Origin of the sequence: Thiohalobacter sp. COW1 (assembly GCF_016629505.1) — a bacterium.
Lineage (GTDB): Bacteria > Pseudomonadota > Gammaproteobacteria > Thiohalobacterales > Thiohalobacteraceae > Thiohalobacter > Thiohalobacter thiocyanaticus_A.
On the sequence record NZ_AP024239.1, the window covers coordinates 2,408,564 to 2,634,646 of the forward strand.

The 226,083-nt window shown below is 65.4% G+C and carries 224 protein-coding genes (1 of these 224 running past the window's edge); 113 read left to right on the forward strand and 111 right to left on the reverse strand.

Going from position 1 to position 226,083, the window contains the following annotated elements:
• On the forward strand, positions 1-501 hold the 3' portion of the coding sequence (locus tag COW1_RS11300) for a bifunctional diguanylate cyclase/phosphodiesterase (protein ID WP_201344256.1). 1,446 nt of this gene lie to the left of the window's left edge; only the last 501 of its 1,947 coding nucleotides appear in the window; its start codon lies beyond the left edge, outside the window; its stop codon occupies positions 499-501.
• A gap of 147 nt (positions 502-648) precedes the next feature.
• On the opposite strand, the gene COW1_RS11305 is transcribed toward COW1_RS11300, so the two are convergent.
• The 5 genes from COW1_RS11305 to COW1_RS11325 all read right to left on the reverse strand — a co-directional run bounded on the left by COW1_RS11305 (position 649) and on the right by COW1_RS11325 (position 6,871).
• Positions 649-1,239, reverse strand: coding sequence for a class I SAM-dependent methyltransferase (locus COW1_RS11305; protein WP_201344257.1), 591 nt, complete (start codon positions 1,237-1,239; stop codon positions 649-651).
• 245 nt (positions 1,240-1,484) lie between these two features.
• Positions 1,485-3,812 (reverse strand): nitric oxide reductase activation protein NorD, encoded by a 2,328-nt coding sequence (locus COW1_RS11310; protein WP_201344258.1) that lies wholly within the window; start codon positions 3,810-3,812, stop codon positions 1,485-1,487.
• A gap of 160 nt (positions 3,813-3,972) precedes the next feature.
• On the reverse strand, positions 3,973-4,782 hold the full coding sequence (locus COW1_RS11315) for a CbbQ/NirQ/NorQ/GpvN family protein (protein WP_201344259.1): 810 nt from the start codon (positions 4,780-4,782) through the stop codon (positions 3,973-3,975).
• 169 nt (positions 4,783-4,951) lie between these two features.
• The gene (locus COW1_RS11320; RefSeq protein ID WP_096364386.1) at positions 4,952-5,311 is read right to left on the reverse strand and encodes a ribulose bisphosphate carboxylase small subunit; all 360 of its coding nucleotides are present in this window, start codon (positions 5,309-5,311) and stop codon (positions 4,952-4,954) included.
• 138 nt (positions 5,312-5,449) lie between these two features.
• A complete protein-coding gene (locus tag COW1_RS11325; RefSeq protein ID WP_201344260.1) occupies positions 5,450-6,871 on the reverse strand; it encodes a form I ribulose bisphosphate carboxylase large subunit in 1,422 nt (473 codons plus the stop codon).
• 388 nt (positions 6,872-7,259) lie between these two features.
• On the opposite strand from COW1_RS11325, the gene COW1_RS11330 reads away from it, so the two are divergent.
• The 10 genes from COW1_RS11330 to COW1_RS11375 all read left to right on the forward strand — a co-directional run bounded on the left by COW1_RS11330 (position 7,260) and on the right by COW1_RS11375 (position 18,468).
• Positions 7,260-8,159, forward strand: a complete 900-nt coding sequence (locus tag COW1_RS11330; protein WP_096364382.1) for a phosphate ABC transporter substrate-binding protein — start codon at positions 7,260-7,262, stop codon at positions 8,157-8,159.
• Between the two features lie 390 nt (positions 8,160-8,549).
• The gene (locus tag COW1_RS11335) at positions 8,550-11,381 is read left to right on the forward strand and encodes a molybdopterin oxidoreductase family protein (protein WP_242466543.1); all 2,832 of its coding nucleotides are present in this window, start codon (positions 8,550-8,552) and stop codon (positions 11,379-11,381) included.
• A gap of 201 nt (positions 11,382-11,582) precedes the next feature.
• Positions 11,583-12,314, forward strand: coding sequence for a 4Fe-4S dicluster domain-containing protein (locus COW1_RS11340; RefSeq protein WP_096364378.1), 732 nt, complete (start codon positions 11,583-11,585; stop codon positions 12,312-12,314).
• Between the two features lie 322 nt (positions 12,315-12,636).
• Complete coding sequence (locus tag COW1_RS11345) at positions 12,637-13,626, forward strand: DmsC/YnfH family molybdoenzyme membrane anchor subunit (RefSeq protein ID WP_096364376.1); 990 nt, start codon at positions 12,637-12,639, stop codon at positions 13,624-13,626.
• A gap of 181 nt (positions 13,627-13,807) precedes the next feature.
• Positions 13,808-14,791: a GTP 3',8-cyclase MoaA gene (gene moaA / locus COW1_RS11350; RefSeq protein WP_096364374.1), complete on the forward strand. Its 984-nt coding sequence runs from the start codon at positions 13,808-13,810 to the stop codon at positions 14,789-14,791.
• Positions 14,792-15,049: 258 nt separating this feature from the next.
• Positions 15,050-15,955, forward strand: coding sequence for a pyridoxal 5'-phosphate synthase lyase subunit PdxS (pdxS, locus tag COW1_RS11355; RefSeq protein ID WP_096364372.1), 906 nt, complete (start codon positions 15,050-15,052; stop codon positions 15,953-15,955).
• Entirely contained in the window at positions 15,945-16,508 is a 564-nt protein-coding gene (gene pdxT / locus COW1_RS11360) for a pyridoxal 5'-phosphate synthase glutaminase subunit PdxT (protein ID WP_201344262.1), read from the forward strand. The genes pdxS and pdxT overlap by 11 nt, the downstream gene beginning before the upstream one ends.
• Positions 16,505-16,981: an SCP2 domain-containing protein gene (locus COW1_RS17135; protein WP_201344263.1), complete on the forward strand. Its 477-nt coding sequence runs from the start codon at positions 16,505-16,507 to the stop codon at positions 16,979-16,981. Before pdxT ends, COW1_RS17135 begins: the two co-directional genes overlap by 4 nt.
• 132 nt (positions 16,982-17,113) lie before the next feature.
• Positions 17,114-17,497 (forward strand): PA2779 family protein, encoded by a 384-nt coding sequence (locus tag COW1_RS11370; RefSeq protein WP_201344264.1) that lies wholly within the window; start codon positions 17,114-17,116, stop codon positions 17,495-17,497.
• The gene (locus COW1_RS11375; RefSeq protein ID WP_201344265.1) at positions 17,497-18,468 is read left to right on the forward strand and encodes a PA2778 family cysteine peptidase; all 972 of its coding nucleotides are present in this window, start codon (positions 17,497-17,499) and stop codon (positions 18,466-18,468) included. Before COW1_RS11370 ends, COW1_RS11375 begins: the two co-directional genes overlap by 1 nt.
• 83 nt (positions 18,469-18,551) lie before the next feature.
• Here the strand turns inward: COW1_RS11375 and COW1_RS11380 are convergent, their stop codons facing one another.
• From COW1_RS11380 to COW1_RS11395, 4 genes are read right to left on the reverse strand one after another with little or no spacing between them, the layout of a single operon-like run.
• Positions 18,552-19,013, reverse strand: a complete 462-nt coding sequence (locus COW1_RS11380; RefSeq protein WP_201344266.1) for a cytochrome c — start codon at positions 19,011-19,013, stop codon at positions 18,552-18,554.
• A 12-nt stretch (positions 19,014-19,025) separates the two neighbouring features.
• A complete protein-coding gene (locus tag COW1_RS11385; protein WP_201344267.1) occupies positions 19,026-19,925 on the reverse strand; it encodes a U32 family peptidase in 900 nt (299 codons plus the stop codon).
• A gap of 7 nt (positions 19,926-19,932) precedes the next feature.
• Positions 19,933-20,928, reverse strand: a complete 996-nt coding sequence (locus tag COW1_RS11390; protein ID WP_096364360.1) for a peptidase U32 family protein — start codon at positions 20,926-20,928, stop codon at positions 19,933-19,935.
• The gene (locus COW1_RS11395; RefSeq protein WP_201344268.1) at positions 20,903-21,850 is read right to left on the reverse strand and encodes a TIGR01212 family radical SAM protein; all 948 of its coding nucleotides are present in this window, start codon (positions 21,848-21,850) and stop codon (positions 20,903-20,905) included. The genes COW1_RS11390 and COW1_RS11395 overlap by 26 nt, the downstream gene beginning before the upstream one ends.
• 346 nt (positions 21,851-22,196) lie before the next feature.
• Between COW1_RS11395 and COW1_RS11400 the strand changes: the two genes are divergently transcribed.
• Positions 22,197-23,393 (forward strand): NnrS family protein, encoded by a 1,197-nt coding sequence (locus tag COW1_RS11400; protein WP_201344269.1) that lies wholly within the window; start codon positions 22,197-22,199, stop codon positions 23,391-23,393.
• 163 nt (positions 23,394-23,556) lie between these two features.
• Here COW1_RS11400 and COW1_RS11405 read toward each other — a convergent pair whose 3' ends face one another.
• The 8 genes from COW1_RS11405 to COW1_RS11440 all read right to left on the reverse strand — a co-directional run bounded on the left by COW1_RS11405 (position 23,557) and on the right by COW1_RS11440 (position 31,000).
• Positions 23,557-25,392, reverse strand: coding sequence for a nitric oxide reductase activation protein NorD (locus COW1_RS11405; RefSeq protein ID WP_201344270.1), 1,836 nt, complete (start codon positions 25,390-25,392; stop codon positions 23,557-23,559).
• Between the two features lie 268 nt (positions 25,393-25,660).
• Positions 25,661-26,677, reverse strand: coding sequence for a 4Fe-4S binding protein (locus tag COW1_RS11410; protein ID WP_172844229.1), 1,017 nt, complete (start codon positions 26,675-26,677; stop codon positions 25,661-25,663).
• Between the two features lie 47 nt (positions 26,678-26,724).
• Positions 26,725-27,096 (reverse strand): hypothetical protein, encoded by a 372-nt coding sequence (locus COW1_RS11415; RefSeq protein ID WP_201344271.1) that lies wholly within the window; start codon positions 27,094-27,096, stop codon positions 26,725-26,727.
• A 244-nt stretch (positions 27,097-27,340) separates the two neighbouring features.
• Positions 27,341-28,156 (reverse strand): CbbQ/NirQ/NorQ/GpvN family protein, encoded by an 816-nt coding sequence (locus tag COW1_RS11420; RefSeq protein ID WP_096364352.1) that lies wholly within the window; start codon positions 28,154-28,156, stop codon positions 27,341-27,343.
• Between the two features lie 33 nt (positions 28,157-28,189).
• On the reverse strand, positions 28,190-28,453 hold the full coding sequence (locus COW1_RS11425) for a cytochrome C oxidase subunit IV family protein (protein ID WP_096364350.1): 264 nt from the start codon (positions 28,451-28,453) through the stop codon (positions 28,190-28,192).
• Between the two features lie 10 nt (positions 28,454-28,463).
• Positions 28,464-29,093 carry a cytochrome c oxidase subunit 3 family protein gene (locus tag COW1_RS11430; RefSeq protein WP_096367447.1) on the reverse strand — a complete coding sequence of 210 codons (630 nt, stop codon included), beginning with the start codon at positions 29,091-29,093 and terminating at the stop codon, positions 28,464-28,466.
• A 36-nt stretch (positions 29,094-29,129) separates the two neighbouring features.
• Positions 29,130-30,545 (reverse strand): cbb3-type cytochrome c oxidase subunit I, encoded by a 1,416-nt coding sequence (locus tag COW1_RS11435; protein WP_096364347.1) that lies wholly within the window; start codon positions 30,543-30,545, stop codon positions 29,130-29,132.
• A 20-nt stretch (positions 30,546-30,565) separates the two neighbouring features.
• Positions 30,566-31,000, reverse strand: a complete 435-nt coding sequence (locus tag COW1_RS11440) for a cytochrome c (RefSeq protein ID WP_096364345.1) — start codon at positions 30,998-31,000, stop codon at positions 30,566-30,568.
• A gap of 112 nt (positions 31,001-31,112) precedes the next feature.
• Between COW1_RS11440 and COW1_RS11445 the strand changes: the two genes are divergently transcribed.
• On the forward strand, positions 31,113-31,793 hold the full coding sequence (locus tag COW1_RS11445; protein ID WP_201344272.1) for a Crp/Fnr family transcriptional regulator: 681 nt from the start codon (positions 31,113-31,115) through the stop codon (positions 31,791-31,793).
• 14 nt (positions 31,794-31,807) lie between these two features.
• Here COW1_RS11445 and COW1_RS11450 read toward each other — a convergent pair whose 3' ends face one another.
• The 13 genes from COW1_RS11450 to COW1_RS11510 form a co-directional block, all read right to left on the reverse strand.
• Positions 31,808-33,136, reverse strand: coding sequence for an acetyl-CoA carboxylase biotin carboxylase subunit family protein (locus COW1_RS11450; protein ID WP_201344273.1), 1,329 nt, complete (start codon positions 33,134-33,136; stop codon positions 31,808-31,810).
• Between the two features lie 313 nt (positions 33,137-33,449).
• Entirely contained in the window at positions 33,450-35,036 is a 1,587-nt protein-coding gene (locus COW1_RS11455) for a nitrite reductase (protein ID WP_201344274.1), read from the reverse strand.
• A gap of 207 nt (positions 35,037-35,243) precedes the next feature.
• Entirely contained in the window at positions 35,244-36,500 is a 1,257-nt protein-coding gene (gene nirJ / locus COW1_RS11460) for a heme d1 biosynthesis radical SAM protein NirJ (RefSeq protein ID WP_201344275.1), read from the reverse strand.
• A 70-nt stretch (positions 36,501-36,570) separates the two neighbouring features.
• Positions 36,571-37,113 (reverse strand): Lrp/AsnC family transcriptional regulator, encoded by a 543-nt coding sequence (locus COW1_RS11465; RefSeq protein ID WP_096364335.1) that lies wholly within the window; start codon positions 37,111-37,113, stop codon positions 36,571-36,573.
• Positions 37,106-37,570, reverse strand: coding sequence for an Lrp/AsnC family transcriptional regulator (locus tag COW1_RS11470; RefSeq protein WP_201344276.1), 465 nt, complete (start codon positions 37,568-37,570; stop codon positions 37,106-37,108). Before COW1_RS11470 ends, COW1_RS11465 begins: the two co-directional genes overlap by 8 nt.
• On the reverse strand, positions 37,567-38,109 hold the full coding sequence (locus tag COW1_RS11475; RefSeq protein ID WP_201344277.1) for an AsnC family transcriptional regulator: 543 nt from the start codon (positions 38,107-38,109) through the stop codon (positions 37,567-37,569). The genes COW1_RS11470 and COW1_RS11475 overlap by 4 nt, the downstream gene beginning before the upstream one ends.
• Positions 38,106-38,594, reverse strand: a complete 489-nt coding sequence (locus COW1_RS11480) for an Lrp/AsnC family transcriptional regulator (RefSeq protein ID WP_201344278.1) — start codon at positions 38,592-38,594, stop codon at positions 38,106-38,108. Before COW1_RS11480 ends, COW1_RS11475 begins: the two co-directional genes overlap by 4 nt.
• 8 nt (positions 38,595-38,602) lie before the next feature.
• Positions 38,603-39,733: a cytochrome D1 domain-containing protein gene (locus COW1_RS11485; RefSeq protein WP_201344279.1), complete on the reverse strand. Its 1,131-nt coding sequence runs from the start codon at positions 39,731-39,733 to the stop codon at positions 38,603-38,605.
• Positions 39,734-39,961: 228 nt separating this feature from the next.
• The gene (locus COW1_RS11490) at positions 39,962-40,276 is read right to left on the reverse strand and encodes a cytochrome c (RefSeq protein WP_096364327.1); all 315 of its coding nucleotides are present in this window, start codon (positions 40,274-40,276) and stop codon (positions 39,962-39,964) included.
• Positions 40,263-41,060 (reverse strand): uroporphyrinogen-III C-methyltransferase, encoded by a 798-nt coding sequence (gene cobA / locus COW1_RS11495; RefSeq protein ID WP_096364325.1) that lies wholly within the window; start codon positions 41,058-41,060, stop codon positions 40,263-40,265. Before cobA ends, COW1_RS11490 begins: the two co-directional genes overlap by 14 nt.
• Before the next feature lie 57 nt (positions 41,061-41,117).
• Positions 41,118-42,851: a nitrite reductase gene (locus tag COW1_RS11500; protein ID WP_096364323.1), complete on the reverse strand. Its 1,734-nt coding sequence runs from the start codon at positions 42,849-42,851 to the stop codon at positions 41,118-41,120.
• A gap of 241 nt (positions 42,852-43,092) precedes the next feature.
• Entirely contained in the window at positions 43,093-43,875 is a 783-nt protein-coding gene (locus tag COW1_RS11505) for a sulfite exporter TauE/SafE family protein (RefSeq protein ID WP_370590906.1), read from the reverse strand.
• Between the two features lie 18 nt (positions 43,876-43,893).
• Positions 43,894-45,258, reverse strand: a complete 1,365-nt coding sequence (locus COW1_RS11510) for an NAD-dependent succinate-semialdehyde dehydrogenase (RefSeq protein ID WP_201344281.1) — start codon at positions 45,256-45,258, stop codon at positions 43,894-43,896.
• A 220-nt stretch (positions 45,259-45,478) separates the two neighbouring features.
• Between COW1_RS11510 and COW1_RS11515 the strand changes: the two genes are divergently transcribed.
• From COW1_RS11515 to COW1_RS11565, 11 genes are all read left to right on the forward strand, one after another.
• Positions 45,479-47,425: a transglycosylase SLT domain-containing protein gene (locus COW1_RS11515; RefSeq protein ID WP_201344282.1), complete on the forward strand. Its 1,947-nt coding sequence runs from the start codon at positions 45,479-45,481 to the stop codon at positions 47,423-47,425.
• A 178-nt stretch (positions 47,426-47,603) separates the two neighbouring features.
• A complete protein-coding gene (locus COW1_RS11520) occupies positions 47,604-48,086 on the forward strand; it encodes a Na+/H+ antiporter subunit E (protein WP_201344283.1) in 483 nt (160 codons plus the stop codon).
• Between the two features lie 20 nt (positions 48,087-48,106).
• Complete coding sequence (locus tag COW1_RS11525; protein WP_096364315.1) at positions 48,107-48,385, forward strand: monovalent cation/H+ antiporter complex subunit F; 279 nt, start codon at positions 48,107-48,109, stop codon at positions 48,383-48,385.
• The gene (mnhG, locus tag COW1_RS11530; RefSeq protein WP_096364313.1) at positions 48,372-48,671 is read left to right on the forward strand and encodes a monovalent cation/H(+) antiporter subunit G; all 300 of its coding nucleotides are present in this window, start codon (positions 48,372-48,374) and stop codon (positions 48,669-48,671) included. Before COW1_RS11525 ends, mnhG begins: the two co-directional genes overlap by 14 nt.
• A complete protein-coding gene (locus COW1_RS11535) occupies positions 48,668-49,600 on the forward strand; it encodes a Na(+)/H(+) antiporter subunit B (RefSeq protein WP_201344284.1) in 933 nt (310 codons plus the stop codon). Before mnhG ends, COW1_RS11535 begins: the two co-directional genes overlap by 4 nt.
• Entirely contained in the window at positions 49,597-49,917 is a 321-nt protein-coding gene (locus tag COW1_RS11540; protein ID WP_096364309.1) for a cation:proton antiporter subunit C, read from the forward strand. Before COW1_RS11535 ends, COW1_RS11540 begins: the two co-directional genes overlap by 4 nt.
• Positions 49,914-51,395 carry a complex I subunit 5 family protein gene (locus COW1_RS11545; protein WP_201344285.1) on the forward strand — a complete coding sequence of 494 codons (1,482 nt, stop codon included), beginning with the start codon at positions 49,914-49,916 and terminating at the stop codon, positions 51,393-51,395. The genes COW1_RS11540 and COW1_RS11545 overlap by 4 nt, the downstream gene beginning before the upstream one ends.
• Positions 51,392-52,891: a complex I subunit 5 family protein gene (locus COW1_RS11550; RefSeq protein ID WP_201344286.1), complete on the forward strand. Its 1,500-nt coding sequence runs from the start codon at positions 51,392-51,394 to the stop codon at positions 52,889-52,891. The genes COW1_RS11545 and COW1_RS11550 overlap by 4 nt, the downstream gene beginning before the upstream one ends.
• The gene (locus COW1_RS11555) at positions 52,884-54,131 is read left to right on the forward strand and encodes a proton-conducting transporter membrane subunit (protein ID WP_201344287.1); all 1,248 of its coding nucleotides are present in this window, start codon (positions 52,884-52,886) and stop codon (positions 54,129-54,131) included. Before COW1_RS11550 ends, COW1_RS11555 begins: the two co-directional genes overlap by 8 nt.
• A 132-nt stretch (positions 54,132-54,263) precedes the next feature.
• Positions 54,264-55,232, forward strand: a complete 969-nt coding sequence (locus COW1_RS11560) for a complex I NDUFA9 subunit family protein (RefSeq protein ID WP_201344288.1) — start codon at positions 54,264-54,266, stop codon at positions 55,230-55,232.
• 184 nt (positions 55,233-55,416) lie between these two features.
• A complete protein-coding gene (locus COW1_RS11565) occupies positions 55,417-56,643 on the forward strand; it encodes a multifunctional CCA addition/repair protein (protein WP_201344289.1) in 1,227 nt (408 codons plus the stop codon).
• A gap of 24 nt (positions 56,644-56,667) precedes the next feature.
• On the opposite strand, the gene COW1_RS11570 is transcribed toward COW1_RS11565, so the two are convergent.
• The 5 genes from COW1_RS11570 to folB form a co-directional block, all read right to left on the reverse strand.
• On the reverse strand, positions 56,668-56,910 hold the full coding sequence (locus COW1_RS11570; RefSeq protein WP_096364298.1) for a hypothetical protein: 243 nt from the start codon (positions 56,908-56,910) through the stop codon (positions 56,668-56,670).
• A gap of 225 nt (positions 56,911-57,135) precedes the next feature.
• Positions 57,136-57,933: an undecaprenyl-diphosphate phosphatase gene (locus tag COW1_RS11575; RefSeq protein WP_096364296.1), complete on the reverse strand. Its 798-nt coding sequence runs from the start codon at positions 57,931-57,933 to the stop codon at positions 57,136-57,138.
• 85 nt (positions 57,934-58,018) lie between these two features.
• Entirely contained in the window at positions 58,019-59,218 is a 1,200-nt protein-coding gene (locus tag COW1_RS11580; protein WP_201344290.1) for a class I SAM-dependent methyltransferase, read from the reverse strand.
• A 15-nt stretch (positions 59,219-59,233) separates the two neighbouring features.
• On the reverse strand, positions 59,234-59,722 hold the full coding sequence (gene folK / locus COW1_RS11585; RefSeq protein ID WP_096364292.1) for a 2-amino-4-hydroxy-6-hydroxymethyldihydropteridine diphosphokinase: 489 nt from the start codon (positions 59,720-59,722) through the stop codon (positions 59,234-59,236).
• On the reverse strand, positions 59,715-60,086 hold the full coding sequence (gene folB, locus COW1_RS11590) for a dihydroneopterin aldolase (protein ID WP_096364289.1): 372 nt from the start codon (positions 60,084-60,086) through the stop codon (positions 59,715-59,717). The genes folK and folB overlap by 8 nt, the downstream gene beginning before the upstream one ends.
• 214 nt (positions 60,087-60,300) lie before the next feature.
• On the opposite strand from folB, the gene plsY reads away from it, so the two are divergent.
• Positions 60,301-60,897, forward strand: coding sequence for a glycerol-3-phosphate 1-O-acyltransferase PlsY (gene plsY / locus COW1_RS11595; RefSeq protein ID WP_201344291.1), 597 nt, complete (start codon positions 60,301-60,303; stop codon positions 60,895-60,897).
• 206 nt (positions 60,898-61,103) lie between these two features.
• Here plsY and tsaD read toward each other — a convergent pair whose 3' ends face one another.
• A complete protein-coding gene (gene tsaD / locus COW1_RS11600) occupies positions 61,104-62,117 on the reverse strand; it encodes a tRNA (adenosine(37)-N6)-threonylcarbamoyltransferase complex transferase subunit TsaD (protein WP_201344292.1) in 1,014 nt (337 codons plus the stop codon).
• A 150-nt stretch (positions 62,118-62,267) separates the two neighbouring features.
• Between tsaD and rpsU the strand changes: the two genes are divergently transcribed.
• From rpsU to COW1_RS11625, 5 genes are all read left to right on the forward strand, one after another.
• Positions 62,268-62,483: a 30S ribosomal protein S21 gene (gene rpsU, locus COW1_RS11605; RefSeq protein WP_096364283.1), complete on the forward strand. Its 216-nt coding sequence runs from the start codon at positions 62,268-62,270 to the stop codon at positions 62,481-62,483.
• Positions 62,484-62,514: 31 nt separating this feature from the next.
• Positions 62,515-62,961, forward strand: coding sequence for a GatB/YqeY domain-containing protein (locus COW1_RS11610; RefSeq protein WP_096364281.1), 447 nt, complete (start codon positions 62,515-62,517; stop codon positions 62,959-62,961).
• A 232-nt stretch (positions 62,962-63,193) separates the two neighbouring features.
• Positions 63,194-64,984 carry a DNA primase gene (dnaG, locus tag COW1_RS11615; protein WP_201344293.1) on the forward strand — a complete coding sequence of 597 codons (1,791 nt, stop codon included), beginning with the start codon at positions 63,194-63,196 and terminating at the stop codon, positions 64,982-64,984.
• Positions 64,985-65,122: 138 nt separating this feature from the next.
• A complete protein-coding gene (gene rpoD, locus COW1_RS11620) occupies positions 65,123-66,967 on the forward strand; it encodes an RNA polymerase sigma factor RpoD (RefSeq protein ID WP_201344294.1) in 1,845 nt (614 codons plus the stop codon).
• A gap of 636 nt (positions 66,968-67,603) precedes the next feature.
• Positions 67,604-68,224 carry a LysE family translocator gene (locus COW1_RS11625; RefSeq protein WP_201344295.1) on the forward strand — a complete coding sequence of 207 codons (621 nt, stop codon included), beginning with the start codon at positions 67,604-67,606 and terminating at the stop codon, positions 68,222-68,224.
• Between the two features lie 44 nt (positions 68,225-68,268).
• On the opposite strand, the gene COW1_RS11630 is transcribed toward COW1_RS11625, so the two are convergent.
• Both COW1_RS11630 and COW1_RS11635 read right to left on the reverse strand, forming a co-directional pair.
• A complete protein-coding gene (locus tag COW1_RS11630) occupies positions 68,269-68,973 on the reverse strand; it encodes an RES family NAD+ phosphorylase (protein ID WP_201344296.1) in 705 nt (234 codons plus the stop codon).
• Positions 68,970-69,404, reverse strand: coding sequence for a hypothetical protein (locus tag COW1_RS11635; RefSeq protein WP_201344297.1), 435 nt, complete (start codon positions 69,402-69,404; stop codon positions 68,970-68,972). Before COW1_RS11635 ends, COW1_RS11630 begins: the two co-directional genes overlap by 4 nt.
• Positions 69,405-69,597: 193 nt before the next feature.
• Between COW1_RS11635 and COW1_RS11640 the strand changes: the two genes are divergently transcribed.
• Positions 69,598-70,113 carry a disulfide bond formation protein B gene (locus COW1_RS11640; RefSeq protein ID WP_201344298.1) on the forward strand — a complete coding sequence of 172 codons (516 nt, stop codon included), beginning with the start codon at positions 69,598-69,600 and terminating at the stop codon, positions 70,111-70,113.
• Positions 70,114-70,563: 450 nt separating this feature from the next.
• Here the strand turns inward: COW1_RS11640 and COW1_RS11645 are convergent, their stop codons facing one another.
• The 6 genes from COW1_RS11645 to nosR all read right to left on the reverse strand — a co-directional run bounded on the left by COW1_RS11645 (position 70,564) and on the right by nosR (position 78,616).
• Entirely contained in the window at positions 70,564-71,073 is a 510-nt protein-coding gene (locus tag COW1_RS11645) for a nitrous oxide reductase accessory protein NosL (protein ID WP_201344299.1), read from the reverse strand.
• A 158-nt stretch (positions 71,074-71,231) separates the two neighbouring features.
• Positions 71,232-72,059: an ABC transporter permease gene (locus tag COW1_RS11650; RefSeq protein WP_096364265.1), complete on the reverse strand. Its 828-nt coding sequence runs from the start codon at positions 72,057-72,059 to the stop codon at positions 71,232-71,234.
• Entirely contained in the window at positions 72,047-72,973 is a 927-nt protein-coding gene (locus COW1_RS11655; protein ID WP_201344300.1) for an ABC transporter ATP-binding protein, read from the reverse strand. Before COW1_RS11655 ends, COW1_RS11650 begins: the two co-directional genes overlap by 13 nt.
• Positions 72,974-73,052: 79 nt before the next feature.
• Positions 73,053-74,330, reverse strand: coding sequence for a nitrous oxide reductase family maturation protein NosD (locus COW1_RS11660; RefSeq protein WP_242466426.1), 1,278 nt, complete (start codon positions 74,328-74,330; stop codon positions 73,053-73,055).
• A 274-nt stretch (positions 74,331-74,604) separates the two neighbouring features.
• The gene (gene nosZ / locus COW1_RS11665; protein WP_201344302.1) at positions 74,605-76,455 is read right to left on the reverse strand and encodes a TAT-dependent nitrous-oxide reductase; all 1,851 of its coding nucleotides are present in this window, start codon (positions 76,453-76,455) and stop codon (positions 74,605-74,607) included.
• 34 nt (positions 76,456-76,489) lie between these two features.
• On the reverse strand, positions 76,490-78,616 hold the full coding sequence (nosR, locus tag COW1_RS11670) for a transcriptional regulator NosR (RefSeq protein ID WP_242466427.1): 2,127 nt from the start codon (positions 78,614-78,616) through the stop codon (positions 76,490-76,492).
• A gap of 485 nt (positions 78,617-79,101) precedes the next feature.
• On the opposite strand from nosR, the gene metH reads away from it, so the two are divergent.
• Positions 79,102-82,890 (forward strand): methionine synthase, encoded by a 3,789-nt coding sequence (metH, locus tag COW1_RS11675; RefSeq protein ID WP_201344304.1) that lies wholly within the window; start codon positions 79,102-79,104, stop codon positions 82,888-82,890.
• Positions 82,891-83,229: 339 nt separating this feature from the next.
• On the opposite strand, the gene COW1_RS11680 is transcribed toward metH, so the two are convergent.
• The gene (locus tag COW1_RS11680; protein ID WP_201344305.1) at positions 83,230-84,039 is read right to left on the reverse strand and encodes a PEP-CTERM sorting domain-containing protein; all 810 of its coding nucleotides are present in this window, start codon (positions 84,037-84,039) and stop codon (positions 83,230-83,232) included.
• 273 nt (positions 84,040-84,312) lie between these two features.
• On the opposite strand from COW1_RS11680, the gene COW1_RS11685 reads away from it, so the two are divergent.
• Complete coding sequence (locus tag COW1_RS11685) at positions 84,313-85,125, forward strand: DUF2189 domain-containing protein (RefSeq protein ID WP_201344306.1); 813 nt, start codon at positions 84,313-84,315, stop codon at positions 85,123-85,125.
• A 17-nt stretch (positions 85,126-85,142) separates the two neighbouring features.
• On the opposite strand, the gene COW1_RS11690 is transcribed toward COW1_RS11685, so the two are convergent.
• Positions 85,143-85,376, reverse strand: coding sequence for an ATP-binding protein (locus tag COW1_RS11690; RefSeq protein ID WP_201344307.1), 234 nt, complete (start codon positions 85,374-85,376; stop codon positions 85,143-85,145).
• A 325-nt stretch (positions 85,377-85,701) separates the two neighbouring features.
• Here COW1_RS11690 and COW1_RS11695 point away from each other — a divergent pair, with 325 nt between their 5' ends.
• From COW1_RS11695 to COW1_RS11705, 3 genes are all read left to right on the forward strand, one after another.
• Entirely contained in the window at positions 85,702-85,908 is a 207-nt protein-coding gene (locus COW1_RS11695) for a cold-shock protein (RefSeq protein ID WP_096364248.1), read from the forward strand.
• A 116-nt stretch (positions 85,909-86,024) separates the two neighbouring features.
• On the forward strand, positions 86,025-86,549 hold the full coding sequence (locus COW1_RS11700; protein ID WP_201344308.1) for a DsrE family protein: 525 nt from the start codon (positions 86,025-86,027) through the stop codon (positions 86,547-86,549).
• A 115-nt stretch (positions 86,550-86,664) separates the two neighbouring features.
• Positions 86,665-87,225, forward strand: a complete 561-nt coding sequence (locus tag COW1_RS11705) for a hypothetical protein (RefSeq protein ID WP_201344309.1) — start codon at positions 86,665-86,667, stop codon at positions 87,223-87,225.
• Positions 87,226-87,341: 116 nt separating this feature from the next.
• Here COW1_RS11705 and COW1_RS11710 read toward each other — a convergent pair whose 3' ends face one another.
• Together COW1_RS11710 and COW1_RS11715 are read right to left on the reverse strand one after the other, a co-directional pair.
• Positions 87,342-88,754: a Glu/Leu/Phe/Val dehydrogenase gene (locus COW1_RS11710; RefSeq protein WP_197702973.1), complete on the reverse strand. Its 1,413-nt coding sequence runs from the start codon at positions 88,752-88,754 to the stop codon at positions 87,342-87,344.
• Positions 88,755-88,910: 156 nt separating this feature from the next.
• Entirely contained in the window at positions 88,911-89,579 is a 669-nt protein-coding gene (locus COW1_RS11715) for an OmpA family protein (protein WP_157745241.1), read from the reverse strand.
• Positions 89,580-89,815: 236 nt separating this feature from the next.
• Here COW1_RS11715 and COW1_RS11720 point away from each other — a divergent pair, with 236 nt between their 5' ends.
• The 8 genes from COW1_RS11720 (at position 89,816) to COW1_RS11755 (ending at position 97,298) form a co-directional block, all read left to right on the forward strand.
• Positions 89,816-90,109, forward strand: a complete 294-nt coding sequence (locus COW1_RS11720) for a GIY-YIG nuclease family protein (protein ID WP_231971546.1) — start codon at positions 89,816-89,818, stop codon at positions 90,107-90,109.
• 284 nt (positions 90,110-90,393) lie between these two features.
• On the forward strand, positions 90,394-91,305 hold the full coding sequence (locus tag COW1_RS11725; protein WP_096364240.1) for a hypothetical protein: 912 nt from the start codon (positions 90,394-90,396) through the stop codon (positions 91,303-91,305).
• Positions 91,306-91,406: 101 nt separating this feature from the next.
• Positions 91,407-92,402: a response regulator gene (locus COW1_RS11730; protein ID WP_096364237.1), complete on the forward strand. Its 996-nt coding sequence runs from the start codon at positions 91,407-91,409 to the stop codon at positions 92,400-92,402.
• A gap of 2 nt (positions 92,403-92,404) precedes the next feature.
• Positions 92,405-93,367: a diguanylate cyclase gene (locus tag COW1_RS11735; RefSeq protein ID WP_096364235.1), complete on the forward strand. Its 963-nt coding sequence runs from the start codon at positions 92,405-92,407 to the stop codon at positions 93,365-93,367.
• A 52-nt stretch (positions 93,368-93,419) separates the two neighbouring features.
• Complete coding sequence (locus COW1_RS11740) at positions 93,420-93,770, forward strand: TraR/DksA C4-type zinc finger protein (RefSeq protein WP_201344310.1); 351 nt, start codon at positions 93,420-93,422, stop codon at positions 93,768-93,770.
• A gap of 7 nt (positions 93,771-93,777) precedes the next feature.
• Positions 93,778-94,089, forward strand: coding sequence for a DUF2288 domain-containing protein (locus COW1_RS11745; RefSeq protein WP_201344311.1), 312 nt, complete (start codon positions 93,778-93,780; stop codon positions 94,087-94,089).
• An 83-nt stretch (positions 94,090-94,172) separates the two neighbouring features.
• Complete coding sequence (locus tag COW1_RS11750; RefSeq protein ID WP_201344312.1) at positions 94,173-95,444, forward strand: MFS transporter; 1,272 nt, start codon at positions 94,173-94,175, stop codon at positions 95,442-95,444.
• 33 nt (positions 95,445-95,477) lie between these two features.
• Complete coding sequence (locus tag COW1_RS11755; protein ID WP_201344313.1) at positions 95,478-97,298, forward strand: hypothetical protein; 1,821 nt, start codon at positions 95,478-95,480, stop codon at positions 97,296-97,298.
• A 25-nt stretch (positions 97,299-97,323) separates the two neighbouring features.
• On the opposite strand, the gene COW1_RS11760 is transcribed toward COW1_RS11755, so the two are convergent.
• Positions 97,324-97,890, reverse strand: a complete 567-nt coding sequence (locus COW1_RS11760) for a RimK family alpha-L-glutamate ligase (RefSeq protein ID WP_242466428.1) — start codon at positions 97,888-97,890, stop codon at positions 97,324-97,326.
• The gene (locus COW1_RS17080) at positions 97,812-98,129 is read right to left on the reverse strand and encodes a hypothetical protein (RefSeq protein ID WP_242466429.1); all 318 of its coding nucleotides are present in this window, start codon (positions 98,127-98,129) and stop codon (positions 97,812-97,814) included. Before COW1_RS17080 ends, COW1_RS11760 begins: the two co-directional genes overlap by 79 nt.
• 174 nt (positions 98,130-98,303) lie before the next feature.
• Between COW1_RS17080 and COW1_RS11765 the strand changes: the two genes are divergently transcribed.
• Complete coding sequence (locus COW1_RS11765) at positions 98,304-98,630, forward strand: hypothetical protein (protein WP_201344314.1); 327 nt, start codon at positions 98,304-98,306, stop codon at positions 98,628-98,630.
• Here COW1_RS11765 and moaB read toward each other — a convergent pair.
• The 5 genes from moaB to COW1_RS11790 form a co-directional block, all read right to left on the reverse strand.
• Positions 98,608-99,117: a molybdenum cofactor biosynthesis protein B gene (gene moaB, locus COW1_RS11770; protein WP_201344315.1), complete on the reverse strand. Its 510-nt coding sequence runs from the start codon at positions 99,115-99,117 to the stop codon at positions 98,608-98,610. The two genes, COW1_RS11765 and moaB, sit on opposite strands and share 23 nt — an antisense overlap.
• A 170-nt stretch (positions 99,118-99,287) precedes the next feature.
• Positions 99,288-99,980 (reverse strand): sensor histidine kinase KdpD, encoded by a 693-nt coding sequence (locus tag COW1_RS11775; RefSeq protein ID WP_201344316.1) that lies wholly within the window; start codon positions 99,978-99,980, stop codon positions 99,288-99,290.
• A gap of 14 nt (positions 99,981-99,994) precedes the next feature.
• Complete coding sequence (locus tag COW1_RS11780; protein WP_201344317.1) at positions 99,995-101,620, reverse strand: tetratricopeptide repeat-containing response regulator; 1,626 nt, start codon at positions 101,618-101,620, stop codon at positions 99,995-99,997.
• Positions 101,621-101,791: 171 nt separating this feature from the next.
• Positions 101,792-102,202 carry a rhodanese-like domain-containing protein gene (locus COW1_RS11785; protein ID WP_201344318.1) on the reverse strand — a complete coding sequence of 137 codons (411 nt, stop codon included), beginning with the start codon at positions 102,200-102,202 and terminating at the stop codon, positions 101,792-101,794.
• A 267-nt stretch (positions 102,203-102,469) separates the two neighbouring features.
• Positions 102,470-102,994 carry a hypothetical protein gene (locus COW1_RS11790; RefSeq protein WP_370590866.1) on the reverse strand — a complete coding sequence of 175 codons (525 nt, stop codon included), beginning with the start codon at positions 102,992-102,994 and terminating at the stop codon, positions 102,470-102,472.
• Positions 102,995-103,044: 50 nt separating this feature from the next.
• On the opposite strand from COW1_RS11790, the gene COW1_RS11795 reads away from it, so the two are divergent.
• Positions 103,045-103,308, forward strand: coding sequence for a glutaredoxin domain-containing protein (locus COW1_RS11795; protein ID WP_096364211.1), 264 nt, complete (start codon positions 103,045-103,047; stop codon positions 103,306-103,308).
• 32 nt (positions 103,309-103,340) lie between these two features.
• Here COW1_RS11795 and COW1_RS11800 read toward each other — a convergent pair whose 3' ends face one another.
• Genes COW1_RS11800 through COW1_RS11810 form a run of 3 tightly spaced genes read right to left on the reverse strand, consistent with a single transcriptional unit; the run spans position 103,341 to position 105,657 of the window.
• Entirely contained in the window at positions 103,341-104,699 is a 1,359-nt protein-coding gene (locus COW1_RS11800) for an ATP-binding protein (protein ID WP_201344319.1), read from the reverse strand.
• Positions 104,696-105,376 carry a response regulator transcription factor gene (locus COW1_RS11805; protein ID WP_096364207.1) on the reverse strand — a complete coding sequence of 227 codons (681 nt, stop codon included), beginning with the start codon at positions 105,374-105,376 and terminating at the stop codon, positions 104,696-104,698. The genes COW1_RS11800 and COW1_RS11805 overlap by 4 nt, the downstream gene beginning before the upstream one ends.
• A complete protein-coding gene (locus COW1_RS11810) occupies positions 105,373-105,657 on the reverse strand; it encodes a PepSY domain-containing protein (RefSeq protein ID WP_201344320.1) in 285 nt (94 codons plus the stop codon). Before COW1_RS11810 ends, COW1_RS11805 begins: the two co-directional genes overlap by 4 nt.
• Positions 105,658-105,834: 177 nt before the next feature.
• Here COW1_RS11810 and COW1_RS11815 point away from each other — a divergent pair, with 177 nt between their 5' ends.
• Together COW1_RS11815 and COW1_RS11820 are read left to right on the forward strand one after the other, a co-directional pair.
• On the forward strand, positions 105,835-106,779 hold the full coding sequence (locus COW1_RS11815) for an ABC transporter ATP-binding protein (RefSeq protein ID WP_201344321.1): 945 nt from the start codon (positions 105,835-105,837) through the stop codon (positions 106,777-106,779).
• Complete coding sequence (locus COW1_RS11820) at positions 106,776-107,549, forward strand: ABC transporter permease (RefSeq protein WP_096364201.1); 774 nt, start codon at positions 106,776-106,778, stop codon at positions 107,547-107,549. Before COW1_RS11815 ends, COW1_RS11820 begins: the two co-directional genes overlap by 4 nt.
• 3 nt (positions 107,550-107,552) lie before the next feature.
• On the opposite strand, the gene COW1_RS11825 is transcribed toward COW1_RS11820, so the two are convergent.
• The 8 genes from COW1_RS11825 to fnr form a co-directional block, all read right to left on the reverse strand.
• A complete protein-coding gene (locus COW1_RS11825) occupies positions 107,553-107,846 on the reverse strand; it encodes a hypothetical protein (RefSeq protein ID WP_178110273.1) in 294 nt (97 codons plus the stop codon).
• A gap of 111 nt (positions 107,847-107,957) precedes the next feature.
• Complete coding sequence (locus COW1_RS11830; RefSeq protein WP_096364199.1) at positions 107,958-108,452, reverse strand: FixH family protein; 495 nt, start codon at positions 108,450-108,452, stop codon at positions 107,958-107,960.
• Positions 108,453-108,464: 12 nt separating this feature from the next.
• Positions 108,465-109,859, reverse strand: a complete 1,395-nt coding sequence (gene ccoG / locus COW1_RS11835; protein ID WP_201344322.1) for a cytochrome c oxidase accessory protein CcoG — start codon at positions 109,857-109,859, stop codon at positions 108,465-108,467.
• Between the two features lie 186 nt (positions 109,860-110,045).
• Complete coding sequence (gene ccoP, locus COW1_RS11840; protein WP_096364195.1) at positions 110,046-110,957, reverse strand: cytochrome-c oxidase, cbb3-type subunit III; 912 nt, start codon at positions 110,955-110,957, stop codon at positions 110,046-110,048.
• Positions 110,950-111,138 (reverse strand): CcoQ/FixQ family Cbb3-type cytochrome c oxidase assembly chaperone, encoded by a 189-nt coding sequence (locus tag COW1_RS11845; RefSeq protein WP_096364193.1) that lies wholly within the window; start codon positions 111,136-111,138, stop codon positions 110,950-110,952. The genes ccoP and COW1_RS11845 overlap by 8 nt, the downstream gene beginning before the upstream one ends.
• Before the next feature lie 5 nt (positions 111,139-111,143).
• Positions 111,144-111,752 (reverse strand): cytochrome-c oxidase, cbb3-type subunit II, encoded by a 609-nt coding sequence (gene ccoO, locus COW1_RS11850; protein WP_096364191.1) that lies wholly within the window; start codon positions 111,750-111,752, stop codon positions 111,144-111,146.
• 12 nt (positions 111,753-111,764) lie between these two features.
• Positions 111,765-113,180 (reverse strand): cytochrome-c oxidase, cbb3-type subunit I, encoded by a 1,416-nt coding sequence (gene ccoN, locus COW1_RS11855; protein ID WP_201344323.1) that lies wholly within the window; start codon positions 113,178-113,180, stop codon positions 111,765-111,767.
• A gap of 243 nt (positions 113,181-113,423) precedes the next feature.
• On the reverse strand, positions 113,424-114,167 hold the full coding sequence (gene fnr / locus COW1_RS11860) for a fumarate/nitrate reduction transcriptional regulator Fnr (RefSeq protein ID WP_201344324.1): 744 nt from the start codon (positions 114,165-114,167) through the stop codon (positions 113,424-113,426).
• Between the two features lie 355 nt (positions 114,168-114,522).
• Between fnr and hisB the strand changes: the two genes are divergently transcribed.
• From hisB to tatC, 9 genes are all read left to right on the forward strand, one after another.
• The gene (hisB, locus tag COW1_RS11865; RefSeq protein WP_201344325.1) at positions 114,523-115,113 is read left to right on the forward strand and encodes an imidazoleglycerol-phosphate dehydratase HisB; all 591 of its coding nucleotides are present in this window, start codon (positions 114,523-114,525) and stop codon (positions 115,111-115,113) included.
• A 49-nt stretch (positions 115,114-115,162) separates the two neighbouring features.
• Positions 115,163-115,804 carry an imidazole glycerol phosphate synthase subunit HisH gene (gene hisH / locus COW1_RS11870; RefSeq protein WP_201344326.1) on the forward strand — a complete coding sequence of 214 codons (642 nt, stop codon included), beginning with the start codon at positions 115,163-115,165 and terminating at the stop codon, positions 115,802-115,804.
• A 198-nt stretch (positions 115,805-116,002) separates the two neighbouring features.
• Complete coding sequence (hisA, locus tag COW1_RS11875) at positions 116,003-116,749, forward strand: 1-(5-phosphoribosyl)-5-[(5-phosphoribosylamino)methylideneamino]imidazole-4-carboxamide isomerase (RefSeq protein ID WP_201344327.1); 747 nt, start codon at positions 116,003-116,005, stop codon at positions 116,747-116,749.
• A 201-nt stretch (positions 116,750-116,950) separates the two neighbouring features.
• Positions 116,951-117,724, forward strand: coding sequence for an imidazole glycerol phosphate synthase subunit HisF (gene hisF, locus COW1_RS11880; RefSeq protein ID WP_201344328.1), 774 nt, complete (start codon positions 116,951-116,953; stop codon positions 117,722-117,724).
• A 156-nt stretch (positions 117,725-117,880) separates the two neighbouring features.
• Positions 117,881-118,276, forward strand: a complete 396-nt coding sequence (gene hisI, locus COW1_RS11885) for a phosphoribosyl-AMP cyclohydrolase (RefSeq protein WP_096364177.1) — start codon at positions 117,881-117,883, stop codon at positions 118,274-118,276.
• A gap of 32 nt (positions 118,277-118,308) precedes the next feature.
• Positions 118,309-118,629 (forward strand): phosphoribosyl-ATP diphosphatase, encoded by a 321-nt coding sequence (locus COW1_RS11890; RefSeq protein ID WP_096364175.1) that lies wholly within the window; start codon positions 118,309-118,311, stop codon positions 118,627-118,629.
• A 38-nt stretch (positions 118,630-118,667) separates the two neighbouring features.
• Positions 118,668-118,895 (forward strand): Sec-independent protein translocase subunit TatA, encoded by a 228-nt coding sequence (locus COW1_RS11895; protein WP_096364173.1) that lies wholly within the window; start codon positions 118,668-118,670, stop codon positions 118,893-118,895.
• 72 nt (positions 118,896-118,967) lie between these two features.
• The gene (gene tatB / locus COW1_RS11900; protein WP_096364171.1) at positions 118,968-119,351 is read left to right on the forward strand and encodes a Sec-independent protein translocase protein TatB; all 384 of its coding nucleotides are present in this window, start codon (positions 118,968-118,970) and stop codon (positions 119,349-119,351) included.
• Complete coding sequence (tatC, locus tag COW1_RS11905; RefSeq protein WP_201344329.1) at positions 119,348-120,217, forward strand: twin-arginine translocase subunit TatC; 870 nt, start codon at positions 119,348-119,350, stop codon at positions 120,215-120,217. Before tatB ends, tatC begins: the two co-directional genes overlap by 4 nt.
• Before the next feature lie 153 nt (positions 120,218-120,370).
• Here the strand turns inward: tatC and COW1_RS11910 are convergent, their stop codons facing one another.
• The 10 genes from COW1_RS11910 to COW1_RS11955 all read right to left on the reverse strand — a co-directional run bounded on the left by COW1_RS11910 (position 120,371) and on the right by COW1_RS11955 (position 132,041).
• Entirely contained in the window at positions 120,371-120,715 is a 345-nt protein-coding gene (locus tag COW1_RS11910) for a pentapeptide repeat-containing protein (RefSeq protein ID WP_201344330.1), read from the reverse strand.
• A 90-nt stretch (positions 120,716-120,805) separates the two neighbouring features.
• Positions 120,806-121,711: an HDOD domain-containing protein gene (locus tag COW1_RS11915; RefSeq protein ID WP_201344331.1), complete on the reverse strand. Its 906-nt coding sequence runs from the start codon at positions 121,709-121,711 to the stop codon at positions 120,806-120,808.
• Positions 121,712-121,745: 34 nt separating this feature from the next.
• Positions 121,746-122,738: a glutathione S-transferase family protein gene (locus COW1_RS11920; RefSeq protein ID WP_201344332.1), complete on the reverse strand. Its 993-nt coding sequence runs from the start codon at positions 122,736-122,738 to the stop codon at positions 121,746-121,748.
• Between the two features lies 1 nt (position 122,739).
• Positions 122,740-124,410 (reverse strand): GGDEF domain-containing protein, encoded by a 1,671-nt coding sequence (locus COW1_RS11925; RefSeq protein WP_096364161.1) that lies wholly within the window; start codon positions 124,408-124,410, stop codon positions 122,740-122,742.
• Between the two features lie 67 nt (positions 124,411-124,477).
• Positions 124,478-125,308: an endonuclease/exonuclease/phosphatase family protein gene (locus COW1_RS11930; protein ID WP_096364159.1), complete on the reverse strand. Its 831-nt coding sequence runs from the start codon at positions 125,306-125,308 to the stop codon at positions 124,478-124,480.
• Positions 125,305-126,936 (reverse strand): acetolactate synthase large subunit, encoded by a 1,632-nt coding sequence (locus tag COW1_RS11935; protein WP_096364157.1) that lies wholly within the window; start codon positions 126,934-126,936, stop codon positions 125,305-125,307. Before COW1_RS11935 ends, COW1_RS11930 begins: the two co-directional genes overlap by 4 nt.
• Before the next feature lie 158 nt (positions 126,937-127,094).
• A complete protein-coding gene (locus COW1_RS11940; protein ID WP_197702972.1) occupies positions 127,095-127,718 on the reverse strand; it encodes a thiol:disulfide interchange protein DsbA/DsbL in 624 nt (207 codons plus the stop codon).
• A gap of 211 nt (positions 127,719-127,929) precedes the next feature.
• The gene (gene ccsB / locus COW1_RS11945; RefSeq protein WP_096364153.1) at positions 127,930-129,102 is read right to left on the reverse strand and encodes a c-type cytochrome biogenesis protein CcsB; all 1,173 of its coding nucleotides are present in this window, start codon (positions 129,100-129,102) and stop codon (positions 127,930-127,932) included.
• Positions 129,103-129,271: 169 nt separating this feature from the next.
• Positions 129,272-131,269, reverse strand: coding sequence for a cytochrome c biogenesis protein ResB (locus tag COW1_RS11950; protein WP_201344333.1), 1,998 nt, complete (start codon positions 131,267-131,269; stop codon positions 129,272-129,274).
• Positions 131,270-131,426: 157 nt separating this feature from the next.
• Positions 131,427-132,041 (reverse strand): cytochrome c, encoded by a 615-nt coding sequence (locus tag COW1_RS11955; protein WP_201344334.1) that lies wholly within the window; start codon positions 132,039-132,041, stop codon positions 131,427-131,429.
• 175 nt (positions 132,042-132,216) lie between these two features.
• Here COW1_RS11955 and yihA point away from each other — a divergent pair, with 175 nt between their 5' ends.
• The gene (gene yihA, locus COW1_RS11960; protein ID WP_096364149.1) at positions 132,217-132,813 is read left to right on the forward strand and encodes a ribosome biogenesis GTP-binding protein YihA/YsxC; all 597 of its coding nucleotides are present in this window, start codon (positions 132,217-132,219) and stop codon (positions 132,811-132,813) included.
• A 506-nt stretch (positions 132,814-133,319) separates the two neighbouring features.
• Here the strand turns inward: yihA and polA are convergent.
• On the reverse strand, positions 133,320-136,028 hold the full coding sequence (gene polA / locus COW1_RS11965) for a DNA polymerase I (RefSeq protein ID WP_201344335.1): 2,709 nt from the start codon (positions 136,026-136,028) through the stop codon (positions 133,320-133,322).
• Between the two features lie 269 nt (positions 136,029-136,297).
• Between polA and COW1_RS11970 the strand changes: the two genes are divergently transcribed.
• The 5 genes from COW1_RS11970 (at position 136,298) to COW1_RS11990 (ending at position 140,442) form a co-directional block, all read left to right on the forward strand.
• The gene (locus COW1_RS11970; protein WP_096364145.1) at positions 136,298-137,023 is read left to right on the forward strand and encodes a TIGR00730 family Rossman fold protein; all 726 of its coding nucleotides are present in this window, start codon (positions 136,298-136,300) and stop codon (positions 137,021-137,023) included.
• Positions 137,024-137,066: 43 nt separating this feature from the next.
• Complete coding sequence (locus COW1_RS11975; protein ID WP_096364143.1) at positions 137,067-137,414, forward strand: DUF2782 domain-containing protein; 348 nt, start codon at positions 137,067-137,069, stop codon at positions 137,412-137,414.
• A gap of 174 nt (positions 137,415-137,588) precedes the next feature.
• A complete protein-coding gene (locus tag COW1_RS11980) occupies positions 137,589-138,131 on the forward strand; it encodes a TRAP transporter small permease subunit (protein ID WP_096364141.1) in 543 nt (180 codons plus the stop codon).
• Between the two features lie 8 nt (positions 138,132-138,139).
• Positions 138,140-139,525 carry a TRAP transporter large permease subunit gene (locus COW1_RS11985; protein ID WP_370590907.1) on the forward strand — a complete coding sequence of 462 codons (1,386 nt, stop codon included), beginning with the start codon at positions 138,140-138,142 and terminating at the stop codon, positions 139,523-139,525.
• Positions 139,526-139,665: 140 nt separating this feature from the next.
• On the forward strand, positions 139,666-140,442 hold the full coding sequence (locus COW1_RS11990) for an EAL domain-containing protein (protein WP_096364139.1): 777 nt from the start codon (positions 139,666-139,668) through the stop codon (positions 140,440-140,442).
• A 222-nt stretch (positions 140,443-140,664) separates the two neighbouring features.
• Here the strand turns inward: COW1_RS11990 and topA are convergent, their stop codons facing one another.
• The 4 genes from topA to COW1_RS12010 all read right to left on the reverse strand — a co-directional run bounded on the left by topA (position 140,665) and on the right by COW1_RS12010 (position 145,771).
• Complete coding sequence (topA, locus tag COW1_RS11995; RefSeq protein WP_201344336.1) at positions 140,665-142,962, reverse strand: type I DNA topoisomerase; 2,298 nt, start codon at positions 142,960-142,962, stop codon at positions 140,665-140,667.
• 122 nt (positions 142,963-143,084) lie between these two features.
• Positions 143,085-143,564 carry a DUF494 family protein gene (locus COW1_RS12000; RefSeq protein ID WP_096364135.1) on the reverse strand — a complete coding sequence of 160 codons (480 nt, stop codon included), beginning with the start codon at positions 143,562-143,564 and terminating at the stop codon, positions 143,085-143,087.
• A gap of 1 nt (position 143,565) precedes the next feature.
• A complete protein-coding gene (gene dprA, locus COW1_RS12005) occupies positions 143,566-144,681 on the reverse strand; it encodes a DNA-processing protein DprA (protein ID WP_201344337.1) in 1,116 nt (371 codons plus the stop codon).
• A 70-nt stretch (positions 144,682-144,751) separates the two neighbouring features.
• On the reverse strand, positions 144,752-145,771 hold the full coding sequence (locus COW1_RS12010) for a LysM peptidoglycan-binding domain-containing protein (protein WP_242466430.1): 1,020 nt from the start codon (positions 145,769-145,771) through the stop codon (positions 144,752-144,754).
• A 223-nt stretch (positions 145,772-145,994) separates the two neighbouring features.
• Between COW1_RS12010 and def the strand changes: the two genes are divergently transcribed.
• The 9 genes from def (at position 145,995) to COW1_RS12055 (ending at position 156,542) form a co-directional block, all read left to right on the forward strand.
• On the forward strand, positions 145,995-146,534 hold the full coding sequence (def, locus tag COW1_RS12015; RefSeq protein WP_096364129.1) for a peptide deformylase: 540 nt from the start codon (positions 145,995-145,997) through the stop codon (positions 146,532-146,534).
• An 84-nt stretch (positions 146,535-146,618) separates the two neighbouring features.
• On the forward strand, positions 146,619-147,563 hold the full coding sequence (gene fmt, locus COW1_RS12020) for a methionyl-tRNA formyltransferase (protein ID WP_096364127.1): 945 nt from the start codon (positions 146,619-146,621) through the stop codon (positions 147,561-147,563).
• On the forward strand, positions 147,560-148,894 hold the full coding sequence (gene rsmB, locus COW1_RS12025; protein ID WP_096364125.1) for a 16S rRNA (cytosine(967)-C(5))-methyltransferase RsmB: 1,335 nt from the start codon (positions 147,560-147,562) through the stop codon (positions 148,892-148,894). Before fmt ends, rsmB begins: the two co-directional genes overlap by 4 nt.
• On the forward strand, positions 148,891-149,463 hold the full coding sequence (locus tag COW1_RS12030; RefSeq protein WP_096364123.1) for a DUF4390 domain-containing protein: 573 nt from the start codon (positions 148,891-148,893) through the stop codon (positions 149,461-149,463). The genes rsmB and COW1_RS12030 overlap by 4 nt, the downstream gene beginning before the upstream one ends.
• The gene (locus tag COW1_RS12035; RefSeq protein WP_201344338.1) at positions 149,445-151,637 is read left to right on the forward strand and encodes an ATP-binding protein; all 2,193 of its coding nucleotides are present in this window, start codon (positions 149,445-149,447) and stop codon (positions 151,635-151,637) included. The genes COW1_RS12030 and COW1_RS12035 overlap by 19 nt, the downstream gene beginning before the upstream one ends.
• Before the next feature lie 81 nt (positions 151,638-151,718).
• The gene (locus tag COW1_RS12040) at positions 151,719-153,089 is read left to right on the forward strand and encodes a sigma-54 dependent transcriptional regulator (protein ID WP_201344339.1); all 1,371 of its coding nucleotides are present in this window, start codon (positions 151,719-151,721) and stop codon (positions 153,087-153,089) included.
• 215 nt (positions 153,090-153,304) lie between these two features.
• Complete coding sequence (gene trkA, locus COW1_RS12045; protein ID WP_201344340.1) at positions 153,305-154,678, forward strand: Trk system potassium transporter TrkA; 1,374 nt, start codon at positions 153,305-153,307, stop codon at positions 154,676-154,678.
• Positions 154,679-154,700: 22 nt separating this feature from the next.
• Positions 154,701-156,152 carry a TrkH family potassium uptake protein gene (locus COW1_RS12050; RefSeq protein WP_201344341.1) on the forward strand — a complete coding sequence of 484 codons (1,452 nt, stop codon included), beginning with the start codon at positions 154,701-154,703 and terminating at the stop codon, positions 156,150-156,152.
• A gap of 78 nt (positions 156,153-156,230) precedes the next feature.
• Positions 156,231-156,542: a tetratricopeptide repeat protein gene (locus COW1_RS12055; RefSeq protein WP_201344342.1), complete on the forward strand. Its 312-nt coding sequence runs from the start codon at positions 156,231-156,233 to the stop codon at positions 156,540-156,542.
• Positions 156,543-156,545: 3 nt separating this feature from the next.
• On the opposite strand, the gene COW1_RS12060 is transcribed toward COW1_RS12055, so the two are convergent.
• A complete protein-coding gene (locus COW1_RS12060) occupies positions 156,546-157,958 on the reverse strand; it encodes an MFS transporter (protein ID WP_201344343.1) in 1,413 nt (470 codons plus the stop codon).
• A 50-nt stretch (positions 157,959-158,008) separates the two neighbouring features.
• On the opposite strand from COW1_RS12060, the gene COW1_RS12065 reads away from it, so the two are divergent.
• From COW1_RS12065 to COW1_RS12075, 3 genes are read left to right on the forward strand one after another with little or no spacing between them, the layout of a single operon-like run.
• Positions 158,009-159,727 (forward strand): potassium/proton antiporter, encoded by a 1,719-nt coding sequence (locus COW1_RS12065; protein ID WP_201344344.1) that lies wholly within the window; start codon positions 158,009-158,011, stop codon positions 159,725-159,727.
• Between the two features lie 54 nt (positions 159,728-159,781).
• Positions 159,782-159,988, forward strand: a complete 207-nt coding sequence (locus tag COW1_RS12070; RefSeq protein WP_096364107.1) for an acetyltransferase — start codon at positions 159,782-159,784, stop codon at positions 159,986-159,988.
• A 19-nt stretch (positions 159,989-160,007) separates the two neighbouring features.
• Complete coding sequence (locus COW1_RS12075) at positions 160,008-160,502, forward strand: cytochrome c (RefSeq protein WP_096364105.1); 495 nt, start codon at positions 160,008-160,010, stop codon at positions 160,500-160,502.
• A gap of 3 nt (positions 160,503-160,505) precedes the next feature.
• Here COW1_RS12075 and COW1_RS12080 read toward each other — a convergent pair whose 3' ends face one another.
• From COW1_RS12080 to COW1_RS12090, 3 genes are all read right to left on the reverse strand, one after another.
• Complete coding sequence (locus COW1_RS12080) at positions 160,506-160,862, reverse strand: DUF488 domain-containing protein (protein WP_096364103.1); 357 nt, start codon at positions 160,860-160,862, stop codon at positions 160,506-160,508.
• Between the two features lie 80 nt (positions 160,863-160,942).
• Positions 160,943-161,803 (reverse strand): lysophospholipid acyltransferase family protein, encoded by an 861-nt coding sequence (locus COW1_RS12085; RefSeq protein ID WP_242466431.1) that lies wholly within the window; start codon positions 161,801-161,803, stop codon positions 160,943-160,945.
• 58 nt (positions 161,804-161,861) lie between these two features.
• The gene (locus COW1_RS12090; protein WP_369801231.1) at positions 161,862-162,683 is read right to left on the reverse strand and encodes an ATP-binding protein; all 822 of its coding nucleotides are present in this window, start codon (positions 162,681-162,683) and stop codon (positions 161,862-161,864) included.
• 54 nt (positions 162,684-162,737) lie between these two features.
• Between COW1_RS12090 and COW1_RS12095 the strand changes: the two genes are divergently transcribed.
• The 4 genes from COW1_RS12095 (at position 162,738) to dtd (ending at position 165,959) form a co-directional block, all read left to right on the forward strand.
• Positions 162,738-163,166, forward strand: coding sequence for a rhodanese-like domain-containing protein (locus COW1_RS12095; RefSeq protein WP_096364099.1), 429 nt, complete (start codon positions 162,738-162,740; stop codon positions 163,164-163,166).
• A 207-nt stretch (positions 163,167-163,373) separates the two neighbouring features.
• Positions 163,374-163,970, forward strand: a complete 597-nt coding sequence (locus COW1_RS12100; RefSeq protein ID WP_369801230.1) for a DsrE/DsrF/DrsH-like family protein — start codon at positions 163,374-163,376, stop codon at positions 163,968-163,970.
• A 441-nt stretch (positions 163,971-164,411) separates the two neighbouring features.
• The gene (pip, locus tag COW1_RS12105; protein ID WP_096364095.1) at positions 164,412-165,368 is read left to right on the forward strand and encodes a prolyl aminopeptidase; all 957 of its coding nucleotides are present in this window, start codon (positions 164,412-164,414) and stop codon (positions 165,366-165,368) included.
• 141 nt (positions 165,369-165,509) lie between these two features.
• A complete protein-coding gene (gene dtd, locus COW1_RS12110) occupies positions 165,510-165,959 on the forward strand; it encodes a D-aminoacyl-tRNA deacylase (RefSeq protein WP_096364093.1) in 450 nt (149 codons plus the stop codon).
• Here the strand turns inward: dtd and rnd are convergent.
• On the reverse strand, positions 165,949-167,109 hold the full coding sequence (gene rnd / locus COW1_RS12115) for a ribonuclease D (RefSeq protein WP_096367438.1): 1,161 nt from the start codon (positions 167,107-167,109) through the stop codon (positions 165,949-165,951). The genes dtd and rnd overlap by 11 nt on opposite strands.
• On the opposite strand from rnd, the gene COW1_RS12120 reads away from it, so the two are divergent.
• On the forward strand, positions 167,108-167,332 hold the full coding sequence (locus COW1_RS12120; protein WP_096364091.1) for a DUF1289 domain-containing protein: 225 nt from the start codon (positions 167,108-167,110) through the stop codon (positions 167,330-167,332). The genes rnd and COW1_RS12120 overlap by 2 nt on opposite strands.
• Positions 167,333-167,406: 74 nt before the next feature.
• Here COW1_RS12120 and gorA read toward each other — a convergent pair whose 3' ends face one another.
• Positions 167,407-168,756: a glutathione-disulfide reductase gene (gene gorA, locus COW1_RS12125; RefSeq protein ID WP_096364089.1), complete on the reverse strand. Its 1,350-nt coding sequence runs from the start codon at positions 168,754-168,756 to the stop codon at positions 167,407-167,409.
• Positions 168,757-168,892: 136 nt separating this feature from the next.
• Between gorA and prlC the strand changes: the two genes are divergently transcribed.
• Positions 168,893-170,932: an oligopeptidase A gene (prlC, locus tag COW1_RS12130; protein ID WP_201344346.1), complete on the forward strand. Its 2,040-nt coding sequence runs from the start codon at positions 168,893-168,895 to the stop codon at positions 170,930-170,932.
• Between the two features lie 506 nt (positions 170,933-171,438).
• Positions 171,439-172,905 carry a 4-hydroxy-3-polyprenylbenzoate decarboxylase gene (gene ubiD, locus COW1_RS12135; protein WP_201344347.1) on the forward strand — a complete coding sequence of 489 codons (1,467 nt, stop codon included), beginning with the start codon at positions 171,439-171,441 and terminating at the stop codon, positions 172,903-172,905.
• Positions 172,906-172,995: 90 nt separating this feature from the next.
• Here ubiD and COW1_RS12140 read toward each other — a convergent pair whose 3' ends face one another.
• The gene (locus COW1_RS12140) at positions 172,996-173,880 is read right to left on the reverse strand and encodes an SDR family oxidoreductase (protein ID WP_201344348.1); all 885 of its coding nucleotides are present in this window, start codon (positions 173,878-173,880) and stop codon (positions 172,996-172,998) included.
• A 65-nt stretch (positions 173,881-173,945) separates the two neighbouring features.
• Here COW1_RS12140 and COW1_RS12145 point away from each other — a divergent pair, with 65 nt between their 5' ends.
• Entirely contained in the window at positions 173,946-174,992 is a 1,047-nt protein-coding gene (locus COW1_RS12145) for a CDP-6-deoxy-delta-3,4-glucoseen reductase (protein WP_096364081.1), read from the forward strand.
• Between the two features lie 290 nt (positions 174,993-175,282).
• Here COW1_RS12145 and COW1_RS12150 read toward each other — a convergent pair whose 3' ends face one another.
• From COW1_RS12150 to hemC, 4 genes are read right to left on the reverse strand one after another with little or no spacing between them, the layout of a single operon-like run.
• Positions 175,283-176,491 (reverse strand): heme biosynthesis HemY N-terminal domain-containing protein, encoded by a 1,209-nt coding sequence (locus COW1_RS12150; RefSeq protein WP_201344349.1) that lies wholly within the window; start codon positions 176,489-176,491, stop codon positions 175,283-175,285.
• Positions 176,488-177,729 (reverse strand): uroporphyrinogen-III C-methyltransferase, encoded by a 1,242-nt coding sequence (locus COW1_RS12155; RefSeq protein ID WP_201344350.1) that lies wholly within the window; start codon positions 177,727-177,729, stop codon positions 176,488-176,490. The genes COW1_RS12150 and COW1_RS12155 overlap by 4 nt, the downstream gene beginning before the upstream one ends.
• Positions 177,730-177,732: 3 nt before the next feature.
• A complete protein-coding gene (locus COW1_RS12160) occupies positions 177,733-178,524 on the reverse strand; it encodes a uroporphyrinogen-III synthase (protein ID WP_201344351.1) in 792 nt (263 codons plus the stop codon).
• Entirely contained in the window at positions 178,524-179,459 is a 936-nt protein-coding gene (hemC, locus tag COW1_RS12165; RefSeq protein ID WP_201344352.1) for a hydroxymethylbilane synthase, read from the reverse strand. The genes COW1_RS12160 and hemC overlap by 1 nt, the downstream gene beginning before the upstream one ends.
• A gap of 75 nt (positions 179,460-179,534) precedes the next feature.
• Between hemC and COW1_RS12170 the strand changes: the two genes are divergently transcribed.
• Positions 179,535-180,026, forward strand: a complete 492-nt coding sequence (locus COW1_RS12170; protein ID WP_201344353.1) for a thioredoxin fold domain-containing protein — start codon at positions 179,535-179,537, stop codon at positions 180,024-180,026.
• A 193-nt stretch (positions 180,027-180,219) separates the two neighbouring features.
• On the opposite strand, the gene COW1_RS12175 is transcribed toward COW1_RS12170, so the two are convergent.
• Both COW1_RS12175 and COW1_RS12180 read right to left on the reverse strand, forming a co-directional pair.
• The gene (locus COW1_RS12175; RefSeq protein WP_201344354.1) at positions 180,220-180,951 is read right to left on the reverse strand and encodes a LytTR family DNA-binding domain-containing protein; all 732 of its coding nucleotides are present in this window, start codon (positions 180,949-180,951) and stop codon (positions 180,220-180,222) included.
• Positions 180,948-182,018 (reverse strand): sensor histidine kinase, encoded by a 1,071-nt coding sequence (locus tag COW1_RS12180; protein ID WP_096364067.1) that lies wholly within the window; start codon positions 182,016-182,018, stop codon positions 180,948-180,950. Before COW1_RS12180 ends, COW1_RS12175 begins: the two co-directional genes overlap by 4 nt.
• Before the next feature lie 129 nt (positions 182,019-182,147).
• On the opposite strand from COW1_RS12180, the gene argH reads away from it, so the two are divergent.
• Positions 182,148-183,542 carry an argininosuccinate lyase gene (gene argH / locus COW1_RS12185; protein ID WP_201344355.1) on the forward strand — a complete coding sequence of 465 codons (1,395 nt, stop codon included), beginning with the start codon at positions 182,148-182,150 and terminating at the stop codon, positions 183,540-183,542.
• Here argH and COW1_RS12190 read toward each other — a convergent pair.
• Together COW1_RS12190 and COW1_RS12195 are read right to left on the reverse strand one after the other, a co-directional pair.
• A complete protein-coding gene (locus COW1_RS12190) occupies positions 183,532-186,291 on the reverse strand; it encodes an EAL domain-containing protein (RefSeq protein ID WP_201344356.1) in 2,760 nt (919 codons plus the stop codon). The genes argH and COW1_RS12190 overlap by 11 nt on opposite strands.
• Before the next feature lie 7 nt (positions 186,292-186,298).
• Positions 186,299-187,027, reverse strand: coding sequence for a hypothetical protein (locus COW1_RS12195; RefSeq protein ID WP_157745235.1), 729 nt, complete (start codon positions 187,025-187,027; stop codon positions 186,299-186,301).
• A gap of 96 nt (positions 187,028-187,123) precedes the next feature.
• Between COW1_RS12195 and COW1_RS12200 the strand changes: the two genes are divergently transcribed.
• The 3 genes from COW1_RS12200 (at position 187,124) to COW1_RS12210 (ending at position 191,257) form a co-directional block, all read left to right on the forward strand.
• The gene (locus COW1_RS12200; protein WP_096364059.1) at positions 187,124-187,489 is read left to right on the forward strand and encodes a nucleotide pyrophosphohydrolase; all 366 of its coding nucleotides are present in this window, start codon (positions 187,124-187,126) and stop codon (positions 187,487-187,489) included.
• Between the two features lie 120 nt (positions 187,490-187,609).
• Positions 187,610-188,356, forward strand: coding sequence for a hypothetical protein (locus COW1_RS12205; protein WP_096364057.1), 747 nt, complete (start codon positions 187,610-187,612; stop codon positions 188,354-188,356).
• 39 nt (positions 188,357-188,395) lie between these two features.
• On the forward strand, positions 188,396-191,257 hold the full coding sequence (locus tag COW1_RS12210; RefSeq protein ID WP_201344357.1) for a class I adenylate cyclase: 2,862 nt from the start codon (positions 188,396-188,398) through the stop codon (positions 191,255-191,257).
• 92 nt (positions 191,258-191,349) lie between these two features.
• On the opposite strand, the gene COW1_RS17085 is transcribed toward COW1_RS12210, so the two are convergent.
• Positions 191,350-192,117: a hypothetical protein gene (locus COW1_RS17085; RefSeq protein WP_242466432.1), complete on the reverse strand. Its 768-nt coding sequence runs from the start codon at positions 192,115-192,117 to the stop codon at positions 191,350-191,352.
• Between the two features lie 153 nt (positions 192,118-192,270).
• On the opposite strand from COW1_RS17085, the gene COW1_RS12220 reads away from it, so the two are divergent.
• Positions 192,271-192,516, forward strand: a complete 246-nt coding sequence (locus tag COW1_RS12220) for a helix-turn-helix transcriptional regulator (protein WP_201344358.1) — start codon at positions 192,271-192,273, stop codon at positions 192,514-192,516.
• 41 nt (positions 192,517-192,557) lie between these two features.
• Here the strand turns inward: COW1_RS12220 and COW1_RS12225 are convergent, their stop codons facing one another.
• The 4 genes from COW1_RS12225 to COW1_RS12240 all read right to left on the reverse strand — a co-directional run bounded on the left by COW1_RS12225 (position 192,558) and on the right by COW1_RS12240 (position 195,531).
• Positions 192,558-193,091: a transposase gene (locus COW1_RS12225; protein WP_201344359.1), complete on the reverse strand. Its 534-nt coding sequence runs from the start codon at positions 193,089-193,091 to the stop codon at positions 192,558-192,560.
• A gap of 157 nt (positions 193,092-193,248) precedes the next feature.
• The gene (locus COW1_RS12230) at positions 193,249-193,710 is read right to left on the reverse strand and encodes a DUF302 domain-containing protein (RefSeq protein ID WP_201344360.1); all 462 of its coding nucleotides are present in this window, start codon (positions 193,708-193,710) and stop codon (positions 193,249-193,251) included.
• On the reverse strand, positions 193,707-194,756 hold the full coding sequence (locus COW1_RS12235) for a c-type cytochrome (RefSeq protein ID WP_201344361.1): 1,050 nt from the start codon (positions 194,754-194,756) through the stop codon (positions 193,707-193,709). Before COW1_RS12235 ends, COW1_RS12230 begins: the two co-directional genes overlap by 4 nt.
• Before the next feature lie 91 nt (positions 194,757-194,847).
• On the reverse strand, positions 194,848-195,531 hold the full coding sequence (locus tag COW1_RS12240) for an alpha/beta hydrolase (protein ID WP_231971544.1): 684 nt from the start codon (positions 195,529-195,531) through the stop codon (positions 194,848-194,850).
• 72 nt (positions 195,532-195,603) lie between these two features.
• On the opposite strand from COW1_RS12240, the gene COW1_RS12245 reads away from it, so the two are divergent.
• The 8 genes from COW1_RS12245 (at position 195,604) to hslU (ending at position 202,894) form a co-directional block, all read left to right on the forward strand.
• Positions 195,604-195,738 (forward strand): lipoprotein, encoded by a 135-nt coding sequence (locus COW1_RS12245; RefSeq protein WP_157745233.1) that lies wholly within the window; start codon positions 195,604-195,606, stop codon positions 195,736-195,738.
• A gap of 7 nt (positions 195,739-195,745) precedes the next feature.
• Positions 195,746-196,999: a diaminopimelate decarboxylase gene (lysA, locus tag COW1_RS12250; protein ID WP_201344362.1), complete on the forward strand. Its 1,254-nt coding sequence runs from the start codon at positions 195,746-195,748 to the stop codon at positions 196,997-196,999.
• A gap of 147 nt (positions 197,000-197,146) precedes the next feature.
• Entirely contained in the window at positions 197,147-198,217 is a 1,071-nt protein-coding gene (locus COW1_RS12255; protein WP_201344363.1) for a GGDEF domain-containing protein, read from the forward strand.
• 39 nt (positions 198,218-198,256) lie between these two features.
• The gene (dapF, locus tag COW1_RS12260) at positions 198,257-199,087 is read left to right on the forward strand and encodes a diaminopimelate epimerase (RefSeq protein WP_201344364.1); all 831 of its coding nucleotides are present in this window, start codon (positions 198,257-198,259) and stop codon (positions 199,085-199,087) included.
• Positions 199,084-199,806: a DUF484 family protein gene (locus tag COW1_RS12265; protein ID WP_201344365.1), complete on the forward strand. Its 723-nt coding sequence runs from the start codon at positions 199,084-199,086 to the stop codon at positions 199,804-199,806. The genes dapF and COW1_RS12265 overlap by 4 nt, the downstream gene beginning before the upstream one ends.
• On the forward strand, positions 199,803-200,726 hold the full coding sequence (gene xerC / locus COW1_RS12270) for a tyrosine recombinase XerC (RefSeq protein WP_201344366.1): 924 nt from the start codon (positions 199,803-199,805) through the stop codon (positions 200,724-200,726). Before COW1_RS12265 ends, xerC begins: the two co-directional genes overlap by 4 nt.
• Before the next feature lie 260 nt (positions 200,727-200,986).
• The gene (hslV, locus tag COW1_RS12275; protein ID WP_096364035.1) at positions 200,987-201,532 is read left to right on the forward strand and encodes an ATP-dependent protease subunit HslV; all 546 of its coding nucleotides are present in this window, start codon (positions 200,987-200,989) and stop codon (positions 201,530-201,532) included.
• A 3-nt stretch (positions 201,533-201,535) separates the two neighbouring features.
• Positions 201,536-202,894: an ATP-dependent protease ATPase subunit HslU gene (gene hslU / locus COW1_RS12280; protein ID WP_201344367.1), complete on the forward strand. Its 1,359-nt coding sequence runs from the start codon at positions 201,536-201,538 to the stop codon at positions 202,892-202,894.
• Between the two features lie 98 nt (positions 202,895-202,992).
• Here the strand turns inward: hslU and COW1_RS12285 are convergent, their stop codons facing one another.
• Positions 202,993-203,226, reverse strand: coding sequence for a hypothetical protein (locus tag COW1_RS12285; RefSeq protein WP_157745231.1), 234 nt, complete (start codon positions 203,224-203,226; stop codon positions 202,993-202,995).
• Here COW1_RS12285 and COW1_RS12290 point away from each other — a divergent pair.
• Complete coding sequence (locus COW1_RS12290; RefSeq protein ID WP_096364031.1) at positions 203,225-203,596, forward strand: gamma-butyrobetaine hydroxylase-like domain-containing protein; 372 nt, start codon at positions 203,225-203,227, stop codon at positions 203,594-203,596. The genes COW1_RS12285 and COW1_RS12290 overlap by 2 nt on opposite strands.
• 190 nt (positions 203,597-203,786) lie before the next feature.
• On the opposite strand, the gene COW1_RS12295 is transcribed toward COW1_RS12290, so the two are convergent.
• Complete coding sequence (locus COW1_RS12295) at positions 203,787-204,614, reverse strand: LysR family transcriptional regulator (RefSeq protein WP_201344368.1); 828 nt, start codon at positions 204,612-204,614, stop codon at positions 203,787-203,789.
• Positions 204,615-204,784: 170 nt separating this feature from the next.
• On the opposite strand from COW1_RS12295, the gene COW1_RS12300 reads away from it, so the two are divergent.
• The 6 genes from COW1_RS12300 (at position 204,785) to ubiB (ending at position 210,958) form a co-directional block, all read left to right on the forward strand.
• Positions 204,785-205,039: a hypothetical protein gene (locus COW1_RS12300; RefSeq protein ID WP_096364027.1), complete on the forward strand. Its 255-nt coding sequence runs from the start codon at positions 204,785-204,787 to the stop codon at positions 205,037-205,039.
• Positions 205,040-205,054: 15 nt separating this feature from the next.
• Complete coding sequence (locus tag COW1_RS12305) at positions 205,055-207,004, forward strand: TSUP family transporter (RefSeq protein ID WP_201344369.1); 1,950 nt, start codon at positions 205,055-205,057, stop codon at positions 207,002-207,004.
• A 298-nt stretch (positions 207,005-207,302) separates the two neighbouring features.
• Complete coding sequence (gene ubiE, locus COW1_RS12310; protein ID WP_096364023.1) at positions 207,303-208,049, forward strand: bifunctional demethylmenaquinone methyltransferase/2-methoxy-6-polyprenyl-1,4-benzoquinol methylase UbiE; 747 nt, start codon at positions 207,303-207,305, stop codon at positions 208,047-208,049.
• On the forward strand, positions 208,046-208,513 hold the full coding sequence (locus COW1_RS12315; RefSeq protein WP_096364021.1) for an RDD family protein: 468 nt from the start codon (positions 208,046-208,048) through the stop codon (positions 208,511-208,513). Before ubiE ends, COW1_RS12315 begins: the two co-directional genes overlap by 4 nt.
• Positions 208,510-209,124, forward strand: coding sequence for an SCP2 domain-containing protein (locus COW1_RS12320; RefSeq protein WP_096364019.1), 615 nt, complete (start codon positions 208,510-208,512; stop codon positions 209,122-209,124). Before COW1_RS12315 ends, COW1_RS12320 begins: the two co-directional genes overlap by 4 nt.
• Positions 209,125-209,308: 184 nt before the next feature.
• A complete protein-coding gene (ubiB, locus tag COW1_RS12325; RefSeq protein WP_096364017.1) occupies positions 209,309-210,958 on the forward strand; it encodes a ubiquinone biosynthesis regulatory protein kinase UbiB in 1,650 nt (549 codons plus the stop codon).
• Positions 210,959-211,199: 241 nt separating this feature from the next.
• Here ubiB and COW1_RS12330 read toward each other — a convergent pair whose 3' ends face one another.
• The 5 genes from COW1_RS12330 to gpmI all read right to left on the reverse strand — a co-directional run bounded on the left by COW1_RS12330 (position 211,200) and on the right by gpmI (position 216,777).
• Entirely contained in the window at positions 211,200-211,760 is a 561-nt protein-coding gene (locus COW1_RS12330; protein WP_096364015.1) for a DJ-1 family glyoxalase III, read from the reverse strand.
• On the reverse strand, positions 211,700-212,551 hold the full coding sequence (locus tag COW1_RS12335; RefSeq protein WP_096364013.1) for a divergent polysaccharide deacetylase family protein: 852 nt from the start codon (positions 212,549-212,551) through the stop codon (positions 211,700-211,702). The genes COW1_RS12330 and COW1_RS12335 overlap by 61 nt, the downstream gene beginning before the upstream one ends.
• A complete protein-coding gene (locus COW1_RS12340; protein WP_096364011.1) occupies positions 212,548-213,879 on the reverse strand; it encodes a S41 family peptidase in 1,332 nt (443 codons plus the stop codon). Before COW1_RS12340 ends, COW1_RS12335 begins: the two co-directional genes overlap by 4 nt.
• Before the next feature lie 134 nt (positions 213,880-214,013).
• A complete protein-coding gene (locus COW1_RS12345) occupies positions 214,014-215,204 on the reverse strand; it encodes a murein hydrolase activator EnvC (protein WP_096364009.1) in 1,191 nt (396 codons plus the stop codon).
• Positions 215,194-216,777 (reverse strand): 2,3-bisphosphoglycerate-independent phosphoglycerate mutase, encoded by a 1,584-nt coding sequence (gpmI, locus tag COW1_RS12350; RefSeq protein ID WP_096364007.1) that lies wholly within the window; start codon positions 216,775-216,777, stop codon positions 215,194-215,196. The genes COW1_RS12345 and gpmI overlap by 11 nt, the downstream gene beginning before the upstream one ends.
• A gap of 224 nt (positions 216,778-217,001) precedes the next feature.
• Between gpmI and COW1_RS12355 the strand changes: the two genes are divergently transcribed.
• The 5 genes from COW1_RS12355 (at position 217,002) to COW1_RS12375 (ending at position 219,690) form a co-directional block, all read left to right on the forward strand.
• Entirely contained in the window at positions 217,002-217,322 is a 321-nt protein-coding gene (locus tag COW1_RS12355; protein ID WP_201344370.1) for a helix-turn-helix transcriptional regulator, read from the forward strand.
• A 77-nt stretch (positions 217,323-217,399) separates the two neighbouring features.
• Complete coding sequence (locus tag COW1_RS12360; RefSeq protein WP_096364005.1) at positions 217,400-217,828, forward strand: rhodanese-like domain-containing protein; 429 nt, start codon at positions 217,400-217,402, stop codon at positions 217,826-217,828.
• Between the two features lie 6 nt (positions 217,829-217,834).
• Positions 217,835-218,092: a glutaredoxin 3 gene (gene grxC, locus COW1_RS12365; RefSeq protein ID WP_096364003.1), complete on the forward strand. Its 258-nt coding sequence runs from the start codon at positions 217,835-217,837 to the stop codon at positions 218,090-218,092.
• 107 nt (positions 218,093-218,199) lie between these two features.
• Positions 218,200-218,670, forward strand: a complete 471-nt coding sequence (gene secB, locus COW1_RS12370) for a protein-export chaperone SecB (RefSeq protein ID WP_096364001.1) — start codon at positions 218,200-218,202, stop codon at positions 218,668-218,670.
• An 18-nt stretch (positions 218,671-218,688) separates the two neighbouring features.
• Positions 218,689-219,690, forward strand: a complete 1,002-nt coding sequence (locus COW1_RS12375) for an NAD(P)H-dependent glycerol-3-phosphate dehydrogenase (protein WP_096363999.1) — start codon at positions 218,689-218,691, stop codon at positions 219,688-219,690.
• A 41-nt stretch (positions 219,691-219,731) separates the two neighbouring features.
• Here COW1_RS12375 and COW1_RS12380 read toward each other — a convergent pair whose 3' ends face one another.
• The 3 genes from COW1_RS12380 to COW1_RS12390 form a co-directional block, all read right to left on the reverse strand.
• A complete protein-coding gene (locus COW1_RS12380; protein ID WP_096363997.1) occupies positions 219,732-220,160 on the reverse strand; it encodes a tetratricopeptide repeat protein in 429 nt (142 codons plus the stop codon).
• 159 nt (positions 220,161-220,319) lie between these two features.
• Positions 220,320-221,825: a YifB family Mg chelatase-like AAA ATPase gene (locus COW1_RS12385; RefSeq protein WP_096363995.1), complete on the reverse strand. Its 1,506-nt coding sequence runs from the start codon at positions 221,823-221,825 to the stop codon at positions 220,320-220,322.
• Between the two features lie 204 nt (positions 221,826-222,029).
• Positions 222,030-222,332 carry an accessory factor UbiK family protein gene (locus COW1_RS12390; RefSeq protein WP_096363993.1) on the reverse strand — a complete coding sequence of 101 codons (303 nt, stop codon included), beginning with the start codon at positions 222,330-222,332 and terminating at the stop codon, positions 222,030-222,032.
• Positions 222,333-222,671: 339 nt separating this feature from the next.
• Here COW1_RS12390 and glnK point away from each other — a divergent pair, with 339 nt between their 5' ends.
• The 4 genes from glnK to COW1_RS12410 all read left to right on the forward strand — a co-directional run bounded on the left by glnK (position 222,672) and on the right by COW1_RS12410 (position 226,004).
• A complete protein-coding gene (gene glnK, locus COW1_RS12395; RefSeq protein WP_096363991.1) occupies positions 222,672-223,010 on the forward strand; it encodes a P-II family nitrogen regulator in 339 nt (112 codons plus the stop codon).
• A gap of 41 nt (positions 223,011-223,051) precedes the next feature.
• Entirely contained in the window at positions 223,052-224,311 is a 1,260-nt protein-coding gene (locus COW1_RS12400) for an ammonium transporter (protein ID WP_096363989.1), read from the forward strand.
• 121 nt (positions 224,312-224,432) lie between these two features.
• Complete coding sequence (locus COW1_RS12405) at positions 224,433-225,152, forward strand: TorF family putative porin (RefSeq protein WP_096363987.1); 720 nt, start codon at positions 224,433-224,435, stop codon at positions 225,150-225,152.
• A gap of 276 nt (positions 225,153-225,428) precedes the next feature.
• Positions 225,429-226,004 carry an L-threonylcarbamoyladenylate synthase gene (locus COW1_RS12410; protein WP_096363985.1) on the forward strand — a complete coding sequence of 192 codons (576 nt, stop codon included), beginning with the start codon at positions 225,429-225,431 and terminating at the stop codon, positions 226,002-226,004.
• Positions 226,005-226,083: the final 79 nt, after the last annotated feature.

Below are 226,083 nucleotides of genomic sequence, written 5' to 3' on the forward strand. Positions count from 1 at the left end.
ATCCGGCTGCCGCTGTCGGTGAATATATCGGGGCGCCAGTTCGCCGTACCCGGCTTCGTCGATCAGATCCAGGGCATCATCGGCGAATCCGGCATCAACCCGGCACAGCTGGAGCTGGAGATCACGGAGCAGGTGTTCCTGGAGGACATGGACGAGGCCACCGACAAGCTGTGGCAGCTGCGCGATCTGGGCGTATCCATCGCCATCGACGATTTCGGCATCGGCTACTCCTCACTCAGCTATCTCAAGCGCCTGCCCTTCAACACGCTGAAAATCGACCGCGCCTTCACCCGCGACATCTGTGAAGACGCGCGTGATGTCGCCATCCTGCGCGCAATCCTGTCGCTGTCGCGCGACCTGCGCTTGAACACGATCATCGAGGGTGTGGAGACCGAGGCCCAGAAGAAGCTGCTGCTGCGGCTGGGCTGCGATCGGGCCCAGGGCTTTCTGTTCCACAAACCGCTACCGGCGGCGGAACTGACATCGCTGCTGAAGAGCTAGATCATAGCCACGGAAAACACGGAAAGCACGGACATACATTATTACCATCTCACTGCCATGGCGCTGCGCGCCTGGCGATGAGATGGCAATACGCATACATGATTATTGTCCGTGCTTTCCGTGTTTTCCGTGGCTATATTCAATATTTCAGCCACGCACCGCCATGGCGACGGTGTACTGCCGTCCCTGCTTGACCTTGTCGTAGTTGCCGAACACGGCCTTCATCTCGCGCTCGAACAGACGCCGCAGACCGGTGATACTCACCACCCACAGCCGCCCGCCAGGCCGCAGCCGGGCATGGGCATCGTGCAGAATGATGGCCAGCAGTTCCTTGCCGACCTTGGCCGGGACATTGGAGGCGATAAGGTCGAACTTCAGCTTTGGATCGACATGCTGGAAGGCATTGCTCAGCATGGCCCGTGCATTGCTGATGCCGTTGACCTCGGCGTTGCGGTTGGCGTATTCCACAGCCATGAAATCCTTGTCCACCATCAGGGTCTGCCCTGCAGGCGCCAGCCGCGCCAGGGTCAGCCCGATGGGGCCGTAGCCGCAGCCCAGATCGAAGCAGTCATCGCCGGCATTCACCTCGATGTGCCTGAGCAGCAGCCGGGTGCCCTCATCGATCTCACGCGGTGAGAACAGCCCCCAGGTGGTATGGAAGCTGAGTTGCTGATCGCGCAGGGATTCGGTGAAGACAATGTCCTGGCGGATGCGGCGCAGATAGTCGTCGGCGGGCATGGCGTGAGGCGTGAACTATGAGTCGTCCGGGAGTATACCCGAACCGGGTTCAAGAGCGCCACGGAATACACGGAAAGCACGGAATAATGCAGGTTGGGTTCGTCGCTTCGCGCCGTAACCCAACATGCCGCGACAGTGTCGGGTTACGCTACGTTAACCCGACCTACGGCGCTGCACAATCCACCGAGGAGAGGGGTATAGATATATCTTTTTTCCGTGCTTTCCGTGTATTCCGTGGCGCTCTTCTATGAAGTCAGCGTCGCGAACAGCACCGGCAGCTTCTCCGGCAGACGCTCCACCTGATCGATGATGGTGTAGTTGTTGGCGCCGAAGATGCGCTTGACGTAGCTGTCGGCGTTGGCATCCAGTGTCAGGCAATAGCTCATGACACCCCGGCTATAGAGCTCCTCGACCGCCTTTTTGGTGTCATGGCGCAGGTACTGCGGATCACGCTCGTCGATATCGGCCGGCTCACCATCGGTGACCAGCAGCAGGAGCTTGCGCCGTTCGGGCTGCTTGAGCAGGTGCTGGGCGGCGTGGCGCATGGCCGCGCCCATACGCGTGGACAGACCGCCCTGCATGCCGGCCAGGCGCGACTTCACCATGTCGCCGAATTTCTCATTGAAATCCTTGAAGCGATAGTACTGCACATCGTGCCGGCCGTCCGAGGCGAAACCGTGAATGGCGAAGGGGTCGCCGATACCGTTGATGGCCGTGGCCACCAGGGCGCAGGCCTCGCGGGTCAGCTCCAGCACTGTCTTGTCGGAGCCTTCCACCTTCTCGTTGGTGGATTCGGACAGGTCCAGCAGCACCACTACGGCCAGATCCCGGTTCTTGATCACGTTGCGCATGGTGATGCGCGGATTGGGATGCTCACCCATGCGGATGGAGATCATCGCATCGACGGCGGCATTGATGTCGATCTCGTCGCCATCCTCCATATTGCGCACGCGCTGTACGCCCTCGGGCTGCAGCATATCGATGATCTGCCGGATGCGATGGGCAATGGGCCGGTGCTCGACCAGGATATCGTCGATGATCCCGGGATCGGCCCGGGACTGGCGCCGCTCGTGCAGGGTCACCCAGTCGGGACGGTGCAGCTGCACCTGGTAATCCCATTCGTGATAATGGTAGGGGTCGGAGATGGGCTCCTTGCCCTCCAGCTCATTGATGGTGCAACCCTCCTGATCCAGCCAGAAGGGGGTCTCCAGGCGCCAGACCTCCTGGGCATCGTCACCGGCCAGTTCGCAGTCCAGTTCGTTGACCATTTCCATCACCGATACCGTCTTGCGCACCTGGCGCTGGCTGGCTGGCACGTATTCAGCCCCCTGCTCCCAGGAGAACTCCTCGAACTCCCACACAATGCGGTTATCGTCCCGATACTGCAGACGGGCGCTTTCCAGGATACGCAGGCTGGGCACATCCTTGCGGGCGGCAAAGATATTGAACAACTCCATCCCCATATCCCAGGAGAATCCGCCATTGTCGCGATTGGCTTCAATATTGGCATGGAACTTCCCGGCGAAGGCATTGACCTGCTCGTCGTCGCAGCGATTTCCCGGCTCGAGCAGCATCAGGGCCAACTCCTCAATGCGCGCCACGGTGGGATGCTCCACCTCGCCCTGCTTTTCCGCCTGCAGCAGTGACTTCCACAGTCGCTTCAGGCCGGGGAACTCCTGCCCTGCACAGTACTCGACCCGCGCATCCTCGATCAGACCGATGAAGAACATCTGCGCCGGCGACAGCTGCTCGGCGGAAATGGAGCGGGTGGTGTAACACAGATGGGCTGCCGCATGGGCAGCGATAGCCCGATAGACCTCCAGCCCCTTGATGTCGCCTACATCGTCCACGGCATCGGGCAGATGCACGATGTGGGTATCGATGTAGGGCTTGAAACTGGACGAATCCGCCTCGGCCGGACGCAGGAAGAAGTCCCGCCCCCAGAATGCACGCAGGTAGAAATTCAGCTTGCGCTGCACGTCCACGAACAGGGTGCCGCGCCGTTCCTTCTGCAGAACCTTGAGGCTGTCAGCGGTCTTGAGGTCGAAATACTCGACCTGCTTCGCCAGATCACGGTGATACGCCCCGGCGCCGAAATTGACCCAGCGACGCAGCCCGCCCAGGGTCAGCTTGGTCAGCAACTCGTCGACATGCCGCAGCATGGGTCGCAGTCCGCGCGGCGCCTTGGCCGACATCTGATGGATGAGCTGCAGATAGCCACGCACCAGCTCGGCATCACCCAGCCGGCGTGCCGCGGTCGGCAGACTCGAGAACATCAGCGCGATGATCTCGCCCGAGGTCATGGAAGACAGCTTCATGGCCGCGGCGATCACGTCGCGAATCACATCCTCGCCGACCTCGCGGGCCACCATCGGCATCTCGTCCAGATAGGCCAGCACCAGGTCGTGACCGCGGCCGAGGCTGCACAGCCCCTTGGCGCCTTCCATGTATTCCTGCAGGCCCGCCGGCGACATGACCCGGGAGGCTTCCTGGAAGGTGGCTTCCAGGTTGTCGCGGATCTCGGGTGCTGCCTTCGCGAGGCAGTCGCTGTAGTCGTCGAGATTAATGGTCATAAGGTATCAACTGCTGAAATGTGTCACCACGTAGAAACGAAGAACTACGTAGGTCGGGTTAGCGTTGCGTAACCCGACAACCGCGGCACGTTGGGTTACGGCGCTGCGCGCCTAACCCAACCTACATTCCTTTGTGACCTTTGTGGTTCAAAATCGTTGTTTACCCGAAATAGGTGCTCACCGCCGCATCCAGGGTGTCGCGCATGTCCGGGTCGTCCGTCAGCGGGCGCACCAGGGTCATGCTGCAGGCGGCCAGCGGGTCCACACCCTTGTTGATCAGCTGACCGGCATAGACCAGCAGACGGGTGGAGATGCCCTCATCCAGCCCATGCCCTTTCAGATTGCGGGCACGGTGCGCGATCTGCACCAGCTTCTCGGCGATGGCCTTGTCGACGCCGGTTTCGCGGGCGACGATGCTTGCCTCGATGTCGGCCTCGGGATAATCGAAGTCCATGGCGCCAAACCGCTGCTTGGTGGACTGCTTGAGATCCTTCATCAGGCTCTGGTAACCCGGGTTGTAGGAGATCACCAGCTGGAAGTTCTCGTGGGCCTCGATCACTTCGCCCTTCTTGTCCAGCGGCAGAGTGCGGCGATGGTCGGTCAGCGGGTGAATCACCACGGTGGTATCCTGGCGCGCCTCCACCACCTCATCGAGATAGCAGATGGCACCGATACGGGCGGCGGTGGTCAGCGGCCCGTCCTGCCAGACGGTACCTTCCTTGTCGAGCAGGAAGCGCCCCACCAGGTCGGATGCGGTCATGTCTTCGTTGCAGGCCACGGTAATCAGCGGCCGACCGAGCTTCCAGGCCATGTACTCGACGAACCGCGACTTGCCGCAGCCGGTCGGACCCTTGAGCATTACCGGCATGCGCGCATTGTAGGCCGCCTCGTACAGCTCGACCTCGTTGGCGACCGCCTCGTAATAGGGCTCCTGCCTGATCTTGTATTGTTCGATCTTCGCGTCACTCATATCCGTACACCATCCTGATTTGCTGTTCTCTCGGGAACACCAGAACACAAAACCCGCGTCCAGGCCGGCTTCCGGCTCCTGGAATCCCCTTGTGCCCGGGGCAAAATAAAAAGCCCCTGTCCGGTGGACCGGGCAGGGGCTCGGACTTGCTGGCACTACCCGCCCTGAATCAGACCTTGATCGGGCCGCGGAAGATGACCATTGAAGCACCCTGCGACTGGGCGTAGTTGTCATAGCCGACCAGGCGCACGTGATGCTCGGGATGCGCCTTGTGGCAGGCCTCGGCCTCCCCCAGGATGCGATCGACGTCGGTCTCGCCGAACATCGGCAACTTCCACATGTACCAGTAGTGACCGAAGGCGTTCTCCGTCTCGGTATGCTCGATGGCCGGATTCCAGCCCTGCTTGACAATGTACTCCACCTGCTTGCGGATCCGGTCCTTTTCCATTTCCGGCAGATAGGAGAAGGTCTCGAACTTCCGGCTTGAAGGATCGCTCAGGCTGGATTCGTAATCTTGCATTTCGCTCATTGTTCAATCCTCGATAACGTAATACTTGAACTTGTTCGGCTGGCGACTGAAAACAAGGCGCGTACCGCGGCAACAGACCGCCGGCGGCCGCATCCCCACCGCAATGGCGATGGGGCCCCTGCTTCTCGCCTCGGTCGGTTACTTGTGCGACACGTCCAGCTTGTCCACGGTGTCGAACTCGAACTTGATTTCCTTCCAGGTCTCCATCGCGGCCTTCAACTCGGGGCTGCTCTTGGCGGCGGCGGTAAGGATTTCCTTGCCTTCCTTCTCGAGTTCGCGACCCTCGTTGCGGGCCTCGACGCAGGCTTCCACCGCCACGCGATTGGCTGCCGCGCCGGCTGCGTTGCCCCACGGATGGCCCAGGGTGCCGCCGCCGAACTGCAGCACGGCATCGTCGCCGAAGATGGTGACCAGTGCCGGCATGTGCCAGACATGGATGCCGCCGGAGGCCACGGCGAAGGCGCCGGGCATGGCGCCCCAGTCCTGATCGAAGAAGATACCGCGGCTGCGGTCTTCCTTGACGTAGGAGTCGCGCAGCAGGTCAATCCAACCCAGGGTGGAGGCGCGGTCGCCTTCCAGCTTGCCTACGACGGTGCCGGTGTGCAGATGATCACCGCCGGACAGGCGCAGGATCTTGGTCAGCACGCGGAAATGGATTCCGTGACGCGGATTGCGGTCGAGCACGGCGTGCATGGCGCGGTGGATGTGCAGCAGCATACCGTTGTCGCGACACCACTGGGCCAGACCGGTGTTGGCGCAGAAGCCGCCGGTGATGTAGTCGTGCATGATGATCGGTGCGCCGATTTCCTTGGCGTATTCGGCGCGCTTGAACATCTCGTCCGGGGTCGGGGCGGTAACGTTCAGGTAGTGACCCTTGCGCTCGCCGGTTTCGGCCTCGGCCTTGTGGATGGCCTCCATGACGAAATCGAACCGCTGACGCCAGCGCATGAAGGGCTGGGAGTTGACGTTCTCGTCATCCTTGGTGAAGTCCAGACCGCCGCGCAGACCTTCGTAGCAGGCGCGGCCGTAATTCTTGGCGGACAGGCCCAGCTTGGGCTTGATGGTGCAGCCCAGCAGCGGACGCCCGTACTTGTTCATGATGTCGCGCTCGACCTGGATGCCGTGCGGCGGACCGTTGCAGGTCATGACGTAGGCGATCGGGAAGCGAACGTCTTCCAGACGCAGGGCGCGTACAGCCTTGAAGCCGAACACGTTGCCCACCAGGGAGGTGAAGACGTTGACCACAGAGCCTTCCTCGAACAGATCAATCGGGTAGGCAATGAAGGCGTAGAAGGCTTCGTCGTCACCGGGCACGTCCTCGATGGCATAGGCACGGCCCTTGTAGTGATCCAGATCGGTCAGCAGATCGGTCCAGACCGTGGTCCAGGTCCCGGTGGAGGACTCGGCGGCCACGGCGGCGGCGGCCTCTTCACGCGGCACGCCCGGCTGCGGAGTGATCTTGAAGCAAGCCAGCAGATCGGTGTCCTTGATCGGGTAATCCGGTTCCCAGTAAGTCTCGCGGTAGTCCTTGACGCCCGCGCTGTAGGTTTTTCCAGCCATGCCCTAACTCCTCTTTGAAAAATTGCCAGTCGTTGTGCCGTCCCCGCCACGCCTGATGGACGTGGACAGCGAAATTCGTCTGTGCGACGCACCCGGATCAGCCATCCGGACGGGCAATATAGCGCCGGCAACCCATCGATAAAATTCAATAATTATGATGGGAACAATAAGGAACGCTTATCGTTACAATGACTAGACTAAGTCTTGATTATTATAAAACCGTTTCCATCACTCATATAGATAGTTCGGATCTGTGTCGGTTTCTGTGACCGGGGGAATAGTTCGCAGTCCAGCAACATCCTTATAGTCAGGGCATACACAATCACAACAGCCCGCCTTTCGGCGTCGCCTGAGACAACTATCTGATTTTTAACGAGGGAGCCATGCCATGATCCGATTACTGTACCGCCCTTTGGGGCAGGCCCTTGGTCTGTGCCTGTTTGCCGCCTCCGCCCTTGCCGCATCTGGCGGCCAGAGCCTCAGCCTGAATTGGGTCGGCTGCGGCATCAGCAAGAAGGCCTACATGCAGGAAATTGCCACGCTTTACGAGAAAAAGACGGGAATTCATATTGATATCGCCGGCGGCGGCGCCACCAAGGGGATCCGGGAAATCTCCGCCAACAAGGTCGACATCGGCGGCTCGTGCCGCTTCCGGCTGCCGAACAACAGCGCCGAGAGCGACGCCGTGATGGTACCCGTGGCCTGGGATGCCCTGGTCATCATCACCCATCCCGACAACCCTGTCGGCGATCTCACTCTGGATCAGCTGCGGCTGATCTACACCGGCAAACTCACCAACTGGAATGCGCTCGGCGGCCCTGACGCACCGATCAATGTCTATGTCCGCCAGGGCAACCTTTCCGGGGTTGGCTACAAGCTGCGCGAACTGGTCTTCGCCAATCCCGATCAGACATTTGCGGCAACCGAGGTCTTCCCTTCTTCCGGCCCGCTGGAGCAGGCCGTTGAGACCGACGTCCATGCCATCGCGGTCAGCGGCATCAGCAGCGCCCGCAAGCGCAACGTCAAGCTGATGCAACTGGAGGGCAAGGACCCGACCTATGAAAACATCCGCGACGGCGAATATCTGCTGTATCGGCCGTTGTACCTGGCCTACAACCGGGACGGCGAGAATGCCGAGGAGGTCAAGAAGTTCATCCAGTTCGTCCACGGACACGAGGGTCAGGCCGTGCTGCGGCACAACGGCACTGTGCCCTACCTGGAGGCGATTCACCTGGTACGCAAGAAGCTGGAACAGTCGAAGCGGGCCCGGGAGAATGCGGGACTCTGAGGCCGCCCTACCTTAATATACAGACATCAGATCAGGGCATTCCCCTCGCCCAACCATTGACAGGGCCGGCGCTGGAGCCGCCGGCCCTGCCGCCCGCCAGTCCTGACCCGCCAGCCTCCATAAAATAAATTTATTATCTTTCTTAAAACCAACCCATTGATTTTCAAGTGTCATAAAATTTATGATTATTAGAATATTATAATATTTTATGACAATTTCAGAAAAGCTAATTGGCAAAAAGCAGGCTATTCTAATACATTCGCTCGTCCCCGAATTGACATGCATCAACCACGGCCAGCAACCATGCGCGAAGACAACGTTATCCACAATCCGCTGGACAAGTCCACGGACCAGAACGCCCGCATCGAGACCAAAAACACCACCTGCTACATGTGTGCCTGCCGCTGCGGCATCCGCGTGACCCTGCGTGACGGTGAGGTCCGCTACATCCAGGGTAATCCGGACCATCCGCTGAACAAGGGCGTGATCTGCGCCAAGGGCGCCTCCGGCATCATGAAGCAGTACTCCCCGGCCCGGCTGACCAAGCCCCTGAAGCGCAAGGAAGGTGCCGACCGCGGCGACGCCCAATTCGAGGAGATCTCCTGGGACGAGGCCTTCGCCGTGATGGAGGAGCGCCTGAAGAAGATCCGCGCCACCGACCCGAAGAAATTCGCGCTGTTCACCGGCCGTGACCAGATGCAGGCCCTGACCGGTCTGTTCGCCAAGCAGTACGGCACCCCGAACTATGCCGCTCACGGCGGCTTCTGTTCGGTGAACATGGCCGCAGGCATGATCTACACCATCGGCGGCTCCTTCTGGGAGTTCGGCGGCCCCGATCTGGAGCGGGCCAAACTGTTCGTGATGATCGGCACCGCCGAGGACCATCACTCCAACCCGCTCAAGATGGCGATTTCCAAGTTCAAGCGCCAGGGCGGCAAGTTCATCTCCATCAACCCGGTGCGCACCGGCTACTCGGCCATCGCCGACGAATGGGTGCCGATCAAGCCCGGCACCGACGGCGCCCTGATGCTGGCGCTGACCCACGAGATCATCAACCAGGGCCTGTACGACCGCGAATTCCTGGTCCAGTACACCAACGCCGCCCAGCTGGTGAACATGGACGAGAACAGCACCGAGTACGGCATGCTGGTACGCTTCGAGGTACCGCCCGAGGAAGGCTGCTTCGATCCGCAGAACAAGCTGTGGTGGGATCGGGAGTTGAACCGCCCCATCTCCACCCACACCCCCGGCGCCGACCCCTACCTGCTGGGCGAGTTCAAGCTCGACGACGGTACGCCCGTGAAGCCCTCGTTCCAGCTGCTGGTGGACCGGGTCAAGGACTACACCCCCGAGTGGGCCGCCGAGATCACCGGCATCCCGGTCGAAACCATCAAACGCCTGGCGTATGAAATGGGCGTGACCGCGCGCGATCAGAAGATCGAGCTGCCCATCGCCTGGACCGACACCTGGGGCAACGAGCACGAGTCCGTGACCGGCAACCCGGTGGCCTTCCACGCCATGCGCGGCCTGGCGGCGCATTCCAACGGCTTCCAGACCATCCGTGCGATGTCGATCCTGATGTCCATCCTGGGCACCATCGACCGCCCCGGAGGTTTCCGTCACAAGGCGCCTTTCCCGCGCCCCATCCCGCCCTGTGCCAAGACCCCGAAGGGGCCCGGGGACGTCAAGCCCAACACCCCGCTGGGCGGCATGCCGCTCGGCTGGCCGGCCGAGCCGGACGATCTGTTCGTCGATGACCAGGGCAAGCCGGTGCGTCTGGACAAGGCCTTTTCCTGGGAGCATCCGCTGGCGGTGCACGGCCTGATGCACAACGCCGTCACCAACGCCTGGCGCCAGGACCCGTACCCCATCGACACCCTGCTCATCTTCATGGCCAACATGGCCTGGAACTCGTCCATGAACACGGCCGAGGTCCGCAAGATGCTCAACGACAAGGACGACAACGGCGAGTACAGGATCCCGTTCCTGATCGTCGCCGACGCCTTCGAATCCGAGATGGTGGCCTATGCCGACCTGGTGCTGCCGGATACCACCTACCTGGAGCGCCACGACTGCATGTCCATGCTGGACCGCCCGATCTCCGAATTCGACGGCCCGGTGGATTCGGTGCGCATCCCGGTGGTGCCGCCCAAGGGCGAGTGCAAGCCGTTCCAGGAGGTCATCGTGGAGCTGGGTTCACGCCTGAAGCTGCCCGCCTTCGTGCGCGAGGACGGCAGCCGCAAGTTCCGCGACTATCCCGACTTCGTGGTCAACTACGAGACCGAGCCCGGCTCCGGCATCGGCTTCCTGTCCGGCTGGCGCGGCAAGGGCGGGGAGAAGTTCCTCAAGGGCGAGCCCAATCCGAAACAGTGGGAGATGTACGAGAAGAACAACTGCGTCTTCCAGTACCATCTGCCCAAGTCGTACCAGTACATGCGCAACTGGAACCAGGGCTATCTGGAGTGGGCGCAGGACAACCGCCTGACCCGCTATGCCGAGCCGATCCTGATTCACATCTATTCCGAGGTGCTGCAGAAGTTCCGCCTCGCGGCCCAGGGCAAGTGGGACGGCAAGCAGCCGCCGGATCACCTGCGCAAGCGCATCGAGACCTACTTCGATCCGCTGCCCTTCCATTACGAGCCGCTGGAATCGCAGCAGACCGACCTGCACACCTATCCGCTCAACGCGGTCACCCAGCGTCCGATGGCGATGTACCACTCCTGGGATTCGCAGAACGCCTGGCTGCGCCAGATTCACACCTACAACTATCTGTACGTGAATCCGGTCACCGCCCGCGCCCAGGGCATCGAGGACGAGGACTGGATGTGGGTCGAGTCCCAGTGGGGCCGGGTCCGCTGCCTGTGCCGCTACTCCGAGGCGGTCGAACCCGGCACCGTCTGGACCTGGAACGCCATCGGCAAGGCCTCCGGCGCCTGGGGCCTGGACGCCGATGCCAACGAGTCGCGCAAGGGCTTCCTGCTCAACCACGTCATCAGCGAGGAGCTGCCGGCCAGCGAGTACGGCGAGCACCTGTCCAACTCCGACCCGGTCACCGGCCAGGCCGGCTGGTACGACGTGCGGGTGCGCATCTACAAGGCCGCCGAAGGCGAGCCCGAAATCAGCTACCCGCAGTTCGACCCGATGCCGACCCTGCCCGGCCAGGACACCTCGCGCAAGAGCAAGTGGCTCAAGTTCTTCGCCGGCGGCAGGAAGGCGGGCTGAGCCGTGAGAGATTAAACGCAAAGGCGTTTATGCCCTTCGGGTGCAGAGACGCAGAGTACGCAAAGAGATAAATAGTCCGTAGGTCGGGTTAGCGCAGCGTAACCCGACATGCCGCGGCCGCGTCGGGTTACACCTTTCAGGCTAACCCGACCTACATCACTTGGCGTCTTGGTGGTCAACGAAATACTAAGGTTATAGCAGATGACACAGTTAGCACTGGTAATCGATCTGAACGTCTGCGTGGGCTGCCATGCCTGCGTGACCAGCTGCAAGGAGTGGAACACCTCCGGCACGGCGGGCTACATGTCCGACGAGAACCCCTATGGACAGGACCCGACCGGCACCTTCTTCAACCGGGTGCAGACCTTCGAGGTGGGCGTATACCCGAACACCGAGACGGTGCACTTCCCCAAGAGCTGCCTGCACTGCGAGGATCCGCCCTGCGTGCCGGTCTGCCCGACCGGGGCCAGCTACAAGCGCGATTCCGACGGCATCGTGCTGGTGGACTATGACAAGTGCATCGGCTGCAAGTACTGCTCCTGGGCCTGCCCCTACGGCGTGCGCGAGATCGACGAGCAGCAGAAGGTGATGAAGAAGTGCACCCTGTGCGTGGACCGTATCTACGACGAGTCGCTGCCCGAGGCCGAACGCCAGCCGGCCTGCGTGATGGCCTGCCCGACCAACGCCCGACTGTTCGGCGACGTGCATGACGCCGAATCCGAGGTCTCGGTGGCCATCCGCGAGCGCGGCGGCTACCAGCTGATGCCCGAGTGGGGCACCAAGCCGGCCAACCACTATCTGCCGCGCCGCAAGGCCCGTATCCAGATCCACGAGGACGAGCTCGAGCGCGTCGACAACCCGCTGAAGAAGGAAGGCATCCACAAGGGCCGCGTCATCGACGAACCGACCCTGGATGACGTCACCAGCTGGTAAACCCCGTTTGCCGCCGACTGCCGGACCTGGGCTGCCGGTGGAACCCTCCGGGTTCGCGCAACGCACCGAATGCGCACCCGGCAGCCGGCGGCACCTTTATTTTTGAAGATCAAGGTCAAGAGCGCCACGGAATACACGGAAAGCACGGACAATACAAATTGAGAACAAAGCCAGCAGGCCGGGTTGGCGCAGCGTAACCCGGCATTGCCCTGGCATGTTGGGTTACGGCGCGAAGCGCCTAACCCAACCTACATTCATTCCGTGTTTTCCGTGTATTCCGTGGCGCATTTGAATTTTGTAGTTACAAATCGGAGCGAAATACATGCATCCCGCATTTTCCGTCATCTTCCTCACCACCCTGAGCGGCGTCGGCCAGGGGCTGTTCCTGGCGCTGTACACCGGCCAGGTCTATGCCGTGGCCAAGGTACTGCCGGGACATGCCGACACCGCGGCCTTCTATGGTTTGGGCAGCCTGATCGCCCTGCTGTTCCTGGGCGCCGGCCTGCTCGCCTCCTTCTTCCACCTGGGCCACCCGGAACGCGGCTGGCGCGCCATCGCCCAGTGGCGCACCTCCTGGCTGTCGCGCGAGGTCATCATCCTGCCGGCCTTCATGGGTCTGGTGTTCCTCTACGGCCTGGTTCACTACACCGGCTGGAATCCGGTCTTCTTCGAGATCGGCCAGCAGGCCAACATCGCCATCGACCTGTCCATGATCGTGGGCGCGATCACCACCGTGTTCGCCTTTGCCCTGTTCATCGCCACCGGCATGATCTACGCCTGCATCAAGTTCCTGCAGGAATGGGCCTCGCCGCTGACCGTGATCAACTACACCCTGCTGGGCAGCGCCTCCGGCTTCACCCTGGCGACCGGTTATGCCGCCTACCAGGGCGCTCCGGGCCTGCTCAAGTTCTACGGTGCCTGGGCCATCATCCTGACCGTGGCCTCGCTGATCACCCGCGGCGCCTCGCTGATCCGCAACGCCCGCATCAAGTACAAGTCCACCCTGCAGACCGCCATCGGTGTGCGCCACAGCAACATCCAGCAGAAATCGCAGGGCTTCATGGCCGGCTCCTTCAACACCCGCGAGTTCTTCCACCACAAGACCGCGGCCTTCATGAAGAGCATCAAGTGGATCTTCCTGGTGCTGGTGTTCCCGGTCCCGGTCGCGCTGCTGGCCCTGGGCCTGTCCTCGGCCGCGCTGGGTCTGCTGGCCGCCGCCTTCGTGGTGCAGTACCTCGGCCTGATCGCCGAGCGCTGGTTCTTCTTCGCCCAGGCGAACCACCCGCAGAACCTGTACTATCAGACGATCTGACTTCTGCGGCGTTAACACAAGGGTTATCCGTCATTGCGAGGCGCGAAGCGCCGTGGCAATCTCCAGACAAAATCCGGTTGCTTTACGAGATTGCCACGCTTCGCTCGCAATGACGGGGTGACCCAAAACCCCACATCCCGCGGCATTGCTGACCGCCGCAACTCCTTCTATAGTCATTCCCATGTCCAATCAGCTCACAGACCGCTTCGGCCGCAATATCGAGTACGTCCGCCTGTCGGTGACGGATCGCTGCGACCTGCGCTGTTTCTATTGCATGCCGAAGGGCTTCCGGGATTTCGAGGAGCCGGCGGAGTGGCTCACCTTCGATGAGATCGAGCGCCTGATCGGCGCCTTTGCCCGTCTGGGCACGCGCCGGGTGCGCCTGACCGGCGGCGAGCCGCTGGTACGGCGCAACCTGCCGGAACTGGCCGGGCGCCTGACCCGGGTCGCCGGCATTGAGGACCTGTCCATGTCGACCAATGCCACCCGGCTGGACAAACACGCCGAGGCGCTGCGCGCCGCCGGCGTATCGCGGATCAATGTCAGCCTGGACACCCTGAAACCGGAGGTGTTCAAGCAGATCACCGGCGGCAAGCTGGAGAAGGTCATGGGCGGCCTGATGGCCGCGAAGGCCGCCGGCTACCATCCCATCAAGATCAACATGGTGGTGATGAAGGGCGTGAACGAGGACGAGGTCGAGGACATGGTCGACTTCTGCATCGAGCACGATTTCACCCTGCGCTTCATCGAGACCATGCCGGTGGGCGATACCGGCCGCGAGGCCAGTGGCCAGTATGTCGACCTGCAGGAGGTCAAGGCGCGCCTGAGTGAGCGCTTCGAACTGCTGCCCGGCGTGATGCCCGGCGGCGGCCCGGCCCGCTATGTCCAGGTCGCCGGCACCGATCTGCGTATCGGCTTCATCACCCCCATCTCCCAGCACTTCTGCGAAACCTGCAACCGCGTGCGCCTGGCCGTGGACGGCACCCTGTACATGTGCCTGGGCCAGGAGCACAGCTATGACTTCAAGCCCCTGCTGCGCAACGGCGCCGGCGAGGCGGAGCTCGAAGCCGCCATCCGCGCGGCCATCGAACTCAAGCCCGAGCGGCACGAATTCCGCGAAAAGCCCGACCAGGTGATCCGGTTCATGTCCATGACCGGCGGATAAACCTTATTACGGCGACATTAACGCAGAGGGCGCAGAGGCGCGGAGACGCAAAGGGAATAAATTATTCAAACACCTTTTGCTTGAACAACCCGGCTTGACGACATCCATCTCAACATTCTTTTCGATATTGGTATTTCTCTGCGCCCTCTGCGTTCCCAGCGCCGAACGTCACCCCCTCCCGCTTGACCAATATCAAACCATTCCCGCCCGCAGCGCCGATAATGGCTGATTGAATCAGTCCATTTACGGGTATATCCGATGACCTGGAACCTGGCCTCACGCTTCGAGGCCGATGACTTTCAACTCAAGCGCGGCCTGGCAGAGATGCTCCGCGGCGGCGTGATCATGGACGTCACCGATGCCGAACAGGCGCGTATCGCCGAGGCCGCCGGCGCGGTGGCAGTGATGGCGCTGGAGCGCATTCCGGCCGACATCCGTCGCGATGGCGGGGTGGCGCGCATGTCCGATCCAGCCCTGATCCAGTCCATCCAGGCGGCGGTGTCCATCCCGGTCATGGCCAAGTGCCGCATCGGCCATTTCGCCGAGGCTCAGATACTGCAGGCCCTGGCGGTGGATTTCATCGACGAAAGCGAAGTGCTCACGCCGGCCGATGAGGAACACCATATCCACAAGTGGGATTACGCCATTCCCTTCGTCTGCGGCGCCACCGACCTGGGCGAGGCGTTGCGCCGCATCGGCGAGGGTGCGGCCATGATCCGCACCAAGGGCGAGGCCGGCAGCGGCAACATCGTCGAGGCGGTACGTCACCAGCGTCGCATCCAGACCCAGATACGTGAACTCACTCAACTCGACCCGGGCCAGCTGATGAGCCGGGCCAAGGCGCTGGGGGCGCCCTACGAACTGATCTGCCAGGTGGCCGAACAGGACGCACTGCCCGTCCCCAACTTCTCCGCCGGCGGCGTGGCCACGCCGGCCGACGCCGCGCTGGTCCGCCAACTGGGGGCAGAAGCGGTCTTCGTCGGCTCCGGCATCTTCCGCTCCGAGGATCCCGCCGCGCGGGCCGCGGCCATCGTCCGCGCCACCACCCACCACCAGGATCCGGCCGTGCTGGCGGCGGTCTCCCGCGGCCTCAAGGGCGCCATGCCCGGGCTGGAGCTCGGCGGACTGCCGGACGCTCAGCGCCTGGCCAAGCGTGGCTGGTAGCCCGCCCATCGGCGTCCTCGCGCTGCAGGGCAATGTGCAGGCGCACGCCCGCATGCTGACACAACTCGGCCGTGCGGCCCGCCCGGTGTTCCGACCCGCCGATCTGGACGGCCTGGCCGGGCTGATCCTGCCCGGCGGCGAGTCCACCACCCTCAGCCAGCTGCTGCAGCACGCGAGCCTGGACCGCGCCATTGCCTGTTTCGCCCAGCGACATCCGCTGCTCGGCACCTGCGCCGGTCTCATCCTCATGTGCACCCATACGAATGACGCCCGCGTCAGCCCGCTGAGACTGCTGACGGCCGAGGTCGATCGCAATCACTACGGCCGCCAGCGCGAGAGCTTCATTGCCAGTCTGGAAGGCGGGCAATTCTCCGGCATGCGCGCGGCTTTCATCCGCGCCCCGGCCATCCATGCCCGCGCGCCTCTGGAGGTGCTGGCAACGCATGCGGGACGGCCGGTGGCGGTACGCCAGGGGCGCCACGTGGGCTGCGCCTTCCATCCCGAACTGGGGCGGGACGCCCGGGTGCACGAATACTGGCTGAGGCTGGCATGAACCGCCCCCCGCTGCCGGTCATCGCCTTGAGCCGACTGCCGCGGCCGCTGTGGACCCGGCCGAGCCTGGCCGTCCTGAACCTGGCCTTCGCCAACGCATTGCGCCGGGGCGAACTCGATTTCATGCAGGGCCGGATGGTGGTCATTGCCCTGGCCGAAACGCCGCTGCGGCTCGCGCTCAGCGGTGACCGGAGGCGACTGGTCAGCCCGGGCTCGCCGCGCCGGCCGGATCTGCTGATCGAGGCCGACCTGGCAACCTATGCCACGCTGCTGCGGCGCGAAACCGACCCCGACACCCTCTTCTTCCAGCGCCGGCTGCGGCTGCGCGGCGACACCGAACTGGGCCTGGAGGTGAAGAACTTCCTGGCCGGCTGGGAACCGGATCCGGCCCTGCAGCGGCTGCTCAGCCTGGCCCGGCACGGCTCGGCCGGCACGGACGATTCCACTGCTCGGCATCGGGGATTTCGGCAATAAACGCCGGGATTGTCTATAGTTATCCCTGCAGCAACGACGATCCATGTCGGGTTTCGTGATCTCGCGCACATCCCGCCGGGAGGTCAGACCCTAGGATACGGAAACAATCTACAACAACCACGGGAGGTCCCCATGCGCCCTCAGCACTGGAAACGCGCCGGCATTCTTGCCCTGATCCTGAATTTCCTTTTCGCCACCTTTCCCGCTGCGGCCCAGACCGGGCTGGTGGGCACCGGGGAGATGCTCGCGGCCGAGGCCCGTGCCCTGCACATGGCCGAGGTCCGGGCCGGCCTGAATCGCGCGGATGTCCGCCAGCAGATGCTGGAACTCGGGGTCGATCCCGCCAAGGTCGAGCAACGGCTGGGTGGCCTGACCGCTGCCGAGCTGCAGCGGCTGGCGGCCAATATGAAGCAGCTGCCCGCCGGCGCCGGCGTCATCGAAGTGGTCGGCATCGTATTCGTGGTCCTGCTCATCCTCGAGCTGCTCGATGTCACGGACATCTTCACCGGCATCTGATGCCGCACCGCCACGTCTGGCTGGCCGCCGCCCTGCTGCTGGCGGGCTGCGCCGGCCAGCCGTCCCTCACTGAACGGCCGGGGCCGACGCCGGTCGAGGTCGAACTCGCCGCGGTCCCCTTTCATCCCCAGCAGGCCTATCAATGCGGCCCCGCCGCACTGGCCACGGTGCTCAACAGCGCCGGGGTGGAGACCGGGCCGGGGGAATTGACGCCGGAAGTCTTTCTGCCGGGCCGGCACGGCAGTCTGCAGGACGAACTGGTGGCCGCGGTGCGGCGCCACGAACGCCTGCCCTATCACCCCGACCCCGACATCGAGGCGCTGATCCGACAGCTGCAGGCCGGCCATCCGGTACTGGTGCTGCAGAACCTGGGCATCGCGGCATTGCCGCGCTGGCACTACGCCGTCGTCATCGGCTACAGCAGCCGCGAGCGCCGCTTCATCCTGCGTTCCGGCACCGAGCGGCGCAAGCTCATGGACCGCGACCTGTTCCTGCGCACCTGGCGCCGTGCCGGGCACTGGGCCCTGGTCGTCCTGCCGCCCGATCACCTGCCCGCCGACCCCGACCCGGACCGCTACCTCCAGGCCGCCGCCGACCTGGAGTCCACCGGCCGGATCGACACCGCCCGTCGGGCCTATGCCACCGCCAGCCGGCACTGGCCGCAGCGCCCCGCGGCCTGGTACGGCCTGGGCAATACGCACTATCTCGCCGGCGAGTATGAGGCAGCGGAAGCGGCCTATCGCCAGGCGCTGGAACTCGATCCCGACAACGCCGCCGCCCACAACAATCTGGCCCGGGCGCTGCTGGCGCAGGGCTGCGCGGATGCCGCCCGGCAGGTGGTTGAGACAGGCCTGCGACTGAAGGGCGTCACGCCCGGCATTCGCGAGGCATTGCAGACGACGCGGAGGGAAATCGGTAGGAATAATCAGTCTGATCAGGAAGAATGCGGACCAGGGATTATCCAGCAATGAATCGAGCAGGCTGCTGTGAATTCATCCGGCATCGCCATAACGGCTAATGTACACTGCGCAGATTGATTGCATCCGCCCCGGACTTATTCCCCCACCTCCAGCCGATAGGTCGCATGGCAGGCGACGCAGTTCTGCATCAACCGGCCCAACTGCTGCAGGCTGTGGGCCGGATCGCCCAGTTGTTCGGCATCCAGCGCCAGCTGGTCGAACTGCTGGTGGGTATCCAGGCCCAGCTGCTTGAAGGCCAGCGGCAGCTTGCCCATGAGCGGGGCGGGCACCTGCTGCTGGGCCGCGCGGCCCGATTTGCGCGCGGCCTGCACCACCGCCTCCATGTCCTCGCGTCCCAGGCCCTCGGTGATCTGCTGGATGCTGTCGACGAAGCCGCGCATCTCGGTCAGGATCAGTGCCCGCTCGCCGGGCGCGAGCACGATGGCGGTGCGGCCATCCGCCGCCGGCCGCACACTGCCCTGCCAGACGAAGACATATGCCATACCCCCGGTCAGCAGCAGCAACAGCACCACCAGTCCCCAGCAGAATCTACCCATCCTTCTCACACCTCACGCTTCACGTCCGACAATCATTTCCATCCCGGGCCCGCCCCGATAGAAACCGTTGCACAGGCCGATCGGCGCCAGCTGCGCCAGCCGCCGGCGGGCCTCGGCGGCGTCCAGATCGCCCCGCCGGGCCCGGTCGAACAGGCCGATCACCTCGCCCATGCCCTGTGCCTGGGGTATCAACCGCAACACATCCACGTCCAGGGCCTCCAGCGCGGGCAGTTCGCCGATCAGACACTGACTCAAGGCCGACTGGGTCTGGATACCGTTGAGGTTGAGAAAGGGCTCCCCTTCCCGGGTCTTGAGCAGCAGACCGTCGGGATAGTCCCGGCAGCGGAACTGGCAGTCATCCTTGGGCAGGCCATGGGCGCGGGCGGTGAAGCAGCGGGCGGCGTGCGCCAGCGGCAGCCTGCCCCAGGCCAGCACCTCGGTCTCGACCCCGGCCGGGCGCAGTCGCTGCAGATCGGCCAGGGCCTGGTGATCCAGTTCCACCGGCAGCACCCAGCGCCGCAGCCCCAGCCGGGCCAGCCGCGACAGGGCCAGATGATTGTAGACATTGATCCCGGTGCCGGCCACGAAGTCGCGGCCCTGCAGCAGCTGGATGGCGGCCATGTCATTGGCCTCGACCATGAAGGGGGTATCGGCACACAGCCGGCGCAGCGCGCCGAGCTCGGACTCGGCCTCGATCAGGGTCAGGGTGGACAGCACCACCTGCTTGCCCGCCGCCGCCAGGCCTTCGCCCAGCATCAGCCAGTCTTCGAGGGCAAGCTGGCGACGCTTGGCGCACACGGTCTCGCCCAGGTAGATGATCTCGGCCGGGGCCTGTGCCATCTCCTCGTAGAAGCGCAGGACCTCGTTGCGCGGCCAGAAATAGGGGACGGGACCCAGCGCGAGCTTCAGCATGCCGACCTCACTGCCAGGGCCGGTGGTAGGCACCGGGGGTGGTGCGCGCCCCCTCGGCCACCTCGTCGAGGGCGGCCATCCATTCCGGACGCGGCCGGTAGCCGGCCGGGTCGCGCCGGCAGGCATCGATGGCCTCGCGCCAGACCCGGCTGATCCGGGCCACATAGGCCGGGCTGCGCTGACGGCCCTCGAGTTTCACCGCCGCCACGCCGGCGCCGAGCAGGCGCGGCAGCAGGTCCAGGGTATTGAGGCTGGTGGGGGACTCGATGGCATAGCCGACCCGGCCGCAGACATCGAAGCGCCCCTTGCACAGGGTCGGGTAGCCGGCCTGTTCCTCGGGCAGGAAGCGGTCGATCAGGATGCCGTTGAGACGGGTATGCAGCCCGTCGGCCTGCTCCTGCCAGTCCACGAAGCGGGCCGGCGAACAGGCGCCGCAGGTATTGGGCGACTCGCCGGTGACGTAGGAGGACAGATAGCAGCGGCCCTCGACCATCACGCACAGGCTGCCGAAGCCGAACACCTCGATTTCCACCGGACTCTTCTCCACCAGTGTCTCGACCTGGCGCAGCGACAGCACCCGCGGCAGGACGGCACGGCGTACGCCGAACTGTTCATGATAGAAGCGCAGCGCCTCGACACTGGTCGCCGAGGCCTGTACCGACAGGTGCAGCCGTTGTTCGGGATAGCGCTGCGTGGCGTACTCCAGTACCCCCATGTCGGCGATGATCAGCGCATCCACCCCCAGCGCCACCGCGCGATCCACGGCCTGCTGCCAGCGCATCCAGCCGTCCGGGCGGGCATAGGTGTTGATCGCCAGCAGCACCTGGCGGCCGCGGGCATGGGCATAATCCACCCCCTCGCGCAGCTGTTCATGGCTGAAATTCAGACCGGCGAAGTGGCGGGCGTTGGTGTCGTCGCGAAAACCCAGGTAGACGGCATCGGCGCCGGCATCCACGGCCGCCTTGAGCGAGGGCAGGTTACCCGCCGGACAGACCAGTTCCATGTTCCACCTCATCAGATATTGCCGGGACCCGGCAGCGGTCTGCCAGGGCGGCTTCGATGGCATTGAGGACCCGCCACTTGCGCGCACACCAGTCCGGCGCCAGCAGGATGCGCGTTGCGGCCGTGGCGGTGACCCGGTGATAAACCACCTCGGGCGGGGTGACCCTGATCAGGTCGGCGGCAATGTCCACGTATTCGGCCTGCGTCAGCGGCCGGTATTCGCCGCGGCGCCATTCGTTGGCCAGCCGCGTGCCCTTGACCACGTGCAGCGGATGCAGCTTGAGCCCGTCCACGCCGAGCGCCAGTACCCGCAGCAGGCTCTGGCGCGCATGCCAGCGCGCTTCGCCGGGCAGCCCGATGATCAGATGGGTGCAGACCGCCAGGCCGCGACTGCGGGCGGCCCGCAGGGTGGCGGCGTATTCGGCCCAGCCATGGCCGCGATTGACCCGCTCCAGGGTGGTGTCGAAGGCCGACTGCAGGCCCAGTTCCAGCCAGACTTCATGCCCCTGGTCGCGGTAGTCCGCCAGCAGATCCAATACGGCGTCGGGGACGCAGTCCGGTCGGGTACCGATGGCCAGGCCGATCACGTCCGGCTCGGCCAGGGCCTCGTCATACAGGGCCTTCAGACGTTCGAGTTCGCCGTAGGTATTGGTATAGGCCTGGAAATAGGCAATATATTTGCGCGCCCCGGTGCGGCGACGGATCACCCGCCGGCCGGAGGCGATCTGCTCGCGCACCGCGGCGCGTTCCCGCGCCATGGGCGCGAAGGAGGCGTTGTTGCAGAAACTGCAGCCGCCGATCCCCTTGCTGCCGTCGCGGTTGGGGCAGGTGAAACCGGCGTGCAGGCTGAGCTTGTGCACCCGCTCGCCGTGGCGGCGCAGCAGATCCCGGCCCAGGGTGTTGACGTAATCGGACAGTGCCATGGCGCCTCTTCCAGTGAAGCGGCAGGATGGCACAGCCCCGGGGCGGCCGGCTTGATCAAAGTCAATGCCGGCTGGCCCGGCCCGGGGCATGCTGATCCGCGTCCAGAGGCATATCGTGCCATGGTCACCTCGCTATGGTGTCGTCACGACACCTTGATGCCGGCGCAACTGTCGGCATCGGCAATGTTGCCGGGGGCGGGATCTCCCCATCCCGCCCCTTTTTTTCCTTCTGCCCTGCCAACATCCCGCGCAGAACGCGTGGTCGCCCTTGACCCACATCAAGGTCGCGGCCAGACTCGATACCGCAGGATGGCGCTCAGGTAATATTGCCCGCAAGGACACCCCGATGGCATTGACGCAGCTTCACGATCACAGCCGCGACACCCGGCAGCCCGTCTACGCCCCCTTCGCGCTGGGCTTTCGCCCCTTCTTTCTCGCCGCGGGCCTGGCCGGACTGGCCCTGATGGCGCTGTGGCTCGGCATCTGGACCGGTGTCCTGACACCTGCGCCCTACTTCGATGTTATCAACTGGCATGCGCACGAGATGCTGTTCGGCTACACCGCCGCCGTGATCGCCGGCTTCCTGCTGACCGCGGTGCGCAACTGGAGCGGGGTGGACACCCTAAACGGCGCTCCGCTGGCGGCCCTGGCCGGACTGTGGCTGCTGGGCAGGACCCTGTTCTTCGTTCCCGCCCTGCCCGCCTGGACCATCGCCGCCGTGGATCTCGTCTTTCTGCCGGCCCTGGCCCTGAGCCTGGCCGGCCCCATCTTTGCCAGCCCCAACAAGGCCAACCGGGTACTGCTGCTACTGCTCGGAGTGATGTTCACCGCCAACGCCCTGATGCACCTCCAGGCCCTGGGCCTGACCGCGGCCACGGCCCGGCCGGGCATACTGCTGATGCTCGATACCGTATTGCTGCTGATCCTGATGATCACCGGCCGGGTGCTGCCCTTTTTCACCGAAGCGGTGCTGGCCTGCAGCGAGTGCCGGCGCAGCCGCCTGATCGAACTGGCCACCTTCGCCACCCTGCTCGGCATGCTGGCGGCCGACGTGGGCGGCTGGCCCCGGGCCGCAGGGTTGATGGCACTCGCGGCCGCCCTGGTGCAGCTGGTACGGGTCGCCGGCTGGATCAAACCGGGGATCGGCTCGCTGCCGATCCTGCTGGTGCTGTACGTCGCCTATGCCTGGGTCGTCGTCGGTCTGCTGCTCAAGGGCCTGGCCGATCTCGGACTGCTGGCGCCCAACCTGGCGCTGCATGCGCTGACCATCGGCGTGATCGGCGGCTTCACCCTGGGCATGATGGCACGCGTCGCCCTGGGCCACACCGGCCGCATGATGCAGTCGGCCCGGCTGACCAACCTGGGCTTCGTCCTGCTCAATCTTGGCGCCCTGGTGCGGATCTTCCCGCCCCTGCTGCTGCCGGAGCAGTACAGCCTGTGGGTGGTGCTGTCGGGTCTGCTGTGGATCGGCGCCTTCGCCGCCTTCGTGTGGGTCTATGCCCCGGTGCTGGTGCGGGCGCGGGTGGACGGCAAGCCGGGGTGATCAGGACTTTCAAGGGCGCCACGGAATACACGGAAAGCACGGACGATTTAATGCATACAAGGCAACGTAGGTCGGGTTAGCGTAGCGTAACCCGACACCAGACGCAGAATGTCGGGTTACGCCCTGCCGGGCTAACCCGACCTACACTACATCCTTCCCCTGATCAGGCGCCGGTCAGCCGCGAATAGAGCATCGGCAGGGTGCGCGGCAGCTGCGCCGGCCGGTGGATGACGGCATAGCCGCGCCGGCCGAACAGGTAGGGCAGGTAGTCGTTGCCCCTGGAATCGATGGTCACGCAGAAGGGCTGCAGGCCCTGCGACCGGGCTTCGATGATGGCCTTGCGGGTGTCCTCGATACCATAGCGGCCCTCGTAACGGTCCAGGTCGTTGGGCTTGCCATCGGTCAGCAGCAGCAGCAGTTTGGTCTCGGTGGCCTGGCGCTCCAGTTCCCGGGTGGCATAGCGGATGGCCGCGCCCATGCGGGTGTAGTAGCCGGGCTTGATGGCCTGGATCCGGGCCCGGGTGCGACCGTCGTAGCGACTCCCGAAATCCTTGAGCTGATGCACCCGCACCGGATCGCGTTTGCGCGAGGAGAAGCCGTACAGGGCAAAGGGGTCACCGACCGAGCTCAGGGTCTCGGCAAACAGGAACAGGGCGTCGCGGATCACGTCGATCACCCGCATGTCGTTATCGATCCAGGTATCGGTCGACAGCGACAGGTCCGCCATCAGCAGGCAGGACAGGTCGCGGCGATTCTGGCGCAGATCCCGGAACAGGCCATCGGCATGGGCCTGGATGCCGGCCCGGCGGTCACCGGCATAGCGCAGGTAGGCATCGAGATCGATCTCGGAACCGTCGGGCTGGGCCCGCAGCCACTGCCGGCCCGGCGTGAGCAGGGAGAACTGGTTGCGCAGCCGCCGCGCGGTCGGCCGCAGGTGTTCGGGCAGTTCGATCGGCACCGCATCGAGCGCGCTCATCAGGCTGATCCGGCAATGGTCCGGGACCAGCACACCCTTGCGATGATCCCACTCCGGCAGCAGCAGGCCGTCGTTCAGTACGCTGTCGTCATTGGCCTCGGCGGGCAGATCGAGATCGAATTTCAGCCGTCCCCTGGCCGGTTTGTCGTCACGGCTCACGGACAGGGTGTCCATGTCGCGGGCGGCGTCGGCCGCCTGGTCCAGATCCTCCTCGTCATCGGTGCTGCGATCGACCTTGACGTACTCGCTCCAGCTGAAGATGTTCTCCATGCGGATGGTGACCAGGCCGCGGTCCTCCTGCGGCTTATCCACCCGCTCGGCGCGGCGCCGGCCCTCGTTCTCCAACTCCTTCTGGCCGCCCTCGTGGGCATTGTTCCCCTCGCCCGGGTCGGCTGCGGTCGCGGCGGCGACCAGTGGTGGCGATGGGTGCAGCCACAGGGGCACCGGCCAGGGTTCACGGCGCGCCGCCGGAAAGGTGCCGACCGCGCCCGGTTCGCGCAGGGCCTGCTGCAGGAGCCGTTCCTGCTCCGCCTCGGCAGCAGGCAGACGCCCGGGATCCGGCCGCTGCGCCAGATGGGCCTCGAGCAGACGCCGGTAGCGGGGGCGCAGGCCCGGAAAACGCTGCAGGGCCACCCGGCACAGCTGCTGGTTGCGCAGCACCCAGTGACTGGCGAGGTCATGCGGGGTGGCCGCCAGCGCGGCCAGCCAGAAATACAGGTCGCGGTTCAACGCCGGCGTATCGAACCAGTCGATGGCCGGCGGCAGGCGCAGGGCCTGTTCGTCGCGCCAGGCCAGGCGCACCTTGCGCTGGCTGCCCGCCACCCGCTGCAGCAGGCTGCGCCGGCCGCGGTAATCGGTGGCCTCGGCCGGCTGCACCTGCAGGCCGCCGTCGCCGCCCAGGGCGCGGAAGAACACACCAATCGGCGTGGCGACCTCGTCCAGGGTCACCGTCGCCTGCGGATGAGAGCGCTGCGCGGCCCGGGTGATCAGCCGGTGCCAGAGCTGGCCGACATGTTCTTCCATCAATGGGCTCCGATGCGTGTATGGCTACAAGTCTGGTCCGGACCGGTTGCAACCGCCTTGATGTGTCTTAAATGCAAAGAAACATCTGATTTATTCGTCATTGCGAGCGAAGCGTGGCAATCTCGTAATGCAGGACCAGTCGGTTGGAGATTGCCACGCTTCTCCCATAGAATCCCTTCGGGTTTCATGATGGGTACCCCACCCTTCGGGTCTGGGCATCGCAATGACGGGTATTTTGTAATTAATCAGAAGTTCCTTAACCATCAATTCAGCCTCCGCAGGCCCCGGAGCCGCAGCAGCTGTCGGTTTCCATCCGCCCGGGGGCAGGTGCCGGGGGCCTTGTTTTAGGCTGCGCCGGCCGGCCCGTGACCACCTGCAGGGCCGCCTCGTCACTCACCCATTGCAGCAGCGAGGGCTGGCCCTTCGGCGCCTGCACCTGGGTGCAGGCGGAGATGCACTCGGCGCACTGGGTGCAGGTGAACATCTTGCGCTTCAGTGTGCGCGGGTTCAGTCGCATGGGACAGGCGTTGTCGCAGGCGTTGTTGCAGTCCTGGCAGCTCTTCGCGCGGCGGGTATCGAAGCCGACCACCATGGCCTTGTTATTGCCCATCCAGGCCAGGCTCTGGAACAGGCCGACGGCACAGCCGAAGCGGCAGAACAGGTGTCGGGCGAAGATGAATTCGATGCTGAACGCGGTGGTGGCCGCGGTCAGGAAGATAAACTGGCTGCGGGTCAACTCCGCATGCAGCAGGTTGTGATAGATCTCCTGCGGCGGCAGCAGGTAGGTCAGCAGGGTCAGGGCCCAGATGAAGGCGAAGGCCACGGCCGTGACCAGGGTCGGCGGCCAGTAGCGGCTGTTCGGGCTGATCCGGGTGCCGTTGGGCAGCCACTCCGGCAGTTTGCGCTTCTCGTACAGATTGGGCCTGCCGCTGGCCCGGCGCATCAGGCCGTTGACCAGTTCCACCACCGAATAGTGCGGGCACAGCCAGCCGCAGTACAGCCGACCCCAGCGCCAGGCGATCCAGATGAACAGGGCCGCGCCGCCGAACAGCGGCAGGAAGCCGCGCAGAAACATATTGAGCACGGCCTCGCCCGGGCCGATCAGGCCCTCACGGAACTCGGCGATGCCCAGGGTCCAGGGCTGGCCGAAGAGGATGAAATGGCCCAGGGTCAGGTCGAAGCGGAAGATGTCCAGCGGCGGCGCCAGGATGAACAGCACGAAGAAGCCGACCTGGGTCAGGGCCCGGCGGCGCTGGTAGTTCGTTCTGGGCAGTAACGGTTTCATGTCAGGTCAGTCGCAACTCTCACAAGTCCTCGCGGGCAGATGGCATGTCAACGGAACGGCCACCCCACCAGCGGATAGCGCCATGCCTTGCCGGACAGGGCCCGCGCCAGGCCCAGTACGCCCAGCAGCACCAGGGTGGCGTGCATGCAGACCAGGTAGATGATGCCCACCACCCAGGTGATCATGCCCTCGATATCCCCGAGCAGCACAATGGCGCCGCCGACCCCGATCAGCAGCACCCCGGCCCAGCAGCTGGCGGCAAAGGCCTGTTCCAGGTGGTTGCGGGCCAACTGCCCGGCCCGACCGCGGCGCAGGAACAGCACCGCCAGGATCAGGAAGGCCAGTCCCGGCACCAGCAGCAGGTTCACCAGGTACAGGGCCTCGGCGGCGATGGCCAGGCGCTGGCCGCCCTCAGCCATGGTTTCTGTCCGGCCGGGTGATATCAACGCAGAGGCGCGGAGACGCAAAGAACATCAATGATGTGTTGTTCGCATTCGGCATGTTTCGGCCTCGCCAGACAATCATGTAGGTCGGGTTAGCCCACAGGGCGTAACCCGACGTCCTCCGCAGCCCTGTCGGGTTACGCTGCGCTAACCCGACCTACACCAATCATTCTCTGCGTCTCCGCGTCTCCGCGCCCTCTGCGTTATTCACCGCCAGACCTCACCGGGGCAGACTCGCGTCCACCACCTCCATCAGGGCGGTGATGGTGTCCTCGTCGTCGCTCAGCGGCTCGACCAGGGCGGCACGGCAGGCCGCGCGCACATCGAAGCCGCCCTGCATCAGGGTGGCGGCATAGACCAGCAATCGGGTCGAGGCAGCCTCCTCCAGGTCATGGTCCTTGAGCGCACGCAGGGCGCCGGCCAGGCGCACCAGCAGACCGGCGTCCTTGCTGTCGATGCCGGTCTCGCCCTGGATCACGGCCTGCTCCGCCTCCGGCGCGGGAAAATCGAAACTGGCCGCCACGAAGCGCTGGCGGGTACTGGGCTTCATGCCTTTCAACAGGTTCTGGTAGCCGGGGTTGTAGGAGACCACCAGCATGAACTCCGGCGGCGCCTGCAGGGTCTCGCCAGTGCGTTCGATGGGCAGGATGCGGCGATCGTCGGTCAGCGGGTGCAGCACCACCGTGGTGTCCTTGCGCGCCTCGACCACCTCGTCGAGATAACAGATGGCTCCCTCGCGCACGGCGCGGGTGAGCGGCCCGTCGCTCCAGAAGGTGCCGCCATCACCGATCAGGTGGCGCCCGACCAGGTCGGCGGCAGTCAGATCGTCATGGCAGGCCACGGTATAGACCGGCCGACCCAGGCGCGCCGCCATGTAGTGCACGAAGCGGGTCTTGCCGCAGCCGGTCGGTCCCTTGATCAGCATGGGCAGACGGTGGCGGTAGGCATGCTCGAACAGGGCGACCTCGTTGCCCTGGGGCAGGTAGAAGGGCAGGCCGTCATCGGTGGAGATGTTGGCGGCGACTTGTGTGTCCATTGGTATTACCTCGGCTTGGTTTTATCGTGAATTTCAGCGTGCGGCCAACACGAAGGCCAGCGCGATCAGCCCGCCCGGGAGCAGCAGCCACAGGGCGATCACCCAGCGCCAGAGACCGCGCACCCGTCTCAGCCCCATGAAGAAATCGCCGACCAGGTGACCCTTGACCAGGGCCACGGCCAGGAGCCCCAGCGAGACAGCCGGGCCGTTCAACCCTTCCTGGCCGACACCCCAGGTCAGCAGGGTCAGGGCCACCAGCAGCAGCCACACCAGGGTCTCGGGGCGGATTGCGCTCATATCGCTGTCCTCACATCACATAGACCAGCGGGAACAGGATCAGCCAGACCAGATCCACCATGTGCCAGTAGGAGGCCCCGGTTTCCACGCCGGTATGCTCCCCGCGGCCGTAATGGCCCTGTGCGGCCTTCACCGCCACCGCGGCCAGGATCACCATGCCCATGACCACGTGCAGGAAGTGAAAGAAGGTCAGGGACAGATAGAAGGTGTAGAAGGTGTTGGTCGACAGCCGCACCCCTTCAGCGAACAGGTGCGCATACTCGAGCGATTTCACGCCCAGGAAGAGCCCGCCCAGCACCAGGGCACCGATCAGCCAGCGGATACAGCCGCCGGCATCGCCAATCCGGATCCGACCCACGGCCCGCACCACGAAATAGCTGCTGGTGATGAGCGCCAGGGTGTTGATCAGCGCCAGGTTCGTGTCCAGGGTCTGCTGATAGGCGACGAACAACTCCAGTTCCCCCATCCGGGCGAAGGCGTAGGCGGCGAAGAAGATCGCGAACACCGCCAGTTCGGCCAGGATGAAGATCCAGATCGCCAGATCACCCGGAGGCCAGGTCGTCCGCTCCGGCGCCTCACCGACGGCACTTCCCTGTGCCTGTTCGTCCGGAAGTACAACCCTGCCCGGTCTTCCGATCATGGCCTGTACTGCGGCATTCACCTGCGCCTCCCCACCTCAGGCCTCAGCCGGTGTCACGGCCGGCAGCGGCTTGGCGCTGGCATCGGGCTCACGCTGGCCGACAAAGAAGTGAGCGACGTACAGAATCAGCCCGATGAAGAAGACCACGCCGGCCACCTCACGCATCCAGTAGAAGAGCTCGATCTTCTCCTGTACCACCATGAAGGGCAGCGGATCGCTGCTGTAGCGCTGCAGCCAGACCTGCAGGATGCCGGCCCCGGTCAGGAACAGGGTGATGAACACCATGGACACGGTCATCAACCAGAAGGACCACATCTCCACCACCTGCGAGCGGTTGCTGTTGGCCGTCTCGCGGCCGCGCAGCAGGGGCATGGCGTAGGAGATGATGGTGAGCACGATCATCACATAGGCGCCATAGAAGGCCATGTGGCCGTGCGCCGCGGTGATCTGCGAGCCGTGGGTGTAGTAGTTCACCGGCGCCAGGGTATGCAGGAAGCCCCACACGCCCGCCCCGAGGAAGGCCATCACGCCCGTGCCCAGCGCCCACAGCATGGCCGCCTTGTTGGGATGGTTGCGGCGGCGGCGGTTGACCATGTTGAAGGCGAACACCGTCATCATGAAGAAGGGCAGCGGCTCCAGGGCCGAGAAGATCGAGCCCCACCACTGCCAGTACTCGGGCGTGCCGATCCAGAAGTAATGGTGGCCGGTGCCGATGATGCCGGTGATCAGGGCCATGGCGATGATGACATAGAGCCACTTCTCGATCACCTCGCGGTCCACGCCGGTGAGCTTGATCAGCACGAAGGCCAGGATCGCCCCCATGATCAACTCCCAAACGCCCTCGACCCACAGGTGCACCACCCACCACCAGTAGAACTTGTCCTTGACCAGGTTCTCCGGATTGTAGAAGGCGAACAGGAACAGTACCGCCAGACCGACCAGCCCGATCAGCAGCACCAGGCTGACCACCGTCTTGCGGCCCTTGAGGATGGTCATGCCGATGTTGTAGAGGAAGGCCAGGGCCACCACGACGATGCCGATCTTGGTGATGGTGGGCTGCTCCAGGAACTCGCGGCCCATGGTCGGCCAGAGGTGATTGCCGGTCATCTGGGCCAGGCTGGCATAGGGCACCAGCAGGTAGCCCAGCACGGTCAGGGCCCCGGCGACCAGGAACACCCAGAACATCAGGATCGCCAGCCCCGGGCTGTGCAGCTCGGTCTCGGCCTCCTCGGGGACCAGGTAATAGGACGCCCCCATGAAGCCGAACAACAGCCAGACGATCAGCAGGTTGGTGTGGACCATGCGGGCCACGTTGAAGGGGATCTCGGGAAACAGAAAGTCTCCCACCACGTACTGCAGCCCCAGGATCAGACCGAACAGGATCTGCCCGACGAACAGGCCAATGGCCGCGATGAAGTAGGGCTTGGCAACGGCTTGTGATTTGTATTGCATGGCTCGGCTCTCCTACCTGATTAACCTTGGATATTCGGGGGCCAGTTGGCGGTGTTGATTTCCGAGGTGTACTTCAGAAATTCCGCCACCGCCTCCAGTTCTTCCTCGCTGAGGTTGAACTGGGGCATGCTGCGCCGGCCCGGGATTCCGTCCGCGGGGCGGCTGGCGATGAAGGCCTTGATGGCCTCCTTGCTCTCGCCGAAGCGCTTGTACACATTGCCCAGTTCGGGGGCGTAATAGGCCCCTTCGCCCAGCAGGGTGTGGCAGCCCAGGCAGTTGTTTTCCTCCCAGACCGCTTTACCCAGCGCCACCTTCTCGGTAAGGTTCTGTCGGTTATCCCGCTCAGGCAGGGCCTGACTGGTATCGAAGGTGAGCGCCAGAAACAGCAGGATGAAGAACACGCTGCCACCATAGAAGATGTTGCGCGCCATCGCCTTGGTGAAGACTTGTGACATTGAACTGGCCTCCTGGTTGGTCGATCCTGAGCAAATTAGACGGTTATTTCAGATTGAGAACATTGACATTCATCAAGCAACACTACCTTAAAGTGGCAAAGGAAATACAGGTTTGAGCGAGGAACTCAAGCAACATCTGTCCCGGCACCTGCTGTTCGCCCGCCTGACGCCGGCCCAGCTGGACCGGGCCGCCCAGCGCGCCCGCCTGCTCCGGCTGGATGAGGGCCAGCCCCTGTTCGCCCAGGGCGATCCGGCCGACCGCTTTTTTTATGTGGTTTCCGGTCAGATCAAGCTCTCCCGACTCTCCCCCGAGGGCAACGAGAAGGTCATCGACATCGTCAGCGCCGGCAACACCTTCGCCGAGGCCCTGATGTTCCTGGAAGGGCCGGCCTATCCGGTCAACGCCACCGCCCTGGGGCCCTGCGAACTGGTCTCCATCGACTCGCGCGACTTCGCCGCCATGCTGCGCGACTCCATCGACACCTGCTTCCTGCTCATGGGTGACATGAGCCAGCGCCTGCGCGGCCTGATCGCCGAGATCGACAACCTCAGCCTGCAGAGCGGCACCTGCCGGGTGGCCAGCTATCTGCTGAAGATGGCCCCCGAGGACCAGGATGAATTCCGGCTGGACATCCCCAAAGGGGTGATGGCCTCGCGCTTGTCGGTCAAGCCCGAGACCTTCTCGCGCATCCTGCGCAATCTGCAGGACAGCGGCATCCTGAGCATCAGGGGCGCCCAGGTCACCATCCACGACCGGGATGCGCTGGAGGATCGGGCCGAGGGCCTGACCTGAGTCCCCGTCGGATCTCACTGCACAGCGATTCCGGGGACTGCCGGCACCTCATCCTCATCCGCACCCACTGGCGCGAACTCGAAATGCAGCGCCTCCAGGATCCGGTTGAACTTCTCCAGCAGTTCCTTCTGGTTCCCCGCCCCGGTGTGGATGTGGGCGATGTCGTAGCTGTAACTGTCCTGCTCGATCAACTCGGACAGGCGCATGCCCGGTTTTATCTTCAGCTCGATCAGGGTGCCCGGAAAGCGTTGGCGGATCTGCTCGAGCTCATTCCCGTCCGGCACATGGGTCGCGATACCGTCCTCGAACACCCGCACATGGAATTTGGCGGCACAGCCGTAACGGCCCTCGCGGACGGGAAAATCCGGGGGCTGCCCGAGCGCCAGTTCGGCCATGATCTGTAAATTGGAGGCCCCATCCACCTTTTCGAACATGTCGCTGTGCGACTGCGACAGCCGTGGATTGATCTCCAGCAACACCAGTTTCTCCGTTTTCGGCTGGTAGAAGTATTCGACATTGTAGGTGGCATTGTCGTAGCCGATGTGCTGCATCAGTTCCCGCGTCGCCTCGACGGCACGATCCTTGACCCGCCGCGGCAACCGCGAGGGATACTGGTAACGCAGAAAGGAGGATGACTGCGGATAGTTGATGGAATCGATGATGCCGTGATGGTGCACCTCGCCGTCATGCACATAGCCCTCGACCGTGCACTGGCGGCCGGGGACCAACTCCTCGACGATGCAGTGATGACCCTTTACGGGCACGATCTCCTCCGGCAGCCGGGCATGCGAAAGGATGTGATCGAAGGGCTCGGCGATGCGATGGATCTCGCGGCGGATGGCCGCGATGCTGTTGCGCAGGTCCTCGCGGTTCCTGACCCTGAATGCCAGCAGCGAGTCCGTGCCCTTGACCGGCTTGATCCAGAACGGATACGGCAGCTCGATGTTATTGATCTCGTCGTCGCTGAAGGGGTCCACCTGGGTGAAACCCGGGGTGAATTCCGGAATCGCGCGGCACTGCTCCAGCCGGCTCCAGTACTTGTGCTCGCAACGCAGCACGCTCTCCAGCGTGGGCGTGGTCAGGCCGTGACGCCGGCACAGGATGGCGGTCATGGCGGTCACAGGGAAATCCCAGTAGCCGACAATGGCATCGATGCTGCCGTCGAAGGCCGCCAGCCGCTGCTCGGCCAGCGCCAGGCAGTCCTCGACGGGGTAATAGCCGCCGCCCTTGACCTCGTCGAAGCTCAGCAGTTCGTGGATGCGATGGTCGACGCCGAGATTCAGCCGGCGCACCTTTTCCATATTGAAGGGGTCGGCGCCGACGACGAAGATGTTACTGCTCATACCTCCTCCCGCGTCATTGCCTCGAATATAGCCGGGGCTGGCGGGATGTCGAGGGCGGACTGTGCGTCAGGAAATCAACACCCTGGCGAATTGCGCCGCGGCTGATTCGGATCAACCGGGAGGCGCAAAGCTCCCGCAGGTTGGGCTGAACAACGTGAAGCCCAAGCTACTGCCTGCCTTTCAGGTAGGTCGGGTTAGCGCAGCGTAACCCGACATGGATGGCTGTCTATGTCGGATTACGCACTGCGTGCTAATCCGCCCTACGGGCTGCGATCCGACCTGTCTCTTGTATCTGTTGGACAAGGCTCAACTCTCAATGACTGGTCCCGGCGGAGCGACTGATCTTGTTGTGGACGTTGTACTTGCCCGAGGGCTTGACCATGGGCAGGCGTTTGACCTCCTCGAAGGTCTCGGCGTCATAGACAATCACTGCCCCGTCCATGTCCCAGATACTGAGCAGGGCATGTTCGCCGCTGCGATCGAACTCCACATGTGCGGCCGTCTTGCCTGGCACCGGCTGCAACGTCTTCACGATCTCCAGGGTGCGCTTGTCGATGATGTGCACCTTGTCCCGGTTCGGGCCGAAGAAGGCATCCACCCAGGCGTAGGGCGTGTTCTCGTGACTGCGCATGAAGAAGCCGGGGCCGTCGGTCCTGATCCGCTTGATGGTCTTCCAGTTCTGCATATCGATGACGCTGACCTCGCCTTTCTTCAGATGCGGCGTGGCCAGCACGGGGCGGCCCTCGTATTCCCAGGTGATGCCCGAGCCCAGATGCGGCAGGCCGTCCAGCTCCAGCTCGGCGATCTTTCTGCCCACATCGAGATGCACCACCTGGCCGTTGCTGGCGTTGCGGGCCGCGCCGATCAGGTGGGTATAGCTCTGATCGAAGAAGAAGTCGTCGAGGTAATCGTCCAGCCTGATGCGCCGCACCGGGAAGGGGCCGCGGTCGACCGCGCCCTCCTCCATGCGGTAATCGTGCATCAGGCCCTTGTACACCGGCAGCGGATTGTCGGCATAGCGGATCTCCCAGACCTCGGGGATATCCTTGAGCGCGGCGATGAAGCTCTGCCGCGGCGGGGCGTCGTAGACCGCACTCACCCGCGAGCCGTTGCCGTGATCGTCGGCCACCTCGAAGACCCTGAGCAGACGCAGGTCACGGGCATCCAGCAGCACCAGGGTATTCGGCAGGTAATTGGCCACCATCACATAGCGGCCGTCCCCGGACACGGCCAGGTTGCGGGTATTGATGCCGGCCCGCACCTCGGCCACGTACTGCAGGCTGTACATGTCGAACTTGGCGATCCAGCCATTGCGCGAGGCGAAATAGACGAAGCGCCCGTCCGGTGAATACTTGGGCCCGCCGTGCAGGGCGTAGCGGGTGGGCACGCGCTTCAATACCTCGAAGCTGTCGCCATCGAGGATACTGGCATGATGATCACCCAGCTCCACCACCACGAACATGTTGAGCGGGTCGGCCTCGTGCACAGGCCCGGCCGGCAGCGCATCCCGTTGCACCCGCAGCCGGTGCGTGGCCTCGATGTCCGGCTCAGCCCACGCCGGTGTAGTCGCCGGCGGCGTGAAGATGTGGTCGACCAGGACCTGGATATCGGTCGTCGACAGCTTGTCGCCGTAAGCCGGCATCTGCGTCGCCGGCCGCCCCTGCGCTATCACGCCCACCGCCTGTTCGGGCTCGAGCCGCCGCATCACATCGGGCAGCAGCGCCGGCCCCATGCCGCCGAGGCGGTTGTCGCCGTGGCACTCGGCGCAGTGCTGCTGATAGAGCTGCCTTGCGGCGGGTTCCGCTGCGAGGACGGCCGGCGGCAGCAGTGACAGCAGCCACAACAAGCAGAAGCGGAGAATGGCAACGGATGAACGCGGATGAACATGGATGAAATTCATTTCTGCAATCCACCAAGACCGGCATTGCCGTCAATGCTGTGCTTATCCCGGCTCGCTGTCACGGCTACACAGCGTCATCCCCGCGCAGGCGGGGATCCAGTAGCCGCGGCGGTATATGGATTCCCGCCTGCGCGGGAATGACGGTACTCTTCACAGCAAAATTCAATCCTTGATCCGTGTTCATCCGTGGATTCAATACCACAACGCTCAAACCGGCTCGACCGGGATGTACACCTTCCCCTTCCTGTATTCCTTTGCGACCTCTGCGTCCCTGCGTCTCTGCGTTGCACGTTTATAAGGCGTCACCGCCAGCCGCTCGCCGCCGGCCACGCCGATCTCGTCATCGTCCAGGTAGCAGGCCGGGTCCTCGGCCCAGGGATTGCCGGTGAGCTGCCAGGCGCGCACCCGGGTGTTGCCGCCGCAGATGCCGCGGTAACGGCACGCGGCGCAACGACCCTCCAGCGGTCGCTCCTTCTGTTTCAGGCCCGCCATCAGGGGATCGGAGGTATCCTGCCAGATGGCCGAAAAGGGCCTGTCCTTGACGTTGCCCAGCGGATAATCCCACCAGAAGGTATCAGGGTGGACCTCGCCCAGGTTGTCGATGTTGGCGATCCAGCGGCCCGAGGCGTTGCCGCCCCAGTCACGCAGACGTCGTTCCATATCGGCGGCCTGCTCGGGGAAGCGGCGCTGCACCCAGCGCAGCAGCCAGGCGCCATCGGCATCGTTGTTGCCGGTGACGAACTCGCGCGGCGTGCCGGCCTCGATGTAGTCCCAGCAGGTGTCGAACAGATAGTCCATGGCCTCGCGGGTCATGCGATGATGAGCGTCGTCCTTGCGGTTGCGGTTGCCGCGCCCGCCGTAGTTGAGGTGCGAGAGATAGAACTTCTCCACTCCTTCGGTTTCCATCAGCCGCACCACCTCGGGCAGCTGCTGGGCGTTGTCGCGGGTGAGCGTCATGCGCATGCCGACCTTGATGCCGGCTTCCCGGCACAGACGGATACCGCGCAGCGCCTCGGTGAAGGCACCCTGCTTGCGCCGGAAATAGTCGTGGGTCTCGCCAATGCCATCCAGGCTGATGCCGACATAGTCATAGCCGACCTCACGGATCGGTTCGATCATCTTCTCGTCGATCAGGGTGCCGTTGGTGGACAGCCCGACATAGAAGCCCATGGCCTTGGCGCGCCTGGAGATGTCGAATATGTCCGGCCGCAGCAGCGGCTCGCCGCCGGACAGGATCAACACCGGCACGCCGTAGGCCCGCAGGTCATCCATCACCTCGTAGACCTGCTGCGTATCCAGCTCGCCGGGAAAATCGGTGTCCGCGGAAATGGAATAGCAATGCTTGCAGGCCAGGTTGCAGCGCCGGATCAGATTCCAGATCACCACCGGCCCGGGCGGGTCGCCGGTCGGGCGGAAGGGAGTTCCGTCATTGATGGCCTGCAGATAGCGTGTGATCCGGAACATTTCGTTCACCTATTGAGCTGAATGTCATTAACGCAGAGGCGCGGAGGCGCAGAGATGGCAATAATGAAATTCATTCCTCTGCGTCTCCGCGCCTCTGCGTTTTTGTCGCCGCACTCCGATAACCTGTCTTCTTCAGCACCTCGGTGCTGAACAGGACGTCGTAGTGCTGCACCCGTTCGCCCAGCATATCGGCAATCCGTGCGACCTGGTCGTACACGGCGTCGTGGTTGCGGCCGTGAACCATGGCGAACAGGTTGTAGGGCCAGTCCGGCAGGGCGCGGGGACGGATGTAGCAGTGGCTGACAAAGTCCAGGGCGCCGATCTCGCGTCCGGCCTCGCGGACCAGGCCGTCGGGGATATCCCACACCGACATGCCGTTGCCGCGGAAGCCCAGGCGGTAGTGGTTGGGTACGGCGGCGATGCGGCGCACCACCCCGCTCGCCTGCATACGTCGGAAGGCCTCCATCACCTCGCCGGCCGTCACGTCGAGCCGGTCGGCCAGCTGATGATAGGGATGCGGCACCAGCGGCAGACCTTGCTGAGTCAGCTCGATCAGACGCCGTTCGAGTGCTGCGTCGTCCGGCGAAACCGTGGCGGCCAATGCCTCAGACATCGAATTTCAACCTCAGGTAGAACTCTTCCTGTTTGGGAAAGTTGTAGACCTCGAGGCCGGTCGCCGCCTTGATGCGGCTCAAGACGCAGGCGATATCGGCAGCATCCGCCACCGCGAGCACGAACCACATATTGAAGGCATGCTCGCGCCGGTAGTTGTGCGCGACTTCGGGGAAGGCATTGACGATAGCGGCGACCTCGTCGAAACGCGCCTCCGGCACCCGCAGGGCGGCCAGCGTAAAAGCACCCCCCATGCGCTCGACGTTGTACATGGGGCCGATACGGCTCAGGTAACCGGCGGCCTTCAGCGCCTGGAGCCGCTGGAGCAGCGTCGTCTCATCGCTGCCGAGTTCAGCGGCCAGTTCGGCATAGGGGGCTTCGCACACCGGGATACCGTCCTGCAGCCGGTTGATGATGGCCCGGTCCAGCGCACTCAGTTCCTGCATGGCGGCAGTCATGCCGTGGCCTCCTCATGCACACGGGCGGGTTCCACCGACTCGCCCGCCGTGCAGTAGCGCGCCCCGCACTGTTTGAAGCGGCGGCGGCTGAACAGGATTTCGTGCGGGATGTCATCCAGACCGCATTCACCGATCACCTGGGCCAGCTTGCCGCACACGGCCGCGCGCGACTGGCCGTGAATCATGGTGAACAGGTTATAGGGCCAGTGCGGCAGGCGCCGCGGCCGACGGTAGCACAGGGTGATGAAGGGGTAGCGCGCCAGACAGTTGCCCAGTTCGGCAATCTCCGCCTCCGACACATCCCACACCACCATGGCATTGGCGCGATAGCCCAGTTCACGGTGACGCACGATCACGCCGAAGCGCTTGATGGCGCCGGACAGGCGCAGCTTGTCCAATCGCTGCATGACCTCGTCCTCGGCCATGCCGATGCGCCGTCCGAGCTCGGCATAGGGGCGCGGTACCAGTGGCAGGCCTTTCTGGATCAGGGCTACCAGGGCCCGGTCGCGGTCATCCAGTTGGAGCGGATGCATCTTCATTGCCCTCTCCCCCGCGGAGCGAAGTTCAGCTCGAAGCCCAGGTCGATGAAGTAATCCTCCAGCATCGGCAGGTCCAGCACCGGGCAGCCGCTCCAGGCCTCGATCTGGTCGAGCACGGCATCCAGTTCGTCGCGGTCGGCGGCCGTGACCACGAACCAGAGGTTGAACTCATGCTCGCGCTCGTAGTTGTGATTGACCTGCGGCAGCCCATTCAACCAGGCGGCCACCCGCTCGAGGGCATGCGGCGGGACGGCCAGGGCGGCCAGGGTGCTCACGCCGATACTGTTGGGCCGGAACACCGGGCCGACCCGACTGACTGCGCCGCCAGCCTGCAGTCCGGCCAGCGTCTCCAGCACGGTCTGCTCGTTCACACCCAAGCGCGCGGCCATATCGGCATAGGGCGTGGGCGACAGCGGCAGATCCTGCTGAAAATCGTTCAGCAGGCGCTGCTCCAACTCAGTGTACTGTCCGGTCGATTCGCTCATATCCCACCTCACAGACCGATCCTGTGTGCGCGGTCGGTAAAGAAGATGCCGCTGGGTTTGGCCGCCTCCAGCCGGGTGCGTTCCTCCAGGCTGGCCGTGTCATAGATCACCAGGGCGTCGGCGTCGCGTACCGACACCCAGACCTCGCTGCCGCGCGGGGTGAACTCCATGTGCAGCACACCGGGGCCGGGCTGCAGGGTAGCCATGATGGTGCGCTCGCGGGTGTCGATGACCTGGATGCGGTCATTGTCGGGGTAGGCGAAATTGACCCAGACCTGTCGCCCGTCGGGGCGGGCCATGACGAATACCGGCTGCCCATGCACCGGGATGGTGTCGACCTGCTCCCAGGTATTCATGTCGACGACCAGCACCGCGTGGCGTCCGACGGCGGGCACGAAGGCCAGGTCGCCGGCCACCGCCCAGCCTTCCAGGTGCGGCATTTTGTACACCGGCAGCTTCTCGTCACCCCTGCCGTAGTCGGGCAGGATGCGGCGCACGCCGGCCTCCAGGTCCCACAGGTCCAGCAGCGCCATGCCGTCCTCGCCGAACAGGCCGGCAAGGTACCAGCGCCCGTCGGGGGTGAGCAGGGCGTCGTAGGGCAGGCGGCCGATGCCGGTGAATTTATGGATGACGGGGTTATCGGGGTCGGCGAATTCCACCACCCAGGTCTGGCCGGCCTCGTACAGGCTGAACACGAACCGCTGGCCGGGGGCGTCAACCAGGCCGATGACCTTGGAGCGTTGGCCATTGCCGTACTCGGCCGGGATGTCGGCCACCAGTTCCAGGGTACGGGCGTCGAAGATGCGCACCCCGCCGGGTTCGTAGTTGGACACCGCCACCCAGCGCCCGTCCTGGGAAATGGCCCCGCCGATGGCGTTGCCGGCCTGGACCGTGCGGCCTGCGATCTCGTTCCTGAGGATATCGACCCGGGTCAGACCGCCGTCGCGACCGAAGACGTAGGCGTAGCGGGCATCGCGCGAGAACACCGCCGACGCGTGCGACAGATCGCCCAGCCCGGTGATGCGCGCGAGCTTCTCACGCGCGGTGGTATCCACCACCAGCACCGAACCGGTGGCGCGCTCGATTACCAGGCCCAGATCGCCGGTGCCGCGCAGCTGGGGGGTCGCACAGCCGCTCATGACGAGAATCAGGCCCAGCAGAACGAACCACAGGGTCCCGTCATACCGGCGCAGGCCGGTATCCAGGGTTGTGGACCGGTTTGGCGTTCTGGATTCCGGCCTGCGTCGGATTGACGGAATTCGGAAACCGGCTTCGGTCTGTTTACCTGTATGCGGCATGTGCATTCGGTCATCTCGCATGATTTATTTTTTGTGTGCTTTGCATCCTTCGTGGTGAAGGCTCTTGAATCAGAATCCGGACCGCAGCCCCTCCACCAGCCAGCGCACTTCGTCTTCGGTGAGGATGCCGCGCCAGGGCGGCATGGGGGTGCCGGGGCGGCCGTCGAGGATGGTGTTCACGTAGAGCTCCTGCGGCAACCGCTGCATGGCCTGTTGCGTGAGCGCCGGCCCCAGACCGCCCTTCAGGGTAAGGCCGTGGCAGGAACCGCAGTCCTGTTCCAGCAGGTGGCGCAGTTCGGCCTGGCGCGCGGCACCGGGCTCTGCCTGCACCGCACCCGCCGCGACCAGCAGTACGAGCAGCCACGGGCATTTAGGCACTCGCATAATGGCTCATCCTGTCGGGCACCGCTGCGGCGAGTTGGGCGCCGAACCAGTCGAGGCTTTCCGCCAGCGCCACCACCGCACCGATGACGATCAGCGCCGGCGAGGCCAGGCCGGCCTGGCGGACGTCCGCAGGCAGGTGCGCGAGATCCGACAGCACCCGGCGCTGGCGCACGGTCGTGCCGTGCTGGATCACGGCCGCGGGTGTCGCAGCGGGCATCCCCGCCTCCACCAGGTGGCCGCAGATGGCGTCCAGCCGGCCCAGCCCCATGTAGAACACCAGGGTGGTCTGCGCCTCGGCCAGCTTGTCCCAGTCCCAGTCCAGCGCCTCGTCGTCGCGGAAATGCCCGGTGACGAAACGCACGCCGCGTGCCAGGCCGCGGTGCGTGAGCGGGATGCCGGCGTAGGCGGCGACGGCGGTGGCCGCGGTCACGCCCGGCACCACCTCGAAGCCGATACCGTGCGCGAGCAGATGCAGCGCCTCCTCACTGCCGCGGCCGAACACATAGGGATCACCGCCCTTGAGCCGTACCACGCAGCGGCCGGGAGCGGCCAGCTCGACCAGGATGCGGTTGATCTCCTCCTGCGGCAGGGTGTGCCTGCCCGGCGCCTTGCCCACGCACACGCGGGTCGCGGCTTCGGGCACCAGCCTTAGAATCTCTCTTGAAACCAATCGGTCATAGACCAGTACATCGGCCGCCTGCAGCAGCCGCAGCGCCTTGACCGTGAGCAGATCCGGGTCGCCGGGACCCGCACCCACCAGATAAACCTTTGCCTCGCCTTTCATTGTTGTCCTCCACAGCGGGAGTGAGGGACGGGCGGCGCTGCCGCCCGTCCGACGGCCTCAGTACACGTCATGCATGGTGTTGTAGACATTGAACTTGCCGGTCGGCGTGACCAGCCGCTCATCCTTGATGACATGCTTGAGCTTGCGGGTCTTGTCATCGACGACCACCAGGGCCGAGGTCTGATCCTTGCCGTTCCAGACCGAGAACCACACCTCGTCGCCGGCATAGTTGAACTCCGGCTGTACCACCCGCTTCGGCCCTTCGCCCAGCTCGGCCCAGTCGGCGATCGGCAACACCTTGTAACCCGCATCCAGATTATTGATGTCGTAGACCGCCACCGACTGGCTGATCTTCTCGTCCGGGTTGAGCGCCGTGTCCACATACAGGTTGCTGGACTTGGGATGGGTCTTGATGAACAGCGAGCCGCCGCCCTGACCCTTGATGGAGTCGACCATCTTCCAGGCGTTGTCCGGATGCCCCTCCGGATCGGTACCGATCAGGGCGATGGACTCATCACCCAGGTGGCTGGTCGCCCATACCGGGCCGAACTTCGGATGCTTGAAGTTGGCGCCGCGCCCGGGGTGCGGAATACTGCCAACATCGACCAGGGCCTCCAGTTCACGCTCCTTGGAATCCACCACCGCGATCTGATCCGACTTGTTGGCCGCTGACATGAAGTAACGCATACTGGAATCCCAGCCGCCGTCATGCAGGAAGCGGGCGGCGTCGATGCTGGTGATCTTCATGGCATCCAGATCTTCATAGTTGGCCAGCAGGATCTTGCCGGTTTCCTTGACGTTCACGATGAACTCGGGATGCTGATGCGAGGCCACGATGGCAGCCACGCGCGGTTCCGGATGGTATTCCTGCGTATCCACCGTCACGCCGCGGGTGGAGACGATCTTCTTCGGCTCCAGTGTGTCCCCATCCATGATGACGAACTGCGGCGGCCAGTAGGTTCCGGCCACGGCATACTTGTCCTCCCAGCCCTTGTACTTGGAGGTCTCGACCGAGCGCGCCTCCATGCCGACCTTGATTTCGGCCACGGTGGCGGGCGTCTCCATCCACAGGTCGATCAGATTGATCTTGGCGTCACGCCCTATAACATAAATATAGCGACCTGAAGCGGACAGGCGCGAGATATGCACGGCATAGCCGGTATCGACCACGGCCGCAATCTCCTTGCTGTCGCCGTCGATCAGCGCCACCTGCCCGGCGTCGCGCAGGGTGACCGAGAACAGATTCTTCAGATTGATGTCGTTCATCTGTTTCGTCGGGCGCTTCTCCGGCGGCACCAGGACCTTCCAGGTCGCCTTCATGTCAGCCAGGCTGTACTCGGGCGGCACCGGCGGATCGTGCTGCAGAAAGCGCGCCATCAGATCGACCTCCTCGGGGCTGAGATCGCCCGAGGTGCCCCAGTTGGGCATGCCTGCGGGGGAGCCGTAGTCGATGAAGGCCTTCAGGTAGGCCGTGCCGCGCTCCTGGGTGATATCCGGTGTGAGCGGTTTGCCGGTCGCGCCCTTGCGCAGCACGCCATGGCAGCCGGCGCAACGCTGGAAATATATCTTCTTGGCATGGGCATATTCCGTTTCCGTCATATCGGGGGCGCCCGGGGTCACCACCCGCCTGGACTCTTCGCCCGCATGCGGCGCGCCCTGATAGCGCAGTTCGCCCGGGGATGTATCCGGGTGTTCAGTCTCCTGGGCTGCAGCCGCCAGCGGAGTCCCCGCCAGAACCAGACTGATGGCGGCGGACAACAGCCCGATCCGATGTTTGTTTACCTGTTTCATAACACTACCTCTCTCTCCTAGCCGACTGATGAAAAAACTCGCCTCCGTGCGAAACATTTCTAGGTTTATAGAGGGGTTTCCGCCTTGATCAATGTCAACCCCCCCGACAGCGGAACCAAACCTTGAGCCAGATCAATAAAATCGGACCGGATCAACCCGGATCCGGCAGATTTGAATGTTTAAATACGGTTATGAAGGGCAGGCCGGCGAACACCGGCACGAAGGAAGCGGAGAAGCAGGCTCAACTCAGCATGTGCACACCGACCAGGATCAGTACCAGGGCGAACAGCCGGCGCAGCCGGCGGGCGGGCAGGCGGTGCGCCAGGACCGCGCCCAGACGCGCCCCGGGGATACTCAGCAGCACCAGCCCCAGCACCGCCGGCCAGTAGACATAGCCCAGGCTCGCCGGGGGCAGCCCGGCGGCGTCGCGGCCGATCAGCACGAAGCCGAGCGTACCGGCCAGGGCGATGGGCACGCCGCAGGCCGCCGCCGTCCCCACTGCCGTGGTCATGGCCGCCCCCAGCCACAGCAGCAGGGGCACGGTGAGGGTCCCGCCGCCGATCCCGAGCAGTACCGACAGGGCACCGATACCGCCCCCCGCCGGCAACAGCAGCAGCGGCCGTGGCGCCGTCACCGCTGTCCCGGGCCGCAGTTCCAGTGCCAGCTTGGTTGCCACCAGGATGAGAAAGCCGCCGAACAGGGCGCGCAGGGTCTCCCCCTCCAGCCGCCCGGCGAGAACGCTGCCGAGTGCGGCGCCGAGCAGGATGCCAAGCGTCAGCCAGCCGGCCAGGCGCATATCCACCGCCCCGCGGCGCAGATGGGCCTGGGCCGAGGCGGTACCGGTGAAGACGATGGCGGCCAGCGAGGTACCCACGGCCAGGTGCATGAGGTGGGCGGGCGCAAAGCCCTGCAGGTCAAAGATCCACAGCAGCGCCGGCACCATGACCAGTCCGCCGCCCAGGCCGAACAGGCCGGCCAGCAGACCGGCCAGGGCGCCGGTCAGCGGGTAGATCAGCCAGAACAGCGGGCTCAAGGGAGGCGGTCAGCGGACCCAGACGGTCTTGGCGTTGACGAACTCGCGGATGCCCAGCAAGGACAGTTCGCGACCGTAGCCGGAGCGTTTCACACCGCCGAAGGGCAGCCTCGGGTCGCTCTTGACCAGGCTGTTGACGAAGGCGCAGCCGCACTCGAGCCGGCGCGCCACCTGCTCACCGCGCGCGGCGTCCCGGGTCCAGACGCTGCCGCCCAGGCCGAAGTCGGAAGCATTGGCGATGCGCACCGCATCGGCCTCGTCCGCGGCCCGGATAACGATGGCCACCGGGCCGAACAGTTCCTCGCTGTAGGCCCGCATGCCGGGCTCTACCCGATCCAGGATGGAGGCCTGGTACCAGGCGCCGTCACCGGGCTGAGGCATGCAGCCGGTCACCGCCACCGCCCCTTTGGCCAGGGTATCGACCACCTGCTGATGCAGATCGTCGCGCAGGTCGAAGCGGGCCATGGGCGCCAGCCGGGTGGCCTCGTCCATGGGATCACCGCACTGCAACGCCTCGACCTTGGCCCGGAACCGCTCCACAAATTCATCGGCAATGGCGGTTACCGGAATGAAGCGCTTGGCGGCGATGCAGCTCTGGCCGGCATTGAGAAAGCGGGAGGCGACGGCCTGATCCACCGCCAGCTCCAGATCGGCATCCTCCAGGATCACGAAGGCATCGGAGCCGCCCAGTTCCAGCACACTCTTCTTCAGGTGCTGGCCGGCGGCCGCCGCCACCGCCTTGCCGGCCGGCTCGCTGCCGGTCAGGGTCACGGCATGCACGCGCGGGTCCCCGATCACGCGCGCGACCATGGAGGAGGGAATCATCAGGCTGGTGAACACCCCGGCCGGTACGCCCGCCTCCAGAAAGACCTCCTCCAGCAACTGGGCGCAGTGCGGCACGTTGGAGGCATGCTTGAGCAGACCGGTGTTGCCCACCGCCAGCGCCGGGGCGGCGAAGCGCATCACCTGCCACAGGGGGAAATTCCAGGGCATGACCGCCAGCACCGTGCCCAGCGGCTGGTACGCCACCAGACTGCGGCTGGCATCGGTCTCGATGGACTCGTCGGCGAGGAAGGCGGGGGCGTTGTCGGCATAGTAGTCGCAGACCCAGGCGCACTTATCCACCTCGCCGCGCGCCTCCTTGATCAGTTTGCCCATCTCCCCGGTGACGGTGCGCGCAAGCTCCTCCCTGCGCGCGCGCAGCACCTCGCCGACCCGGGTCAGCAGCCGGCAGCGCTCCGCCAGCGGCAGCGCCCGCCAGTCCGGTGCGGCGGCGGCGGCCTGTTCCAGGGCGGCGTCGAGTTGCTTCTCGGTCCAGGAATCCACGACCCTGAGCACTGTGCCATTCGCCGGATTGACGACCTTGAAGCTCATATTGCACCTCGCGCGGCTGGGAAACAGGCCCGGCACGCAGGCGGTACTGCAGACCGGGGCTGTGCCGTGTCAGGCACGGCACAGCCCCCGCAGATTAAGCCCATCCAACAGTCATGGCAAACCGCCGGAACCCTCATGACCGGAAGTGATCCAATCGGCTATCATCAGGTTTGCACAACATTGGGACGGCCCCGGATGCAGCAGCGCCACAGGATGCAGGATGATGAGTAAGCGACTGCAGCTGGCAGCGGCAATCCTGTTGTCCCTCCCGTGGCCGGGCGCCGCAATCGCCCTGTCCGACCCCTTCACCGACGAACGCGCACGCTTCCAGGAAGCATTGCACGCACTCGAGCGCGGCAACCTGCAGCGCTTCGACGCCCTGGCCGCCTCGCTGCAGGACTATCCGCTGCAGCCCTATCTGCAGGATCGGCGGCTGCGGCGTGATCTCGCCAGCGCCAGCGACGCCGATATCGCCGCCTACCTGGAACGGTACGCCGACACCCCGCTGGCCGATCGTCTGTATGACGACTGGCTGGAACACCTGGGGCGCACCCGTCAGTGGTCGCGGTTCGAACGCTTCTACCGCGGCGACGGCGATGCGGAGCTGCGCTGCTACCACCTGCGCGCCACCCGCACAGCCGGGGAACGCGCGGCCTGGCTGGACGCAGCGATGACACTGTGGCGGGTCGGACACTCCCAGCCCGATGCCTGTGATCCGGTCTTCGACGTGCTCTACGATTCGCACCGCATCGACAGCGATGCCCTGTGGGAGCGCATCGCCCTGGCCATGGCCGAGGGCCGGCTCAGCCTCGCCGCCTATCTCGGGAAAAAGCTGCCCGCCGCCGAACGCGAGCTGGTCGAATTCTGGCGCCATGCCCACCGCCGCCCGGCGGCCGCCCTGAACGATGCCAGGCTGCAGGCAGACGACGACCGCGTCCGGCGCATCCGCCTGCACGCCATCCAACGCCTGGCCCGCAGCCAGCCCGATAGCGCCTACGCGGCGTTGCAGACCCGACGTGACCAGCTGTCCGGAGACGACTATCACGCCACCCTGAAATACGTTGCCCGCTATGCCGGCATCCGCCGCAGCGACAACGCCTACGCCATCCTCAAGGCTGTCCCCGGCGACTGGCGCGACGCCGAGATCGAGGAACTGCAGGCGCGCATCGCCCTGCTGACGCGCGACTGGGCGGCGTTGCTGGAGACCATCGAGGGCTTCCGGCACCAGGATTCACGCTTCAGCGAATGGCCCTACTGGCAGGCCCGGGCGCTGGATGCGCTGGGCCGCAGCGAACCGGCCCGACAGCAGCTGCTGGCATTGTCCGGCGAGCGTTTCTTTCACGGCTTTCTCGCCGCCGACCGGCTGAACCGCCCCTACCGGCTCAACCACCGGCCGATCGAATATGACGAGTCAGACCTGCTGGCGCTGCTGCAGCGCCGCCCCGGCCTGTGGCGGGCCGGGGAGCTCCACCGTCTGGGGCGGACCTGGGCCTCGCGGCGCGAGTGGTACCATGCCAGCCTGAAGCTGTCGCCGCCGGAACTGGAACTGGCCGCGGCCCTGGCCCACGAATGGGACTGGCACGACCGCGCCATCTGGACCGCCGCCCGGGCCGGGCGCTGGGACGATGTGCAGATCCGCTTCCCGCTGGCCTACCGCGATCAGATCGAACAGGTAGCCGGGCAGTTCGACCTCGATCCGGCCCTGATCTTTGCGGTCATCCGCCAGGAAAGCGCCTTTATGGCCGACGCCCGCTCCTCGGCCGGCGCGCTGGGACTGATGCAGCTGATGCCGGCCACCGGCCGGCAGACCGCGCTGCATCTGCGCCTGCCCAGGCCTTCGCGCGCCACCCTGCTCACAACCAGCGCCAACCTGCGCCTGGGCAGCGCCTACCTCAAGCGCATGCTGGAGCGCTACCACGGTCACCCGGCGCTGGCCGCGGCGGCTTACAACGCCGGCCCGCACCGGGTCGATCGCTGGCTGCCGGATGACGGCGAGTTCGAGCCCGACCACTGGATCGACACCATCCCGTTCCGGGAAACCCGCGGTTATGTCCGCGGCGTGCTGGCCTTCACCGCCGTCTACGACATGCGCCTGAACGGCGAGGCGGTGCCACTGGCACGGCGCCTGGCGCGGGTGGTGAATGTCGACGGAAGGTCGGGCGGCTGACGGGTCCCCTGTAAAGAGGCAACCAGTTCAACGCAGAGGCCATTTTCTTCAGGAACCCTGTGCTTATTCGTCATTGCGAGCCAAGCGTGGCAATCTCGGAAACGATGCTGCCCGATGGACGATTGCTGCGGCGCGCATGCGCCCCGGCAGGACGGATACAACCGAGTGATCCGAAACCATGCACAGTCGTAACCGCCTGATCGCCGCCCTGCCGCGGCTGCTCGTCTTCGCCCTGGCCTGGTGGCTTATCACTGAAGGTGCCGCTGCGAGCTGGAGCATCGGCGTCCCGGCGGTCGTGCTCGCCACCCTGATCAGTGCCCGGCTGCTGCCTCCGCAGCGGCTGACGCCCTCCGGACTCCTGCGCTTCCTCGGCTTCTTTCTCCACCACTCCCTGCTCGGCGCAGTGGACGTGGCCCGGCGCGCCTTCCAGCCGTCGTGTCCGCTCGACCCGGCGGTGATCGACTATCCGCTGCAACTGCAACCCGGCCCGGCGCGGGTGTTCATGCTCAATACCGTCTCCCTGCTGCCCGGCACCCTGAGTGCGGACCTGGAAGCCGACTGCCTGCGGGTGCATGTGCTCGATGCCGACCAGGACAACCCGGCCCAGCTGGCACAGCTGGAAGCACGGGTCGCAGGTCTGTTCGGCCTGACACTGCCATAACACCAATCAAACTGAAGCGAATGCCGGATCTGTATCACGCCCTGACCCTGTTCCTGCTGCTCAACCTCGGCGCCGGCCTGTGGCGGGTGGTGCGCGGTCCCACCGCGGCCGACCGCATGCTGGCCGCACAGCTGTTCGGCACCACCGCCGTGGCCATCCTGCTGGTACTGGCCCAGGCCGGAGGCGTCGCGGCGCTGCGCGACGTCGCCCTGGTCTTTGCCCTGCTGGCGGCGGTGGCGGCAGTGGCCTTCGTGCGCCGGGCCTGGCCGCAGCCGGAGGACGACCATGACCGGCCCTGATTACCTCGCCGTCCTGCTGCTGCTGGCCGGGGCCCTGTTCTTCCTGGCCGGCACCCTGGGGCTGCTGCGGTTTCCGGACGTCTATACCCGGCTGCACGCCCTGACCAAGGCCGACAATGTCGGCCTGGGCCTGATCGTGCTGGGGCTTTCCCTGCAGTCCGGCAGCTGGCTGGTCGCGGGCAAGCTGATCCTGATCTGGCTGCTGGTGCTGCTGGCCGGGGCCAGCGTCTCCCACCTCATCGCCCGCGGGGCGCGCCAGCGCGGGATCCCGGAGTGGCGCCGATGAGCCTGCTGCAGACCGGCATCGACGCCCTGCTCGCCCTGGGCCTGGTGTGGCTGGCCTGGCGCGCCCTGGCCTGTCCCGACCTGTTCCGCGGCATCGTGCTGTTCATCGCCTTCGGCCTGCTGATGGCGCTGGCCTGGGTACGGCTGGAGGCGCCCGACGTGGCCCTGGCCGAGGCGGCCATCGGGGCCGGCCTGACCGGCGCCCTGCTGCTGGCGGCCCTGGCGCGGCTGCACCGCATCGCCCCGGCCGGAACCCGGGCCGATACCCGCGAGGCCTGGCGCAACGGACCGGCGCTGCTGCTGGTACTGGCCGGGGCCGGTCTGGGGCTGGCCGTTCTCAGTCTGCTCCCGGAGCCGGCCGGGCTGCAGGCGCAGGTGGCCGCCGAACTCGGACGCAGCGGGGTGAGCAACCCGGTCACGGCGGTACTGCTCAATTTCCGCGGCTACGACACCCTGCTGGAGGTCCTGGTGCTGCTGCTGGCCCTGCTGGCGGCCTGGTCACTGGAGGCTGAGCCGCCCCGGCGCGAGGCCCCGCCCGGGCCGGTGCTGGACCTGCTGCTGCGGCTGCTGCTGCCCATACTGGTACTGGCCGCCGCCTATCTGCTGTGGGCGGGCGCCCACGCCCCCGGCGGCGCCTTCCAGGCCGGCGCGGTGCTGGGCGCGGCGGGCGTGCTCGCACTGCTGGCCGGCTGGCGGCTGCAGCCGCGCCTGACCGGTCTGCCCCTGCGCCTGGCCATCGCAATCGGCCCCGGCGGCTTCCTGCTGGTGGCCTGGGCACTGCTGCTGGCCGGCCGGCCGCTGCTGGAATATCCACCGGCACTGGCCGGCGCGCTGATCCTGCTGATCGAGACCCTGGCCACCCTGTCCATCGCCGCCACCCTGGCGGTGCTGTTCCAGGGCTCACGGCCCGGCGCGGAGCCGCCGGCATGAGCGGCGCCGGACTCTATGCCCTGGCCGGTGTGGCCCTGGTCATGCTGGGGCTGTACGGGCTGGCCGTGCAGGCACACCTGCTGCGCAAGCTGCTGGCGGTGAACATCCTCGGCAGCGGGGTGTTTCTGGTACTGGTCGGGCTGGGCGGACCGGCGCAGGCGGGCCCGGACCCGGTCCCCCATGCCATGGTCATCACCGGCATTGTGGTGGCGGTCTCGGCCACCGCGCTGGGCCTGGTGCTGATGCTCAAGCTGACCACGACCGGCGGCCGGCCCACCCTGGAGGACGACACGCCGGGGGAGGACCCCGAGGCATGAGCCCGGTGCTGCCCGAACTGCCCTGGGCGGCCCTGCTGATCCTGCTGCCCCTGAGCGGCGCGACGGCGGCGGCCCTGTGGCCGCCTGCCGCCCGGGCAATCGGTCTGCTGACCACCGCCGCCGGCCTGCTGCTCGTGGCCGGGCTGGGCGCCGTGGTCGCTGACGCGGACACCCTGCGCCATCCCGTCGGCGGCTGGGGTGCGCCGCTCGGCATCGAACTGCGCGCCGATGCCATGAGCCTGGTGTTCCTGGCCGCCACCGCCCTGGTCGGCCTCGGCGTCGCCGTTTACGCCGACAGCTATTTCGAGCGGGCACAGGCACGCGGGTTCTGGCCCCTGTGGCTGTTCCTGCTGGGGGCGTTGAACGCCCTGTTCCTGTCGGCCGATCTGTTCAACCTCTACGTCACCCTGGAACTGATGGGTCTGGCGGCGGTGGCGCTGACCGCATTCAGCGGCGGCCGCGCCGCCCTGAGCGGGGCGATGCGCTATCTGCTGGCCACCCTGCTCGGCTCGCTGATCTATCTGCTGGGGGTAACGCTGCTGTATCACGCCACCGGCACGCTCGATCTCACCCTGCTGGCCGAGCGTCTGGAGCACGGCCCGGCCAGCCGCACCGCCCTGGGTCTGATGGGGGCGGGACTGGCACTCAAGACCGCCCTGTTGCCGTTTCACTTCTGGCTGCCGCCGGCCCACAGCAGCGCCCCGGCCCCGGTCAGCGCCCTGCTCTCGGCGCTGGTGGTCAAGGCCTCCTTCTACATCCTGGCGCGGCTGTGGCTGGAACTGTTCGCACCCCTGTCCGGCCTGGAGGGGGCCGGCACGGGCGAGGTGCTGGGGTGGCTCGGCATGGCGGCCGTCCTGTGGGGTTCCTGGCAGGCCCTGCGCCAGTCGCGGATCAAGCTGCTGGTGGCCTACTCCACCGTGGCCCAGATCGGCTACCTGTTCCTGGCCTTTCCCCTGCTCACTGCCGCCGGGCTGCCCGACCCGGCGGCCTGGCGCGCGGTCCTGTGGCTGGTACTGGCGCACGCCCTGGCCAAGGCCGCCATGTTCCTGGCCGCCGGCAATCTGCTGCGCTTCGGCGGGCATGACCGCATCCCCGATCTGGACTGCGTGGCCCAGCGGCTGCCGCTGACCGTGGCCGCCTTCGCCCTGGCCGGGATCAGCATCGCCGGGCTGCCGCCCACCGGCGGCTTCATCGGCAAGTGGCTGCTGCTGGAAGCGGCGCTGCTCCAGGGCCGCTGGGACCTGGTGGCGGTGATGCTGCTCGGCGGCCTGCTGGCAGCCGGCTATGTGTTCAAGGTGGTCGGGCACTTCTTCACCCCGGCTGCCACCGGGCACGCGGCCCGGCCCGTGCCCCCGGCGATGGAATGGACCGCCCTGAGCCTGGCGATACTGGCCCTGCTGCTGGGACTGGCACCGGCCTGGCTGCTGCCGTGGCTGGAGAGCGCCGTCGGCCCCGGGCTGACGGAGGCAGTGCCGTGAGCCCGGGCAGCTGGATCCTGCTGGCGGTGCTGGCCAGTTCGCTGCTGCCGGGCCTGGTGATCTTCGCCATCGCCGAGCGACGGGTCGTACTGCGCACCAGCCTCAACCTGCTGGGCGCGGTCTCCAAGCTGCTGCTGGTCGGCTGGATGCTGTGGGGCGTGGCCCATGGCCACGCCTTTGAGCTGCGGCTGGCCCTGCTGCCGGGACTGGATTTCGTGCTGCGGGCCGGACCGCTGGCACTGCTGTTCGTCACCCTGTCCTCGGTCCTGTGGCTGCTGACCACCCTGTATGCCATCGGCTACCTGGAAGGCTCGCCGCACCGCAGCCGCTTCTTCGGCTTCTTCAGCCTGTGCGTGACCGCCAGCGTCGGCGTGGCCCTGGCCGGCAACCTGCTCACGTTCCTGCTGTTCTACGAATTGCTGACCCTGTCGACCTATCCGCTGGTGGTCCACCGCGGCACCGAGGCGGCGCGCCGCGCCGGCCAGCGCTACCTGGCCTACACCCTGACCGGCGGCGCCCTGCTGCTGATCGGCACGCTCTGGCTGTACAGCCTGGCCGGCACGCTGGAGTTCACCGCCACCGGTTTCGTACACGGCCTGGTCGACAGCCACCGCGGTGCACTGACCCTGATCTTCTGGCTGCTGATTGCCGGTGTCGGGGTCAAGGCCGCGCTGGTGCCGCTGCACGGCTGGCTGCCGCAGGCCATGGTCGCGCCGGCGCCGGTCAGCGCCCTGCTGCATGCTGTGGCCGTGGTCAAGGCCGGCGCCTTCGGCATCGTGCGCATTGTCTACGAGGTCTACGGGGTGGAACTGGCCGCGGACCTGGGTCTGGCCCTGCCACTGGCGGTGCTGGCCAGCATCACCATCCTCTACGGCTCGCTGCGGGCCCTGTACCAGGACGACCTCAAGCGCCGCCTGGCCTTCTCCACCGTCAGCCAGGTGTCCTACATCGCACTGGGCGTGGCCATTGCCGGACCCATCGCCACCATCGGCGGGCTGGTGCACCTGGTGCACCAGGGCCTGATGAAGATCACCCTGTTCTTCTGCGCCGGCAACCTGGCCGAGACGGTACACATCCATCGCATCAGCGAGATGGATGGCGTGGGCCGGCGCATGCCCTGGACCATGGGGGCCTTCACCCTGGCCGCCTTCGGCATGATCGGGCTGCCGCCGGTGGCCGGCTTCGTCAGCAAGTGGTACCTGGGGCTGGGCGCGATGCAGGCCGGCCAGGACTGGGTGGTACTGGTGCTGGCCGGCAGCAGCCTGCTCAATGCAGCCTACTTCCTGCCCATTCTGCATCGGGCCTGGTTCCGCGCCCCGGCCGGGAACGGCTTCGCACCGGCCGCCGGCGGCCGCGAAACCGGCTGGCTGCTGTTGTGGCCGCCGGTCATCACGGCGGCCATGTCGCTGGGCGCCGGCATGCTGGCCTTCATCCCCTTCAGCCCGTTGGAGTGGGTCCAGTTCATCGCCCGGCAGGAGTTCATCGGCTATGACTGAACTGCTCCAGGACATCGGACTCTGGCTGATCCTGGCCTGGCCCCTGCTGGTGGCCCTGCCGGGCGTGTCCCGGCATCTGCCCCAGCCCTGGCTGCTGGCGCTGGCGCTGGCGCCGGCCGCGCTGATACTGATCACGCCCGGGGCAGCGACACTGGACATGCCCTGGATCGTGTTCGGCAGCGGCCTGGAACTGGATGCCGGCCGGCGCTGGCTGCTGGGCATGAGCCTGCTGCTGTGGCTGGCGGCGGGCCGGCTGACGGCCCGGCTCGATCCGCTGCAACGGCCCGCCACCTACACCCTGCTGCTGATCACCTTCAGCGGCCAGACGGGGATGATACTGGCCAGCGAACCGGTGGGCTTTCTGTGCTTTTCCACCCTGCTCGGCTACGGCTTCTTCGGCCTGCTGGTCCAGGGTGGCGGGGCCGGCGCGCTGCGCGCGGCCCGCCTGTACATCGTGGCGGTGATCCTGGCCGACCTGCTGCTGTTCGAGGCCCTGCTGCTGGCGGCCTACCTGCAGGAGACACAGCGCTTCGCGGGGTTCGACTATCGTCTCGAGGGTGACCCGGCCACGCTGTACAGCGGCCTGGTGCTGCTCGCCTTCCTGCTCAAGGCGGGGATCTGGCCGCTGCACATCTGGGTCACGGCTGCCCTGCGCACGGCCGCACCGCCGGCACGGCTGCTGCTGATGGGCGGACCGGTGGCCATGGCCCTGCTGGGGCTGTGGCGCTGGCTGCCGGCCGGCCAGGGGCTGGAAATCGCGGGGCAGGTCTGCCGCGGTCTGGGCGCGGCGGCCCTGGTCTACGCCCTGGTCCAGGCCCTGCGGCAACCGCAGCCGGTGCGCCGGCCCGGCTGGCTGGTGCTGGCCCTGGGCGGCGCTCTGCTGCTGGGCTTCGGCCAGTTCCTGATAACGGCGCCCGGCCGGGCGGGCGCCGCCGGGCTGGCCCCGGTGCTGCTGGCCCTGGCCGGCCTGCTGCCGGCCCTGCTGCTGTGGCGGCAGCCGGTCACGCCGGCGGAAACGCTTGATGAGGAACCGCCCTGGACCTGGCTGGCACGCATGCAGCCGCGGCTCGGGCATCTGCACCGGCGGCTGCTGGACGGCCTGGCGCAGCTGCGCCCGTCCCGGCCGCTGCCGGGCATCACGCTCACCCCGCTGCCGGGGCCCGGGACCCGGGTCGCCCGCTGGCCCTGGGTGATCATGGCGCTGGCACTGCTGGGACTGGTGCTTGGCCTGCTGGCCTGAAACGACAGCTGCAACGATGGCCGGATCTCACCCTGTTGGATTGCGCCTCGCTTCACCCATCCTGCTGTGCCGGCTTGACCGGCTCCGGCAGTCTCGCCACTATGGCAGGGTTGCCTTGCCAAGGGGGGCTGAATGCATACAACAACAAAAACCGTCTGCATCTTCGGCGGTACCGGATTTGTGGGCCGGCACCTGGCCCAGCGACTCACCCGTGATGGACACTATGTCCGCATCCCGACCCGGCACCGCGAGCGCCACCGCGAACTGCTGGTCAATCCGCGCATCAAACTGATCGAGACCGATGTCTACGACACCCGCGCCCTGCGCGAACTGATTCAGGGCGCAGACGCGGTCATCAACCTGGTCGGCATCCTCAACGAATCCGGCAGCGACGGCAGCGGCTTCGAGCGTGCGCATGTGGAACTGCCGCGCAGGATCCTCAGCGCCTGCAATGTCACCGGCACCCGCCGGCTGCTGCACATGAGCGCGCTCAATGCCCACCCGCGCGAGGAACACAGTCATTACCTGCGCACCAAGGGCGTGGCCGAGGATCTGGTCCATGCCGCCGCCAGCGACGGCATGCTGGTGACCAGCTTCCGCCCCTCGGTGATCTTCGGCCCGGACGACAGCTTCTTCAACCGCTTCCACAGCCTGCTCGGACTGACACCCTGGCTGTTTCCGCTGGCCTGTCCGGATGCGAAGATGTCGCCGGTCTACGTCGGCGACGTGGTCGAGGCCTTTGCCCGCAGCCTCCAGGATCCGGCCACCATCGGTCGGCACTGCGACATCTGCGGCCCCGAGACCCACACCCTGCAGCAGCTGGTGGAATACACCGCCCGCGTCGCCGGGCTCAGGCGCCGGGTGCTGCGGCTGGGCAACACCACCTCCTGGCTGCAGGCACGGCTGCTGGAATTCGTGCCCGGCAAGCCCTTTTCGCGCGACAACTTCTGGTCGCTGCAGAAGGAGGGCATCTGTCACGAGAACTGTCTGCTCGATCTCGGTATCACCCCCACCGCCATTGCCGCGGTGGTGCCGGGCTATCTCGGCAACCGCGCCTCGCGCCGGCGCTATCAGGGGTTCCGGGCGCAGGCGCGGCGGTGAACAACAATCGCCACGAAAGCACACGGAAAGACACGAAATCATAAAGCCCGCAGGTCGGGTTAGCGCAGCATAACCCGACAACCCGCGACATGTTGGGTTACGGTATTGCGCACCTGACCCAACCTACATTCCATTCTGTGTTTTTCCGTGTATTCCGTGGCCATCCCAACACAAAGGATATGGCATGGAGATCTATCTGGTCGGCGGCGCCGTGCGCGACAAGCTGCTGGGACTGCCGGTCAGGGAGCGCGACTGGGTGGTGGTCGGCGCCACGCCGCAGCAGATGCTGGATCTGGGCTACAAACCGGTGGGCAAGGACTTCCCCGTATTCCTGCATCCCGAGACCGGGGAGGAATACGCCCTGGCGCGCACCGAGCGCAAGACCGGCCCGGGCTATACCGGCTTCGCCTTTCATGCCGCGCCCGATGTCACGCTGGAGGAAGACCTCAGACGTCGCGACCTCACCATCAATGCCATGGCCGAGGACGCCGCGGGCAACCTGATCGACCCCTTCAACGGACGCGAAGACCTGGACGCCGGCCTGCTGCGTCACGTCTCCAGCGCCTTCGCCGAAGACCCGGTGCGTATCCTGCGTCTGGCTCGCTTCAAGGCCCGCTTCGGCAAGTGGGGCTTCAAGGTCGCGCACGGCACCCACGCCCTGATGAAGCGCATGGTCGCTTCCGGCGAGGTCGATGCCCTGGTGCCGGAGCGGGTATGGGCGGAAACGCTGAAGGCGCTGGGCGAGGACCGGCCGGGGGAGTTCTTCGACGTGCTGCGCCGCTGCGGCGCACTGGCCCATGTCTTCCCCGAACTGGACCGGCTGTTCGGGGTGGAGCAGCCCGCGCATGCCCATCCCGAGATCGACACCGGCGTGCACTGTCTGCTGGTGCTGGAGCAGGCCGCGCGTCTGAGTCCCGATCCGCGGGTGCGCTTCGCCGCCCTCGTGCATGACCTGGGCAAGGGCGAGACCCCGGCCGATGAGTTGCCGCGGCATATCGGCCACGAAGCGCGCAGCGTCGAACTGATCGAGACGATGTGCGCGCGACTGAAGATCCCCAACGAGTACCGCGACCTGGCCCGGCTGGTCGCGCGTCACCACACCCAGTGCCACCGCGCGCTGGAACTGCGCCCGGCCTCGGTGCAGGACCTGTTCGATTCGCTGGATGTCTTCCGCCGTCCGGAACGGCTGGAGTTGTTCCTGCTCGCCTGCCAGGCCGACCACCGCGGCCGAGCCGGGCGCGCGGACGCCCCCTATCCACAGGCCGACTATCTGCGCGCGGCCTTCGCCGCGGCCGCTGCCATCAATGCGCGCGAACTGGTGGCACAGGGCCTGACCGGTCCGGCGGTGGGGGAGCGGTTACGGGAAAAGCGGATCGTGGCGATCCGGGAGGTGAAAACCGGTTTCGTGTAGGAGCGGGAAAACCGATCCGGGCGGTTATACCCGGCCGCGCGCCTTCCCGACCACCAGCACCAGCCCCAGCAGACCCGAGGCCATCAGGATCAGCGGCAGGGGCGACGGCACGGCTTCGCGGTCGGCGAAGCTGGCCGCCGGGGCGGACAGGGGCACGGAGCGCGCCGGCATCTCTTCCACCACCAGCCAGCCGGTGGCAGCCGACACCCCCATACTGAGCATGAGGCCGAAGAGGAAACCGAGGCACTGGCAGCGAAAGCGGAGCATGGCGCACACCCGAAAATCAGTAAATAAGTAATCGCTAATAGGCAGGATGCGTGCCAGAACTCACTGTTTCTTTCAAAAACAGTCGGTTAGCAATAAAAATACCCTGTTTTAACCATGCCTATCCGCCAATACGTAAATCTGACCGACAGGCGGCAGGATTATTTTTTGTTTTAATTCAGTAAGTTAATAAATTTCAGTATTTGTTAATATTCCTGACAACGCCGGTCAGGCGAACACCCAGAACAGGTAGGCCCCCAGCAGCAGCCGATAGATCACGAAGGGCGTCAGGCCGATGCGCGCGACCAGCTTGAGGAAGAAGTGAATGCACAGGTAGGCGCTGACAGCCGAGACCAGCGTACCGACGCCCAGGGCCCGCCAGTCCACCGGCCCGGCCTGCTGGAACAGCTCGTGGGTCTCGAAACCACCGGCCAGCAGGATCACCGGGATCGACAGCAGAAAGGAAAAGCGCGCCGCGCCCTCGCGGCTCAGCCCCAGCATCAGGGCCGCGGTCATGGTGATACCCGAACGCGAGGTACCCGGAATCAGGGCCAGCGCCTGGGCGCAGCCGATCACCAGCACATCCCTCCAGTTGAGGCTGTATTCATTCCGGCGACGCGCGCCGCCGCGGTCCGACCACCACAGCAGCAGACCGAACAGCACGGTGGTCGTCGCGATCACCAGCGGGCTGCGCAGGTGCAGTTCGATGGCATCGGCGAACAGCAACCCGGCCAGGCCCACCGGGATGGTGCCGAAGCCCACCGCCCAGGCCAGGCGGCTGTCGGCAGTCTGCCCGCCGCCGGCCAGCGAGCCCAGCCAGTCACCCAGCATGCGCCGCAGTTCAACGCGGAAATAGGCGACCACCGCCAGCAGGGTGCCCACGTGCACCGCCACGTCGAAGGCCAGCCCCTGATCCTCCCATCCCAGCAGCACCGGCAGCAGGATGAGGTGCGCCGAGGAGGAGATCGGCAGGAATTCGGTCAGGCCCTGCAGCAGGGCCAGGGCCAGGGTCTGGATCAGGTCCATGGGGTTGCCTTGTTGATGTTGTAATTCATGTTATGCAACTTCGGGAGGCGGCATTCCCTGCACCCCACCTCCCTGGGCGCTCATCTTACAGCCGGTTGCGCAGATCCTGCTGCCGGAAACCGGGCACCGCCGCATCGCAATCACGCGTCAGCAGCATCGCCTTGAAGCGCTCGCCCATCTCCCCGGGCAGCATCAGCTGGCGCACCTGCTGGGCCAGGCGCATGCCGGCGACCGGATCCTGTCCGGAGACCTCGGCCATCCGTTCCTCGATGCCGGTATCGATCAGGTAATGCGCCTGATCGGTGAAGCCGGCGACCCGCAGCCCGGCCGCGTCGGCCGTCTCCGCCACCGCGGTGAAATCCACATGGGCGGTGATGTCCTGCAGCCCCGGCAACCGCAGCGGGTCGGGGTGGGCGCGGTGCCGGTAATGGCACATCAGGGTGCCGCTGGCGCGCTGGGGATGATAATACTCCCCGCGCGGATAGCCGTAATCGATGAACAGCATCGCGCCCCGCGTCAGACCAGCTGCCAGCTCACCCAGCCAGCCGGACAGCCAGGCCGCGCGCTCCGAGTGATAGTCCGGCGGCCAGGCATACTGCCCGGCCAGGTGCCGGACCTGTTCCGCCAGGCCGGCATCGGCGGGCGCGTCAGTCCAGCCGAAGCCGCTCCCTTCCCACTGCACCCGGCGCAGCCGCACCTCGCTGCCGTCCCAGTGAAACAACTCGACCGGCAGCGCATCCAGCACCTCGTTGGCGACCAGCACGCCGGCAAAGGCTTCCGGCGGCCGATCCAGCCAGGTCACGCGATCGAGCAGCGTCGGCAGTTCCTGTTCCAGACGCTGGCGCTGGCGCTGGCGCAGGTCCGCGCTGGGCTCCAGAATCAGATAGCTTTCGGGCAGCCGCTTCTGCGCCTGCAGACTGCGCAGCACCTCCACCGCCAGCGTGCCGCTGCCGGCGCCCAGTTCCAGTACAGCGCCATGGGGCAGGGCTTCCAGCACAGCCGCGCAACTGGCGGCCACGCACTGCGAAAACAGGGGCGACAGTTCCGGCGCGGTGATGAAATCGCCCGCTTCGCCGAACTTGCGTGCGCCGGCGCTGTAGTAGCCCAGGCCGGGCGCGTACAGGACGGTGTGCATGTAATCGGCGAACGCCAGGCTGCCACCGGCCTCGTTCATGCGTGCGCGCAGCACCTCGACCAGGCGTTCGCTGACGTCCAGGGCTTCGGGCGCCGGCGCGGGCCAGTCGGCCGGGATCCGCCAGGGAGAAAGGCCCTCAGATCCCGCCATTAGGTACACGCAGCATCAGAACGGGAAGGGAACCTGATGCAGGTCGGATTCGTTGTGATCGAAGGCCTGCCAGAGCTCGTTGTAGGTCCGGCCGAGCACCGGGTGACGGCGTTCGCCGGCGATGTCGGCCAGGGGCTTGAGCACGAAGGCCTGTTCGGTAATCTCCCTGCGCGGCAGCGTCATCGACCCGGTTTCGCGCACTTCGTTGTCATAGAGCAGCAGATCGATGTCCAGTGTACGGGAAGCGAAGCGGGGACCGCTGCGATCGCGGCCGCAGGCGTCCTCGATCCGGTGCAACTCGTCATTGATGACCTCGACCGGCGCGTCAGTGGTGAAGGCGGCGACCAGGTTGTAGAAGTTCTCGCCATCGAAGCCCACGGCACGGGTCTCGTATACAGGCGAGAGCCGCAACTCGCCGTAACGCGCGCGCAGCAGTTCGATGCCGCGCGCCACGTTGCGCTCACGGTCGATATTGCTGCCGATGCTGACGAAGACCTCAGCCACCGCCCTTCCCGTCAGTATCACCCCGTTCGATGATCACGCCGACGTCGCGTGCCCCGCGCACCGCACCGGTCTTGTTCACGGTCAATCGCAGCCAGGGCACGCCGAACTCCTGCATCACGATTTCGGCCACGCGTTCGGCCAGGGTCTCGACCAGCTGAAAATCGCTGTTGCCGACATACTCGATCAGACGCTTGGCCACCGCCTTGTAGTTCAGAGTGTCCTCGATGCTGTCGCTGGCCGCGGCCCGGCGGATGTCGGTGGCCATTTCCAGATCGAAACTGATGGTCTGCCGGATGCGGCGTTCCCACTCGAAGATACCGATGACGGTCTCGATGCGCAGGTCGCGCAGAAAAATGATGTCCATTGCGACAAGATACAAGGTGCAGGATACAAGATACAAGATACACGTCTGAGAAGACCGGGCGCTCCTCCCCCTTGATGAGGGAGGTTGGGAGGGAGTGATTCCGAACCGTGTCACCCTCCCCAACCGCTTTATGCCCTATGGGTGCTCCCATCAAGGGAGGGGACTCAGGCTATTCACTTGACCCGCCGCGTCGAAAGCCGTCCAATAGCGCGCCATGATCACTGCCGCTGTACTGATTATTGTCGCCTATCTCCTGGGCTCTCTCTCCACCGCCGTCATCGTCGGCCGGCTGCTGGGCGCGGCCGATCCGCGCACCCAGGGCTCGGGCAACCCGGGCGCGACCAACATGCTGCGCGTGGCCGGCAAAAAGGCCGGGGTGCTGACCCTGCTCGGCGACATGCTCAAGGGCCTGGTCGCCGTGCTGATCGCCCGCGCCTTCACCGACGAGCCGGCCGTACTGGCGGCGGTGATGCTGGCGGCCTTTCTCGGCCATCTGTATCCGGTGTTCTTCGGCTTCAAGGGCGGCAAGGGCGTGGCCACCGCACTGGGGGTGCTGCTGGGCCTGAGCGGCTGGCTCGGGCTGGCGGCGATCCTGACCTGGCTGACGGTGGCCGTGATCACGCGCATCTCCTCCCTGTCGGCCCTGGTCACGGCGGCCGCCGCGCCCCTCTATACCTTCTACTGGCTGGGCGAACCGGCACTGGCCGGCGCGGTGGCACTGATGGCGGTGCTGCTGTTCTGGCGTCATCGCGGCAACATCCGCAATCTCATGGACGGGACCGAGGGGCGGATCAATCTCGGCGGCAAGTGAGTTGTTGGTTGCCTGGCCTGGGCGGCATCAACGCAGAGGGCGCAGAGGGCGCAGAGGCACGGAGGCGCAAAGAACCCTTTTGTGATTGTTCCCCGAATGTTGGGCTTCGCGTTGCTCAGCCCAACCTACGGTGTTGATGGTCCGCCCGCAACACTCCTGCTTTGTGCCTCTGCGCCCTCTGCGTTATTACCCGCGCAGTCACCAGTTCAAACCGCCGGCAGCTCCTCCAGCGGCCAGCGCGCGCGTACCTCGATGGCCGGCGTTTCGACCTGCCCGGCCTGCAGCCGCAGACAGCCGGCGAAGGCGATCATGGCGCCGTTGTCGGTGCAGAATTCCAGCCGCGGGAAATACACCCGGCCGCCGCGTTTCTCCAGCATCGTCTCCAGGCCCTGGCGCAGGGCGCGGTTGGCGCCGACGCCACCGGCGACCACCAGCCGGTCCAGGCCGGTCTCATCCAGGGCCCGCCGGCACTTGATCAGCAGGGTATCGACTACGGCGTCCTGGAAAGCGCGGGCAATGTCGGCCCGGGCCTGTTCCTCGTCCCGGTGCGCCTGCCAGGTATTGAGGGTGAAGGTTTTCAGCCCGCTGAAGCTGAAATCCAGCCCCGGGCGGTCGGTCATGGGGCGGGGAAAGCGAAAGCGGGTCGGATCGCCCTGCTCGGCCAGGCGCGCTACCGCCGGCCCGCCGGGGTAGCCGAGTTCCAGCAGTTTGGCGGTCTTGTCGAAGGCCTCGCCGGCGGCATCGTCCAGGGAATCTCCCAGCAGCGCATAGCGGCCCACCCCCTCGACCCGTACCAGCATGCTGTGCCCGCCCGAGACCAGCAGGGCGACGAAGGGGAATTCCGGCGGATCGGCTTCCAGCAGCGGCGCCAGCAGATGCCCCTCCATGTGGTGCACCCCGACGGCGGGCACGTCCAGACCCCAGGCCAGCGACCGGCCCACACTCGCACCCACCAGCAGGGCCCCGATCAGGCCGGGACCGGCGGTATAGGCCACCCCATCGATGCCGGCGCGATCCACGCCTGCCTCTTCAAGCACTTGATTCATAAGCGGAAGAATCCGGCGCACATGGTCGCGCGAGGCCAGCTCCGGCACCACCCCGCCGTAGCCGGCGTGCATGGCCACCTGCGAATGCAGGGCGTGCGCCAGCAGCCCGGCCTCGCTGTCGTACAGCGCCAGGCCGGTCTCGTCGCAGGAACTTTCGATACCGAGGACTCGCATCCCGTCTATTTTCCCATCCCCGGACCGCCCAGTGCCAGCAGGATTTTGATTTCTCTCGCCCGACGGATTAGAATGCCCGCCCTTCGCCCCGAGAAAGGGACGAGACCAGTATTCAACTGTTCAACCGCAAGACAAGAGGATATCGACTGCATGCCGAACGTTCGTGTCAAGGAAAACGAACCCTTCGAAGTCGCCCTGCGCCGCTTCAAGCGTTCCTGTGAAAAGGCCGGCATCCTGTCCGAGGTGCGCCGCCGCGAGTTCTATGAAAAGCCCACCCAGGAACGCAAGCGCAAGCGCGCCGCGGCCGTCAAGCGCCACATGAAGAAGGTGTCGCGCGAAGTCGCCCGCCGTACCCGCCAGTACTGATACCCTCCACGCGGACAAGGAGTAGCCGCTCATGTCGCTCAAGGCCAGGATCCAGGAGGACATGAAGGCCGCCATGCGCGGTGGCGACAAGCCACGCCTGGCCGCCATCCGGCTGATCATGGCCGCGATCAAGCAACGGGAAGTCGACGAACGCATCGAACTCGACGACGCCCAGGTCACCGCCGTGCTGGACAAGATGCTCAAGCAGCGGCGCGAGTCCATCGAGCAATACCAGTCCGCCGGCCGCGATGAACTGGCTGCCAAAGAGCAGCAGGAAATCGAGGTTATCCAGGACTACCTCCCCGAACCCCTCTCCGAGGCCGAGATCGGTCAGCTGATCGATGAGGCCATTGCCGCCAGCGGCGCCTCCAGCATCAAGGACATGGGCAAGGTGATGGGCCAGCTCAAGCCCAAGCTGCAGGGACGCGCCGACATGGGCGCGGTCAGCGGGCAGGTGAAGGCGAAGCTGGGCGGCTGAGCGGTCGATCCTGCCTTTGCGGCTTTAACGCAGAGAACGCAAAGTATTTTCAGGATAAACACCGGAACAAAAGGTAGATCGGGTTAGCGCAGCGTAACCCGATATTGCCCGGAACGTTGGGTTACGGTGCCATGCACCCAACCCAAATCTACACCCATTAAGCATTCTCCGCGCCTCTGCGCCCTCTGCGTTCCCCTCACCCATCCCGACAATCGCTGATACCATAAACCCCATGGCCGGGCGGATCCCTCAGCAGTTCATCGATGACCTGATGCAGCGCGTCGACATTGTCGAGGTGATCGATTCGCGCGTGCCGCTGAAAAAGGCCGGGCGCGAGTACACCGCCTGCTGCCCCTTCCACAACGAGAAGACGCCCTCCTTCACCGTCAGCCCGAACAAGCAGTTCTTCCACTGCTTCGGCTGCGGCGCCCACGGCACCGCGCTGGGCTTTCTCATGGACTACGAGCATCTGGACTTCGTCGAGGCGGTGGAGGAACTGGCCCGCAGCGTCGGGCTGGAGGTGCCGCGCGAGGCCGGGCGCGGCGACGACGCCCAGCGCAGCCAGAACGCCCTGCTCTACGAACTGCACATGGAGGCGGCGCGCTATTTCCAGAAGATGCTGCGCGAGCATCCACGGGCACAGGCCGCCGTCGATTATCTCAAGAACCGCGGCCTGTCCGGCGAGATCGCCCGCGACTTCGGCCTGGGCTATGCCCCGCCGGGCTGGGACAACCTGCTGAATACCCTGGGCCGCGACCCGGCCCGGCGCCGGGCGCTGGCGGCCGGGGGGCTGGCCATTCAGAAGGACAACGGCGAACTCTACGACCGCTTCCGCGACCGGATCATGTTTCCCATCCACGACCGGCGCGGGCGCATCATCGGCTTCGGCGGGCGCGTCCTCGGGGATGACACGCCGAAGTACCTGAACTCGCCCGAGACCCCGATCTTCCACAAGGGCCGCGAACTCTACGGCCTGTTCGAGGCGCGCAAGCAGGTGCGCCAGCTGGACCGGCTGCTGGTGGTCGAGGGCTACATGGACGTGGTCGCCCTGGCCCAGTTCGGGGTGCGCAACGCCGTGGCCACCCTGGGCACGGCCACCACCGCCGATCACCTGGAGCAGCTGTTCCGGGTGGTCCCCGAAGTGGTGTTCTGCTTCGACGGCGACCGTGCCGGGCTGCAGGCCGCCTGGCGGGCGCTGGAGAATGCCCTGCCGGTGCTGCGCGAGGGGCGTGAGGCGCGTTTCCTGTTCCTGCCCGAGGGCGAAGACCCGGACAGCTTCATCCGCAAGGAAGGCGCGGAAATCTTTCGTGAGCGCGCTGCCAACGCCATCCCATTTTCCGACTTCTTCTTTGAACATATGGCCGAGGCGGTCGATATGGACAGTATCGACGGCCGGGCACGGCTGGTGGAAAAAGCCAAACCGCTGCTCACGCAACTCCAGCCCGGGATATTCCGGCGGATGATGGTGCACCAGCTGGAGCGCCTGGCGGCCCTGCCTGCGGGCGAGCTGTCCGGACTGAGCGGCGAGGAAGGCGCCGCGGCGCGGACCCCGCGCGCCATGCCGCCCGACCGGGCCGGTCGCGACGGCCTCAGCCCGGTCCGCCACCTGGTGGCCCTGCTGTTGCAGCACCCGGGGTTGGCGGCGCGACTGGACAACCCCGGCGTACTGCGCCGGGTACGCCGGCCGGGGATCGATCTGCTGGTTGAACTGATTGAATACCTGCAGGTCAATCCCCATGTAAGTACAGGCGGGGTTCTGGAGCACTGGCGCGGCTCGGAGGCCGGCCGTCACCTGGCCCGTCTGGCGGTTCAGCGACTGGACCTGGACGAGGACCGGATTGAGCACGAATTCGACGCCTATGCCGAACTGCTGCTGCAGGAGGCGCGGCGCGAGCAGGCCGCCGCCCGGCTGCGCTACCTGGAGAGCCGCCGGCCGAGCGAATGGAGCGAGGCCGAACGGCGGGAGCATATGGAATTGATTCAGGGGTTTAAACGTCCCCCTGGAAGCCGGGGAGAAGGCTGACCGCAGGGGCCGCCTATATTAGCGGCTGGTAAAGAAGGAACATGTTTACTATACTGATCGTTTGATTTTTTACCGTCGCCAAGCCCTCATCGGCTTGGCGACGGCATATTGTAACCCGGAGATATGCAATTGGCGACCATGGATCAAGAGCAGCAGTCCCAACTCAAGCTACTGATTGCTAAGGGCAAGGAGCAGGGTTTCCTGACCTATGCCGAAGTCAATGATCATCTGCCCAATGAAATCGTCGATCCCGAACAGATCGAGGATATCATCAATATGATCAATGACATGGGTATCACTGTCCATGAAGAGACCCCGGACGCCGACACCCTGCTCCTGAACACTGCGGCAGTGACTGACGAAGACGCCGCCGAGGAGGCCGCCGCGGCGCTGGCGACGGTCGACAGCGAGTTCGGTCGCACCACCGACCCGGTGCGCATGTACATGCGCGAGATGGGCACGGTCGAACTGCTGACCCGCGAGGGCGAGATCGAGATCGCCAAGCGCATCGAGGACGGCCTGCGCCAGGTGCTGACCTCGCTGTCCGAGTACCCGGGCTCGCTCACCACCCTGCTGGACGAGTACGCCAAGGTCGAACGCGAAGAGACCCGCCTGTCCGACATCATCAGCGGCTTCATCGATCCCGCCGATCTCGAGAACGACAACATTCCCGCGCCGGTCGCCCCCAGCGCCGTCGGCTCCGAACTGGCCGCCTCCGACCTGGAGGATGATGACGAGGACAATGACGACGGCGACGAAACCGTCATGGACACCGGCCCGGACCCGGAAGAGGCCCGCGCCCGCTTTGAGGAGATCGGTCAACTCTACACCAAGCTGCAGGCGGCCAAGTCCGAGAAGTCCATCACCAAGCTGCGCAGCCAGCTCTCCGACCGCTTCATGGAATTGAAGCTGGTGCCGCGGCTGGTCGATGAGCTGACCAATCAGCTGCGCGACATCGTCGACCGCATCCGCACCCACGAACGCGTGATCATGGACATCTGCGTCGACAAGGCGGAGATGCCGCGCAAGAGCTTCATCTCCAGCTTCCCGGACAACGAGACCAACCCGGCCTGGGTCGACGAACAGATGAAGACCAGCAAGGCGCTGGCCGGTCGGCTCGAACCCTATCGCGACGAGATCCGCCGCACCCAGAACAAGCTGGTGGCGATCCAGGACGAGGCCGGCATGGCCATCTCCGAGATCAAGGACATCAACCGCCGCATGTCCATCGGCGAGGCCAAGGCCCGCCGCGCCAAGAAGGAGATGGTCGAGGCCAACCTGCGCCTGGTGATCTCCATCGCCAAGAAGTACACCAACCGCGGCCTGCAGTTCCTGGACCTGATCCAGGAGGGCAACATCGGCCTGATGAAGGCCGTGGACAAGTTCGAGTACCGCCGCGGCTACAAGTTCTCGACCTATGCCACCTGGTGGATCCGTCAGGCCATCACCCGCTCCATCGCGGACCAGGCCCGCACCATCCGCATCCCGGTGCACATGATCGAGACCATCAACAAGCTCAACCGCATCAGCCGCCAGATGCTGCAGGAGATGGGCCGCGAACCGACCCCCGAGGAACTGGCCGAACGCATGGTCATGCCCGAGGACAAGGTGCGCAAGGTGCTCAAGATCGCCAAGGAGCCGATCTCCATGGAGACCCCGATCGGCGACGACGAGGATTCGCATCTGGGCGATTTCATCGAGGACGCCAGCATCCCCTCCCCGGTGGATTCCGCCGCCAGCGAGGGCCTGCGCGAGGCCACCCAGTCGGTGCTGGCCGGCCTGACCCCGCGCGAGGCCAAGGTGCTGCGCATGCGCTTCGGCATCGACATGAACACCGACCACACCCTGGAAGAGGTCGGCAAGCAGTTCGACGTCACCCGCGAGCGCATCCGCCAGATCGAGGCCAAGGCCCTGCGCAAGCTGCGCCACCCGAGCCGCTCGGAGCAGTTGCGCTCCTTCCTCGAAATCGAAAACAACAGCTGAGGCCGGCGGCCCTCGGCCCGCACCTCGAGAGGCGCCACCGCAAGGTGGCGCCTTTTTTTATTGCCCACCCGAAAACCTTCCCCGTCACTGCGATGCCCAGACCCGAAGGGTGGGGCAGCCATGATGAACCCCGAAGGGGTTCTATAGCCCGCAGGGCCGTGGCAATCCCCCCATGTATCCACCAGACCGATCAAAGCTGATAGAATCCATCGGGAACACGGGCCTGTAGCTCAGTTGGTTAGAGCAGGGGACTCATCACAAAGGTGCGTCTTCGCCGAAAGGCGGGGAATGAACGGGATGAATTCAGGGAACCCGCAGCGGCACGGCCGGCGGCAACCCTGAGCCAAGCCGGGGGTACACTCCCGGAAGGTGCAGAGACTACCTGGGGGCTTGAGCGCCCTTAATCACAGGCAAGAGCGTCCCGCACCCTAACGACCCGGTCGAGGGTGGTGAGATAGTCCGCTCCTGGGGGAAACCTCAGGGTACAGTGAATCCCTTGGTCGTAGGTTCAAGTCCTACCGGGCCCACCAACCACTCAAAATACAATAAAGCAATAAAGGGGTCAGCACCCTTTGCTGCGACTCACCTGTTGCAGGAACCTCCCCCGTTTCTTCGGGTACCCTCTCAGGCATGGAAGTGAGCATTTCAGCCAGCGATCTTGCCGCCCTGTTCGCGGCCATGGCCATTCTTGCAGCGGTGCCGAGCGTAAGCGTGGCGGCGGTTTCCGCCCGGGCGGCGTCCGCCGGATTCAGCCAGGGTGCCATAACCGCCATGGGCGTGGTGGCCGGGGATCTGGTGTTTATTCTGCTGGCCCTGTTCGGGTTGGCGCTGCTGGTCGAGGCGCTGGGGGAGATGTTCTTTCTGATCCGGTATCTCGCTGCCGGCTATCTGCTGTGGCTGGGGCTGTCCCTGTGGCGGTCGACCACGCGTGCCCGTGTGACCGACGCTGCGGGTGACGGCTCATCCTGGTCGAGCTTCATGACCGGTCTGATGATCACGCTCGGCGATCAGAAGGCGGTGTTGTTCTATCTGGGGTTCCTGCCCGCGTTCATTCAGATGGATTCGCTCACCTCTGTCGATGTGGCGGCGGTTGCGCTGACCGCGGTGCTGGCGGTGGGCGGGGTGAAGCTTGGTTATGCCTTCGTGGCCGGGCGTGTCGGCAGGCGATTGGATCAGCGGGCGGGTCGTCTGCTCAATCGGGTTGCGGCGGGGGTTATGGTGGTGGTTGCCATTGTTATGTTCATCTCCGCATCTTGATTCAGGGCCTGTTGGGCTTCGCTTTGCTCAGCCCAACCTACATGTTACAGCCTGAACAGCGTTTCCATTTCGTCCACATGCGTCACTCGTGCACCGTCCCAGTGGTAGGCGAGCAGTGGGCCGGTTTTGGGCAACGACACGCAGGGCGGGCGCAGGGCGGCCAGACAGTCGCCGCCGGGATGGCGCACGCTGCGGTAGACAATGCCCCAGGCATCCGGATCCTCGGCAAGCAACTGGCGGGTGAAGGCCTGGGCGCTGCCGTAGGTTTTGACGTCCGGGTCGTGCAGGTGATCGTACTCCCGGCCGCGCACGTCGTAGCAGGACTTCTGCACCTGGCCGATCCAGGCGCGCATCTGGAACACGTCCGGGCCCAGCCCGGCATCCTTCGCATCCAGTTCGCGGTGGAACACGGTTTCGCGCACGGCGGTCTCCAGCTCCCGGGCCGCGTAGTAGATACCGATACCGCCGTCGGTGAAACGGCTGGGGAAGCCGATATGGGTGAAGGCGGCCATGACGATGCCGGCGTTGGGACCGGTAACGACGTCGCCTTCCCGCACCCGGTTGAGGTTGCCGGCCTGCTGCTGCAGGCGGGGATTGGTGAGTTCGGCCAGGGCCCAGACGCCGCGCAGCTCGTCCTCGGTCAGATCCAGCGACTCGAACAGGTCGATGGGCGGATGGCGGGTGGCGATGATGCGGGTCTGCTGCTGCCAACGCGGGCGGTAGCGCCGCGGCAGTCTGAAGCCGTTCATGCGGCGCCGCGCAGGCCGTCCAGGTAGCGGGCGACGTCGGCGATGTGCTCGTAGTGGCCGGTGAGCATGTAGTCCAGCGGCGCGCTGCCGCGCCAGGGGGTGTGCGAGTCCTGCGCCCGGATATGGGTGAGCCAGGCGACGGCGTTCCCGGACGAGTACAGGATGCGCAGGGCGGCGTGGATGTTGATCAGGTGGCTGAGCCGTCCCAGTTCGTCGTCGGACAGCTTCGGTGGCTCCTGCAAGGCCTTGAGCTTGTAGTAGCGGGTGCGACCGGGATTGCCCAGCAGGATGCGGCGGGCCTCGTCGTCCAGCCCCCATTCCGCGGTCATGGCGAAGAAGGCCTTGAGGCCGCCGCGGGCCATTTCGTCACGGCTGGCGCCGTGGGCGTGGTAGTGGGCCAGTGGATCCGGGGTTGCGGCTCTGGTGGTCATGACTGTTAGTCCGTAAACGGATTTATTGACTAATCTAGTTCAATTTCGTTCTTTTGGCAAATCGATGCCTCCTTCCCATCTTTTACTCTGCGGTCAGTATTTTCGCTACAATCGGCCCTGCGTCATTCCCACCTTCGCGGGAATGACGGTGTAGTTGAGGAAATCGTGCCACCCTGACCCGGGAAACTTACTCATGCTGGAAAGGCTCAACCGAATCGGCACCAGCGCCTTCTACTGGCTGGCACTGCTCGTTCTGGTGCTCCTGCTCGAGGGCGTGGCGCTGTTCTATCAGTACCGGCTCGATTACTGGCCCTGCGTGCTGTGCATCCATGTCCGCATCTGGCTGGCGGCGCTGGGACTGCTGGCACTGCTCATGCTCGCACTGCGACGGCTGCGCGGGGGGGCGCTGCTCGGCCACCTGACCACGGCGGGGATCGGCCTGGGGCTGCTGGAGCGTGCCTGGCTGCTGCTGGGTACGGAGCGCGGCTTCATCGAGGATGCAGGCTGCGGCATGGACCTGGGCCTGCCGGCCTGGCTGGCGCTGGACGACTGGCTGCCCTGGCTGTTCGAGGTGCAGACCTCCTGCGGCTACACACCGGAGTTACCGCTCGGGATCACCATGGCCGAGGCGCTGCTGGCGTTCTCCGCCGCCCTGACCCTGCTCGGCCTGGGCCTCGCCCTCGCCACCCTGGCAGCGGGACGGCGTTGAGCCTGCTCCAGACGCAACTGTCGCCCGGCTTTACATTCGACCTGCGCTTACACTGCTGCACGGCCCCGTCCTTCGCTGGCGTTCCATTCTGGAACCCTGATCAAATAAGGGGTTAGCAATGCTTGCCAGCTGTCTGCCATGCATGTTATGCACAGGAATCTGTCGAGATTCCTGCTATACGCTCGGGCTGACATTTTTCCGACACGACACGAATCGAATTCAGCTAAGTTATTGATTAAATATTAACAAAACAGCTGGCTAAAAAACCACCAATTTAACAAAAGCGTCACAATCCCGGGCTCCGACCCTCTTCATTCCCAAACCATTCACAACTTTATCCACAGGAAATGTGGATAACAATACACTTCATTAGAGACAATTGCTTACAGTTACTTTGTATAAAAGCTGACAGGAAGTCAGGCTAATTCACGTGTTTCCTGCCCGGTTGTTTCAATGGTGATGATCCTTGTGATCGAGCTTGTTCAGCGCCTCCAGCACCGACAGATCGATCTCCTCATACGCCATTACCTGACCACCGTGCGTGTCGGTATAGACTTCAGCGGCTTCGCGCCAGGCGAAGCTGGCCAGGGTCGGTCCCATGGCGCCGCTCTGGTCGCCGCCCACCACATACCAGGCGGTCTCGGCCGGAATCAGGTGCTTCCTGACGGGCGAGTCCCACGGTGCGCTGGTCATGTCGTGGACGAACACGGCTTCGACAATGGCAGCGGACTCGGGCTGGCGCAGCCACACGAAGAGGTCACGGGTGGAACAGAACTTGAGCGGTGTCTCCCGGTGGCGGACAAAGGCCTCGCCCTTGGGGCCGGGGAAGCGGGTGATCAGCATGCCGCAGACATGGCACTCGTCACCGGCCTCGATGGCGACCGGCTCCAGGCTGCGCTCGACCTCGGGCGCCTGCCCGCATCCGGCGAGCAGGAACTGCCCCGCAAGGAACAGAACCAAAAGATGTCTGAACCAGCTGCCGAACCTGACGTCCCGGCCGGCGCCGGCAGCGACCGGGCCGCCGGGCGCGGATGCAGGCCTGCGCCGGTATGACGGGTTGAATTGGAAACCTGTTAAGTGCGGAAACGGCATGGCGACTCTCCAGAGGGATGCGGAATTCACAGCGCACGGCGGGCAAAGCGCCACTGCGCCAGCAGCAGGGGAACGACGATCCAGACCAGCAGCAGACCGAGCAGCGCAGCCGGCTGGAACCAGGGGCCGACCGCGATATGGGTCAGGCCGGTATAACTGCGGGCTGCCTCGAAGCCGACGAAATTGACCAGGCGGAAGATATCGGTCGGATTGAGCAGCAGCAGTCCGGCCAGCCAGCCCCCCTCCTGCCCCCCGGCCATGACCAGCGCACCCAGCAGCAGCAGGTCGAAAATCAGCACGAACCAGAACCAGACCAGCAGCGCCACGCCGGCGGCGACCGACTTCTCGCCGGCCCAGGCGCTGATCAGCTGCGCCAGCGCCAGGAACACGCAGCCCAGCAGCCAGGACGACAGAATGAACAGGCCGAAGGCCCGCCATACCCCGGCATCGCCGAGCTCCCCGGCGGCGCCGGCCACCAGCAGACCGGCGGCGCCGAAGCCGATGACCGTGGCGGTGGCGAGGATTGCGGCATGGCCGGCGAACTTGCCCAGCAGCAGCTGGCCACGGGTCAGGGGATAGGTCAGCAGCAGCAGCAGGGTCCCCTGCTCTTCCTCGCCCACCAGGGTGTCATAGGCCAGCATCAGCGCCACCAGCGGAATGATGAAGATGGCCAGGCTGGCCAGGCTGACGATGGTGGTGGACAGGCTGGTCACGCCCACCGCCCCCGAAGCGGCACCGCCGAAATACGACAGTCCCACGGCGAAGGCGGCCAGCAGCACGGTGATGGCCAGGATCCAGCGGTTGCGCAGGCCGTCGCGGTATTCCTTGATGGCGACCGTGATCAGGGCGTGCATGGCGGCGCCGCTCCACTGCGGTTGAAGTGGGCATAGAGGTCTTCCAGCGCGGGCTGGATGAGCTCGAAATCGGTCACGCCGGGCAGCGCCAGCAGGGCGCGCACGGCCTCCAGCTTGCGCTCCGGATCGCCCTGCAGTTCCAGCACCGGCCCGGGCGGACAGGGCGCGAAGCCCAACGGCCGCAGCAACTCCACGGCCTGGTCGCGGTCCGGCTCACCCTGCACGCGGATACGCAGCGGCAGGCGCGCGCGGTCGCGCAACTCGGCCAGACTGCCCAGCGCCAGCAGGCGGCCGCGGCCGAGTATGGCGGCTCGGTCGATGTGCGCCTCCACGCCCGGCAGGACATGCGAGGAGATCAGGATGGATACACCCTGTCCGCGCAGATCGTCGATCATGCGGTAGAACTCACGCGTGACCTGCGGATCCAGTCCGGCGGTGGGCTCGTCCAGCAGCAGCAGCCGCGGCCGGCCGAGCAGGGCCTGCGCCAGACCGATGCGCTGGCGCATGCCCTTGGAATAGGTGCGGATGCGCCGATCGGCGGCAGCGGACAGACCCACCCGTTCCAGCAGCTCATCGACCGCATGCAGCGCCGCCCCCTTGAGTCGGGCGAAATAGCGCAGCACCTCGCGCCCGGTGAGCTGAGGATAGAAACTGACGTTCTCCGGCAGGTAGCCGAGCGCGCGACGCAGACGGTCGCTGGCATGCCCGGTCGGACTCTCACCCAACACCCGGATGTCGCCCTGCGTCGGCGCGATCACGCCCAGCACCAGTTTCATACTGGTGGTCTTGCCGGCACCGTTGTGGCCGAGCAGGCCCAGTACCTCGCCGGGCTGCACCTTGAACGACAGGCCGTCCAACGCCTTGAAGCCGGCGTAGTCCTTGGTGACGTCGGTGAATTCCAGCGGCGCGGTCATGCGGTTGCTTCCGGCAGTGGTACTGGGAACGCAGAGGACGCGGAGTCGCAGAGACGCAGAGAAACACATGGAATATTCGTCATGTCTCCGCGCCTTTGCGTCTCTGCGTCCTCTGCGTTGTTGCCGCACCCGTTCGCGCGTCCTCCGGCGGGCGCATCAACGGATGGCTGTCGCGCACGCCCTGGGGCTTGAACACCGGGAACTGGCGCTGCACCCAGCGCAGGGTCTCGATGGCGGGGCTGCTCATGAGCACCCGTGCCATGGGATAGCGCCACAGCAGCTTGTCGACGGCGTCATTGGGCTCGTAGGGACGATCGCCGATGCCGTCGGCATTCATGTCCCAGCCCAGGTAGTCGCTCCAGAAGTTGCCGCGGCCCTCATCGGACCATTCCTGTTCGCGTGTGGCGACGTATTTCACCTGCACCCGGTTGCGAACAAAGGCGTTGCTGTGAATGGCATTGTTCTCTGAGCCCGCCGTGAGATGAATGCCGATATCGGCGTCCTCGAGCACGTTGCCGGTGATCTCATTGTATTGGGCGTTGTAGATGAACAACGCCTTGCCGTCGGCCCCGGCGATATCGTCGCCCCCGGTGACGAAGGCCCGCCCGGTGCGGGTACCCTTGACATGATTGCCGCTGATACGGCTGTCCACGATATAGTTCATCAGGATACCGTAATTGAGGTCGTTCTCCGAGACATTGCCCCTGACCTCCAGGTGCTTGGACTGCATCAGGGCATAGCCGGTGCGCGTGTTGCGGGTATGGTTGCCAATGACCTCGTTGTTGTAGGAGTACATGTAGTGAATGCCGTAGCGCAGGTCCTGCATGTAATTGCCTTCCAGCCGGTTGTACTGGCTGGTGTCGATGTAGATGCCGTCACGGGTGCCGCTGATTCGGTTGCCCCGGACCAGACCGTCATGAACGGCGAACAGGTGTATGCCGTTGCCGTTGTCCTGGGAACGCAGTTGCGGCGCGCCCTGGATGCGGTTGTCGATGACCTCGGGGGCCCTGCAGCCATCGAGCCAGAGACCGAAGGCGTTATTGTCGAAGCGGTTGCCGATGACACGCAGATTTCCGGCACTCTTTTCGGCGAAGATGCCGGCATTCATGTCGGTGAGGTTCTTGCCGGAATTGCGGATAGTCAGACCCCGGATCGTGACATCCGGCGCCCTGACGCGGATCACGTCGCCGCTGCCATCACCGTCCAGGATCGCCTCGCCCTTACCGTCCAGGGTCAGCGCCCCGGATATGACCAGATTGCCGGTATAGGTGCCGGCCGGGACCTCGATCACCGCACCCGGCCCGGCAGCATCCAGACGCTGCTGCAGGGTCTGCATGGGCTGGGCGAACGCGGGCATCACGCTCAGCACAAGCGCGAGACACAAGGACCATGAATGAAGACAGGGAAAATCGACCAAGGAGCCACCTGGCACAATAACGTCATCCCGGCGTATGCCGGACAAAAGCGCGAAGCGCGTTGAACGCCTTTATGCCCCATGGGTACGCAGGGCGGCCCGGAGGGCGAGCAACGCGAGTAATCCACAGACCGCTGCGGCCGATGGATTCCGGCTTTCACCGGAATGACGAAGGTAGAGAACTACGCGGGCATGTTCATGCCTCTCGAACCGGTCGTCACGCCGGCTCGACGAACATCCGCCCGCGCATCTCCATATGCAGGGCATGACAGAACCACTGGCAGTAGAACCAGTGCGTTCCGGCCTTGTCGGCAGTGAAGGTCACCGAGGAGGTCTGCTGCGGCCCGATCTCCATGGCAACGCCGTGGTTGATCACAGTGAAGCCGTGCGTGAGATCCTCGATCTTGTCCACATTGGTGATGGTCACGGTCACCTCGTCGCCCTGTTTGACAGTAAAACTCTCCAACCCGAAATTGGGCGCGGCCGATGTCATGTAGACCCGCACCTTGTTGCCGTCGCGGATCACCTTGTTGTCCTTCTCCAGGGTGATGCCGTCCTTCTTCGCCCGCTCCAGGCTGGGTGCGAACATAGGGTCGTCCCGGTCCCAGAGCTTCTTGGTGCGGATCTTGCTCCGGTGCACGATGATGCAGTCGTGCGGTTCGGCGAAGGCGGGGCCGTCATGCACCAGCTTCATCTCGTCGCCCGAGATGTCGATCAGCTGGTCGTTCTCGGCGCGCAGCGGCCCGACGGGCAGGAACCGGTCCTTGGAGAACTTGCACAGCGACATCAGCCATTTGCCGTCGGCCTCGTTGGTCTCGCCCATGCTGGTGTGGTTGTGGCCGGGCTGGTAATGCACGTCCAGCTTCTGGCGGATGTAATTGACCTCCTCGCCCTGGTAGGCACGGATGGCATCATCCACATTCCACTTGGCGATCTGGCTGTCGATGAACAGGGTGGTGTAGGCGTTGCCGCGGCCGTCGAATGCGGTGTGCAGCGGCCCCAGACCCAGTTCCGGTTCTGCCACCACCACGTCGCGCTCCTCATTGAGCTTGCCGGCGAACAGGTCATCCAGCTTGTCGATGCTGATCACGGTCACAGTGGGCGAGAGCTTGCCGTTGGCGACGAAGTACTTGCCGTCGGGCGAGGTGTTCAGGCCGTGCGGGCTCTTGGGGGTCGGGACATAGGCGGTCAGCTTCGAGCCGTGACGGCCGTCGACCACCGGCACGTCCGAGTCGCCCAGGGTGATGAAATCGCCGTTCTTCACCGCCGCCTCGATGCGCGGGATATTGAATACCACCACCCAGTCGCGCTCGTTGCGCATGGTCTCTGGCAGGGTAAAGCCTTCCTCGGAGTTGTAGCAGGTGGAGGCCGCATAGGTGCCCTTGTAGTCGGCATCGGTATTGTCCAGGTTGCCATCGACGATAACCTGCCAGGCCACCTCCATGGTCTCGGCGTCCACGGCATTGAACATGGTGTAGTACTTGTCGTTGTCCAGCATGTTGCTCCCGTCATTGGGATGCGGCATGCGGAACTCGGCATTGCAGAACACATACTTGGTCTTGGGCGCCTTCTGCGGCCGCAGACCGTGGATGGCCTGGACATTGGGGATGGTGGTGATCTTGTCGGTCTTCATCACGTCGCAGCGGATGCGCGCCACGCGCGTGTTGGCCTTGTCGTTGATCCAGACGTACCTGCCGTCGTAGGTGCCGTTGGTGAAGCTCATGTGCGGATGGTGGGTGTCGCCGTTGAGCGGCGCGTTCTCACCCAGGATGGCCTTGGACTCGTTGGTCTGACCCCAGCCGGTGGCACCGCAGTAGTTGAACACCGGGATGCGCATCAGTTCACGCATGGACGGGATACCGATAATACGCACCTCGCCCGACTGGCCGCCGCTCCAGAAGCCGTAGTACTCATCCAGCTCGCCCGGACCGACGTGCGCCGGATTGGATTCGGCCGCCTCTGCCGGCCGGAAACTCAGCGAGCCCATGCTCATGCCGGCCGCGCCGGCGGCCGCCGCACCCAGGAAACCGCGTCGGGTAAGGCCAAAATGATCCGAATTGCTGCTCATCGTCGCACCTCCATCATGGTGTGTTTTTGTTGACTCACTGCGAGCCGGACGTGGACCCGGCCGGCTCGATCTCCAGGGGCAGCCCGCCCGGGCCGCTACCCTTCTGATCCTCTCCCTGCTGCTGCCGCTGGCGCCGGGCGGCGCGTTCGCGCTTCTTGCGCTTCTCGATCAGCGGCGGGCACTTGTGGTTGTCCCAGTAGGTGATCTGGCAGTCCATGCAGAAATGGCACTCGTCCATGTTGATCTCGCCGGTATGGTGAATGGCCTGGATCTCGCATTCGTTGGCACAGATCTGACAGGGGTTGCCGCATTCCTTGCGCCGGCGCAGCCAGAAGGTGAGGCGGAACTTCGCCGGCACGGCCAGGGCGGCACCCAGCGGGCACATGTACTTGCAGAAGAATTTGCAGTTGAAGGCCGAAATCACCACCAGCCCGAGGGCGTAAAGCACGAAGGGCAGGTCACGGTCAAAGCGCAGCGTGATGGCGGTCTTGAACGGTTCGATCTCGGCATAGCGCTCGGCCTGGCCCAGCGACTGCAGCGAGACGCCGAACAGCACCAGCAGGATGATGTACTTGATGCCCCACAACCGGTCATGCACCACCTGCGGCAGCTGGTACTGGGGCACCTTCAGCTTGCGGGCGATTTCGTTGGTCAGTTTCTGCAGCGCGCCGAACGGGCACAGCCAGCCGCAGTAGACCCCGCGCCCCCACAACAGCAGCGCGGCCGCCACGAACACCCACAGGATGAACATGGTGGGGTCGATCAGGAAGGTGCTCCAGCTGAAGTCCTGGTGCAGGATGGCGCCGGTGAAGGTAAAGACATTCACCACCGACAGCTGACCCAGCAGGTACCAGCCGATGAAGAACAGGGTGTAGACCAGGAAGCCGTTGCGCAGATAGCGCATCAATTTCGGGTAACGCACCAGCCAGTCCTGCAGCGCCATGATCAGGGTCAGCAGCACCAGGCTGCCCACCAGCACGCCGATGCGGAATTTGCGCTCCTGCCAGACCGTCATCCACATGGGAACGGGCTCCTCCGCCTCGACGATCTCCGGTTCAGGCCGCTCGATATAGGCCTCGGGTATCTCGTAGGTGGAGGCAAAGCTGGTGAACACACTGTCCAGCGGCCCGGTCTGACGCCGTACCAGCAGTTCCACCTCCCACATCGCACCGGGGTTGAACTCGTGCTCGGCGCGGACAACGAAGATGGCCATCTCGTCCATCTCCGGCATGCCCGGCAGGAAGGTGTCGTTGAGGCGGTAATGATCCAGGTCACGGAAGGCGATTTCATGATCGCCCTGGCGCAGATGGATGCGGTCGAAGATACCGCCGCGCACATAACCCGAGCCCTTGAAGGAATAGATACCACGACCCATGACGGCAACGGCGTGTTCGCCCGGTTCGAGCTCCGCCATCAGCCAGTTGTACTGGCTTTCGCCAAGCAGGTTGCGGCCGATGGTGGGCGGATTGAGGTGGCCATAATAGAGATCGATGAAGACCTGGTCCTGCTCTCCCTGGCCGGCGGCATCCACGCCCTCCGCCTCGGTACCGGCGAAGGCCGCATCCACCTCGCCGCGGGTAATCAGCATGCGGCGGATGGCGCCGTTGCCGGTCAACTCCTTCCAGTCCGAGTCACGGTAATACTCACTGCGCACCCGTGCCGGCTTGCGCCGGGCCTCACGTACCGCCTCGATCAGACCGTACTCGGTCGCGACCTTGCGCGCGGCCTGGATGATGACCTCGTTCATCACCATCACCGTGACCGTGGCACCGGTGACGGCGTCGATGTTGACATAGCCTTCGCGCGAACCGGCGCCGACCTTGAGCCGGTCCTCGACCGACTTGCCGCGGTACTGGTCGGTGAAATCATCCAGGCTGGATTCGGGGATGCCCACCAGCAGAATGGGCTCGTGATGCTCGATCACCCGTACCCCGGTGATGTTGCCGCCCAGGTCCAGCCCCACCAGCATATCGATGGGCTTGCCGGAATAGGCCGGAATGGGCGCGATGGGCAGGGTACGGAAGACATAGCCCAGTTGACGGTTGCCCTGGAACACCTTCGCCACCGGCGGCTCGCCCTCGTATTCGCCGAAGCCGTCGGATTCGGGAAAGAACTGCTTCACCAGGTCGGCATCAGGCAACGCCGCCTGTGCCGGCCGCATGCAGAGCAGCGCCAGCAAAAAAAAGACGAAAAGAGTGACGCCCCGGTCCCCGGGCATAGTGGCTGGAATCACGTCCCGCATTATTCCTGTTGGTTGCGATTGCGGCCGCAGTATGGCCCGCAGCCTCCCCACGGTGTATGACCTGAGTCAAATGCCGGAGGCAACGGTTCGTAATTGAGGCATATGACTTATATTAAACCTAGACTATACCTGGTAAATGTCGAGCCACAAACACCAACGCGGTCCTGGTGTCCGGCCGCGCCGAACGCCTCGTGGAACATTAAATACCTTGTTTCACGAAGGGGCACAGGGCTGGCCTTGCGGCGACCGTTGCAAGTTGGTTTTTATTCCACCGCTTCAGTCTGTTAGGGACCCTCAGGGTGGCTTGCAGGCGGGTCTCGATGTGACTCCATCCGCCCCGGATGTTAGAATTGTCGAAATTTTCCTTAAATTTCCCAATCATTTAGCAACCAAGAGACTGACGCATGAAGACATTCAAGGAAAGTCTCCAAGAGCGAATCCTTATCCTCGACGGTGCCATGGGCACCATGATCCAGAGCTACAAGCTCGAAGAGGCCGACTACCGCGGCGAGCGCTTCAAGGACTGGCCCTGTGACCTGAAGGGCAACAACGACGTCCTGCAGCTGACCCAGCCCCAGATCATCCGCGACATCCACACCGCCTACCTGGAGGCCGGCGCGGACATCATCGAGGCCAACACCTTCTCCTGCACCTCCATCGCCATGGCCGACTACCAGATGGAGGACCTGGCCTATGAGCTGAACAAGGCCGGCGCCGAGGTGGCGCGCGAAGCCGCCGACGCCATGACCGCGAAGACCCCGGACAAGCCGCGCTACGTCGCCGGCATCCTGGGGCCTACCAACCGCACCGCGAGCATCTCGCCGGACGTGAACAATCCGGGCTTCCGCAACGTCAACTTCGATCAGCTCAAGGACGCCTACTATGAGAACGTGCGCGGCCTGGTCGACGGTGGCGTCGATGCGCTGCTGATCGAGACCATCTTCGACACGCTGAACGCCAAGGCGGCTGTATTCGCGATCGAACAGTATTTCGAGGACACCGGCAGGGAGAAGCTGCCGGTCATCATCTCCGGCACCATCACCGACGCCTCCGGCCGCACCCTGTCGGGCCAGACCGCCGAGGCCTTCTTCAACTCGCTGCGCCACGCCAACCCGGTGTCGCTGGGCTTCAACTGCGCCCTGGGCGCGAAGGAGCTGCGCCAGCACATCGAGGAGCTCGCCGGCATCGCCGACTGCGGCGTGAACGCCCACCCCAATGCGGGCCTGCCCAACGAGTTCGGTGAATATGACGAGTCGCCCGAGGCCATGGCCGCGGAGATCCGCGAGTGGGCCGAGAGCGGATTTCTGAACATCATCGGCGGCTGCTGCGGCACCACGCCCGCGCACATCCAGGCCATCGCCGAGGCCGTGGCCGAGTTCCAGCCGCGCGAAATCCCGCAGCATGACGTCGAGACCATGCGCCTGTCCGGCCTGGAGCCCTGCAACATCACCGACGACTCGCTGTTCGTCAACGTCGGCGAACGTACCAACGTCACCGGCTCGGCCAAGTTCAAGCGCCTGATCCTGGATGAGAAATTCGACGAGGCCCTGGAGGTCGCCGCCGATCAGGTGGAGAACGGCGCCCAGGTCATCGACGTCAACATGGACGAGGGCATGCTCGACGGCGAGGAGGCGATGGTGAAATTCCTCAACCTGATCGCCTCCGAGCCCGACATCTCGCGCGTGCCGGTGATGATCGACTCCTCCAAGTGGCACATCATCGAGGCCGGCCTGAAGTGCATCCAGGGCAAGGGCATCGTCAACTCCATCTCCATGAAGGAGGGCGAGGAGGAATTCATCCGCCAGGCGAAGCTGTGCCGCAAGTACGGCGCGGCCGTCATCGTCATGGCCTTCGACGAGGAAGGCCAGGCCGATACCAAGGAGCGCAAGGTCGAGATCTGCTCCCGGGCCTACAAGCTGCTCACCGAGCAGATCGGCTTCCCGGAAGAGGACATCATCTTCGACCCCAACATCTTCGCCATCGCCACCGGCATCGAGGAGCACAACAACTACGGCGTGGACTTCATCGAAGCCACCCGCGAGATCAAGCAGAACCTGCCGCACGCCAAGGTCAGCGGCGGCGTCAGCAACGTCTCCTTCTCCTTCCGCGGCAACAACCCGGTGCGCGAGGCCATCCATGCCGTGTTCCTGTATCACGCCATCAAGGCGGGCATGGACATGGGCATCGTCAACGCCGGCCAGCTGGCCATCTACGACGATCTGCCGGAGGAGCTGCGCGAGGCGGTCGAGGACGTGGTGCTCAACCGCCGCGACGACGCCACCGAGCGGCTGCTGGATCTGGCCGACAAGTACAAGGGCGAGGGCGGCACCGCCGAGAAGAAGGAAGACCTCGAGTGGCGCGAATGGCCGGTCGAGAAGCGCCTGGAACACGCCCTGGTCAAGGGCATCGACGCCTATGTCGAGGAGGACACCGAGGCCGCCCGCCAGAACGCCGAGCGCCCGATCCACGTGATCGAGGGCCCGCTGATGGACGGCATGAACGTGGTCGGCGACCTGTTCGGCGAAGGCAAGATGTTCCTGCCGCAGGTGGTCAAGTCCGCCCGCGTGATGAAGAAGGCCGTGGCGCACCTGATCCCCTTCATCGAGGCCGAAAAGTCCGAGGGCCAGCAGGCCAAGGGCAAGATCCTGATGGCCACGGTGAAGGGCGACGTGCACGACATCGGCAAGAACATCGTCGGCGTGGTGCTGCAGTGCAACAACTTCGAGGTCATCGACATCGGCGTGATGGTGCCGGCGCAGAAGATCCTCGACACCGCGCGCGAAGAGAACGTCGACATCATCGGCCTGTCCGGCCTGATCACGCCCTCGCTGGACGAGATGGCGCACATGGCCAAGGAGATGGAACGCGAGGGCTTCGACATCCCGCTGCTGATCGGCGGTGCGACCACCTCGCGCGTGCACACGGCGGTGAAGATCCAGCCCCACTACACCCGCAACGCAACCGTCTACGTCAAGGACGCCTCGCGCGCCGTGGGCGTGGCGCAGAACCTGGTCTCCGAGGCCAACCGGGACAACTACGTCGCCGAGATCAAGGCCGAGTACGAAAAGGTGCGCGAGATGCACGCCGGCAAGAAGGCCAAGACCAACTGGGTCAGCCTGGACGCCGCGCGGTCCAATAAGACCAGGGTCGACTGGGAAGGCTACGCCCCGACCCGTCCGGCCGCCCTCGAGCAGGGCGCCGACGCCGCGGCCGCCGACAAGCCCCGGCCGGAACTGGTCCATGGCGACGGCTACAGCGTGCTGCGCTTCGACGACTACCCGCTGGAACAGATCGCCGAGTACATCGACTGGACGCCCTTCTTCAAGACCTGGGAACTGGCCGGCAGCTACCCTAAGATCCTGGACGACGAGGTCGTCGGCGAGCACGCCCGCTCGTTGTTCGATGACGCGCGGAAGATGCTCACGCAGATCATCGACGAGAAGTGGCTCAAGGCCGCCGGCGTGTTCGGCCTGTTCCCGGCCAACCAGGTGGGCGACGACGACATCGAGCTCTACACCGACGATGAGCGCAAGCAGTCGCTGATCACCCTGCATCACCTGCGCCAGCAGAACCAGAAGCCGCCGGGGCGGCCCAACCAGTGCCTGGCCGACTATGTGGCGCCGAAGGACAGCGGCCTGAAGGACTATGCCGGCGCCTTCGCCGTCACCGCCGGCATCGGCATCGATGCGCACGTGGAGCGGTTCGAGCAGGAGCACGACGACTACCGCTCCATCATGCTCAAGGCCCTGGCCGACCGCCTGGCCGAGGCCTTCGCCGAGTTGCTGCACGAACGGGTGCGCAAGGAGTTCTGGGGCTACTCCGCCGACGAGGCACTGGACAACGACGCCCTGATCAAGGAAGCGTACAAGGGCATCCGGCCGGCACCCGGCTACCCGGCCTGCCCGGACCATACCGAGAAGGCACTGCTGTGGAAGCTGATCGACCCGGTGAACAACGCCGGGCTGGCGCTGACCGAATCCTTCGCCATGGTGCCGACCGCGGCGGTGAGCGGCTGGTATTTCGGCCACCCCGAGGCGCGCTACTTCGGCGTGGGCAAGGTCAACCGCGATCAGGTCGAGGACTACGCCGAGCGCAAGGGCATGAGCCTGGAGGAGGCCGAGCGCTGGCTGGCACCGAACCTGGGCTATGACCCGGACGAGGCCCCGACCGAGCAGCAGAAGGCCGCCGGCTGAGGCCGCGGCCACGGCCCAATGCGAAGCCCGCCCTTCCGGCGGGCTTTTTTATGGTTCTTCGCAGATTTGCGGGGTTGCTCAAGAGTCGCTGCAGCCCCCACAGGTAAACCAAGCCAGCATCCGTCATTGCGGCGCAGGCCGCAATCCAGAGGCCGCCGAGTTATCTGGATCCCGGCCTTCGCCGGGATGACGGCTATGGGTTACCGACCTGCCGGCTGGGCTGGTTCGCTTGCCTTGCCCGGAAATGCGCGATGAACCTTTTTTATGCCTGCGACAGGCCCGTCCGGACATAAAAAAACCCCGTTCTGACGAACGGGGTTTTGTGGCTGCATCCGCTGCTCAGCGGCTGGCGGCCTTCCTGCCGGCTGCGCCCATGCCCAGCAGCCCGACCGCGATAAGTGCCAGCGTGGTCGGTTCGGGGATGGTCTCGCCGCGACATTCAGGCGCATCGGGGTTCTGCGTGCAGTCCGTTGAACGGATCGCACTGTAGAGCACCTGTGCCTGCGAGTAGTTGTAGAACCCGAAGCTGCCATCGGAGAAGCTGGACACGCCGGCCACATCCGCCGGAGTGATGCTGATCTCGGTGGTGCCGTTGACGCTCACCTCGATCAGGTTACTGGTGAAGATGATGTTGAAGGCATAATCGATCAGGTCGGTGTAGCCGGTGTTGCCCAGGCTGTTCGCCCGGGTGATCAGGTCCACTTCACCGGCCGTGTGCTGCCAGTAGGAGCCGCCCGTGCCCGTGGTATTGCCGTTGGAGCCGTTGGTGACATGGGAGATAGCCAGGCCCTGGCCCCAACCGGCCTGGTCGCCCTGCTTCCAGTCGATGAGGTAGAAATCGGCACTGGAGGAAAAGATCTCGCCGCTGTTGTAGCCGAGCACGAAGCCGATGAAATCGTCATCGCCTTCGGCGCCGACCCGGATATTGCCGCTCAGGGCCGTGCCCTGGCTACTGGTGGCGCTGGGATCGAAAAAGACCGTGGGCGCACCGTTGACGGTCTGCAGCACCGAATCATTGCCGGCCTGGACATTCCAGGAGGAACTGCCGCCTTCGGCCGTCCAGCCAGTGAGGTCCACGGCGACGGCATGGGCCTGGACGGAAGCCAGCACCCCGGTTGCCGCCAGGGCCAGTGTTGTTATCAGTTTCATTTCGGTTTCTCCTTGCTGGCACCAGGGCTGCGGCCCGGGTGAAATACTAGTGAACTGCTCACCATGCATGAATCATGCAGAAACCTCAGCATACTGATATTCAAGATAAAATTTTATTCGACCGAAAAGGATTGTAAAAATTACTGACATTGATTCCACTCCACCGGAGCCTGGTCCGCCCCGGCGGCTTGAATTTCACCCCACCTCGACCGATTCTCTGTCTGGATAACCCTGTCGGGATTACAACCGAATATCACAGACGGCGAGGTCAGCATGGACGAGCAAGAGGATGGGCCTGACATCGACGCCCTGCCCTTCGCCGCCCCGGCGCGCAGACTGGAACCCACCGCCCCGCTGTGCTGGCTGCGCGCCGGACTGGAAGACATGCGTCGCGCCCCGGTGCTGAGCCTGGGCTACGGGGCGGTCATGGCACTGCTCAGCGCCCTGATCGCGCTGTTGAGCTGGCGTTTCGGCGCCCTCGGACTGTACCTGGGACTGGCCACCGGCTTCCTGTTCGTCGGCCCGGTACTGGCGCTGGGGCTGTACTCGTTCAGCTGCCAGATCGAGGCCGGCCGGCGCCCCGTACCCGGCTACTGCCTGCGCGAGGGCGGGCGGCACCTCAAGGATCTGCTGATCTTTTCCACGGTGCTGCTGGTGATCTTTCTGATCTGGGCCCGGGCGGCCACCATGGTGCATGTATTCTTTCCGGTGCAGGGGGATTACAGTCTGCGCGATCTGGCCGGCTTTCTGGCCATCGGCAGCGCCGTCGGCGCGGTATTCGCCGCCGTGGTGTTCACGGCCAGCGCCTTCTCCCTGCCGATGATCATGGACCGCAGGGTGGATGCGATCACCGCCGTGATCACCAGCGCCAACGCGGTGCTGCGCAACAAGGCCGCACTGCTGGTCTGGGCGCTGATCATCTTCTTCTGCGTGCTGCTGGGCTTCGCCACCGCCCTGTTGGGCTTCGTGTTCCTGCTGCCGCTGCTGGGGCATGCCACCTGGCACGCCTACCGCGATACCATCGACGCCAGCGCCTGGCCGGCACATGAACCCCTGCCCGGCATGCCCGCTGCCGATCACCGGTAGCTGCGGCGACGGCGGGGCTACATGCCAACCAGTTCCGCATGCACGCCGCGCCCCGTGACCAGCTGCAGGATCTCCGCGGCGGTGACGCACCTGGCGTTGTAGGTCACCAGCATCATATGCGGTCGATTGTCGGGCACATCGGCACTGGTGACGCAGCTGTTTTCCCTGACCGCCGCCTCCAGCCGCTTGAGGGCGTCCCGGTCCAGGGTCTCGTCCAGGTGTATCAATACGTCAGCGATTGCATCCGCCATGACCGTACCTCCCGCGTGATGGCCTGCCTTCAACCATAGGCCCGATGCCGGGATTATCCCAATAAATATCACTGATCCTGCGGTCGATGCACGACACAATCCCGGGAGGCAGCGGGTCGAAATTTTTACTTGCATTTTTCGATAATCGTGTATACTTCAGGGCGTGGTCGCCCGAGGGCACCCGCCGTCCTGCGGCCACGAAAAGAATTGGTTGCACGTTCGTTAGGTCATCCAGAAGCGCCCTCTTGGTTACTCCTGCACCTTGCCTTTCTCGACCTGCAATTAGATTCACAATTTTGAAACATGATTTACTGAGGTAATTTACATGAGTACTGGTACTGTTAAGTGGTTCAACGAGTCCAAGGGTTACGGCTTCATCTCGCCGGCAGACGGCAGCGATGACGTGTTCGTGCACTTCTCCGCGATTCAGGGCAGTGGCTTCAAGACCCTGGCCGAAGGCCAGGCCGTCAGCTTCGACGTGGAGCAGGGGCCGAAGGGCCTGCAGGCTGCCAACGTGGTGGCCCAGGGCTGAACCCCGGACCACTGCGGCGCATGCCAAACCCCGCCAACCGGCGGGGTTTTTTTATTGCCCGGCCGTTACGGCGGACTATGCTTGCCGGTACAGCCCCATTGCCCCGGGAGCCCATCATGAACCTGCCGCGCACCTTCGTCGCTCTCACCCTGCTGCTCTGGCTGTCGCCGGCGGCAGCGGAGTCAAGCCCCGCCGGCGCCCGTTTCGAGCAGACGCCTTACGGCGAACAGAAGGTAATGTTCGATTTCTACTTCGACGAACCGGCCAAGATCAACAGCGCCCTGTACTGGCTGCGCTCCTTCATGAACCCCCTGACCGAGGCGCCCTATGGCCAGGCCCCGGAATTCATGAACATCAAGGTGATCATCCACGGCACCGAGATTGTCACCGTGGCCCGGCACAATGAGGAGAAATACCGGGATGCCGTCGCCCGCATGCGCTACTACGCCCAGCTCGGCGTGGAGTTCCGGGTGTGCGGCCTGGCGGCCGAGGATTACGGCTACCGACGGGAGGACTTCCAGGATTTCATCGTGATCACACCGTCGGCGATCACGGAACTGGCCCACTGGCAGCAGCAGGGCTATGCCCTGATCACGCCGCAGGTGCTGGAGCGGCGTCACAGCATCGAGTCGATTCGGTAGTTCTTTGGCAGTGGCGATGTCAACGCAGAGAACGCGGAGACGCAAAGGCGCAGAGAAATTCGATTTCATTGCCTTTGCGTCTCCGCGTCTCTGCGCACTCTGCGTTATTGCCGCCATGGCAGTGGGTCTGGCGGGCTGCGCCACGCAGGCGCCGCGCGGCACCGCCAGCCCCTGGTATCCCCCGCCGTTGGGCACCCGGGTGATCCTGCCCGAGGCGATCACCATTCCGGCGCGCTCGGCACGGGTGTATTTACAGGACGGCTGGATCACCGGGCGCGGCGTGAATCATTTCGCCCCGCACTGCCAGCTGGAGGTCAACCGGGTCAGCGATGCCCCGCAGACGGTCCCGGCCGGTGAGTTCACTGTCACGGATGTGCAGCGGCGCATCAGCGAGGTCGTGGACAGCCGGGCCGTCCAGGTCGCCGGACGAATCGGCATCGGTATCGGTATCGGCCTGTTCGGCTCGGACGTGGGCGATATCATGCAGGCCTGGCACATGCGGCTGCATGCGGATGGCCGGGCGGACGTGCGCGCCCTGATCTGCGGCGGGGCCTTCGATCATCCGTCCCAGGCGCAGACGCCCAGCATCGACCAGATGCGCCGCGCACTGGGCCGGCACGTCATACTGGAACTGCCCCGGCAGGACAACCCGCAGGCGGATGGAGCGAACCGGTAGGATGGGTGCAGGCGCCTGCGCCGCAACCCATCATGCTTCCGCCCGGCCACAAAGGATTGCGATGGGTTGCGCTGCGCTTTACCCATCCTACACCACCAAACCTCCTCACTCCTGACTCAGAACAGCCCCACGTCCAGATAGGACCGCGCGATCTTGCGGATGGACACGGCATAGGCGGCCGTGCGCAGGTCGTTGATGGTCTCGCCCTCACGCAGGGCCTCGCTGATCTCCTGATAGCCCATACGCATGCTGTCATCCAGGCCGGAACGCACCAGGTCCACCTCGTCGGCGCCATGGGCGATCCGGTTGCGCATCTCGTCGGTGATACTGGCTCCGGTCATTTCCTCCAGGAAAGCGGCCATCTGGTGGCCGCGCACCTCGTCATGGCGGCGCTGCATGCGCCCGAAGCGGATATGGGAGATATTCCGGATCCATTCGAAATAGGACACGATCACACCACCGGCGTTGGCGAAGGCATCGGGAATGATGACCACACCGCGCTTGTTCAGCACCTCGTCGGCGCCGTAGGTCACCGGCCCGTTGGCCGCCTCCACGATCATCCGCGCCTGGATGCGCTCGGCATTCTCCAGGGTGATCTGCCCCTCCATCGCCGCCGGGATCAGGATATCGCATTCCTTCTCCAGCACCGCCGCGCCGTTCTCCTCGAATGTTCCACCGGGGAAGTTGCGCACCGTGTGGTGCTGGATGATGTGATGGTAGACCTCTTCCACATTGAGGCCGGCATCATTGATCAGGGCACCATCGCGTTCGATGATGGCGGTGATCAGGGCCCCGTCCTCCTCGGACAGAAACTTGGCGGCATGATAGCCGACGTTGCCCAGCCCCTGGATGACGATGCGCTTGCCGTCCAGGCCGCCGTCCAGTCCGGCACGCCGGACGTCCTTGGAATGACGGAAGAATTCGCGCAATGCGTACTGCACACCGCGACCGGTGGCCTCGACCCGGCCGCGGATGCCGCCGTGATGCACCGGCTTGCCGGTCACGCAGGCGGTGTAATTGATGTCCTCGGGATGCAGCTGCTTGTAGGTGTCGGCCATCCAGGCCATTTCGCGCTGACCGGTGCCGATGTCGGGTGCGGGGACGTTGGTGGAGGGATTGAGAAAGCCCTTGCGCACCAGCTCCAGGGCGAAGCGGCGGGTGATCAGTTCCAGCTCATCGCGCTCGTACAGAGTGGGGTCGATATTGAGCGCCCCCTTGGAGCCGCCGAAGGGCACATCCACGATGGCGCACTTGTAGGTCATCAGTGCCGCCAGCGCCTCGACTTCGTCCTGGTCGGCATAGGAGGCGTAGCGGATCCCGCCCTTGGCCGGCAGGCGATGGGTGCTGTGAGTGGCGCGCCAGCCGGTGAAGACCTCGATCTTGCCGCGAATCTTGACCGGGAACTGCACCTGCAGCACTTCGTTGCAGGCCTTGATGGCGTTGGCCGTGCCCGCATCCAGACCGACCGCGCTGATCGCGCGATCGACCATCAGGTTCACACTCTCGCGAAAGGTAGGCTCCTGTTGCATGTTGTTATTCCTTTTCCGCCCGGTTTGCCGACACATTAATTCAAGCCGGGGTCGGAAGAAAGCGCCGAGGCGGCGCCGGAACAAAAAACGCCGCCCGTTTCGTGAACGGGCGGCGTCATGCGTAACCCGCGCCCGATGGCGCGGATGACAGCCGGCCTAACGCTCCGGCTCGACGACCTCAAAGGCGGAGAACTCGATCTCGGTGCGCCGGTTCGGCCCCAGGCAGTCGATCAGCGCCTGCCCGCGCATGCCCGCGCACTCCTTCACCGGGCTGGACTCGCCCATGGCGCTGACCTGCAGGGCCTGAGCGGGCACCCCCTGCTGCACCAGGTACTGCTCAACCGCGTGGGCGCGGTCGCGCGAGAGCTTGAGGTTATAGTCCTCGGCGCCGATACGGTCGGCATGCCCCACGATATGGATACTGGGGTCGCGGGCCTGCTTGAGCGTCCGGGCAATTTCATTGAGCTTGTCCATCCCCTCACGGGTCAGGACCGCCCGGTCGAACTCGAAGTAGGTATCCGAGCTCAGATTGATGCGCCGCAGCACCGGTTCCGGTGCGGGCTCCATTGCCGCCACCTCGGTTTCCGCCGGCTGCTCTGCTGCGGCCAGCCCGGGCTCGCACTCCATGATCGCCAGGCTTTCCGACCAGCCCGAGGTATGCACGCATTCGCCATAGTCGCTGCGGACGATACCGCCGGCGCTTTCCGAGACATAACCGACGGGCTCGGCCTGCGCCACGGGGACGGCCAGCAGGACCAGTCCCGCACTCAGCACGACGCCGATCCAGGACCTTGAAAGACGACTACACTGGGTTGTATCAAACATGCCTGCATCTCCTTGTGCCTGACCCGTCATCATCCAGTGCCGGCACGTTCCCCGGCATCGGCACAACGACAGGCCATGTTCAGACTGCATGAAAAAAGCCATCTCTCCATTATCGAAACTAGTTCCTGCCGCCCTGCTGTCAATCTGCAGGCCTTGCGCCAGATCAAGCCGGAATGTGATATTTTCGCAACCTGCCGCCGGTTGGTTTCAGGCTGCCATGGAAGTAGTATGTCGGAATGATGGCGCTCACGGACACATCCTGGCAGGTCTACATCATTCGCTGCGCGGGCGGCAGCCTGTACACCGGGATCACCACGGACGTGGAGCGCCGCTTCCGTCAGCACGCTGACAGGCGCGGGGCGCGCTACTTCCGCGGCCGCACCCCCGAAGCCGTCGTCTATCTCGAGGCCGGGCACAGTCGCGCCTCGGCCAGCCGCCGCGAAGCCGCCATCAAGCGGCTGCCGCGCCATGCCAAGCTGCAGCTGCTGACCTCCGCGCACAACCAGCTTACTAATGAGAACGTAAGTTAGATGACACTCAACCATTGTGTGCTCACGCAGGCCAAGGCAACGAAGCGCCGCTGCAGCACTCCTGCAGCAAGCTTCGATAACACAGGCCTGCGTGAGCACACAACGGCCTGTCTTTTTCAAAATCAGATTGTTAGGGGCTTCAAGCCGCATCCGCCTCGGCGTTGCGGTGCTTGGCAAGGGCCGGGCCATTCCCGGCGCACCGCGCCTTGATGCAGACGCGGCTTGAAGCCCTGAGTGTCGTCTAACTTACGCTCTCATTAGTAACGGATAACGGAGGCCGTTCCATGACACCCTTCCGCTCCCTTGCCCTGCTTGCGGCACTGCTGTTGCCGGGTGGCCACAGCCTGGCCGCCGAACCCCGGCCGATGGCGGACATCCACATCCACTACAAGTGGAATCAGAAGGACACCACTCCGGCCCGAACGGCCGCGGACATCCTTGCCAAGCACCATATCGAACTGGCGGTGGTGATCGGCACCCCGCCGGCGCTGGCACTGGAACTGGCGCAACTCGCCCCGCAGCGCATCATTCCCATCTGGAGTCCCTATCGCGACAGCGGCGAGTGGTCGCGCTGGGCCTTCGACAAGGAGGTGCCGCAGCGGGCCCGCGAGGCCCTGGCCGGCGGCCGCTACCACGGCATCGGAGAGCTGCACCTGATCGGCGGCTTCACCCCCGATTGGGACACCCCGGTCATCCGCACCCTGCTGGAACTGGGTGCCGAGTTCGAGGTGCCGGTGATGCTGCACACCGAGTTCAGCCGCAACGACTACCTGCTGGGGCTGTGCCAGGCCCATCCGCAGACCCGCATCCTGTGGGCGCACGCCGGTGCCATCCTCGAACCCGCAGCGGTCGACGCCGTGCTCGCCGCCTGCCCCAATGTCTGGGCGGAACTCTCGGCCCGCGACCCCTGGCGCTATGTACGCCATCCCATCACCGCCGCCGACGGCGCCCTGCTGCCGGAATGGGAGGCCCTGATCCGCCGCTATCCCGACCGCTTCATGGTCGGCTCGGACCCGGTCTGGCCGGTCGAGCAGCTGGACGGCTGGGACCGGGACGACACCGGCTGGGAGGAATACGGCCGCTTCATCGACTTTCATCGCGGCTGGATCGGCCGACTGGATCCCGCACTGGGGCAGAAGCTGCGGCTGGACAACGCCCGCCGATTATTTGACATGCATAGCACTGGCGACGACTGATGCGGCCGCAGCTATGGCCAAGCCGCCGCTACGGGCAGATAATGGCAGCATTCCACCAATAACAAGCACTGTGCCGTTACCGGCAAGACCTTAATGCCCCGATGCCCACGCCCGTCCTGATCTGCGATGACTCCAGCTTCGCCCGCAAGCAGATGGCGCGCGCCCTGCCGGCAGGCTGGGATGTGGAGATCAGCTTCGCCGCCAACGGCGAGGAGGCGTTGCAAGCCATTGCCGCCGGCAGGGGCGACGTGCTGTTCCTCGATCTCAACATGCCGGTGCTCGACGGCTACGAGACCCTGGCCGAGATCCGTCGCCGCGATCTGCCGGCCATGGTGATCGTGGTCTCCGGCGATATCCAGCCCGAGGCACGCGAGCGGGTGCTGGGACTGGGCGCGATGGACTACATCAGGAAGCCCATCGACGCCCCCAAGGTCGAGACCATCCTGAACAAGTTCGGTATCCGTTTCGATGGCAGCGCTGATGCGCCGCGCGAGGTGGACATCGAAATCGGGGCGCTGGACGTGCACCAGGAGATCGTCAACATCGCCATGGGCCGGGCCGCCGACCTGCTTGCCCGCAACCTGGGGGTGTTCGTGAAGCTGCCGGTCCCCCGGCTCAGACTGACCGAGCGCAGCGCCCTGCAGCAGGCCCTCGAACACGCCCCCCACAGCGAGGCCATTTTCGTGGTCAGCCAGGGCTTCATCGGCGCCGGCATCGGCGGTGAGGCGTTGCTCAGCTTCACCGAGTCCAGCTTCAGCCATCTGGCCGAACTCATGCACTACGAGGGCGAACTGGACGCGGCCGCCGAGGTCGAGCTGATCATGGATACCGCCGGCATCCTGATCGGTGCCTGCCTGAACGGCATTGCCGAGCAGTTGGACATCGATTTCAGCCAGAGTCATCCCACCGTCCTCGGACGCCACACCTCCTGGCAGGAACTGCTGCATCCCCGCGCGGACTGCAACGAGCAGATCCTGGTCATAGAGTTGGACTACGCCATCGAGGACCGCGACATCCACTGCGACCTGACCCTGTTCATCAGCGGAGATTCGCTGCAGCTGCTCAATGAGCGCATCGACTACCTGAAGTACACCTGAGCATGGAAAACAAGATCGACATCAAGGAAATCCACTGGCTGATGGACATGCTGCAGACCATCGACGTCGGCCTGGTGGTTCTCGATCGCGATTACCGCGTGCAGATGTGGAACAGCTTCATGGAGAACCACAGCGGCCTGACCCCGGCGCACGTGATGGGCAACAACCTGTTCAACCTGTTCGGCGAGATCCCCGAGGCCTGGTTCAAACGCAAACTGGACATGGTGTTCGAGCTCAACACCCGCGCCTTCACCACCTGGGAACAACGCCCCTATCTGCTGAAATTCCGTACCTACCGGCCCATCAGCTCACCGGCCGAGCACATGTACCAGAACGTCACCCTGATACCGGTAGGCTCGGCCGACGGCCGCATCCGCCACGTGGGCATCATCATCTACGATGTCACCGACACCGCCCTGGGCAAGCGGGAACTGGAACAGGCCAATGCGCAGCTGGCACAACTCTCACGCACCGACCGGCTCACCGGCCTGAACAACCGCGGCTACTGGGAGGAATGCCTGCATCAGGAGTTCGCCCGCTTCCAGCGCAGTAAAACGCCCTGTTCCCTGATCATGTTCGACATCGACCATTTCAAGGCGGTCAACGACACCCACGGCCACCAGGCCGGCGACGAGGTCATCCGCGTGACCGCCGCCACCCTGCGCGAGACCATCCGCACCACGGACATCGCCGGGCGCTACGGCGGCGAGGAATTCGCCATCATCCTCACCGACACCGATGCCGCCTGCGCCCGCTATGTGGCCGAGCGCCTGCGCCGGAAGATCGAAGCGCTGACGGTAAAATACGAAGACAAGGTGATCGACCACACCATCAGCCTGGGGGTGGCCGAACTCGGCCCTGAACTCAGCACACCCCAGCAGTGGCTGGAGCAGGCCGACCAGGCGCTGTACCGGGCCAAGGAAGGCGGCCGCAACCGCAGCGAACTCCACTCCGACCCGGGCTGAGGCTCCGCGGGACCCGTATCGAGCCGCTGCAAGCTGCGTTATCATTTCTCCCATGCGCGAAGACATCGACATCGACGCCCTGCGGCAGCGGCTGCTGATGCGCGCCCACGAACTGGAGACGATGGCCGCTGTCCGGCGCGAGGCCGGCGCGACGGTGGAACTGGACCAGACCCGCACCGGCAGGTTGTCGCGCATGGACGCCATGCAGGCCCAGGCCATGGCCCGTGCCGGCGATGCGCGGGCACAGGACGAATACCGGCGCATCCAGGCCGCACTCGCACGCATCGAGTCAGGCGAGTACGGCTATTGCCTAGACTGCGATGGACCGATCGGCGCCGGCCGCCTGAACGCCGACCCGGCCAACGCCCTGTGCCTGGCCTGTGCCGAACGGCGTGAACAGTGATCCTCCGATGAACCCGCATTCCCCGCGCCACACCGTCGAATCCCTCAATCGGGAGACCGCCCGCATCCGCTGGGCGGAACTGGAGCGCCACTTCGCCCGCGGCGTGGTCATCCATGTCGCCGCCGAGCTGGACCTGGTAGCGGTAGCGGTCGCCTTCGCCAACGACGACCGGACCGCCGTCGAGGCCTGGCTGGCCGACGACCGGGTCCGTCACCTGAACACCGACACCGCCCGCGACTGGCGCGCGCGCGACCCGGAACTGTGGGCAGTGGTCATCGCACCCTGGGTTCTGGTGCAGGAACCAGCGCTCAAGCCCTGACGCCGGCTGTCGATCTGATCTGACAGCTTCCCTACTACTGGCGCCATTGCTATGCTCACGCGCTATCAACTGGCCGGGCCGCCATGCTGAGAACCTTCTATTCCATCTACTCGCTGCTGACCGCGGTTGCCCTGCTACTGCTCGGCTCCGGCCTGCTCGGCACCGTGGTGGCATTGCGCGCCAGCGCCGAGTTCCTGTCCAACGATCTCACCGGCCTGATCATGTCCGGCTTCTTCCTGGGCTACGTGGTCGGCTCCTATGTCTGCCCGCGCATCCAGCACAATGTCGGCCACATCCGCAGCTTCTCCGCCTTCGCGGCCATCGGCTGCGCCTCGGTCATTCTGCATGCCCTGTGGGTGGACCCGCTGGCCTGGTGGGTGCTGCGCGTACTCACCGGTATCAGCATGCTGGGCATGTATCTCGCCATCGAGTCCTGGCTCAACAACCTGGCCACCAACGAAAACCGCGGCCGGCTGTTCGCCGTCTACATGACCATCAACCTGCTGGCCCTGGGTTCGGGCCAGTACATGCTGCTGATCTATGGCTTCGACGGTACCGAACCCCTGGTGCTGAGCGCCCTGTTCTTCTCGCTGGCCCTGGTACCGATCGCGCTGACCCGCATGCTGCAGCCCACGCCCGTGAGCGTGCCGCATCTGGGGCTGCGCCAGCTCTACCGCACCTCGCCGCTGGGCGTGATCGGCGCGCTCATCTCCGGCCTGGTCAGCGGCGCCTTCTGGGGTCTGGGACCGATCTATGCCACCGGCGTGGGTCTGACCGAGTTCGGCATCGCCCTGTTCATGAGTGCGGTGATCTTCGGCGGTGCCCTGCTGCAGTTCCCCATCGGCCACCTGTCCGACAATCACGACCGCCGGCTGGTGCTGCAGAATGTCAGTCTGCTCGGCGCGGTCGCCGCGCTGGCGGTCTTCTTTCTCTCCGTCACCCACCTCCAGTATGCCCTGATCCTGTCGGTGGCCCTCGGCGGCTGCGCCTTTTCCGTCTACTCACTGTCAGTCGCCCACACCAACGACCACCTGGATTCCAATCACATGCTCGAGTCCAGCCAGAGCCTGCTGCTGCTGAGCGGTATCGGCTCCGCCATCGGACCGATCCTGGCCGGCCTGGCCATCGAATGGTCGGGCAGCCACGGACTGATGCTGTATTTCTCCATCCTGCTGATGCTGCTGGCCTTATACTCGGCCCGCCGGCGCCGTGTGGGTGCGGTCATCCCGACCGAAGAGCAGGGCGAATTCGTCGCCATGGCCCGCACCTCGCCGGCCGTGCTGGAGCTCGACCCCCGGGTGGAGGCCGAGGATGGAGAGGCCGCCGACAACCCGTCGGCCCCGCCACCCGCCTGAAGCGGGAGAATCTGCTATCCTGCTGATGACGTGATGACCCGACTCGATCTCAGTATCCCGCCTCTGATCCACCAGCCCGGTCCGGACGATACCGTCACGGCCATCCAGAGCTGGCTGGACAGCCTGCCCAAGCTCAACCAGGCTGAATTCGCCGACGCCCTGGTCACCCGGCTCAAACGCATCAATCAGACGGTAATCGAACCCGGCATCCGCCATGCCCTCATGAGCGCCTTCGCTGCCGAATCGGCACACCTGATCGAGCGTTTCTGCACCCAGTGCGGACAGGTCAACTTTCCTCTCAAGCCGGAAAAGCTCGCGCTCTACGATCAGGCCCAGGCGCTGCTGGAGGCAATGGCCAACGGCTACAAGCTGCTGGCCATGCAGCTGGCCCGGGCGCCGGATCAACTCGATGCGGAGTCGCGGACCATCCTGCACGAAAGTCTGCTCCAGGCCACCGAACAACTCTCCCGTCGGGTCCTGATCGCCTACGCCATCTATCGCAATGCGCCGGAAGGCGTGTGGGGGGAGATCCATCAACTCTACCGCTTCGCCGAGGGCCATGATCTGGCCACCGCGCGGGTCGAGCACATGTCCGACTGGTCGCTGGGCATTGCCTATACCCAGATCGTGATCGCGGCCCTGTGCAATCCCTTTCATCTGTTCCAGAACGAGATCCACGAAGTCTATGCACGGCTGCGCAAATGGGCCGGGGCGGTGCGTCTGCGTCACGCGGAGGAATACGACGAGCCGCTGGAAACGCTCACCGCCGAGCGCTACTTCATCGATCTCGACAGCGACGCCCCGCCGCGCCACGGCGTGGCTGCCCGTCCGGGTGAGCCCGCTGCGACCCGCCTGCTGGACATACGCGAACTGGAACGCATCACCGCCGACCAGGTCATGACGCTGACCCAACGCAAGGAACTGAGCTACCGCGAGCATCAGGAACGCGACCTGCTGCGCCGGCTGCGCAATGCCTGGAGCCGGCGTCCAACGCGCGTCGAACAGCGCGCCGAGCGCTGCACCCAGGCAATGGTGGTAGCCGGGCTGACCCCGGCGCACTACTACCTTTCGGGCCGCAGCGAATTCGATCCGGAGGCGTTCGAGATCCACATGCACGGCGACCGCATGCAGGGCGGCAGCGACCTGTCGCTGGTGCCCATGGAACAGGAGAGCTGGCGCGAGAACGAGGTGCGCCGCAAGCTGGAGGAAGGGGTGATCAAGCCGCGCAGCTACGGCTTCGACTACACCGCCCGTGACGACGACGTGTGGAAGCGCGCCAACGTCGCCTCCAACCGCAGCAAGACCGAGATCGAGACCGCTCTGGAACAGCGCATCTCAGCCAGCGCAGCGCAGCTGGCAACCCTGGACGAGAGCGACAGCGGCTTCGGCTTCACCTGCCCGGCCGACGCACATATCAACATCAATGTTGGTTCGCTGCTGGCGGTGCAGGAGTGCAAGGATACCGACCGCTGGTGCCTGGCAGTGATCCGCTGGATGCGCACCGATCCGGACCTGTCACTGAAACTCGGTGCACGCCTGATCCCCGGCACCACCCGTGCCGTGGCGGTACGCGGCATCGAGGGCCACGGGGCCCACACCCAGTACCAGCGCTGCATCGTGCTCACCACTGAAGACGCGGCACGCAGCTACATCGTTCCCGCCGGCCTGTTCCACGCCGGCAGCCTGCTGCTGCTCAACGACGGCGAACAACTGCGGCTGCTGCGCTTCACCCGGTTGACGGAAATGACCAAGAGCTACACCCGGTATCTGGCCGAGGACGTGGAACTGAACGAGACGCGCCACGAGCAGGTGGTACAGTCACTGTACCGGCTGCTCTACAGTTCGGAGGAATGACGCCTGCCACGTGTGGAAGCGGCCGTCAGGCCGCCAGCGGCGCGTCCGGGTCGCTGTCGGCAGGCCCACCGGCCCGCCGCAGGTAGTCTTCGATCAGCGGCGCAATGCGGATGCCCTGCCGGTTGAGCGCCTCCAGCCCGAACAGCGGATTGAACTCCAGAATGTAGAACCACCCCTGAACCTCGGCCACATCGAAGCCGGCATGGTCGATCCCGAGCCGACGCGCGACCTGTTCGACCAGCGCAATGGCCGCCGCCGGTATGTCATCGAAATGCACCCTGCCGCCACGGGCGACATTGGTATGGAAGACGCCCGGCGCGGCCTGCCGCCAGTAGGCGCTGACCACCCGGTCGCCGACGTATACGATGCGCAGATCACGCGTAATGGGCAGATACTCCTGCAGGTACAGCACCTCGCTGTGTCGGGCATAGGCCAGCAGGTCCGCCCGGCTTTCGATCAGATGCACACCCTCGCCGCGGGCCGAGCGCGGCACCTTGGCCACCAGCGGCAGACTCAGGGTCTCCAGCGCCTCCTCGAGCTGGGCCGGGGTGGGGCCGCGCCGATCCAGGTCTCGGGCACATTGTGCGGACACACGGCCAGCAGGGCCCGGGTCATCTCGACCTTGCTGTGGCCCAGGTGGTAGGTCGCCGGGCTGGGAAAGATACGCCTACCCAGGCCGTAGTGCAGGGCATTCACCTGCCAGGCGGCGGGAAACAGCAACCAGTCCGCCACCCGGATCTGCTCCAGATGCCGGTACATATGCTCGGGCTTGACATGGACGAGCCGCGGCATGCCCAGGGTGCGCAGCGGGTCGAAGCTGATCCGGTTCACGGGGACGGGTTCAAGACACAAAGGGCGCAGTAAAACCGCTTTGCACGGCCAGCACAACGAAATATATTTATGGTGACAATCGAATTCTTCGAAGCAGCGCCTGTCTGCGCCGGCTAAAGAATCCCCGCCGGCGTGCGATAGATCTGATCAAACCCTCAACCGAAGCCCGCAAGCATGCCAGAACACAACACAGCGCCGAAATGGGATGTCGCCCTCGCCGCCCTGGCCGAGGACGAGTATGGAAAGAAACAGGTCCCGCTCAAGCTCAGTGATTTCCGTCGTCTGGCCACCGAATACCGGATCCGCTTCGACGACATCATGGTGACCCTGTTCGAACTGGTCCGCCACGGCCACTGGCGTTACCTGGACCGCGACGGCAACCCGGTCGATCTGCCCGCAGACACCCTGGACAAGCTCTACGTCAATCGCCGCCTGCAGGAAGTGGATCTGCAGGATTTCGACGGCGGCTGGGAACCGCTCACTCGCGCAGCCGCGGGATGAGTTGAGCCAGGTTGCAGGGACGGGTGCGGATGTCCAGCTGCTGCTGGATCAGCCTGTCCCAGCCGGTGCGGCAGGCGCCGCTGGAGCCGGGCAGACAGAACACATAGGTGGCGTTGGCCACCCCGGCCAGCGCCCGCGACTGCAGGGTGGAGGTGCCGATCTCCTCATAGGAGAGCATGCGGAAGACCTCGCCGAAGCCCTCGATCTCCTTGTCCAGCAGTACCTGAATCGCCTCCGGCGTGCCGTCGCGCCCGGTCACCCCGGTGCCGCCGGTGGTGATCACGACATGCACGTCGGGGTCGGCGATCCAGCCTGAAACGCGGGCGCGGATGCGGTAGATGTCGTCGGGCTCGATGGCCTTCGCGGCCAGCCGGTGGCCGGCGGCCTCCAGGCGCTCGACCAGAGCGCGGCCCGAGGTGTCGTCGGCCTCGCTGCGCGTGTCGGAGACGGTGAGTACGGCGATATTGAGGGGAATGAAGTCGGGCATGAATACAGGCTCTGGGGACTGATTACACTGGAGAGTAGGATGGGTGAAGGCGCTGTGCGCCGCAACCCATCGATGCGGACCGACGATGGGTTGCGCTTCGCTCCACCCATCCTACCCGGAGTTGTTTATTATCCCAGATCCCACACCCGGAACCCAGCACCCGGCCCCTTTCAGGGCAGATAGAGGGTAAAGCGCCCGCCGCCGTCGATGCCGGTATTGGCCAGTTCGATATAGCCTTCCCGGTCCTTGTGCTGGTGCATGCGGGCGATGGTGGCGGTGAAATACAGCCCCAGGCCGGTTGAGCCGCTCTTGAAGTCGATCGCCTGACCCAGATCGGGGGCGGAATTGACCTGCATGGCATCGGGATAGCCCGGCCCGTTGTCCTCCACGAACAGGGCCAGCCGGCCGTCGACGGTTCCGGCGCCGATGCGGATGCGATCGCGGGTATAGCGGTAGGCGTTGTTGATCACGCTGTTGAGCACACTGCTGACCAGTTCACGGTCGAAGAACCAGACCAGTTCGGGATCGCAGTCCATTTCGAACACCACGCCCTGCAGTTCCATGAAGGCCTCCTGCTCGAGAAAGCACTCCTCGATCACCTCCTCGACGTCGTTCTCGACGATGTTCAGGGCATAACCGAGTTCATTGATCTTGTACAGGGCCAGCAGCTGGATCAGGTTGGCATTGAGCCGCTTGGCCTCGTAGCGCAGCTTGCTCATGTCGCGCAGGGCGGGATCATCGATCGCGGCTTCGCCGCCGAGTTCGTCCAGCGCCCCGATCAGCATGCCGACCGAGTTCTTCATGTCGTGCACGGAGTTGGCCAGGATCAGGGAGAAGTCATAGGGCTCCGGTTCGGTGGACATACAGGTTCCTCGTATCAGCCGTTCTGGATGGCGCCTGCCATGCTGCGGCAGGCGCGCATGAGGTCGTTGCGCCAGTCGCGATGGATTTCGTCACCCTCGGCGGCCCGGATGTAATCCAGCGCGCGGGTGAGATGCTCCCGGCTGGGCCCGCTGTGCTTCATGAACAGAATCAGGGAGTGCGCGGCATTGAGGTTGAACACGGCATTGTTGGGCATGACCTCGACGGCGTTGGAGAAGAAGTCGATGGACTCCTCGATCCTGCCGGCGTTGACCAGCGCAACGCCTTCATTGTTGAGTTCGACCACCTCCTCGCGCGTGCTGCGGATGAGGTCGTCGCCGGCCTCGGCCAGGCCGGCCTCGCGATAGATCATGGACAGGCGATTGAGCACATCCTCATCGTCGTGATTGTTCTTGACCAGGCTGCGCGCCACCTCGTGGGCCTGCTCGGTGCGCCCCTGCTCGAGACAGGTCTGAACCAGCTCGTTGCCGACCGCGTCGGTGAGCAGTTCGGGCTGCCCGGCGGCCAGTTCCAGCGCCGATTCCAGCGCGGCGGCGGCCTGCGCTGCGTTGCCCAGCGCCTGCTGCACGCCGCTCTCGGCCACGGCCGCGACCAGCCCGGTGCGGGGATCCTCCCGGCATTCGTGACGCAGCTGGTCCAGCACCTTGAGCCCTTCCTTCGCGCTGCCCTGCTTGACCAGGGCCCGGGCCAGGCCGCTGTAATCCGTGGGCTGACGCAGCACCGACCCGCGTCCGACCCGCAGCGCCTGGCGGCGGGCCTTCTCGGTGGTGGCGTAGTCCTGATTGGAATCGGCAATGTCGGCCAGCGCGCGCTGGCGCTGCAGCGACTTGGGCGAGACACTGACTGCCTGCTGCAGGCTTTCCTGCGCCGCGGCCACATCGCCCTTGCGCTCCAGCGCCCGCGCCCGCCAGTCATAGGCCGCGACGAAATTGCGCTGCTGTTCGATCACCGCGTCGAAGGTGGCGATCGCCTCTTCGTAATCCTGGCGATGAAACCGGACCCTGCCCAGCCCCATGCGCGCCCAGGGCAGTTCGCGGTCGTCGAGCACCCGGGTGACCAGCGCCTCGGCCTGATCGAACTCGCCGATGTTGAGCAGCATGTCGGTCTTGAGCTTGAGCAGTTCGTAGCGGAACTTGGTCCCCTGCTCGATGAAGCGATCACACAGGGCGATGACCTGGTTGTAATCGTGACGCGCCAGCGCCTTTGCCACCGGCGCCATCTGCGCCTTCTTGTCCAGCAGCTTCTTCAGCCGCGCCTGCAGCACCGTCTTGGTGACCGGTTTGGACAGATAGGCGTCGGGCTGGTCTTCCAGTGCCCCCATGACCATCTCGGAGGTGTTCTCGGCGGTGACCATCACGAAGGTGCTGTCATAGGGCAGCAGGTCCCGGTGCTTGGCCTCCTCCAGCACCTGCTGGCCGTCTTTGCCCTCGCCCAGGTTGTAGTCGCACAGCACGATCTCGAAGGGTCGGGCCTGCATCTTCTCGATGGCCTCTTCCCCGTTGCGGGCCTGCTCAATCGCATCGGCACCGTACATCGCGAGCATGCTGCGCAGCATCGAGCGCATCTCGGGAAAGTCGTCCACCACCAGGATGGTTCTGCCTTTGAGGCTCCACAACGCCATGGAAAATCCGTTGTTACGTGACTCCAGGAGTTGTGTCGGCGAGGCGGGGAAAAACTCAACCCGCCATGGCGCAGGGGCCGATGGCGGGTTGGGGAAGAAACGCGCAGAATATTATTAACTAATTGATATATCTCATGAATAAATCAGGGGCTCGTGAATTTAATACAACGGTCAGACGTAACGCGCCTCGCGCACCAGGGGGCGGCTGTCCTTCTCCCACTGCTCGATGCCGCCGGCCAGGCTGTAGACCTCCTGAAAGCCCATCTGCTGCAGGGTGTCGGCGGCCATGGCCGAGCGCCCACCGGAGGCGCAGTACACCACCACCGGCTGGCTGCGGGCATTGACCAGGGCCTCGGAATGCTTGGGATAGCGGGTATCGGCCGCGGCCTCCAGGATGCCGCGCGGGATCAGCATGGCCCCCTCGATGTGGGCCGATTCGTGCTCGCTGGACTCGCGCACGTCAAGGATCATCAGGTCGGGGCGCTCCTGCTTCATCGATTCGAGCTGGTCGCCGTCGACCTCCTTGATGCGGGACTTGGCGTCCTTGACGAATTCCATCAGGCCTTTCGGGGCGTCGGACATGGTTTTCTCCTGTGCTGGAAGTGGTGTTGGACATTGAAAAAAACCTCAACGCAGAGGCGCCAAGGCGCAGAGAAAACAGAAAAACATCCTGGAAATTCTGATCAATCCGTCATGCCGGCGAAGGCCGGCACCCATCTGCCTGTTTCCCTATGGATCCCGGCCTTCGCCGGGATGACGAAAGAAATCAGCCAGAGTTTCTATTTAAATTACTTTGCGTTCTCTGCGCCTTCGCGCCTCTGCGTTGAAATGGGGATTGAACGGCGAGACTCAACCCGCGGCATCCCGCAGTTGCCAGGTGGGATTTGCGTGCGCGTCCACCAGCCGCTCGCGCTGCAGCCAGGCCAGGGCATCCCCGGCATCCGTCTCGAACCAGCGCCGGGCCGAACCCAGCCGGAAGCTGTAGCCCCAGGCATCCATGTCGGCCAGCAGACGGTCACGGCCGACACCGGGCAGCCGAACGGCGAGCAGTACCTGGAGATAGCACACGGCATCCTCCTCGGCGTAGTCACCGCCGGCGTCCGTGTGCAGGCCGCTGCGCCGGTCGCTGTCCATGCAGATGTAGTGACAGGCCTCGTGCAGGGCCGAATGCACCGGGGTATCGGAGCGGATATACAGCCGATTGCCGATCAGGCCGGCCTCGGATTCGCCCCAGAAACTGCCCGGGATCTCATCTCCCGCCGCCACCGGGACCGGCGCCAGGCCATAGCGTTGCAGCAGCCCGGCCAGGGCGGTGGCCCCGAGCTCGGCCACGGTCATTACGGCGGACTGGACGGCGGCGGTACTGGTCGACATGCGGTGGTGCCTGCGGCAAACTGAACAGTTGAATCCTGGAGAACGACCCGATGGCAAGGCTGACAGTATACAGCACCGGGCACTGCCCGATCTGCGATAAATCCAAGGCGCTGCTCGCAAAATGGGGCATCGCCTATGACGAGATCCGCATCGACGGCGATCCCGCCGCGCTGCGCGAGTTCAGCCGCATCACCCAGGGGGCCCGCATGGTACCCCAGTTCACCGTCGACGGGGAATGGATCGGCGGTTTCGCCGACCTCACCGAACTGCACATGGAGGGCCGGCTCGACGAGTTGATGGAGAGGGGTTCCTGACCCTCGCCGGATCCGCTCCAGCGCAGTCGAATTCACGCCTTGCGCGGCAGCACCAGCACCAGCCGGGCCCCGCCCAGTTCCGCACTGGCGTCGATTTCCAGCCGGCCGCCATAGGCCTGAACGATATCCCGGACCATGGCCAGGCCGATGCCGTGCCCGGGAGCGGCCTCGTCTGCCCGCACCCCGCGCTGCAGGATGCGGACACGGTCGGCCGCGCCGATACCCGGTCCGTCGTCCTCGACACTCAGCCACAGTTCGGCAGCGTCGATCCCGGCACTCACCCGCACCCGGGCGACGGCCCACTTGCAGGCGTTGTCCAGCAGGTTGCCGAGCAGTTCCATCAGGTCACCGACCTCGATCGCCAGTTCCTGTGCCGGATCGACCCGGAGTTCGAAGTCAAGCTGCTTGTCAGCGTAGACCTTGCTCAGCGAATCCGTGATCCGCTGCAGCGTGGTGTACAGGTTCACCCGTTTACGCAGACCGCCGCGTCCGGCCAGGGCGGCACGCTGCAGCTGATAATCGACGATCTCCTGCATGCGCGCGGTCTGCTCACCGATCACCTGGTTCAGCTCCGCTTCCCGGGACTGGCCCACCGCGCCGCGGATCACGGCCAGCGGGGTCTTGAGACTGTGGGCAAGATCGGCCATGGCGTCGCGGTAGCGCTGCCCGCGGGTACGTTCGGCGCGGATGAATTCGTTGAGGTTCTCGGTCAACGGGCGCAGTTCGTGGGGATAGTGCCCCCCCAGGGCCTCGGCCTCACCGGCGTGGATGCGCTGCAGATCGGCCGGGATGCGCCGCAGCGGACGCAGCCCCCACTGCAGCACCAGCACCTGCATCAGCAGCAGGATGGCGCCGGCAACGCCCAGCCACAGCACCAGACTGCGCCGGAACTGCCACAGCTGGCCGCGGTATGCCGCATCCGACTCCAGCACCCGCAGTACCAGTTCGCGGCTCCTGGCCGGGGCGTATTCCCACACCACGCCGAAACGCAGTTCGAACAGACCGTCCCGGCCGAGGGCGGTACGCTCGAAATGGATCTGGCCGGAATCCAGCGGGACATGGTGATAGCCCAGTTCGCGGCCCAACAGGGAACGCGAGGACCAGACCGGTGCGGCGGACTGACCGGGGCCGGCGGCGATCACCTGGGCATAGCTGCCGGAGCCGGGCTGCTGCAGACGCTGGTCGGGATACTGGTCGGGCATCTGCACCCGGCCGCCGGCATCCAGTTCCAGCGCCCCGAGCAGGCCGTAGACCTGGGCCTGCAGCTTGGCCCGCACCCCTTCCCGGGCGCTGGCCTGGAAGGCCTGGTCCAGGGCCAGGCCGGTCAGGCCGAGAAAGGCGGCAAGGATCATCACCCCGGCCAGGACCAGCCGGGCCTTGAGCGAATTCATGCCTCGCGCGCCAGCGCCAGCCGGTAACCGCGCCCGCGCACCGTCTCGATGGGCTGCAGGGTGCCGTCCGGATCCAGCTTGCGCCGCAGCCGGCCGATGAAGACCTCGATGGTGTTGCTGTCGCGGTCGAAGTCCTGCTCGTAGATGTGCTCGGTCAACTCGGTCTTGGACATCACCTTGCCGGCGTGCAGCATCAGATAGTGCAGCAGACGGTACTCATAGGCGGTCAGCTCAACCGGACGGTCGTCGACCGCCACCTGCTGGGCGGCCGGGTCCAGCGTCACCGCCCCGCAGCGCAGCTGCGCCTGGCTCCAGCCGCCGCTGCGCCGCAGCAGGGCACGCAGCCGGGCCAGCAGCTCCTCGGTCTCGAAGGGTTTGACCAGGTAGTCGTCGGCACCGGCCTCCAGACCCTCGACCTTGTCCTGCCAGCGCCCGCGCGCGGTCAGAATCAGGATGGGCAGACCCGCGCCCTCGGCCCGCAGGCGGCGGATCACCTCGACTCCGGCTACGCCCGGCAGGCCCAGGTCGATGATGGCGATGTCGGGGGAATACTCACGCGCCAGGTACAGGCCCTCCTCGCCGTCACCGGCGGCATCGACGGCATAGCCCTGCTCGCGCAGACTGGCGCCGAGCTGTTCGCGCAGGGCGGCCTCGTCCTCGATCACCAGCGCCTTCATCGACCGGCGGCGTCCTGCCAGATCACCCGCACGTGGCCGTCGCGGGTGAGCAGCTTGATACGGTAGGCGGAGCGGCCGTCGCGCTCGACCCGCCGGGCCGACAGCACCCGGCCGCCGGTGCGCCGCTCGACCTCGGCCACGGCCCGATCCAGCCCGGCGTCGCCACTGCCCTGGCGGACCGTTTCGTCACCGTCGTGCGGCGGCTGCGCCGGGACCGGAACGGTGTGAGCCATCAGCAGCAGGCCCAGCAGCGCGGGCGCGAGGAATTGGCTGATTTTCATGAAATGAGAAACCTGTTCGTCTCGGTATTGTCGTCCGTTCGGGCCGCCGACATGGGACCAATCTAGCCCGGACTGTCTGAATCCCGCCTGAATCCCGCCGCGAGTGCCCGGTTTGTGGCCCTGTCCCGCCCTCGGGTTGTAAACTCTCACGTTTTCCGGCCGGCAACAACATCTGTCATGACCCAGGCACTGACCATCCGACAGCTGAGGAAAACCTATCCCAACGGCCCGATCGCCCTCAAGGGCATTGATCTGGATGTCGCCGAGGGTGATTTCTTCGCCCTGCTCGGACCCAACGGGGCCGGCAAATCCACCGCCATCGGCATCATCGCTTCGCTGACCAACAAGACCAGCGGGTCGGTACGGGTATTCGGCCACGACCTGGATACCGACCAGGCCGCGGCCAAGAGTTGCCTCGGCCTGGTGCCGCAGGAATTCAATTTCAACATGTTCGAGCCGGTGGTCGAGGTGGTGGTCAATCAGGCCGGCTATTACGGCATCCCGCGCACGCTGGCCTTCGAGCGGGCCGAGCAGTACCTGAAGGAACTGGGTCTGTGGGACAAGCGCCGGGTCATGGCGCGCAACCTCTCCGGCGGCATGAAGCGCCGGCTGATGATCGCTCGCGCCCTGGTCCACCGGCCGCGGCTGCTGATCCTGGATGAGCCCACCGCGGGAGTGGACATCGAGATCCGCCGCTCCATGTGGGAGTATCTGCGGCGCATCAACGAGCAGGGCACCACCATCATCCTCACTACCCACTATCTGGAAGAGGCCGAGAGCCTGTGCCGCAACATCGCCATCATCGACGACGGCGAGATCATCGAGAACACCAACATGAAGGTGCTGCTGAACAAGCTGCACACCGAAACCTTTGTACTGGACCTGCGTGAGTCCATCGACGCAGTGCCGCCGCTGGCGGGCTACCGGGTGCGCCAGGTCGACCCCAGTACACTGGAAGCGGACATCTCGCGCGAGTGCAGCCTCAACGGCCTGTTCACGGAACTCAGCAGGTACGGTATCGAGGTGCTCAGCATGCGCAACAAGAGCAACCGGCTGGAACAGCTGTTCCTGGACCTGGTGGACGACAAGAGCAACCATCGCCACAAGGGAGCCGCCGGATGACGCCGGGCGAGAAGTACACGGCCTTCAAGACGATCCTGATCAAGGAATTCCTGCGCTTCATCCGCATCTGGATCCAGACGGTACTGCCGCCGGTGATCACCACGGCGCTGTACTTCGTCATCTTCGGCAACCTGATCGGTTCCCAGATCGGCGACATGGAAGGCTATCGCTACATGGACTACATCGTGCCGGGGCTGATCATGATGGCGGTGATCACCAACTCCTACGCCAACGTGGTCTCGTCCTTCTATGGCTCCAAGTTCCAGCGCCACATCGAGGAAATGCTGGTCTCGCCCATTCCCAACCATCTGATCCTGAGCGGTTTCGTGGCCGGCGGCGTGGCCCGCGGCCTGGTGGTGGGCAGTGCGGTGACAGCCACCGCCTTCTTCTTCAGCGACGTTCAGGTGCACAATCTGTTCGTGAGCGTCACGGTCGTGGTACTGACCTCGATCCTGTTCGCCCTCGCCGGGCTGATCAACGGAGTCTTCGCCAAGAGCTTCGACGACATCTCCATCATCCCGACCTTCGTGCTCACGCCCCTGACCTACCTGGGCGGGATCTTCTACACCATCGAGATGCTGCCCGAATTCTGGCAGGGGGTGTCACTGGTCAACCCGATCCTGTACATGATCAACGCCTTTCGCTACGGCCTGCTGGGCGTGAGCGACATCAACATCTATGTTTCCTACGCCATCATCCTCGGCTTCATCGCGGGGCTGTACGGGTTTGCGCTCATGCTGCTCAACCGCGGAGTGGGCATCCGCAGCTGAACTCTAGAGCGCGCTGCTCAGACCATCGTCGTGCCCGCCCCGGGTGCGCCGGCGATTCTCATCGCAGGGCTGACTGAAATAGCAGGTCAGCCCGCTGGTCAGCGTCGTCAGCCCCCAGAACAGGAAGAATCCGAGCGTATAGGCACCCATCCGACTCAACTCCGCCAACGCCGTCCCCGCCAGCAGATACAGGGGATCGAAGGCGGTGAAGAACAGGATCGTGGCCAGGGAGGACGTCAGGAACGACGGCCACAGAATGGAGATAACACGTTGGACCAGAGGTATCTCGTTCGACATACCACACCTCCTACGGCTTTTTTATATCGTTATGCGCGGTGCGCGCGGCCTTCCCGGACACGGGCTCGCCGCGATCAACCGCACTAACATGGTGGCCCGTGGTGCGTTGTTTCAGACGCCCGGGGTCAGCCTCGCCTGACCACCTTGCGGCAGGACCATCCGGCCCGTCAAGCGCCAGCTTCCATCCGGCGGCGACACAATCAGATGCCAGTTGCCGGGAGACAGTTCCGGCATGGCCGCCAGATACCGGCCGCGCACCGCTGCTTCGAGCCTAAGCGACTGATCCTTATCGGCCAGAGTGGGATGCACCAGCAGCAGTTCGAGATACTCGGGCACGGCATCGGCGTTCGGCGACATCAATTCCAGCCGGACATCGTCGGCTCCGGGCGCATACCGCAGCAGGCCGGACAACCCCAGTTCAGCCGCCGCCCGCTCCTGCGCCAGGATCTCGTTGATGGCCAGCCCCTCCTTGTAATAGTCGTCCACCACCATGGCATTGGGGCTGTGCATGGCGATGATCAGGGTGGCAATGCCGCCGATCACGGCCGACAGCGGCAGGGAGATCAGGAACCAGGGCCAGAATTGCTTGTACCAGGGCGTGTTCATATCGAGTTTCCGCTAGGGACCGAGGAAGCGTCCGGACTGACGGATGCGGATGTCCGGGTTTTCCAGTGACTCCAGGACGAAGAATATCTCGTTGCTGGGCCGGTCTAGATGCACCGGATCGATCCGGACCTGCACCAGCAGTTCGGCCACCGCGCCCGCGGGCACCTTGAGCGCATCCTCCCGGTAGACCAGTTCCGCCTGCTCCAGACCTTCGATCGTCAGTTGATAGCTGTGCGCATGCTCGTCCATATTGATCAGCTTGAGCGTATAGATGTTCTCCACCAGCCCCATGGGCGTCTCGCGATACAGCGCATTGCGGTCGCGGATGATGTTCAGATCCACCGGCACCCGGTTGGCGATGGCATATATCAGACCTGCCAGCAGGGCAAGCAGAATGAACCCATAGACCAGGGTGCGCGGGCGCAGCACGTGAGTAGGCCTGCCTTCGAGCCGGTTCTCGGTGGTATAGCGAATCAGGCCGCGCGGATAATCCATCTTGTCCATCACGTCGTTGCAGGCATCGATGCAGGCCGCGCAGCCGATGCACTGGTACTGCAGGCCGTTGCGGATGTCGATGCCGGTGGGACAGACCTGCACGCACATCGTGCAGTCGATGCAGTCGCCCAGCCCCTTCCCGGCCCGATCCTCGCTGCGCTTGCGTGATCCGCGCGGCTCGCCCCGGCTTTCGTCATAGGAGATGATCAGGGTGTCCTTGTCGAACATCGCGCTCTGAAAGCGCGCATATGGGCACATGTAGATACAGACCTGCTCGCGCAGCCAGCCGGCATTGCCGTAGGTGGCGAAGCTGTAGAACAGGATCCAGAAGGTCTCCCAGGGACCGAGGGAGAAATTCATCAGCGAGGCACCCAGTTCGCGGATGGGGGTGAAGAAGCCGACGAAGGTGAAACCGGTCCAGGCGGCGAAGGCGATCCAGGCGGCGTGCTTGGTGGCCTTGATGCGGAATTTTCTGAAGTTGAGCGGCGATTTGTCCAGCTTCATCTGCCGGGGCCGATCGCCCTCGATCTTGCGCTCCATCCACAGGAAGACCTCGGTCCACACCGTCTGCGGGCAGGCGTAGCCGCACCAGAGCCGGCCCGCCAGCGCGGTGAAGAAGAACAGCGACAGGGCGGCGATGACCAGCAGCATGGCCAGGTAGAAGAAATCCTGCGGCCAGAACACCAGTCCGAAGATATGGAATTTGCGCGCCGGCAGGTCGAACAACACGGCCTGATGGCCATCGTATGTGAGCCAGGGAACGAAATAGTACAGGCCGAGCAGCACCAGCACGCCGGCCACCCGCAGGCGGGCGAACAGGCCGTGCACCTCGCGCGGATAGACCTTCTGGCGTTTCTGATAGAGGACGTTTTCGACCTCGCGGTCGTTCGGTGTCGGCGCGCTCTGGCTCATCGGTTCAATCCGTGGTGCATTCCAGAATAACGACTACTATAGCGCCCGGCGTATGACAGGACCCTGATCTGGGGCAAAAACGGCCGCGCCGGCGGACTTAAATCCCTGCGCTGAATCCGGGTTTTCCCGGCCGCAAACGCCAGCGGCGGGCCGCCCGGGGCCCGCCGCTGACAGTTCTGGCGCTACTCAGTTCGACAGGCTGTAGACGTAGGCCGCCAGCAGATGCACCTTGTCCTCTCCGAGGAAGTCCTTGTGGGCCGGCATCCTGCCATTGCGCCCCTTGGCGATGCTCTCGCGGATGGTGCCCGGCGAACCGCCATAGAGCCAGGCGGCATCGGTCAGGTCCGGCGCACCCAGCGCCTGGTTGCCCTTGCCTTCGATGCCATGGCAGGACACGCACATCTGCTGGTAATGCTGCTGGCCTTTCCGGGCCAGCTCCGTGTTCACCTCGCGGCCGTTGATCTGCAGGACGTACTCGGTCACTTCATCGACGCCCTGCTCGCCCAGCTGCCCCTCCCAGGCCATCATCAGACCCTGGCCACCGCGGCCGTTCAGGATACTGGTCTTGATGCTGGCCGGGTCACCGCCGAAGAGCCAGGCGTCGTCGGTCAGGTTGGGAAACCCGGGAAAGCCGCGGGCATCCGAGCCGTGACAGGTGGCACAGTAATTCAGGAACAGCCGCCGGCCGGTGCGCACCGCCTCCTCGTCGGCCGCCAGTGCCGGGATCTCCTGCTCGGCGTAATTGGCGAAGATGGGACCGTATTTGGCCTCGGCCTGCGCCATTTCCTTCTCGTAGCGCACCTCGCCGGTCCAGCCCAGTACGCCGCGGAATTTGCCCAGCCCGGGGTACAGCACCAGGTAGATGACGGCGAACACCAGGGTGATGTAGAACAGCCACAGCCACCAGCGCGGCAGCGGATTGTTGTACTCCTGCAGTGTCTCGTCCCAGGTGTGGTGGGTCACATCGCCGCTGGCGGCCTCGCCGGCGCGTTTCTTCATGGTCCAGACGATCAGCCACCAGCAGCCCAGGATGTTGCCGACGGTGAGCACGATCACCCACCAACTCCAGAAATCGCTCGAGAATGTGAAGTCACCCATGGGTCGATTCCTTCTTATTGCCTGCACGCACAGGGTTATCGTCCTCGGCGAAGGGCAGATTGGCCGCCTCGTCGAAATCGGGTTTGCGCTTGCTGCTCCAGGCCCAGATCCAGACGCCGATGAAGGCGACGAAGACCAGGACAGTGAAGATCGATCGTACTGTGTTGATATCGAATTCCATCGTGCTCACCTCCGGGTCTTGAGCGCGGTACCGAGGTTCTGCAGGTAGGCGATCAGGGCCTCCATCTCGGTCCTGCCCTTGACCGCGGCCTCGGCACCGGCGATCTGCTCGTCGGTATAGGGCGTGCCCAGGGTCCGCAGCACCTCCATCTTCCTGGCGGTGTGGGCGCCGTCGAGGACGTTCTCCTCCAGCCAGGGGAAGCCCGGCATGTTGGACTCCGGTACCACGTCGCGCGGATTGATCAGATGCACCCGGTGCCAGTCATCGGAGTAGCGGCCGCCGACACGGGCCAGGTCCGGGCCGGTGCGCTTGGAGCCCCACTGGAAGGGACGGTCGTAGACGAACTCCCCGGCCACCGAGTAGTGGCCGTAGCGTTCGGTCTCGGCGCGGAAGGGGCGGATCATCTGCGAATGGCAGACGTAGCAGCCCTCGCGCACATAGATGTCACGGCCTTCCAGCTGCAGCGGCGTGTAGGGCTCGAGCCCCTCCACCGGTTCGGTGGTGCTCTTGAGGAAGAACAGGGGCACGATTTCCACCAGGCCGCCGACGCTGATCACCAGCAGCACCAGGATCGCCATCAGGCCGACATTCTTTTCAACGACTTCATGACTCATGACGTATCCTCCTCAGGCGGTCTGCGGAATGGCGGCTTCGACCGGCTTGTTGCCCCTGATGGTCCTGATCACGTTGTAGGCCATGATCAGCATGCCGGACAGGAACACCACCCCACCGAGCAGTCGCACGAAGTAGTAGGGATACATGGCCTCCAGCGACTCGACGAAGCTGTAGGTCAGGGTGCCGTCTGCATTCACCGCACGCCACATCAGGCCCTGCATGATGCCGGCGATCCACATGGCGACGATGTAGAGCACCACGCCGATAGTGGCCACCCAGAAGTGCACATCAATCAACTTGATCGAATGCATCTGCTCACGCCCGAACAGGCGCGGAATGAGGAAGTACAGCGAGCCGATCGACACCATGGCCACCCAGCCCAACGCACCCGAATGCACGTGGCCGATGGTCCAGTCGGTGTAGTGGGACAGGGCGTTGACCGTCTTGATCGACATCATCGGCCCTTCGAAGGTCGACATGCCGTAGAAGGACAGGGAGACGATCAGGAATTTCAGGATGGGGTCGGTGCGCAGTTTGTGCCAGGCGCCGGACAGGGTCATGATGCCGTTGATCATGCCGCCCCAGCTGGGCGCAAGCAGGATCAGCGAGAACACCATGCCCAGCGACTGGGCCCAGTCCGGCAGCGCCGTGTAGTGCAGGTGGTGCGGACCGGCCCACATGTAGGTCGAGATCAGCGCCCAGAAGTGGACCACCGACAGGCGATAGGAATAGACCGGGCGGTTGGCCTGCTTGGGCACGAAGTAGTACATCATGCCGAGAAAGCCGGCGGTGAGGAAGAAACCCACCGCATTGTGGCCGTACCACCACTGCACCATGGCGTCGATCGCGCCCGGATAGACCGAGTAGGATTTGGTCGCCGTCACGGGCAGCGCGGCACTGTTGACCACGTGCAACACCGCAATCGTCAGGATGAAGGCGCCGTAAAACCAGTTGGCCACATAGATGTGCTTGACCCGGCGCTTGACGATGGTGCCGAAGAAGACCACGGCATAGGCAACCCATACCAGCGTGATCAACAGATCGATGGGCCACTCCAGTTCGGCGTACTCCTTACTGGCGGTAATGCCCAGCGGCAGGGTGATGGCGGCGGCGACGATCACGACCTGCCAGCCCCAGAAGGTGAAGGCCGCCAGGCCGTTGGAGAACAGCCGCGCCTGGCAGGTGCGCTGCACCACATAGTATGAGGTCGCAAACAGGGCCGAGCCGCCGAAGGCGAAGATCACCGCATTGGTATGCAGCGGCCGCAAGCGGCTGTAGGTCAGCCAGGGGATGTCGAAATTGAGCTGCGGCCAGACCAGCTGCGCGGCAATCACCACGCCGACCAGCATGCCGACGATGCCCCAGACGACCGTCATGATGGCGAACTGGCGTACGACCTTATAGTTGTAGGTGGTCGAAGTATCCATGAGTCAACCTCTGCTTTACCGTCACGAATTGGGAAGCTGAACGGCGCCTGGACGCCGTTCATTCCTGGCACTGCAGGCTGTGTTCACTCCGGTCCAGCGGCGGCACGCCGCCGCGGGGTGCGGGATATGACACAGTCGCTACTGTGCTGTGAGCGGGCAGCAGGGACAATGACCCATGTCAACAATCAGGCAGAACCGACGGCTCGGGCGGTCGGCGGAAAGGCGAGGTAAAGACTCAGGTATTCAGTTGTGGTGGTCGGCGCCCGCCATGCGCTCCAGGGCGCCCATGTCCTTGATCAGGACATGCTTGCGGTCGACTTCCAGCAGGCCCTCGCTCTGAAAGCGCGAGAACAGGCGGCTGACCGTTTCCACCGCCAGGCCGAGGTAGTTGGCGATGTCGGTGCGGGACATGCTCAGGTTGAAATCGGAGGCGGAGAACTTGCGCGCCTTGAAGCGGCTGGAAAACCGCAGCAGCAGCGCGGCCAGGCGCGCCTCGGCGGATTTCTTGCCCAGCCAGATCATGGTGTCCTGCTCGGTCAGGATCTCGTGGCTCATGATGCGCAGCAACTGACGCTGCAGACCGGGGATGCGGCTGCCCAGTTCCTCCAGGCGATCGAAGGGGATCTCGCACACGCTGGTGGTCTCCAACGCGCGGGCCGAGCAGGGATGGTTGCCGGTGGTGATGGCGTCCAGCCCCACCAGTTCGCTGGGCAGGTGAAAACCGGTAACCTGCTCCTCGCCGCCGTCAGTGGTGGTGAAGGTCTTGATCGAGCCGGAACGGATGGCATAGACGGCGCGGAACTCGTTGCCCATCTGGAACAGGTACTCGCCGCGCTGCAGCGGCCGGCGCTGCTTGATGATGTGATCGAGCTCCTCCAGGTCAGCGTGCGCCAGTTCCAGCGGCAGGCACAACTGGAACAGGCTGCAGGATTCACACGCCGTCTGCAGGCGCTTCAGGCTGATCACTCCGGATTCCGGTACGCTCATAACTGGTTTGCCCCTACACTCTGTCCATCCGCCGATCCTTCGCAACACCTGTTCGGCCGCACGTAAAAACCCTTTTAAAACAAGCTATTACTGGCATACTATTGCGTGGCTCGCAGCGCCTGTGCGCACAACGGATTTGCCGATGGCACATATCGATAGGATTTGACCAGATCGCTTGATGCAAATCAATAAACTGATGCGTGATTTAACAAACGTGTAGTATATATCGGTGGTCTGCGCCAGCCCGCAGCGGCGAAAGGTGCCGGCAACAGGCATGGTCCTGCGGGAGAAGTCCTGCTAGGATGCAGGCTTACACATCTTTTTCTGTTATGGATTGCCCAGTTAGAGAACCCGCATGGCGAGGCAGAGCGAACTCAGACGCGACACCCTGGAAACCCGCATTCAGGTCAGGGTCAACCTGGACGGCACCGGCGAAAGCCGGCTGGAGACCGGCATCCCCTTCCTGGAGCACATGCTGGATCAGGTGGCCCGGCACGGACTGATCGACCTCGACATCCAGGCCGAGGGCGACCTGCACATCGACGCCCACCACACGGTCGAGGACATCGGCATCACCCTGGGCCAGGCCTTTCGCCAGGCGCTGGGCGACAAGCGCGGCATCCGCCGCTACGGCCACGCCTACGTGCCGCTGGATGAAGCGCTCTCGCGCGTGGTGATCGACTTCTCCGGCCGCCCGGGGCTGGAATACCAGGTCGAGTTCCCCCGCAGCCATATCGGCGACTTCGATGCCGACCTGTTCCACGAGTTCTTCCAGGGCTTCGTCAACCATGTGCCGGCCACCCTGCACATCGATTGTCTGCGCGGCAGAAACGCCCACCACATCGCCGAGACGGTGTTCAAGGCCTTCGGCCGGGCACTGCGCATGGCGCTGGAGGCCGATCCGCGCATGGCGGACCAGATCCCATCCACCAAGGGCAGCCTCTGAGCCTGAGATACAGCCTGTCCGGGCGCAGCATCCCGACCCCGAGCCGACCATGAACAGCCTCGCCATCATCGATTACGGAATGGGCAACCTGCATTCCATCGCCAAGGCGGTGGAGCATGTGGGCGCCGACACCCGCATCCGGATCAGCGCCGACCCGGCGCGTATCCTCGACGCCGACCGGGTCATCTTCCCCGGCGTGGGCGCCATCGGCCACTGCATGGAGGAACTGCGACGTACCGGCCTGGACGACGTCATCCGCGAGGTGGCGGTCAGCCGGCCGCTGCTCGGCGTCTGTCTCGGCATGCAGGCCCTGATGGAGCATTCCGCGGAGAACGGCGGCACCGACTGCCTGGGCCTGATCCCGGGCCGCGTCACCCGCTTCCCCGCTGACATGCCCGACCCGCTGACCGGCGCCGCGCTCAAGGTCCCCCACATGGGCTGGAACGCCGTCCACCACAGCGATCACCCTCTGTGGCAGGGCATCGACCAGGACGAGCGCTTCTATTTCGTGCACAGCTACTACGTCACTCCGGCACGCGCGGAAGATCGGGCCGGAGTCTGCACCTACGGCATCGACTTCACATCCGCCGTGGCCCATGCCAATCTGTTTGCCGTGCAATTCCACCCGGAAAAGAGCCAGCACGCCGGGCTGCAGCTGCTGGCCAATTTTCTGCGCTGGGATGGAAACTGAAGGAACGACTGTGCCTTTACACCGCGGTCTGAAAATCCGGCTGCAACACCGAAAACATCGTCATCCCCGCGCAGGCGGGGATCCAGTGGCCACATCGGTTTATGGATTCCCACCGGAGCCCGTCGGCGCAGGCCGGCACGGAAATGACGTCGTCCAATTTCAAACACAACAACACCGCATAATCAGGGGACGCTTACCATGTTGTTGATACCCGCCATCGATCTCAAGGACGGCCAGTGCGTGCGCCTGCGTCAGGGCCGGATGGAGGACGCCACGGTATTTTCCGAGGACCCGGTCGAGGTCGCCCAGCGCTGGGTGGACGCCGGCGCCCGGCGCCTGCACCTGGTCGATCTCAACGGCGCCTTTGCCGGTCAACCGGTCAACGCCAGCGTGATCCAGCGCATTGCCGAGCGCTTCCCCGAACTGCCGATCCAGGTCGGCGGCGGCATCCGCGACGAGGACACCGTGCAGACCTATCTCGACGCCGGCGTGCAGTACGTGATCATCGGCACCAAGGCGGTCAGCACCCCGCACTTCATCAACGACCTGTGCATGGAATTCCCCGGTCACATCATCGTCGGCCTGGATGCGCGCGACGGCAAGGTGGCCATCGACGGCTGGTCCAAGCTGTCCAACCATGATGTGATCGACATGGCACAGCGCTTCGAGCGCGACGGCGTCGAGGCCATCGTCTATACCGACATCAGCCGTGACGGCATGATGGAGGGTGTCAACGTCGACGCCACCGTCAAGCTCGCCCAGTCCATCACCATCCCGGTCATCGCCTCCGGCGGCGTGACCAACATCGACGACATCAAACGCCTGTGCGAGGTGGCCGACGAGGGCATCATGGGCGCGATCATCGGCCGCGCCCTGTACGAGGGCACCCTCGACCTGGCCGAGGCGCAGAAGTACGTGCAGGACAACGACTGCGACGGGGAATGACGTTTATGCTTCGGCGACATCAACGCAGAGGGCGCAGAGGCGCGGAGACGCAGAGAATATTAATGTGGAGCAACCGCTCCATGCCGTTCAGCACCATGAGCCAGACCCGAATATGCCAACCGACCTCATACATTTTTTCACTCTGCGCCTCCGCGCCTCTGCGCCCTCTGCGTTGTTGTCACAAAGCTTAGAGAAACCGCAATGACCCTGGCCAAACGCATCATCCCCTGTCTCGACGTCGACGCCGGCCGTGTGGTCAAGGGCGTGAAGTTCGTCGATATCCGCGACGCCGGCGACCCGGTCGAGGTGGCACGCCGCTACGACGAACAGGGCGCCGACGAGATCACCTTCCTCGATATCACTGCCAGTTCCGACGACCGCGAGACCCTGGTGCACGTCGTCGAGCAGGTGGCCGGGCAGGTCTTCATTCCGCTCACCGTGGGCGGCGGCATCCGCGAACTGGCCGACATCCGCAGGATGCTCAACGCCGGCGCCGACAAGGTGGCGATCAACACCGCGGCAGTGTTCCGGCCCGAGTTCGTGCGCGAGGCGGCCGAACGCTTCGGCTCCCAGTGCATCGTGGTGGCCATCGACGCCAAGCAGGTCAGCGGGCCCGGCGAGCCACTGAAATGGGAGATCTTCACCCACGGCGGACGCAAACCCACCGGCCTGGACGCGGTGGAATGGGCCCGGCGCATGGCCGCCTACGGCGCCGGCGAGATCCTGCTCACCAGCATGGATCGCGACGGCACCAAGAGCGGCTTCGACCTCGAGTTGACCCGGGCGGTCGCCGATGCCGTGGAGATTCCGGTGATCGCCTCTGGTGGCGTCGGCACGCTGGAACACCTGGCCGAGGGCGTCCGCGAGGGTCATGCCGACGCCGTTCTTGCCGCCAGCATCTTTCATTTCGGCCAGCACAGCATCCGCGAGGCAAAGCAGCTCATGGCCCGCGAGGGCATCGAGGTGAGGCTGTAGCCTGCTCTAATATCGGCAGAAAGCCTCTGCCCCATCCAACCGTACAGGGCGTCGGCCGGCCCGGCCGGCGTTCCAATCCGAAACACCCGCGCCGAATCCGGTCATAAAAATCCCTGCGCTCTTCGCGCGCCCTGCAGATCACTTTATAATTGTTTCATGACAGGCGAAAACTGGCTCGACGAGATCAAGTGGACCGAGGACGGCCTAGTGCCGGCCATCGCCCAGGATGCCGATACGGGCGAGGTGTTGATGTTCGCCTGGATGAATCGGGAGTCGCTGGCCATGAGCGCCCGCGAGGGGCGTGCGGTATACTTCTCCCGCTCCCGCGGCCGACTCTGGCCCAAGGGCGAGGAGTCCGGTCATGTCCAGCAGATCCGCGAGATCCGGGTCGATTGCGACAAGGACGTGGTGCTGCTGAAAATCGAACAGGTGGGCGGCATCGCCTGCCATACCGGCAGACGCAGCTGCTTCTATTTCCGGCTCGAGGACGGCGACTGGCAGGCGGTCGAAGCGGTGCTCAAGGATCCGGGGGAAATATACCGCCAGCCTTGAGCGTCTTTGTGCAGTAACACTGAGGATGCACCATGACTGACACACTGGAGCGCCTGGCCGGGATACTGGAGGCGCGCAAGCAGGCCGATCCCGACAGTTCCTACGTGGCCGGGCTCTACGCCAAGGGGCTGGACACGATCCTGAAGAAGGTCGGCGAGGAAGCCACCGAGACCGTTATCGCGGCCAAGGGAGGCTCCAGTGAGCAGCTGGTTTATGAGACCGCGGATCTGTGGTTTCATACCCTGGTCATGCTCGCACACCAGGGCCTGGGGCCCGAGGATGTGCTGAGTGAACTCGAGCGGCGTTTCGGCCTGTCCGGTCTGGACGAGAAGGCCGCGCGCCGGCAAAAGTAAGGTTGGATCATCAGCGCCGCTGAGCGGCGGGAGTTATTATGGGAATCAGCGTCTGGCAACTGTTAATCATCCTGGCGATCGTGCTGGTGCTGTTCGGCGCCAAGCGCCTGCGCAACCTGGGCGGGGATCTGGGCACGGCCGTGAAGGGCTTCAAGAACGCGGTCAAGGAAGGTGACGAGGAGGTCAACAAGGAACAGCTCGAGGATCAGGCCGGGGAGGACCGCACCATCGAGGGCGAATCCACTCGCGAGAAGGACAAGGTCTGAACCTGTCCGGCAATGTCCGCGCCGGCCGCCGCCGGCCGCAATCACACCTGAACCCCGCCATGCGTCCGCGCCATGTTTGATATCGGCTTCTGGGAACTGGGTCTGCTGATGATCATCGCCCTGCTGGTCATCGGCCCCGAACGCCTGCCCAAGGTGGCGCGCACGGTCGGCCTGCTGCTGGGCAAGGCACGCGGCGTCGTGCGCACGGTCAAGGCCGATGTGCAGCGCGAGCTTGCGGCCGAGGAACTCAAGCAGACCCTGGCCAAGCAGGCCGACAGCAACCCCCTGCACGAGATCATCGAAGAGACCGGTTCCGTGGCCCGCGACGCCAAGTCCAGCATCGACGAGGCCACCTCATCACTGCGTGACATCGGTGCGCAGGACGAAGATCGCCCTGCCCCGCCCAGCCCGCCATCCGGGTCCGCATCCAGGCCCAGGTCTGACAGCGAATCATGAGCCGCCCCGATCGGAACGACCCCGACCTGGAGGTCGAACAGCCGTTCATGGCGCACCTCATCGAGTTGCGCGACCGCCTCATGCGCATGGTGGTGGTGGTGCTGGCGCTGTTCCTGGTGATGGCCCCCTTTGCGGACCGGATCTTCGCCATCCTCGCCGACCCGCTGTCCCGGCACCTGCCGGAAGGCACATCGATGATCGCAGTGGAAGTGATCGCGCCCTTCCTGATCCCGCTCAAGGCCACCCTGGTACTGTCCATCTTCCTGGCCATGCCCTACGTGCTGTACCAGGTGTGGGGCTTCATCGCACCGGGACTGTACAAGCACGAAAAACGCCTGGCGGTGCCGCTGCTGGCCTCCAGTACCCTGCTGTTCTATGCCGGCGCGGCGTTCGCCTATTTCGTGATCCTGCCCATCCTGTCCATCTTCCTCACCGGCACTGCACCCGAGGGCGTAGCGGTGACGCCGGACATCGGCAAGTACCTCGATTTCGAACTTATGCTGTTCTTCGCCTTCGGCGCCGCCTTCGAGGTGCCGGTGGCCACCTTCCTGCTGGTGCTGATGGGCATCACCACCCCGGATGCACTGGCAAAGAAACGGCCCTACATCATTGTCGGCGCCTTCGTCATCGGCATGGTGCTGACACCGCCGGACATCATCTCCCAGACCCTGCTGGCTTTGCCCATGTGGCTGCTGTTCGAGATCGGGGTGCTGCTGTCACGTTCCTTCGAACGCCGCCGCGCCGAGGAAGCGGCCGCGGAAGAAGCCGGGGACGACGCCTACCGGCCGATGACCGACGAGGAAATGGACGCCGAGCTGGACGAGATCGAGAAGTCGGAGAAGCCGGAGAAGCCCGATCGCGATTGATTGACCGTCTGGCGATGGGAACGCAGAGGGCGCAGAGCCGCTGAGATAAATCAATTCTGTAATTGCGGGTTGGCTGAGTGCAAGCGAAGCCCAACCCGCAAGCCAATATTTCTTTGCGTCTCTGCGCCTTTGCGACCTTTGCGTTCCTGCCGCCTACCTGCGATACCGCATCCGGGTACCGTGGATCAGCGACAGGGTGATCTCCTCGGGATCGAGCTCGGACGGAAAATAGGCACCGGAGATCTTGGCGGCATGGATGCTCGCGCCTTCGAGATTGGAGGCCGAGAAATCGATGCCGCGCACGTCCGCCTGTCGGAAATAGGCATTACTGAAATCGATGCCGCTGGCATCCAGCCCGCGCAGGTCCAGCCCGCGCAGATCGGTACCGTTCAGGCGCACAGCCTCGCCGCCCTGCTTCAGGGTATTGAATTCCTCGATCTTGCCGTGGCGCAGCAGCTGGTACAGCGGATCGTCAGTAATGACGGGCTTATCGCTCATACTCGTCCCTCCCATTGGGCGAAGTCCTGAACATAACAGATATCCCCGCGGCACAAAACGTGAAGCCGGACCGGCGCCCGGCGGCAGGACTCAGAATCCGTACAACAGTTCCAGCAGGGCATCGAATTCGCCGCCGGCCTGCTGCAGACACCCCGGTACGGCCGCCGGGCCGACCCCGGCCTGCCGCCAGAGCTCCCTGGGGACATGCCCCAGCGCGGCGAGCACCGGTGCCGCATCCTCGATCTCGATGAAACGGGTATAGGGATCGTGTTCGGCGCCGGCCGCCGGCCCCGGCTGCTGCTCGACGGCGTGGGCGACCTGATTGGCCAGCGCCACCAGCGCCGTCTCGCGGGCACCCTGTTCCAGTCCAAGCGGGGCATGGTGACACGCGGCCGCCAGGCACAATTCCTCTGGCAGCTGCCAGTGCCGCAGCAGGGCGCCGCCGAGGGCGGCATGATCCCAGCCCAGCAGCGCACGCTCCTGCTCGCACAGATCCTCGGCGTGCGCCAGCACCGCCGGGCCCAGGCGGACGCACGCATCCGGCATCCGGGTGAACATCACCAGGTGCCCGATGTCGTGCAGCAGCCCGGCAATGAACAAGCGCTCGGCATGCAGCACACCTGCCTGACGGGCCAGCCCCTGTGCCACCAGCGCGACGAACACGCCGTGACGCCAGAAGGTAAGCATGTCGTAGCCCTGCAGTGGCTGGCCGCGAAACACCTCCACCGCCGCCATGGCCAAGGCCAGCTTGCGCAGTTCATTGATGCCGACCAGACCGACGGCACGGGAGACGGTATCGACCCGGGAAGGCAGGCCGTAGGCAGCGCTGTTGACCCGCTTGAGCAGCTGCGCGGTGAAAGCCGGATCCTGAATGATGATATGCGCGAAATCCTCCCTCCCGGCCTCGGGGTCGTCGGCCAGCAGCTGGATCTGCAGACAGACCTCGGGCAGCGACAGCAGGTCGGCGTTGTCCCGGATCAGCTGTTCGATCTGCATGCGTGCCGACTCCGTGGTTCGCCGTGGACGGAGATCAGCGCTGTGCCGGGTATCGATCCCGGTCATGCGCGGCTGCCAGATCCAGCCGCGGCCCACCCGGCACAATGCGCGACGGATTCAGCCAGGGGTGGCTCCAGTAGTAATGCGCCTTGATGTGCTCCAGGTTCACGGTCTGCGCGATGCCGGGGTACTGGTACAACTCGCGCAGATAGTTCGACAGGGCAGGGAAATCGGCAATGCGATTGCGATTGCACTTGAAGTGACCGACATAGACTGCATCGAAACGCACCAGGGTCGTGAACAACCGCCAGTCGGCCTCGGTCAGCCGCCCGCCGACCAGATAGCGCTGCCGTGACAGGCGGGCCTCGATTTCGTCCAGGGCTGCGAACAGGGCGTCGAAGGCCCGGTCATAGGCGGCCTGGCTGGTGGCGAAACCGGTCCGGTAGACACCATTGTTGATGTTCTCGTAGACGAAGGTGTTGATGGCGTCGATTTCATCGCGCAGCCCGACGGGATACATATCGAGTTGCGCATCCCCCCAGGCATCGAAGGCGGAATTGAGCATGCGAATGATCTCGGCCGACTCGTTGTTGACGATGGTGCGCCGCTCGCGATCCCACAGCACCGGCACGGTGACGATGCCGGTGTAGTCCGGTTGCGCCAGCCGGTAGAGTTCGTGCATATAGTCGCAGCCGTTGACCGTGTCGGCCGTGGCGCCGGGAAAGGACGCATCGAAGTGCCAGCCGGGCTCGCCCATGTGCGGATGCACCACGTCGACGCTGATCACCGCGTCCAGCCGTTTGAGCCGGCGCAGGATCAGGGTCCGGTGAGCCCAGGGGCAGGCGTAGGAGACATACAGATGGTAGCGCCCCGGCTCGGCCCTGAAGCCGCCCTCGCCGCCGGGACCGGGACTGCCGTCGGGCGTGACCCAGCTGCGGAACTGCGATTCCCTGCGGACGAATTCGCCGTCCTCCTGCTCACTGTCGAACCAGCCTTCGCGCAACTCGCCATTGACCATCAGACTCATCTCAACCTCCGTCGACCGCCTCTGCCAGCACGCAGCGGTTGCGCCCCTGTTCCTTGGCCCGGTACAGGGCCTGATCGGCACGCTCGAACACCGCCTCGACGGTATCGCCGTCGGCGAACAGCGCAATGCCGCAGGAGATGGTAATGGAGACATCCTGGCCGCGATAGTGGAACCCGCAGGCTTCGATGGCCACGCGCAGCTTCTCTGCCACCCGGCTCACATCCCCGACCCCGGCGCCGGTGACCAGCATGGCGAACTCCTCGCCGCCGAAGCGGGCGATGAAATCGGTCTCGCGGATGTTGTCGGCCAGCAGGCCGGCGATCACCCGCAGCACCTTGTCGCCGGCCTTATGTCCGTATTCATCATTGATCGGTTTGAAATTGTCCACATCCCAGACCAGCAGCGCCAGCGGGGTCTGGAAACGCTTCCAGCGGGCGTATTCCTGCTGCACCCGCTCATCCCAGGCCAGGCGATTGGGGATGCCGGTCAGGGCATCGGTCAGGGCCTGGCTGCGCTGCTGACGCACCCGCTCGCGCAGTTCGGCGGCCTCGCCTTCCAGGTCGTGCAACCGCTGCTGCAGGGTCTGCACACGGGCATCGGCGGCCTGATTGCGCGCGGTTTCGGCCTGGCGATGCTGTTCGACGTGTTCGACAATGGCGTCGATGCGCGCCTGTACCGTCTGCTTGAGCTGGCTCAATTCCTGGGCGTCCTGAACATCGGACTCGATCCCGCGCACCTGGGCCTGGACCGCATCGCCCAGTTCCCGCCCCTGCTCGTAGGCAGCCTGGCGCTCGCCTTCCGCCCCCTTGACGAAACTGTCGACGTCCTGCAGCCGGTCGGTGAGCTGCTGCAGAAAGTCCTCGATCTCCTGCTTTTCGCGCTGCAACTGCACCCGCATCTCGGCCACCATGTCGGTGATCTCATGCAGGGCGGCCAGCGTATCGCAGTCGCTGTCCTCCTCCAGCCGCTGCTGCAGCGCCTCAATGCGGGCGTCGAAGGCCTCCGGCAGCCCCAGCTGTTCCAGCAGCTGCAGCAGGAGTTCGTGGCCGGCAGCACCCGACGCCGGGGCGGTCATCCTTTCCTGCTGCGGCGCCGGACCGGCCGGACCCGGTTCCGACGCCCCGGCTTCGACCGCCACATCGGGGCGGGTCTGGCCGCCGAGCCAGCGGCGCAGACCGCGCGCCGGCGCTGCGGCCTGCGGCAGCTGAACCGCGAGCAGTTCGTTGAGCAGGGCCGCGACCCGGTCGACCGCCCTGGCTGCCTCGGCATCCTCCAGGGCGTCGAGTTGTTTGCGCAACGCCTTGAGCCGGCGCGCTTTGCCGCGCGGGAAACGGGTCTGCTCCAGCAGCAATTGCAGGCTCTCGACCGCTCCGGGGGTACGGGCGGCGCTGGCGCGGTCGCTATCGAGTCTGACCAGGGTGGCCGACATCGCTTCGATGCGCTGCTGCAGGGCGCGGTCGTCAGCCCGGTCGCGGATGGCGTTGCGCAATTCGCCCAGCTGGCGGTCCAGGGTGGCGTCGAGACCGTCGGCGGCCAGGCTCAGGCGCGTAATCGTCCTGCGCAGCAACTCCTCCATCCCCGCCCAGCGGCGCTCGCGGGCTTCGGCCTGTTCGACACTGTCGTAGTACTTGCGCTTCCAGGTTTCCAGTTGTGCGTGTTCGGTTTCCGTCATGACGGCTGCGCATCCCGTGGGTTCAATACTGCCCCGTGTGTCTGTATCGACGCCGGGCAGGAAGTCTTCAGATGTTCAGGCGCAGCGATGCGGGCAGGGTCAGATCCATAGCGATGGGCAGGTGATCCGAAACCGGGTAATTCAACACCCGGATACGGTCCACCTGCAGGGTGGGGCTGACCAGGATATGGTCGATGTTGCGGTTGGGCCGCCAGCTGGGGAAGGTATGCAGGCCGTGCACCGGCTCGGTCAGCAGGGTGCGGTTGATGAAGTAATCCATCTCCTTGGAATCGGAGGGAAAATTCATATCCCCCATGAGGATCACGTGGCGCTGCGCATTCACCAGCTCGCTCAGGTAGTCGAGCTGCTGCAGCCGTGCGCGCCGGCCCAGGGCGAGGTGGATGATCAGCAGCAGCAGGCTCTCCTCGCCCTGACCGTAGCGCAGCGACAGGGCGCCGCGCCCGGCGATGGGGCCGGGCAGCCGGTGTTCGATGATCTCGTGGCACTGGAACCGGCTGACCACGCCGAGCGCGTGGCGGGCGATCTGACCGATGCGGCGGTTGGTCTGGTCGTACCAGAAGGGGAACTCGGCCCGCTGGGCGATGTACTCGGTGAGATTGACGAAGCCGCTGCGCAGACTGCCGGCGTCGACCTCCTGCAGCCCGGCCAGGTCGTACTGGCCCACCAGCCGGGCAATGCGATCCAGGTTGTGGAACCGGGTGGCGTGCGGCAGCACGTGCTTCCAGCTGTGGGTGAGATAGTGGCGGTAGCGCGAGGTGCTGATGCCGGTCTGGATGTTGAAGCTGAGCAGACTCAGATGCTGCCCGGTATTGCCCACGGCGGTGCCGTCCCGATCCGGGATGTGCTCGAGCAGGGTGTCGATCTCGGCCGGACTCATAGCGGGCTGACCAGGTTGCCCAGCTTCTCGGTCAGGATCAGGTTCTCGCGATAATCGACCGGGCAGTCGATGATACTGACCGTGTCATCGGCCAGCGCCCGGCGCAGGGTGGGCATCAGGTCGGCGACCCGCTCGATGCGGTAGCCCTTCGCCCCGAACGACTCGGCGTATTTCACAAAGTCAGGATTGCCGAAGGCGACATGGGAACTGCGCTGGAAGGTGTTGTGCTGCTTCCAGTCGATCAGGCCATAGCCGCCGTCGTTCCAGATCAGCACCACCATGGCCACGCCCAGCCGCATGGCGGTTTCGATCTCCTGCGAGTTCATCATGAAGCCACCGTCGCCGGTCACGGCCACCACCCGGCGCTCCGGACAGGCCAGCCGTGCCGCGATTGCCCCCGGCACGGCAATGCCCATGCTGGCAAAGCCGTTGGAGATCAGGCAGGTGTTGGGATGTTCGCAGCGGAACATGCGCGCCATCCACATCTTGTGGGCGCCGACATCGCAGATGACGATGTCCTCCAGGTCCATGGCGGTGCGCAGGTCCCAGATGATCTTCTGCGGCTTGACCGGGAAGGCCTCGTCGCGGGCATGCTGGTTCATGTCCTCGATCAGCGCCTCGCGCAGCACCCGCATGGGATGGCCCTGGTGCGGCGTGGCCAGTTCGGCAATCCGCTTGAGGCTGTGACGGATATCGCCGACCACGCCGACCTCGGGTTCGTAGTGGGCATCGACCTCGGCCGGGCTGGTGTCGATATGGATGATCTTGCGGTCGCGCGTCGGATGCCACAGGTGCGGGTGGTACTCGACCAGATCATAGCCGATGCAGATGATGACATCGGCACGCGAGAAGCCGCAGCTGACATAGTCCTTGGCCTGCAGGCCGGCACTGCCCAGGGCAAAGGGATGCTTGAAGGGGATCACGCCCTTGGCCATGAAGGTGTTGGCGGTGGGGATGCCGAGATGCTCGGCGAACCCGGCCAGTTCCTTCCAGGCACGCGAGCGGATCACGCCATTGCCGGCCAGGATGATGGGATAGCGCGCCTGCGAGATCAGCTCGGCGGCATACTGCACCTTCTCCTGCGGCGGCTCCGAGAGCATCGACTGGCGGCTGCGCAGCGGCGGCTCCTCGGTGTCGAGCTTCATGATGTTCTCCGGCAGCTCGATGAAGGTCGCGCCGGTCTTGTCGGTCTGGGCCAGCTTGAAGGCCTTGCGCACCACCTCGGGGATGATGTTGGGCGCGACCACGCGCGAGGAATACTTGGTGATGGACTGGAACATCTGCTCCAGGTCCAGCACCTGGTGGGACTCCTTGTGCAGGCGGTGGGTATCGGCCTGGCCGGAGATAGCCACCAGCGGGGCATGGTCCATGTTGGCGTCGGCCACGCCGGTGAACAGGTTGGTGGCCCCCGGCCCCAGAGTGGCCAGGCAGACCCCGGCGCGGCCGGTCAGCCGACCGTAGACATCGGCCATAAAGGCGGCGCCCTGCTCGTGGCGGCAGGTGACGAAGCGGATGGAGGAGTCCAGCAGGGCATCCATCACGTCCAGGTTTTCCTCGCCCGGCACTCCGAAGATGTACTCCACACCCTCGTTCTCCAGGCACCTGACGAACAGTTCGGCGGCTTTCATACAGTCTATGGTATCAGGAATCGGACAATAAAAAGGCCCGCATGACGGCGGGCCACCCTATCCAAGTAGGTCGGGTTAGCGAAGTGTAACCCGACACAACGCCGAATTCCGTCGGGTTACGCCCTTCGGGCTAACCCGACCTACCCGACGGCTGCATCTCAGTCGCTGGTAACAGCGCGTTCCTGCTCGATCAGGTGATTGGTCACCTCGATCATGGCCGCGTGACTGCCGGCTTCGGAGGCCGAAGTGCGGTACTTGCCGTTGATGATGAGCGCTGGCACGCCGCGCACCCGGTAGCGCTGGGTCATCTCGCGCGCCCGGTTGAGCTTGGCCGCCACCCCGAAGGAATGGAAGGTCTTGTCGAAGTCCTCTGCCGTCACGCCCTGCTCGACGAAGAAGGCCTTGAGTTCATCGACCGTGTTGATCCGCTTGCGCTGCTCATGGATGGCCTGGAACAGCGGCTTGTGGATCTGCCCGGTCACGCCCAGCAGTTCAGCGGTATACCAGGCCCGTGCCAGCAATTCCCAGCGCGGACTCAGGACCGCCGGCAGGCGCACGAATTCGACGTCATCGGGTTTGCTTTCCAACCACTGCTCGATATGCGGCTCCAGCCGGTAGCAGTGCGGGCAACCGTACCAGAACAGTTCCACCACCTCGATCTTGTCCGGTGCCGAGGTCGGCTGGACGGTGGACAGGCGCTCGTACTCCTTGCCTTCCTCGAAGTTGGCCGCCTGGGCGGTGGCCAGGAACAGGCTGGTGAACAGCACAGCAACGGTTTGCATTAACTTTCTCATTCTTGGATCCCTTGGTTGTCGCGTTTACTCGCCCTTCTGCGGAAGGCATCTTCCCCTCCCTTGAGGGGAGCACCCGTACGGGCAAAAGGACTGGGGTGGGAAGGGTGCGCGTCGTATCCCACCCATGCAGGGTCCAGATACGCCCCCCTCCTCACCTCCCCCGCCAAGGGGGAGGGAACAAGGAAATAAACACCTTATTTCACAGTTCGCCGTAGGAGTGCAGCCCGGAGAGGAACATGTTCACGCCCAGGAAGGCGAACAGGGTGATGAACAGACCCACGATCGCCCACCAGGCCATGGGCGCGCCACGCCAGCCCTTGGTCAGGCGCATGTGCAGCCAGGCAGCGTAGTTCAGCCACACGATCAGGGCCCAGGTCTCCTTCGGATCCCAGGACCAGTAGCCGCCCCAGGCCTCGGCTGCCCACAGGGCGCCGAGGATGGTGGCCACGGTGAAGAAGGCGAACCCCAATGCGATGGACTTGTACATCACATCATCCAGCATCTCCAGGCTGGGCAGCACGCTGTTGCCACCGGGATAGCGCTGTTCCTGAGCGTTGCGGATCAGGTAGGCCACGCCCACCATGGCCGCCAGCGCAAAGGCGCCATAGCCGACGAAGTTGGCCGGCACGTGGATCTTCATCCAGTAGCTCTGAAGCGCCGGCACCAGCGGTTCGATCTCGTGGGCGCCGCGGTCAAAGCTGTACCAGAGCAGGAAGGCCACGGCGGCCGAGATCACCAGCAGCACAAAACCGCCCAGGGCCCGGGTTTGGTACTTGCGCTCATAGAACAGATACAGCAGCGCGGTAATGACGGCGAACAGGATGAAGACTTCGTACAGGTTGCTGACCGGGATGTGACCGAAGTCGGCATTGACCAGGTAGGACTCGCGCCAGCGCACCATCAGCCCCACCGTACCCATGACAGTGGCCGACCAGGTCATGGCGGTGGCGACCTTGCCGCTGAACTCCGAACGGGTGAAGGTGGCGAAGAAATAGGTCAGGGTGGCGAGCACATAGAGCGCGCTCATCCACATGATGGCCGACTGGCTGGCAACCAGATACTTCAGGAAGAAATTGCTGTCACGGGCGCCGATATCGGTGCCGTAGAGCCAGACGGCAAACAGACTGATGGCGGTGACCGCCAGGGTGTAGGGGCGAACCGGCTTCCAGCACCAGCCCCAGGCGACCAGGGAAACGGCGGTGCCGGCCAGGATGGCCACCTCGTAGCCGTCCATCAGGGTGTGATAGTGCCACCAGGCATAGATGCTGCCCGCCACCACCAGCAGGGCCCAGATCCAGTCGAAGGCACCGAGGCGCTGAAGGAAGGGGCGCTCGTCAAGTTCCTGCATCATCTGATCGTGTGTTACCGACATGAGGGTCTCCTGCTGGGCTCGGGTCTCCCGGGTAAGGACGCTGCACCGCCCCGGTCCCATTCCATTGCGTACGCATCAGGTATTATTGAGGAATCCACCCACTGAGACAACGGCGGGGCCAGTTTGCTCCCGCAGCGCTGAACCGGGGCTGAATCCGCGCCGTTCCGGCTCAGCCGGATTCCCCGGCGCGGCGAATACCCTGATACAACTGGGTGAATTCACGTTCGAAGTCGCGCCGGTCGCGTTCGCCGGAACCGGCCAGGATGACCTGGGTCTGGTCCAGCTGCGGCTGCAGCCACACCCAGATCCGGCGCTGACGCACGTAGAACATCATGAATACCCCGATCATGAGCAGTGTGAAGCCGAGATAGACCACGCTCTTGCCCGGGGAACGGGTGATCTGCAGACCCGAGGCCTGGACCTGCTCGAAGCTCTCCAGCTGCAGAAAGAAGGGCGAGCCGTACAGGGGCAGCGCGGTCACGGCATTGAGTGTATCCTCGTAGAAGCGGCTGTCGCGCTCGTTGATGCCCGCGCTGAGATCCACGCCCTCGGCGCGCAGCACCTCGGCATAGAGGGCGCTGAGGATATTGCGCAGCACCTTCATGTAGGCATCGATGACCTGCATGCGCCGATCCTCCGGCACAGTAGCCTCGACCTGCTCGACAATGCCGTCGAAACCGCCGCGGGCGAACATCCGCACCAGCCGGCCCATGGTGGCGGTGACCTCCTCGACCATGCCCGGCTCCTGCAGGCGCAGCTCGCTGAAGGTCTGGCGCACTGTCTCGGCGGCGATTTCGCGTACCCTGGCCTCGTCTCGCAGCAGGGCGTTGAAGGCCAGGAAGCGCTGCGGCGAACCGGCCGGATCGGCTGGGATGTGCAGGTAGAAGAACGGCTGGTTGGGGTTCTCGCGCACCCCGCTGAGGAAGAATTTCCGCCCCTCCAGCTCCACCGGCAGCATGTAGTTCTCGTACTCGCGCGCCTCGCCCTGGGTATTGCGCAGCTTGTAGGTGAAGCTGGGACCGAAGTTCTGGAACTGCTTGCCGGAATCCTCGGGCGCCGGGTTGACATTGAAGGGGCGGAAGGATTCGAACTCCAGGGTCTGGCGGCCGGCCGGGGTCTCGACCTCCAGGCTTTCGAACACCGCCGTTTCCACCTTCTGCGTGTCCAGGGTGGGATGACTCAGCGGCCAGGCGGTTAGGCTGAGGCCGGAGCCGCCGTCATCGAAGCTGGCCTGGTAGATGGCGTAGCCCTCGTAGATCAGCGGGTGGTTGACCGCGATGGTCGCCTCCACCGGCTGCTCGCGTTCCGGATCGTGGATCACCAGATCACTCTCGAAGGACTTGGGCTGCCCGGTCACATAATGCTCGATGCGGAAATCCTTCAACTCGATGGTAAAGGGCAGCGGCTGCACCAGGTAGCCGTCGCGCAGCTGCAGGAAGGCGATGCCGGCCCGGCCGCCCTCGGGGATGGTGACATTGCCGCGGAAGGAGGGATTGCCCTCGGGCAGCCAGCTGATCTCGGGCACCTGCGAGGCCGGGATGTCCCGGGTCTCCGGCTGAATCTGGCCGAGCATTTCCTTGATGCGGACGGGCAACTGGCCGTCGACCAGACCGCCGAGACAGATCACCACGATGGCCGTGTGGGTGAAGATGTAGCCCAGCCGGTTCCAGGAACCCTTCTTGGCCGCGATCAGATGGTGGTCATCGTGATCGGCGCTGCGGGTCTTGTAACCGTGCTGCCTGAGCCAGGCGCGGTAACGCGACTCCAGCGCAGCGACCGGCGCATCGGCGTGCCACTCCTGCACCTGGTGCATGTTGCGCAGCGAAACGGCCTGCACCCGGGTGCGGAACTGACGCATCTCGCGCACCATGTTCGGGGCATTGCGGTAGATGCAGACACTGGTGGAGATCACCAGAAAGGCCAGGATCACCAGGAACCAGCCGGCGGCGTAGACGTCGTACAGCCCCAGGCTCTTGAACACCTCGTGCCAGAAGGGCCCGAACTTGATGATGTAGTCCTGATAGGGCTGGTTCTGCTGCAGCACCGTCCCCACCACCGAGGCGATCGCCACCGTCACCAGCAGGGTAATGGCCAGGTTCATCGAACCCAGGAATTCGAGCAGGATGGTGCCGCGGGAGGGAATGTTGCGTTGCGCCGGGGAGTTCACGTGATTCCAGTCAGTTTGTCAGAAGCTGGCAGGTCGGCCAAGCATACTGTATCGGGCTGCATCCGGGCAAAACACCGGACCGGGAAAACGACAAGGGGCGGCCCATGGCCACCCCTTGTTCAGTCATATCGATTGCAGGAAAGTTCCCGGGACGCGATCAGCGCAGCCCCTGGATGTAGGAGGCCACGGCCTTGATTTCGGCATCGGTCATGCGCGCGGCGACATTGCGCATCATGCTGCCGTAGTCGTTGGCACGCGCACTGCTGCGGAAGGCCTTGAGCTGGATCCCGGTATAGGTGGCATGCTGCCCGGCCAGGGCCGGGAAATTGGCCGCCGGATTGCCCTTGCCGGCCGGGCCGTGACAGGCCATGCAGGCCGACACGCCGCTGGCCTTGTTGCCGCCGCGGTAGATCTGCTCGCCCAGTTCCACCAGGTCGGGATCGGCCTCGCCATACTGGATCTGCTGCGCGGCATAGTAGGCGGCCAGGTCCTGCATGTCCTGCTCGGACAGCGGCGCGGCCATCGGGGCCATGGTCTGGTTCTCGCGTTCGCCCGCCTTGAATTCCTTGAGTTGCTTGACCAGGTAGTCGGGATGCTGTCCGGCCAGCTTGGGCCATTCCGGATTGGCACTGTTGCCGTCGGCGCCGTGACAGGCAACGCAGGTGCTGGACTTTTCCTTGCCGGCGCTGGCATCACCCGCGGCCAGCGCGCCCGGCGCGGCCATCGCGGCGGAAACGGACAAAAGGGCTGCGAAAACAAACGGCTTGTTCATGGAAACGGAACTCCTGTGCCTCAAGGCCTTGGAAATTCAGGATGCCGGCGGGCATCGTGCGGGAAATGCGGCCAAAAACGGAGCGCCATTTATACCAGCGCCCGCCGCCCAATTCAACCTGACCGGCCTGTCACCAGGACATGACAGCGCCCGGAATTCCGGGGAAAATGCCCCCATGCACAACCCCTACACCCAGACCCGGTTTCAGGTCAGCGCCGCCGAGCCGCGCCAGGCCCCGCCCGATCGCGGCCGCGAGGTGGCCTTTGCCGGCCGCTCCAATGCCGGCAAGTCCAGCGCGCTGAACGCCATCACCGGCCAGAAGGCGCTGGCCCGGACCAGCAAGACCCCGGGGCGCACCCAGCTGCTGAATTTCTTCCAGGTCAACGACGCCGCCCGGCTGGTCGACCTGCCCGGCTACGGCTACGCCAAGGTGGGGGGCGCGACCCGGGCCCGCTGGCAGCAGAGCCTGGCCGCCTACCTGGAGCAGCGCCGTTCGCTGGCCGGACTGATCCTGCTCATGGATATCCGCCACCCGCTGACCGATTACGACCACCAGCTGCTGGAGTGGGCGCGGGCGGCCGGGCTGGCGGTGCACGTCCTGCTGACCAAGGCCGACAAGCTCAAGCGGGGTGCGGCGAAGACCGCCCTGCTGCAGGTCCGCCGCCAACTCGAGGCCGAGGGGCTGCCGGCCACGGTGCAGCTGTTCTCGGCCCTGAAGAAGGAGGGGCTGGAGGAGGTCTGGGCCGTGCTCGACGCCTGGCTGGAAAGATAAAAGAGCGCCACGGAATACACGGAAACCACGGAAATGTGTTTAAGACTTTGATTTATTCGTTATGCCCGTACCGGCCGGCACAGGCTCCGACGGGCATCTATCTCCCTGAAACACCTGGATTCCCGCCTTCGCGGGAATGACGCAGTGGGTAATACATAAGAGAAATCCTGTTGGCTGCCATGAATATGGCTTGGGTACACATGCAAATAGACTGGATCCAATACTCCCGCTTTATTTCTTGTCCGTGTTTTCCGTGTATTCCGTGGCGCTCTTGAATCCTGATGGAGCGGGCAAAAAAACGCCCCGGCTGCAAGGGGGAAGTCGGCCGGGGCAAGGTGTCACCCGGATGGGGTACCGGGTGGAGGAGTGGCCCGCTCCAGGGAGGGAGAGCGGACGTCCTGAACCATCTGTCCTGACTGTTGGATGCGGGTATGAACGGGAAAGTTCCCATGCCGGCGCATGCGATTACCCTGCATGATTGATGGGTTTCGGGCGCCCGCCCGCTGTCAGTGGGCCTCGTCCCAGTTGGCACCGACCCCCACCTCGACCTCCAGCGGAATGGCCAGCTCGGCCGCGGTCTGCATGCGCTCGCGGATGGCCGCCTGCGCCGCCTCGACATCGCCTGCCGCCACCTCGAACACCAGCTCGTCGTGGACCTGCATCACCATGCGCAGGTCCAGCCCGCCGCTGCGGATCCAGGCGTCGGTGCTGATCATGGCCAGCTTGATGATGTCGGCGGCCGTCCCCTGCATGGGGGCATTGATGGCGGTGCGTTCGGCCGCGGTGCGGCGCTGGTGGTTGCGGGCGTTGATCTCGGGCAGGTACAGGCGCCGGCCGAACAGGGTCTCCACATAACCCTGGTCATGGGCCTGCTCGCGGGTGCGGTCCATGTACGCCTTCACACCCGGATAGCGGGTGAAGTACAGATCCACGTATTCCTGCGCCGCGCCACGCTCGATGCCCAGCTGTTTCGCCAGGCCGAAGGCCGACATGCCGTAGATCAGGCCGAAGTTGATCGCCTTGGCGCTGCGGCGCTGCTCGCTCGTGACCTGGTCCGGCTGCGCGCCGAACACCTCGGCCGCGGTGGCGCGGTGGATGTCCTCGCCGGCGGCGAAGGCCGCGAGCAGCCCCTCGTCGCCGGACAGATGCGCCATGATGCGCAGCTCGATCTGGGAGTAGTCCGCGGCCAGGATGCGATAGCCCTGCTCGGCAATGAAGGCCTGGCGGATGCGCCGGCCGGACTCGGTGCGCACCGGGATGTTCTGCAGATTGGGCTCGGTGGAGGACAACCGGCCAGTGGCGGCCACCGCCTGATGATAGGAGGTGTGCACCCGCCCGGTGCGGGCATCGATGCGTTCGGGCAGCTTGTCGGTGTAGGTGGACTTGAGCTTGCTCAGGCTGCGGTAGTCCAGGATCAGCCGCGGCAGGCGATAGTCCAGCGCCAGCTCGGCCAGCACGCTTTCCGCGGTGGAGGGTGCGCCCTTGGGCGTCTTGGCCAGGACCGGCAGACCCTGCTGATCGAACAGGATCTCCTGAATCTGCTTGGGCGAGCCGATGTTGAAGGGCTGGCCGGCTTCCTCGAACGCGGCCTCCTCGATTTCGGCCATCTTGTGCGCCAGTTCCCCGCTCTGGGTCGCCAGCATGTCGCGGTCGACCTTCACGCCATTGCGTTCCATCCGCGACAGCACCGGTACCAGCGGCAGATCGATATCACTGAACACGCTCACCAGCGCCCTCTCCTGCTGCAGCCGCGGCCACAGGGTCTGATGCAGGCGCAGGGTGATGTCGGCATCCTCGGCGGCATAGGGCGCGGCGGTCTCGACCGGGACCTCGTTGAAGCTGAGCTGCTTCGCCCCCTTGCCGGCGACCTCCTCGTAGCCGGTGCATTTATGCGCCAGGTATTTCAGCGCCAGGGAGTCCATGTCATGGCGACTGGCGGTCGAGTCCAGGACATAGGATTCCAGCATGGTGTCGAAGGCGATGCCCCTGAGCTCGATGCCGTGATTGGCCAGCACGCTCATGTCGTACTTGAGGTTGTGACCGATCTTCTTCGGTGCCTTGTCCTCCAACAATTTCTTGAACTGCTTGAGCACCCGGTCGCGGTCGAGCTGTTCCGGCGCGCCGGCATAGTCGTGGGCCAGAGGCACATAGGCGGCCCGGTGCGTCTCCACGGCGAAGGACAGGCCGACGATTTCGGCCTGCATGTATTCCAGGCTGGTGGTCTCGGTATCGAAGGCGAAATGGTCGGCCTGCTCCAGTTCCTTCAGCCAGGCATCGAGCTGCGTCTGCGTCAGCACGGTCTCGTAGTCGACCTCGGCGGCGGGCGGCGCGGTCGCCGCCGAGGCTTGCGCCGGTTCATCGCTGCCCAGGATCTCCTTCAGCCAGGTGCGGAACTCCATCTGCTCGTAGAGTGCCTTGAGCGCCGCGCGGTCCGGCGGCTGCATGGCCAGGGCGTCGACGTCCTGCTTCAGCTCCAGGTCACAGCGGATGGTGGCGAGCTGACGCGACAGATCCAGCTGCGCCAGGTTCTCACGCAGGCTCTCGCCGACCTTGCCCTTGACCGATTCGGCCTGCTCGATCAGCGCATCCAACGAGCCGTACTCGTTCAACCACTTGGCCGCGGTCTTGGGGCCGACCTTCGGCACCCCGGGGATGTTGTCCGAACTGTCGCCGACCAGGGCCAGGTAGTCGACGATGCGCTCCGGCGGCACGCCGAACTTCTCAACCACGCCGGCGCGGTCCAGGGTGGTGTTGCTCATGGTGTTGACCAGGGTGATGCCGCCTTCGACGAGTTGGGCCATGTCCTTGTCGCCGGTGGAGATCAGCACCGGCTCGCCGCGGGCGTCGGCCTGCCGGGCCAGGGTGCCGATGACATCGTCCGCCTCCACGCCCGGGACCTGCAGCACCGGAAAGCCCAGCGCCCGGACGAGGGCGTGCAGCGGCTCGATCTGGGCGGCCAGTTCCTCCGGCATGGGCGGGCGGTTGGCCTTGTAGTGCTCGAACATCTCATCGCGGAAGGTTTTGCCTCTGGCATCGAACACCACCGCCACGTGCTCGGGCTGATAGTCTTTGAGCAGGCGCTTGAGCATGTTGACCACACCATAGACCGCCCCGGTGGGCTCGCCGCGGGAATTGGTCAGCGGCGGCAGGGCGTGGAAGGCCCGGTAGAGATAGGAGGAGCCGTCCACCAGGACGACCGGCTTGGTACTGGGCATGTAAACCTATCCTTGTAGAACTGATATCGCCGAATCCGGCATGGATTGTGTAACCCCGTCATTGCGAGGCGCAAAGCGCCGTGGCAATCTCCAACCACTTGATTCATTGGCACGAGATTGCCGCGCTGCGTTTTTGCCCTTCGGGTGCTCGCAATGACGGTCAACTGAATAAATAAGAGACATCTTAATGGTATCATCCCCCTACCACCCGGAAGGCAGATTACCTGTCGGGTGGACAACTATCATGGAATCTCGGTAGACAGAAAACTATGGACGACCAGACACGCCACCAGCACCCGGGCATGCGCCCCCTCAACGACACCCAGCTGACGCGGGAGTCCTGGAAGATCTTCCAGATCATGGCCGAATTCGTCGAGGGTTTCGAGCGCCTGGCGCGCATCAAGCCCTCGGTGAGCATCTTCGGCTCCGCCCGCACCGATCCCGAGAGCGGCGAATACAAACTGGCCGAGGACATCGCCCGCGCCCTGTCCGACGCCGGCTTCTCGGTGGTCAGCGGCGGCGGTCCGGGCATCATGGAGGCCGCCAACAAGGGCGCCCAGGCCGGCCGTTCGCCCAGCATCGGCCTGAACATCCAGTTGCCGCACGAGCAGGCCGGCAATCCCTACCAGGACATCGCGCTCAACTTCCGCCATTTCTTCTCGCGCAAGGTCATGTTCGTCAAATACGCCTCGGCCTACGTGGTACTGCCCGGCGGCTTCGGCACCCTGGACGAGCTGGCCGAGATCCTGACCCTGGTCCAGACCGGCAAGACCCGGCGCATCCCTATCATCCTGGTCTGCCACGAGTTCTGGGACGGGCTGATCGAGTGGTTCCGCACCACCCTGGTCACTTCCGGCACCATCTCGCCCGAGGACCTGGACCTGTTTCAGGTGCTGGACAGCCCGGACGAAGTCGTGAATGCTATTTTCGACTATTATGAAAACCGCGGCTTCGAACCCTCTGCGCAGGAACGCGAGATCCTGCTGGAACTCTGATCCGCCACCAGTTCGAACGCTTCATCGGATTCAAGGAACCGCCATGCGACGCACCGCACTGCTCACCAGCGCCCTCCTGTTCAGCATCACCGCCCACGGCCAGCCGCAGAGCGAGGAGATCGCTCCGCCCGGGCTGCCCGAACCCGATCTGCCCACCGCCGGCCCCCAGGACCAGGAAGCGATCGAGCCCGAGGTCACCATCATCCGCCGCCAGGACCGCACGGTGGAGGAATACCGGATCAACAATCAGCTCTACATGATCAAGGTCACGCCGCGCAAGGGCGTGCCCTACTACCTGATGGACAGCGACGGCGACGGCTCGCTGGAGACCCGTCGCAACGAGCTCGACCCGCACCTGCTGGTGCCGAGCTGGATCATCTTCAGCTGGTGAGCCCGGGACAGCACCGTGACTGAACCGCAGGATGGGTGAAGGCGTATGCGCCGCAACCCATCGGAGCATCGTTATCCATGATGGGTTGCGCTTCGCTCCACCCATCCTACCCGTACCGGCAGCGCCCCGAACACTCCCCCTAACCCCATAAAAACCCGTATAATCCCGGCCATCATGGCCCATCCCCTCGAAACCGGCGCACGCGCCCTGGAAACCCTCGCCGAGGCCGTCGGCCGGCTGGTGGCCTGGCTGACCGTTGCGATGGTGCTGGTCATGTTCGCCGTGGTGGTGATGCGCTACGCCTTCGACTTCGGCCGCATCTGGATCCAGGAAAGCGTGACCTGGATGCACGCCGCCGTGTTCATGCTCGGCGCCGCCTACACCCTGCGCCATGAAGGCCACGTCCGGGTGGATATCTTCTATCGCCGCTTCTCTCCCCGCACCCGCGCCTGGGTGGATCTTCTCGGCACCCTGGTGCTGCTGCTGCCCGTCACCCTGTATCTGCTGTGGACCGGCTGGGACTATGTCGCCGACAGCTGGGCCATGCGCGAAGGCTCTCTGCAGACCGGCGGCCTGCCGGCGGTCTACCTGCTCAAGAGCGCGCTGCTGGCCATGCCCGCCCTGCTGCTGATCCAGGGCCTGGCCATGCTGCTGCTGCGTCTGGCCACGATCCTGGGCGTATCTGCCGGACCCGGGCCGATGGAGCGGCACCGGTGATCGAACACCTGGCCGAATGGATGCCGCTGTGGATGTTCCTCACCGTGGCGCTGGTACTGCTGCTGGGCTACCCCGTGGCCTTCACCCTGGCCGGCACCGCGCTGATCTTCGCCTTCATCGGCGAAGCCGCCGGCCTGTTCGACCCCGCCTTTCTCGCCGCCCTGCCCAACCGGCTGTTCGGCATCATGACCAACGAGACCCTGATCGCGGTGCCGCTGTTCGTGTTCATGGGGGTGATGCTGGAACGGTCAAAGGTCGCCGAGAACCTGCTCGATACCATGTCTGCCCTGTTCGGATCGCTGCGCGGGGGACTGGGCATCTCGGTCACCCTGGTCGGCATGCTGCTGGCGGCCAGCACCGGCATTGTCGGCGCGACCGTGGTCACCATGGGCCTGCTGTCCCTGCCCACCATGCTGCGCCGCGGTTACAGCCCGGCGCTCGCCAGCGGCACCATCTGCGCGGCCGGCACCCTGGGCCAGATCATCCCGCCCTCGATCATTCTGGTCCTGCTGGGCGATGTGCTGTCCTCCGCCTACCAGCAGGCCCAGCTGGACATGGGCATCTTTGCCCCGGAAACGGTCTCGGTGGGCGATCTGTTCACCGGCGCCCTGATCCCGGGCCTGATCCTGGTCGGGCTGTACCTGATCTATCTCCTGCTGGTCGCCTGGCTGAAACCGGCCAGCATGCCGGCGATGGATGCCGCCGAGGTCGCCGCCCTGCGCGGACCGGGCGTGATCCGGCGCATGAGCAGCGCCCTGCTGCCGCCGCTGGTGCTGATCGTCGCCGTGCTGGGCTCGATCATGGGCGGCCTGGCCACCCCCACCGAGGCCGCCTCGGTCGGCGCAATGGGCGCCATCCTGCTCGCCATTTCCCAACGCCAGTTCAGCCTCGCCATCCTGCGCGACGTGGCCCGCAGCACCACGCAGGTGACCAGCATGGTGTTCCTGATCCTGATCGGGGCCTCGGTATTTTCGCTGGTATTCCGCGGCTACGGCGGCGACGAACTGGTCGCTGAGCTGCTCACCGGCCTGCCCGGCGGCGTCTTCGGCGCGGTGCTGGTGGTGATGCTGGTGATGTTCCTGCTCGGCTTCGTGCTGGACTTCATCGAGATCACCTTCGTGGTGGTGCCCATCGTCGGCCCCATCCTGCTGGCCATGGGCCTGGATCCGGTCTGGCTGGGGGTGATGATCGCCATCAACCTGCAGACCTCCTTCCTCACCCCGCCGTTCGGCTTCGCCCTGTTCTACCTGCGCGGCGTGGCCCCGGCCGAGGTGAAAACCGGCCAGATCTACCGGGGCGTGGCGCCCTTCATCCTGATCCAGCTGCTGATGCTGGGCCTGCTCGCCGCCTGGCCGGCCATCGCCACCTGGCTGCCGGGGGTGGTGTACGGCTAGCCAGCGGCGGCGCCTTCAACGCCTCAGCGGTTTTGAACAACCCGGCGTCCGACCCGGCCCGAACTGCTCAATAATTCCGCTCCGTGTCCGATCATCTGAAAGTACGCCCCGTTCCCCAACCCCGAGCGAGACCCTCCCGCATGCTGCACGAAAACCACCGCCTGCATTACATGTACACCCGTCTGTACCGGGCCTGGCAGGAGGATGAGTTCCGGCTGCACTTCCAGACCCTGATGGATGCAAAGCAGCGCCGGCTGGCCGGTTTCGAGGCACTGGTGCGCTGGTATGACAAGGCCGAGGACAGGATCGTCCAGCCGGGCGAGTTCCTGCCCTTCGCCGAGGACACCGGCCTGATCGTGCTGATCGGGGACTGGATCCTGCGCGAGGCCTGTCGCCAGGCCCGGCTGTGGAACCGGCTGTCGTCGTCGACCGTCGTCGTGGCGGTCAACCTGGCCCCGGTGCAGTTGCTCGACGCCGATCTGGTCGGCCAGGTCGAGGCCGCCATCGAAGGTCTGCCGGCCGGTGCCCTGAAACTGGAGATCCCGGAACAGTGCCTGGTCGAACACGCCCGTGCGGCGCGCAGGCCGCTGCAGAAACTGAAATCCCTGGGGGTGCAGCTGGCCATTGACGAGTTCGGTGCCGGCTACTCATCCATCCCCGCCCTGATCAGGTTCCCCTACGACGAGATCAAGCTCAGCCGCCGCTTCATCGCCAAGCTGCAGACCCTGCCCGAGGCCCGGGTGCTGGCCGCCGGCATGATCGACATCGCCCACAAGCTGGGCAAACGGGTGGTGGCCGTGGGAGTGGAGACCGAGGCGCAGGCCGGCATGCTGCGCGACATGGGCTGCGACCTGCTGCAGGGCTACCTGTTCGGCGAGCCGGGCCTGGCGGGGCAGATGAGCCTGAAGGCGGGGTGATCGGGCTGAGGCGGGATCAACGCAGAGGGCGCGGAGGCGCAAAGAAAATTCATAATAAATGCGGGACAGGAAGGTAGGTCGGGTTAGCGCAGCGTAACCCGACAGTGGCCGGCATGTTGGGTTACGGTGCCATGCACCTAACCCAACCTACACGCATTAATCATTCTCTGCGTCTCCGCGCCTCTGCGCCCTCTGCGTTGACAGCGCCAACGCGAAACAGACCTACTCCCCGTCCGCTGACTCCTCCGTCTCCACCGGTTCGCTGAACTTGCATTCCTTCTGCGGGCAGACCTTCTCGGTGCCGCGGCGCTTGGTGGTCTTGAGGGTGAGCATGGGCCAACCGCAGTCGGGGCAGGGCTCGTCAACGGGTTCGTTCCAGACAGCGTACTTGCAGTCGGGGTATCGCGAGCAGGAATAGAAGATCTTGCCGGAGCGCGCCTTGCGCTTGAGCATGCTGCCCTGCTTGCACTCCGGGCAGGTCACGCCGGTGTCCTCGGGCTTTTCCAACGGCTCGATGTACTTGCAGTCGGGGTAGCCCGAGCAGCCGATGAATTTGCCATAGCGGCCGGTGCGGATGATGAGCGGCGAGTCGCATTCGGGACAGCTGCGGCCCTCGATATATTCGGGCTCGGCGTCTTCCTTGTCCTCACCGACATTGCGGGTGTAATCGCAATCGGGATAACCGCTGCAGCCGATGAAGCGCCCGCGCCGGCCCAGCTTGATCTGCAGCGGCTGGCCGCACTTGGGGCATTCCTCATCCAGTTCCTCGGTGGTGACCTCCTTGCGGGAGACGCCTTCCTCCTTGGTCTTGATACGCTGTTGGAAGGGATCCCAGAACTGGTGCAGCAGCGGGACCCACTCGCGCTCGCCGCGGGCGATCTCGTCAAGGTCGTCCTCGAGCTTGGCGGTGAAATCGTAGTCCACGTACTGGTCGAAATGCTGGGTGAGGAACCGACTCACCACACGGCCCACGTCGGTGGGCTGGAAACGCTTCTTCTCCAGGGTGACGTACTCGCGCTGCTGCAGGGTGGAGATGATGGAGGCATAGGTCGAGGGCCGGCCGATGCCGTGTTCCTCCAGCGTCTTGACCAGACTGGCCTCGGTGTAGCGTGGCGGCGGTTCGGTGAAGTGCTGCTCGGGGCGCAGTTTGACCAGACTGACCACGTCGCCCTCCTCCAGCCGCGGCAGCATGTTCTCGTCGGACTCGGCCTTGGCGTCGTCCTGACTCTCCTGGTAGACGCTGATGAAGCCGGGGATGGCGATGGTCGAGCCGGTGGCGCGCAGCACGTTGCCCTCGCCGCAGGGGAAGTCCACGCCGACGGTGTCGATAGTGGCATGAATCATCTGACAGGCAACGGTGCGCTTCCAGATCAGATCATAGAGCCTGAACTGCTCCTGGCTGAGATGCGACTTGATCTCCTCCGGCACCCGCATGGCCGAGGTCGGACGGATGGCCTCGTGCGCCTCCTGGGCGTTCTTGGCTTTGGTCTTGAAGGTACGCGGCGCATCGGGCAGGTTGTCCGCACCGTAGCGCTGACTGATCAGTTCGCGGATCTCGTCGAGGGCTTCGTTGGCCAGCGTCACGGAGTCGGTACGCATGTAGGTGATGAGACCGACTGCGCCCTCGCCGATGTCGATGCCTTCATACAGCTGCTGGGCCACGCGCATGGTACGGCTGGCGGTGAAGCCCAGCTTGCGCGAGGCCTCCTGCTGCAGGGTGGAGGTGATGAAGGGCGCGGCCGGATTGCGCTTGCGCTGCTTCTTCTCGACCTTGCCGACGGTCAGTTCGCCGCCGGCGGCCTCGATCAACTCCTGCTCGACCTTGCGGGCCTTGTCCTCATTGTTCAGCGTGAACTGGCCGAGCTTCTTGCCGTGCAGCACATTGAGTTTGGCGACGAAGGCCTGGTCGTCCTTTTCCAGGTCGGCCTCCACCGTCCAGTATTCGCGCGGCCTGAACTTCTCGATCTCCTCCTCGCGCTCGACGATCAGCCGCAGGGCCGGACTCTGCACCCGGCCCGCCGACAGTCCCCGGCGCACCTTCTTCCACAGCAGCGGCGAGAGGTTGAAGCCCACCAGGTAATCCAGCGCCCGGCGCGCCTGCTGGGCATTGACCAGGTCCATGGACAGGCCGCGGGGATGCTCGATGGCCTCCTGGATGGCGCGCTTGGTGATCTCGTGAAACACGACCCGGTGCACCGGCTTGTCCTTGACCGCCTTCTTGTTCTTGAGCAGTTCGTACAGATGCCAGGAGATGGCCTCGCCCTCGCGGTCCGGGTCAGTGGCCAGGATCAGATCGTCGGCCTTGTTCATGGCCTTGGCGATGGCGTCGACGTGCTTGGAATTGCGATCGATGATGTCGTACTTCATGGCGAAGTCGTGCTCGGGATCGACCGCACCGCCCTTGGGCACGAGATCGCGCACATGACCGTAGGAGGCCATGACTTCGTAGTCCTTACCGAGATATTTCTTGATCGTCTTCGCCTTGGCGGGCGATTCCACGATCACCAGATGCTTACCCATACGACGTTCGTGAACCTGTAGTGATGGATTCGATGGCGACGTGCCGTACCGGTCCCGGTCAGTGTATCCGACGGGCGCGGAACAGGGGTCGCATGGCGGGCGGGACCGGACCGCTGTTTATATCAATGCAGCTTTCCGGCGTATTCGTCAAACACCAGGTCTTCCATCCAGGCGTAGGCGGCCTCTTCGCCCGGCTGGTTGAACAGCACCATGAGGATGATCCACTTGAGCTGGTCGATATCCACTTCCTCGGCATCCAGCGCCATCACCCGGTCGATGATCAGTTCGCGGCTGGCGGGGGTGAGGATGTCCATCTGCTCCAGAAACAGGATGAAGCCGCGGCACTCCAGATCCAGGCGCTGGCACTCGGCATCGGTGTACACGCGCAGCGCCCGCCGGGGCTGCGGGTTGGGCAGACTGACATCGCGGTACTGGGCCAGACCGTCCAGCCACTCGAAGGCCTTGTTGATCTCGCCGGGGGTGAAACCGGCCTCGATCAGTTCGACATGCAGGGATTCACGGTCGGGATGCCATTCGGGATCGTCGTCCATGTAATAGTTTTCAAACAGGTACATCAGCACGTCGAACATGCTTTCCTTCATTTCAGACCTCGTCATTGAGCCGGAGATAGGCGCCGCCGGCCTGGCTGGCCACCCGCCCCTCCAATTCCAGGATCAGGAGCATGGAGGAAACCGCCTCCGGCGTCAATCCACTGGCTGTAACCAGTTGATCCACTGTGACGGGTTCATAACCCATCTGTTCCAGCAACTTACGCTGCTCCGGCGACGGCCGGACAGCACCGGCGGCGGCCGTGGCCGGCGCCGGGGGATCCGGCTGCGACAACGCAATGCTGGCCAGGGCATGCAGTTCCTCGAGCACATCGCCACCGGTCTCCACCAGTTTGGCGCCCTGGCGGATCAGGGCATGGCAACCGCGGGCAAGCGGGTTATGGATGGAACCGGGGATGGCGAACACCTCGCGGCCCTGCTCCAGGGCCGCGCGGGCGGTGATCAGCGAGCCCGAACGCAGCGCGGCCTCGACCACCAGCACACCCAGGCTCAACCCGCTGATGATGCGATTGCGGCGCGGAAAGTGCTCGGCCCGCGGCGGGCTGCCGACAGGCAGCTCCGAGACCAGCGCCCCGCCCGCCGCCACGATGGCATGGGCCAGGTCGCGGTGACGGGCCGGATAGACCCGGTCCAGTCCCGTCCCCATCACGGCCAGGGTATAGCCGTCGGCCTTCAGCGCCCCCTGGTGGCCGGCAGCGTCCACCCCCAGCGCCAGGCCGCTGGTCAGGGTCAGCCCGGCCGCGGCCAGGTAGCGGGCGAACTCGAAGGCGTTGTCCCGCCCGGGGCGGGTGGGGTTGCGGCTGCCGACCAGGGCCAGCTGGGGGTCATTGAGACGCGCGGGGTCGCCGTGCACATAGAGCAGCGGCGGCGGGTCCGGGATGGCGGCCAGCAACTGCGGATAGGCCGCGTCCGCGCGGGTAATGATATGGTTGCCCGGATCGGATTCGCGCCAGGTGAGGTCCCGCTCCACCCCCGACCGATCCGGCCGGCGCAGGGCCGCGCGCAGGTCCGCCTTGAGCCATGCCGGCGGATCCCGCAGGGCCTGTTCGGGCCGGCCGTCGGTGGTCTCGATCAGCTGATTGAAGGTATGCGCGCCGAGGCCGGGGCTGTGCCACAGCGTCAGCCAGTCGCGCAGGCGGTCTGCATCCATGCAGTCATCCTCCCTGAAAAGGAAACGGCCCGGCAAGCGCCGGGCCGCATCGGGGGTCTGCCGTGACGGCTCAGGGGTTGGTGACGATGTCCATCAGGTGGATGGCGCGGGTCGCCTCCATCACCAGGCCGTAGCTGAGCTTGTCGAAGGTGCGGAATACCAGCAGGATGCCGGCATCCTCGTTCGGCAGCTGAACCTGTTCCCTGTCCTTGCCGAAACGGTCGCGGATCAGGGCGCCGGCCTGCTGGATCTTCAGCACATCGCCGGCCTCCAGGCCTTCGCGCTGGCCGCGGTTGATCACCACGACCTGATACTGGCCGATCTGGGTCACGCCGTCGACCACCGCGATGATCTTGCCCTCGATCTCGTTTTCCGGGGCCCCGGGCAGGAAGTGGGTGCGCACCTCCTCCTCCCGCACCGGCAGCAGCCGGTCACCCAGGCTGACCTCGCGCGTGGTCTCGACCAGTTCCAGGGTCGCCGGGTCGCCGTGGCGCTCGATCACCGCCTCGCCGACATACAGCGCCCGGTGGCCCAGCAGTTCGCCGGTATCGGGATCGATGTAGGCCTGCTGCGGTTCGAACACATTGTAGCGCTCATACTCGGTCGTGGTACCGCGGGCATAGACCCGGTCGCCGGCCCCGGTGACGATGTGCTCGTCGGCCGTATCCAGCACGTAGCCCGCGCTCTCCAGCGCATCGGCGTCCAGCACCAGCGGCTTGGTCAGGAACTGGTGAATGGCGTCGATGGGAATGGTCGGGATGGCCTGATCCAGCGGGGTGGCGCGCACCTCGGGCGAGAGCTTGACCGTGCGGTGCCCGCGCTGGACCCGCAGCTGCGGCTTGCCGTCGATATAGACCAGGCTGATGACGTCCCCGGGGTAGATCAGGTGCGGATTCTCGATCTGGGGATTGACGTACCAGACCTCCGGCCACAGCCAGGGGTCGCGCAGGAAGGTCTCCGAGATGTCCCACAGGGTATCCCCCTTGACCACGACATAGCGCTCCGGGTGCTGCGGGTTGAGGGCGATCTCGTCCGCACCGGCCATCAGGGTGGTGGAGGCGAGCAGGATTCCGAGCAGTCGTTTGAACATAGGCGTCCCTTTTATTCGTTCTGGGGCATGGGGATCCGGCGCAGCATGCCCGGCCCCTCCCCGGCAGCAGCCCCCCTGTCCATCACAGTTCGGCCTGCCGTGCAAAACCCTGATTTGCCTGGTGTGGAAAACCGGCGCAGGATTCCTTATATTATCGCCGTAGGCAGCGACTTACTTTAGCAATATATCCAAGTGCTTAAAAGGCATTTGTGACAGGACTCACATGAGCAGACTCGAAATCCTGCATTTTCCCGACCCCCGGCTGCGCAACCGGGCCGAGCCGGTGGCCGTGGTTGACGACGAAATCCGCCGTCTGGTGGACGACATGTTCGAGACAATGTATGCCGCCCCGGGCATCGGTCTGGCCGCCACCCAGGTCAATGTCGCCAGGCGGGTGCTGGTCATCGACATCAGCGAGGAGGGCAATGAGCCCCGGGTATTCATCAACCCCGAAATCCTCGAGACCTCCGGCACCGAGGAGATGCAGGAGGGCTGCCTGTCCGTGCCCGGCATCTACGAAACCGTCCAGCGCGCCGACCGGGTCAAGGTACGCGCCCTGGACCGCGACGGCCAGTCCTTTGAACTGGAGGCCGAGGGCCTGCTGGCGGTATGCATCCAGCACGAGATCGACCACCTGGACGGCAAGCTGTTCGTGGATTACCTCTCCGGCCTCAAGCGCCAGCGCATCCGCAAGAAGCTGGAGAAGGAGCGCCGTCATGAAGGCAGCAGCAGCCCGGTGAAGCAGGCCGAGCCGGTCATCTGACCCTGCGGCTGCCCGCCTGCGGTCCTCCCCGGCGTCCGGAGCGGTTACAATGACCGCTGCCCGTTCACAGCCGTAACAGTCATAATGAAAATCGTCTTCGCCGGCACGCCCGAATTCTCCGTTCCGCCCCTGCAGACCCTGATCGACAGCGATCACGAGGTGGTCGCCGTCTACACCCAGCCCGACCGGCCCGCCGGGCGCGGGCGCAGGCTGCAGGCCGGCCCGGTAAAGGCGCTGGCGCTGGAACACGCGCTGGCGGTCGAACAGCCGATCAGTCTCAAGCCGGCCGAGACCCTGGAGCGACTCCGGGCCTGGCGCCCCGACCTGATGGTGGTGGTCGCCTACGGCCTGCTGCTGCCGCCGGCGGTGCTGGAGATCCCGACGCATGGCTGTGTGAACATCCATGCCTCGCTGCTGCCGCGCTGGCGCGGCGCGGCACCGATCCAGCGCGCCATCGAGGCCGGGGACAGCGAGACCGGCATCACCCTGATGCAGATGGACGCCGGCCTGGACACCGGCCCCATGCTGGCCAGGGCCTCGACGCCGATCTCCGACAGCGACACCGCCGCCGATCTGCACGACCGCCTGGCCGGACTCGGTGCCCGACTGCTGGGCGAGCAGCTCGAGGCCATCCTGGCCGGCCGCCTCCCCCCCGTGCCCCAGGACGAGACCCAGGCGACCTATGCCGCCAAGCTGCACAAATCCGAGGCCGACATCGACTGGACCCGACCAGCCCCGCGGCTGCTGCGCCAGGTCAATGCCTTCAATCCCTGGCCGGTGGCGCAAACCGGATTCGGCGACCGGACCCTGCGCATCTGGCGCGCCGCCTGCCTGGCGGCCGCGGGCGATCACGGCCGCCCGGGCTCTGTGCTGGCGGCCGGCCGCGAGGGGGTGGATGTCGCCTGCGGGACCGGCGTGCTGCGCCTGCTCGAGGTCCAGCTGCCCGGCGGGCGGCGCATTCCGGCCGGGGACTTCGGTCACGCCCAGACGCTGGACGGCGTCTGCCTCGGCCCGGCGGCAGGGACTTGACCGCCGACGCCTCCAGCCGGGAGCGGGCCGCCCGGGCCCTGGCCGCGGTCAGCCAGGGCGCCTCGCTCAGCAGTGTCCTGCCCGCCGCGCTGGAGGGTCTCACCGCCCAGGACCGCGGCTTTACCCACGAACTCATCTACGGCGGCCTGCGCCAGTACCAGCGCCTGGAGGCCATCCTGGCCGGCCTGCTGCGCCAGCCGCTCAAACCGCGTGATCGCGACATCCACTGCCTGCTGCTGCTGGGCCTGTATCAGCTGAGCGCGCTGGAGGTCAAACCCTATGCCGCGGTACATGCCACGGTCGAGGCCGCCCGCGCCCTGGGCAAGGCCTGGGCGGCAAAACTGATCAACGGGGTACTGCGCAACTATCAGCGCCGCGCCAGTGAACTGGAAGCACAGCTGCAAGGCGATCCGTCCGCCCGCTACAGCCACCCCGCCTGGCTGCTGGCGCGCCTGCAGCAGGACTGGCCGCACGACTGGGAAGCCATCGTCGAAGCCAACAACCGCCAGCCGCCGCTGAGCCTGCGGGTCAACGCCCGCCACGGCGATCGCGCCGGCTATCTCGAGCGGCTGGCCGCGGCCGGCATCCAGGCCGCCCCGCTGGCGCATACCAGTCACGGCATCCGACTGGAGCAGACCGCAACCATCGACCGCCTGCCCGGTTACGCCGAAGGCGACTTCTCGGTCCAGGACGGGGCCGCCCAGCTGGCCGCCCCCCTGCTGGGACTCGCCCCGGGCCAGCGGGTGCTGGACGCCTGCGCCGCCCCCGGCGGCAAGACCGCCCATCTCCTGGAGACCGAACCGGCACTGCAGGAACTGGTGGCGGTGGAACTCGAATCTGACCGCCTGCAGCGGGTGCGCGACAACCTGGACCGCCTGCGCCTGCAGGCGCGGCTGGTGCAGGGTGACGTGGGCCGGCCGCAGGACTGGTGGGACGGCGCCCCCTTCGACCGCATCCTGCTGGACGCGCCCTGCTCGGCCACCGGCGTCATCCGCCGCCACCCGGACATCAAGCTGCATCGCCGGCCCGCCGACATCGACCGCCTCACCCGGCTGCAGGCCGGGCTGCTGGACGCTGTCTGGCCGCTGCTGCGCCCGGGCGGCCGGCTGCTGTATGTCACCTGCTCGGTGCTGCGGGCCGAGAACGCCCTGCAGGTCGATGCCTTTGTCCAACGCTGCGCCACGGCCCGGCCTGCGCCCATCGCCGCCGACTGGGGCCGGGCGGACGGGGCCGGCCGTCAGCTGCTGCCGATTGTGAACGGGGTGGATGCAGCGCCCATGGATGGCTTTTACTATGCCTGCCTGGAGAAGGCGATGGACGAAGCGGCATGACCCTGATGATGGATCCCCTGCGAACCCGGCTCCCGGGCTGGCTGCTGCTGGGCTGGCTGGCCCTGACCGCCACACCGGCGCAGGCCTTTGACGTCGAATCCATCCACCCCCACTGGGACCGCGACGTGCTGCGCCTGGACGCCCGGCTGGACTTCACCCTGACGCAGGAAGCCCGTACCGCGCTGGAAAACGGCGTGCCGCTGGTGCTGCTGCTGCAGATCGAAGTGCTGGAGCCGCGCGACTATCTCTGGGACAGGGTCGTGGCGCGGCTGCGCCAGCGCTACCGCCTGAGCTATCACGCCCTGAGCGAACGCTACATCGTGCAGCGACTGAACACCGGCGTACGCTCCAGCTTCCCCTCGCTGGAAGGGGCGCTCTACAGTCTGCAGCAACTGGAGGGACTGCCGGTACTCGACCGCAGCCTGCTCCAGCCCGGACACCGGTACTACGGTCAGCTGCGGATCAGCCTGGATACCGAGGCCCTGCCCACGCCCCTGCGGGTCTGGGCCTATGTCTCCGCCGACTGGCGCCTTTCCAGCGACTGGCACCCATGGCCGCTACAGCCGTGAAACGCTTCGGTCGCGGCCTGTGGCCGATGCTGCTGCTGTTCGCGCTGCTGCTGGTGTCGCTGTCGTTCATGAGCGATGCCACCCACAACTCCGAGCGCTTCGGGCGCATGTACTCCTGGCTGCTGCTGACCAATGCCGCCGGGCTGCTGATCCTGCTCGGTCTGATCGGACGCAACCTGTACTGGCTGATCCGCCAGGTCCGCGCCGGCGCCCCGGGCGCGCGGCTGACCTCGCGCATGGTCTGGATGTTCGTGATCCTGGCCGTGGCGCCAGTCAGCGTGGTCTATTACTTCTCCCTGCAGTTCCTGCAGCGCGGCATCGACACCTGGTTCGATGTCGAGATCGAGAACTCGCTGGAAAGCGCGCTGGAACTGAGCCAGTCGGCCTTCGATGTGCGCATGCGCGACCGGCTGCGCACCACCGAACAGCTGGCCGGGGAACTCACCGAGGTGCCCTCGCCGCTGGCCCCGCTCAGCCTGTTCGACCTGCGGGTGCGCTCCGGCGCAGTGGAGTTGACCCTGCTCAGCCACAACGGCCGCATCATCGCCTCCAGCGGCCTGGAGTCGACCAGCATCGTGCCCGACCGGCCCGGTGATGCAGTGCTGCTGCAGCTGCGTCGCGGCGCCTCCTACGTGGGCCTGGATCCCAGCGGCGACGGCGGCCTGCACATCCGCGCCGTGGTGCCGGTTCCGCTGGCCACGCCGACCTCGGAGCAGCGCATCCTGCAGGCCCTGTATCCCATCCCGGAACGTCTGAGCACCCAGGCCGACGAAGTGCAGGCGGCCTATGCCCGCTACCGCGAACTGGCCTACCTGCGCAAGCCGCTCAAATACAGTTATACGCTGACGCTGTCGGTGGTACTGGTGCTCAGCCTGCTGTCAGCAGTGTGGGCCGGCTTCTATGCCGCCCGCAAGCTGGTCGCCCCCATCCGCAATATCGCCGAGGGCACCCGGGCAGTGGCCGACGGCGACTACAGCCGGCGGCTGCCCTCGACCAGCGACGACGAACTGGGCTTTCTGGTGCGCTCGTTCAACATGATGACCCGGCGCCTGGCCATGGCCCGCGACCATGCCCGGCGCAGCCAGCTCGAGGTGGAGGGCCAGCGCACCTATCTCGAGACCCTGCTCGGCAGCCTGTCATCGGGCGTGATCAGCCTCTCGCCGGACCAGCGCATCCGCACCGTCAACACGGCCGCCGAGACCATCCTCGGCATCCCGCTCAAACGCAGCGCGGGGGAACCGCTGCAGGCACTGGTGACCGCCCATCCCTTCCTGGAACCGCTGCAGGAGGCCATCGAACGCCACCGCGAGGCCTCGGGCGGGCCGCACTGGACCGATCAACTCAGCCTGTTCGGCCCCAACGGGCGCCAGGTATTGATCTGTCGCGGCGCCCGTCTGCCCGGCGACGGGGTACGCCCGGGCGGCCAGGTGCTGGTACTCGATGACGTCACCGCCCTGATCCAGGCCCAGCGCGACGCCGCCTGGGGCGAGGTGGCGCGGCGCCTGGCGCACGAGATCAAGAATCCGCTCACCCCGATCCAGCTCTCGGCCGAGCGGCTGCGGCGCAAGTACCTGCCCGGCATGGAGGCCTCCGAGGGCGAGGTGCTGGACCGGGCCACCCACACCATCATTCACCAGGTCGAATCCATGAAGGAGATGGTCAATGCCTTCTCCGATTATGCCCGCGCCCCGCAGCTGGAACTGCGGCCGCTGGCGCTCAACGAACTGGTGGCCGAGATCGCCGAACTGTACCGCGGCATGCACCCGAATGTGGAGTTGGAACTGGCGCTCGATCCCGCGGAGCCCTGGACCGAGGCCGATCCCAACCGGCTGCGTCAGCTGCTGCATAACCTTATCAAGAACGCCCATGAGGCCATCGGCACCGAGCAGCCCGGACAGATCCGGCTCGAGACCCGCTGCCGGGTCGAGGATGACACGCCCTATGCCGATTTGTGGGTGTGCGACAACGGCCCGGGCTTCCGCGCCGAGGTCAGCGAACAGCTGTTCGAACCCTATGTCACCACCAAGACCAAGGGCACTGGCCTGGGGCTGGCCATCGTCAAGAAGATCGTCGAGGAACACGGCGGCCAGCTGCAGGCCGGCAACCGCGACGACGGCGGAGCCTATGTGCGCGTGCAGCTACGCCAGGTACCCCGACCGCAGGCCACGGCATAGGCAGCGGCCGCATCAAGTGGTTATACTCTAGGGCCGGGAGCCGAACCGGCCCGGCCATAACAACCGCGCGCAGCCAAGCCAATGTCCTCAGCCCATATCCTGGTCGTCGACGATGAACCGGATATCCGCACCCTGATCCAGGAGATTCTGGAAGAGGAAGGGTACGACGTCAGCGTCGCCGACAGCGGCGGCGGCGCCCGGCGCCAGCGTCGCACCCATCGTCCCGATCTGATCCTGCTCGATGTCTGGATGGAGGACATCGACGGCATCTCGCTGCTGCGCGAATGGGCCGAAGGCGGCGAACTGCCCTGCCCGGTCATCATCATCTCCGGCCACGGTACGGTCGAGACCGCGGTCGAGGCCACCCGCCTGGGCGCCTACGACTTCATCGAAAAGCCCATCTCGCTGGCCAGGCTGCTGCTGGTGGTCGAGCGCGCCCTGGAGGCCGACAAGCTCGCCCGCGAGGTGGTCGACCTCAAGCAGCAGCTGCCGGTGGTGCCGGAACCGGTCGGACGCAGTGACACCCTGCAGCGGCTGCGCGAGCAGGTGCTCAAGGTCGCCGCCCACGACACCGGCGTACTGCTCAAGGGTGAACCCGGCAGCGGCAAGAAGACCTTCGCCCATTTCCTGCACCACAACAGCCCGCGCCGCCAGGGCCCGCTGGTCGAGATCAGCGTGGGCTCGCTGTCGCAGAGCAACTCGGCCGTGGAGCTGTTCGGCAGCGAGGACGAGGAACGGGTCCACTACGGGCGCTTCGAGCAGGCCAACCGCGGCACCCTCTACATCGACGACATCGGCGACATGGACGAACAGACCCAGGCGCGGCTGCTGAGCGCGCTGGAGACCCGCAGTTTCACCCGGGTCGGCGGTACCGAACCGGTGCGTCTGGATGTGCGCATCGTCGCCGCCACCCGGCATGACCTCGATCAGGCCGTGGCCGCCGGACGCTTCCGCGAGGACCTCTACTATCACCTCAATGTGGTGCCGATCCAGATCCCGCGGCTGGCCGAGCACTGCGAGGACGTGCCCGAGCTGCTCAACTATTACGTCACCTTCTTCGTCGACCGCGAACACCTGCCCTACCGGCACTTCGTGCTGGCCGCCCAGAACCGGCTGCGCAACTACAGCTGGCCGGGCAATGTGCGCGAACTCAAGAACCTGGTCCAGCGCCTGCTCATCCTCGGCAGCGGCGAGGAAATCACCCTGGACGAGGTCGAGTCCGCCCTGCAGGCCCAGCTCATGAACCGCGACAGCGCACTGGAGGACAGCACCCTGTTCGAGCTGCCGCTGCGCGAGGCGCGCGAGCAGTTCGAAAAGAACTACCTGGAGCACCAGCTGCAGGAGGCCGGCGGCAGCGTGGGCAAACTCGCCGCCCGGGTCGGCATGGAACGCACCCATCTGTACCGCAAGCTCAAGGCGCTGGGTATCGATGTCAAGAAAGGCAGTGACTGACACCTGCGCTGAATTACACCTACTTAACCCGATATCGTATAAATGACGGAACCCACAGCATCACCGTCATTCCGGCGCAGGCCGGAATCCAGTAACCGCCGCGACATCTGGATCCCGGCCTGCGCCGGGATGACGTCAACTCGCACCTGTGGCAAGCGCCTATCCTGCGCGCCTTGTTTTCTGCTCCACGATCCCGACCCGACGGCAGCCCGACCATGAAGATCATCATCCTCGGTGCCGGCCAGGTCGGCGCCTCGGTGGCCGACAATCTGGCCAGCGAGTACAACGACATCACCGTGGTCGACCAGGACGCCGATCGACTGCGCGAACTGCGCGACCGGCTCGACATCGGCACCGTGACCGGCCACGGCGCCCATCCCGACGTGCTGCGCCGCGCCGGCGCCGAGGACGCCGACATGATCATCGCCGTGACCAACAGCGACGAGGTCAACATGGTCGGCTGCCAGGTGGCCTACACCCTGTTCCACACCCCGACCAAGATCGCGCGGGTACGCTCGGCGGCCTTTCTCAACGAGCCGCGGCTGTTCTCGCAGGAGGCGCTGCCCATCGACGTGCTGATCAGCCCCGAGCAGCTGGTCACCGAGTATGTGCAGCGCCTGATCCAGAACCCGGGCGCGCTGCAGGTGCTGGATTTCGCCGGCGGCCGGGTGCAGCTGGTCGCGGTACGCGCGGTGGACGGCGGCCCGCTGGTCGGGCACGAACTGCGTGAACTGCGCGAGCACATGCCCAGGATCGACACCCGGGTGGCTGCCATCTTCCGCCGCGGCCAGCCGCTGATCCCCGAGGGCGATACCGTCATCGAGGCCGACGACGAGGTCTTCTTCGTCGCCGCGCCGAAGAACATCCGCGCCGTGATGAGCGAGCTGCGCGAACTGGACAAACCGGTCAAGCGCATCATTCTCGCCGGCGGCGGCCACATCGGCGAACGCCTGGCCGCCGGTCTGGAACACCGCTACCAGGTCAAGATCATCGAGCGCAGCCAGGAGCGGGCGCGCCAGTTGTCGGAGGAACTCAACAAGACCATCGTGCTGTGGGGCGATGCCGCCGACGAGGAACTGCTGCTGGAGGAGAATATCGAGAACACCGACATCTACTGCGCCCTGACCAACGACGAAGAGGCCAACATCCTCTCCTCCATGCTGGCCAAGCGCCTGGGCGCGGGCAAGGTGATGTCACTGATCAACCGTGCCGCCTACGTGGATCTGGTGCACAGCGACGTGATCGACATCGCGCTCTCGCCCCAGCACGCCACCATCGGCAGCCTGCTCACCCATGTGCGCCGCGGCGACGTGGTGGCCGTGCACTCGCTGCGCCGCGGCGCGGCCGAGGCCATCGAGGCCGTCGCCCACGGCGACAGCAGCAGTTCCAAGGTGGTGGGCCGGCGCCTGGAGGAGATCAACCTGCCGGCCGGCACCACCATCGGCGCCATCGTGCGCGGCGACGAGGTCATCATCGCCCACCACGACAGCGTCATCGAGAGCGGGGATCACGTCATCCTGTTCCTGGTGGACAAGGGCCGCATCCCCGAGGTCGAGCGCCTGTTCCAGGTCGGGGTGATCTTCCTGTGAAATCCGAGTTGCCGCCTCGCCCATGCAACTGATCACTATCCAGCGCATCCTCGGCCTGTTGCTGATGGTCTTCAGTACCACCCTGCTGCCGCCGGTGGGGGTCGCGCTGATCTACCGCGACGGCGCCATCGCCCCCTTTCTGGAAGCCTTCGGGCTGGTGCTGCTGGCCGGCCTGCTCATCTGGTGGCCGGCACGCCGGAACAAGCGCGAACTGCGCCTGCGCGACGGCTTTCTGATCGTGGTGCTGTTCTGGGTCGTGCTGGGCCTGGTCGGGGCACTGCCGCTGTACCTGTCACCCCAGCCGGCCATCGGCCTGACCGACTCCGTGTTCGAGTCCATGTCGGGCCTGACCACCACCGGGGCCACGGTCCTCACCGGCATCGACTACCTGCCCCATTCGATCCTGTTCTACCGCCAGCAGCTGCAATGGATGGGCGGCATGGGCATCATCGTGCTGGCGGTGGCCGTGCTGCCCATGCTCGGCATCGGCGGCATGCAGCTCTACCGCGCCGAGACGCCCGGGCCGATGAAGGACAACAAGCTCACCCCGCGTATCGCCGAGACCGCCAAGGCGCTGTGGTACATCTATCTCAGCCTGACCATCACCTGCGCCCTGGCCTACTGGCTGGCCGGCATGAGCGGTTTCGACGCCATCGCCCACAGCTTCTCCACCGTCGCCATCGGCGGCTTCTCCACCCACGATCTGAGCATGGGCTACTTCCAGAGCGAACTGATCGAGATGATCGCCGTGGTCTTCATGCTGCTCTCGGGCGTGAACTTCGCACTGCATTTCACCGTCTGGCGCTCGCTCAGCCCGATGCCCTACGTCCGTGACTCCGAAGTGCGCACCTACCTCACCATCCTGCTGACCACGGCGCTCATCACCATCAGCTATCTCTACGTCACCCGGACCTTCGGCAGCTGGGGCGAGGTATTGCATCACGGGTTGTTCCAGGTGGTCTCGATCGGCACCACCACCGGCTTCACCACCGCCGAGTACTACAACTGGCCCGGCTTCCTGCCGGTGCTGCTGCTGTTCGTCAGCTTCATTGGCGCCTGCGCCGGCTCCACCGGCGGCGGCATGAAGGTGATCCGCTTTCTGCTGCTGCTCAAGCAGGGCGTGCGCGAGATCACCAAACTGGTGCACCCCAATGCCCAGGTGCCGGTCAAGATCAACGGCAAGCCGCTGCCGGATGCTGTCATCAATTCGGTCTGGGGATTCTTCGCGACCTATGTGGGCGTGTTCGCGGTGATGATGCTGATCCTGATGGCCACCGGCATGGACCAGGTCACCGCCTTCTCCGCCGTGGCGGCCTGCATCAACAACCTCGGCCCGGGCCTGGGCGACGTCGGCTATCACTACGGCGACATCAGCGATACCGCCAAATGGGTGCTGTGCGCGGCCATGCTGCTCGGCCGGCTGGAAATCTTCTCTTTGCTGGTGCTGTTCTCCCCGGTATTCTGGAGACGCTGAAATGCAGCGATCAGTGATCCTCACACCCGGAATCCGATCGCCGCAGATTGCGCCAACCCACAGGTTCCGAGCCAGTCCATGAGCATGATCGACAATTTCGAAAGGATGCTGGCCGCCGGCCAGGACAGTCCGTTGCTGCGCTACTCACTGGGTCTGGAATACGGCAAGGCCGGGGAGCACGCCCGGGCAGTGGAGCATCTGCGCAATGCCGTCGAACAGGACCCGGGCTATTCCGCCGCCTGGAAACAGCTGGGCGGCGCGCTGGCCGAAACCGGCGATGCCGAGGGAGCCATTGCCGCCTACGAGAAAGGCATCGAGGCCGCGGAGAACAAAGGCGACAAGCAGGCTGCAAAGGAGATGCGGGTGTTTCTCAAGCGCCTGCAGCGCTGAACCTCAGGACTGTTCACCCACCGCTTGCCGATTGAACTGCCGCGCCAGCAGTTCGCGATGATGAATCACGAACAGGGCGAGCAGAATGGTCGGCACCCCGAGGCCGGTGGTGTAGAGGAAGAAGAAGAACCAGCCCTGGGCCTCGACCACCAGCCCGGAGAAACCGCTGATGATCTTGGCCGGCAGGGTCATCAACGAACTGAACAGCGCGTACTGGGTCGCGGTATAGGCCCGGTGGGTGAGGCTGGAGAGATAGGCGATGAAGGCCGAGGTGGCGAACCCCGCGCCCAGATTGTCGGCACTGATGACCACGGCCAGCAGGCTCAGCGTGGGTGCAGACACCGCCAACAACGCGAACAGCAGGTTGGTCGCCGCCACCAGAATCGCGCCGGCGAACAGCGGCCACAACACCCCGAAGCGCGCCACCGCGAGCCCGCCCAGCAGGGCGCCGAGCAGGGTCATGGCGAAGCCGAACACCTTGGCGACGGCGGCGATCTGGTCGAGCGTATAGCCCAGATCCAGATAGAAGGGATTGGCCATCGCCCCCATGCTGATGTCGCTGATGCGGTAGATGGCGATCAACAGCAGGATGGCGGCACCGTACCAGCCGGTGCGGGTGAAGAACTCCACGAACGGCCCGATCACGGCGCGCGCGAACCAGGCGGCGATGCGCCGCGCCGGCCCGGCGCGCATGCGGTCGATGTGCAGGGCCTGGCTGATACCGGCCTCGATCTCGCTCACCCGCGCGTGGCGCACATGCGCCGGCTCGCGGATCAGCAGGGTGGTGATCACGCCCACCAGCATCAGGCCGGCCATGACCAGATAGCTCAGCATCCAGGAATGCCGGCTGGCCAGATAGAGCGCGCCGGCGCCCGAGGCCAGGGTCGCGACGCGATAGCCGAACACATAGGCCGCGGCCATCGCACCCTGCTGGACATCGGCCGCCGCCTCGATGCGGTAGGCGTCGATGGTGATGTCCTGCGTGGCCGAGCAGAAGGCGATGAACAGCGCGATGCCCGCGAACATCGCCAACTGCGCGGCCGGGTCGGTCAGCGCCAGCATTGCCAGGCCGCCGCCGATGCCGAACTGGGCGGCGAGCATCCAGCCGCGGCGCTGACCGAACAGGCGCGACAGCAGCGGAAGGCGCAGCCGGTCCACCACCGGGGCCCAGATCACCTTGATGGAGTAGGTGATGCCGACCCAGGCGAAGAAACCGATCAGGCCGCGTTCGACCTGGGCCTGCGCCAGCCAGGCGGTCAGGGTGGAGAACACCAGCAGGAAGGGCAGGCCGGCGGAGAACCCGAGAAAGCACATCGCCACCACCTGCGGGCGGGTGTAGACGTGCAACGCCTCGCGCCAGCTGCGGGCGCGGGCGGTGGCGGTGGAATTGTGCGTACTCCGGCCGGGTGCTGGCATAATGACCGGCAAGCTTACCAGATCAGCCCCGCATCCGAGCAGCTTCCCCTATGGACATCGTCAATCAGCTCATCCTCGTCGCCGCCGCGCTGCTGCTGATCAGCATCCTGGTCAGCGTGCCCTCGCGTCGGGTGGGGATGCCGCTGCTGCTGGTGTTCCTGGCGCTGGGCATGCTGGCCGGCGAGGAGGGTCCGGGCGCACTGCGCTTTCACAACTACCAGGCCGCCTACATGGTCGGCTCGGTGGCGCTGGCCATCATCCTGTTCGACGGCGGCCTGGGCACGCGGGCCGCCACCTTCCGCGTCGGCCTGCGCCCGGCGCTCAGCCTGGCCACGCTGGGCGTGATCATCACCGCCGCCGTCACCGGGCTGGTCGCGAGCCTGGTGTTCGAACTGAACTGGCTGCAGGGACTGCTGGTGGGCGCGATCGTCGGCTCCACCGATGCCGCGGCCGTGTTCGGCCTGCTGCATGCCCAGGGCCTGCGGCTCAAGGAACGCGTCAGCGCCACGCTGGAGATCGAGTCCGGCGCCAACGACCCCATGGCCATCTTTCTCACCCTGGCGCTGGTGGAACTGCTGGCGGCCGGCGCGACCCGGCTGGATGCCGGAGTCGTGGTGCTGCTGGTGCAGCAGATGGGACTGGGTCTGGTACTGGGCTATGGCGGCGGCCGGCTGCTGGTCTATGTCATCAACCGGCTGCCGCTGGCCACCAGTCTGTATCCGCTGCTGGCCCTGGCCGGGGCGCTGGTGATCTTCTCCGGTACGCTGAACCTGGGCGGCAGCGGCTTTCTTGCCGTGTATGTGGCCGGCCTGGTGCTGGGCAACCGGCCGCTGCAGGCCAATCTGGGCATCCAGCGCTTTCATGACGGCATTGCCTGGCTGGCCCAGATCGGCATGTTCCTGATGCTGGGCCTGCTGGTCACGCCCAGCGCCCTGCTGGCGGTGGCCCTGCCGGCGCTGGCAGTGGCCCTGGCCCTGATCTTTCTCGCCCGCCCCCTGGCCGTGGTCATCAGCCTGCTGCCGTTCGGCTTCCCGCTGCGGGAACAGGTGTTCGTCGGTTGGGTGGGGCTGCGCGGGGCGGTGCCGATCATCCTGGCCCTGTTCCCGCTGCTGGCCGATCTGCCCAATGCCCAGCGCTATTTCAATGTCGCCTTCTTCGTGGTGCTGGTCTCGCTGGTGCTGCAGGGCTGGACCCTGGCGCCGCTGGCCCGCCGGCTGGGCCTGGAAGTGCCGACCACACCGGGCTGGCACCGGCGGCTGGAATTGGATCTGCCGGGCCAGCTGGATTACGAAATGGTGGTCTACGTCCTCAGCGGCGACAGCCCGGCGCTGGGCGAGACGCCGGCCACCCTGCGGCTGCCGCCGGGGGTGGGGGTGGCGGGGCTGATCCGCGACAACGCGGTCACCGCCGGTTGCGAAGCGGTCCGGCTGACCGTGGGCGACCACCTGCTGCTGCTGGCCCGCAGCGACGACGTCGAGACACTGGACCGGCTGCTGACCACCGAGAAGGTCCCCGAACACCTGCGTGAGTCACGCTTCTTCGGCGAATTCGTCCTCGATGCCCGTGCCACCCTCGGTGACGTCGCCGGCGTCTATGGCGTGGAGGTGCCGACGGACAAGCGCGACGCCAGCCTGTCCGAGGTACTGGCCCGCGCCTTCAAGCGCCGGCCGGTGGTCGGCGACCGCCTGCCGCTGGGCCATCTGGAACTGGTGGTGCGCGAGATGGAGGGCGAGACCATCACCCGGGTCGGCCTCAAACTGATGCACTGAGGGCGGCGGCCGGCGCTTTGGCGCTGATCCGGGATTGTGGTGTAATGCACCCACATGAATACCGATTGCCCACCCGATCCTGCTGCGCTGCAACTGGCGGAGGCGGTTCGCGCCGCCTGCCTCCGGGCCCTGCGCGAGGCCCATCAGGAGGCGGCCATCAGCGGGCTGTGCAGCGAGGGCGCGCTGGAAGCGGCGATCGGCGCCGTGCAGCAGCTGGATCTCAGCACCCTCATCACGACCGGCCACGGATCTTCTCCCTGATGCCTGCGAGGGCCCCGCAATGCAAATCCCTGATCTGACCGGACCCTGTCTGGGTCTGAGCCTGCTGCTGGCCGGAGCCTCCGTCGCCCCGCCCGCCGCCGCCGCCGAGCCCCTGCTGGAGTTGCCGCCGAAGCTGCAGCAGGCGCTGGTCGATGAAATGATCGCGATCAACGAGGGGGTGCGGGCGCTGCCCGAGGCCATCGTCAAGGCCGACTGGGAACGGCTGGCCGAGACCGGCCGCCGGATCGAGCAGAGCTATATTCTCAAGCGGCGCCTGTCGGAGGACGAACGCGGGACACTGGTACAGTCCCTGCCGGACAGCTTCAAATATCTCGACCGCCGGCTGCATCAGCATGCGGGCAAGCTCGCTCAGGCCGCCGAGCGCCGGGACGGGGAACTGGTCCGGTTCTACTTCAGCCGCATGCTCGACAGCTGTGCGGGCTGTCATGCCGTGTATGCAAAACATCGCTTTCCCGGCTATGCCCGCCCCGGCAGCGACGGGCATCAGCACTGAGCCTCACTCCGCCCCCAGCATCTTCAGATACTGCATCAGGACCACGGCGTTGTTGTGCCTTTCATCGCGCGCAGCGAAGACCAGGGTCAGCCGGCCCTGCCGGGCACGGGCCGCCAGCCGCCGCAACTCATCGCGCCGCGCCTTGAGCTCGGCCAGATAGGCGCGGCGGAATTCACCCCAGGTCATTGCGCCGGCGTGAAAGGCCCGCCGCAGCCCCTCGGAGGGTGCGGCCTCACGCCGCCATTCATCGATTCCGAGTTGATCCCGCGCCACGCCCCGCGGCCAGAGCCGGTCGACCAGGACCCGGTAGCCATCCCCGGCCTGCACCGGTGCGTAGGCGCGCTTGACTGCGACAGCCATTCGTCCCCCTCACAGCGTCAGCCTGGTTCACAGTTCAAGGTTATATCAGGACGCCCGCAATGCGAACACGGCATGGGGCACTAGGCGCGCACGTCCTTGAAGCGCCGGTAGCTCCATTGATACTGGCCGGGCAGGGCCCTTACGCACTGTTCCACGGCCCGGTTGAGGGCGGTGGCGGCGACCAGCGGATCGGGATCGGCCACGGCGGGCGGCAGCGGCGCAATGCGCAGGTGATAGCCGCGCGCGCGCGGCAGCCGCTCACACCAGGCGATGAACACGGCGGCGCCGGTGGCATGCGCCAGCCGCGGCAGCAGCCGCATGGTATTGGCCGGGATACCGAAAAAGGGCGCCACCACCCCGTGCTCCGGCCCCGGATCCTGATCCGGCAGAATCCCCACGACCCCGCCCCGGCGCAGCACCCGCAGCAGCTGCCGCACCCCGGCGGTATCGGCCCGCACCAGCCGCCCGCCCAAACGGGTACGCCCGGCCTGCAGCAGCGGCTCCAGCTGCGCAATTCGCGGCGGTCGGTACAGGTTCCACACCCCCCATTCCCGACCGCCGATCTGACCGGCCATCTCCCAGCTGCCCAGATGCGGGGCGGCGATGATCACGCCCCGACCGGCGGCCACGGCGGCATCCACCGCCGCGCGGCCCTCCAGGGCCACCAGCAGGCGCTGTGCCGACGCCGGGGTCAGACGCCACAGATACCCGGCCTCCAGCGCCGTCTTGCCGGTCTCGATCAGGCAGCGGCGCAGAATCCGCCGCTGCCGGGCCGGCTCCAGCTCGGGCAGGCAGCGGGCGATATTGGCGCCGGCCACCCGGCGCAGGGGATTGGGTATCCAGTACAACAGAATACCCACAACTCCCCCCAGTGCCTGATTTACCCGCAATGGCAGCCGGCCGGACAGCCAGAGAAGCCCTTGAATCAATCGATAGCGCATTGAAGATGGTTTTCAATCCCCACTTTTCCCTTGGGATTCAGAGAAAAGCGGAAACAAGTCAGCATTTCCCCATTTTCCTGCCTGAAAATGGGAAGTTGTAAATATTTTTATGCGAATCATCATCCATAAGTGGGCGCATAGCACTCAAAAGTGTCTTGAATAGCTGGTTATTGTGGGCTTCCTCCCCAGCCAGCAGGGCCTTCATGTGAGCGCGCTGGGTCGGCATGCGGAAACAGGCCGGGCAGTTGTCCCTGATCACCGGGAAGCCGGCGCTGGCGGCAAAATCGGCCAGCTGGCGTTCACGCACATAGACCAGCGGGCGAATGATGCGCAGGTCGCCGTCGTCATTGCGGTAATGGGCCTTCATGGTCTGCAGCCGGCCGCCGTGGAAGGCCGACATCAGGAAGCTCTCGGCCAGGTCGTCCAGATGCTGTCCGAGCGCCAGGACGTTGCAGCCGGCTTCCCGGGCCGTGGTGTACATCGTCCCCCGCTTCATGCGGGCGCACCAGCTGCAGTAGGAATCCTTGGTCATATGCCCCAGCGCCCGCTCCATGATGGGCTCGGCGCGGAAATGGTAGGGCACGCCCAGTTCCGCCAGGTAGGGCTTGAGCCGGGCCGGCTCGAAGCCCTCCACTTCGGGATCCACGGTTACGGCGCCCAGTTCGAAGCGTACCGGCGCGTGACGCTGCAGATGCAGCAGGATGTGCAGCAGCGACAGGGAGTCCTTGCCGCCTGACAGGCCGAGCAGGATACGGTCGCCGTCGCGGATCATGTCGTAGTCGGCAATGGCCCGGCCAACCGGGCGCAGCAGGGATTTCGGAGGACGGGTCTGTGACATGGCGGAAAGGTAACGGGCCGCCCCGCCGCTGGCAAGTGACATGGACGCTATACTTCAGGCCAGTGTCAAACAGCCCGTCGCGGGCGGGAGAGGTAAATGAGTGACAACGAGGTCCATGCGCTGAGTCCCCAGGCCGCGGCCGAACTGCTGGACAGCAATCCCAGGGCGGTGCTGATCGATGTCCGTTCAAACATGGAATTCCTGTTCGTCGGCCATCCGGTGGGGGCGGTGCATGTCCCCTGGATCGATGAGCCGGACTGGGTGATCAATCCGCATTTCGTCACCCAGGTGCGCCAGGTATTGCTGGGCGGGGTATGCCATGAGCCGGAGGCCGGCTGCGCCCCGATCATTCTGATCTGTCGCAGCGGCAAGCGCTCGCTGGAGGCCGGCCGGGCCCTGACGGCAGCCGGAATCGGGGATGTTTACCACGTGGATGAAGGTTTCGAGGGGGAAATCGACGACCATCACCACCGCAGTTCGGTGGGGGGCTGGCGCTTCCACGGCCTGCCCTGGGAGCAGTGCTGAACCGTCAGCCGCCGGCGGATTGACTCGGCTCCGGGGTCCGCATATATTCCGTCATTCGTTGTCATGCATCGGGCCGGCCGGACTGCCGCCCGGGAATGCAGAAAACGGGCGCACCGCACCCAATATTATTACACACAGTTCTATGCGGCGCCGCCGGAGCAACCCATTTCCCATGCACTCACGGTGCGGCGAGGAGGAGTACACAGCATGTCAGATACAACCCCCGAACAGATGGACCAGTGGCTGAGCGAGAAGCTCGACGAACTGCTGCCGCAGAAGCTGCAGGCCATCGAACAGAGCAAGACCCCGAGCATGGCGATCATCGCCACCAAGGGCACCCTGGACTGGGCCTATCCGCCCTTCATCCTGGCCTCCACGGCCGCGGCCCTGGGCTGGGACACCCACATCTTCTTCACCTTCTACGGCCTGCTGCTGCTGAAGAAGGAGATCCCCTCCGAGGTCAGCCCGCTGGGCAACCCGGCCATGCCGATGAAGATGCCCTTCGGCCCCAAGTGGTTCCAGAACATCACCTGGCCGATGCCCAACCTGATCATGGCCGGCATCCCGGGCTTCGAGAAGGTCGCCACCTCCCTGATGAAGAAGACCTTCAAGAACAAGGGCGTGGCCACGGTCGAGGAACTGCGCGAGCTGTGCATCGAGGCTGAGGTGAAGATGTCCGCCTGCCAGATGACGGTGGACGTGTTCGGCTTCGATTCCAGCGAGTTCATCGACGGTCTGGACTATGTCGGCGCGACCTACTTCATGCCGGTGGCACGCGAGTCCGACGTCTGTCTGTTCATCTGAGCCGGCGGTCCGATCCGGGAGTACAAGGACCCGCGCTTGCGCGGGTCTTTCCTTTTCAGGAGCACCAGCGCACAACGACGCGAAGTCCTTTTTGCCCCTTGGTTACATGCTTTGTACTTGTCCGTATTTTCCGTGTATTCCGTGGCGCTCTTGCATCATTGAAGGCAAAAAAAAAACCCGGTGGGTACCGGGTGAGTTGCCAAAAGAGGCTGGAAGGCATGGTTATTAAGCTTATTGGCGACACGTTACCCGCGATGGGGATACCCTCCCAGATATTGATTCCGCATCGCGAGTCATGCCGAGCCTAACCTCAGGTTCCGCATCCTGCGGAACCTTTGAGGCCGCAAGATATGATTTCACGGCGACACAGTCGCCGGACAGTCAGTAATTGATGATTTCTCTGTAAGCCTATGCTTACAAAAGTGCAGAAGGGAGGTGTTTGTGGCGGGCCTGTATCCCGATATCAAGCCTTATGTCCAGCACACGCTGGACGTCGACCCCCCGCATGTCCTGCATGTGGAGGAGTGCGGCAATCCCACCGGTCTGCCCGTGGTGTTCCTGCACGGCGGCCCGGGCGGAGGCTGCGAGCCCTATCACCGGCGCTTCTTCGACCCCGAACGCTACCGCATCGTGCTGTTCGACCAGCGCGGCTGCGGCCGCTCCGCCCCGCACGCCGAACTGGAAGGCAACACCACCCATACCCTGGTCGCGGATCTGGAGCGCATCCGCGCCCATCTGGGCATCGAACGCTGGGTGGTATTCGGCGGCTCCTGGGGCTCCACCCTGGGCCTGGTCTATGCCCAGACCCATCCCGAGCGGGTGCTGGCAATGATCCTGCGCGGCATCTTTCTGTGCCGGCCACGCGACATCGCCTGGTTCTATCAGGACGGTGCCGGACGCCTGTTCCCGGAGGCCTGGGAGGAATACCTGGAACTCATCCCGCCGGCCGAGCGCAGCGACATGGTCCGGGCCTACCACGCCCGCCTGACCAGCGACGACGAGGTCCATCGGATGCAGGCGGCCAAGGCCTGGGCGCTGTGGGAGGCGCGCGCCTCCACCCTGCTGCCGCGGGAGGCGGTGATCGAGCACTTCGGGGCGCCTTATACCGCGCTCAGCCTGGCCCGGATCGAGGCCCACTATTTCGTCAATGACTGCTTCCTGGAACCGGACCAGATCCTCGACCGGGCCGACCGGCTGCGCGACATCCCGGGGGTGATCGTCCACGGCCGCTATGACTGCGTCTGCCCGGTGGAACAGGCCGTCGCCCTGCACCGGGTCTGGCCGCAGGCCGACCTGCAGATCGTGCCCGATGCCGGCCATGCCGCCAGCGAACCCGGCATCATCGAGGCACTGGTCGGCGCCACCGACAGTTTCGCCGACAAGCTGGGGGCCTTCTGAGTTGGAGGATGGTCACGGAAGCACACGGATGAACAGCAAACATTGAGGCCTGCATGAATGTCTGACCCAGATTCCCCTGCGATGTCATGCCGGCGCAGGCCGGCATGACGAAAAAGCTGTCAGACAGGTCTTCAAGCTGACATGATCGGGCTGCTGCAGCGGGTAAGCGAGGCACGGGTGACGGTCACCGGCGAGACGGTCGGGGCCATCGGCCGCGGGCTGCTGGTCCTGATCGGGGTGGAACAGGGCGATACTCAGGCCCAGGCCGACCGGCTGCTGGAGCGGCTGCTGGGCTACCGGGTGTTCCCGGACGCTGACGGGAAAATGAACCTGTCGCTGGCCGACACCGGCGGCGGGCTGCTGCTGGTGCCGCAGTTCACCCTGGCCGCGGACACCCGTAAAGGCCTGCGGCCGAGCTTCACTCCGGCGGCCACGCCGGAGGCGGGAAAGCACCTGTTCGACTATCTGGTGGGGCAGGCGCGGGGGCGGCATTCCGACGTCGCCTGCGGGCGCTTCGGCGCCGACATGCAGGTCAGCCTGACCAACGACGGCCCGGTGACCTTCTGGCTGCAGGTCCCGGTCAGCCGCTGAGCGGCGGCTCCAGTTCCAGCCGGCCGGCACTGATCCCGGCGCGGTAATCCCCGGCCAGTACCGCCTGCAGGGTGTCGCCCGCCAGCCTGCGCCGCCAGCCCTGCAGCAGGGCACAGTCGTCGCGCCCGCGCAGCAGCTTCTCCAGGTCCTTGCGCCCTCCCAGCACCGAGGGGTTGAGGCCGTTGGTGTCGGCGATCAGGCGCAGCGTCCCCTGCAGCAGGTCCAGCGCGGCCTCCTCGGCGGCGGTGAGCGGCGGCAGTCGGGTGAAGGCCGGCAGCGGCTGCGGTTCGCGGCCGCGGGCGGCCTGGATGCGCTCGATCAGGGCGTCGCCGAACTGACGGATCAGACCGGGGTTGAGCCCGCGCACCCGCTCCAGTTCCACCTTGCGTTTGGGCTTGAGCCGGGCCAGGGTGGCCAGGGCATCGTCAGGCAGGATCCACTTGCGCGGTTTGTCCTCGCGCCGGGCCCGTTCCTCGCGCCAGGCGGCCAGGTCCTGCAGAATGGACAGACTCGCGCCCTTGAGCCGATTGGCCTCCTTGATACGCAGCCAGGCCGCTTCGGGATGGACGATATAGGTCTCGGGCTCCAGCAGGATCTGAAAATCCGGTGCCAGCCATTCCAGCCGACCCTTGGCGGCAAGCTCATCATGCAGCGGCGGATACAGCTGCGCCAGGTAGTTCACGTCATCGGCGGCATAGCGCAGCTGGTCTTCAGACAGCGGGCGCTGCGCCCAGTCGGTGCGGCTGTGGCCCTTGGGCAGATCCACGCCCAGGCGCTCGCGCACCAGATTGGCGTAACCCATCTGCTCGGGCAACCCCAGCAGCGGGGCGGCCAGCTGGGTGTCGAACACCGGACCGGGCAGGCTGCCGCGCAGCTGATGGAAGATCTCCAGATCCTGACGGGCGGCGTGCAGCACCTTGGTAATGCCGGGGTCGTAGAACAGATCCAGCAGGGGCGCGATATCCAGTGCCAGCGGATCGATGCAGAACAACCGCAATTCCGGGGTGGCAACTTGAATCAGGCACAGTTTCGGGTAAAAGGTCTTTTCCCGGATGAACTCGGTATCCAGCGCCAGCCAGTCGTGGCGACGCATTTCCCGGCAGGCGGCCTCGAGTGCCGCGGGCTGATCGACAAAGGTGTATTCGGACATGGCGACCATAATACAGCATGAACCGGCATCGCCCTGCATTCGGGTATGCACGCTCGACGACGACGACGTGTGCCTGGGCTGCGGCCGCACCCTGGGCGAGATCACGGAGTGGGGCGGTGCCGATCCCGCGCGCCGGCGCGAGATCCTGGCCGCAGCCGAACAGCGACGTGCAGCAGGCTCCCCCTCACCCCTACCCCTCGCCCCACAGGGGAGAGGGGATTGAAACCCTGCAGCTGCCGCGATATCCGCCCCCCTCTCCCCTGTGGGGCGAGGGGCCGGGGGTGAGGGGGCGACACCTCACCGCATCGTCACCAACTCCTCGGCACTGGTCGGATGCAGGGCGACGGTATCGTCCAGATCGGCCTTGCGCGCACCCATGCGCACCGCCACGGCGAAGCCCTGCAGCATCTCGTCGGCGCCCATGCCGATGATGTGACAGCCCACCACCTTCTCCTGCGCCCCGACGCAGACCAGCTTCATGGCGGTCTCGCGCTTGTGTTCGGTCAGGGCGTGATACATGGCTGTGAAACGGGTCTGGTAGATCTTGACCGCGTCGCCGTGGATCTCCCGGGCACGGGCCTCGGTCAGCCCCACGGTGCCGATGGGCGGGTGAGTGAACACCACGGTGGGGATGTTCTCGTAGGGCAGGTGGCGTTCGCTCATGCCGCCGAACAGCCGGTCGGCCAGACGCCGGCCGGCGGCAATGGCCACCGGGGTGAGCGCGGCCTTGCCGTTGACATCCCCGAGCGCATAGACGCCTTCGACATTGGTGTTCTCGTACTGATCGCTGGGGATGAAGCCGTTTTCATCCACAGCCACACCGGCGGCCTCCAGGTTCAGACCGTCAGTGGCCGGGGTGCGGCCCACGGCCCAGATCAGCTGATCGAAATCGTCCAGGTGCTGGCCGTTGCCGCCGCGCAGGCTCAGTTTGCCGTCGTCCTGTAGCGCCACCTCGTCCAACTCGGTGGTGGAGATGATGTTGATGCCATCCTTGATCATCTCCTCCATCAGGCACTCACGCAGCATGGCGTCGAACTCGCGCAGGATGTGTTCGCGCCGCAGGACCAGCGTGACCTCGCTGCCGAGCGCATTGAGCATGCCGGCCAGTTCCACAGCGATGTAGCCGGAACCGGCAATGGCCACCCGCTGCGGCCGCGACTCCAGCTCGAAGAAGCCGTCCGAGGTGATGCCCAGTTCCGCGCCCGGAATATCCGGCACGGTGGGGTAGCCGCCCACGGCGATGCAGATGTGATCGGCGCTGTAACGCTCGCCGTTCACCTCCAGGGTGCGGGCATCGACGAAGCGCGCCCGGCCCGGGATCTCGGTGATGTCCGAATCGGCCAGGTAGGTGTGATACCAGGTGTTGATGCCATTGACATAGGCATCCCGCCCGGCCTTTAGCCGGCCCCAGTCGAAGCCGTTGCGGGTGAGATCGAATCCGTAGCCGGCGGCATCATCGAGGGCATGGGCCAGGGTGGCCCCGTACCACATGACCTTCTTGGGCACGCAACCGACGTTCACGCAGGTCCCGCCCAGCGGGCCGCTCTCGACCACGGCGCATTTCGCCCCATAGCGGGCGGCGCGTTCGGCCACCGAGAGGCCGCCGCTGCCGGCGCCGATGGCGATGAGATCAAAGTGCTGGGGCATATGTCTCGGGCTCGTCTGCTGCGAATGAGCAGGCATTGTAAGGGTTTTGCCGTCCCGCTTCCTCCCCCGCCTAGGCGCCGTCCCTGCCAGCCATTACAATCCGGGTATGCCATAACGCAATCGCACAGGACACGCCATGAGCAATCCCCTCATCGACCTGCAGGGCCTGCCGCCCTTCAGCCGCATCAAGCCCGAACACGTGGAACCGGCCGTCGACGCCCTGCTGGCCGAGTGTCGCGCCAGCATGCACCGGCTGCTGGAGGAGAACAGCGTCTACAGCTGGGACAATCTGGTGCAGCCGATCGAGGATGTGGAGGACAAACTCGACCGCGCCTGGTCGCCGGTCAGCCACATGAACTCGGTGGTCAACAGCGAAGCCCTGCGCCAGGCCTACAATGCCTGTCTGCCCAAGCTGTCCGACTATGCCACCGAGATGGGCCAGAACGAGCGCCTGTTCCAGGCCTTCCGCCAGATCGCCGACAGCGATGACTATAAGCAACTCGACACTGCACAGCAGAAGGTCATCGACAATGCCCTGCGCGACTTCCGCCTCTCCGGCGTGGCTCTGCCGCCCGAACAGCGCGAGCGCTACCGGGCCGTCATGCAGGAGCTGTCCTCACTGACGGCGAAGTTCGAGGAGAACCTGCTGGACGCCACCCACGGCTGGAAGCTCAACATCACCGATGAGAGCCGTCTGGCCGGGCTGCCCGAATCGGCCGTCGATCTGGCCCGCCAGACCGCCGAGCGCGAGGGCCTGGAGGGCTGGCTGTTCAACCTGGAGTTCCCCTCCTACTACCCGGTGCTGACCTATGCCGATGACCGCGAGCTGCGCCGCGAGCTCTACACCGCCTATGTCACCCGCGCCTCCGACGAGGGTCCGAATGCCGGCCAGTGGGACAACGGCCCGGTGATGGAGCGGATTCTGGCCCTGCGCCACGAGGCCGCGCAGCTGCTGGGCTTTGACAACTATGCCGAGAAGTCCATCGCCACCAAGATGGCGCAGAGCACCGACCAGGTGCTGCAGTTCCTCCACGACCTGGCCGAACGCGCCCTGCCGGCGGCGCGCGCCGAGCTGGACGAGATCCGCGCCTTCGCCCGCGACCAGCACGGCATGGCGGATATCGAGGCTTGGGATGTGGCCTACTACTCGGAGAAGCTGCGCGAGCACAAGTACGCCATCTCGCAGGAGGAGGTGAAGCCCTGGTTCCCCGTCACCCGCGTGATCCCCGGCATGTTTGCCGTGGTGAATCGGCTGTACGGCCTGGACATCAGGGAAGTGAAGGGCGTGGACGCCTGGCACGAGGACGTGCGCTTCTACGAGATCCGCGACACGGACGGCAGGCTGCGCGGCCAGTTCTATCTGGATCTCTACGCCCGTCCGCACAAGCGCGGCGGCGCCTGGATGGACGAGTGCGTCTCGCGGCGCATCACCCGCGATGGCCTGCAGACGCCGGTGGCCTACCTCACCTGCAACTTCACCCCGCCGGTGGGCGACAAGCCCGCGCTGCTCACCCACGACGAAGTGATTACCCTGTTCCACGAGTTCGGCCACGGCCTGCATCACATGCTGACCCAGGTCGATTATGCCGGCGTGTCCGGGATCAGCGGCGTGGCCTGGGACGCGGTGGAACTGCCCAGCCAGTTCATGGAGAACTGGTGCTGGGAACGCGAGGCGCTGGATCTGATCGCCGGCCATTATGAAACCGGAGAGAAATTGCCGGGCGAACTGTTCGAGCGCATGCTGGCGGCGAAGAACTTCCAGTCCGCCATGATGATGGTACGCCAGCTGGAGTTCTCCATCTTTGATTTCCGCCTGCACCGGGAATACGACCCGGCGCAGGGCGGGCGCGTCTATGACATCCTGCAGCAGGTGCGCGACCAGGTCGCGGTCATCCAGCCGCCGTCCTTCAACCGCTTCCCGCACAGCTTCTCGCACATCTTCGCCGGCGGCTACGCGGCGGGCTACTACAGCTACAAGTGGGCCGAGGTGCTGTCGGCCGACGCCTTCTCCGCCTTCGAGGAGTCCGGCATCTTCGACCGCGACACCGGGAAACGCTTCCTCACCAGCATCCTGGAGCAGGGCGGTTCGCGCGAGCCGATGGAGCTGTTCATCGAGTTCCGCGGCCGCGAGCCGTCCATCGATGCACTGCTGCGCCACAGCGGGCTGGCTGCTTGAGGTGAGGAAGGCGGCATCAACGCAGAGGGCGCGGAGGCGTTTATGCCCTGTGGGTACGGAGACGCAAAGAATGCAATAATCAAAAATCTTGTTTCGCAGATGGTCCCGAAAACTATCTGGCGGAATGTAGGTCGGGTTAGCCCGAAGGGCGTAACCCGACACCCGCCGCGATTTGTCGGGTTACGCTGCGCTAACCCGACCTACGAATGGCTACATGAATATCACCGCATATTCCGTCATCCCGGCGAAGGCCGGGATCCAGGCACCGCTGCGGTCACTGGATTACTCGCTGCGCTCGCCCTCCGGGCCGCCCTGCGGGCGTTCAACACGCTCCGCGTTTTTGTCCCGCATCCGCGGGAATGACGGTACCTTTACAGCTTGTAGCCAACCTGCGATCGTTATTTAATCCATCCATAATTATTATACCCTTGCGATTCTGTACCCATAGGGCATAAATGCCTCTACGCCCTCTGCGTTCACACCACCCAGCCGACTGATTCCAAATAATGAAATACAACGACCTTCGCGACTTCATCCATCAGCTGGAACAGCGCGGCCAGCTCAAACGCATCCGCCAGGAAGTCGATCCCTATCTGGAGATGACCGAGATCTGCGACCGCACCCTGCGCCGCGGCGGGCCGGCGCTGCTGTTCGAGAATCCGAAGGGGCACGCCATCCCGGTGCTGGGCAACCTGTTCGGCACGCCGGAACGGGTGGCTTTCGGCATGGGCGAGGAATCCACCCTGGCGCTGCGCGAGGTCGGCAAACTGCTCGCCACATTGAAGGAACCCGAACCGCCGCGCGGCATGAAGGACGCCTGGAGCAAGCTGCCCATGTTCAAGAAGGTGCTGGACATGGCGCCGAAGACAGTGCGCGACGCACCCTGCCAGGAGGTGGTGATCGAGAAGGACGACATCGATCTCGGGCGGTTTCCCATCCAGACCTGCTGGCCCGGCGATGCCGGGCCACTGATCACCTGGGCCCTGGTCGTCACCCAGGGCCCGCACAAGCCGCGCGCCAACCTGGGCATCTACCGCCAGCAGGTCATCGACAGAAACAAGGTCATCATGCGCTGGCTGGCACACCGCGGCGGGGCGCTGGACTACCGCGACTGGCAGGCCGAGCATCCGGGCGAACCCTTCCCGGTCGCTGTCGCGTTGGGCGCGGACCCCGCCACCATCCTGGGCGCGGTCACCCCGGTGCCGGATACGCTGTCGGAATATGCCTTCGCCGGCCTGCTGCGCGGCAGCCGCACCCGGCTGGTGAAGTGCCTGTCCCACGACCTGATGGTGCCGGCCTCGGCCGAGATCGTGCTGGAGGGGTTTCTGCATCCGGGCGACGAGGCCGACGAGGGCCCGTTCGGCGACCACACCGGCTACTACAACGAAGTGGAGCGCTTCCCGGTGTTCACGCTGGAGCGCATCACCCACCGCCGCGACCCCATCTATCACAGCACCTACACCGGCCGGCCGCCGGACGAGCCGGCCATCCTGGGCGTGGCCCTGAACGAGGTGTTCGTGCCGCTGCTGCAGAAGCAGTTCCCGGAGATCACCGACTTCTACCTGCCGCCCGAGGGCTGCTCCTACCGCCTGGCGGTGGTCAGTATGAAGAAGCAGTACCCGGGCCACGCCAAGCGGGTGATGTTCGGGGTCTGGTCCTTCCTGCGCCAGTTCATGTACACCAAGTTCGTCATCGTCACCGACGACGACGTGAACATCCGCGACTGGCAGGACGTGATCTGGGCCATGACCACACGCATGGACCCGGTGCGCGACACCACCCTGATCGACAACACCCCGATCGACTATCTCGACTTCGCCTCACCCGTCTCCGGCCTGGGCGGCAAGGTCGGGATGGACGCGACCAACAAGTGGAAGGGCGAGACCGACCGCGAATGGGGCCGGCCGATCCGCATGGATGACGCGGTCAGACAGCGGGTCGATGCCCTGTGGGATGAGCTCGGCATCGACTGACGACCCGTTTCAGCGTGTAGGTCGGGTTAGCCTGGAAGGCGTAACCCGACGTCTGCCGCCGCATGTCGGGTTACGCTGCGCTAACCCGACCTACTTCTGCTGCATCTCCTGCAGACAGGCGGCCAGCCCGGCCTCCAGTTCGGGGTACTTCAATTCCACCCCCAACTCCTCCCGCAGCCGCCGGTTGTCCAGCCGCTTGGACTCGTTCATGAAGGCCTGCATGCCCCGGCTCAGTTTCTCTGGCGCCTCCTCACGGGTGACAGTGGGCGGCGGCGGCAGGCCGGCGGCCCTGGCGATGCGGGCAAAGTAGTCGGCCATGGTGCTGGGGTGGCCGTCGGCGACGTTGTACGCAGCGCCCGGTTCGCCCCTTTCCATGGCAGCGCGACAGGCGGCAATCAGGTCATCGACCTGGATGCGGTTGGTGTAGGGACAGTCTTCTTCACGCAGGATCGGCAGCCCCTGGCGGATGCGTTCCAGCGGCAGCTTGCCGGGGCCGTAGATGCCGGGTACGCGCAGGATCACCACCGCGATGCCGGTCTGCTCCGACCAGGCCTGCAGGGCCTGCTCGGCGGCCAGGCGCCGGCGCCCGCGCGGGGTGCCGGGGTTGGGCGGAAATGACTCGTCGATCCAGTCGCCGCCGCTGTCGCCATAGACCCCGCTGGTACTGATGTAGACGATGCGCCGGGGCAGATTTCCCGGGCGCAGCTGCTCCAGCACCCGCGCCAGGCGCGGATCGCCATCGCCTTCCGGAGGCGGCGGAGCAAAGTAGTACAAATCGCGGCCGGCCGCGGGGATGGCATCTGCCGGCAGCGGCTGGTCCAGATCCAGTTGCAACGGCGCGATGTCCGCCTCGCGCAGGCCGGCCACGCCGGCATCACTGCGCACCAGACCCGTGACTGCCCCCCCCTCGGCCCGCAACTGCCGGGCCAGGCGCTGTCCGACATAGCCGCAGCCCACGATTAGCACAGGGTTCATCGGTTTATCTCCAGCAGGAAATGGGCGACAATCGCCGCCTTTGTTTAAGTTGCGTCCTAGATTACATGGCATATCAGGTCAAGATCGAACCCAGCGGCCACACATTTTCTGTGGAAGCCGGCGAGTCCGTGCTCGAAGCGGCCCTGCGCCAGGGCATCGAACTGCCCTATGGCTGCCGCGGCGGCAGCTGCGGCAGCTGCCGGGGCCGGGTAATCAGGGGTTCGGTGGACTATCCCGACGACGTGCTTCCGCCCGCGCTCGAGCCGGACGAGGCCGCCGCCGGCCAGGCCCTGTTCTGCCAGGCCATGCCGCGCGAGGATCTGAGCATCGAGATCCGGGAACTGGACACGCCGGCCCAGATCGAGGTCAAGAACATGCCGGTACGGGTGGCCGAGATGCAGCGGCTGTGCCACGACGTCTACCTGCTGAGGCTGAAGCTGCCGACCACCGAGCGGCTGCAGTTCTTCGCCGGCCAGTATATCGAGATCCTGCTCAAGGACGGCCGCCGGCGCGCCTTCTCCATCGCCAACGCCCCGCATGACGATGAATACATCGACCTGCACATCCGGCTGATCGAGGGCGGCGAGTTCACTCAGTATGTCTTCAATGAAATGCAGCCGAAGACCATCCTGCGCATCGAGGGCCCCCTCGGGCAGTTCTACCTGCGCGAGGAATCCCCGCGACCGATCCTGATGATGGCCGGCGGCACCGGCTACGCCCCGCTCAAGGGCATGCTGGAACACGCCTTCCATGTCGGCATCACCCGGCCGATCCACCTGTTCTGGGGGGTGCGTTCACGGCGCGATCTCTATGCCCACGACCAGATCAGCCATTGGGCGCGCGAGCACGCGAATTTCCACTACACCCCGGTCCTGTCGGAACCGCTGGCCGAGGATGACTGGGACGGGGAGACCGGCCTGGTGCTGGGCGCCCTGCTCGAGCACTATCCGGAACCGGCCGGCTACGACATCTACATGAGCGGCCCGCCGGCGATGGTCGAGGCCGGCCGCCAGAGCTTCCTCGGCCGCGGCGTGCCGATGGAGCAGATGTTCGCCGACGCCTTCGAGTTCGCCGCCGACACCCGCGACAAGGCGGCCCAGGGCGGCGGGTGAAGATCAAGAGCGCCACGGAATACACGGAAAACACGGACAGGACTGAATATTAGGCTGGTGGATTTGTAAGGATTCCCGGTCATTCCGACGCATGCGCGCAGCGCGTTGAGCGCCCAAAGGGCGGCCCGCAGGGCGAGCGCAGCGAGTAATCCGCAACCCGCCGTAAAGCAATAGTTCCGCCTTGTGCCGGAATAACGAGCATTGAGTGGAACAGAGACCGGGCGGTTTCTGCAGTTATATTTTTCCGTGTTTTCCGTGTATTCCGTGGCGCTCTTGATCTTTGATGAACCTCAGCCCGGCGCCGGCAGGCGGCCGGTCTCGCCGGTGGCCAGCTGCATGCCCTTGCGGAAACACACCGCCGCCTCATCCGGTTCTTCCAGTTCCTCCAGCAGGCTCCCCAGCAGCTGGTAGCCCTCCACCGTCGGCTGGATCTCCAGCGCCGCCTCGAGATAGCTGCGGGCCTTGCCCCACAGCCGGTTGAGGATCGCCAGCCGGCCGGCGGCCTGCAGCAGCACCGGGTTGCGCGGCTGCTCCTTGAGCCATTCCTCCAGCTGCGAGAGCTGCATGCCGAGATTCTCGCCCCGCACCCGGCCATAGAGATCCAGCAGACGTTCGTCACGCTGACGCCGGATGGCCTCGCGCAGCACCGGCTCGGCCGCCGGATCCTGCTCCAGGTGATGCAGGGCGCGGCCGTAGACCAGGACCAGATCATTGTCCTGGCGCAGCCGCCGTGGCAGCTGACCCCACAGCTGCTGCAGCGCCGCGGCATCGTGCTGACGCACGCTGCCCTCCAGCAGCGCGCGGTAGACCGTCTCCTCCAGTTCGTCCAGCGCCGGCTCGGGCAGGGCCCGGCGCTTGCGCAGTTCGGGCAGCAGTTCGCGCAGGCGCTCCCAATCGCCCAGGCGCTGGTACAGACGGGCGAGCATCTTCAGTACATAGGCATGACGCGGCGCGATGCTGCGCAGATGGGTCAGCGTGGCCAGCGCCTGTTCCATCTGCTGATGGCTGAACTGCAGATCGGCCTGGGTCAGGCCGACGGCGACGTCGGAGTTGGGCATCGCCTGGTGAGCCAGGCGCAGATACTGGTCACGCCGGGCATCCGCACCCTGGTACTGGGCGGCCCGGGCCGCGGCGATATAGTTGAGCAGCGGACTCTCGCTGTCATCGGCATGCTGGGTCAGCAGCCGCTCGGCACGCGGCCAGTCGCCCTCGGACAGGGACAGCAGGCCCTGGTTGAGCGAGTGCCGGGCACGCAGGGCCCGGCGCCGGCCGCGCCAGGCCCGCAGCCGCCGGGGGGTGCGCCGCGCCCCGGCCAGCAGCCGCAGCAGGGCGTAGAGGACGATGAACCCCAGCAGCAGGCCGAACAGCAGCAGCGACAGGCTGGTCTCGACGCTCCACTGACCGTAGCCGATCAGCACATAGCCGGGTTCGTTGAGAAACACCAGCCCGAGCACCACGCCCAGGGCCAGGGTGAGCAGGGCCAGAAACAGCGGTTTCATGGTGCGTTCCCCGCGCCTTCAGCAGCAGCTTCGTCGGAAGCCGCTTCCGGCGCGGCCCGACCGGCCTCGATCAGGGCCAGTTCCTGGCGCAGCAGGCGCAGGGAACCGGCGATGTCGGGCAGGGCGGGGCGCAGTTCCACCGCGAGCAAGGCATCGAGCTCGGCGCGGGCCTCGCGCACCGCCGGTTGCCCGGCGTCGAATTCCTGCGCCAGCCAGTCGCGCGCTGTACGCAGGCTCACCCGGTACAACTCGGGGTTGCCGCGCAGGGCGGCGAGCCGGGCGGTATCGAGCTGCAGGCGCAGATTGGCGTAGAGAAAGAACTGCTGGTCCGGCGCCAGCAGCGGGGCGACCGGCTCGTCGTTGCGCCGCACCGCCACCAGTTGGCGCAGTTCGCCCCACAGGGCGGCGGGCAACTCGCGCCAGCTGCCGGCTTCGGCCCCGGCGTCGGCGTCGGCGGCTGCACCGCGCGGCGTCGGCCGGTACTGGGCGCCGGCGACCTTGAGGTCATCGACACTGTCTGCCAGGGTCTGCAGGCGCAGGGCGATGCCGTCGATGTCCGGCACGTCGACGCCGCGCAGGCCGGCCAGTTCGCGGCTGATCTGTTCGCGCACCGGCAGATAGGCCGCGTTGGCCAATTCCTGCAGGCGCTGATCGGCGCTCGTGAGCGCGGCGATGGCGGTATCGACGTCGCGCGCCAGCTGCAGCCGCTGGTTGGCCACATGCAGCAGGTACTCGGCCTCGGCCAGCACCCAGGCCTCCTGGCTGCGGCCGACCTGGGCCCGCAGCACGCCGAAGGCGCGTTCCAGGGCCGCGATCGACTGCTGCTGATCGGCCAGATCCTGCTGCAGGCCGCGGCGGGCGCCGACGGCCTCGTCCAGGGTGGCTTCCATCCGGTCCACCGCCGCTGTCACGCGATTGTCCAGGGCCTGGTTGCGGGCATCGATCTGGGCCAGCACCTCCTGCTGCCAGCCGGCCTGGCGCTGCACCTCGTGCCAGATGAAATAGCCGGCGACCAGGGCACCGACGCCGACCAGCAGGGCCAGGATGGCCAGCGGCCCGGCATAGCGCCCGCCGGTCGGGGCCGGCGCCTGGCTGGCGCCGCCGGCAGCAGTTGAGGGCGCGGAAGGGCTGCGCCGGCGGCCGCCGCGCGAGCGCGACTTGCCGCCGCCGCCCTCACTCGCGGCCGATCCGGATCCGGGGGCGCCCTGAGGCTGGGGCTTATCCTTGTTCTCACTCATGCTTCAGCTTCCCGATGGGTGGTGGGCGGAGGCCCGGTCAGCGGCGAGCCGCGCCAGCGCCGCAACCATGGCCGCATCGGTGGCATTGTCCGCCACCCTGACCTGTTCACAGCCCTGGCGCGATGCATAGGCCCGGGTGCGCTCGCTGGGAACGATCAGCGGGGTGCGCCGCAGCAACTCGCGACCGGCTTCGCCCAGCAGTTCGAGCAGATTATCCAGGATCGCGTTACTGGTCACCAACACGGCGTCGATCCCGCCACTATGCCAGCGCTGCAGCAACGCAGCGGAATCCGCCTCGGGCAGCCTCCGCTCGTAGAGCTCGAGCGCCTCGACCCGGGCCCCGCGCTGGCACAGAGTGTCCCGGATCAGCTCCCGGCCGCCACGGCCACGGAGTATCACGATGGAACAATCCGCCAGGCGCTGCAAGTCCGGCAGCGCCAGCAGCGCCTCGCTGGTGAAGGGGGAGGGCGCGGCCAGGCTGACCGGGATGCCGGCCGCCGTCATGGCCGCCGCGGTCTGCCGGCCGATGGCCAGGGTCTTCACGCCCGCCGGCCAACCCGCTCCCGCGGCCTGGGCACGGAAGGCGGTCACGGCATTCACGCTCACGAACAGGGCATAGTCGAAGCTGTCCAGCGGCGCCGGCCAACGGACGCCGTTCAGAAAGCGGATTTCCATCACCGGGAACGGGACCGGCTCCGCGCCCACCGCGGCCAGCCGCTCGCACAGCGGGCCGGCCTGGGCCTCGGGGCGGGTGACCAGGACCCGCCAGCCTGCCAGGGCGGGGGCTGCGTCCATTATTGCGCTTCGGCGTAGAGCGCCTTGAGGATGGCGTCGGCACCGCGGCTGAGCAGGTCCTCGGCCAGCACCCGGCCGAGTTCCTCGCCGTCCTCGGGCCGGCCGCTGATCACCCCGTGGACGATCTCGCTGCCATCCGGGCGGCCGACCAGGCCGCGCAGCACGATCACCCCGTGCTCGATCTCGGCATAACCCCCGATGGGCACCTGGCAACCGCCCTGCAGGGCGGCGTTCAGGGCCCGTTCGGCGGCGACCCGCTGCGCGGTGTGGCTGTGGCCCAGCGGCGCGATCAGGCCCTGCACCTCGGGGTCCTCGGACCGGCACTCGATGCCGATCGCGCCCTGGCCGATGGCCGGCAGGATCACCTGCGGCCCGAGTTCGCTGCGGATGCGCTGTGCGAAGCCCAGCCGCTTGAGGCCGGCACAGGCCAGGATGATGGCGGCGTAGTCGCCGCGATCGAGCTTCTCCAGCCGGGTGTTGACGTTGCCGCGCAGGTCGCGGATTTCCAGATCCGGGCGCAGGGCCCGCAGCTGACTCTGGCGGCGCAGGCTGGAGGTGCCCACCACTGCCCCTTGTGGCAGCGCCTCCCAGTCCGCATATTGATTGGAGACGAAGGCATCGCGCGGGTCCTCGCGGTCCAGGATCTGGGCCAGTTCCAGGCCATCGGGCAGTTCCACCGGGACATCCTTCATGGAATGGACGGCGATATCGGCACGTCCCTCCAACAGGGCGGTCTCCAGTTCCTTGACGAACAGCCCCTTGCCCCCGATCTTGGCCAGCGGACTGTCGAGCACCCGGTCGCCCTGGGTGGTCATGGTGACCAGCTCGACCTCCAGGCCGGGGTGGTGCAGTTCCAGGCCGGTCTTGACGTGTTCGGCCTGCCACAGGGCAAGCGCGCTCTTGCGGGTGGCGATGCGGAGCTTGGTCAGGGACATGATTTCTCTATGGATAGTGGGATTGAACCGCCCGGGCCGGTTGCCCCGCCCGGGCGCAGACAGTGAGGATAACGAGTGGTGAAACAGGCTTTCAAGTTTATCACGGGCGGACTGCTGCTGCTCTGGCTGCTGGGCCAGGGCGCCGCCGGCGCCGGGACCCGGCCGGAGGTCCAGGAGGTACAGAGCCTGGAGCAGGCCACCCGGGAAGCGGCCGAGCGCGGCTTGCCGCTGCTGCTGGCCTTCAGCAGCCACCACTGCACCTATTGCGAACAGGTCGAGCAGAATTTCCTGGTCCCGATGCTGATCAGCGGCGACTACGAGAACCGGGTGCTGATCCGCAAGCTCAACATCGACGCCGGGGTGATGGTCGGGGACCTGCATGGGGAAATCCGCCCGGCCCGGCGCATCGCCGATGAGTATGATGTCGACATGACGCCGACCCTGCTGTTCCTGGGTCCGGACGGCAAGGAACTGGCCGATCGCATCGTCGGACTGCTGACCCCGGACTTCTACGGCGGCTATATCGACCGCGGCATCGACACGGCCAACGCGGCGCTGGGGCAGTAGATTTGTACTGCTTGCAGTAGTGACTGGAAAAGCATCAAACCGCAAAGGCGCCCGAAAGAAAATGAAAGGACGTAGGCCGGGATAAGCACAGCGTTCCCGGCGTGCTCGGCCGATGCCGGAAACGGGCTGGACAGCCCTTATTCCGGCCTACATATCTGGAGCGCCAAGCTCCGGCAGGCAACCTGCGGTACGCTCACCCGCCTTTCAGCAGCCGCCGCACCTCGGGCTGCTGGCGGCGGCTGACCTCCAGGCGTGCATCCACCCCGCGCAGCACGGCACACAACCGACCCTCGGCGTCACGTTCCAGCGCGCTGAGATAACGCCGTGCCACCAGGGCGTTGCGGTGAATGCGGATGAAGTCCTCGCCGAACTCCTCCTCCAGGGCCTTCAGCGCCTCCTCGATCAGGAACTCGCCCTCGCCGGTGCGCACGGTGACGTACTTGTTGTCGGCCTGGAAGTAGCGGATGTCGGTCACCGGCACCAGCTGCAGGCTGCCGCGCACCGGTACGCACAGGTGGCTGCGCTGACTGGGCCCGTCCTGGCCGGCAAGCCGCGCGGCCTGGGCCCGGTTGAGCCGGCAGGCATTGGCCAGCGCGGCCATCAGGCGCTCATCGCGGATGGGCTTGAGCAGGTAGTCCACGGCACAGGCCTCGAAGGCCTCCAGGGCATGATCGCCATAGGCGGTGGTGAAGATCACCGCCGGCGGCTCGCTCAGCCCGGCCAGGTGCCTGGCTGCCTCCAGTCCGTCCATCTCCGGCATGCGGATATCCAGCAGCACCACGTCGGGACGGTTTGCCGCCACCTGCTCGATGGCCTCGCGCCCGGTGGCCGCCTCGCCGGTGATCTCGATGTCGGGCACACCGGCCAGCATGGAGATCAGCCGCTCCCGCGCCAGCGCCTCGTCGTCGACCACCAGCACCTTCATGCGGCACGCTCCAGCGGAATCAGCATGCGCACCCGGTACTGGCCGTCGCGCTGCTCGGTCTCCAGCCGCGCCTGCGCCCCGAACACCAGCAACAGGCGCTGACGGATGTTCTCCAGCGCCATGCGGTTGCCCGCCCGGCGCGGCGGATCGGATTGCGGCGGCAGCGGATTGCGCACTTCCAGGCGCAGCCTGCCCTTGTTGTAGGTCGCCAGGATATGGATGCAGCCGCCCTCGCCACGCGGCTCAATACCATGATAGACGGCGTTCTCGATCAGCGGCTGCAGGATCAGCGGCGGCACTGCCTCGTCCAGCGGCAGGTTCTTCTCGGTCCATTCCACCTGCAGCCGCTCCCCAAGACGCAGCCGTTCGATGTTCAGATAGCGGCGGGCAATGGTCAGTTCCTCGCTGAGCGGTATGCGCGCCTGCACTTCCTTCATGCCGGCGCGGAACAGTTCGGCCAGATCCTGCACCACCTCCTCGGCCAGCGCCGGCCGGCTGCGGGTGAGCGCGGCGATGGTGTTGAGGCTGTTGAACAGGAAGTGCGGCCGGATGCGTGCAGCCAGCGCCTCGACCCGGGCCTGGGCCTCGGCGGCCACCTGCATCTGCCACTGATGCCGGACAAAGAAGTAGCGCAGGAGCAGCGCGGCGACGATGGCGGCGATAGCCAGGTTGCGGATCAGGTAATCCATGTGGCCGTCGCCATTCGCTTCCATGGCGCCGTATGCCGGCAGCAGCCGGAAGGCCAGTTCACTCAGGCCGAGCACGATCAACAGGATCAATCCGTAGGCCAGCACCCCGGCGCGGCGCGGCGGCAGGCGCAGCAGCCAGCGCCGGGCCAGGCACAGGGCCGCGGTGCATGACAGCGCCACCCATTGCACGAACAGCGACACCAGGCCCAGTTCGCTCCACCACAGCGCGCCCAACGGGCTGCCCGCCAGCGCGAGCACAAAGGCCAGCATCTGGGCGCTGACCACCACGGCGAACACCGCACGAATGGCGCAGAAGTCGGGCAGGAAGCCGGCATCACCCTGCGGCAACCCGGCGGCGTTGTTGGCTGGCGTTTCCATGTTCCCGGCTGTTCCCTCCCCGCACTGAGCGCGATTATCCCCCGACGCCCCGGCCAGAACCAGCATCCCTGGCCCCGCTGACGCGGCCAGCGGTATACTCGCGCCACTTGTAACCGAACGGAATCCGACATGGCGGACAGCGACAGCAAGAGCAAACCCTGGGGCGGCCGCTTCACCGAATCCACCGACGCCTTCGTCGAGGCCTTCACCGCCTCGGTGGGCTTCGACCGGCGCCTGTACCGCCAGGACATCGCCGGCTCCATCGCCCATGCCCGCATGCTGGCCCGGGTCGGCGTGCTGACGGCGGCGGAATGCGACGAGATCATCGCCGGCCTGGAGGACATCCGCGGCGAGATCGAGGCCGGCGGCTTCGACTGGTCGGTCGGGCTCGAGGACGTGCACATGAATATCGAGGCGCGCCTCACCGAACGTATCGGCGCCACCGGCAAGAAACTGCACACCGGCCGCTCGCGCAACGACCAGGTCGCCACCGACATGCGCCTGTACCTGCGCGAGGAGATCGACCTGATCACGGCCGAGCTTGAGCGGCTGCAGAGCGGCCTGATCGACCTGGCCGAACGCGAGGCCGACACCCTGATGCCGGGCTTCACCCACCTGCAGGTGGCCATGCCGGTGACCTTCGGCCACCACATGCTGGCCTGGTTCGAGATGCTGGAGCGCGACCGCCAGCGCCTGGCCGACTGCCGGCGGCGGGTCAATGTGATGCCGCTGGGCGCGGCGGCCATGGCCGGCACCACCTATCCCATCGACCGCCACTACACGGCCGAACTGCTCGGCTTCGACGCCCCGGCGGAGAACTCGCTGGACGCGGTCAGCGACCGCGACTTCGCCATCGAATTCACCAGTGCGGCGGCGCTGCTGCTGACGCATCTGTCCCGTGCTTCGGAAGAGCTGATCCTGTGGACCTCGGCCCAGTTCGGCTTCATCGACCTGCCCGACCGCTTCTGCACCGGCTCCTCCATCATGCCGCAGAAGAAGAACCCCGACGTTCCCGAACTGGTACGCGGCAAGACCGGCCGGGTCAACGGCCACCTGATCGGCCTGCTGACCCTGATGAAGGGCCAGCCGTTGGCCTACAACAAGGACAACCAGGAAGACAAGGAACCGCTGTTCGACACCGTCGACACGGTCCGGGGCTGCCTGCGGGTGTTCGCCGACATGGTCCCGGCCATCGAACCGAAACGCGAACGGCTGCGCGCGGCAGCGCTGGAGGGCTTCTCCACCGCCACCGATCTGGCCGACTACCTGGTGCGCAGGGGACTGCCGTTCCGCGATGCCCACGAGGTGGTGGGCAAGGCGGTGCGCCTGGGGCTGGAGCAGGGGCGCGACCTGTCCCAGCTCAGCCTGGAGCAGCTGCAGCAGTTCAGCGGAATCATCGAGCAGGATGTGTTCGAGGTGCTGACCCTGGAGGGTTCGATCGCCAGCCGCGATCACATCGGCGGCACCGCGCCGTCCCAGGTGCGGGCCGCCGCACAGCGGGCGCGCCAGCGGCTCAGCCGTTGACCACCTGACCGCCGCCCGGGTTCAGCCGCCGGGCGAATCCATGCAATCCGTCCCCGGTGATGGCGGGCTCGGGCCGGCCGATGTAGTAGCCCTGCACATAATCCACGCCCAGGCGCTGCAGCAGCCGGAAGGCGGCCTCGCTTTCCACGAACTCGGCAATGGTGCGGATGCCCATGCCGCGCGCCACGTCCACCAGCGCCTTGACGAACAGCTGGTCCTCCTGGTTGCTGGCGATGTCGCGGATGAAACTGCCGTCGATCTTGAGCATGTCCACATGCAGGTGCTTCAGATAGGAGAAGGAGGAGAAGCCCACGCCGAAGTCGTCCAGCGCGATGCGGCAGCCCAGCTGGCGGATGCGGCCGAGGAACTCGGCCGCCAGCGACATGTTCTCGCAGGCCGCGGTCTCGGTCAGTTCGAAGGTGATGCGGGCCGGATCCAGTCCGGTCTCGTCCAGACAGTTCTCGATCAGACGCAGCAGTTCGTCTTCGCCCACCGACAACCCGGACAGGTTGATGGAGAACCCGACCTGGCTCAGGGCATCGGGCAGGGTGGCGATGTGATAGATCGCCTTGCGCACGATCTCCTTATCCACTCTCCCGATCAGACCGAACTGCTCGGCGGCCGGGATGAAGGCGCCCGGCGGTATCACCTGGCCGCTGTCATCGCGCATCCGCACCAGGGTCTCGAAGTGGTGCACCTCGCCGTTGAGCACGCTGGCGATGGGCTGGAAATGCAACTCGAAACGATCCTCCTCCAGGCCCCTGAGCACCCGGTTGCGCGAGGCCAGCAGGCCGCCGATATGCTCGCGCGACATGCTGGCCTCGTCGAAGACCTCGAACCGGTTGCGCCCGGCATCCTTGGCGGCGTACATGGCGCTGTCGGCCTTGGCGATCAGTTCCACCGGATCGGTGCCCTGATCGGGGAAGGCCACCAGGCCGATACTGGCTGAGACATTGATGGGCACACCGGCCTTGGTGCGGACCGGCCGGCACTGGGTGATCGCCTCGAGTATCCGCGCGGCCTGCGCGCGCGCAGCGTCAAGCCCCAGATCCGGCAGGGTCAGGGCGAACTCGTCGCCGCTGATGCGGCCGAGGATATCCTCCTCGCGCGACAGCCGCTCCAGCACCCCGGCGACCTGCACGATCATCTCGTCGCCGACGGCATAGCCCGCGGCATCATTGAGCAGCTTGAGATGGTCCAGGTCCACCAGCATCAGCACGCCCTGACGGTCATGTGCCTGGGCCCGGCGGATTTCGTGCGCCAGGTCGACCAGGAAGCGGCGGCGGTTGGTAAGCCCGGTGAGCTGGTCCTGGTTGGACAGGAGCGCGACCCGCTCCTCGTTGATGCGCTGCTTGGAGATATCGCTGGCAGTGCCGCGGAAACCGGCGAAGCGGTCCTGCTCCCGCACCGGTATGCCGCTGATGCGCAGGTCCCGGATGGTGCCGTCGTGCAGGCAGACGCGGAAGCTCAATTCCTTGAACGGGAAGCCACGATCCCGCTGCGGCTGCAGGCGCGCCGTGAGCGCCTCCAGATCGTCCTCGGGGAACACTTCCTGCCAGGTCCGGCCGAGGCACTCCTGGCTGTCCATGCCCAGCGAGGCCTTGAAGCCGGGGGACAGATAGGTGATGCGACCCCCGGCGTCGGTCTCCCACAACCAGTCCGAGGAACTGGCAGCGAAATCATGGAAGCGCCGGCGGTTGTGTTCCAGCGCCTCGTTGGACTGGCGCAGGTCGTCGAGCATGCGGTTGAAGGAATCGGCCAGTTCGCCGAGTTCATCCTCCCGCTTCAGCTCCACCCGCCAGGCGAGATCGCCGGCGGCGATCTTGCGGGTCGCCGCGGCCAGCAGGCTCAGCGGCCGGGTCAGGGTGCGTCGGCTGATCACCATGCCCAGCACCGCCGCCACGACCAGGATGGCGCCGGAGACCAGCAGGCCCTGCAGCGCAAAGCTGCGGTACGGTGCCCAGTAATTGTCACTGGCATGCGCCAGCAGCAGCTGTGCCACCGGTGTCCGGCCGTCGCCGGCCAGTACCGGATAGACCTGTCCGAGGTAGTCGGTTCCATCCAGTCTGAATTCGACCCGGCCGGTCTCCAGCCCCTGCAGCTGAGTCAGCCGGCCGGGCAGGGTGCTGCCGACCAGCGCCTGGGCGTCGAACAGCGCTATCTGGGTACGCAGCAGCGGCTGATAACGCTCGATCGCCGCCTGGTCGATCTCCTGCCCGAGCACCATGACCCCGATCACACCGCCGCCCGGGTTGGCCACCGGGATGGCGACCAGGCGCAGGAAGGTCTCGAAGATCATGGCGTTGCCATAGGCTACCCGGGCGCCCCGGGTGACCTGCCGCACCAGGCTCTGGATGGCATCCGAGGCCAGCACCCGCGGCGACACCAGGTGCGGCTTGCTGCCCTCGGCCAGGGTCTGGCCGGGACCGCTCTCCAGGCTCAGCGCCAGCAGATCGATGCCGGGCCGCGGAAAGCTCTCTTCCAGGGTGCTGCGTACCGTCGGCGCATGCGCCGTGAGCAGTGCTGCCAGCAGGCCCGGCTCCTGGCTGATGTTGCGGGCCGTGCTCACCAGCTGGGCAAAGGCCTCGCGCTGGGCCTGCACATAGACCTCGTGGGCATGCTGGATATCGCTGCTGATCTGGCGGTTGACGTGGCCGGTGACCAGCAGATAGCCGGCACTGGTCATGCCGACCAGTACCAGCAGCATCATGCCAACGACGAGGAGACTGTTTTTCTGCCCGATTCGCATCCCTGCCTCATCTTCCCGGCAGCGCCGGATACAGCTGATCGACGGTCACGACCCCGGCCGCGCTGTTGTGCTCCGGCTGCACTCCGCTCTTCACCGGCAGACGCAACTCCAGCGGCGGCGGCGCCGTCATGGCCATGGTGTCCTGTTCCAGGGTCTCGGCGCCGATAGCGGCCACCCGCAGCCGCCAGCGGCCGGCCTCGAGGTCGCGGAACTCGAACCGCTCACCGGCCTCGACAATGGCCAGCCGCGGTGCATCGACCACATCGATGCGGGCATAGCTGCGCCGGTGCAGACGGCAGAACAGGTGTCGGGTACCGGGTTCGCGGAAACTGATGCTCGGTTCGTCCGCCCCACTGCCCGGGTGCAGCCGCACCTCAACCTCACTGTGGCTGCCGGGGACCAGGGCGAACAGCTGATGCTCGACGGCATCGAGACTGGCCAGCCGGATCGGCTCGCCGGGACGCACCTGGAGAAAATCGGGCCGGATCCGGTCGGCATCGACGCGCAGTTCATGGCGCACGTCAACCACAGCCCCGGCGCTCAGGCCGGGGCTGTCCGGCCACAGTGCCAGGCCGATGACCTGGTCCGTGCCGTCCCGGCCGGAGAACAGGCCGCTGTGCTGCAGCATGACCACCCCGCGCACCTCAGCGGCCGACAGCCCGGCCGGCATGACGGCCAGCAGCGCCAGCAACAGCCGACGCCAACGATTCCCTGCGGACACGATCCCTGGTTTCATGTAAATTCGTACTGCACGTGATGGTCTACTTCTGTAGGTAACGGCACCCGGCTGCCCGGCTTAAGCCGGAGACCACGGGGCTGCGGAGCGCAATCCATGACCAAGGCCGACACCGATAGTCTGGACCGGCTCAACCGCCGCCTGGCGGAGTTCGCCCGGGCGCGCGACTGGGAGCCGTTCCACTCGCCCAAGAACCTGTCCATGGCCCTGATCGCCGAGGCGGCCGAACTGGTGGAGCATTTCCAGTGGCTGAGCCAGGCCGAGAGCGCGGCCCTGCCGCCGGACAAGCGCGAGGCCGTGCGTCTGGAACTGGCCGACATCCTCATCTATCTCGTGCGCCTGGGTGAGCGGCTCGACATCGATCTGCTGCAGGCAGCGCATGACAAGATGGATATGAACGAGGCACGTTTCCCGGTGGACAAGGTGCGCGGCCTGGCCCGGCGCGCCAGCGAGTATGACTGACCCGCTCTTCGCTCCTCACTCCTAAAGCAAAACGTCCCTAGGTCGCTAAATCCCAAGACATTCCGGGACACACGGATGTCAAATTTCCGTCATCTGACACGCCCAGGGAGACTTCTTGCCATGTGGGACAGGCTTACCCCCTCGCAGCTCGTCGAGTTGCTCGACACCACCTCCGACGCCCTGCTGGTACTGGATCGCAACGGTCGTCCGGCCGCCGCCAACGCCGCGCTGCTGCGGCTGCTGGACGCCGGTCTTGACGATCTCGACCCGGAGCACCCGCTGCTGGCCGCTGCTGCGGACAGCCTCAGCCACACCGCCCCCGGCGGCGCCCGCCTGCAACTGCAGGTCCGGCGCCTGCCGCTGGCCGATGGCGGCCAGGCGCTCTGGTTCCGGGACTGCACCGAGCAGCAACGCCTGCAGCAGGAACTGTCCGAACAAACACTCACCGACCCGGTCACCGGCCTGCTCAACCGCCGCGGTCTGAGCGTGGCGCTGGAACCCCAGGTCTCGCGCTGCCGGCGCTACGACAGTCCACTGTCGCTGGTGCTGCTGGAACTGCGCGGCGATGTCGACGACCCGGCCCGGGTCCGGGTCAGCCGCATTCTCAAGGATCAGCTGCGCTGGGCCGACATGATCGGGTGCAACGAGGATCAACGCTTCATTCTGGCCCTGCCGGAGACACGCCAGGCGGATGCCGAACAGCTGATCGCCAAACTGCGCGAGCGGCTGGCGGCAGAGTTCGCCAGTGAGCTTGTCGACACCGGGTTCGGCGTGGCGGAATGGCGCAAGGCGGACAATACCCAGACGCTGCTCAATCGCGCCGCCGCCGCCCTCGCCCCGGCGGCCGCCAGCACCGCCGCCGGTTGATCCTGTCACCCACCTGACCAGGGAGCCGCCACCGGCAGCATGGCCGTCGTCGAGCAGATGAAACCCAGGATCGAGATGGATGGCGTGCAGCTGCGCCATGTCCAGCGGCGGTTCATGGTCATCAACCAGGACCGGCTCAAGCGGGTCTACGCCGGGCTGCGCGACCGCCATCGCCTGTTCCTCGACCTGCTGCCGCTGCTGTTTCACATCAACCACCCCATGCTGCCGGGCTATCTCTCCAGCAAGGCACCGGCCGGCCTGTCGGACTACAAGCCGAACAAACGCACCCTGGACGCCGCGCGCAAGCTGTCCAAGAGCTTCACCTACCAGCAGCGCAGCGTGCGTGAGCACGACGTGCTGGCGCTGTACATGATGGGCTCCTCCGGCACCATCGCCTATTCGCGCAAGAGTGATTTCGACATCTGGGTCTGCATCCGCCACGACATGGACCGGGATGCACGCGAGATGCTGGCGCAGAAGGCGGCCAACATCGAGAGCTGGGCCGCGAGCATGAGCCTGGAGGTGCACTTCTTCCTCATGGACGATGTCGCCTTCCGCGCCGGCGAGATGGACAGCCTGTCGAGCGAGAGCAGCGGCAGCGCCCAGCATCACCTGCTGCTGGACGAGTTCTACCGCACCGGCCTGTTGATCGCCGGACGTTACCCCATCTGGTGGCTGGTACCGCCGCAGTACGAGGTGGTCTACGACGACTACGTCAGCCAGCTGCTGCACAAGCGCTTCGTCAACCCGAAGGAGGTGGTCGATTTCGGCGGCCTGGGCGAGATGCCGGCCGGCGAGTTCTTCGGCGCCACCCTGTGGCAGCTCTACAAGGCGGTCTCCTCGCCCTACAAGTCGGTACTCAAGATCCTGCTGATGGAGGCCTATTCCGACGAGTATCCCCACATCCGCATGCTCAGCCACCGGTTCAAGGAGGCGGTCTACGGCGGCGAGACCAACCTGGACGGTCTCGACCCCTATGTGCAGATGTGCCGGCGGGTGGAGGAATACCTGCTGGAGAACGGCGAACTGGAACGCCTGGAACTGGCCCGGCGCTGCTTCTATTTCAAGATCAACGAGAAGATGAGCCGGCCCGACCGGCGCGGCAACATCAGCTGGCGCCGCGAGGTGATGCGCGAGCTGGTGCAGGAATGGGGCTGGTCGGACGGCCATCTGCATCTGCTCGATACCCGGCCGCAGTGGAAGATCCAGCAAGTGCTGGAGGAACGCCAGATCCTGGTCGACGCCCTGCGCCAGAGCTACCAGGCGCTGTCGGAATTCGCCCGCGGCCAGGACGACGACCACACCATCGACCCGGCCGAGCTCAATCTGCTGGGGCGGCGCCTGTATGCCGCCTTCGAGCGCAAGGCGGGCAAGGTCGATCTGGTCAATCCCGGGATCTCCGACGATCTGTCCGAGGACCGCCTGTCACTGCATCAGCTGAACCATCCCGGCCAGTCCGGCTGGGTGCTCTACCGCGGCCTGGTGCGCAGCGGCGAGACCGGCGGCCAGCGCCCGCTCAAGCGCGGCCACAGCCTGGTGGAGATCCTGGCCTGGTGCCACTTCAACCACATCACCCAGTCCAGCCTGAGCATGATCAGCCTGCACCCCGAGGACTGTACCGTCAGCAGCTGGGAACAGCGCTCGGTGATGGACTGCCTGGAAGACATCTTTCCGCGCGGCCGCCTGGCCGAGCCCGACCTGGATGCCCTGGCCGAGCCGGCCCGGGTGGCCCGCAACGCCCTGTTCATCAACCTGGGCGTGGACCCCATGGCCAAACTCACCCGCGAAGGGATGCAGCTGGTCAGCAGCCGCACCGATGCGCTGAGCTACGGCGGGCGCTGGGAGAACCTCGCCATCAACTTCGAGCTGATCATCCAGACCAGCTGGCAGGAGATCCTGACCTTCCACTACAGCGGCGACCATGCCCTGCTCGACTGCCTGTGCGACTACCTGGCCTGGACGCCGATCGATGCCGGCGGCCCGCCGCCGATGGGCGTGAACACCTTCAGTTTCTCATCGACCCGTGGCGCGCCCATCGCCAACCGCATTCGCGACGTCTTCGACCAGGTCACCGCCTGGTTCTACCGCGGCGCCGAGCGCGGTAATGCCCGCTATCTGCTGCAGGTCAGCCACGACTACTATCTGCTGCAGCCCGAGAACGGCGTGCCGCGCTACCGCCATTTCAAGACCTACGCCGCCCTGCTGCAGGAACTGGCCGCACCGCAGGAGCGCTTCAGCCCGCTCGGCATCGACCCGTCGACGCTGAGCGACACCCCGCTGCCGGCGCTGTTCCAGGCCAACAAACCGGGGCGGCTGCAGCTGTTCTATCAGGTCGACGGCCCCAATGCCCATGTCTATGTGCTGGACGAGAAGGGCTCGCTGTTCCATCAGGAGGTGGCCTTCCACGATGCCCTGACCCTGCTCACCCAGTTCCAGCGCTTCCTCAACAAGATCCAGGAACGCATGAACTTCCTGGTGCAGGAAGCCGGCAAGGGCGAATTCAACGTGGCTGCCATCGATTATTATCAGATCCACCACCGCCACGGCGCCGAGCCGCGGCTGGAGCAGCAGAACATCAGCCCGTTCAAGCAGTCGCGCAGTTATTTCGGGGTGCAGGTGATCGGGGACGTGATGGACAACAACCGCTCGGTGTTCACCATGTACTGCAACGAGCAGGAGTTCTCCACCCTGGAGTATGGCGAGCGGCTGTTCGAGGAGGTGGCGCGCTACATCCTGAGCAAGCGCGCCAGCGGCCAGGCCTACCCGATCTACATCACCGACATCGACCTGGCCCGCAACCTGCTCGGCGTGGACACCGCGCAGGAACTGCAGACCATTCACTTCCTCAACTACAAGAAGCGCATCGAACAGCGTCTGAATGACGCGCTGGCGAAACTGTAAGCCTATCTGCGCGATGGGTTCCGCGTCGCTCCACCCATCCTACGCTGTCCTGGTAGGATGGGTGGAGCGAAGCGCAACCCATCACTCATACCTTATTGGCGATCAAAACTTATGTAGATGATATAGCTTGTACTCTGTACCGCGAAGGTAAATGTGTCGTTCGTTGTCGCAGTGTCTCCCAACACACCAAACCCTGTATAGGTTCCGTTTTCCGCTCCGCAGTTGGTTACAGAAAGCTGAGTTGAATACAGATTCTTGCCTGGATCGGCAAGACTCAGATTACCGGCATAATTGCAGGCATCGGTATCCGACCCCGTGATTACCCCATCAGCACCAATGCTCAACGTGAGCGTGTAGAAACCATCCGTATACATCCATATATCATTACTGTCTGCCAGCGTGACACTTCTGTCGTACAGATTGTCATAGGCCAGGCTTATACTGCCGGAATGCCCCAGAGAGTTACTGAAGGTACCCGATATACTGGCTTCTGTCCGGACAGTAGCGCTGACCGTACCAGTCGCTATTGGCCCGGCAACTCCGTCCTGATAGGCAGTGATATTCCCGCTGAACTGATCGCCCGTTATGGAGTAGGTACCGACATCCATTTCACCGCTGTTCGGATCAAAGAAATACGCTTCCCCATCAAATAAAAGCCCGATGTAGGCGTTTGAGGTATAACCCGTCGTGGTATTTGTGACCGTACCACGCCATATGCCGTTGGCAGATTCGGTAGTCGTTGATGAACTATCGTCGCCACCTCCGCCACCGCCACATGCAGCAACTCCAAGTACCATAAGACCGGATGCCGCCAGGATTTTGATAGTTGCAAAAAGGTTTTCGATGTTGCTTTTGATCATTATTTGGACTCCCTCTGTAGCTGAATATTATTCTTTGCTCCCCTGACAAATCCGGGGCAGCACACGGACCCGCCGACAGAAGACAGATCCTTAACCTTCCCATACAGGCTATCCTGAAATGGGATACCCCATAATGGGATATAGGATTTCCCCATGGCTGGCACATGGGCGAAACAACGAATCATATTACGCAAATTAATGCGCGAGATGCATTGTCGCCACGACCTCACCCAGGCGGAATTGGCAAAATATCTCTACAGGCCGCAAAGTTATGTCAGTAAGATAGAATCCGGTGAACGCAACCTTGATTTTGTCGATGTGTACGAAATCTGCCGTTGTTGCGGCGAGGGGTTTGAGGATTTTGCGGCCATATTCGTGCAGGCAATCAAGCAGAAGTAACCTGCATATTTTGGTCGATGGGTGGAGCGAAGCGCAACCCATCATTCACCAAACGAACCCGCTATCGTTTCAGCCACGCAGCCGCTCCAGTCCCTGGGATATACCCCTGAAGCACAATAGCGATGAAACGAGGAATAAGGCCAGTCGCTTACACGGCGGCAATGGCCATGCTTGACCGGATTGTAATGGATGTAATCGATGTGATTGCGCAGATCCAGCGGATTGCGTATCGCATGCTCCCAGAACCGTCTCTGCCATACACCCCTCTCACCTTTCTGGCGGCCACTTCTGGAAACGGCGGCGAGCATTGGCAACCGGCGTGAAAAACGCGCCTTGATCTTGCGCCAGCGCACCGGGAAATCGGCATCACCTACCGGTAGGGTCCAGATGGCGTGAAGGTGATCCGGCAGAATCACGATCGCATCAATATTGAATGGATGCTCCAGACGCGTCTCTCTCACGGCGCGCCGCAGCAATGCGATCTGCTCTGTCAGCAGGCGACTTGAGCGGTCAGCGAGAGTCACGGTGAAGAAATAGGTGCCACCGGCGACATAATGGCGTCGATACTGGGTCATCCTTGACCTCCTGATTTTCGGAATCATCCTATGATGGGTTACGCTGCGCTTCACCCATCCTACGATCCTTCCGATGATTTCCGCGTTGCCTCACCCATCCCATGCTCCCCGTGTAGGATGGGTGAAGCGCAGCGCAACCCATCGCGGACGCATGCCTTTACATCCCCTCTGCGGCCTGCAGCCGATCCAGCATGGCCTGGATATCCTCCGCCCACTGGTCGAACACGGCGGTCAACTCATCATCGCCGTAGAACTCGGCCATCCGCCGCGGATTGGCGGCGATGAGCAGGGTGTCGGTCTCCTCGGCGAAGATGGCGATCTTGAGCGGCAGGTAGGGGATCAGCTCGGGGTGCTCCCGGGTCAGGCGTCGCACCTGTTCCGGCTTGCCGAAGAACACCACCCGGTACTTGTCGGTCTTGTAGCCCATGTTGGTCAGGCCGACGTCGACCCGCTGCACCCTGGACAGGGTATAGCCCTGCTCGCGCACCGCCTCCTGCAGCATCAGCATCGCCTCGGCGAAGGGCACGCGCGAGCGCACCATGAACAGGTCCTGCGCCAGGGTCGGGCGCAGCAGGCCGGCCAGCAGCAGGATCAGCAGCGGCAGTCTCAGGCGTCTCAAAACGTGGCCTCCTCCAGGATCGCGGTATACAGGTCGTGCATCTCGTCGCAGGCCCGGTCCAGCCGTTCGTTGTTGAACAGCACGCTCAGGCGTTTGGGGTTGATGCTCATCACCTGCACCTGGCCCTCCCGCTCGACCACGGTGACCCGGCAGGGCAGGAACAGGCCGACGCGCGGGTCGATGGTCAGGGCGTCATAGAGAAAATTGAAGTTGCAGAAATAGACCATGACCTGCTTGTCGCTGGCCTCGCCTTCCGGAAACAGGCCTTCCTCCAGCTTCTGGCGCCGGATGAGACGGAAATTCCTGCCCACCGCGGCCCGCTCAACCGCCTCGACTGTCTCCTCCAGGCTGTAGGGCGAGTCATAGACCAGTACCGGTTCGATATCTTCCACTCGGGCGGCCGGCTCGGTGTGCTGCTGTTCGAAACTGCGCACATAGGCGACCAGGTCATCGATCTCCTGCTCGCTCAGACCCTGGTCGCGGAAGGAGACCATGGGCGTGCCCTCACGGCCCTGCATCAGGGTGGCCTTGATCATGGCGTCGGAGGCCGCGGCCAGAAAGCCGGGATTGTTCAGCGCCGGGGCGATGATGGGCAGATCGCGCGGGCGCGAGAAGGTCACGCCGGTGCCCTGGCCGCCCTGGCCCTGGTCACCGTGGCACTGGGCGCAGTGCTGCGCGTACAGCTGTTTGCCATGCTGCGCATCGCCGGCGATGCGCGCCTGACTGAACTCGGGTCGCTCGCCCTCATGCCAGCCGCGGATATGCTCGACAATGGCCTCGACCTCGGCCTCGCTCAGGTGATCGAAGGCCGGCATCACCCGACCCGGCCGCCCCAGGCGGATGGTCTGCTTCAGATAGTCATCGGAGACGCCGTCCTGGAACGCCGGCAGCCGCAGGGGCACGCCCACGCCGCCGTCGCCGGCATCACCGTGACAGACCGCGCACATCTGCGCATACAGGCGTGCGCCATTGGGTTCGGCCGCAGCCGGGCCGGCCAGCGTCAGGGCCAGTGCGAGCAGCGACAGTTGCAGCCATTTACCAGTCATCGCGATCACTTGAAGATGAGTTTGTTTCCGGATGCACCCAGTCTACGCGAGCCGGCTGTGCATGCGTTGACGTGCATCAAAGGGTACCGGCTCAGTCCAGCCATGGCGCCAGCCGGGCCGCGAGCCAGGCGCGGATATCGGCGACCTCGTCCAGGGACACGGTATGGGGCACAGGATAGGCATGGAAATCCACCGCGCAACCCAACCCGGTCAGCCGGTCACGGGCGGCCCCGGCCAGGGCGAAGGGCACCACCGGATCGGCCGTGCCGTGCGCCAGGAACACCGGCACGGCCCGGTTGGCCGGCGGCATCTCGCGGCTGAGCGCCTCGGGCAGGGCGAGATAGGTCGACAGGGCCAGTACCCCGCCCAGCGGCGCCGGGTGGGTCAGGCCGGCGTGCAGGGCGATGACGCCGCCCTGGGAGAAGCCCGCCACCAGTACGGCCCCGGAGGGCAGCCCCTGTGCGATCTCCGCGGCCACCAGCCGCTGCAGGTAATCCACCGAGCGCCGGATGCCGTCCGCATCGGGGACGGCATTGATGTCCGGTTCACGGATGTCGTACCAGGCGGGCATCACCGCACCACCGTTGATGGTGACCGGCTGCTCCGGCGCATGCGGCAGCACGAAGCGCACGCCGCGCTCCAGCAGTCCCAGTTCGGGAATCAGCGGCTCGAAGTCATGCCCGCTGGCCCCCAGGCCGTGCAGCCAGATCACGCTGGCGCGCACCCCGGTACCGGCCGGTGGCTCCAGAATCAGCGGAGGTTCGTAGTCGGGCACGCGTTTGTCACCTTGATGGGTACTCGGGCTTGGGGTATGTTGCCGGCTGACACACGCCAGCCGAATCCAATCATGCGTCTCACCTTAACACAGCCGTGCTACCGGCCCGCCCTGCTGCTCGTGCTCGTGCTTGCGGGCCTGCTCGGCGGCTGCGGCCAGAAGGGACCGCTGTACCTGCCCGATGCCGGCACCAGCGAGCAGCAGTAAACCGCCCATGGATGCCTTCGACTATCGCAACGGCAGTCTGTATGCCGAGGACGTGCCGGTCGCCGACATCGTGCACACCCACGGCTCGCCCTGCTACATCTACTCCCGCGCCACGCTGGAGCGTCACTGGCACGCCTTCGACGCCGCCCTGGCCGGCCGGCCGCACCGGGTCTGCTATGCCGTCAAGGCCAATTCCAACCTGGCCCTGCTGAACTGCCTGGCGCGGCTGGGCTCGGGCTTCGATATCGTCTCGGGCGGTGAACTGGCGCGCGTGCTGGCCGCCGGCGGCGACCCGGCGAAGGTGGTCTTCTCCGGCGTGGCCAAGACCGCCGCGGAGATGCGCCAGGCCCTGGAGGCCGGTATCCACTGCTTCAATGTGGAATCGCTGAGCGAGCTCGAGCGCCTGGCCGAGGTGGCCGCCGATGTGGATATCCCGGCGCCGGTCTCGCTGCGGGTCAACCCGGACGTGGACGCCGGCACCCACCCCTACATCTCCACCGGGCTGAAGGAGAACAAGTTCGGCATCGACATCGGCGAGGCCGAGGCCATCTATCGCGACATCGGCGGACACCGGCATCTGCGCGTGATCGGCATCGACTGCCACATCGGTTCCCAACTCACCCGCACCGAGCCCTTCATCGATGCCCTGCGCCGGGTGCTGGCGCTGGTCGACCGGCTGGCGGCGGACGGCATCGTCCTCGAGCACCTGGACCTCGGCGGCGGCCTGGGCATCCGCTACCGCGACGAGACCCCGCCGGAGCCGGCCGAGTATGTCGCGCCGCTGCTGGCCGAACTGGGCGACCGCGCGCTGGAGATCCTGATCGAGCCGGGGCGGGCCATCGCGGGCAACGCCGGCATCCTGGTCACCCGGGTCGAGTACCTCAAGCGGACCGAGGCGCACAACTTCGCCATTGTCGATGCCGGCATGAACGATCTGATCCGGCCTTCGCTCTACAGCGCCTGGCAGGAGATCATCCCGGTCCGGCCGCGCCAGGACACCGAATCCCGCTGCTACGACATCGTCGGGCCGGTGTGCGAGACCGGCGACTTCCTGGGCAAGGCGCGTGAACTGGCGCTGACGGCAGGCGACCTGCTGGCGGTGCGCTCGGCCGGGGCCTACGGCTTCACCATGAGCTCCAACTACAACTCGCGGCCGCGGCCGCCCGAGATCATGGTCGACAACGACCGGATCCACCTCATCCGCCCGCGCGAGACCATCGAGGATCTGTACCGGGGCGAGACACTGCTGCCGGAGGATTGACCTCGCCGCTTCAGTATGGATAAGTGATAACAACGTCGCGCTGGCGGACAATTCCCGGGACTCCCCGACCCCCATTCACACTTTCCTGCCTGGGGGCATTCGTGAAGCCCGCGGGGCTGCCCGCATGAACAAATTCAGAAGCAGTGAATGAATAACCCGACACGTCCCAGCCCGGGTACCGCCCAGGCGCTGAACGTCGACCGCAACCGTCAGGCCTTCATCATCGCCCTGTTCTCCACCGTGGGCTCGGCCTACCTGTTCATGTTCGGTTTCAGTGCCCTGTCCCGCGGCGATTACATCCTCGGCGGGCTGCTGGTCTGCTCGGCCCTGGCCGGCATCAGCAACTATCTCCTGTTCCGGCAGCTGCACAACTACCGCAGCGCGGCCGGGGTGGTGATCGCCATCATGGCCGTGACCTGTCTGTACCTGCTGGTCACAGGCGGCGTGAACGGCACCGGGCCGCTGTGGAGCTATATCGCCATACCCCTGATCCTGTTCATGTACGACCCGCGCCTGGGCGGGGGCCTGCTGGGCGCCTATTTCCTGGTGATGGCCGCGCTGCTGCTGATCCCCGCCAATCCGCTGCTGCAGACCGAATACGCGCCGGACTTCACCACCCGCTTCCTCGCCTCCTTCCTGGCGGTGAGCATCATGTCCTATGTGCATGAGTATTCCCGCTTCAAGGTCAACCTCGCCATGCAGTCGCTGCGCCAGGCAATGGAACGGGAGGCACGCACCGACACCCTGACCGGCCTGCCCAACCGCCGCGCCATGTACGAACAGCTGCAGCAGGAACTGGCCCGCGCCCGGCGCATGCGTCACCCCTGGTGCCTGCTGCTGTGTGACCTGGATGACTTCAAGCAGATCAACGACAGCCACGGCCACCAGGTCGGCGATGCGGCACTCAAGGAGACCGGCCGCATCCTCAGGCACTGCCTGCGCGCCAGCGACTTCTCTGCCCGCTGGGGAGGCGAGGAATTCCTGGTGCTGCTGCCCGAGACCGACCTGCACGAGGCCGAGGCGGTAGCCGAAAAGATCCGCGATCAGATCAGCCGCATCCGCATCGACGGCGTGGAGCGCAGTTTCACCATCAGCATCGGGGTGTATCAGGCCGACAGCCGCGGCGGTCTCGACGACCAGCTGCGCCAGGCCGACCGCCGGTTGTATGCGGCCAAGCGCAGCGGCAAGAACCGGGTGGTCAGCACCGAACCGGCCTGACGCGGACAACCGGACCGGCTTTGAGGTAAGCTTGCCGGCATGCAGCTGCGATTCACCAAAATGCACGGCCTGGGCAACGATTTCGTCGTCATCGATGCCGTCAACCAGACGGTGTCACTGAGCCGCGACCAGGTACGCTGGCTGGCCGACCGTCATCGCGGCATCGGCTGCGATCAGCTGCTGCTGGTCGAACCCGCGACCGACCCCGCGGCCGACTTCCGCTACCGCATCTACAACGCCGACGGCGGCGAGGTCGAGCAGTGCGGCAATGGCGCGCGCTGCTTCATGCGTTTCGTGCATGATCAGGGCCTGACTGCCAGGCGCGCACTGACCGTGCAGACCCTGGCCGGACCGATCGCACTGCGCCTGGAAGACGACGGCCAGGTCACGGTGGACATGGGGCCGCCGCGCCTGGAGCCGGCCGCCATTCCCTTTCAGGCACCGGCGCGCGCGCCTGTGTACAGCCTCGAGGTCGAGGGGCAGGAATACACGATCGGCGCCCTGTCCATGGGCAACCCGCACGCCGTGCTCACGGTCGAGGACATCGACCGGGCGCCGGTGGCAACCCTGGGGCCACGCATCGAGCATCACCCGCGATTTCCCAACCGGGTCAATGTGGGCTTCATGCAGATTGACGCACCGGACCATATTCACCTGCGGGTATTCGAACGCGGTGTGGGCGAGACCCGCGCCTGCGGCACCGGCGCCTGTGCCGCCGCAGTGGCCGGACGGCTGCAGGGCCGGCTCGACGCGCGTGTGCGCGTCAGCCTGCCCGGCGGCGATCTTGTGATAAGCTGGTCGGGCGAGGATGCATCCGTTTTCATGACCGGACCGGCGGTCAGCGTGTTTGAGGGGACACTCCAGCTATGAACACACAGAACAATCTGGACACCCGCAGCGAGGCAGCCAGCGAGATCGACGCCGGGCAGGTCGCCGATTATCTGCGCCGGCACCCGGACTTCTTCGAGCAGCAGCCGCAGCTGCTGACCCAGCTCGAACTCTCACACCCGAGCGGGGCGGCCGTGTCCCTGATCGAGCGCCAGGTGGAGAACCTGCGGGAGCAGAACCGCCAGTACAAGCATAAGCTGATGGAACTGGTGCAGATCGGCCGCGACAACGACGCCCTGCACCAGAACCTGCACCGGCTGACGGTCGCCCTGATGCAGGCCCACGGCCTGGAGGCCGCACTGCAGACCCTGTTCGATCACCTCTATGGCGAATTCAACGCCGATGCCGTGGCCCTGGCGATTCAGGGGCTGCCGCGCGCGGTCGCCAGCGAACAGGTACGCCTGATCCATGCCGGCGAGCCCGCGCTGTGCCAGTTCGAACGCGTCCTGCAGCAGGGCCAGTGCCTGTGCGGCCACCTGCGTCCGGAACAGCTCGATTACCTGTTCGGCGACCGCGTCACCCGGGTGCAGTCGGCCGCGCTGCTGCCGCTCGGCGGCACCCCCGCCGTCGGCATGCTGGCGATCGGCAACGAGGACGCGAACTATTACCACCCGGGCATGGACACCCATTTCCTGCGCAACCTGAGCGACCTGATCGGCTGCGCCCTTGCCCCCTACCTCGAGGCCCCGGAACCGGCGTGAGCGCCGAACCGGCATGGGCGGACGTCGAGGCCTACCTGCAGCACCTGGCCCATGAACGCCGCCTCTCTGGGCACACCCTCAGCAACTACCGACGCGACCTCCGTGCCCTGGTCGATTATCTCCGGGAACAGGACGGCCTCGACTGGGACCGGCTCAGCGCCCATGAACTGCGCGCCTTCGCCGCGCGCGAGCATCGCCGCGGTCTGGGCGGGCGCAGCATCCAGCGCCGCCTGTCCGCGGCCCGCGGCCTGTTCGAGTTCCTGATCCGCCAGGGCCGGCTCACGCACAACCCGGCCCGGGACATCCGCGCCCCGAAAAGTCCGCGCCGCCTGCCTGCGGCGCTGGACGTGGATCGGATGGAACAGCTGCTGCAGCCCGCCGGCGAGGATCCGCTGGAGCACCGCGACCAGGCCATGCTGGAACTGATCTACTCCTCCGGCCTGCGCCTGGCCGAGCTGGTCGGACTGGACTGCAACGATCTCGATCTGCGCGATGCCCTGGTCAGCGTCACCGGCAAGGGCAATCGCAGCCGGGTGCTGCCGGTCGGACGCCAGGCCCGTACGGCACTCGCGCGCTGGCTGGAGGTCCGCACCGAACTGGCCGCGCCGGACGAACCGGCCCTGTTCGTCAGCCGCCGCGGCAGCCGGCTCACGCCGCGCAGCGTCCAACAGCGGCTGGACCGCCGCGCCCGCGCCCGCGGCCTGCCGGGGCGCGTGCATCCGCACATGCTGCGCCATGCCTTTGCCAGCCACCTGCTCGAATCCAGCGGCGACCTGCGCGCGGTGCAGGAACTGCTTGGGCATGCCGACATCAGCACCACCCAGATCTATACCCATCTGGACTTCCAGCACCTGGCCGAGGTCTACGACCAGGCCCATCCGCGGGCGCGCAAGCGGAAAGGAGTAAGGAGCGAGGAGTAACGTAGGATGGGTGGAACGCAGCGCAACCCATCATTCCCTGTGCCAGGCGATGGGTTATGGCGCGTGGCGCCTCCACCCATCCTACGCTCTTACAACTGGGGCGGGTTCCGACCGAATTGATTTGCCCGCCGCGAAGCGGCCGGGCAATTCAACCCCACATCCTCTGCGCCTCCGAGCCTCTGCGTTCCCGGCTCCCGGCCTGACCCGGAGCCACCCTTTCAGGTACAATCCCCAGTCCCTCGCAACAGGAGAGCGCGTCAGTGGAACAATTCGACGGCACCACGATCCTGTCGGTGCGCCGCGGCAACCAGGTGGTGATCGGCGGCGACGGCCAGGTCACGCTCGGCAACACCGTGCTCAAGGGCAATGCGCGCAAGGTGCGCACCCTGTATCAGGGCAAGGTGATCGCCGGCTTCGCCGGCGGCACCGCTGACGCCTTTACCCTGTTCGAGCGCTTCGAGGCCAAGCTGGAGAAGCACCGCGGCAACCTCACCCGCGCCGCGGTCGAGCTGGCCAAGGACTGGCGCACCGACCGCGCCCTGCGCCGGCTGGAGGCGCTGCTGGCGGTGGCGGACAGGACCGCCTCGCTGATCATCACCGGCAACGGCGACGTGGTCGAACCCGAGGAAGGCCTGATCGCCATCGGCTCCGGCGGCCCCTTCGCCCAGGCCGCGGCCCGCGCCCTGCTGGAGAACACCGAACTGGAGGCGCGTGAGATCGTCGAACGCGGCCTGCACATCGCCGCCGACATCTGCATCTACACCAACCGCAACCTCACCATCGAAACCCTGACGGACGAAGGCTGACCCATGTCGGAAATGACGCCGCGCGAAATCGTCCAGGAACTGGACAAGCACATCATCGGTCAGCAGTCGGCCAAGCGCGCCGTGGCCATCGCCCTGCGCAACCGCTGGCGCCGCATGCAGGTCGACGAGACCCTGCGCAACGAGATCACGCCCAAGAACATCCTGATGATCGGCCCCACCGGCGTGGGCAAGACCGAGATCGCGCGCCGACTGGCGCGGCTGGCCAATGCGCCCTTCATCAAGATCGAGGCCACCAAGTTCACCGAGGTCGGCTATGTCGGCCGCGATGTCGAATCCATCATCCGCGACCTGGTCGACATCGCCATCAAGATGACCCGTGAGCAGGAGATGAAAAAGGTCGGCCACCGCGCCGAGGACGCCGCCGAGGAGCGCATCCTGGACGCCCTGCTGCCCTCGCCGCGGCCGACCGGCGGCGGCTTCTTCGCCCAGCCGCAGGAGGAACCGCAGAAACCGGCGGACTCCGACACGCGGCAGAAGCTGCGCAAGAAGCTACGCGAGGGCGAGCTGGACGAGCGCGAGATCGAGATCGAGGTGAGCGCCACGCCCATGGGGGTGGAGATCATGGCCCCGCCCGGCATGGAGGAGATGACCAGCCAGCTGCAGAGCATGTTCCAGAACATGTCCGGCGGCCGCACCAGGAGCCGCAAGCTCAGGATCAGGGACGCCTGGAAGCTGCTGCGCGACGAGGAGGCGGCCAAGATGGTCAACGACGAGGACGTCAAAACCCGGGCCATCACGCTGGTCGAGCAGAACGGCATCGTGTTCCTGGACGAGATCGACAAGGTCACCCAGCGCTCGGAGGGCGCCAGCGGCAGCGCCGACGTCTCCCGCGAGGGCGTGCAGCGCGACCTGCTGCCGCTGGTTGAGGGCAGCACGGTCTCCACCAAGCACGGCATGGTCAGGACCGACCACATCCTGTTCATCGCCTCCGGCGCCTTCCATCTGGCCAAGCCCTCGGACCTGATCCCGGAGCTGCAGGGCCGGCTGCCCATCCGGGTGGAGTTGGATGCCCTGGCGGTGGAGGAGTTCGTGCGCATCCTGACCGAGCCGGACGCCTCGCTGACCGAACAGTACACCGCCCTGCTGGCCACCGAGGGGGTGACGCTGGCGTTCACCCCGGAGGGGATCGAGCAGATCGCCCGCTTCGCCTGGGAGGTCAACGAGCGCACCGAGAACATCGGCGCCCGGCGCCTGCACACGGTGATGGAGCGGCTGCTGGAGGAGATCTCCTTCGAGGCCGCCGACCGCAGCGGCGAGACCATCCGCGTCGATGCCGCCCTGGTCGACAAGCACCTGGCGGATCTGGCGGGCGACGACGACCTGAGCCGGTATATCCTCTGATCATACCTTAGCGACTCAAGCGCAAAGGGGTAGTCGATTTGAATGGCACTTAATTAGCCGTCATTGCGAGCGCAGCGTGGCAATCTCGTACCGCAGAATCAACCGGTTGGGGATTGCCGCGTCACTTCGTTCCTCGCAATGACGAGCATGATTCGGCTCAAGTAAGGCAGCATTTGGATTGGATTCAAAAATCCCTGCACTTTTTTGCCCTTGCGGCCTTTGCGTGACTCGCTGCCGACGCCCACAAGTTGCAGGGGATTTTGCCCGCCAACACGGCTTTGGCTAAGGTGGCACCAGCGAACCAACCCGATTTTTCCGAGGAAGACAGACATGAGCGCGCACCCCACCGAGATCAACATGCACCAGAAGTCCCGCACCCTGGAGATCAGCTTCGACACCGGCGAGACCTTCAACCTGCCGGCGGAATACCTGCGGGTGCATTCGCCCTCGGCCGAGGTCCAGGGCCACGGCCCGGGGCAGGGCGTGCTGCAGGTCGGCAAGGAAGACGTCAACATCGAGAACATCACGCCGGTAGGCAGCTACGGCGTGCAGCTGCATTTCGACGACAACCACAACACCGGCATCTATTCCTGGGACACCCTGTACGACCTGGGCAGGAACTATGACACCTACTGGCAGGATTACCTGAAGCGGCTGGACGAGGCCGGCCACAAGCGCCGCGACCCCAGCCAAATCATCTGAGATTGCTGTTGACTGAGATTCATTTCAACGCAGAGACGCGGAGACGCAAAGAAAAACAAAAGTTGCGTAGGTCGGGTTAGCGCAGCGTAACCCGACAAGGACGGATGGCCACGGGGCGTCGGATTACGCCCTTCGGGCTAATCCGACCTACCTGTTGCATTGAATCTACGCCTGCCTGCAGCAACCGCCCTCACAGACACCCCAGCATCCGCTCGACCAGCTCGGCATGCTCGCCGCGGGCCGACCAGGCCGCATAGGCGTGCAACTCGAACACCGGCGCATCCTCCACCCGGTACAGCCGGCCGGCATCCAGGTCGCGGCGCACCAGCGCCAGGGGCAGATAGGCCCCACCCCCGCAGGCCTGAATCAGACCGAGCGCTACCCGCCCGGAATTGCTGCGCGCCGCGCCCGGCGGCCGATGCGGGAACTGGCGGTCATGCTGGCTGCTGAAGGCCGTACCCCAGTTGACGAACACATAGTCACGCGCCAGCGCCTCCTCGGGCGCCTGCCCCGGCCGGGTCGAGACCAGCACCAGTTCCATGCGCTCGACCTCACGCAGCACCAGACCGGCATGCTGCGGCGGGCTGTAGAGGAACCCCAGATGCACGTCGCCCTGAATCAGTTTCTCCGCCACCCGTGCAGCAGTACTGACCTCAACCCAGGGGGCGATGCCCGGGAGTTCGCGATACACACGGTTGAGCCAATCCTGCAGGAAGATATCCCAGAAACTGGCCACGCCCGCCACCACGATCTGGGTCCGTTCGTCCTCGCCGGCGGCGCGCTGGGCCCGCTCCCAGGCCTGAACGATGCCCTGGGCATGGCGCAGCAGGCGTTCGCCGGCCGGGGTCAGGGTGACCTGCTGGCTGCTGCGCCGGAACACGGGGCGACCGATCTCGCCCTCGAGTTGGCGGATGCGGGCGCTGACCGCCGAGGGCGTGACCGACAGGTTCTCCGCCGCCTGGCTGAAGGAGTGCATGCGGTGGACCTCGAGAAAGGTCCGCAGGAGTTCGGTTTCCATGCTGTCTGCGGCTGCCGGAAGGACAAAAGATTATATAAAAACAATATTATACAATAATTTTTCATAAATCATCGACTATATATCGTTTTTATTATTCTCCATGGTTCCCTAAACTTGCGCGCCCTGTCCCGTTCATCGGGACATCGAATCCATTCATGGGAGCTCACTCGATGACTCGATTCAGCCTGACCGGCGGCTCGGCCCGGGCCCTGGCCGTGACCCTGTTGCTCGGGGCCGTCAGCGCCGGCCTGTATTTCCTGCTGTTCCTGTACTCGGACCGGCTGGTCGAACTGGCCGCCGCCACCCGCCAGGGCGAGAAGCTCTACGCCCTGATCCCCATCGTCATCGCCCTGGTCTTTTCCTTCGTCCACGGCGCCTTCACCGGGCGGTTCTGGGAGCTGCTGGGCCTGCGGGCCAAGAAATAATCACGAGGAGACGGCATGGATACCCTGCAGTTCATCGATATCAACGCCACCACCGCCCTGATCCTGTTCCTGGTGGGCTTCGTCGGCGGCATGGTCAGCGGCTTCATCGGTTCCGGCGGCGCCTTCGTGCTCACCCCGGCCATGATGAGCCTGGGTGTGCCGGGCGTGATCGCCGTGGCCAGCAACATGGCCCACAAGTTCCCCAAATCCCTGGTCGGTGCGATCAAGCGCAACCGCTACGGCCAGGTCGACATCAAGCTCGGCCTGGTGATGGGGGTGTTCGCCGAGGCCGGGGTCTTCTTCGGCAAGGGACTGATGGTGGACATCCGCGACGCCCTGGGCGGCGCCGGCACCAATCTCTACGTCTCGGCCGTGTTCGTGGTGGTGCTGGGCATCGTCGGCGGTTTCGTTCTGCGCGACGCCATTCGCGAAAAACGCGGCGAGGCAACCCAGGGCGAGCCCAAACAACTCAACAAGGTCGCCCGCTGGGTGCGCACCCTGAACATCCCCGGCACCATGATCCATTTCAAGAGCATCGATGCGCGCATCTCCTTCATCGTGATCGCGCCGCTGGGTTTCGCCACCGGCATGCTGGCCTCGACCATCGCCGTGGGCGGCTTCATCGGCGTACCGGCCATGATCTATATCCTGGGCCTGCCGGCGCTGATGGCCAGCGCCACCGAGCTGGTGATCGCCTTCGTCATGGGCATGGGCGGCAGCCTGTTCTACGCCCTGGACGGCTTCGTCGACATCCGACTGGCCATGATCATCCTGGCCGGCTCGCTGTTCGGCATCCAGATCGGCGCCATCGGCACCACCTACGTCAAGGACCATGTGGTCAAGTTCGTCATGGCCACCATCATGCTGCTGGTGCTGGTCAGCCGTTTCTTCTATATCCCCGGTTACCTGGGCGAACTGGGCTTCACCGCCGAGCTGGCCCCGGACACCCGCTCGGTGCTGGACGGCATCGGCCAGGGCATTCTCGCCTTCGCCCTGTTGTTCGGCGCGGTCATGATCCTCAAGGCGCTGATGCAGGGTATCCGGGAACATCGCCTGGCCACCGAGGCCGCCGCGGCCGCGGCACCGGCCACTCCGGCGGTGGCCCCGGCCGCCGCCGAGGCCGGTCAGCTCTCGCCGCTGGGCCGCTTCGAGCGTTTCCTGGTCGCCAGCGACGGCTCCGAATTCAGCGCCGCGGCCGTGCGCGAGGCGCTCGGCATGGCCGCCAAGTGCGGCGCCGAGGTGCATGTGATGTCGCTGCTGGCCACCGGCGCCGAGCATGAGGCCCTGGGCGAATCCATCCTCAAGCAGGAACTGGAGATGGTGCAGTCAAACCTGGACCGGATCAGGACCGAGGCCGAGGCCGCCGGCATCAAGTGCCAGACCCACGCCATCCATGGCCGTGCCGTGGACGAGGAGATCGTCGCCCTGGCCGACCAGGTGCAGGCGGATCTGATCATCATGGGCCGGCGCGGTCGGCGCGGCCTGGCCCGCCTGATGCTGGGTCACGCCACCGCCCAGGTCATCGGCAGCGCGCACTGCAGCGTGCTGGTGGTGCCGCGCGCCGCCCACATCGAGGGGCGCCACCTGGTGCTGGCTACCGACGGCTCGCGCTATGCCGATGCCGCGGCGGTGACCGCCGCCCGCCTGGCCCAGTTCTGCGACGCCAGGGTCAGCGTGGTCTCGGTGACCACCCCCAGCCACGGCCCCGAGCGCCGGACCGAGGCCCAGCAGGCCGTGGACCGGGTGGTCGAACACATGCGCAACGAAGGCACCGAGGTGGAAGGTCTGGTCCAGGAAGGGGTTCCTTCCGAGGTCATCACCGGCCTGGCCCGGGAACGCAATGCCGATCTGATCGTCACCGGCAGCCATGGACGCAGCGGGCTGGAGCGCGTGCTCATCGGCAGCGTCTCCGAGCGCATCCTCAACGAAACCCCCTGCGCCGTGCTGGTGGTCAAGACCGGCTGACACCCCTCCCAAGCTGAATGACGCCCAACAGAGGGCGAATATCAACCTGGCCGTCATTCCCGCGCAGGCGGGAATCCAGTGCCCGGGAGAGCCGATAGACGCTGGATCCCCGCCTGCGCGGGGATGACTACAGCTACACAATTCCCGGCGACGCGCTCTACGCTGGATCCCCGCCTGCGCGGGGATGACGCGTCTCGAGGTCTGCACCATTCTTCTCTGGACCCGACTGCGCGTTGAGAAAGCCCCGCCTGCGGCTGGTATACTGCCCGGCATCCCTTATAGCTACGGGCCGGACAGCATGAGCGACAGGACCACCCATTTCGGTTTCAGGCAGGTGCCCCTCGAGGAGAAGGCACGCCAGGTGCGTGGCGTGTTCGACTCGGTGGCCGACAAGTACGATGTCATGAACGACCTGATGTCGCTCGGCATCCACCGGCTGTGGAAACGCTTCACTCTCGAGCGCAGCGGCGTACGCCGCGGCCAGCGGGTGCTGGACATCGCCAGCGGCACCGGCGACCTGGCCGCACGCTTTGCACGCATGGTCGGCCCGGAGGGCGAGGTGGTCGTCTCCGACATCAACGCCAGCATGCTGGAACAGGGCCGCCGCCGGCTGCTCGACCAGGGCGTGGCGGGCAATATCGAGTACGTCCAGGCCGACGCCGAGCGCCTGCCCTTTCCCGACAACCACTTCGACTGCGTGAGCATCGCCTTCGGGCTGCGCAACGTCACGGACAAGGACGCCGCGCTGCGCGAGATGTATCGCGTCCTGCGGCCTGCCGGCCGGGTATTGATCCTGGAATTCTCGCAGGTGACCCTGCCGGGCTTCCGACCGCTCTACGATCTGTATTCCTTCCGCATGCTGCCCCTGATGGGCAAGCTCATCGCCAACGACGCCGCCAGCTACCAGTACCTGGCCGAATCCATCCGCATGCACCCCGATCAGGAAACGCTCAAGGGAATGATGCAGGCCGCCGGCTTCGAGCGGGCGGAGTATCACAACCTCAGCGGCGGCATCGTGGCCCTGCACCGGGGCTACAAGCTGTGACCCCGGCCCGCCCGCTGCAACGGCTGGGCGCCTTCGGCCTCGACCTGCTGCTGGTCCTGTTCGTGCTGGGGGCGGGCAACTGGCTGCTCTGGCTGCTCGGCCGCGGTGGGGTGGAAAACGGGCTGGACCACGCCTTCAGCAATCCCGCCGCCCCCCTGATCCTGACGGCGGCGCTGGTGCTGACCATCCTGCTGTTCTGGCTACGGCTGCAGGCCACCCCCGGCGCACTGCTGATCGGCATCCGCCTGGTGGATGGGCAGGGCAGACCGCCCGGCGCGCGACAGTGCCTGCTGCGCCTGCTGGCCTACATCCCCGCCCTGGCCGTGGCACTGCTCGGCATCCTGTGGATGCTGTGGGACCGCGAGCGGCGCGGCTGGCAGGATATCCTCTCCGGCACCCGGCTGGTGCAGGAGGACGAGGCGACCAGGAGCCTCGCCAGCCTCCTGCGAGAGGCCGGCGCATGAGCACCATCCTGACCGCCGCGCTGGAGACCGCGTTGAACCGCTACCTGGCCCTCGACCCCGAGGCCCGGGCGCGGCTGACACCGCTGGCAGGGCGGGTGATCGCGCTGGAGTTGCGCGGGCTGGGCCTGCGGCTGTTCTTTCTGCCCGGCGAGCATGACATCCAGATCCTGCAGCAGTGCGAGGACGCCGCGGATGCCACCATCGCCGGCACCCCGCTGGCCCTGGCCCGCCTGGCCCTGGCCGAACGGCCGGGCGAGGGCCTGTTCAGCGATGCGGTGGAGTTGCGCGGCGACACCGGCCTGGCCCAGCGCTTCCAGGCACTGCTGCAGTCGGTGCAGGTGGACTGGGAGGAACAGCTCGCCCGGCTGGTGGGCGACCAACTGGCGCACCAGACCGGCCGTGCCGTTCGCCACGGCCGCGACTACGCCTCCCGCACCTCCCGCACCCTGCGCGCGGACCTCAGCGAGTACCTGACCGAAGAGGCGCGACTGCTCCCGAGCCGGCCCGAGCTCGAACTCTTCCATGCCGACGTGGACGTGTTGCGCGACGACGTTGAACGCCTGGAGGCGCGGCTGCAACGGCTGGAGCGGAGGTTGTCGGAAAGTGAGTGACGGGGAACGCAGAGGACGCAGTTGTGTAGGTTGGGTTAGGCGCATAGCGCCGTAACCCAACACGTTGCAGCCGCGGCCTGTCGGGTTACGCTGCGCTAACCCGACCTACACGCTGCGTTACAGACGCAGAAGCATCCGGACACCCGTAGACACGCAACACAGAATAATCTGAACAGGACCCCGCATGCCCGGTTTTCGACAGCTCTGGCGTATCTTCACCATCCAGCTGGTGCTCATCCGCTACGGCCTGGACGAGGTGGTGTTCGCCATCCACCTGTTCCGGCCGTTCCGGTTCGTCCTCTACCTGCTGCCCTGGAACTGGTTTCATCGCAAGCGCGATCCGCGCGGGGTGCGCATCCGCCAGGCCCTGGAGGCGCTGGGACCGATCTATGTGAAATTCGGCCAGATCCTGTCCACCCGCCGCGACCTGCTGCCCGACGACATCGCCGCCGAACTGGCCCGGCTGCAGGACCGGGTACCGCCTTTCCCCTCGGAGCGCGCGCGCACCCTGATCGAATCGGCGCTGGGCCAGTCCATCGCCGAGAGCTTCGCCAGTTTCGAGGACACCCCGCTGGCCTCGGCCTCCATCGCCCAGGTCCACGCCGCCACCCTGCATGACGGGCGCGAGGCGGTGGTCAAGGTGGTACGCCCGGGCATCGAGCGCACCATCGCCAATGATGTCTCGCTGCTCTATTACATGGCGGGGCTGGCCGAACGCTATTCGCGCGAGGCGCGCCGCCTGCGGCCGGTGGAGGTGGTGCAGGAGTTCGAGACCACCATCATGGACGAGCTGGATCTGCTGCGCGAGGCGGCCAATGCCTCGCAGCTGCGGCGCAACTTCAGCGACTCCGGGATGCTCTACGTCCCCGAGGTCTACTGGCCGCTGTGCCGGCGCAACGTCATGGTGATGGAACGCATCAGCGGCATCCCGGTCAGCGACATCGAGGCCCTGCGCCAGGCCGGCGTGGATCTGCAGCTGCTGTCCGAACGCGGGGTGGAGATCTTTTTCACTCAGGTGTTCAAGCACAATTTCTTCCACGCCGACATGCACCCGGGCAACATCTTCGTCGGCGCCGACAATCGCTACCTGGCGGTGGACTTCGGCATCATGGGTACGCTCAGCCCCGAGGACCAGCGCTACCTGGCCGAGAACTTCCTCGCCTTCTTCCGCCGCGACTATCACCGCGTGGCCGAACTGCATGTGGAGTCGGAGTGGGTGCCGCGCAGCACCCGGGTGGACGAGTTCGAGGCCGCCATCCGCACCGTCTGCGAGCCCATCTTCGAGCGTCCGCTCAAGGATATCTCCTTCGGCCAGCTGCTGCTGCGGCTGTTCCAGACCGCGCGCCGGTTCGACATGACGGTGCAGCCGCAGCTGGTGCTGCTGCAGAAGACGCTGCTCAACATCGAGGGCCTGGGCCGGCAGCTCAACCCCGAGCTCGATCTGTGGCGCACCGCCAAGCCCTTTCTGGAGCGCTGGATGAGCGAGCAGGTGGGGGCGCGCGCCTTCATCGGCAATCTCAAACAGAGCATTCCGCAATGGACCGAGGCCCTGCCGGAACTGCCCATGCTGATCCACCGCACCCTGAGCCAGGCCACCAACGGCAACCTCACTGTGCAATGGCAGTCCGAGGAGGTCAGAAAACTGCGTCACGAGTTGCGTCGCGCCAACCGGCGCAATGTGATGGCCATCACCGGCAGCGGCCTGATCGTCTCGGCCGCGCTGATCTATGGTCTGGACGGCTATGCCCCGCTCATGATCGGCGGCGCGCCGCTGCTGACCTGGGTGCTCGGGATTGCGGGGCTGGGGTTTCTGGTCAGCGCCTGGGGGGAATGAACCGGGTGCCAGGGCCAGGGGGAAACCGCAACCTGACGTAGGTCGGGTTAGCACAGCGTAACCCGACAGGCCACGGCGATTGTCGGGTTACGCCTTTCAGGCTAACCCGACCTACAAAACTCAACAACGCAGCCTGTAGGATGGGTGAAGCGCAGCGCAACCCATCGTTGTCCGCCGGCCGGTTGATGGGTCACAGCGCTGCACGCCTTCACCCATCCTACTCGACTACTCGTCACAAAACTCAGACCACCTGCGGCCGCTGCAGCGGCCCTTCCACCTCGATCCGTTTGGCCTGCCCGGCCAGCAGTTCGATCAGCGCCAGGGCGAAGTCCATGGCGGTGCCGGGGCCGCGCGAGGTGACGATCCTGCCGTCCTGCACCACGGCGTCGGTCTGATACTCCAGCCCGGCCACGCCGGCGCCGTCCAGGATACCGGGGAAACTGGTGGCCTTGCGGTTGTCCAGCAGGCCGGCACTGGCCAGCACCTTGGGCGCCGCGCAGATGGCGGCGACATAACGCTCGCGCTCGGTGTGCCGCCTGAGCATCTCGCGCAGCCGCGCATCGGCATCCAGATGATCGGCGCCGGGCAGGCCGCCGGGCAGCACGATCATGTCGAAGTCGCGGTCTTTCACCGTATCCAGGGTGGTGTCGGGCACCAGGACGGTACCGCGCGAGGCCTTGACCGGCTGCTCGTCCAGGCCGGCGGTGATCACCTCGATGCCGGCGCGACGCAGCAGATCGATCAGGGTGACGGCCTCGAGTTCTTCGCAGCCCTGGGCCAGGGGGATAAGGACAGTCGCCATTGGGAATCCCTCACATACTGTTGTTGCACCAGGCGTGACACCGGCACCAGGCGCACGTTGCGCTCGGCCAGCCGTGGCAGGGCCTCTTCCAGCACCCGCAGGGTGCTGGCATGCGGATGGCCGATGGCCACCGCGCTGCCCTGGCGACGGGCCAGTTGCAGCAGCCGCTCGAACTGGGCGCGCACCGCCTCGAGGCGGGGGTCATCGTCCAGGAACACGTCGCGCTCGATACTGGGCACGGCCTGCTCGCGGGCGATCTGGCGCGCGATGGTATGGCGGCTGGTGCGGCTGTCGACGAAATACAGGCCGCCGTGCTCGCGCAGGGCCTGCATCAGCCACAGCATGTGCCCGGGATGCCGGGTGAGCAGGCTGCCCATGTGATTGTTCACGCCCTGCACATGCGGCACCCGCCCGAGATTGTCCTCAAGTGTAGACAGGAAGGCCCGCTGCGTCATGTCCAGTTCCAACCCACCCGCGTCGAGACGGCGGGAATCCATGGCCTGCATCGGCAGATGCAGCAGGATCTCCCTGGCGCGGGCATGGGCGGCGCGGGCGAGGCTGTCGGTATGGGGGGCGTGCGGCAGGAAGGCGCAGGCGACCGGGCCGGGCAGGTCGAGTACGCGCCGGCCCGCCGCCAGCCGGCGGCCCATGTCGTCGATGATAATGGCGATCTCGGCCGGCCGGCCGGGGTCGCGGCCGGCCTCGGGCAGCCCCGAGGCGGCCGGTGCCAGCCCCGGCAGGCCGAGCAGCAGGAACAGTCCGCTGCGCAGCCAGGCCGGGAGTCGACTCACCGCATGCGCTCCGCCTGGATCACCAGCCCCTTGAGCAGATTGAGCGCCTCATAGAGCTGGTAATCGGTCTTGGCCAGAGGCTCCTCGCCCTCGCTCTCCTGATCCGCCGGCTGCTCGACGTTGTCGGTGCCGCTGCTGTCATCGGCATTGCCGTTGCGCAGATGACGCGAGAGGTTGGCTTCCTTGATCGGATCGAAACCGGAGTCGACCAGCGAGATGCGCACATCGTCGAGCTTGATGTCCGGCACGATGCCCTCGGCCTGGATGGAGGTCCCGTTGGGCGTGTAGTAGCGCGCCGTGGTGAGCTTGACCGCCGCCCCGTTGTTCAGCGGCACGATGGTCTGTACCGAGCCCTTGCCGAAGGTCTCGCGGCCGACGATGATGGCGCGGCGGTGATCCTGCAGCGCGCCGGCGACGATTTCGGAGGCCGAGGCCGAGCCCTGGTTGACCAGCACCACCAACGGCGCCCCCTCGATCACATCCCCGGGCGTGGCATTGAAGCGCAGACGCGAATCCGCCACCCGGCCCTCGGTGTAGACGATCAGGCCCTTGTCCAGGAAGGCGTCGGAGACGGAGACCGCCGCATTGAGCACGCCGCCGGGATTGTTGCGCAGATCCAGCACCAGCCCCTTGATCCCGCCATCGGCCTCCCGGCGCAGCTCGGAGACAGTGCGCGCCAGGCTGTCGCCGGTGGCGGCCTGGAACTGGGAGATGCGCACATAGCCGTAGCCGGGCTCCAGCATGCGACTCTTGACGCTCTTCACTTTGATGATAGCGCGGGTGATGACGATCTTGAGCGGCTTCTCCTCGCCCTCGCGCACCACCGTCAGGGTAATGTCCGAGCCGGGCTTGCCGCGCATGATCTTGACCGCCTCGCCCAGGCTCATCCCCTTCACCGGGGTGTCGTCGAGCCGGATGATGAGATCGCCGGCCTGGATACCGGCACGCTGGGCCGGGGTGTCGTCAATGGGGGCAATCACCTTGACGAAGCCGTCCTCCATGCCCACCTCGATGCCGAGGCCGCCGAACTCGCCGCTGGTACCGACCTGCAGTTCCTTGAACTGTTCCGGATCCAGATAGGCCGAATGCGGGTCGAGTCCGGTTAGCATGCCGCGGATCGCGCTCTCCAGCAGCTGTTTGTCCTCGACCGGCTCGACGTAGTCGTTCTTGATCCGGGCAAATACGTCGGACAGACCGCGCAACTCCTCCAGCGGCAGGCTGGCGGCGTCATTGTCGCGGTCGGCGAATACCCCCTGGCCCAGGCTCAGGGTGACACCCAGCACCACCCCCGTGGTGATCAGCGAAAGCTTCTGTATCGGTCTAGTCATCGTCCATCCATCGGCCCTGTCCGGGCTCTGTCAAAAAATTCCATTATAACAACAGGCTATATACACAGGTCCTGGGTGCGACCTTAGCACAGCGGCGGCGTGGCGCAAATCCTCTCGGGCATCAACGGCTTGCGCTAACGGGATGCCCTCTTGTCTGTCGGCTCACCGGCGCACCACTTGAGCGGATCGATCGGCTTCCCCTCGTGGCGCAGTTCGAAGTACAGCCCTGTCTCCAACGCTCCGCCGGTGTCGCCCACCCGGGCCAGCACCTCGCCGCCCTCGACCCAGTCACCCGGCTCGCGGAACAGGGCCTGGTTGTGGCCGTACAGGCTCATGTAACCGTCGCCGTGATCCACGATGATGAGCAGGCCGAAACCGCGCAGCCAATCGGCGAAGGCCACCCGGCCGCGGGAAACGGCCCGCACCGGATCGCCGTCCGCGGCGGCGATGTAGACGCCGCGCCAGCGCAGGCCACGGTGCTCACGGGCCTGGCCGAAGCGGTGGATCAACTTTCCCGCCACCGGCCAGGCCAGTTCACTGCGCAGGCTGGCGAAGGGGCGCTGGTGGCGGTCCAGTTCGCGCACATCGTCCAGGGCCCGGCGCAACTCCTCCAGCAACGCCTGCAGCCGCTGCTCGTCCTGCTCCATCCGGGCAAGCTGATCCTGGTCGGTCCGGATCTCCTTGCGCAGCCGAGCCAGCAGGGTACCGCGATCTGCCTGCTGGCGCTTCAGGTCCTGGTGCTGTTCGGCCCGCCGTGCCCGGGTGGCTTCCAGGGCGGCGAGCTGGGCATCGATGTCACGTTCAACGGCGGCCAGTTCCTGCAGGGCCTGACGGGCCCGGCTGACGGCCTCGGCCCGGTCCCGGGCCAGGTAGCGGTAATAGGTCAGGGTCCGGCCGAGGCGCTGGGGATCTTCCTGGTTCAGTACCAGTTTGATCGACTCCTGCCGGCCCAGCATGAAAGCGGTGCGCAGATACTGTTCCAGACCCTCGCGATGCTGCGCCAGTTCCCGGTCGAGCTGCGCCTGTTCCTGCTGCAGCGCCTGCAGCCGTGTCTGCTGGTGTTCGAGCCGCCGAGCGGTCTCGGCCAGTTCCCGCCGGGTCCGGGACAGCCGGGTCTCGACCTCGCGCAGCGACCGGTTGACCCGGGATTCCTCCGCCCGCGAGCGATCGAGCTTGTGTTCGATGGCCTGGATGCGGTCGCGCAGCGCCTCCAGCCGGGCCGATGCCTGTTCGGGATCGAGTTGCGCCTCGGCAGCAGCGGGGTGAGGCAGGCCGGCCAGCAACAGGGCCAGCAGGAGCGGGCGCAGGGCCGGGTCAGGCCTCACGGCGCTCCATTGCGGTGGGCGCCTGCTGGTCCTCGAGTTCGACCAGGCTGGTGCCGGTCATTTCCATGGGCTGCTCCAGCCCCATCAGATAAAGCATGGTGGGTGCGACATCGCACAGCGACCCGGTCGAGGCCAGGGTGGCGCTGCGGCCGATATAGACAAAAGGCACCAGGTTGGAGGTATGGGCCGTGTGGGCCTGGCCGGTGCCCTCGCCCTGCATCTGTTCGGCGTTGCCGTGATCGGCGGTGATGAGCATTTCGCCGCCGACCTCGCGCAGCGACTCGTAGACCCGGCCCAGGCACTTGTCCAGCGCCTCGATGGCCTTGACCGCGGCCTCGTAGTTGCCGGTATGACCGACCATGTCCGGATTGGCGTAGTTGCAGATGATGACATCGTACTTCTTGCCCTGGATGGCCTCGACCAGCCGGTCGGTCACCTCGTGGGCGCTCATCTCCGGCTGCAGGTCATAGGTGGCGACCATGGGGGAGGGGACCAGAATGCGATCCTCGCCCTCGTAGGGCTCCTCCACGCCGCCGTTGAAGAAGAAGGTGACGTGGGCATATTTCTCGGTCTCGGCCAGGCGCAGCTGGTGCATGCCCAGTCGGGACAGGTAGGCGCCGAAGACGTTCTCCAGCCGCTCCGGCGGGAAGGCCACCGGGATGTCGAATTCGGAGTTGTATTCGGTGAGGCTGACGAAGCGCCCCAGTTTCGGCACCACTTCGCGCTCGAAGCCGTCGAAGTCGGGCTCGATGAAGGGCCGGGTGATCTGGCGGGCGCGGTCGGAGCGGTAGTTCATGAACACCACCACATCGCCGTCCTCGATGTGCACCGGGGCCTCACCCTCGGGCACGATGGCCGTGGCCTGGACGAACTCGTCGCCCTCGTCGCGCGCATAGGCCATCTGCAGACCGGTGGCGGCATCCGGGGCCTGGAACTCCGCCTTGCCCTGGGTAATGACATCGTAGGCGGCCTGGATGCGCGGCCAGCGGTGATCGCGGTCCATGGCATAGTAGCGCCCGACAATGGAGGCGAAGCGGCCACCGCCGAACTCGCGGAACTTCTCTTCCATCTTCTCGATGGAATCGGCCGCGCTGCGCGGCGGGGTATCGCGCCCGTCCAGGAAGGCGTGCATGTAGACCTGCCTGGCCCCGCGCTGGACCGCCAGTTCGGCCATCGCATGGATGTGGCATTCGTGGCTGTGCACGCCGCCGGGTGAGAGCAGGCCGAGGATATGCACGGCCTTGTCGCTGTCGATCGCCAGGTCGACCGCGTCGGTCAGGGTCTGGTTGGTGTAGAAGGAGCCGGTCTTGATGGCGCGGCTGACGCGGGTGAACTCCTGATAGACCACGCGGCCGGCGCCCAGGTTGAGATGCCCGACTTCGGAGTTGCCCATCTGGTCGCCGGGCAGACCCACGGCCGCGCCCGAGGTGCGGATCAGGGTATGCGGATAGTCATTCCACAGGTGATTCCACACCGGCGTGCGAGCATTGGCGATGGCATTGGAGTCGGTTTCCTCGCGATAGCCCCAGCCATCCAGGATCAGCAAAACCAGCGGTTTTGGCGCAGCAGGCATCGTATTACTCAAGTCGGCTCCCAAGTTTAGATTAAGTCTAACCCGAATCCGGTTCGGCAACCAGTGCGCGCGCGTCCATTGCCCCGGCGCGGTTGCCCCACTTTTCAAATGGCTTATTATTGTATAATGTTTTGATGATAAAAGTCAGTGCAGGCACCCCCGACATGACCGATCCATTGCCCGCAGCCTTCCCCCTGTGCTGCGCATTCAGCGAGGCGAGTTCCATGACATTAGAAGCGACCAGCGACGAACTGATCACACGCGAAGAAGACATCGATCGTGCCTCACGTTCCCTCAAAGCCATGTCCCATCCCCTACGGCTGAAGATCCTCTGCACCCTGGGTGACCAGGAAGTGAGCGTGCAGGAGATCGTCGAGCGGGTCGGCACCTCCCAAAGCAACATCTCCCAGCACCTGGCCATCCTGCGCGACAAGGGCATCCTCACCTCGCGCAAGGACGCCAATCGCGTGTATTATCGCGTCGGCGATGCGCGCACCCTGGCCCTGATCGGGATGATGCGCGAGGTCTTCTGCTCGAGCAGCTGAAGCCCGAAACGCCGCCGAACACCGGTGCCGGCCGCATGGCCGTCACCCGCCACTTGCACTGAACCTCCGGCCTTCTCATGTCGCAGTTTGTTGAATTCGTTGTAAATCACTGGATCCTCTGGAGCGCCTTCTTCGTCCTGCTCGGCCTGCTGCTGGGCGGCGAGATCCAGCGCCGCCGCTATGGTATTCCCCAGGTCGGCCCCAACCAGGCCATCCAGATCCTCAATCGCGACGGCGCCCTGTTGCTGGACGTACGCGAGGACAAGGAACTCGCCGAGACCGGCCGCATCCCCAACGCCAGGCATATCCCGCTGGGTCAGCTCAGCCAGCGCCTGGCGGAACTCAAGACCGGGAAGGACAAACCCGTGGTGGCCTACTGCCGCAGCGGCAGCCGCTCCAACAAGGCGGCCACCCAGCTGCGCAAGGCCGGCTACACGCAGGTCTACAACCTGGCCGGCGGCATCCTGGCCTGGGAAAATGCCAACCTTCCCCTCAGCAGGAAGTAAAGCACCATGTCCAAGGTTGTCATGTACTGCACCCCCTACTGCCCCTACTGCGTGCGGGCGCGCATGCTGCTGACGTCCAAGGGGGCCGAGTTCGAGGAAATCCGCATCGACCTGGAGCCCAACCGGCGGGAGGAAATGGAAAGCCGCGCCGGGGGCCGCACCTCGGTGCCGCAGATCTTCATCGGCGAGCATCACATCGGCGGCTGCGACGAACTCTATGCACTGGAGTCGCAGGGCAGGCTGGATCCGCTGCTGGCGGAGTGAGCCGCGGGCTTGCCGGGGGTCGGACATCTGTCACAATTAGCCGCTAGAATAACGTGCCGTACAAGGCCGCCTCACCCCTACTACAAAACCAAGACGGAACCGTTCTCATGAGTGAAGCCAACGCCGACGACAAGCAATTCGCCATCCAGAAAATCTACGTCAAGGACCTCTCATTCGAGACGCCCAACAGCCCGGCCGTGTTTACCGAGCAATGGAAGCCCGAGGTCAATCTCAACCTCAACACCGAATCCCACGGCATTGCCGAGAATGTCTACGAGGTGGTACTGAAACTCACTGTCACCGCCACCCAGGGCGAGAAAACCACCTATCTGGCCGAGGTGCAGCAGGCCGGCATCTTCACCATGGCCGGTTTCAGCGAAGACGAGATCAAACCGATGCTGGGCGCCTTCTGCCCCAACACCCTCTATCCCTTCGCCCGGGAAACCGTGGCCGACCTGATCCAGCGCGGCGGCTTCCCGCCCCTGCTGCTGGCGCCGATCAACTTCGATGCCCTCTACGCCCAGCAGGTCAACGAGGTCCAGGCCCAGGTCACCGATCCCACCACCGCCGGACACTGATCCCGCCCGGCCACGACGATGAATCCGGATATCGCGGTCCTCGGCGCCGGCTCCTGGGGCACGGCGCTGGCCATCCTGCTGGCCCGCAACGGCCACCGGGTCCGGCTCTGGGGGCATGAACCGGCGGCCATGCAGGCCATGGCCAGCGCCGGCGAGAACCCTGACTACCTCCCCGGCATCGCCTTCCCGCCGGGGCTGGAAGCGGTCGCCGACCTGGAGGCCGCCCTGGCTGCGGAGGACCTGCTGATCGTCGTCCCCAGCCACGCCTTCCGTGAAGTCCTGCAGCAGATCCGTGACCGGGCCCGCACGCTCGGACGCATCCTCTGGGGCACCAAGGGCCTGGAGATGGCCAGCGGCAAGCTGCTGCACCAGGTCGCCGCCGAGGTCCTCGGCGAGCAGGTCGCCTGCGCCGTGGTCTCCGGCCCCACCTTCGCCCGCGAAGTCGCCCGGGGTCTGCCCACCGCCGCCACCGTGGCCGCGCCGGACCCGGCCGTTGCCGGTCACTTCGCCGCCCTGTTGCGGGGCGAGACCTTCCGTGCCTACACCAGTGATGACAGCATCGGGCTGGAACTCGGAGGGGCGATCAAGAACGTGCTGGCCATCGCCGCCGGCATCTCCGACGGCCTGGGTTTCGGCGCCAACAGCCGCGCGGCGCTGATCACCCGCGGCCTGGTGGAAATGATGCGTCTGGGCGAGGCCCTGGGCGGGCAGCGCGAGACCTTCATGGGTCTGAGCGGCATCGGCGACCTGGTGCTGACCTGCACCGACGACCAGTCGCGCAACCGCCGTCTGGGTCTGGCGCTGGGCGCCGGGCGCAGTCGCGCCGAGGCCGAGGCGGAGATCCGCCAGGTGGTGGAGGGGGCAGATACGGCGCGCGAGATCCACAACATCGGCCGCGCCCATGCGGTCGAGATGCCGATCTGCGAACAGGTCTACAAGGTCCTGTATGAAGGCCATTCGCCGCAGGCCGCGGTGCATGACCTGCTGGCGCGCGAACCCAAGCCCGAAACCCTGGGCTGAGATATCGGGATCAGCGGTTACAGTGCCCGCACCGGCAATCCCTACTCGTCGCGGGAAGTCTGCGCCTGGGCCTCGGCCCGCTTGATGTCCTCGGGCAGCATCTGCAGCGCCAGTTCGAACAGGGCCTCGCGGGCACTGTCGTCGCCGAGCATGATGGCGCGCAGGTAATGGTGATAGGCGGCCTGAGGATCGCGCGCCAGGCCGCGCCCGGTCTCGCAGGCCCAGCCCAGTCCCTTGACCGCGTTGGCGCAGCCCAGGTGCGCGGCCCGCTGCCACCAGGTTACGGCAACATCATCATTCTGTTCGATCCCGATGCCCTTGTGGTAGTGCCAGCCGAGGAAATGCATGCCCATGGCATCGCCTTCGCCGGCGAGTTGACGGGCGAGGGCGAAGGAGTCCTGGAACCGGCCCTGCTCCAGGGCCGATACCGCCCGCTTGAAGCGGGGATCGTCAGGGATTTCCATCGTCATGTCTATGGTCCCGATAGGTTTGGGCCTGTTCTGACTTTACGCCATAACGGGCCGGCATAACACCCGGACTGAGGCGGTTCCGGGCCTGTGCCTGATTTCGAATCGATTATACCGGGATCGACCGCCGAACACCTGAAACCCTGCCTTCTGCAGTCAATCTCAGGGCAGCGGCCGGTCGAGGACACGGTACTGCAGTGCTTCGCTCAGATGCGCCAGCGCCAGCGCCTCGGCGCCAGCCAGATCGGCGATGGTGCGCGCCACCCGCAGCACCCGGTGGGCGGCGCGGGCGGACAGATCCAGACGCTCGATCGCCTGCTGCAGGAAGCGCTGCAGCTCCGGCACGAGGTCGCAGTCCCGCGTCAGGGCGCGCACCTCCAGGCGGGCGTTGACCCGACCCGCGCGACGCTGCTGAGCTGCGCGCGCCGCCAGCACCCGCTCCCGCACCACCGCGCTGGGTTCGCCGCCGCCGGCGCTCTGCCAGTCCAGCGCCTGGCGCGGCACCTCGATCTGCAGATCGAAGCGGTCCAGCAGCGGCCCGGACAGGCGACCGCGGTAACGTCGGATCTGGTCCGGGCTGCAGCGGCAGGCCCGGGTGGGATCACCGTGGTAGCCGCAGGGGCAGGGGTTCATGGCGGCCACCAGCTGAAAGCGGGCCGGGAACTCGGCCTGACGGGCGGCGCGCGAGATGGTGATGCTGCCGGTCTCAAGCGGCTCGCGCAGCGCCTCCAGCACCCGGCGCTCGAACTCGGCCAGCTCGTCGAGGAACAACACCCCATTGTGCGCCAGCGAAATCTCGCCGGGGCGGGGATTGGATCCGCCGCCGACCAGGGCCACGGCCGAGGCAGTGTGGTGCGGGGCCCGGAAGGGACGGCGGCCCCAGGCGCCTGGGTCGATGCGGCAGCCGCAGATGGAGCGCAAGGCGGCCGTCTCCACCGCCTCGGCCGCATCCAGCGCCGGGAGGATGCCGGGCAGGCGCTGGGCCAGCAGGGTCTTGCCGGTCCCGGGCGGGCCGACCATCAGCAGACTGTGACCGCCGGCGGCAGCGATCTCCAGCACCCGGCGGGCCTGGGCCTGGCCCCGCACCTCGGCCAGATCGGGCAAGGGGGTGTCCGGGCCCGCAGCGCCGGCGCAAACGCGGGCCGGCTCTAATGACTGATCTTCACGCAGGTAAGCGGTCACCGCCAGCAGATGGCCCGCCTGCAGTGCACGCCCGTCGGCGACCAGCGCGGCCTCGGCGGCGTTGGCCTCGGGCACGACCAGGGTCCGCCCGGCCTGCCGGCACTGCAGGGCACAGGGCAGCACGCCGGTGACCGGGCGCAGTTCGCCGGACAGTGACAGTTCGCCGGTGAATTCGTGATCCTGCAGCGGCTCAGGGGGAAGTTGTCGGGAGGCGGCCAGAATGCCCAGCGCGATGGCCAGATCAAAACGCCCGCCTTCCTTGGGCAGGTCGGCCGGGGCCAGGTTGATGGTGATGCGGCGGGCCGGAAACTCGAAACCGCTGTTCATCAACGCGGCACGTACCCGGTCCTTGCTCTCGCGCACCGCCGTCTCCGGCAGACCCACGATGGACAGACCCGGCAGGCCGTTGCTCAGGTGGACCTCGACGCTGACCAGCGGCGCGGCGATCCCCAGCTGGGCGCGGCTGTAGACCACGGCCAGTGACATGGCTTCCCTTCCTCTGTCCATCCTGCGTCCGTGCAGGGTTTCATCTTCAAACCGCAAAGGCGAAGAAGGCGCGCGAAGGTTCAGAGAACCCGCAACGTCACAGGATCACGATTTCGATGGATCCTTCACGCGCCTTGGGCAACTTTGCGGTTCAGTGTTTTTCCGGTCCGACAAAACAGGCCTGGATAACGGACAGGAGGGGTCTCAACCGCCGTCCATATCCTCGCCGGAGCCGTCCGCGGCATTGTCCTGCGGCGACTGTCCCAACACCCGGCGCTCCAGTTCGGCCACACGCGCGTTCATGGCGTCCAGCTTCTCGCGGGTGCGGGCCAGTACGGCGGCCTGCACCTCGAACTCCTCGCGGGTGACCAGGTCGAGCCGCTCCAGGGCCGAAGCCAGTGCGCCGCGCAGGTTCTTGTCCAGGTCCGACTGCAGGGACTTCACCCCGGCAGGCATGGCCTGGCTGAGCCGCTGGGCAATCTCGTCAAGTATCTTGGGATCCGGCATGTTCGCCACTCTAGCGCATGCACACCCCGGGGGTCCAGCCGACCCATGCAGCCCGCACCATTGTGGTGCCAACTGCCGGTGCAGCCCGCAACCGGGCTCACCATCCTGGTGCACGCTCCCCTCCTCAGTTCCACACATCCTCTCCATCCCTATGTAATCAATAGCAATTTTTTAATGGCACGGCTTCTGCAATGACCCGGGTGTCGTGATTACCCGTGCAGGCACCGGTGTGGACACACCAGCGATCCCCACCGCAGCCAGATCGGAACCACCCGCACAACTCAGTGACCCGCTGCAGCCGACGACGGCCGGGGTCCCGGGCTCAAGGAGACGATTCAAATGAAGTTAGTAACGGCAATCATCAAGCCCTTCAAGCTGGACGATGTACGCGAGGCACTGTCCGAGATCGGGGTGCAGGGCGTCACCGTCACAGAGGTCAAGGGCTTCGGACGGCAGAAGGGCCACACCGAGCTGTACCGCGGCGCGGAATACGTCGTGGACTTCCTGCCGAAGGTCAAACTCGAAGTCGCAGTCAACGACGATCTGCTCGACCGCGTGCTGGAGGCCATCAGCAAGGCGGCCAATACCGGCAAGATCGGCGACGGCAAGATCTTCGTCTACGAGCTTGAGCAGGCCATTCGCATCCGTACCGGCGAAACCGGTCCGGACGCGCTCTGATCATCAACGATTTCCGACAACTCGTAGCGGAGGGATGAACCGTGGAAGATGTGATTCAACTCAGTTATGCGCTCGATACCTTCTACTTCCTGGTATCCGGCGCTTTGGTAATGTGGATGGCCGCCGGCTTTTCCATGCTGGAGGCCGGTATGGTACGGGCCAAGAATACGGCCGAGATTCTGACCAAGAATATCGCCCTGTTCGCGGTCGCCAGCATCATGTACATGCTGGTCGGCTACAACATCATGTACCCCGGCGAGGCGGTCAGTTCGGTATGGCCGGGCATCAGCTTTCTGCTGGGCGGCGACAATACCGTTGAAGAGGTACTGGCAAGCGGCGGAGAGACCTATTACTCCGGCATGTCGGACTTCTTCTTCCAGGTGGTGTTCGTAGCCACCGCCATGTCCATCGTCTCGGGCGCGGTCGCCGAGCGCATGAAGCTGTGGGCCTTCCTGATCTTCGCCGTGGTCATGACCGGCTTCATCTATCCGATGCAGGGCTACTGGAAGTGGGGCGGCGGTTTCCTCGATGCCGCGGGCTTCCAGGACTTCGCCGGTTCCGGTGTGGTGCACATGTGCGGCGCGGCCGCCGCCCTGGCCGGCGTCCTGCTGCTGGGCGCACGCAAGGGCAAGTACGGCCCGGACGGTCAGATCAACCCGATCCCGGGCGCGAACATGCCGCTGGCCACACTGGGCACCTTCATCCTGTGGCTGGGCTGGTTCGGCTTCAACGGCGGCTCGGAGCTGATGATCTCCAACGTGGACGAGGCCAACGCCGTCGCCCTGGTGTTCGTCAACACCAACATGGCCGCCGCCGGCGGCGTGGTCGCCGCCATGCTCACCGCCCGCCTGCTGTTCGGCAAGACCGATCTGACCATGGCGCTCAACGGCGCGTTAGCCGGTCTGGTCGCGATCACGGCTGAACCGCTGGCCCCGACCCCGCTGCTGGCCACCATCGTCGGCGTGATCGGCGGCATCCTGGTGGTGTTCTCCATCATCACCCTGGACAAGCTGAAGATCGACGATCCGGTCGGCGCCATCTCGGTCCACGGCGTGGTCGGCATGTGGGGCCTGCTCGCAGTGGTGCTGTCCAACTCGGACGCCACCCTCGGCGGTCAGCTGCTCGGACTGGTCACCATCCTGGCCTGGACCTTCATCGCCAGCCTCATCGTCTGGGGTGTGATCAAGGCCGTGATGGGCATCCGCGTCAGCGAGGAGGAAGAGTACGAGGGCGTGGATCTGGTCGAGTGCGGCCTGGAGGCCTATCCCGAGTTCACCGGCTCCAAGGGCTCAGGCATCTGAGGCCATGCAACGTGTTCCCCTTGTCCATGGATGGATACGGCGGACGCCGCCTGGCGTCCGCCACCCTGAATCCAGACTGAAACAGCAAGCAATATCGACTTCACAACAGGAGATGCAAACGATGAAATACCTCACTCACACCCTCGCAAGCGTTGTCATGCTGAGCGCCACCGGTGCGGCCTATGCCGAAGCCAGCGCGAACGTGGCCCTGTCCTCCAACTACATGTTCCGCGGCATCTCGCAGACCGGCGAGGACGCCATCGAGCCGGCCATCTCGGGCGGTTTCGACTTCGGTCATGAGAGCGGGCTGTATATCGGCACCTGGGCCTCCAATGTCGAACTGGCCGATGCCGACGGCGACGGCGAGATCGCCGATATGGAGATGGACATCTACGGTGGCTACTCCGGCGAGATGGGCGGCCTCAGCTACGATGTCGGCCTGCTGTACTTCTGGTACCCCGGCACCGACAAGCTGGACTTCTTCGAGTACTACGGCAGCCTGGGCACCAGCGTCGGTTCCGCCGACGTGGGCCTGTCCATCAACATCTCGCCCGACTACTACGCCGAGTCCGGTGACTCCTACTACCTCAATGCCTCCGTCTCCCTGCCGTTGTCCGACAGCTTCGGCTTCAACGCCAGCGTGGGCTACCAGTCCATCGATGAGGAGAACACCTTCGGCACGCCGGACTACTACGACTGGAAGCTCGGCCTAACCACCTCAGCCATGGGCCTGGATCTGGAGTTGGCTTACATCGACACCGACCTGAGCAACTCCGACTGCTTCGGCGGCACGGACTTCTGCGACGGCCGGGCCGTGTTCACCGCCTCCAAGAGCTTCTGAGACACCTCCTTCAACCCCGGACCGACGGGCGCCTCATGGCGCCCGTTTTTTTATGATCAGAATGGTATTTATCATAAGCCGCATTCCGCTTTTCCCGTCATCCCCGCGAAGGCGGGGATCCAGCGTTCAGTTGCCATGCCTCACCATGGATTACTCGCTGCGCTCGCCCTTCGGGCGTTCAACGCGCTCCGCGCTTTTGTCCCGCCGTCGCGGGAATGACGCGGCCAAGCTCGGGCCATTCATCCCTGGGCCTGCTTTTGTGATACAACACCCATCATGCCGAACTACCCCGTCATCCGTCCCTGGCAGCTGCGCCGCACCGTGCATGCGCTTGATAGCGGCGGCCTGGCCGCCTATCCCACCGAGGCCGTCTACGGGCTGGGCTGCGATCCGCTGAACCCCGAGGCGGTACAACGCCTGCTCACGCTCAAGCAGCGGCCCATGCACAAGGGCCTGATCCTGATCGCGGCGGAGTTCGCCCAGCTCGAACCCTGGCTGACGCCGCTGCCGGCGACGCGGCGGCGGACAGTGCTGGCGAGCTGGCCGGGGCCGCACACCTGGGTCTGGCCGGTATCCGAAGCGGTGCCGGTCTGGCTGCGCGGCGCCCATACCAGCCTGGCCGTCAGGGTCACCGCCCATCCGCTGGCCAGGGCCCTGTGCGCGGCCTTTGGCGGGCCGCTGGTCTCGACCAGCGCCAATCCGGCCGGCCGGCGGCCGGCCCGCTCGCCGTTGCGGGTGCACCAGTATTTCCCGACCGGGGTGGACGCCATCCTGTACGGCCCCTGCGTGGGCGCGACCGGCCCCACCCCCATCCGCGATGCCCTCACCGGCGAGGTCCTGCGGCCCGCCTGAAGGGGAGGGGCACGAGCCACATGGCATGAAATATGCTTTTGCCTGGCGATGCGACGAGTGACCGTCGCTCACAATACAG

Coding starts and splice junctions, on each gene's coding strand:
- COW1_RS11695 (WP_096364248.1), top strand. CDS start 85,702: ATGAGTACTGGTACTGTTAAGTGGTTCAACGAGTCCAAGGGTTACGGC.
- COW1_RS12390 (WP_096363993.1), bottom strand. CDS start 222,332: ATGCCGGATCCCAAGATACTTGACGAGATTGCCCAGCGGCTCAGCCAG.
- COW1_RS11455 (WP_201344274.1), bottom strand. CDS start 35,036: ATGAATTTCATCCATGTTCATCCGCGTTCATCCGTTGCCATTCTCCGC.
- COW1_RS12075 (WP_096364105.1), top strand. CDS start 160,008: ATGCAAATCCCTGATCTGACCGGACCCTGTCTGGGTCTGAGCCTGCTG.
- COW1_RS12160 (WP_201344351.1), bottom strand. CDS start 178,524: ATGGACGCAGCCCCCGCCCTGGCAGGCTGGCGGGTCCTGGTCACCCGC.
- COW1_RS12300 (WP_096364027.1), top strand. CDS start 204,785: ATGACTCGATTCAGCCTGACCGGCGGCTCGGCCCGGGCCCTGGCCGTG.
- COW1_RS11970 (WP_096364145.1), top strand. CDS start 136,298: ATGGACGACCAGACACGCCACCAGCACCCGGGCATGCGCCCCCTCAAC.
- COW1_RS12100 (WP_369801230.1), top strand. CDS start 163,374: ATGTCAGATACAACCCCCGAACAGATGGACCAGTGGCTGAGCGAGAAG.
- COW1_RS12235 (WP_201344361.1), bottom strand. CDS start 194,756: ATGACTGGTAAATGGCTGCAACTGTCGCTGCTCGCACTGGCCCTGACG.
- COW1_RS11475 (WP_201344277.1), bottom strand. CDS start 38,109: ATGAAGATGCATCCGCTCCAACTGGATGACCGCGACCGGGCCCTGGTA.
- COW1_RS11610 (WP_096364281.1), top strand. CDS start 62,515: ATGTCGCTCAAGGCCAGGATCCAGGAGGACATGAAGGCCGCCATGCGC.
- COW1_RS12355 (WP_201344370.1), top strand. CDS start 217,002: ATGACATTAGAAGCGACCAGCGACGAACTGATCACACGCGAAGAAGAC.
- glnK (WP_096363991.1), top strand. CDS start 222,672: ATGAAGTTAGTAACGGCAATCATCAAGCCCTTCAAGCTGGACGATGTA.
- COW1_RS11685 (WP_201344306.1), top strand. CDS start 84,313: ATGGACGAGCAAGAGGATGGGCCTGACATCGACGCCCTGCCCTTCGCC.
- dnaG (WP_201344293.1), top strand. CDS start 63,194: ATGGCCGGGCGGATCCCTCAGCAGTTCATCGATGACCTGATGCAGCGC.
- hisB (WP_201344325.1), top strand. CDS start 114,523: ATGGCGAGGCAGAGCGAACTCAGACGCGACACCCTGGAAACCCGCATT.
- COW1_RS11580 (WP_201344290.1), bottom strand. CDS start 59,218: ATGGCGGGATCTGAGGGCCTTTCTCCCTGGCGGATCCCGGCCGACTGG.
- ubiE (WP_096364023.1), top strand. CDS start 207,303: ATGAGCGACAGGACCACCCATTTCGGTTTCAGGCAGGTGCCCCTCGAG.
- folB (WP_096364289.1), bottom strand. CDS start 60,086: ATGGACATCATTTTTCTGCGCGACCTGCGCATCGAGACCGTCATCGGT.
- COW1_RS12145 (WP_096364081.1), top strand. CDS start 173,946: ATGGCATATCAGGTCAAGATCGAACCCAGCGGCCACACATTTTCTGTG.
- COW1_RS12255 (WP_201344363.1), top strand. CDS start 197,147: ATGAATAACCCGACACGTCCCAGCCCGGGTACCGCCCAGGCGCTGAAC.
- COW1_RS11395 (WP_201344268.1), bottom strand. CDS start 21,850: ATGGCACTGTCCGATTACGTCAACACCCTGGGCCGGGATCTGCTGCGC.
- COW1_RS11440 (WP_096364345.1), bottom strand. CDS start 31,000: ATGTCACAAGTCTTCACCAAGGCGATGGCGCGCAACATCTTCTATGGT.
- COW1_RS11745 (WP_201344311.1), top strand. CDS start 93,778: ATGAACCCGCATTCCCCGCGCCACACCGTCGAATCCCTCAATCGGGAG.
- COW1_RS11780 (WP_201344317.1), bottom strand. CDS start 101,620: ATGGCGTTGTGGAGCCTCAAAGGCAGAACCATCCTGGTGGTGGACGAC.
- COW1_RS12175 (WP_201344354.1), bottom strand. CDS start 180,951: ATGAAGGTGCTGGTGGTCGACGACGAGGCGCTGGCGCGGGAGCGGCTG.
- COW1_RS12285 (WP_157745231.1), bottom strand. CDS start 203,226: ATGTCTGTCTTCCTCGGAAAAATCGGGTTGGTTCGCTGGTGCCACCTT.
- COW1_RS11485 (WP_201344279.1), bottom strand. CDS start 39,733: ATGAGCGGCTGTGCGACCCCCCAGCTGCGCGGCACCGGCGATCTGGGC.
- COW1_RS11775 (WP_201344316.1), bottom strand. CDS start 99,980: ATGTCCACCGAACCGGAGCCCTATGACTTCTCCCTGATCCTGGCCAAC.
- rnd (WP_096367438.1), bottom strand. CDS start 167,109: ATGTCCGAATACACCTTTGTCGATCAGCCCGCGGCACTCGAGGCCGCC.
- COW1_RS11630 (WP_201344296.1), bottom strand. CDS start 68,973: ATGAACGGCTTCAGACTGCCGCGGCGCTACCGCCCGCGTTGGCAGCAG.
- hslU (WP_201344367.1), top strand. CDS start 201,536: ATGTCGGAAATGACGCCGCGCGAAATCGTCCAGGAACTGGACAAGCAC.
- COW1_RS11480 (WP_201344278.1), bottom strand. CDS start 38,594: ATGAGCGAATCGACCGGACAGTACACTGAGTTGGAGCAGCGCCTGCTG.
- COW1_RS12155 (WP_201344350.1), bottom strand. CDS start 177,729: ATGAGTGAGAACAAGGATAAGCCCCAGCCTCAGGGCGCCCCCGGATCC.
- hisH (WP_201344326.1), top strand. CDS start 115,163: ATGAACAGCCTCGCCATCATCGATTACGGAATGGGCAACCTGCATTCC.
- gpmI (WP_096364007.1), bottom strand. CDS start 216,777: ATGCCTGCTGCGCCAAAACCGCTGGTTTTGCTGATCCTGGATGGCTGG.
- COW1_RS11380 (WP_201344266.1), bottom strand. CDS start 19,013: ATGGGTAGATTCTGCTGGGGACTGGTGGTGCTGTTGCTGCTGCTGACC.
- COW1_RS11540 (WP_096364309.1), top strand. CDS start 49,597: ATGAGCGGCGCCGGACTCTATGCCCTGGCCGGTGTGGCCCTGGTCATG.
- moaB (WP_201344315.1), bottom strand. CDS start 99,117: ATGCCCGACTTCATTCCCCTCAATATCGCCGTACTCACCGTCTCCGAC.
- COW1_RS12010 (WP_242466430.1), bottom strand. CDS start 145,771: ATGTTCAAACGACTGCTCGGAATCCTGCTCGCCTCCACCACCCTGATG.
- COW1_RS11465 (WP_096364335.1), bottom strand. CDS start 37,113: ATGTCTGAGGCATTGGCCGCCACGGTTTCGCCGGACGACGCAGCACTC.
- COW1_RS11815 (WP_201344321.1), top strand. CDS start 105,835: ATGACCCAGGCACTGACCATCCGACAGCTGAGGAAAACCTATCCCAAC.
- COW1_RS11425 (WP_096364350.1), bottom strand. CDS start 28,453: ATGAGCGCAATCCGCCCCGAGACCCTGGTGTGGCTGCTGCTGGTGGCC.
- def (WP_096364129.1), top strand. CDS start 145,995: ATGAGCAGACTCGAAATCCTGCATTTTCCCGACCCCCGGCTGCGCAAC.
- plsY (WP_201344291.1), top strand. CDS start 60,301: ATGATCACTGCCGCTGTACTGATTATTGTCGCCTATCTCCTGGGCTCT.
- tatC (WP_201344329.1), top strand. CDS start 119,348: ATGAGCCGCCCCGATCGGAACGACCCCGACCTGGAGGTCGAACAGCCG.
- COW1_RS11735 (WP_096364235.1), top strand. CDS start 92,405: ATGGAAAACAAGATCGACATCAAGGAAATCCACTGGCTGATGGACATG.
- COW1_RS11320 (WP_096364386.1), bottom strand. CDS start 5,311: ATGAGCGAAATGCAAGATTACGAATCCAGCCTGAGCGATCCTTCAAGC.
- COW1_RS12190 (WP_201344356.1), bottom strand. CDS start 186,291: ATGCGAATCGGGCAGAAAAACAGTCTCCTCGTCGTTGGCATGATGCTG.
- COW1_RS11935 (WP_096364157.1), bottom strand. CDS start 126,936: ATGAAAGCCGCCGAACTGTTCGTCAGGTGCCTGGAGAACGAGGGTGTG.
- COW1_RS12245 (WP_157745233.1), top strand. CDS start 195,604: ATGCGTCTCACCTTAACACAGCCGTGCTACCGGCCCGCCCTGCTGCTC.
- hisI (WP_096364177.1), top strand. CDS start 117,881: ATGACAGGCGAAAACTGGCTCGACGAGATCAAGTGGACCGAGGACGGC.
- COW1_RS11525 (WP_096364315.1), top strand. CDS start 48,107: ATGCCGGATCTGTATCACGCCCTGACCCTGTTCCTGCTGCTCAACCTC.
- COW1_RS11435 (WP_096364347.1), bottom strand. CDS start 30,545: ATGCAATACAAATCACAAGCCGTTGCCAAGCCCTACTTCATCGCGGCC.
- COW1_RS11750 (WP_201344312.1), top strand. CDS start 94,173: ATGCTGAGAACCTTCTATTCCATCTACTCGCTGCTGACCGCGGTTGCC.
- COW1_RS12050 (WP_201344341.1), top strand. CDS start 154,701: ATGCAACTGATCACTATCCAGCGCATCCTCGGCCTGTTGCTGATGGTC.
- ccoO (WP_096364191.1), bottom strand. CDS start 111,752: ATGAGTCATGAAGTCGTTGAAAAGAATGTCGGCCTGATGGCGATCCTG.
- dtd (WP_096364093.1), top strand. CDS start 165,510: ATGATCGGGCTGCTGCAGCGGGTAAGCGAGGCACGGGTGACGGTCACC.
- COW1_RS11700 (WP_201344308.1), top strand. CDS start 86,025: ATGAACCTGCCGCGCACCTTCGTCGCTCTCACCCTGCTGCTCTGGCTG.
- tatB (WP_096364171.1), top strand. CDS start 118,968: ATGTTTGATATCGGCTTCTGGGAACTGGGTCTGCTGATGATCATCGCC.
- COW1_RS11390 (WP_096364360.1), bottom strand. CDS start 20,928: ATGGAACTGGTCTGTCCGGCGGGTAACCTGCCCTCGCTCAAGGCGGCC.
- rpsU (WP_096364283.1), top strand. CDS start 62,268: ATGCCGAACGTTCGTGTCAAGGAAAACGAACCCTTCGAAGTCGCCCTG.
- moaA (WP_096364374.1), top strand. CDS start 13,808: ATGTCCAATCAGCTCACAGACCGCTTCGGCCGCAATATCGAGTACGTC.
- COW1_RS11400 (WP_201344269.1), top strand. CDS start 22,197: ATGGCATTGACGCAGCTTCACGATCACAGCCGCGACACCCGGCAGCCC.
- COW1_RS11845 (WP_096364193.1), bottom strand. CDS start 111,138: ATGGAATTCGATATCAACACAGTACGATCGATCTTCACTGTCCTGGTC.
- metH (WP_201344304.1), top strand. CDS start 79,102: ATGAAGACATTCAAGGAAAGTCTCCAAGAGCGAATCCTTATCCTCGAC.
- COW1_RS11375 (WP_201344265.1), top strand. CDS start 17,497: ATGCCGCACCGCCACGTCTGGCTGGCCGCCGCCCTGCTGCTGGCGGGC.
- COW1_RS12295 (WP_201344368.1), bottom strand. CDS start 204,614: ATGGAAACCGAACTCCTGCGGACCTTTCTCGAGGTCCACCGCATGCAC.
- COW1_RS11725 (WP_096364240.1), top strand. CDS start 90,394: ATGACACCCTTCCGCTCCCTTGCCCTGCTTGCGGCACTGCTGTTGCCG.
- COW1_RS11410 (WP_172844229.1), bottom strand. CDS start 26,677: ATGAAACCGTTACTGCCCAGAACGAACTACCAGCGCCGCCGGGCCCTG.
- COW1_RS11800 (WP_201344319.1), bottom strand. CDS start 104,699: ATGAATTCGCTCAAGGCCCGGCTGGTCCTGGCCGGGGTGATGATCCTT.
- COW1_RS11720 (WP_231971546.1), top strand. CDS start 89,816: ATGATGGCGCTCACGGACACATCCTGGCAGGTCTACATCATTCGCTGC.
- COW1_RS11560 (WP_201344288.1), top strand. CDS start 54,264: ATGCATACAACAACAAAAACCGTCTGCATCTTCGGCGGTACCGGATTT.
- grxC (WP_096364003.1), top strand. CDS start 217,835: ATGTCCAAGGTTGTCATGTACTGCACCCCCTACTGCCCCTACTGCGTG.
- prlC (WP_201344346.1), top strand. CDS start 168,893: ATGAGCAATCCCCTCATCGACCTGCAGGGCCTGCCGCCCTTCAGCCGC.
- COW1_RS12410 (WP_096363985.1), top strand. CDS start 225,429: ATGCCGAACTACCCCGTCATCCGTCCCTGGCAGCTGCGCCGCACCGTG.
- fnr (WP_201344324.1), bottom strand. CDS start 114,167: ATGAGCGTACCGGAATCCGGAGTGATCAGCCTGAAGCGCCTGCAGACG.
- COW1_RS11930 (WP_096364159.1), bottom strand. CDS start 125,308: ATGAGTCCGGCCGAGATCGACACCCTGCTCGAGCACATCCCGGATCGG.
- COW1_RS12085 (WP_242466431.1), bottom strand. CDS start 161,803: ATGCGCTATCGATTGATTCAAGGGCTTCTCTGGCTGTCCGGCCGGCTG.
- COW1_RS12120 (WP_096364091.1), top strand. CDS start 167,108: ATGGCGACCATAATACAGCATGAACCGGCATCGCCCTGCATTCGGGTA.
- COW1_RS11545 (WP_201344285.1), top strand. CDS start 49,914: ATGAGCCCGGTGCTGCCCGAACTGCCCTGGGCGGCCCTGCTGATCCTG.
- COW1_RS12330 (WP_096364015.1), bottom strand. CDS start 211,760: ATGGCGACTGTCCTTATCCCCCTGGCCCAGGGCTGCGAAGAACTCGAG.
- COW1_RS12095 (WP_096364099.1), top strand. CDS start 162,738: ATGAGTGACAACGAGGTCCATGCGCTGAGTCCCCAGGCCGCGGCCGAA.
- COW1_RS12405 (WP_096363987.1), top strand. CDS start 224,433: ATGAAATACCTCACTCACACCCTCGCAAGCGTTGTCATGCTGAGCGCC.
- COW1_RS11515 (WP_201344282.1), top strand. CDS start 45,479: ATGATGAGTAAGCGACTGCAGCTGGCAGCGGCAATCCTGTTGTCCCTC.
- COW1_RS12305 (WP_201344369.1), top strand. CDS start 205,055: ATGGATACCCTGCAGTTCATCGATATCAACGCCACCACCGCCCTGATC.
- ccsB (WP_096364153.1), bottom strand. CDS start 129,102: ATGTCGGTAACACACGATCAGATGATGCAGGAACTTGACGAGCGCCCC.
- COW1_RS12195 (WP_157745235.1), bottom strand. CDS start 187,027: ATGAAACCAGGGATCGTGTCCGCAGGGAATCGTTGGCGTCGGCTGTTG.
- COW1_RS11710 (WP_197702973.1), bottom strand. CDS start 88,754: ATGCAACAGGAGCCTACCTTTCGCGAGAGTGTGAACCTGATGGTCGAT.
- COW1_RS11305 (WP_201344257.1), bottom strand. CDS start 1,239: ATGCCCGCCGACGACTATCTGCGCCGCATCCGCCAGGACATTGTCTTC.
- COW1_RS11310 (WP_201344258.1), bottom strand. CDS start 3,812: ATGACCATTAATCTCGACGACTACAGCGACTGCCTCGCGAAGGCAGCA.
- COW1_RS11315 (WP_201344259.1), bottom strand. CDS start 4,782: ATGAGTGACGCGAAGATCGAACAATACAAGATCAGGCAGGAGCCCTAT.
- COW1_RS12055 (WP_201344342.1), top strand. CDS start 156,231: ATGAGCATGATCGACAATTTCGAAAGGATGCTGGCCGCCGGCCAGGAC.
- COW1_RS11570 (WP_096364298.1), bottom strand. CDS start 56,910: ATGCTCCGCTTTCGCTGCCAGTGCCTCGGTTTCCTCTTCGGCCTCATG.
- COW1_RS11955 (WP_201344334.1), bottom strand. CDS start 132,041: ATGAACAAGCCGTTTGTTTTCGCAGCCCTTTTGTCCGTTTCCGCCGCG.
- mnhG (WP_096364313.1), top strand. CDS start 48,372: ATGACCGGCCCTGATTACCTCGCCGTCCTGCTGCTGCTGGCCGGGGCC.
- COW1_RS11575 (WP_096364296.1), bottom strand. CDS start 57,933: ATGGACCTGATCCAGACCCTGGCCCTGGCCCTGCTGCAGGGCCTGACC.
- hisF (WP_201344328.1), top strand. CDS start 116,951: ATGACCCTGGCCAAACGCATCATCCCCTGTCTCGACGTCGACGCCGGC.
- ccoN (WP_201344323.1), bottom strand. CDS start 113,180: ATGGATACTTCGACCACCTACAACTATAAGGTCGTACGCCAGTTCGCC.
- COW1_RS11330 (WP_096364382.1), top strand. CDS start 7,260: ATGATCCGATTACTGTACCGCCCTTTGGGGCAGGCCCTTGGTCTGTGC.
- COW1_RS11785 (WP_201344318.1), bottom strand. CDS start 102,202: ATGTCCGACGCCCCGAAAGGCCTGATGGAATTCGTCAAGGACGCCAAG.
- COW1_RS11335 (WP_242466543.1), top strand. CDS start 8,550: ATGTGTGCCTGCCGCTGCGGCATCCGCGTGACCCTGCGTGACGGTGAG.
- COW1_RS11450 (WP_201344273.1), bottom strand. CDS start 33,136: ATGAGCAGTAACATCTTCGTCGTCGGCGCCGACCCCTTCAATATGGAA.
- COW1_RS12060 (WP_201344343.1), bottom strand. CDS start 157,958: ATGCCAGCACCCGGCCGGAGTACGCACAATTCCACCGCCACCGCCCGC.
- argH (WP_201344355.1), top strand. CDS start 182,148: ATGGCGGACAGCGACAGCAAGAGCAAACCCTGGGGCGGCCGCTTCACC.
- pdxS (WP_096364372.1), top strand. CDS start 15,050: ATGACCTGGAACCTGGCCTCACGCTTCGAGGCCGATGACTTTCAACTC.
- COW1_RS12320 (WP_096364019.1), top strand. CDS start 208,510: ATGAGCACCATCCTGACCGCCGCGCTGGAGACCGCGTTGAACCGCTAC.
- COW1_RS11640 (WP_201344298.1), top strand. CDS start 69,598: ATGCTGGAAAGGCTCAACCGAATCGGCACCAGCGCCTTCTACTGGCTG.
- COW1_RS11740 (WP_201344310.1), top strand. CDS start 93,420: ATGCGCGAAGACATCGACATCGACGCCCTGCGGCAGCGGCTGCTGATG.
- COW1_RS12220 (WP_201344358.1), top strand. CDS start 192,271: ATGGCTGGCACATGGGCGAAACAACGAATCATATTACGCAAATTAATG.
- COW1_RS12070 (WP_096364107.1), top strand. CDS start 159,782: ATGAATACCGATTGCCCACCCGATCCTGCTGCGCTGCAACTGGCGGAG.
- COW1_RS11660 (WP_242466426.1), bottom strand. CDS start 74,330: ATGCCCGCGTTCGCCCAGCCCATGCAGACCCTGCAGCAGCGTCTGGAT.
- COW1_RS11385 (WP_201344267.1), bottom strand. CDS start 19,925: ATGCTGAAGCTCGCGCTGGGTCCCGTCCCCTATTTCTGGCCGCGCAAC.
- COW1_RS17135 (WP_201344263.1), top strand. CDS start 16,505: ATGAACCGCCCCCCGCTGCCGGTCATCGCCTTGAGCCGACTGCCGCGG.
- COW1_RS11420 (WP_096364352.1), bottom strand. CDS start 28,156: ATGGACACACAAGTCGCCGCCAACATCTCCACCGATGACGGCCTGCCC.
- COW1_RS11925 (WP_096364161.1), bottom strand. CDS start 124,410: ATGACGGAAACCGAACACGCACAACTGGAAACCTGGAAGCGCAAGTAC.
- polA (WP_201344335.1), bottom strand. CDS start 136,028: ATGCCCAGTACCAAGCCGGTCGTCCTGGTGGACGGCTCCTCCTATCTC.
- COW1_RS11345 (WP_096364376.1), top strand. CDS start 12,637: ATGCATCCCGCATTTTCCGTCATCTTCCTCACCACCCTGAGCGGCGTC.
- COW1_RS11520 (WP_201344283.1), top strand. CDS start 47,604: ATGCACAGTCGTAACCGCCTGATCGCCGCCCTGCCGCGGCTGCTCGTC.
- nosR (WP_242466427.1), bottom strand. CDS start 78,616: ATGCGGCCGGCACAGGCGGCGTTGCCTGATGCCGACCTGGTGAAGCAG.
- yihA (WP_096364149.1), top strand. CDS start 132,217: ATGCACAACCCCTACACCCAGACCCGGTTTCAGGTCAGCGCCGCCGAG.
- COW1_RS11890 (WP_096364175.1), top strand. CDS start 118,309: ATGACTGACACACTGGAGCGCCTGGCCGGGATACTGGAGGCGCGCAAG.
- COW1_RS11915 (WP_201344331.1), bottom strand. CDS start 121,711: ATGCAGATCGAACAGCTGATCCGGGACAACGCCGACCTGCTGTCGCTG.
- ccoP (WP_096364195.1), bottom strand. CDS start 110,957: ATGGGTGACTTCACATTCTCGAGCGATTTCTGGAGTTGGTGGGTGATC.
- COW1_RS12150 (WP_201344349.1), bottom strand. CDS start 176,491: ATGAAACCGCTGTTTCTGGCCCTGCTCACCCTGGCCCTGGGCGTGGTG.
- COW1_RS11650 (WP_096364265.1), bottom strand. CDS start 72,059: ATGCACGCCCTGATCACGGTCGCCATCAAGGAATACCGCGACGGCCTG.
- ccoG (WP_201344322.1), bottom strand. CDS start 109,859: ATGAGCCAGAGCGCGCCGACACCGAACGACCGCGAGGTCGAAAACGTC.
- COW1_RS12205 (WP_096364057.1), top strand. CDS start 187,610: ATGTGGGACAGGCTTACCCCCTCGCAGCTCGTCGAGTTGCTCGACACC.
- hisA (WP_201344327.1), top strand. CDS start 116,003: ATGTTGTTGATACCCGCCATCGATCTCAAGGACGGCCAGTGCGTGCGC.
- COW1_RS12380 (WP_096363997.1), bottom strand. CDS start 220,160: ATGACGATGGAAATCCCTGACGATCCCCGCTTCAAGCGGGCGGTATCG.
- COW1_RS12225 (WP_201344359.1), bottom strand. CDS start 193,091: ATGACCCAGTATCGACGCCATTATGTCGCCGGTGGCACCTATTTCTTC.
- COW1_RS12340 (WP_096364011.1), bottom strand. CDS start 213,879: ATGACTAGACCGATACAGAAGCTTTCGCTGATCACCACGGGGGTGGTG.
- COW1_RS11715 (WP_157745241.1), bottom strand. CDS start 89,579: ATGTTTGATACAACCCAGTGTAGTCGTCTTTCAAGGTCCTGGATCGGC.
- hemC (WP_201344352.1), bottom strand. CDS start 179,459: ATGTCCCTGACCAAGCTCCGCATCGCCACCCGCAAGAGCGCGCTTGCC.
- COW1_RS11370 (WP_201344264.1), top strand. CDS start 17,114: ATGCGCCCTCAGCACTGGAAACGCGCCGGCATTCTTGCCCTGATCCTG.
- topA (WP_201344336.1), bottom strand. CDS start 142,962: ATGGGTAAGCATCTGGTGATCGTGGAATCGCCCGCCAAGGCGAAGACG.
- lysA (WP_201344362.1), top strand. CDS start 195,746: ATGGATGCCTTCGACTATCGCAACGGCAGTCTGTATGCCGAGGACGTG.
- COW1_RS11910 (WP_201344330.1), bottom strand. CDS start 120,715: ATGAGCGATAAGCCCGTCATTACTGACGATCCGCTGTACCAGCTGCTG.
- COW1_RS11940 (WP_197702972.1), bottom strand. CDS start 127,718: ATGCAAACCGTTGCTGTGCTGTTCACCAGCCTGTTCCTGGCCACCGCC.
- COW1_RS12065 (WP_201344344.1), top strand. CDS start 158,009: ATGGACATCGTCAATCAGCTCATCCTCGTCGCCGCCGCGCTGCTGCTG.
- COW1_RS11500 (WP_096364323.1), bottom strand. CDS start 42,851: ATGAAACAGGTAAACAAACATCGGATCGGGCTGTTGTCCGCCGCCATC.
- COW1_RS12200 (WP_096364059.1), top strand. CDS start 187,124: ATGACCAAGGCCGACACCGATAGTCTGGACCGGCTCAACCGCCGCCTG.
- COW1_RS11895 (WP_096364173.1), top strand. CDS start 118,668: ATGGGAATCAGCGTCTGGCAACTGTTAATCATCCTGGCGATCGTGCTG.
- COW1_RS11680 (WP_201344305.1), bottom strand. CDS start 84,039: ATGAAACTGATAACAACACTGGCCCTGGCGGCAACCGGGGTGCTGGCT.
- COW1_RS12180 (WP_096364067.1), bottom strand. CDS start 182,018: ATGGAAACGCCAGCCAACAACGCCGCCGGGTTGCCGCAGGGTGATGCC.
- COW1_RS12290 (WP_096364031.1), top strand. CDS start 203,225: ATGAGCGCGCACCCCACCGAGATCAACATGCACCAGAAGTCCCGCACC.
- COW1_RS11920 (WP_201344332.1), bottom strand. CDS start 122,738: ATGAGTCTGATGGTCAATGGCGAGTTGCGCGAAGGCTGGTTCGACAGT.
- COW1_RS12375 (WP_096363999.1), top strand. CDS start 218,689: ATGAATCCGGATATCGCGGTCCTCGGCGCCGGCTCCTGGGGCACGGCG.
- COW1_RS11405 (WP_201344270.1), bottom strand. CDS start 25,392: ATGGAAGAACATGTCGGCCAGCTCTGGCACCGGCTGATCACCCGGGCC.
- COW1_RS11795 (WP_096364211.1), top strand. CDS start 103,045: ATGGCAAGGCTGACAGTATACAGCACCGGGCACTGCCCGATCTGCGAT.
- COW1_RS11730 (WP_096364237.1), top strand. CDS start 91,407: ATGCCCACGCCCGTCCTGATCTGCGATGACTCCAGCTTCGCCCGCAAG.
- COW1_RS11510 (WP_201344281.1), bottom strand. CDS start 45,258: ATGAGCTTCAAGGTCGTCAATCCGGCGAATGGCACAGTGCTCAGGGTC.
- dapF (WP_201344364.1), top strand. CDS start 198,257: ATGCAGCTGCGATTCACCAAAATGCACGGCCTGGGCAACGATTTCGTC.
- COW1_RS11790 (WP_370590866.1), bottom strand. CDS start 102,994: ATGTCGACCAGTACCGCCGCCGTCCAGTCCGCCGTAATGACCGTGGCC.
- fmt (WP_096364127.1), top strand. CDS start 146,619: ATGAAAATCGTCTTCGCCGGCACGCCCGAATTCTCCGTTCCGCCCCTG.
- COW1_RS11535 (WP_201344284.1), top strand. CDS start 48,668: ATGAGCCTGCTGCAGACCGGCATCGACGCCCTGCTCGCCCTGGGCCTG.
- gorA (WP_096364089.1), bottom strand. CDS start 168,756: ATGCCCCAGCACTTTGATCTCATCGCCATCGGCGCCGGCAGCGGCGGC.
- ubiD (WP_201344347.1), top strand. CDS start 171,439: ATGAAATACAACGACCTTCGCGACTTCATCCATCAGCTGGAACAGCGC.
- COW1_RS11805 (WP_096364207.1), bottom strand. CDS start 105,376: ATGAAGGCGCTGGTGATCGAGGACGAGGCCGCCCTGCGCGAACAGCTC.
- COW1_RS11975 (WP_096364143.1), top strand. CDS start 137,067: ATGCGACGCACCGCACTGCTCACCAGCGCCCTCCTGTTCAGCATCACC.
- nirJ (WP_201344275.1), bottom strand. CDS start 36,500: ATGTTCCGGATCACACGCTATCTGCAGGCCATCAATGACGGAACTCCC.
- cobA (WP_096364325.1), bottom strand. CDS start 41,060: ATGAAAGGCGAGGCAAAGGTTTATCTGGTGGGTGCGGGTCCCGGCGAC.
- COW1_RS11825 (WP_178110273.1), bottom strand. CDS start 107,846: ATGTCGAACGAGATACCTCTGGTCCAACGTGTTATCTCCATTCTGTGG.
- COW1_RS12140 (WP_201344348.1), bottom strand. CDS start 173,880: ATGAACCCTGTGCTAATCGTGGGCTGCGGCTATGTCGGACAGCGCCTG.
- COW1_RS11830 (WP_096364199.1), bottom strand. CDS start 108,452: ATGAACACGCCCTGGTACAAGCAATTCTGGCCCTGGTTCCTGATCTCC.
- dprA (WP_201344337.1), bottom strand. CDS start 144,681: ATGGATGCAGACCGCCTGCGCGACTGGCTGACGCTGTGGCACAGCCCC.
- ubiB (WP_096364017.1), top strand. CDS start 209,309: ATGCCCGGTTTTCGACAGCTCTGGCGTATCTTCACCATCCAGCTGGTG.
- COW1_RS12385 (WP_096363995.1), bottom strand. CDS start 221,825: ATGTCACTGGCCGTGGTCTACAGCCGCGCCCAGCTGGGGATCGCCGCG.
- COW1_RS17085 (WP_242466432.1), bottom strand. CDS start 192,117: ATGATCAAAAGCAACATCGAAAACCTTTTTGCAACTATCAAAATCCTG.
- COW1_RS11655 (WP_201344300.1), bottom strand. CDS start 72,973: ATGACCGCGCCGCTGGAATTCACCGACGTCACCAAGGACTACGCCGGC.
- COW1_RS11565 (WP_201344289.1), top strand. CDS start 55,417: ATGGAGATCTATCTGGTCGGCGGCGCCGTGCGCGACAAGCTGCTGGGA.
- nosZ (WP_201344302.1), bottom strand. CDS start 76,455: ATGAGCAGCAATTCGGATCATTTTGGCCTTACCCGACGCGGTTTCCTG.
- COW1_RS11990 (WP_096364139.1), top strand. CDS start 139,666: ATGCTGCACGAAAACCACCGCCTGCATTACATGTACACCCGTCTGTAC.
- COW1_RS11470 (WP_201344276.1), bottom strand. CDS start 37,570: ATGACTGCCGCCATGCAGGAACTGAGTGCGCTGGACCGGGCCATCATC.
- COW1_RS12210 (WP_201344357.1), top strand. CDS start 188,396: ATGGCCGTCGTCGAGCAGATGAAACCCAGGATCGAGATGGATGGCGTG.
- COW1_RS12030 (WP_096364123.1), top strand. CDS start 148,891: ATGACCCTGATGATGGATCCCCTGCGAACCCGGCTCCCGGGCTGGCTG.
- COW1_RS12360 (WP_096364005.1), top strand. CDS start 217,400: ATGTCGCAGTTTGTTGAATTCGTTGTAAATCACTGGATCCTCTGGAGC.
- rpoD (WP_201344294.1), top strand. CDS start 65,123: ATGGATCAAGAGCAGCAGTCCCAACTCAAGCTACTGATTGCTAAGGGC.
- COW1_RS12000 (WP_096364135.1), bottom strand. CDS start 143,564: ATGAAGGAAAGCATGTTCGACGTGCTGATGTACCTGTTTGAAAACTAT.
- COW1_RS11980 (WP_096364141.1), top strand. CDS start 137,589: ATGGCCCATCCCCTCGAAACCGGCGCACGCGCCCTGGAAACCCTCGCC.
- COW1_RS11705 (WP_201344309.1), top strand. CDS start 86,665: ATGGCAGTGGGTCTGGCGGGCTGCGCCACGCAGGCGCCGCGCGGCACC.
- COW1_RS12035 (WP_201344338.1), top strand. CDS start 149,445: ATGGCCGCTACAGCCGTGAAACGCTTCGGTCGCGGCCTGTGGCCGATG.
- tsaD (WP_201344292.1), bottom strand. CDS start 62,117: ATGCGAGTCCTCGGTATCGAAAGTTCCTGCGACGAGACCGGCCTGGCG.
- COW1_RS11340 (WP_096364378.1), top strand. CDS start 11,583: ATGACACAGTTAGCACTGGTAATCGATCTGAACGTCTGCGTGGGCTGC.
- COW1_RS11635 (WP_201344297.1), bottom strand. CDS start 69,404: ATGACCACCAGAGCCGCAACCCCGGATCCACTGGCCCACTACCACGCC.
- COW1_RS11490 (WP_096364327.1), bottom strand. CDS start 40,276: ATGCGAGTGCCTAAATGCCCGTGGCTGCTCGTACTGCTGGTCGCGGCG.
- COW1_RS11690 (WP_201344307.1), bottom strand. CDS start 85,376: ATGGCGGATGCAATCGCTGACGTATTGATACACCTGGACGAGACCCTG.
- COW1_RS11765 (WP_201344314.1), top strand. CDS start 98,304: ATGCCAGAACACAACACAGCGCCGAAATGGGATGTCGCCCTCGCCGCC.
- COW1_RS11555 (WP_201344287.1), top strand. CDS start 52,884: ATGACTGAACTGCTCCAGGACATCGGACTCTGGCTGATCCTGGCCTGG.
- COW1_RS12040 (WP_201344339.1), top strand. CDS start 151,719: ATGTCCTCAGCCCATATCCTGGTCGTCGACGATGAACCGGATATCCGC.
- COW1_RS12080 (WP_096364103.1), bottom strand. CDS start 160,862: ATGGCTGTCGCAGTCAAGCGCGCCTACGCACCGGTGCAGGCCGGGGAT.
- COW1_RS12090 (WP_369801231.1), bottom strand. CDS start 162,683: ATGTCACTTGCCAGCGGCGGGGCGGCCCGTTACCTTTCCGCCATGTCA.
- secB (WP_096364001.1), top strand. CDS start 218,200: ATGAGTGAAGCCAACGCCGACGACAAGCAATTCGCCATCCAGAAAATC.
- trkA (WP_201344340.1), top strand. CDS start 153,305: ATGAAGATCATCATCCTCGGTGCCGGCCAGGTCGGCGCCTCGGTGGCC.
- COW1_RS11325 (WP_201344260.1), bottom strand. CDS start 6,871: ATGGCTGGAAAAACCTACAGCGCGGGCGTCAAGGACTACCGCGAGACT.
- COW1_RS11415 (WP_201344271.1), bottom strand. CDS start 27,096: ATGGCTGAGGGCGGCCAGCGCCTGGCCATCGCCGCCGAGGCCCTGTAC.
- COW1_RS11810 (WP_201344320.1), bottom strand. CDS start 105,657: ATGAAAATCAGCCAATTCCTCGCGCCCGCGCTGCTGGGCCTGCTGCTG.
- COW1_RS11430 (WP_096367447.1), bottom strand. CDS start 29,093: ATGATCGGAAGACCGGGCAGGGTTGTACTTCCGGACGAACAGGCACAG.
- COW1_RS11755 (WP_201344313.1), top strand. CDS start 95,478: ATGACCCGACTCGATCTCAGTATCCCGCCTCTGATCCACCAGCCCGGT.
- COW1_RS11820 (WP_096364201.1), top strand. CDS start 106,776: ATGACGCCGGGCGAGAAGTACACGGCCTTCAAGACGATCCTGATCAAG.
- COW1_RS12265 (WP_201344365.1), top strand. CDS start 199,084: ATGAACACACAGAACAATCTGGACACCCGCAGCGAGGCAGCCAGCGAG.